Source organism: Streptomyces sp. PSU-S4-23, assembly GCF_055632315.1.
Genome location: NZ_JBVMUU010000002.1, coordinates 4,778,797 through 5,008,414 on the forward strand (window position 1 = coordinate 4,778,797; position 229,618 = coordinate 5,008,414).

The following is a 229,618-nucleotide window of genomic DNA, read 5'->3' on the forward strand; positions in this document are numbered from 1 at the left end:
CGCTGTGAACCCCAAGGGCGGGGCGGCCGCAGCCGGGTGAACGGTCAGCCGCGCGAGTGACGCAGACGTACCGAGACCCAGCGGGCCCGGCGGCGCAGAATGTGTGGAATGCCCACTCGGGGATCCGTGCCCGCCGACCGCGGGGCGCCCCTCTGGTGCGAGCCCGGACCAGTGGCCGAGCGGCGGTCGCGTGCTGCGTCACTGTAGTCGTGCGTCCAGCCCATACCCCGACCTCTGCCCCTGCCCCAAGGTCGATAACCGCCTCCGGACCCCTCAATTGGCCTATGCGGCGGGCATGTGGCCGCACGGGGAACAGGCGTTCCCCTCCCCGTATACCGGGCGCTTTCGGGCGGTCACCGACGGGACTCGGAGTCCTCCGGTCGACCGGCCGGTTCATGTCGGTCCGTAGCGTTTCGTGTCGTCCCGGCCGTTTCATGGCGTTCCAGCCGGTTCGTGCCGCCGTCCGTGTCGGTCCCGGTGGCCGCTCAGCGGTCGGGCTCGGGGTCCCTGAGCCAGTTGATCAGCTCGGAGGAGAACGCGAGGGGGTCCTCCTCGTGCGGAAAGTGCCCCAGCCCGTCGAACAGCCGCCAGCGGTACGGCGCCTCGACGTACTCACCGGACCCGGCCGCGCTCCTCGTCCGCATCACGGGGTCCAGCGAGCCGTGCAGATGCAGCGTCGGGACCCGTACGGGCCGCTTCATCCGGCGGTTGAACTGGATGCCGTCGGGGCGGGCCAGGGAGCGCACCATCCAGCGGTAGGGCTCGATCGAGCAGTGCGCGGTCGACGGGATGCACATGGCGCGCCGGTAGGTCTCCACGGCCTCGTCGTCCGGCGTCCGGGGCCCGGACCAGTCGCGGATGAGCCGACCGACCAGGGCCGCGTCATCGGCGGTGAGCCGGCGTTCGGGGATCCAGGGCCGCTGGAAGCCCCAGATGTAGGAACTCGCGGCCGTCTGCTTGACGTCACCGAGCATCGCCGAGCGCCAGCGCCGCGGATGCGGCATCGAGGCGACGACCAGGCGCCGTACGAGCTTGGGGCGCATGGCGGCCGCCGTCCAGGCGAGATAGCCGCCCAGGTCATGGCCGACGAGCGCGGCGTCGGGTTCGCCCAGGGACCGTACGACCCCGGTGATGTCGAGCGCGAGGTTCGCCGGGTCGTAGCCGCGGGGCGTGCGGTCACTGCCTCCGACTCCCCGCAGATCCATCGCCACGGCCCGGAACCCGGCGTCGGCGAGCGCGACCAACTGGTGCCGCCAGGTCCACCAGAACTGCGGGAAGCCGTGCAACAGCAGGACCAGCGGACCGTCGCCCAGTTCCGCGATGTGGAAACGCGCGCCATTGGCCGCGACATCCCGGTGCGTCACCTCTCTTCCGCCGGGCACGTCGAGCCGGACGACCGAGGTGGGTTGCGCCGAAGGAGTGGCAGGGTCCGTCATGAGGACGAGCGTGCCACAGCCTCGACCCCCGTGTCGGCCCGGCTGGGCTGACGGGGGTGCGGCTTGGCCTTCTGCAGGACCCCCGCGGTCTCCTTCATCGACGCGGCCACCTTCTGCGGGCCCTTGCTCCTCTTGGCCTTCTTCGCGAAGGCCACGCCGATGAGGGCGAGAATCCCGGCGACCAACACGTTCGCGGTGAAGGAGAGGAGGAAACAGACGGCCAGGTTCCAGCCGCTCCAGGTCCGAATTCCATACGCCAGTGCGAAGTTCAGCATGGGAAGGGAGAACAGCAGCATGGCTCCCGCGGCCGAGAACGCGCCACCGCTGGTCGCACCGCGCTTGACGTCCTGCTTGAGCTGGGCCTTCGCCAGCGCGATCTCGTCGTGCACCAGTGCGGACATCTCGGTCGTCGCCGAGGCGAACAGCTGGCCGATGCTGCGTTCGGCGCCGACCGGGCTGCCGTCGGGTGCGCTCATCGCGGTCTCCCTGCTCTCTGCGTACGTGCTCCGCGGATTGCTGCGGAGTTTTGTGGATGTGTCAGATCATGCCGGACGCTCCTTCTCCTCGCCTGCCCCGCCCGCCACTTCGGCAAGCGTGCCGTTCCCTTCCCGGCCCGGCGTGCCGTTTTCTTCCCGGCCCGGCGTGCCGTTTTCTTCCCGGCCGGGCGTGCGGTTCTCGTCCTCCCCGGGTGCGCCGTCCCCGGTGTCGGTGCGCGTCCCGCTCTCGGTGGACTTCAGCGCGGCGATCCTGCGGTGCTCGGCGGCCTTGCGCTCGTGGATCTCGGCCATGCGCAGGTGGTATGCGGGGTTGTCCTGCTCGTAGATGTCGGGTATGCCGTCGAGGTCCTCGTCCCGTTCCTCGTCGGCGCACAGGGCGCGGTACTTGGCGTTGCGTATCTTCAGCAGCGTGGTCGCGCACGCCGCCGCGATCAGCGATCCGATGAGGACCGCGGCCTTGACCTCGTCCATGAGCACCGCGTCGCCGTCGAAGGCCAGTTCGCCGATGAGCAGTGAGACGGTGAAGCCGATGCCGGCCAGGGAGGCGACGGCGAACACGTCGGCCCAGGCGAGGCCGTCGCTGAGCGAGGCCCGGGTGAAGCGGACCGTCAGCCAGCTGCCGCCGAAGATGCCGATGGTCTTGCCGAGGACGAGGCCGAGGACGACACCGAGCGTCTCCGGCTTGGTGAACACGTCCCCGAGCGCCCCACCGGAGACCGTGACCCCCGCGCTGAGCAGGGCGAACAACGGGACGGCGAGACCGGCCGACAGGGGCCGCACGAGATGCTCGATGTGCTCGCCGGGGGAGCGGTCCTCACCTTCGTGGCGGTGGCAGCGCAGCATCAGGCCCATCGCCACACCGGCGACGGTGGCGTGGATGCCGCTGGTGTACATCAGCCCCCAGACGACCAGGGCGAGCGGGACGTAGACGTACCATCCCCGGACGCCCGCCCGCAGCAGCACCCAGAACACGGCGAGGCCCGCGACGGCGCCCCCGAGCGCCACGAAGTTCACACGGTCCGTGAAGAAGACCGCGATGATCAGGATCGCGAAGAGGTCGTCGACGACGGCGAGGGTGAGCAGGAAGGCGCGCAGGGCGGACGGCAGGGAGGTGCCGATGACTGCCAGTACGGCGAGCGCGAAGGCGATGTCGGTGGCCGTCGGGACCGCCCAGCCGGCGAGGGAGCCGCCGCCGGCGGCATTGGTGACGGTGTAGACGACCGCGGGTGCCGCCATGCCGCACAGCGCGGCGACGACGGGGAGGACTGCCGTCCGAGGGTCCCGTAGTTCTCCGGCGACCAGTTCCCGCTTCAGCTCGATACCTGCGACGAAGAAGAAGACCGCGAGAAGCCCGTCGGCCGCCCAGTGCTCGACGGACAGGTCCAGGCCCAGGGCGGCGGGCCCGAGGCGGTAGTGGCCGAGGCTCTCGTAGCTGCCGTGCAGCGCGGGTACGTTCGCCCAGACCAGCGCGGCGATCGCACCGAGGAGGAGCAGCACACCGCCGACGGTCTCGGTGCGCAGCGCGTCCGCGACGAAGTTCCGCTCGGGCAGGGAGAGACGTCCGAGGAAGGTGCGGGCGCGGGGTGCGGCCACGGTGGGGACCTCCAGGTCGGGTGGCGTCATAAGGCCGTCACGAGCCTCGGACGACCTGCCGACCAGACTTCCCGGCACACCTTGGGTCCCCACTTTACCGGAGCCTTACCCGGCGGAATCGCTCGCATCAGGCAAAAGGTGCGAAAAGGGCGCCCGACGTATCGTCGGGCGCCCCATGTCCGGGTCGGGAACCGTCAGTCCTCGTTCGGCGCCGCCGGGAGCTTCGCCTGGATCAGGTCCATCACCGTGGAGTCGGTCAGCGTCGTGACGTCTCCGAGCTGCCTGTTCTCGGCGACGTCGCGCAGCAGCCGGCGCATGATCTTGCCGGAGCGGGTCTTGGGCAGTTCGGCGACGGGCAGGATCCGCTTGGGCTTGGCGATCGGGCCGAGGGTGGCTCCGACGTGGTCGCGCAGCTCGGCGACCAGTTTGTCGTCCTCGGAGGCGGTGCCGCGCAGGATCACGAAGGCGACGATGGCCTGGCCCGTGGTCTCGTCGGCGGCACCGACCACGGCCGCCTCGGCGACCGACGGGTGCGACACCAGGGCCGACTCGACCTCCGTGGTGGAGATGTTGTGGCCGGAGACGAGCATCACGTCGTCGACGCGTCCCAGGAGCCAGATGTCGCCGTCATCGTCCTTCTTGGCGCCGTCGCCGGCGAAGTACTTGCCCTCGAAGCGCGACCAGTAGGTGTCGATGAACCGCTGGTCGTCGCCCCAGATGGTGCGCAGCATGGAGGGCCAGGGCTCGGTGAGCACCAGGTAGCCGCCGCCTCCGTTGGGCACCTCGCCCGCCTCGTCGTCGACGACGGTGGCGGAGATGCCCGGCAGCGGCCGCTGGGCGGAGCCCGGCTTGGTCTCGGTGACGCCCGGCAGCGGCGAGATCATCATCGCGCCGGTCTCCGTCTGCCACCACGTGTCCACGATGGGTGTCCGGTCCGCGCCGATGTGCTTGCGGTACCAGATCCACGCCTCGGGGTTGATGGGCTCGCCGACGGAGCCGAGCACCCTGAGGGAGGACAGGTCGAACTTGGCGGGGATGTCGTCGCCCCACTTCATGAACGTGCGGATGGCCGTGGGGGCCGTGTACAGGATGCTCACCCCGTACTTCTGCACGATCTCCCAGAACCGGCCCTGGTGGGGGGTGTCGGGGGTGCCCTCGTACATGACCTGGGTCGCGCCGTTGGCCAGCGGCCCGTACACGATGTACGAGTGCCCCGTCACCCAGCCGACGTCGGCGGTGCACCAGTAGACGTCGGTCTCGGGCTTGAGGTCGAAGACGGCGTGGTGGGTGTACGACACCTGGGTGAGGTAGCCGCCCGAGGTGTGCAGGATGCCCTTCGGCTTGCCCGTCGTCCCGGACGTGTACAGGATGAACAGCGGCTGCTCCGCCTCGAACGCCTCCGGGGCGTGTTCGGCGGACTGCCGCTCGACGAGCTCGTGCCACCACAGGTCGCGGCCCTCGGTCCAGGCGACCTCCTGGCCGGTGCGGCGCACGACGAGCACGTGCTCGACGTTGTCCACGCGCTCGATCGCGTCGTCGACGGCCGGCTTGAGCGCGGACGGCTTGCCGCGGCGGTAGCCGCCGTCGGCGGTGATGATGACCTTGGCGTCGGCGTCCTGGATGCGGGTGGCGAGCGCGTCCGCCGAGAAGCCGCCGAAGACGACGGAGTGCGCGGCGCCGATGCGGGCGCAGGCCAGCATCGCGACCGCGGTCTCGGGGATCATCGGCATGTAGACGGCGACCCGGTCGCCCTTCCGGACGCCCAGCTCCAGCAGGGCGTTCGCGGCCTTGGAGACCTCGTCCTTGAGCTCGGCGTAGGTGATGGCGCGGCTGTCACCGGGCTCGCCCTCGAAGTGGATCGCGACCCGGTCGCCGTGGCCGGCCTCGACGTGCCGGTCGACGCAGTTGTAGGCGACGTTGAGCGTGCCGTCCTTGAACCACTTGGCGAACGGCGGGTTCGACCAGTCCAGCGTCTCGGTCGGCTCGGTGGCCCAGGTCAGCCGCCGGGCCTGCTCGGCCCAGAAGCCGAGCCTGTCAGCCTTGGCCCGTTCGTACGCCTCCGCCGTGACATTGGCGTTCGCGGCCAGCTCGGCGGGGGGCGCGAACCTGCGCTCTTCCTTCAGCAGGTTGGCCAGGCTTTCGTTGCTCACGACATCTCCCTTTCTCAGGGTGTCCGTTGTGTCCCAGGCCACAGCTCACCAGACCGGGGGGCTCGATGACAAGGGTCGGCCGGAAATTGGTTTAGACCTGTTGCGAGTCTGTCCTGAACAGCTCTCGTTTCGGTCACGTACGCACCACCGTCATGGTTCACCCGGCGACATGGCGACGCATCTCACACCCGGCACATGAACCCGGCCCGCCGGAGCGGTGGTGCGCGGCCGGCCGAGCGGGCCGCGCACCACCGTGTGTCATGCCGGGCTGCGCAGGTCCCCGGCCGCCCCGACCCTGCCGAAGACGTCCTCCTCCTCTCGGGCGGAGAGCAGATACGCCTGTGCCTCGCCCACGTGGAAGTACATTCCGTGCAGTTCCAGGGTGCCCTTGCCGAGCGCCCGGCTCACGGCCTCGTGCGCCCGCAGATGCTCCAGCTGCTGCACGACGTTGGTCAGGCACAGCTGCTCGACCGCGTCGGCCGGCTCCCGCCCGGCGATCCGGGCCCAGGCCCGCTCGTCGTCGGCCATCCGCCGGAGGCTGGGCAGCCCGTGCCGCAGCCACCGCTGGAGCGGGGTCCGCACGTCATCCGGCTCCGAGGCGAGGAGAGCCTGCATCGCCCCGCATCCGGAGTGCCCGCACACCGTGATCGAGCGCACCCCCAGGACGTCCACGGCGTACTCGATCGCCGCGGCCACGGAGTCGTCGCCGCTCTCCGCGCCGGGCAGCGGCACCAGATTGCCGACGTTGCGGACGACGAAGAGGTCGCCCGGACCGCTGGAGGTGATCATCGAGGTGACGAGTCGTGAGTCGGCGCAGGTGAGGAAGAGCTGCGACGGCCGCTGTCCTTCACGGGCGAGGCGGGCCAGCTCACTGCGTACCAGCGGCGCGGTGTTCCGCTGGAACGCGCTGATCCCGCGTGCGAGTCGCTGTCCGCCCGGTCCGGATGCGTCGGCCGGCCCGTCCGGATGACCGCCGGGCGGCGCGGTCGGCGGCCGCTCGCACTGGTGGTTGCGCCATGGCGTCCAGGGCCGGCAGCGGCACGCCGACGCCGCCGCGCGCCCCGGGCCTGCCTCGGAGGCGGGAGATCCCAGCGCGGACAGCGCGATACGCGTCCCGGTGCGGCCGGTGAGATCGACCGTGCCGCCGTGCGCGAGGTGCGTTCTCTGCCAGTCCTGCAGGGACTCGTACGCCGCGTGGTCCATGAACGATCCGTCCAGCTCCACGACGGCGTCCGCGCCCGCGGGCACCTGGTGCAGCGCCCGGCTGAGCCGGGGCACCGCGAGGAACGTCAACTGCCCCCTTACGCGTACATGGTGGGCTCCTTCGCTCTCCTCGTGGGTGATGCGGGTGTGGGCGAGGCGGTGCAGGGCGACGGCGACGGCGACGGCCACCCCCAGTGCCACGCCCTCCAGGACTCCCAGGAAGACGACGCCGAGTGTGGTGACGGCGTACACCAGCACCTCTCGGTGGCGGGTGACCGTGCGGATGTGGTGCAGGGACACCATCTGGATGCCGACGGCCATCACCAGCGCGGCGAGCGAGGCGAGGGGGATCAGCTCCAGCACTGGGACCATCAGCAGCGCGGCCACTACCACCCACACGCCGTGCAGCATCGTGGAGTTCCTGCTGACGGCACCGGAGTGCACGTTCGCCGTGCTGCGCACGGCTACGCCGGTGACAGGCAGCCCGCCGAGGGCGCCGGAGATCATGTTGGCGGCGCCCTGGCCGCGCAGCTCCCGGTCGAGGTCCGGGCGGGGGAGGCGCACCGTGCCGCGGAGGGTGGCCAGCTTGTCGACGGCGACGGCGGAGAGCAGGGACTCGATACTGCCGACCAGCGTGATGGTGAGCACGGCGGTCGCGATGCCGAGCACGGGGCCGTCGGGCAGCTGCGGCAGTGCGTGGCTGGACCAGGAGGGCAGATCCACGCGGGCCAGGTGCAGCCCCGCGAGTGAGGCCGCCGACGTGGCACCCACGACGGACACCAGGGCGGCCGGGATACCGCGCAGGAGGCGCCCGGCCCGTCCGGGAAGCCGGGGCCAGAGCAGCAGAAGGGCCAGGGTGAGCGCGCTCACCGAGACGGCGGCGGGGTGGAGGTGCGCCAACTGGGCGGGCAGCGCCCGGACGTTGTCGAGGACGGCGCTCTGCGGGGTGCCGCCGAGCACGATGTGCAGTTGGGCGACGGCGATGGTGACGCCGATGCCCGCGAGCATGCCGTGCACGATGGCCGGGCTGACGGCCAGAGCCGTTCGCGCCACGCGCAGGCAGCCGAGGCACAGCTGGGCGAGCCCGGCGAGGACGGTGACCGCGCAGGTCGTGCGCCATCCATAGCGGTGGATGAGGTCGGCGGTGACCACAGTGAGTCCGGCGGCGGGGCCGCTGACCTGGAGCGGGGAGCCGCCGAGCCGGCCGGCGACGAGTCCGCCGACGGCTGCTGCGACGAGACCGGCCTGGAGCGGGGCGTCGGTGGCGAGGGCGATTCCGAGGGACAGGGGGAGGGCGATCAGGAAGACCGCGATGGAGGCCGACAGGTCGGCGCCCGCGACGCGGAAGCGGCGGGGCCGGGGCGGCGGTGGGCTGTGGGGCTGGTGCGCGCGGTTGGTCCGAGTCGAGTCGGCGGCGCGGGCGGGGACGCAGGCAGACATGGTTCCCGTCTCCTTCTGTGCGGCGCGGTCGCGGAGGTGGTGGTCCCGGCTGCGGGGCCGGGGTGGGTCGCGGCCGTGGGTCACGGCGAATAGCGGCGGGATATCCCAACACTCAGTAAATGAATCGTAATGCTGAGTAAAGCGAACGTATCGCAAAACGCAGCAAACAGGTCAATGAATCACTCAAAGAGGTGAAGTGGTGATTTCATCGGCTTTCCGTATGAATTCGGGCGAGGTTCTGTGCGACGTTGGTCCGACCGTGCGTGCCACCGTGCCGGTACCCGGGTTACAGGACGTACGGCGCCGTAGAACCCCTGGTCAGCGTGGTCCCGACCGGCGGAAGGAGAGGGACGGAAGATGCCCGCCACCCCGAGGATCGCCGCGGGCGTCGCACTGGCCGCGGCCTGCGTCACGACGCTCGCCGGCTGCTCGGCCGGCGCCACGGGGCCCAAGGGAGCCGCCAGGAAGGACCCGGGCGCTCCCGCGCCGGGGACCGCGCTCCGTCTGATCGGCGACGGCTCCACCGCGTACACCGGCGCCCAGCCGCATCTGCCCCGGCCCGAGCGGCTGAAGCCCGGTCAGAGGCCGCCGCAGTTCGTCGTCTTCTCCTGGGACGGGGCGGGAGAGGACGGCCAGAGGCTGTTCTCCCGCTTCCGAACGGTGGCCAAGGCCAACGACGCGACGATGACGTACTTCCTCAGCGGTGTGTACCTGCTGCCGGAGGAGAAACGCGACCTGTACCACCCGCCGCAGCACGCGCCCGGCCGGTCGGACATCGGCTTCAACGACGAGAACGGCATCAGGGACACCGTTGACCAGCTGCGCCTGGCGTGGCTGGACGGCAACGAGATCGGTACGCACTTCAACGGCCACTTCTGCGGGAACGACGGCGGGGTCGGCCGGTGGTCGGTCGACGAGTGGAAGGACGAGATCGCCCAGGCGCGGGCCTTCGTGAAGTCCTGGAAGACCAACACCGGCCTGAAGCGGGAACCACCGCTGCCCTTCGACTACGACCAGGAGCTCGTCGGCGCCCGGACCCCCTGCCTCGAAGGGCGGGAGAACTTCGTCAAGGCGGCCCGCGGCCTGGGGTTCCGCTACGACACCTCCGGCGTCGCCCAGCAGGTCTGGCCGAAGAAGACACAGGGGCTGTGGGACCTGTCGATGCAGCTCGTCCCCTTCCCCGGCCACCCCGAGGAGCAGTTGGCCATGGACTACAACTTCATGGTCAACCAGTCGGGCACATCGGGCACCCAGACACAGGGCGACTCCGGCAAGTTCGGCGAGTGGGGAGACCAGATGCGCGATGCACTGCTCCAGGGCTTCCGGCGGGCGTACGAAGGGAACCGTGCGCCCCTGGTCATCGGCAACCACTTCGAGTCCTGGAACGGCGGCACCTACATGCGTGCCGTGCAGGAGGTCGTCGAGAGCGTCTGCACCCGGCGGGAGGTGCGCTGTGTCTCCTTCCGTCGGCTCGTCGACTGGCTGGACGCACAGGACCCCCAGGCCCTCGGGAAGCTCCGCACGCTCGGGGTCGGCCAGGCCCCGGAGGAGGGCTGGGAGTCCTTCCTGGCGGCCCGGCCCGCCCCGGCGCCGAGGGGCGTTCCGGGGGCGCCGCCGGCGAGCCCGTAGGGAGCGGGGCGGGCGCCGAGCGGCTGCGATCGCCCACCGCCGGGAGCGAGCGGCCGTTGCCGTCGTTGCTGTTGCTGTTGCTGTTGCTGTTGCCGGGGCCCGGCCGCCATGTCGTTGCGGCCGGACGGGCGTCGGTCACACGGCGGCCGCCACGTCCTCGTCGAGGACGAATCCGGGGTCGATCTGGGCCGCCAGATCGACCCCCGTGCGCTCGTTGCCCCAACTGGTCGCGTTCTTCAGGTGGAAGTGCACCATCTGGCGCGTGTAGTGCGCCCAGTCGCGCAGTTCGTACGTGGCGTCGGCCGCGACCTGAAGGGCGTGCAGCGCGCTGCGGTCGGCGTCCTCCAGGAGGTCGAACCGGAGCGGGCGGCCCTTCTCCATGGAGCGCACCCAGTCGGAGTGCCCGACCGTCACGAGCAGGTCGTCACCGACCTCGGCGCGCAGGAAGTCGATGTCGTCCTGGCACTGCACCTTGTTGCCGACGACTCTCAGGACGACTCCGAAGTCGCGGGCGTACTGCCGGTACTGGCGGTAGACCGAGACACCTTTGCGGGTCGGCTCGGCGACGAGGAACGTGATGTCGAAGCGGGTGAACAAGCCCGAGGCGAAGGAGTCGGAACCCGCCGTCATGTCGACCACCACGTACTCGTCGCGGCCGTCCACCAGGTGGTTCAGATACAGCTCCACCGCTCCCGTCTTGGAGTGGTAGCAGGCGACCCCCAGGTCGGCGTCCGTGAAGGGGCCGGTGACCATCAGGCGGACGGTGCCGCCGTCGAGCCGCACCGGGTGCGCGCAGGCGTCGTAGACCGGATTGTCCTCCTGCACCCGCAGCAGCCGCGAGCCTTCTCCCGGAGGGGTGGTTTTGATCATTGTCTCGGCGGAGGTGATCCGCGGGTTGCTGCCGCGCAGGCATTCCTTGATCAGCGGCAGCCGCTCGCCCATGGCGGGCAGTGCCGCGGCCTCGTCCTCGTCGAGCCCGAGCGCGGCTCCGAGGTGCTGGTTGATGTCGGCGTCGACGGCGACGACGGGCACCCCGGTGGCGGCGAGGTGGCGGATGAACAGGGACGACAGCGTCGTCTTGCCGCTGCCGCCCTTCCCGACGAAAGCAATTTTCATATTCACCAAGGGTAGCCGTAGTGTAGCTTTGAGTAACAAGAGGGCGTGAAGAAGACCACTCCTTCGAAGGAGGGGCGCCGAGGTGCGTAGGGTCGTACTCATGAGTACGACAGGGGCGACCCCCGATCCGCTCGCGGCCCTGGGCTCGCTGCCCGGTGTGCCGGAGTCCGTGGAGTCCGTGCGCAAGGCGGTGGACCGGGTCTACGGGCACCGGATCATGCGGCGCCGCAGCAATGAGATCACCTCCGAGGCGGCGTTGCGCGGCGCCCGCGGTTCGGCGGCCCTGGCGGGCGCCGACTGGGCCCTGGAAGAGGTGCGCCGGCGCACCGACTTCAGCGGGGACGACGAGGCCCGCACGGTCGGTGCGGCCCTCCGGCTGACCGCCGAGGCGGGACAACTGCTGTCCGTCTGGCGGCAGTCGCCCCTGCGGGTGCTGGCGCGGCTGCACCTGGTGGCGGCCGCGGGCTCCGACCCCGGCGTGGGGCGTCCGCGTCAGGACGGCGAGCCCGTGGACGAGCCGCTCGTGGAACTGCCGCTTCCGGACCCGGACGAGGTCTCAGGCCGCCTTGAGGGGCTGTCACAGCTGATCGTCGCGGGTGGTTCGGCCCCCGCGCTCGTGACCGCGGCCGTCGTGCACGGCGAACTGCTCGCCCTCCGCCCCTTCGGCTCCCACAACGGCCTCGTCGCGCGCGCGGCCGAACGTATCGTCCTCGTGGGCAGCGGCTTGGACCCGAAGGCGATCTGCCCCGCGGAGGCCGGTCACGCGGAGCTGGGCGGTGCGGCCTATGCCACGGCCCTCGAAGGCTATGCCTCGGGAACCGCGGAGGGCGTGGCGGCGTGGATCGCCCACTGCGCGAAGGCGGTCGAACTGGGGGTCCGCGAATCCACCGCGGTCTGCGAGGCGCTGCAGCGAGGGGCGGCGTAACTCCCGGGCGGAGGGAGCCTCCGACGCTCCGCATGATTGCGGCGGTACGAGGTCTCGTACCGCCGCTGGCATGTTCACCGGGTTACCAGGCGTCCTCGATGTGTCGCCCATCAGGCCGGGAACTTCTGCCCGTCGCCTGGTGCGGCTGGCCCGTAATCGACGGGTCGACGTCGCGTGGGTGCCCAGTGTTCATGCACGGTCCGCGGGGCCAAAGCGTCGTCAAGGCGATCCTTTCGGATGTCCTTTGGTCTCTCGGGCCTCAATGCCTTTCTACTCCTGGGCCGGGACGAGTGGAAGCCCCGGTCGCGGTTCTTTCCCCATGGTCCCGCATGGGTGCGAAGCGGGCGCGAGCGGCCGTGCTCGTTCGGGCCGTACGCCGGTTCACACGGCCGGCGTGCGGCGTCGGCTCGCGTACCAGACGAGTCCCGCGGTGGCCGCCGCCGCACCGATCGCGGCCACGGCGACGAGCGCGGGCCGCGGTGGCGCGGACAGCCGCTGCTTCAGACGGACCGGACGGTGGAAGTCCAGGACCGGCCATCCGCGCGCGAGGGCCTCGCGGCGCAGCGCCCGGTCCGGGTTCACGGCGTGCGGATGACCGACGGACTCCAGCATCGGCAGGTCGGTCACGGAGTCGCTGTAGGCGTAGCAGCGCGCGAGGTCGTACCCCTCGGACGCGGCCAGTTCCTTGATCGCCTCGGCCTTCGTCGGCCCGTACGCGTAGTACTCCACCTCCCCCGTGAAGCAGCCGTCGTCGCCCACGACCATGCGGGTGGCGACCACCCGGTCCGCGCCGAGCATCTCGCCGATCGGCTCGACCACCTCGGCGCCCGACGTCGACACGATGACGACATCGCGCCCGGCGGTGTGGTGCTCCTCGATGAGGGAGGCGGCCTCGTCGTAGATGATCGGGTCGATCAGGTCGTGGAGCGTCTCGGCGACCATCTCCTTGACCTGCTGGACGTTCCACCCGCGGCACAGGGTGGACAGGTACTCGCGCATCCGCTCCATCTGGTCGTGGTCGGCGCCACCCGCCAGGAACAGGAACTGCGCATATGCGGTGCGCAGGACGGCCCTGCGGTTGATCAGTCCGCCTTGGTAGAAGGACTTACTGAAAGTGAGCGTGCTCGACTTCGCAATGACCGTCTTGTCCAGGTCAAAGAAGGCCGCTGTGCGGGGCAAGGAGTGGTTTTCCACGGCCCCGAGCATATGCGCCCACCATTCGGCGTAAGGTGGGGCGCGTGGGTTTGCCTGAGAAGGCTCTCGGGTACACCATGGAAGTCACGGATCGTTCGCGACCGTGCTAACCCGGCCCGACTCCTCCCCCCCCGAGTCGGCCGTGGGGACGACCCCCGCTCTCCCCCCCGGCGGGGGTCGTCGCATGTCCGGGTGGGTTTTCCTGTAGTCCGCGGGGCTTCGAGGCCCTCAGCCCGGCCTTCGTGGCCGCGGCTGCCGCACGCCCGTGATCGGATACGGAGCGTAGTCGCCGTGCTGCTCTGCGGTAGGTATCGAGGCGTCACCGTGATGAGTGACACCGATATTCACAACCGCTGAGTTGTCCACAGTTATCGACCAAGATCCACACGATTTCCGGGATCGCGGCACCGTGATTCCAGCGCCTCCACCGGCGGTGAGTTCATGACCGCTCCGGTTTGTCGGGTGCGTATGGCCGGTTTGTATCGGCCGTTCATATGGAGACCGGTTGCCGGTTCTTCACACGTCCGGGAAGCGCGGGGCCGCTGTGGCCCCGCGGACCGGGCCGAAGAAGCAGCGAAGGGGGCTGGAGATCGTGGCGGGAGCCATCACACACGAAGGAGCGGCCGTCGCCGAGGGGCGGCGGAGCGGACCGCTGATCGTCACCGAGGACCCCGAACTCCTCGACGACCTGCTGCGTCTGTGCGCGGCCGCGGGCGCCAGACCGGAGGTCCACCCCGGGGTGCCCCGACACCGGGGCGGCTGGGAGGCGGCGCCGCTCGTCATCGTCGGCGACGACGCCACGCGCCGCGTGCGCGGGGCCGTGCGCAGGCGCGGAGTGGTGCTGGTGGGGCGGGATCAGGACGATCCCGGCGTCTGGCGGCGGGCCGTGGAGATCGGCGCCGACCATGTCCTGCTGCTGCCGGAAGGCGAGCAGTGGCTGGTCGACCGCATCGCGGACGTGGCCGAGGGCGTCGGCAGGCCCGCACTCACCGTCGGGGTGATCGGCGGTCGCGGCGGGGCCGGGGCGTCCACGCTCGCCTGCGCCCTGGCCGTCACGTCGGCACGCCAGGGCAGGCGCACCCTGCTCGTCGACGCGGACCCGCTGGGCGGTGGACTCGACGTGCTCCTCGGCGGAGAAGCCGCCGAGGGGCTGCGCTGGCCGGCCTTCGCCGCATCCCGCGGCCGGGTCGGCGGCGGAGCCCTGGAGGAGTCCCTGCCCCGGCTGCACGAGCTGCGCGTACTGAGCTGGGACCGCGGTGACACCGTGGCCGTGCCGCCCCAGGCGGTCCGCGCGGTCCTCGCCGCGGCCCGGCGCCGCGGCGGCGCTGTCGTCGTCGACCTCCCGCGGCGCGTCGACGAGGGCGTCGCCGAGGCCCTCGCGCAGGTGGACGTCGGAGTGCTGGTGATCCCCGCCGACCTGCGTGCCATCGCCGCCGCACGACGGGTGGCGGCGGCCGTGGGCATGGTCCTGGGCGACCTGCGCATCGCGGTACGGGGGCCGTACGCCCCCGGGCTCGACGACCGCGAGGTGGCACGGCTGCTGGACCTGCCGCTGGTCGGGGAAGTGCCCCACGAGACACCCCCGCCGGACGGCTCCGTGCCGCCCGGGGGAGCGGCGCGGGGGCCGCTCGCCCGGTTCTGCTCGGCCTTCTGGGAGCGGGCGTCGGCCGAGGCGGGTGACTGAGCCATGGCCATGGACTGGAACGCGACGGCGAGGGCGGACCGCGGCGCGGGCCCCGCTGGTTCGCGGACGGGCGGGGAACCCGGCAGCACGGCCGGTCCGGGCGCACCCACGCGGCTGCTGGACGGTGTGCGGAAGTGGCTGGCCGAGAGCGGGGCCGAGCCCACTCCCGCGCGCGTGGCGCAGGCTCTGCGGGAGCAGGGCCGGGTGCTCGGGGATGCGGAAGTACTGGGTGCGGCCCGGCAGTTGCGCTCGGAACTGGTCGGCAGCGGCCCTCTGGAGCCGTTGCTCGCCGACCCGTCCGTGACCGACGTCCTGGTGTCGGCACCGGACCGCGTTTGGGTGGACCGGGGCGGAGGACTGGAGCTGACAGGGGTGTCCTTTCCGGACGCCGCGGCCGTACGGCGCCTCGCCCAGCGGCTGGCCGCCGTGGCCGGGCGGCGGCTCGACGACGCCAGACCGTGGGCCGACGCCCGACTGCCGGACGGCACGCGGCTGCACGCGGTGCTGCCGCCTGTCGCGGTCGGCTGCACGTGCCTGTCCCTGCGGGTCGTACGGCCCCGGGCCTTCACCCTCGGCGAACTGGTGGCGGCGGGCACGGTGCCGCCGGGCGGGGACAGGGTGCTGCGGGCGCTGATCGCCTCCCGGCTCTCCTACGTGATCAGCGGCGGAACCGGTTCGGGCAAGACCACGCTCCTGAGCGCGCTGCTGGGGGTGGTCGGGCCGTCGGAACGCATCGTGCTGGCCGAGGACTCGGCGGAGCTGCGGCCCGAGCATCCCCACGTGGTGCGGCTGGAGGGGCGGCCCGCGAACCAGGAGGGCGTGGGCCTGGTCGAGCTCCACGACCTGGTGCGGCAGGCGCTGCGGATGAGACCGGACCGGCTCGTCGTCGGCGAGGTGCGCGGCCCCGAGGTGGTGTCCCTCCTGGCCGCGCTGAACACGGGCCACGAGGGCGGCTCGGGCACGCTCCACGCCAACGCGGCGGGTCAGGTGCCCGCACGGCTGGAGGCCCTGGGCACGGCGGCGGGCCTGGACCGGGCCGCGCTGCACAGCCAGCTGGCGGCCGCGTTGTCGGTGGTCCTCCACCTGGTGCGCGACCGGACGGGGCGGCGCCGTGTCGCGGAGGTGCATGTGCTGGAGCGGGACCCGTCGGGACTGGTGGTGACGGTGCCCGCGCTGCGCTGGGGCCCGGGAGCGTTCACACGCGAGCGGGGCTGGGAGCGGCTGCGCGAACTGCTCCGGGACGGGAGCGACGGACGCGAGGGGAGTGACCTTCTGTGACGGAGATCGGCCGGATGTCGGTGGGCGCGGGACTGGTCTGTGCCGCCGTGGCCGCGTGGATGACGGGCCGCCCGAACGCGGCGGCGCGCCGCGCCCGGTTGCTGTGCGCGGGCGGTGGAGCGGCGGCAGGGGTCGGGCCGCCTCCCTGGGAGCGGGCCGTCGCCCGGCTGCGGCGGTTGCCGGCCGAATGGTGGTCCCTCGCCCTCGGTGTGCTGACCGCGGTGCTCGGCGCGTCCGTCCTGCCCCTGCTGGCCGGAGCCGTCGGCGTCCCCGCGCTGCGCAGGGTGCGACGGGCACGGGAGGCACGGCTGGTCCGGGACGGGCGCGGCGAGGCGGTGATCGCGCTGTGCGGGGCGCTCGCGGGTGAGGTCCGTGCGGGGCGCCAGCCGGGCGAGGCGCTGCTGCGTGCCGCACATGACTCGGGCGGACTCGGTGAGGCGCACGCGGCGGTGGTGGCGGCGGCGCGCTTCGGCGGGGACGTACCGGGGATGCTCGCCGACGCGGCACGGCAGCCGGGGGCCGAGGGGTTGTCGGGGCTCGCCGCCTGCTGGCGGGTGGCCGTGGACCGGGGCGCGGGCCTGGCGGCCGGGCTCGACCGGCTGGAGGCGGCCCTGCGCGCCGAACGCGATCAACGGGCGGACCTGCGGGCCCAGTTGGCGGGCGCCCGGTCGACGGCCGTTCTGCTCGCGGGCCTGCCGGTCCTCGGTCTGCTCCTGGGCGGCGCACTCGGCGCCCGCCCGCTGCACGTCCTGCTGCACACCGGTGCGGGGTCGGCCTGTCTCGCCGTCGGCGGAGTGCTGGAGGGCGCGGGGCTGTGGTGGGCGCTGCGGATCGTACGGGAAGCGGAGGCGGCATGAACGCGGATCTCGTCCACAGGCTGGGGATGCTGTGTGGAGCGGCGGCGCTGGGGTGGTCCGCGTGGATGCTCGCCGTCGTCCGGCGTGAGCGGAGGACGCGGCGTCGGCTGGGTGCGGTGCTGATGCCGTACGTGGCGTCCTGGGACCGGACGTCTCGCCTGCGGCCCGCGCCGCCGCCCCGGTGGTGGGGTGTGAGGGCAGGAGAGGCGGTGCCCGGGCAGCGGGACTCCGCAGCGCGGGACGCCGTATCCGCGGGGCGGCGGATCGGGATGCGGGAGACCGGCGTGCGGGAGACCGGCGTGCGGCGGACCGGCGTGCGGCGGATCTGGGTGCGGCAGGCCGGAGGGCGGCGGCCCGGAAGACGGGACGCCGGGCGACGGTGGCTGCCGGTCGCCGGGGCACTGTGTGCCGGTTGGGTGGTGACCGGGGGGATCGGCGGGCTGGCGCTCGGGCTGGTCGCCGGGGTCTGCCTGTCGCGGTGGAGCGTGCGGCGGGAGCCGGGCCGGTCCGCCCAGCGGTACGACGCCGCCGAGGCGGCCCGTCAACTCCCTCTGGCGGCCGACCTGCTGGCGGCGTGCGTCGCGGCGGGCGCGGGCCCCGTGCCGGCCGCCCGGGCGGTGGGCGAGGCGTTGGGGGGACCGGTCGGGGAGCGACTGGCCCGGGGTGCGGCCGAGGTGCGGCTCGGCAGCGAGCCGGCCGACGCCTGGCGGCGGCTCGCCGACCTCCCCGGCGCCGCGGCCCTGGCACGGCTCCTGGAACGGGCGGGTGACTCCGGCGTACCGGCCGCCGCGGCCGCCGGGCGCCTCGCGGCGGAGGCCCGCGCCGAGTGGGGACGCGCGGCGACGGCCCGGGCGCGCCGGGCGGGGGTCATGGTGACCGCCCCCGTGGGCCTGTGCTTCCTGCCCGCGTTCATCGCGGTCGGGGTGCTGCCCGTGGTGATCGGGCTCGCGGGAGGGCTACTGGGGGGAGGTGACGGATGACGGCACCCGGGATGCGGTGAAGAACGTGAACCGGACGGCCCGGCCGAACGGACCGGGCCTCAGCATGACGAGAACCTCACGGGGGCTGAAATGGGCAAGACAGTACGAGTACGAGTGGATGTACGAGCACGCGCACGAGCAGGAGTACGAGCACGGGCCCGGGCGTGTGCGCGGGTACGCCGGGTGCGGGGGCCGGCGCGCCGGGATGCGGGCATGGTCACGTCCGAGTACGCCATGGGGATCATCGCGGCCGTGGCGTTCGCGGCGCTCCTCTACAAGGTGCTGACGAGCGGGCAGGTCAGCGCGGAACTGCAGGCCATCGTGAAGCGGGCGCTCGATGTCCGCATGTGACATGGCCAGACGGCGCCCTGGACGGGGACCCGGCCGGGACCGCGGGTTCGTGACGGCGGAGACCGCGGTCGTCCTGCCCGCCCTGGTGCTCTTCGTGACCGCACTGGTCTGGGCCCTGCTGGCCGCGTCGGCGCAGATTCAGTGCGTGGACGCGGCCCGCGCGGGGGCCAGGGCCGCCGCTCGGCAGGAGCCACCAGGCGTGGTCCAGCGGGTGGCCCGGCAGGCCGCGCCGGACGGCGCGAGGGTCAGGGTGAGCCGGGAGGGCGACCTGGTCCACGTGGTGGTCGTCGCCCGGCCGCCGGGCCCGGACGCGCTGCCTTTCCGACTGCGCCATGAGGCGGTGGCGTCGGCGGAGGACACGGTGGGGGTGAACGGATGAGCAGACGCGGGCGTGCCCTGCGTTCCCACCTCGCGTTCCCGGACGCCTGCGGGGATGCGGCCCGGTCGGACCGCGGCTCGGCGACCGTCTGGGTCGTGTGCGCGATCGGTGCCGTGTGCACCGTGTTCGGGGCGCTGCTGGCCCAGGGGGAAGCCGTGCTGGTCCGCCATCGTGCGGCCGGCGCGGCCGACCTGGCGGCGCTCGCGGCCGCGGACCACTGGACGGAGGGAGGCGAGGCGGCGTGTGTCCTCGCGGGCCGCGTCGCGGCAGCGCAGGGCGGCCGGATCGTCCGGTGCGCCGTAGCGGGCGAGGTCGCGGACGTGACGGCGGCGGTGGTCTCCGGTCCGTTCACCGCCGAGGTCAGGGCGAGGGCGGGGCCGGCGCGGGCCGGGGTGCGCGAGGAGCCGGGGTCTCCGCCCGCTCCCTCGCCGAGGCCGAGGAGAGGAGCAGGTGACCCGGCGCCGGATCCGCGGACTCAGCCGGCCGCCTCGCTCTCCTCGCTCTCCTCGTCCTCCTCGTCCTCCTCGTCCTCCTCGTCCTCCTCCTCGCTCTCCTCTTCCGGTGCCCCCCGCAGCAGCACCGTGAGCAACCGCACCGCCCCTCTCTTGTGCAGCGGGTCGTTGCCGTTGCCGCACTTGGGGGACTGGATGCAGGACGGGCAGCCCGCCTCGCACTCGCAGGATGCGATGGCCTGGCGGGTGGCGGTCAGCCAGGAGCGGGCCGTGTGGAAGGCGCGCTCCGCGAAGCCCGCGCCGCCCGGGTGGCCGTCGTACACGAAGACCGTGGGCAGCAGGGTGTCCGGGTGGAGCGGGACGGAGACGCCCCCGATGTCCCAGCGGTCGCAGGTGGCGAAGAGCGGGAGCATGCCGATCGACGCGTGCTCGGCGGCGTGCAGGGCGCCGCCGAGGATCTCCGGGTCGATCCGGGCCTGGTCCAGCTGATCCTCGGTGACCGTCCACCACACGGCCCGGGTGCGCAGCGTGCGCGGAGGGAGGTCGAGTTTCGTCTCGCCCATCACCTCACCGGTGATGAGACGCCGACGCAGAAAGGAGACGACCTGATTGGTGACCTCGACGGAGCCGTAGCACAGCCGGCCCGCACCCCACGGGACTTCGACGTCCGTCTCCAGGACGGAGACGGAGGTGGTGTCGCGGGCGACCGTCGAATACGGCGGACTGGCCTCCTCGACCAGGGCGACGCAGTCCTCCAGGTCGAGGGTCCGCACCAGATACGTGCGGCCCTGGTGCAGATGCACCGCTCCTTCGTGCACCGTCGTGTGCGCGGCGCCCGCGTCGACCGTGCCGAGCAGCCGCCCGGTCCCGGCCTCGACGACCTGGACGGGGCGCCCGCCCTCCCCGCGGATGTCCGTGAGGTCGGCGGCCCGTTCCCGGCGCGTCCAGTGCCAGGCCTTGGCCCGGCGCCGCAGCAGCTTCGCGGCCTCGAGCTGCGGCAGCAGTTCCGTGCAGGCGGGGCCGAACAGCTCGGCGTCCTCGTCCGTCAGCGGGAGCTCGGCAGCCGCCGCGCACAGGTGCGGGGCCAGGACGTACGGGTTGTCCGGGTCGAGGACCGTCGATTCCACCGGCTGGTCGAAGAGGGCCTCGGGATGGTGGACGAGGAAGGTGTCCAGCGGGTCGTCGCGGGCGACCAGGACCGCCAGGGCGCCCTGCCCGGCGCGGCCGGCGCGGCCCGCCTGCTGCCACAGCGATGCCCGGGTCCCGGGATAGCCGGCGATCAGAACGGCGTCGAGGCCCGAGACGTCGATGCCGAGTTCCAGGGCGGTGGTGGCGGCGAGGCCGAGGAGTTCGCCGGAGTGCAGGGCGCGTTCGAGGGCGCGGCGCTCCTCGGGGAGGTAGCCGCCGCGGTACGCGGCCACACGCCGGGCCAGGGAGCGGTCGACCTCGGCCAGACGCTCCTGTGCGATCACCGAGATCAGCTCGGCGCCGCGGCGGGAGCGGACGAAGGCCACCGAGCGCACGCCCTGCAGGGCCAGGTCGGTCAGCAGATCTGCGGTCTCGGCGGTGGCGGTGCGCCGGACCGGTGCGCCCTTCTCGCCGTGCAGCTCGGTGAGGGGAGGCTCCCAGAGGGCGAAGACCATCTCGCCGCGCGGGGACGCGTCGTCCGCGACCTCGGCGACCGGGAGACCGGTGAGACGGCGGGCGGCCACCGAGGGCTCGGCGGCGGTCGCGGAGGCGAGCAGGAACACGGGCGAGGCACCGTAGCGGGCGCACAGCCGGCGCAGACGGCGCAGCACCTGGGCGACGTGGGAGCCGAAGACGCCCCGGTAGGTGTGGCACTCGTCGATGACCACGTACTTCAGGGCGCGCAGGAAGGAGGACCAGCGGGGGTGCGAGGGCAGTATGCCGCGGTGCAGCATGTCGGGGTTGGTGAGGACGTAGTTGGCGTACTGGCGCACCCATTCGCGTTCTTCCGGCGGCGTGTCGCCGTCGTACACGGCGGGGCGGATCGCCGTGCCCAGGGGCTGTGAAATTTCCTTCACGGATCGGCACTGATCCGCCGCGAGGGCCTTCGTCGGGGCGAGGTAGAGGGCGGTGGCGCCGCGCCCGTTCGGCGCCTCGGAGCCCTCCAGCAGCCGTGACAGCACCGGTACGAGGTAGGCGAGCGACTTGCCCGAGGCCGTGCCGGTGGCGACGACCACCGAGTCGCCGTCGAGGGCATGCTCGGCGGCCAGTGCCTGGTGGGCCCAGGGATGCTCGATGCCCGCGGTGTGCAGGGCGGCGATGACCTCCGGGCGGATCCGGTCCGGCCAGACGGCATGGCGGCCCTCGCGCGGGGGCAAGTGCTCCGTATGAGTGATGCGCGAAGCCCGGCTCGGCCCCGAGGCGAGCCGGTCCAGGACCGTGCCCGGCGCGGGGCGGGACGTGGGATCCGCCGAGGATCGATCGGATCGGTGATTCTTGGCCATCGGCACCGAGTGTGTCACCGGCGTGGCGGACAATGGGACCAAGGCGTCGTGCACGCCTGCCGGTAAGTGATTGAATGCCATCGCGGCTGGCGAACTGCCCCCGGGCGCTGCCGAGGTGTTCCGAGGGGCGACCCGCTCGATAGCAAGGTGCTGGAGGATCCGTGGACCTGTCCCTGTCGACCCGTACCGTCGGCGATCGTACGGTCGTCGAGGTCGGTGGCGAAATCGACGTATATACCGCGCCCAAGCTGCGCGAGCAGCTGGTCGAGCTGGTGAACGACGGGAATTTCCACCTCGTCGTCGACATGGAGGGCGTGGACTTCCTCGACTCCACCGGGCTCGGCGTGCTGGTGGGCGGACTGAAGCGTGTGCGTGCCCATGAGGGCTCCCTGCGTCTGGTGTGCAACCAGGAGCGCATTCTCAAGATCTTCCGCATCACCGGTCTCACCAAGGTGTTCCCCATCCACACCTCGGTCGAGGAAGCGGTGGCGGCCACCGACTGATCCCGCCGGGCCGCAGGGCCCGGACGGCAGAAGTAAGACGGGGACCGGGCCTGGCGGCCCGGCCCCCTGACCGCACGCCCGAAGTTCCGAGGGGGATGCATGGCCACCGTTGAACTCCGCTTCAGCGCGCTGCCCGAGCACGTCCGGACCGCCCGGCTGGTGGCGGCCGCGGTGGCGCGCAGGGCCGGAGTGGAGGAGGCCGTTCTCGACGAGGTCAGGCTCGCCGTCGGTGAGGCCTGCACCCGAGCCGTCGGACTGCACCAGAGCAACGGCATCTCGGCGCCGGTGCGGGTGCTGCTGACCGAGGAGGAGAAGCAGTTCTCCATCGAGGTCGGTGACGAGGCGCCGCACACGGCGTCCGGGGCCCAGGCGCCCGGAGCCACCGGTGCCCGCGACGCGGACGCGGAGGCCGAGGAGGACGAGATGGGCCTCGCGGTCATCAGCGGCCTCGTCGACGACGTCGAGGTCACCGCCGGACGGGACGGCGGACGGATCAGGATGAGCTGGCCGACCACGCCGCCCGCCACGCTCCCGGCCTGAGCCGCCCGACCGGCCTGAGCTGCCGACCGCAGTCCTCGTACGCTTTCCCCTGCTCGTCCCCCCCGTGCGTTTCGTACGGCTTCGAAGGGTTCTGCCTGTGCAGGACCCTTCTTTTTGTACAGCCCACACCCGAATTCGTGAATTGCTTCACGATCAATCGCACGATAATTTGATCAAGCGCTCATCGAGTCAATGGTTTTGGGGCATTACCACTTTCGGGTTCTGTGACTCGCGTGCGATCATTTGCTGAAGAGCACGTGAAGACCAATTCCGATTACCGCGGCCTGTTTTGATCAGGTTCCGCTCCCTACAATCCGTCCACATCTTGAGCTCAGCCCAAGCGTCAAGGAGGACGAATGGCGGGGCTTTCTACCCCTCATCAGTTTGATCACCCCACATCCCTCGCAGCCGCGGTACTGACCGACAGCAACCGCATGATCGTCGTGGTCATCGGTGCCGTCGCCCTCGCGGCCCTCGTGGTCGCGGGGATTCTTGTACGGCAGGTGCTCGCGGCCGGCGAGGGCACCGACAGCATGAAGAAGATCGCGGCGGCGGTCCAGGAGGGCGCGAACGCGTATCTGGCCCGGCAACTGCGCACGCTCGGCGTATTCGCGGTGATCGTGTTCTTCCTGCTCATGCTGCTGCCCGCGGACGACTGGAATCAGCGCGCCGGACGGTCGGTGTTCTTCCTGATCGGCGCGGCGTTCTCGGCGGCCACCGGATACATCGGTATGTGGCTCGCCGTACGAAGCAATGTGCGGGTCGCCGCGGCGGCACGCGAGGCGACCCCGGCGGAAGGCGAGCCGGAAAGGGATCTCACCGCTGTCTCGCACAAGGCCATGAAGATCGCGTTCCGCACGGGCGGTGTCGTCGGCATGTTCACAGTGGGGCTCGGTCTGCTGGGCGCCTCCTGTGTGGTGCTGGTGTACGCGGCGAACGCCCCGAAGGTCCTGGAGGGCTTCGGTCTCGGCGCGGCGCTGATCGCCATGTTCATGCGTGTCGGCGGCGGCATCTTCACCAAGGCAGCCGACGTCGGCGCCGACCTGGTCGGCAAGGTCGAGCAGGGCATTCCGGAGGACGACCCGCGCAATGCCGCGACCATCGCCGACAACGTGGGCGACAACGTCGGCGACTGCGCGGGCATGGCGGCCGACCTCTTCGAGTCGTACGCGGTGACGCTCGTCGCCGCGCTGATCCTCGGCAAGGCGGCGTTCGGCGATTCCGGACTGGCGTTCCCGCTGATCGTGCCCGCCATCGGGGTCGTGACCGCGATGATCGGCATCTTCGCCGTGGCCCCGCGCCGCGCCGACCGCAGCGGCATGTCCGCGATCAACCGCGGGTTCTTCATCTCCGCGCTGATCTCGCTGGCACTGGTCGCCCTGGCGGTCTTCATCTATCTGCCGTCGTCGTACGCCGACCTCAAGGGCGTCTCCGACGCGGCGATCCGGGCCAAGGACGGCGATCCACGGATCCTCGCGGTCGTCGCCGTGGCCATCGGCATCGTGCTCGCCGCCCTGATCCAGCAGCTGACCGGCTACTTCACCGAGACCACCCGCCGTCCGGTGCGGGACATCGGCAAGACCTCGCTGACCGGCCCGGCCACCGTGATCCTCGCCGGTATCTCCGTCGGTCTCGAATCGGCCGTCTACACCGCGCTGCTGATCGGGCTCGGCGTGTACGGGGCGTTCCTGCTCGGCGGCACGTCGATCATGCTCGCGCTGTTCGCGGTGGCGCTGGCCGGTACGGGCCTGCTCACCACGGTCGGCGTCATCGTCGCCATGGACACCTTCGGTCCGGTCTCCGACAACGCGCAGGGCATCGCCGAGATGTCCGGCGACGTCGTGGGCTCGGGCGCGCAGGTGCTCACCAATCTGGACGCCGTGGGCAACACCACGAAGGCGATCACCAAGGGCATCGCCATCGCCACGGCCGTCCTCGCGGCCTCGGCGCTCTTCGGCTCGTACCGTGACGCGATCACCACGGCCGCACAGGACGTGGGGGAGAAGGTCGGTGGCGGCGGACCGCTGACGCTCGTCATGGACATCTCGCAGCCGAACAACCTGGTCGGCCTCATCGCGGGCGCCGCGGTCGTCTTCCTCTTCTCGGGGCTGGCGATCAACGCGGTGTCGAGGGCGGCGGGCGCGGTGGTCTACGAGGTGCGGCGGCAGTTCCGCGAGCGGCCCGGGATCATGGACTACACGGAGAAGCCGGAGTACGGGAGGGTCGTCGACATCTGCACCAAGGACGCCCTGAGAGAGCTGGCCACGCCCGGTCTGCTCGCCGTCATGGCGCCCATCTTCATCGGCTTCACACTCGGCGTGGGAGCGCTCGGCGCCTACCTCGCGGGCGCCATCGGCGCCGGCACGCTGATGGCGGTCTTCCTCGCCAACTCCGGAGGTGCCTGGGACAACGCCAAGAAGCTGGTCGAGGACGGTCACCACGGCGGCAAGGGCAGCGAGGCGCACGCCGCCACGGTGATCGGCGACACGGTCGGTGATCCCTTCAAGGACACCGCCGGACCGGCGATCAACCCGCTGCTGAAGGTGATGAACCTGGTGTCGCTGCTCATCGCGCCCGCGGTGATCAAGTTCTCGTACGGCAGCGACAAGAGCCTCGGTGTGCGGATCATGATCTCGCTGCTCGCGCTCGTCGTGATCGTGGGCGCCGTCTACGTCTCCAAGCGGCGCGGAATCGCAGTGGGTGACGAAGACAACGCCGAGAGGGTGGCCAAGCCGGCCGATCCGGCGGTGGTTTCGTAGCCGGTTCCACGGCACCCGCTCTTCGGGCCTGGTCAGGCGCCGGCAAACGGGCGGGCGTACGGCGATCGTCAAGACGCCGTGCGCCCGCCCTGTTGCGTTCACGCCCCCTTCGTGAGGCTTCTCTCGCACCGAGCAAACAGTCACATAGTGGTCATAAATGACATTCGATATGGGGTCGCCGTCCGGTTGGCGTGTATGTTCCGGGGCCGAGAGAGCCATGGAAGGGACCAAACCGGTGAACAAGAAGCTCGCGGCCGCAGTGTCCGGCGGTGCGGTACTGGTACTGGCGCTGTCGGCGTGCACCAGCAACAGCAGCGCGACCGATGACAAGCTGGGATCCTGGGCCAAGCAGGTCTGCGACGCGGTGCAGCCGCAGGCCAGGAAGATCGCGGGCGCCAGCACCGCGATCCAGAAGCAGACCTCGGACAACAGCACCCCGGAGCAGGTCCAGAAGACCGACTCCCAGGCCTTCCAGGACATGTCCGACGCCTACAAGGCGATCGGCGCCGCCGTCGACACGGCGGGTGCCCCGGACGTCGACGGCGGCGCGACGAAGCAGAAGAACGCGGTCAAGGAGCTCAACGGCATCTCCGCGGCGTACGCGGACCTGAAGAAGCAGGTGGACGGGCTCGACACCAAGGACCAGGGAAAGTTCGCCGACGGGCTCAAGGGGATCGCCACACAGCTGGACAAGCTCAGCCAGAGCGGAAGCGATGCGCTGAAGCAGCTGGAGGAGGGCGACGTCGGCAAGGCCATGGCGCAGCAGGAGAGCTGCAAGTCCGCGTCCGCGTCGGCTTCGGCCCCGGCGGCCTCCGGCTGAGCGGCGGACCCGGGCGCACCGGCTCGCGGGGCGAGCTGCCCGCGGCGGTAAAACGTCCGGAGACGGGCCGCCCGGGGCCAGAATGGGCGACGTGAGTAACTCCGGCCTCGCCACCCTGCCCTCCACCGACCGCCCCGACGTCACCGCACGGCTGAGGGACGCCCTCCTCGCGGCCTCCTTCACCGCCGACGGGCTGCTCGAACTGCTCGGCGCGCCCGCGTACGCGGCACTCGCCCGGAGCGAGACCGTGCCCGCGCTCCGGGCGACACGCGGGGACACACCGCTGGAGGTGCTGGTACGGCTGTTCCTGCTGCAGCAACCCGTGCCGCACGCGCGCGTGGCGGGCGTCCTGCCCGCCGACGCATGCCTGGAGACCGGCTGGCTGGTCCCGGCCGGGGGCGACGAGGTGGCCTCGACCGTGGACGTCCGGCCGTACGGAGGACCCGACGGCGAGGACTGGTTCATCGTCTCCGACCTCGGCTGCGCGGTCGGCGGATCAGGAGGTGTGCGCGCCGGCGCTCACCGGAAGGATGGTGACGGGCCACGGCCGGGCGGCATCGGCAGCCGCGAGGAGATGGTCGTCCTGGGCGTCGGCGGCGCCTCCACCACCCTCGCCGGCATCACCGTGCGGACCCCGGTCGGCGCCGCCCTCGACATCGGCACCGGATCCGGGATCCAGGCGCTGCACGCCGCACGGCACGCCACGCGCGTGACCGCGACCGACGTCAACCCCCGCGCCCTGCACATCGCCGCGCTCACGCTCGCGCTGTCCGGCGCCCCGGCCGCGGACCTCCGCCAGGGCTCCCTCTTCCAGCCGATCCGGGACGACGAGACGTACGACCTGATCGTGTCGAACCCGCCCTTCGTGATCTCCCCCGGCGCCCGGCTCACCTACCGCGACGGCGGCATGGGCGGGGACGACCTGTGCCGCACGCTCGTCGAGCAGGCGGGGGCACGGCTGAACCCGGGCGGGTTCGCGCAGTTCCTCGCCAACTGGCAGCACGTGGAAGGGGAGGACTGGCAGGACCGGCTGCGCGCGTGGGTGCCGGACGGCTGCGACGCCTGGATCGTGCAGCGCGATGTCCAGGACGTCATGCAGTACGCCGAGTTGTGGCTGAGGGACGCGGGCGACCACCGAGGGGACACGGCCGAGTACCAGGCCCGGTACGACGCATGGCTCGACGAGTTCGAGGCGCGCAAGGTGCGGGCGGTCGGCTTCGGCTGGATCACGCTGCGCAGGACGGACGCCGCCGAGCCCTCGATCACCGTCGAGGAGTGGCCGCACCCGGTCGAGCAGCCCCTCGGCGACACCGTGCTCGCCCACTTCGAGCGCGTCGCCTACCTGCGGGAGCACGACGACGCCGCCCTGCTCGCCGGGCACTTCAGGCTCGCCGCCGAAGTCGTCCAGGAGCAGGTCGGGCTGCCCGGCGCCGAGGATCCCGAGCATGTGGTGCTGCGTCAGAACCGCGGGATGCGCCGCGCCACGAGGGTGGACACCGTGGGCGCGGGTTTCGCCGGCGTCTGCGACGGCACGCTGAGCGCGGGTCGGATCCTCGACGCCATCGCGCAACTGGTCGGCGAGGACCCGGTGTTGCTGCGCGACCGGACGCCCGCGCAGATCCGGCTGCTGGTCGGGCAGGGCTTCCTCGAACCCGCGCCGTGACGGGGCGTCCGGCGGCTCTGCGCGCGGGGGGCTCGTAGGCCGTCGACGTGGTCCCGCAGGCGCCGTCGCATGATCCCGGGGGTGCGGTCGCGCGGTCCCGCAGGCGATGCGCGCAGTCCCGCCGAGGGGACGCCTGGCGATTCACCTGCGAAGCACACCTGCGAAGCACACCTGCGAAGCACACGTGCGAAGCACACGTGCGAAGCACACGTGCGAAGGACACGTGTGAAGGGCACCGACGGCACACCGAGGGACGGGCGATGAGTTCGAGACGATGTGCGGGCCTCGGCCCGGCCCGGGCGCACACGACACCGGGGAGGCTCGTCCGCCGGGCGTTCACCCCGGGTTCGCACTCCGGCCTCCCGTGTGTGCCAGCCTCCCGTCTCCGGGCCGTCCGAGCGGTCCGGCGGTCCAGGCCAGGGAGGAGCAGGAACATGGAGAGCGGACCGGCGATCTTCGCGGGTACGGTGTTCGCCCTGTTCGGCGGTGCCGTGCTGACGTGGACCGCGACGCGACTGCACCGCCGCGAGCCGGTGGCCGAGGGTGTGAGCCGCGCCGCATCCGCCGCCGTCGCGAGCCTCGCCGCGGTGGCCGCGCTGGCACTCGCCGCATGGTGCTTCACACGCCTGTGACGTCATGGTTCACGGCCGCCCGGAGGCCGAGGCTCCGGTAACTGGGAGATCACCCTCCGGATAGGGCCCGAAGGTCAGGTGGCCACTCCGGGCGGCAGGAATACCGGTAGTCGGGTTACCGTTCGAGTGGCCGTTGTGGGCTTTTCCCGTTTGACACGGGGGCGGGCTGTACCGTCACACTCCGCAGCGTCACCATGACCCGACCCCGGGACGAAGACCTGGGGAGGTCCCAGAGCGTCGACCGGAGAGAAGAGCGAAGTTGTCCCCGACCAGCGAGACCGCACAGGGCGGCCGCCGACTCGTCATCGTCGAGTCGCCTGCCAAGGCGAAGACGATCAAGGGCTACCTCGGCCCCGGCTACACCGTCGAGGCGAGCGTCGGGCACATCCGTGACCTTCCGAGCGGCGCCGCGGAGGTTCCCGAGAAGTACACCGGCGAGGTCCGTCGCCTCGGCGTGGACGTCGAGCACGACTTCCAGCCGATCTACGTCGTCAACGCCGACAAGAAGGCGCAGGTCAAGAAGCTCAAGGACCTGCTGCGGGACTCCGACGAGCTCTTCCTCGCCACCGATGAGGACCGCGAGGGCGAGGCCATCGCGTGGCACCTCCAGGAGGTGCTCAAGCCCAAGGTCCCGGTCAAGCGGATGGTCTTCCACGAGATCACCAAGGACGCGATCCAGCAGGCCGTGCGCAATCCGCGCGAGCTGAACCAGAGGCTGGTCGACGCCCAGGAGACCCGGCGCATCCTCGACCGCCTCTACGGCTACGAGGTCTCGCCGGTCCTGTGGAAGAAGGTCATGCCGCGGCTGTCGGCGGGCCGCGTCCAGTCCGTGGCCACCCGCCTGGTCGTGGAGCGGGAGCGGGAGCGCATGGCGTTCCGCTCCGCCGAGTACTGGGACCTCACCGGCACCTTCGGCACCGGCCGCGCCGGCGACCCGTCCGACCCGTCGTCCCTGGTGGCACGGCTTGCGACGGTCGACGGCAAGCGCGTCGCCCAGGGCCGTGACTTCGACTCGCTGGGCCGGCTGAAGAGCGCGAACACGCTCCACCTCGACGAGGCGGACGCCCGGGCACTGGCCGCCGCCCTGGAGAACACGCGGTTCGCGGTCCGCTCGGTCGAGTCCAAGCCGTACCGCCGCTCGCCGTACGCCCCGTTCCGTACGACGACGCTGCAGCAGGAGGCCAGCCGCAAGCTCGGCTTCGGCGCGAAGGCCACCATGCAGATCGCGCAGAAGCTGTACGAGAACGGCTTCATCACGTACATGCGTACGGACTCCACGACGCTCTCGGACACGGCGATCACCGCCGCCCGCGCCCAGGTCACGCAGCTGTACGGCGCCGACTACCTGCCGCAGCAGCCGCGCACGTACGCCGCCAAGGTCAAGAACGCGCAGGAGGCGCACGAGGCGATCCGGCCCTCGGGCGACCGTTTCCGCACCCCCGCGGAGACGGGGCTGACCGGCGACCAGTTCAGGCTCTACGAACTGATCTGGAAGCGGACCGTCGCCTCCCAGATGAAGGACGCGACCGGGAACTCGGTCACGGTCCGGATCGGTGGCACCGCCGCCGACGGCCGGGACACCGAGTTCAGCGCGTCCGGCAAGACGATCACCTTCCACGGCTTCCTGAAGGCGTACGTCGAGGGCGCCGACGACCCGAACGCCGAACTGGACGACCGCGAGCGCCGGCTCCCGCAGGTCACCGAGGGCGACGCGCTGACCGCCGAGGAGATCACCGTCGACGGCCACGCGACCAAGCCCCCGGCCCGCTACACCGAGGCGTCGCTGGTCAAGGAGCTGGAGGAGCGCGAGATCGGCCGCCCGTCGACGTACGCGTCGATCATCGGCACGATCCTCGACCGCGGATACGTCTTCAAGAAGGGCACGGCCCTGGTGCCGTCCTTCCTGTCCTTCGCCGTGGTCAACCTCCTGGAGAAGCACTTCGGGCGGCTGGTCGACTACGACTTCACCGCCAAGATGGAGGACGACCTCGACCGCATCGCCCGAGGCGAGGCGCAGGCCGTGCCGTGGCTGAAGAGGTTCTACTTCGGCGAGGGCACGGGCAACGGCGGGGCGGCCGAGGCCGGCAACGGCGACGGGGACCACCTCGGCGGCCTCAAGGACCTCGTGACCGACCTGGGCGCGATCGACGCGCGCGAAGTGTCCTCGTTCCCCGTCGGAAACGGCATCGTGCTGCGGGTCGGCCGCTACGGCCCGTACATCGAGCGCGGCGAGAAGGACTCCGAGCAGCACCAGCGCGCCGACATCCCGGCCGACCTGGCCCCGGACGAGCTGTCCGTCGAGCTGGCCGAGGAACTGCTCGCCAAGCCGAGCGGCGAGCGCCCGCTGGGCACCGACCCGGGGACCGGCCGCCCGATCGTCGCCAAGGACGGCCGCTACGGCCCGTACGTCACGGAGATCCTGCCCGAGGGCACCCCGAAGACGGGCAAGAACGCCGTCAAGCCGCGCACGGCCTCGCTGCTGAAGTCGATGTCCCTGGACACGGTGACCCTCGACGACGCCCTCAGGCTGATGTCCCTGCCCCGGGTCGTCGGCACGGACGCGGACGGCGTGGAGATCACCGCGCAGAACGGGCGCTACGGGCCGTACCTGAAGAAGGGCACGGACTCGCGGTCGCTGCAGTCGGAGGACCAGATCTTCACGATCACGCTGGAGGAGGCGCAGGCGATCTACGCGCAGCCCAAGCAGCGTGGCCGAGCCGCCGCCAAGCCGCCGCTGAAGGAACTGGGCGAGGACCCGGTCAGCGGGAAGCCGGTCGTGGTCAAGGACGGCCGCTTCGGCCCGTACGTCACCGACGGCGAGACCAACGCGACGCTGCGCTCCGGCGACAGCGCCGAGACGATCACTCCGGAGCGCGGCTTCGAGCTGCTCGCGGAGAAGCGCGCCAAGGGACCCGCCAAGAAGACGGCCAAGAAGGCTGCGGCGAAGAAGGCGCCGGCCAAGAAGACGGCGTCGACGGCGAAGAAGACGGCCGCCAAGAAGACCACCGCGAAGAAGGCGCCGGCCAAGAAGACCGCCGCCGCGAAGAGCGCTGCCGCGAAGACGGCGGCGTCGAAGGCGTCGGTCGAGTCCTGAGCGGTCGGGACCTTCCGAGCGGTCGGGACTCCCTGAGCGGTCGGGACTCCTGAGGGCGCGGGCCGGGCGACGGGCGCGGGCCGGGCGACGGGCGCGGGCCGGGCGACCGGCGGCCGCGGTGGACGGCGGCTGGGAGCTGGGCAGGGCGGCACCCGGGTCCCCGGACGCACGCCTCGACGGGTCTTCTCTTCCCGATGCGTGCGCGAAACGTACGCTCCGGCATCAGTTTGGTGTCAGGGCGTGCGCACGTTCGGTCGGTCGCCTCGGGCTGTCGGCGGCTCCCGATAGGCTGAACGCATGACGCGAGCCGAGCAGCCGACGGCGAACATCCCGGCCCCCGACGACGCCCTGGTCGCAGACTCCCGCGAGCGCGCGGTCCGCGCCCTGCTGCGCCGACCGCAACTGAAACGGCTGTGGAGCGCCCAGCTCATCGGCGGCGTCGGCGACGCCCTCGCCCTGCTCGTCCTGGTCGTGCTCGCCCTCCAGGCCGCCATCGCCGAGGGCTCCTTCGGCGGGGGCTACCGCGGTGTGGGCTTCGCGATCGCGACCGTCTTCGGCGCACGTGTCCTGGCGACCCTGCTCTTCGGGGCCGTCCTCCTCGGCCCGCTCAACGCGCTGACCTCCCAGGACGGGCCGCTCGACCGCCGCTGGACCATGGTCGGCGCCGACGCGCTGAGGGCCGCCCTGCTGATCGTCGCCCCCCTGTGGATCGACTGGACTCCGGCGGACGCGCTCGCGGCCCTGCTGGTGACCGCCTTCGTGACCGGCGTCGCCGAGCGCTTCTGGACGGTGTGCCGCGAGGGCGCGGCGCCCGCCCTGCTGCCCGCGCCGCCTCTGGAGGGCGCCACGGTCCGCCCGCTCCCGGACCACCTGGACGCACTGCGGCGGCTGTCGCTGCGTACGGGTTTCGCGGCGGTCCCGCTTGCCGCCGCCGGGCTGGTCGCCGCCTCCCTCCTGAACAACCTGCTGGGCACGGGCATCGCCTGGTTCGCCCAGCACCAGGCGGCCCTCGCCTCGTACGTCGCGGCCGGGCTGTTCGCCGCCTCCCTCTCGGTGGTCACCTTCCTCGAACTGCCCGGCGCCCGCACTCCCCGCGCGCGGTCGCCGCTGGAGGGCCTGCGCCGGCCCAAGACGGGCGGGGCCGTCGACAAGGGCCGCACGGGAGCGATCCCTCTCCTGGTGGTCGCCTGCGCGGCCGTCGCCGGGGCGATCTCCGCCGCCGTGGCCGTCACGGCCCTGCACGCCAGGGACCTCGGCGGCGGCCCGGTGACGTACGGCCTGCTCGTCCTCGCGCTGACCGGCGGCACGGCCGTCGGCATCCGCACGGCGCCCGGTGTGCTGCCCTCGTTGTCGCGGCGCCGGCTGCTCGCGCTCGCGATCGCCTTCACCGGGGTCGCGCTGCTCGCCTGCGGTCTCGACCCGGACGTCACCAGCGTGCTGCTGATCGGGGCGCTCGCCGGCGTCGGAGCGGGCATCGCCGCGAACACCGGGCACACGCTGCTCGACCAGGAGGCCGAGGACCACCGGCGGGCGCGGACGACCGACCACCTGCACGCGGTCGTCCGGGTCTTCGTCGTCCTCGGGGCGCTGGTGGCACCGGTCGTGGCCGGGGGGATCGGGCCGCACCGGCTGGAGAACGGCAAGTTCGTGTTCGCGCACGGGGGCGCCGCCTTCACGCTGATGCTGGTCGGCGCGCTGCTGCTGCCCGTGGCCGCGCTGGTCCTCGCCAAGGTGGACGACCGCTCCGGGGTGCCGCTGCGGCACGACCTGCGGGACGCGCTGCGCGGCGGTGACGACCCGGTGCAGGTGCCCGCGGCGGACGGCTTCTTCATCGCCCTGGAGGGCGGCGACGGCGCCGGGAAGTCCACCCAGGCCGAGGCGCTCGCCGAGTGGATCCGGGCCAAGGGCCACGAGGTCGTGCTGACCCGCGAGCCGGGCGCGACACCGGTCGGCAAGCGGCTGCGGTCGATCCTGCTCGACGTCTCCAGCGCCGGGCTGTCGCACCGCGCGGAGGCGCTGTTGTACGCGGCGGACCGCGCGGAGCACGTGGACACCGTGGTGCGGCCGGCGCTGGAGCGGGGCGCGGTGGTGATCTCGGACCGGTACATCGACTCGTCCGTGGCCTACCAGGGCGCGGGCCGCGACCTGTCCCCGACCGAGATCGCCCGGATCAACCGGTGGGCGACCAACGGTCTCGTGCCGCACCTGACCGTCCTGCTGGACGTCGCGCCGGAGACCGCGCGCGAGCGGTTCACGGAGGCACCGGACCGGCTGGAGTCGGAGCCGGCCGAGTTCCACGCGCGCGTGCGCTCCGGTTTCCTCACACTGGCCGCCGCCGACGCCGGACGCTATCTGGTCGTCGACGCCGCCCAGGAGCCCGAAGCGGTCACGACCGTGATCCGCCACCGGCTCGACCAGATGCTGCCGCTCTCCGAGGCCGAGGTGAAGGCCCAGGAGGAGGCGCGCCGGAAGGCCGAGGAGGAGGCACGGCGCAAGGCGGAGGAAGAGGCCGCGCGCAAGGCCGAGGAGGAGCGGCTGGAGCGCGAGCGCCAGGAGCAGCTCGCCAGGCTGCGCGCCGAGGAGGAGGAGCGCAAGCAGCGCGAGCTGGAGGAGGCACAGCGCCGCGAGGCCGAGCGGCAGGCGGAGGAGGCCCGGCAGCGGGCCGAGGAGGCCCGCCGTCGCGCCGAGGAGGAGCGGGTGCGGCTCCTCGCGGAGGAACAGGCACGCGCGGCCGAGGAGGCACGCCGCAAGGCCGAGGAGGAGCGGCGGCGCAGGCAGGCCGAGGAGGAGGCCCGGCTGCGGGCCGAGGCCGAGGCGCGTCGCCTGGAGAAGCAGCGCAAGGCCGAGGAGGCGCTGCTGCGGGCCGAGGAAGCACGCCGGGCCGCGGCCCAGGCGGCGGCGTCGGCCACGGTGGCGGCCTCGGGTACGGCCGGCGCAGCCGGTACGGACGGCTCGGCGGGCACGGGCGCGACCGGTTCCGAGGAGGGCGGGTCCGGGAGCTCCGCCTCCTCCGCCTCGTCCGGCTCCTCGCCGGACAACGAGACCACGGTCCCCACACCGCTGGTGACGCCGTCGAACGCGACGGGCGGTCCGGTGGACGAGACGGCCGTGCTGCCGCCGGTGCGGGTGGGGGAGTCCGAGTCGGAGACCACGGCGAAGCTCCCCAGGCCGTCCGAGCAGCAGCCGGCGGCCGACGAGACGGCCGTGCTGCCGCCCGTACGGGACGGCGGCGGCGATGATCCGGCGGACCGGGTGCCGCCGGGCTTCTTCCGCGACGAGCGCCCGGCGCCGCGGCCCGACGGTGCCGAGGACCGCACGCGCGAGCTGCCCCAGATGGACCCGCAGGGCCGCCCGCGCAGCCGTCCCCGGCCGGACTGGGCCGAGGAGACGCCGTTGGACGACCTGCCGACCCTGGCCGACGAACTGCTCGGCCCGCGCGACGACGAGGACGACGGGTACTGGGACGAGGGCCGCGGGTCCGGTCGGCGGCGCTGAGACGGACGGCGCCGCCCGGTCGGCGGCGCGCCCGCTTCCCGGTGCCGGCGCCCTGGTGCGGCCGTGACGTCGGTGCGGCGCGGGCGCCCGGCCCCGTCGCCGGCGGTGATCCGTCGCCGGTGGTGACCCGTTGTCGGTGGTGACCCGCACAATGGACCGCGGAGGGGCGAAGTGCGACGAAAGGCGGTGTCCCGTGAGCGTGTGGGACGACCTGGTCGGTCAGGAGAGGGTGGGCGAGCAGCTCGACGCGGCCGCGCGTGACGCCGATGCCCTGGTCACCGCGGCCGCCGCCGACGCACCGCCGCCCGAGACGTCGAAGATGACCCACGCCTGGCTGTTCACGGGTCCGCCCGGCGCGGGGCGTACCCAGGCGGCACGGGCGTTCGCCGCCGCGCTCCAGTGCGTGAGCCCCGACCGCGCGCTCGGCGGCTCCCCGGGCTGCGGCTTCTGCGACGGCTGCCACACCGCGCTGGTCGGCACGCACGCGGACGTCACCACGGTGGCCGCCGTGGGCACACAGATCCTCGCCGAGGACATGCGCGACACCGTCCGCAGGTCGTTCACGTCGCCGGTGAACGGCCGCTGGCAGGTGATCCTCGTCGAGGATGCCGAGCGGCTGAACGAGAAGTCGGCCAACGCGGTCCTCAAGGCCGTGGAGGAGCCCGCTCCCCGCACGGTCTGGCTGCTGTGCGCCCCCTCGCTGGAGGACGTCCTGCCGACGATCCGCTCCCGCTGCCGCCATCTGAACCTGAGCACGCCGTCCGTGGAGGCCGTCGCGGACATGCTCGTACGCCGCGACGGTGTCGAGCCCGGGACCGCGGCCGCCGCCGCCCGCGCCACCCAGGGCCACGTCGACCGCGCCCGCCGTCTCGCCACGGACGAGCGCGCCCGTGAGCGCCGGGCCGCCGTGCTGAGGCTTCCGCTCCGGATCGAGGACATCGGCGGCTGTCTCAGGGCCGCCCAGGAGCTGGTCGACGCGGCCACCGAGGACTCCAGGCAGCTCGCGGAGGAGGTCGACGCCAAGGAGACCGAGGAGCTGAAGGCGGCACTCGGGGCGGCGCAGGGCGGGCGCATGCCGCGCGGCACCGCAGGCGTGATGAAGGAACTGGAGGACAGGCAGAAGCGCCGCAGAACGCGTACCCAGCGCGACAGCCTCGACCAGGCCCTCACCGACCTGACCGGCTTCTACCGCGATGTGCTGGCGCTTCAGCTCGGCTCCCGTATCGCCCTGGCCAACACGGACGTGGAGGACGCCCTGGAGCGTCTGGCCCGCGGCAGCGCGCCGGAATCCACGCTTCGCCGCATCGAGGCGATCGCCGCGTGCCGCGAGGCCCTGGACCGCAATGTGGCACCGCTGCTGGCGGTGGAAGCCATGACGATGGCGCTGCGGACGGGCTGACCGGACGACGGCTGACCAGGGGACGGCTGACCGGTCGACGCCGACGGGACGACCGGGTGACACGCCCGGCGGTGGACCGGCTCCGTCACTCGTACGAGGCACCTTCGCCACTGAAGGTGAGTAACGCGTCGCACAGCGTTACGCTCACACAATGCACACCAGGCCCATCCCCGGACCGTCCCGCCGCCCCCGTCCGAGCCGCTTCCCCTCCTCCCCGTTCTCCCTTTCCCCGCTGCGCCCGCTGCGCCCGCTGCGCGTGCTGCGGGCGAGCGGGGCCCTGCTCGCCGCCGCCGGTCTGCTGGTCTCGGCCTGTTCCCACGGGGGCTCCACGACGGCGACGGCGCAGGCGGGACTGGCCGCGCTGCCCCGGTCCACACCGGCGGCGCTGACCCCGTACTACACGCAGAAACCGGTCTGGCGGGAATGCGGAGTCCCGGGCTTCGAGTGCGCCACGATGAAGGTGCCGCGCGACTACGGCCGCCCGGCCTCGGGCACCGTCGGACTGGCCCTCGCCCGCAAGAAGGCCACCGATCAGGGCCGGCGCCTCGGCTCCCTGCTGGTGAACCCGGGCGGGCCCGGGGGATCGGCGGTGGGCTATCTGCAGCAGTACGCGGGCACCGGCTACCCGGCGGAGATCCGCGCCCGCTACGACCTGGTCGCGGTCGACCCGCGCGGCGTGGCCCGCAGCGAGCCCGTCAAGTGCCTCAGCGGGCCCCAGATGGACGCGTACACACAGACCGACATCACCCCCGACGACCAGCAGGAGAGGAACGCGCTGGTCGACGCGTACAAGCGGTTCGCGGAGGGCTGCGGGCGCCAGTCGCCGGCCCTGCTGCGCCATGTCTCCACGGTCGAGGCGGCCCGCGACATGGACATCCTGCGGGCAGCGCTGGGCGACCGGAAGCTGACCTATGTGGGGGCGTCGTACGGGACGTTCCTCGGGGCGACCTACGCGGGGCTGTTCCCGGACCGGGTCGGCCGGATGGTGCTGGACGGCGCGATGGATCCGGCCCTGTCGGCCCGCAAGCTCAACGAGGGCCAGACGGCGGGCTTCGAGGAGGCGTTCCAGTCCTTCGTCAAGGACTGCCTCCGGCAGACGAGCTGCCCGCTGGGCGTCCCCGGCACCTCGCCGGAGAAGGCAGGCGGGAAGCTGAAGGCGTTCTTCCGGAAGCTCGACGCGTCCCCCCTCCCGACGGGTGACTCGGGAGGCCGCAAGCTGGGCGAGGCCCTGGCCACGACGGGGGTGATCGCGGCGATGTACGACCAGGCGGCCTGGCCCCAGCTGCGCGAGGCGCTGACCTCGGCGATGCAGACAGGCGACGGCGCCGGGTTGCTCCTCCTGTCGGACACCTACTACGAGCGCGGCGCGAACGGGCAGTACTCCAATCTGATGTTCGCGAACGCGGCCGTGAACTGCCTGGACCTGCCGCCCGCCTTCTCCTCCCCGCAGGAGGTACGGGACGCGCTTCCGGCGTTCGAGAAGGAGTCCCCGGTGTTCGGGGAAGGGCTGGCCTGGGCATCGCTGAACTGCGCCTACTGGCCGGTGGAGGCGACGGGCCGACCGCACCGCATCGAGGCCAAGGGCTCGGCGCCGATCGTGGTCGTGGGCACGACCCGCGACCCGGCGACCCCCTATGCCTGGGCACGGTCCCTCGCCTCACAGCTCTCCGCGGGCAGGCTCCTCACCTACGAGGGCGACGGTCACACGGCGTACGGCCGCGGCAGCACCTGCATCGACTCGGCGATCGACGCGTATCTGCTCCGGGGCACCCTGCCGGCGAAGGGAAAGCGTTGCTCGTAGCACCACCGGCCCGCCCCGGCACCGCAGGCCCGGACGCTCCCGCCCCGGGCGGGACCGGCCGTCCCGGGACGTGGTCGGAGCACCCCCGGAAACTGTGTAGACTTACCGACGTTGCTGATCGCACCATAGTGCGGCAGCGCGCCGCCTTAGCTCAGATGGCCAGAGCAACGCACTCGTAATGCGTAGGTCTCGGGTTCGAATCCCGAAGGCGGCTCCATTAGAAGCCAGGTCGGACTCTGTCTGGCCTGGCCTTTCTCTTGCCGGTGATCCCGTTGTGGCCTGCGCCGGTGCTGTGCTCCGTGCCACGGAAACCAAGGGGTGCGCGAGGGGAGGGCATCAGCGCAGCGCGGGTGCAAAGGGGGTGCGCGCGGGGGGACCAGTCGCTCACCTCCAACGCGGCCTTGTTCCGGGCCAGTTCCCTCTCCAGCCGTTCCATCTGACGGCGCAGCTTCTCGTTCTTGGGCGCGGCGTCATATTCGGCCACGATCCGCACCTCGTACTCGGGACTGAAGGAACGGCGCTTCGGCCTGGGGGGCGGATCGGACTCGGCGGGGTGGTGCTGGTCATGAGGGGGTGGTTCTTCGCTCGGGCGCGGTGGAACTCTCCGCCACTGTCACTTCAGACGCCGAGCAGGCAGAGGACGTCACAGCCACCTCTCACGGGCATCACGCGGCCTCGACCCGAACCATGACCATGCGGCCAGGCTGTCTGTGATCAGCGTTGGTCCGTCTCGGCCGCCGGATCCGAGCGACGGCGGTGCGCTGTCGCATCAGGTCAAATCCTGATCACGCGGACTGTAGATCCGCACAGCATCAGCAGATCCTCGGAGCCGGAGGTCAGAACGGTGACGGGGGAGGCAGACGCAAGCGCGGTGGCGGCCACGATGGCGTCCAGCGCGTACTTGTGCCCGTGCAAACCCGCTACGGCGAGGAGTTTGCTCGCGTGGCGGGTGATCGTTTCGATGGGCGGGACGATGTTGACCCGTGAGACGGCATAGTCGAAACGAGCCTGGTTGACTTTGGGATCGCGGGCTTCGACCAGCGTGACCGAGCTGGTGACGACGCGGATGTCCTCTGCCTCAGCCGCAGCCAGCCACTCGATCAGCTCTGGGGTGCGGCGTACGAGTTTGGACAGCCCCTCGCAGTCCAGGACGAGCGTCCCGCTCACTCGGCGTCCGCCAGGTCGGCCTTCTCACCGCGCAGGATCGCTCGCTTCGCCTCGACCGCTGCCTGGTCGACCGGACCGTGCTCGGCCTCTGCATCCTCGATGAGCTCGCGCAGCCGCTCCCGCTCCAGTTGCCGTTGGATAAGCCCTTCGACGTACGCGGACATGCCGCGTTTGCCGGTGCGCGCCTTGAGCGCCGCGATCGTGCCTTCGTGGAGGGAGACGGATACTGGTCGGATGGGGCCTCCTGTGAGGCGGAAGGTATCCGCACTCGTCCGTTTGCCGCATCACCTTCCACCCCGACCTGTACCACCGCCTGTTGCAGCCGATGGCGAGCGGGTTCTTCGGCCGGCGGCCGGAGCGTTCGGCGATCGGGCCGATGGCCCCGCTCCTGCTCGCCGTCGGCGGCGCCGGGGCGCGTTGGACGGCCTACCGCAACGGGATGGACGCCCTGGCGAGGGCGCTGGCCGACCGGATGGACGTGGTCACCGGCACCACGGCCGTCGCCGTCAAGCCGGGCCCCGCACGGTGCGTCTCGACCTGGCGGACGGCTCGACGGTGACGGCGCGGTGCGCGGTGCCGGCGTTGCCGGCGCCCGTGGCGCTCACGTTGCACGCCGATCTGCCGGACAACGAGCACCCGTATCTGTCGGCCGGGATCGCCGTCCGGCGTGTCCTCACCGCCGACGAGCGGTGAGGCGGCTGCGGCGGGGCTGTGCGCAGCACGCCGGCGCACGCCGGTGCCGGAGGCGGCCGGACGCGCCGGCGGGGCACCCGGCGTGGGTCACACGACGCCGCTCTCCCACCACCACGATCCGGAGCCGTAGGAGGGGTACTGGACGCGGCTGTCGACGTGCTGCCACGAGTGCGTGTACGCCTCCAGGCCGGAGAAGCCGCAGGTCTCGGCGATCTTGTAGGTCTGCAGGGTGCTGTAGCCGGACACCACGATGTCGGCGGCGACGCCGTAGCAGTGCATGCTGTTGGAGGCGCCCCCGACCGAGGCGTTGTACGCGGTGCTGCGGAAACCGGAGTTGATGGTGATCGCGCTGCCGCCGGCCTTCTTCCGCACCGCCTCCAGCTTGTACATCAGGCGGCGCACGTTCTCCTTGACCGTGGCGGAACCGACCTTGCCGCCGCTGAATCCGGAGCCGTCGTGGGAGTAGAACTCGCTCCAGTCGAAGTGGGCGGTCGAACCGTCGCTGCTCTCCAGGCCGTTGAGCACGCTCTGGGTCTGCGGGCCGACGACGCCGTCCGCGGTCAGGCCGTAGGCGGACTGGAAGCGTCTGACCGCGGTGTCCGTGGCCGGGCCGAAGTCGCCGTCCCAGGCGATGTACGTCTTCTGCGCACTGGACGCCGCCCAGCCGCCGACGCGAATCTGCAACTCGACCACGTCCGAGCCGGAAACGCCTTGCTGCAGGGTGCGGCTCCAGCCGTAGGCGGAGGCCCTGCCCGCCGACCCTACGGTGGCCGCGGTGGCCAGGCCGAGCGCGGCCGTCACCCCTGCCGCGCCCCGGAGCAGGGCGCGGCGGTCGATGCCTCGGGCGGGGGGTCGTGACGAGTTCATGGAATTCTCCTCTTCTGGCTGTGGAGTGCCGGAAGGGTCGGCTGCTGCACGTGCTCGTCGAACGTGTGCTGAGCGCCCGGGACGGGACCGGGGTCCGGTCCGGGCGGTCGGGGCCCCGTCTTCACGCGGGGGAGGAGGGGCGCGTGAAACATCAACTCCTGTGGGACCGGGACGGGTTGACGCGCGTAAACCGTAAGGGAGGAGTTGGCATGTCCGCAACGCTTCGGTGCGCCGATGGCGGCCGGCCACCGCGCCGGCGGCGCGGCGGGGAGGAGGGACGGACTACCGGCCGGACGGGAGCTGCCGTGCTGACGCCATGCGCTGCCGGACGGCCTCGTACGTGAACAGGGCGGCCGACACCGCGACGTTGAGCGAGTCCACCTGGCCGAACATCGGGATCTTCGCCTTGGTGTGGCCGCCCCTGAGCCACCGGTCCGACAGGCCGTACTTCTCGCTGCCGACGACGATCGCCGTGGGCCCGGTCATGTCGACGTCCGCCATCAGGGCATCCGTGTCGGGGGTGGTGGCGACGACGTTCACCGAGTGCTCGGCCAGCCAGTCCATGACCTGGTCGGAGTCGGCCGAGGCGATGGGCACGGCGAAGACCGTGCCCTTGCTGGCCCGGATCACATTGGGGTTGCCCCAGTCGGTCACAGGGTTGGCCGAGATGACGGCGGTCACTCCGGCGGCGTCCGCGGTGCGCAGCACCGAGCCCAGGTTGCCGGGCTTCTCGACGCTCTCGCAGACGACGAAGAGCGCGTGGTTGTCGACCTCGATGCGGGAGAGACCGGTCTCGATGTCCGGTACGACGGCCAGCCAGCCGTCCGGGCCCTCGCGGTAGGCCGCCTTGTCGAACGCCTGCCGGCCGAGACTGAAGAGGGCCGCTCCGCGCTCCGCCGCGCGGGCCACGACGTCGCGCGGGTCCGATCCGCCGGTCAGGGCGGGGCAGAAATACAGCTCGCGGGGGCGGACGCCGGCCCGCAGGGCGAGATCGAGTTCCTCGTACCCCTCCACGAGGGTCACTCCGGAATTCTGCCTGTTCCGTCGGCGGCGGAGGGCGGCGAGTTCCTTCACATGAGGATTGCTCGGGCTTGAGATTTCCTTGGGCGGACCAACCCGCGGGATGGACGGCATCGGCGGTGGGAATCACGGTGCCTTTCGGGCTCCGATCCTCCGCCCCCTTTCTCTTGTTTCTCCTGTGCACTGCGCGCGGTCGTTCGCCAGGGTACCCGACCTGTTGGGTCGCCGCTTCGTCATGGTCAACGGGCGGTCGGCGCGGGGAGGTTGCGTATGGCCCGGCCGCCGTGCGGGCGGTGGGGGAAACGGGTGCGGGCGGCGCAGGGAGGGCGTGCGGCCACCGCATCGGAGTGATCCGCGCACCGGTTCCCGGGGAATTCGGCGAAATCTTTTCCGACGCGCGCCCGGCCGTGCGTGAATTCCTTGCGGCGCCCATCGCGTATGGCCACGGAGGGGTGGGTCCCTCGGTATTCGAGGATGGGGAATGCGGGACGTTCCGTTCTTTTCCCGAGCGCGGCGCGCGGGGCCCGGAGGGCAGCGGGGGCCCGCGCGGGGGGCGGCGCAGCGGTGGCGCAGCGGTGGCGCGGGCCCGCTCGGTTCCGAAAAATCATCGGGTGCGCGGAGAACCGGAGGCCGCCAGGCGTCCTCTTGGTGAACGGCTAGCATCGCGTGCACTGTCGTCGGCCGGGAAAGGGTGGTGTCGTGTCGCAGGCGCAGCAGGGGGCGGGGCCCCGGATCGCCGTCGCCGTCGTGACGATGGGCAACCGGCCCGCGGAGGTCGACGCCCTCCTCACGTCCGTGGCCAAACAGGACCTCGCGCCCGACCGCATCGTCATCGTCGGCAACGGCTGCCCCCTGCCGGAGTTCGCCCGGCGCCTCGGCCTTCCCGGTGAGGTCACCCGTATCGAGGTGGACGAGAACCTCGGCTGCCCCGGCGGCCGCAACGTGGCCCTCGCCAGGCTGCGCGAATTCGGGGACGTCGACGTCGTGGTCGAACTCGACGACGACGGGCTGCTCGTCGACGCCGACGTGCTGCGACGCGTCCGGGATCTGTACGCCGCGGATCCGCGGCTCGGCATCGTCGGGTTCCGCATCGCCGACGAGCACGGTGAGACCCAGCGGCGGCACGTGCCGCGGGTCGGGGCGGCCGATCCGATGCGCGGCGGACCGGTCACCGGCTTCCTCGGCGGCGGGCACGCGCTGTCGACGGCGATGCTCGCCGAGACCGGGGACTGGCCCGCCGAGTTCTTCTTCGCGCACGAGGAGACGGATCTCGCGTGGCGGGCCGTGGACGCCGGCTGGACCATCCTCTACGCGCCCGAACTGCTGCTCCAGCACCCGAAGACCTCGCCCGCCCGGCACGCCATCTACCACCGGGTCACGGCGCGCAACCGCGTATGGCTCGTGCGGCGGCGGCTGCCCCTTCCGCTCATCCCGGTGCACCTGGGGGTGTGGATCGCCGTGACCCTCCTGCGGACGCGGTCGGCGGGCGGGCTGAAGGCGTGGTTCGGCGGGTTCGTGGAGGGGCTGCGGACGCCGGGCGGCGAGCGCCGGCCCATGCGCTGGCGCACGGTGTGGCGGCTGACCAGGCTCGGCAGGCCACCGGTCCTCTAGCGCCCCAACAGGCAACGTTCGCCTGCCGGGGCACTGGCCCCGAGGGCCCCCGCGGTCCACGAGCAGTCGCCGGCCGCCGAGCAGTCGCCCCGTCCGCGAGAAGCCCGGGAACGACGAAGGACCCGGTCGTTCACATCAGGTCAGGCGGTCGACGCGCTCATGGACGCGCCGTGGGGCGGGACGCCGCCGACCGGTTCCCGGACCCCGGACCCCGGCCCCGGCCCCGGCCCCGCACAGGGACCCACTCGGCGTCCGCATGCGCTACTTCGCGTCCGCGTAGCACTCCACCACGGCCGTCGAGAACGGGATCCGCACCGGCGTCTCACCGAACGTCAGCCGCATCGCCAGGTCGGACGCCTCCCGGATCGCCGCGACCACCGTGTCCGCCTCCTCGGCCGGACAGTGCACGATCACCTCGTCGTGCTGGAAGAAGACGAGTTCGGCGGCGAGGTCCGCGCAGGCGCGGCGCAGGGCGGCGAGCAGCAGCAGGGCCCAGTCGGCGGCGCTGCCCTGCACGACGAAGTTGCGTGCGAAGCGGCCGCGGGCGCGCCCGGCCGGGCCCGCCGGGTCGTCCTCCTGCGGGATGCCGGCCTCCTCCGTCGCGTCCCGCGCGGCTTCGGCGGCCGGCGGTGACGTGCGCCCGAGCCAGGTCCGCACCAGCCGGCCCTCCTCGCCCGCGCGGGCCGCGTCGTCGACGTACGCGACGGCCCGGGGGAAGCGGCGGCGCAGCGCGGCGAGGTTCTTGAGGCCGTCGCCGGACGTCTGGCCGTAGATCGCGCCGAGCACGGCGAGCTTGGCCTGGGCGCGGTCGCCGGAGAACGCCCGGTCCGACACCGACTGGTAGAGGTCGTCCTCGCGGCCCGCGACCTCCATGAAGGCGGGGTCGCGCGAGATCGCGGCCAGCACGCGCGGCTCCATCTGGGCGGCGTCGGCCACCACCAGCCGCCAGCCGGGGTCGGCGACGGCGGCGCGCCGGACGACCTTGGGGATCTGCAGGGCGCCGCCGCCGTTGGTGACCCAGCGGCCGGTGACCGTGCCGCCCGGCAGGTACTCGGGCCGGAAGCGGCCGTCGCGCACCCAGTCCTGGAGCCAGGACCAGCCGTGGGCGACCCAGATGCGGTACAGCCTCTTGTACTCCAGCAGGGGCTTCACCGCGGGGTGGTCGACGGACTCGATCTCCCGGCGGCGGGTGGAGCGCACCCGGATCCCTGCCTGCGCGAAGGCCTTGACGACATCGGCCGGCAGGTCGGGCCGGACCCGGCGGCCGAAGGCGGCCGACACCTCGTCGGCCAGGTCGGCCAGCCGCCGGGGCTCGCCGCCGCCCGCGTACCGCTCGCCGAGCAGGTCGTGCAGCAGTGCGCGGTGGACGTCCGCGCTCCACGGCAGCCCCGACCGGTTCATCTCGGAGGCCACCAGCATCCCGGCCGACTCGGCGGCGGTGAGCAGCCGCATGCGCCCGGGGTGCGCGGTGGCGTCGTGCCGGCGCTGCTGTTCGGCGTACACCTCGACCAGGTCCTCCAGGGGGACCCGGAGGGGGCTCGGCTCGAAGAGGGAGGACTGGGCGCCGGGTTCGGCGGAGCGCGGCGGGGGATCCGGGGGGACGGGGCCGCCGCGCAGCCGGGCCAGCGCGGCGGCCGCCGACCGGGGTTCGCCGAGGCGGCCCTCGTGGCCGAGGAGGAGGGTCTCGGCGGCCTCGACGTCGTAGCACCGGTCGACTCGCACCCCCGCGGTGAGCAGACGCGGCTGGACGTCGGCGGTGGACCGCCACACCCATCGGGTGACCCCGGGCCGGGCCCGCACGGCCTCGACGAGATCCCCCTCCCTGACCACGGGCCCGGCGAGCATCCCGTCCGGGCCGAGGGCGGCGACCTCCGCGCCGCCGTCCCCGGCCGGAGCGAGAGCCCAGCGCCCGGTCATGCGGCGAGTGTGCCAGGGGGCACTGACAACGGGCCCTGACGTGGCACTTCGGACCGGACCGGCCGTCTCAGTCCTGCTGTTTGCGGTCCTTGAGGGCCTTGGTGATCCCGGCCAGTTCCCTCAGGACGTGCTCCTCGGTCGTCGTCTTGTCGAGGCCGAGGCCGGTGAGCAGGCCCTCGCCGTTCTCCAGTTCGAGCAGGGCGAGGAGGATGTGCTCGGTGCCGATGTAGTTGTGGCCCAGGCGGAGGGCCTCGCGGAAGGTGAGTTCGAGGGCCTTCTTCGCTGCGGCGGTGTAGGGGACGAGTGCCGGGATCTCCTCGGCCGGGCCGGGCAGCGCGGCGGTCGCCGCCTCGCGCACCGCGGCGAGGGAGACGCCCTGCGCGACGATCGCCTGGGCCGCGAGGGCCTCGGGCTCGGCGAGCAGCCCCAGGACGAGGTGCTCGGGGACGGTCTGCGCGTTGCCGGCGGCCTTCGCTGCGTCGTGCGCGGCCATGATCGCGTTCCGAGCGCGGGGGGTGTAGCGGCTGAACCCCTGGGTGGGGTCGAGGTCGGCGGACTCCTTGGGCACGAAGCGCTTCTGGGCCGCCTGCCGGGTCACGCCCATGCTCCGGCCGATCTCGGTCCAGGACGCGCCCGAGCGCCGGGCCTGGTCCACGAAGTGGCCGATCAGATGGTCCGCCACGTCGTCGAGGTGCTCCGCGGCGATCACCGCGTCCTGGAGCTGGTCGAGCGCATCGGTGTGCACCTTCTTGATGGCTTCGATGAGGTCGTCGAGACGCACGTTCGCTGTGGGGTTGGACTTCTCCGTCATGTGTCAACGATAGGTTGACACCCTCGCTTGCGTCAACCCGAGGTTGACAAGAGGGGTCCTGTGCGGACCGGGGCGCCGAACGGATTCCGGCGGCTGAGACGACGGCGGGCCACGGCGCGCCCCGTGTCACGATCGAGCGTGTGAGTACGACGACCACGGTGGACCGCGCCTTGCGGACCTCCCTCTACGACGACACCGACGCGGCCCTGGACACCGGTGCCTCGCTGCTCGCCGCCGACCCCGCGGCCGACGGCGAACTGGCCCGGCGCGGGGAGCAGTTCGTCGCCGCGGCCTGGCGGCGCGGCTGGCAGCCCGCCGACCTGGTACGCATCGTGCGCCGCGAACTCGACGACCTCCACGTCCGGCTCGTGTCGGCGCTGATCCTCAGGGAGACGGGGGAGCGGCCGTCCCCCGGCCCGCGCTGGGCGGCCCAGCTCCGGGAGCTGGACCCGCAACCCCCGCGCGCCGCCGACCGTTTCTCGCACGCCACCGCCGTCCTGGAGCTGTACCGGCTGCTGCTGCGCCTGCCCGCGCTCGAACCCCTCGACGCGCCCCGGCGGTCAGCCGGCCCGCGGCAGCCGGAGTCCCGCACACTCACCCGCATCCGCGCCCTGCTCGCCAAGGCGGAGGCCACCGGATATCCGGAGGAGGCGGAGGCCCTCAGCGCCAAGGCGCAGGAGCTGATGGCGCGGCACAGCGTCGACGAGGCGCTGCTCGCGGCCCGCACGCAGGCCCAGGACGCGCCCGGCGCCTGCCGTCTCGGCGTGGAGCCGCCGTACGAGACGGCCAAGGCGGTGCTCCTGGACGCGGTGGCGGCCGCCAACCGCTGCCGGGCCGTGTGGCACGAGGCGCTCGGGTTCTCCACGGTCATCGGCTTCGAGGCCGACCTGGAGGCCGTCGAACTCCTCTACGCCTCGCTGCTCGTGCAGGCCACCGCCGCGATGACGACGGCGGAGGCGGCGCAGCGCAAGGGCGGCCGCAGGCGTACGAAGACGTTCCGGCAGTCCTTCCTGGCCGCGTACGCGCACCGGATCGGCGACCGGCTGCGGGCCGCCGCCGAGGGGCAGACGGCCGGGAGCGAGGGCGGGCTGCTGCCGGTGCTGGCGGCCCGGGAGGTGGCCGTCGCGGACCGCATGGAGCGGATGTTCCCGGACACGGTCACCACCCGCCTGCGCGGCGCCGGCGACGTGGCCGGATGGGAGCAGGGGGCAGCGGCCGCCGACCGGGCGCAGGTCGCGGGGCGGCCCCGGCTCCCCTGAGCGCCCGGCGCCGGCCGCGGCCGGGCGCCTGGTGTGACGGCCGGGGGCACGGTGTGACGGCCGGGGGCACGGTGGGTGCGCCGAGGTCAGTCGCCCGCGACCTGGATCGGGCTCACCGAGGCGTCGGGCGTGTCCGGGCCCTTCAGCGCCACCTCGCCGTACGACCACGGATGGCTGCCCGGCCCGTCGGCGCCGGGGACCGTGATCTTCAGGGTCTTCACCGCGGCGCTGAGCCGGCCGCCGGTGCTGCCGCGGACGTAGGTGATGGTGAAGGCCGCCGTCTCGTCCTTGTGCAGCGTCACCTTCACCGGTCTCGCGCCCTTCTCCTCGGGGACCTTCCAGCCGGCGTCGCCGCTGCGCAGTTCGATCCCGGGAAAGCCCTCGAAGGTGCACGCCCCGGTGCCGCGGTTGGTGAGGGTGACGGGGACGTTGCCGGTGTCGCCGGCCGTGGTGGCGGCGTTGCCGGGGCCGACCTCGACGGCGATCGGGCAGCCGGCGGCCTTCTTGCCGTCGTCGCCGCTCTCGCCGCCGCAGGCGGTCAGGGCGAGGGCCGCGACGAGGACGGTGACGGCGAGGGGGACGGGCAGAGCGCGCATGGGGGTCCTTCGATTCGATGACGGTGCTCATGGATCATCACGCAGACGGACGGCGGGGCGTTGCGCGGCCTCCCGCACCGCACACCCCCCGGCGGTGAAGCGCGCCGTTCGCCCCGTATGCCTCCCGTACGCTGACGGAATGGGCTGGCAGCGGGCGCTGAAGGAGGCCGCGCGCTCGGGGCTGAGGATCGAGCGGAAGCGACTGGAGCCGCTGGTCGCGTTGCGCGGCGCGGCGGGACTCGCGCTGGTGATCGCGGTGAGCCTGTGGCTGTTCGGGCCCGCCGTCGCGGCCGGCTCGGCGTTCGGCGCGTTCCAGGCGGCGATCGCCACCTTCCAGCGCAGCTGGCGCCCGCGCCCGGAGCTGGCCCTGGTCTCCGGTACGAGCCTCGCCGTCTCCACGTTCCTCGGCTACCTCACCGTCTCCCGTCCGCCGCTGTTCCTGGCCGTCCTGGTCGTCTGGACCTTCGTGGCCGGGCTGAGCTGGGCCGCGGGCCCCACGACCGGCATCATCGCGTCCTCGAACGTGGCGATGATGCTGGTGACGGTCACCCTGCCGACGTCCCTCGCCCAGGCGGCGGCCCACGGCACGATGATGATCGCGGGGGGTGCGGTGCAGGCCGCGCTGGTCGCGGTCTTTCCGGTACGGCGCTGGGGCGCCCATCGTGACGCGCTCGCCGACGCGCTGGCCGCCGAGGCCGGCTACGCGCGCCGGCTGCGGCACGACCCGGTCGTGCCGTTCGACCCGCTGCCCCTGATGGAGGCGCGCGACGCGGCCGCCGTCACCGCGCGCCAGGCCCGCCGCCGCCCCGCCCAGCTCCACGGCGCCCGCGGCCTCGCGGAACGCATCCGCCCGGTCCTCGCCTCGCTCGCCGACCCGGCCATGGGCGTCCCGCGCGAGGGGCGGGAACGCGAGCGGGTCCGTGAACTCCTCGGCGCGGCGGCCGACATCCTCGACGCCGCCGCCCGCGCCATCCGCCACGGCATCCCGGCCGCCCTGCCGCCGGCCGCCGTCGCCGCCCTCAGGACGCCGGACACGGGGGCGATCCTGACGGGGCCGGCGTACCGGGCGGCGGACCGGCTGCGGACCCTGCTCCAGGACGTGCTGGAGACGGCCGGGGGTGTGGGGGACGAGCGGGTGGTCGTGGCCGGGGGTGTGGGGGACGAGCGGGTGGTCGTGGCCGGGGGTGTGGGGGACGAGCGGGCGGTCGTGGCCGGGGGTGTGGGGGACGAGCGGGTGGCCGTGGCCGGGGGTGCGGGGGACGGCCGGGCGGTCGTGGCCGGAGGTGTTCGGCGTCGGTACCTGCACCGCCCCTCCCTGCTCCGCCTGCTCCCCACCGCGCTGCGCGCCATGCGCGACGAACTGCGGCCGGGCTCCCCGATCGCACGGCACGCGGTCCGCGTCTGCGCGGTCGCCGCCGTGGGGTACCTGCTCGGGGCCGCGCTGCCCCTGGGCCACGGCTACTGGGTGCCGCTGACCGCGGTGATGATCATGCGGCCCGACTTCTCCCAGACCTACAGCCGCGCCGTCGCCCGACTGTGCGGCACCCTCGTCGGCGTGGCCTTCGCCACCGGCGTCGTCCGGCTGGCCGGTCCCGGCCCGGTCCTCTCCGGCGCCCTCGCCGTGCTGTCCGCGGCCCTCATGTACCTGGTCATGCGCACCGGGCAGATGGCCGCCCAGGCGTGCCTCGCCGCATACGTCGTCTTCCTGCTCGGCATGGCCGGCGAGCAGTGGACCCAGACCGTCCCCGACCGGGTCCTGCTCACCCTGGCCGGCGGCCTGCTCGCCATGCTCGCGTACGCCGTCTACCCGGCCTGGGAGACCCCGCGGCTGCGCAACCGCCTCGCCGACTGGCTGGCCGCGCAGGGCGGATACGCCGCCGCCGTCCTGCACCGCTACGCCGAACCCTCCGGCGGGAACGCCCCCGATGTGCGCGAGGCCCTGCTGACCGCCCGCGCCGCCCGGGCCGCCTGGCACACGGCGGTGGCCCGGGCCGGCGACGAGCCGGTGCGCCACCGCGGTCTGTCACGGACCGCCGCCGACGAGGCGGAGGACGCGCTCGCCGGGACGGGGCGGGCCGCCATGCTTCTGGAGGCGCATCTGCCGGAGCAGGGCGCCGTACCCGTGCCGCCCGCCGCCCGGTTCGCCGCCGCCCTGCGCACCGCGACCGCGCGGGGCGCGAAGGCCGTACGGGAAGGCCGTCCGCCGTCGTGGGACCTTGTGCGTGACTCGCTTCAGGCGTGGGACGAGGAGGAGGCCGAGGACGGTGACGGCGTCCCGGGCGGGGTCGTCCGCCGCGGCGCCGGCCTGATCCTGGACACCCTGGAGGACCTCACCGAGGCCCTCGGCACGGCCGTCCCGCCCATGGCCGCCGGCACGAGGGCCCGGAAGCCGGGGAGCTGAACGCGGGGCGGGGCGTCAGGAGCCCAGGCTCGCCGTCGGCAGGCCGCTCGGCAGCGTGCCGCCCTCGGACTTCGTGTACGTCTCCGTGCCGATGCTGCCGCCCTGCCACGTCACCTTCATGGTCGTGGAGTTCACGGAGTCGACCATGCCGGTGCCGCGGTCCTTGCTGCCGTCCGTGCACTTGAGGTGGATCATCTGCATGCCCGCCTCCTCGCCCGCGGTCCCGCTGCACACGGTGCCGCCCGTCGCGAAGAGCCCGGCCTGCCTGCCGTTGATCACCAGGGCCACGGCCTTGCCGCCGGTCGTGGCCAGCCAGCTGCCCTCCAGCTTGCCGGGCTTGCCGCTGGGGGTTGCGGAGCCGCCGCCGGTGTCCGGCGCGGACGCGCTCGGCGTCGAGGAGTCGCCGTGTGCGGAGCCGTCGCTTCCGGAGTCGCTGCTGCAGCCGGTGAGCACGAGCGCGGCCGCGAGACCCGAGGCCGCGAGCGCGACGCGTGGCTGCAGACGCGTGACATGGGTCGCCGAAGTCACTGGTGTCTCCCAACGGTGCCGTGGATATGGGGTCGCGCGAACGATCGCAGGAACGATCGCAGCAAGCTACCAGGAGGGTGGGGGGACTCCGGGGAGGCGGCCCGCGTGCGGTTGCTCACGTGGGCGCCGATGGCGGCCCTTCCGTGAAAACCGGCCGGCACGTGGAGTTTGGAACACAAACGGCGTGGAACGCGTCTCTCTCTAGTACGTGAAGGATTCGGACCCGGACGACCGGCACAGGTGATGGCGCGGAAGTTCGTGGACGGGGGCTGGAGAACGCGTGTGATGCGGACTCTGGGGCAGACGCTTGACCGTGTGTAGTCAGGCAGAGGCCAGACTGTAGTCAAGGGACCGTAAAAGCTGTAACCGCAGGAACACCCCCCGTGCACGTGCATCTGCCCATGCATCTGCATGTGAACAGAGCTATGATCCGGGGAAGTTGACCTCTGCATCAATGGCCGTACCAGCCAAATGCACCACCCGGGGAGCGACCTGTGGACCACGACGTGTGCGACGTGGATGACGTGTACAACGGCATGGCTGCGACGAGACTGCACGGAGTGGCCTGGCAGAAGAGCAGACACAGCAACTCGCAGGGGTCATGCGTGGAGTTCGCCCGGCTGCCCGGGGGAGAGGTGGCAGTGCGGAACTCGCGCTTCCCTGACGGGCCCGCGCTGGTCTACACCCGCGCGGAGATCGAGGCGATGCTGCTGGGCGTCAAGGACGGCGAGTTCGATCACCTGATCGTGTAACACGCGTAGATCCGGGGCGTGCAGCGGCTCCGCCGCCCGCGACGGCGGCCGGCCTGCGGCGCGTCGACGTGCCGCGGCCCGTAACACGCGTAGAACCGCGGCCACGGAAAAGACCGCGTGGTGTCACTTCGTGCACTCCGGTGCGGGCGGCAGCTGGAACAGCGCCCAGACCACCTTGCCGCTCAGCGTGCCCGCCAGCGGATGCCAGCCCCAGCCGTCGGCGAACGAGTCCACCAGGAACAGTCCGCGCCCCGACTCCGCGGAGAAGTCCTCCGAGTCACCCGCGACCGGACTGTCGTAACTGGGGTCGCGCACGGCGCACACCAGGCGCGTGGTCCAGCGCATCAGATGCAGCCGTACCGGCGGGTCCTGCTCGCACCCGTGGGTGGCCGGCGAGGGCAGCGCATGCCGCAGCGCGTTGGTCACGAGTTCGGAGACCACGAGGCAGATGTCGTCGGAGCGCTCGCCCACATCCCACTGGCACAGGGTTCTTCGGGTGAACTGCCGTGCCTCGCGCACCGCTTCGAGACGGGAGGGCAGGGCGCAGGAGGCGGCGCTGGACACGGCGGCGGGGTCGAGCGGCGGAAGTCCCTGCCGTAAGGGCTCGAGCATGGTCGATCCATCCGTCCCCATGCGAGGCACTCCCGGGTGTTCGCGGTCGTGGCGATGCAGCGGTGGCGCGGGACCATGGTTTCGGATGAGTCAGGCAGATGCAAGGGCAGATGCACGTGCACGCGCCGGAGTTGACCGTTCCTGTACCGGTTTCTATTTGTTTCTTCGGTCACTTTCTTCCCTGTTGCTTGCTCCTCCCGCGCTCTCGCCCTGTCTCATTCATTGACTCCTTTCCATTTCTGTAACCACACGAGTACTGCTCGAAGTGTTTTAGTGGCAGACTGCGCGATCTGAAGGATGGTTGGGGAGGCTGACGAAGTGAGCGCTGGGGACTCGAGCGGGTCGGTGGTACGGCGCATTCTGCTGGGATCCCATCTCAGGCGCCTGCGAGAGGCGCGCGGCATCACCAGGGAAGCGGCCGGCTACTCGATCCGGGCCTCGGAGTCGAAGATCAGCCGTATGGAGTTGGGACGGGTGAGCTTCAAGACGCGGGACGTCGAGGACCTGCTGACGTTGTACGGGATCACCGACGAGGTCGAGCGCACCTCCCTGCTCTCCCTGGCCAGGGAGGCCAATGTCGCCGGGTGGTGGCACAGTTACTCCGACGTCCTGCCCAGCTGGTTCCCCACGTATGTCGGCCTGGAGGGCGCTGCGCACCACATCCGGTCGTACGAAGTCCAGTTCGTGCACGGCCTGCTGCAGACCGAGGCGTACGCGCACGCGGTCGTCGCCCGCGGCATGAAGGGGGCGAGCGCCGCGGACATCGACCGGCGCGTGGCGCTGCGGCTCGAACGGCAGAAGTACCTGGTTTCGGAGAGGGCCCCGCAGTTCGACGTCGTGCTCGACGAGGCCGCCCTGCGCCGCCCCTACGGCGACCGGCAGGTGATGCGCGGTCAGCTCCAGCACCTGATCGACGTCTCGGAGCGGCCCAACGTGCGGCTGCAGGTCATGCCGTTCAGTCTCGGCGGGCACTCGGGCGAGAGCGGATCCTTCACCATCCTGAGCTTCCCCGAGTCCGATCTGTCCGACGTCGTCTACATGGAGCAGCTCACCAGCGCCCTGTACCTCGACAAGCGCGAGGACGTCACCCAGTACGAGACCGCGATGAAGCAGCTGCAGCAGGACAGTCCCGGACCGGACGAAAGCCGCGATCTGCTGCGGGGGCTGCTGCAACTGTCCTGAGAGTCTTCACAGAGTGTCCCGAGGTGTCCTCCAACTCCCTTCAATCACAAGTACGATGACGCACGTTCAGACTTGACGTGATCACGTACGTGAACGGGTGTCTGCTTCGGCTGCGAGGGATTGAGGGATCACATGTCGTCCTACTTCACCGATCTGGCTCAGCAGTACATCGGCGGTGAGTGGCGCCAGGGAACGGGCTCCTGGGACATCATCGACTTCAACCCGTACGACGGCGAGAAGCTCGCATCCATCACCATCGCCACGGTCGACGAGGTCGACGAGGCGTACCGGGCCGCCGCGGCCGCCCAGAAGGAGTGGGCCGCCACCAACCCGTACACGCGCCGCGCGGTGTTCGAGAAGGCCCTGCGGGTCATCGAGGACCGCGAGCCGGAGATCACCGAGGCGATCATCGCCGAGCTGGGCGGTACGCGTCTGAAGGCCGCCTTCGAACTGCACCTCGCCAAGGAGTTCCTGCGCGAGTCGATCCAGCTGGCGCTGCGCCCCGAGGGCAGGATCCTCCCGTCGCCGATCGACGGGAAGGAGAACCGCCTCTACCGCGTGCCCGTCGGTGTCGTCGGCGTGATCAGCCCGTTCAACTTCCCCTTCCTGCTGTCGATCAAGTCCGTCGCGCCGGCGCTCGCGCTCGGCAACGGCGTCGTCCTCAAGCCGCACCAGAACACGCCGGTCGTCGGCGGCTCCCTGGTCGCCAGGATCTTCGAGGAGGCCGGGCTCCCGGGCGGCCTGCTGAACGTCGTGATCACCGACATAGCGGAGATAGGCGACGCGTTCCTGGAGCATCCGGTCCCGAAGGTGATCTCCTTCACCGGCTCCGACAAGGTGGGCCGCCACGTCGCGACCGTCTGCGCCTCGCTCTTCAAGCGCTCCGTCCTCGAACTCGGCGGCAACAGCGCGCTGGTGGTCCTGGACGACGCGGACGTCGACTACGCCGTCGACGCGGCCGTCTTCAGCCGGTACGTGCACCAGGGCCAGGTCTGCATGGCCGCCAACCGCGTCCTGGTGGACCGCTCGCTGCTGGAGGAGTTCACCGAGAAGTTCGTCGCCAAGGTGAAGTCGCTGAAGGCGGGCGACCCGCGCGACCCGGAGACCGTCGTCGGCCCGGTCATCAACTCCTCGCAGGCGGACGCCATCTCGGGCGCGGTCGAGCAGGCCATCGCGGAGGGCGCCACGGCGCTCGTGCACGGCTCGACCACCGACAACCTGGTCGAGCCGACCGTCCTGACGGACGTTCCCGCCGACTCCCCGATCCTCCAGCAGGAGATCTTCGGCCCGGTCGCCCTCCTCGTCCCCTTCGACGGCGAGGAGGAGGCCGTCCGCATCGTCAACGACACCCCGTACGGCCTCAGCGGCGCCGTCCACACCGCGGACGTCGAGCGCGGGGTGGCCTTCGCCAAGCAGATCGACACGGGCATGTTCCACGTGAACGACGGCACGGTCCACGACGAGCCGCTCGTCCCCTTCGGCGGCGAGAAGCACTCGGGCATCGGCCGGCTGAACGGCGAGACGACGATCGAGGCGTTCACCACGCAGAAGTGGATCTCGGTGCAGCACGGCCGCAGCCGGTTCCCGTTCTGATTCCCGGCCGGATCGCCGGTGACGGGCCCTTGCGGACAGCAGCTGACCGCAAGGGCCCGTAGCGTCGTCGGTGTCAGGCAGAGGACGAACGCCTCGCTGGAACCGACGAAAGGCGGCCGGTCATGGTCACTCATGTGCCCGCGGAGACCCAGGGCGACGAGCGCGGAGCGCTGCTCTCCTTCCTGGAGGAGCAGCGCGGCGGCATCCGCCGGGCCCTGCTCGGTCTGACGGAGGAGCAGGCGGCCTCCCGCCCCACCGCCGGTGAACTGTCGCTGTCCGGCCTGCTCAAGCACGCCGCCGAGGTCGAGCAGGGCTGGATCGCCCGCGCCAGGGGCGAGCAGCCGGCGGTCCGCCGCGACCAGTCGAACTGGCACGAGTGCTTCAGGCTCATGGGGGACGAGACGGTCGAGTCCCAGCTCGCGTACTGGGCGAAGGTCGCGGACGAGACCGAGGCGTTCATCCGCTCGGTGCCGAGCCTCGACGACACCTTCGCGCTGCCGAACGACCCCTGGTTCCCGCCGGAGGGCAGGGTCTCGATGCGGTGGCTGATGCTCCACCTGATCCGCGAGACGGCCCGGCACGCCGGGCACGCGGACATCATCCGCGAGTCGCTGGACGGGAAGACGGCGTTCGAGCTGGTGGCCCTGGAGCAGGGGACGTCCTGGGGCTGACACCGCGGAGATCCGCCGTCCGCCGTGGGCCCGCGGGGAAGGCCGCCGGCCCCGTCCGGGGCGCCGTGCGCGGCCTGCCCGGCGGCTCGGCGCCCCCGGCCCGCGCGCTGGTCGCCGCCGTCCCGGGTCAGGCGCCGCTTCGGGGCCGCGCCTGACCCGGGACGGGCGGGCCCGCGGGCGGCCCCGGTGTCCTGGCCCGGGTCGTCCGGTGCGGTGCCCGTGTCAGTGGTGGAAGCACGTGGCCGCCCGCTTGTCACGGGTCATCGGACGGGGCTGCCGGCGCAGCTCCGGCAGCAGGCGGGCCAGGTCCTCGACGAACAGATCGGCGAGGTCCGTCGAGAAGCCGTTGCGGCACACGATCCGCAGTACCGACAGGTCCTGGCGGTTGGCCGGGAAGGTGTACGCGGGCACCAGCCAGCCGTACTCGCGGATGCCCCGCGAGACGTCGAAGACGTCGTACGCACTCACCCCGGGCGCGGTGGTGAACGCGAACACCGGCAGCTCGTCGCCGCGGGTGAGGAGGCGGAAGTCGCCCAGCGCCTCCACCCGCTCGGCGAGCCCCCGCGCCACGTTCCGCGTCGTCTGCTGTACCGCCCGGTAGCCCTCCCGCCCCAGCCGCAGGAACGTGTAGTACTGCCCGACGACCTGGGCGCCGGGCCGGGAGAAGTTGAGTGCGAAGGTCGGCATGTCGCCGCCCAGATAGCTGACCCGGAAGACGAGTTCCTCGGGCAGGGCGTCCCGGTCGCGCCACAGCGCCCAGCCCACGCCCGGGTACACCAGCCCGTACTTGTGGCCGGAGGTGTTGACCGACGCGACCCGCGGCAGCCTGAAGTCCCACACCAGGTCCTCGTCGAGGAAGGGCGCGACCATCGCCCCCGACGCGCCGTCCACGTGTACGGGGATGTCCAGCCCGGTGCGCTCCTGCAGGCCGTTCAGGGCGGCGCACAGCTCGGCGATCGGCTCGTAGGAGCCGTCGAAGGTGGAGCCGAGGATGCCGACGGCCCCGATCGTGTTCTCGTCGCACAGTTCGGCGGCGGCCTGCGGGTCCAGATGGAACCGGTCGCCCTCCATGGGCACCTGACGCGCCTCGACCTCCCAGAAGGTGCAGAACTTCTCCCAGCAGACCTGGACGTTGACACCCATGACCAGGTTCGGACGGGCGTCCCCGGACGGATAGCGGTCCGCGTTGCGCCGTGCCCAGCGTCGCTTCAGCGCCATCCCGGCCAGCATGCACGCCTCGCTCGAACCGGTCGTCGAACAGCCCACGACCGACTGCGGGTCCGGCGCGTTCCACAGGTGGGCGAGCATCGCCACGCACCGGCGCTCCAGCTCGGCGGTGCGCGGGTACTCGTCCTTGTCGATCATGTTCTTGTCGTTGCACTCGGCCATCAGCGACCGTGCCTCGGCCTCCATCCAGGTGGTGACGAAGGTGGCGAGGTTCAGCCGTGCGTTGCCGTCCAGCATCAGCTCGTCGTGGACCAGCTGGTACGCGGTCGTGGGCGGCATCGGGTCCGCGGGCAGCCGGTGCCTGGGCGGCGCCTCGGTCATCTCGACGACCGGGTTCGCCTCGCCGAAGAAGGGGTTCATCGACCGGGGGCGCTCGTCGCGTTGTTCCGGGCCACGGTGGAGGGGCATGGTCTCTCGTCTCCCATCGGGTCGGCGGGGCGCGTCCACGGGTGCGGCGGCGGCTCGGGGAGCCCCCTGCGTTCATCGGACCGGAGCGCCGGGCCGGGCCGCAGGATTGGCGGGGCCCGCCGGGGCGTCGGCTCCCGGTGTTTCACCCGTTCATCTGAGCGCGGTGCCCGGCACAGCAGACTGGTCCCCTCCCGTCCCGCGGCGCGGCGGTCGCGGGCCCCGGGCAATGCCGCTTGCACCTCACGCCACGTGAGGCCGCAGCCTGAGGCGCGTACCCAGAAGGGAGCGGACGTGAGCTACTCGGTGGGCCAGGTCGCCGGTTTCGCCGGCGTGACCGTGCGCACGCTGCACCACTACGACGAGATCGGCCTGCTCGTCCCCGGCGAGCGCACCCATGCCGGTCACCGCCGCTACGGCGACGCCGACCTCGACCGGCTGCAGCAGATCCTGTTCTACCGGGAGCTCGGCTTTCCGCTCGACGAGGTCGCCGCCCTGCTCGATGACCCGGACGCGGACCCGCGCGCGCATCTGCGCCGCCAGCACGAGCTGCTGACCGCCCGGATCGAGAAGCTGCAGAAGATGGCGGCGGCCGTGGAGCACGCCATGGAGGCACGCAAGATGGGCATCAACCTCACGCCCGAGGAGAAGTTCGAGGTCTTCGGGGACAAGGACCCGGAGCAGTACGCGGAAGAGGCGGAACAGCGCTGGGGCGGCACGGAGGAGTACGCCGAGTCGCAGCGCCGCACCGCCCGCTACACCAAGGAGGACTGGAAGCGCATCCAGGCCGAGACGGCCTCATGGAGCGAGCGCTACGGCGCGCTGATGGCCGCCGGTGAGCCCCCGGCCGGGGAGCGGGCCATGGACATGGCCGAGGAGCACCGCCGGCACATCTGCACGTGGTTCTACGAGTGCTCGTACGAGCTCCACCGGTGCCTCGGGGAGATGTACGTCTCCGACGAGCGCTTCAAGGCGTACTACGACTCCATGCGGCCGGGCCTCGCGGTACACCTCAGGGACGCGATCGCGGCGAACACGGCCCGCCGCGTCGGCTGATCCGGCCCCCGGCCCGGGCGCCCGGCGGGGCCCGCGCCGGGCCGGGTACCACCGCCTGGGGCCCGCGCCGGGAGCCAGGCGGTGGAACCCGGTGGGGGCACCATGCGTTGATAGCTTTGTCCGGCCATCTCACGCGTGTCGGCCGCCCTCGGTGCGCCGTACCCCATCTCACCCCCTCAGGAGCCCGGAACCGTGACGACGCTTGCACTCGGACCGAGCTGGCTGGATCCGAACCACCTGCTGGACACCTTCGGGATCTGGGGCCTGCTCCTCATCGTCTTCGCCGAGTCGGGCCTGCTCATCGGCTTCTTCCTGCCGGGTGACTCGCTGCTGTTCACCTGCGGCCTGCTGATCACGTCGAACCAGATGGACTTCCCCCTGTGGGGGGCCATCGCGCTCATCTGCGCCGCCGCGGTCCTGGGCGACCAGGCGGGCTACATGTTCGGCAAGAAGGTCGGGCCCTCCCTCTTCAACCGGCCGGACTCCCGTCTCTTCAAGCAGGAGAACGTCACCAAAGCCCACGAGTTCTTCGAGAAGTACGGCCCCAAGTCCCTGGTGCTGGCCCGTTTCGTGCCCATCGTGCGTACGTTCACGCCGATCATCGCCGGGGTCAGCGGCATGAAGTACCGCTCCTTCGTGGTCTTCAACGTCATCGGCGGTGTGATGTGGGGCGCCGGCGTCACCCTGCTCGGCTCCTGGCTGGGCAACATCGGCCTCGTCAAGAACAACATCGAGGCGATCCTCATCCTGATCGTCCTCGTCTCGGTGGTCCCGATCGTCATCGAGTTCCTCCGGGCCCGTTCCAAGGCGAGCGGCACCCCGCAGCAGGACCAGGACCGGCGGCAGGAGTCCTTCCAGCACCCGCCGGTCATGGACGACGCCACGACCCAGCTGCGCCGCGTGACCCCCGCCCACCGGGGCCAGGGCCACCAGGGCCAGGGCCACCCCCGGGACCAGCGGCCCTACGATCAGCAGCCTTACCAGCAGCAGCCCTATGACCAGCGGCCCTATGACCAGCAGTCGTACGACCCCCAGCCGTACGACCAGCACCAGGGCTACGGCTACCAGCAGTATCCCCAGGGCTACGCGCAGCCGCAGCAGCCGCAGCAGCAGCCGCCGCAGCAGCAGCAGCCGTACGCCCCCGACCAGGGCTACGCGCAGCCCCAGCAGTACCCCTACGGCTACGACCAGGACCACCGCACCCCGTAGGGGCGCGCGGCGCCGCGCGGCTACGGGCGGTCAGAACCCCCGGGTCCGCTTCGCCGCCTTCCGCCCCCCGGCGAAGCCGACCCGCAGGAACAGCCGGGAGATCTCCGACCCCAGGTTCACGCCGATCGCGATGGCCATGGCGAGCGAGGCGGCGTTGGCCAGGGACACCAGACCCTTGTCGACGTGGTTCTGGGCGATCGACAGCAGCCCGAAGTAGGTCGCCGAGCCGGGCAGCAGCGGCCCGATCGCGGCCGTCGTGTACGGCAGCGCGGACGCGAACCGGTAGCGCGAGAGCACCTGCCCGAAAAGGCCCACCAGACCCGCCGCGACCGCCGTGGAGGCGACCGGCGAGATGCCGCCCGGGTAGTGCAGCGCGCCGTACACGCTCCAGGCGACACCCCCGTTGAGGGTCACCCACAGCACGGTGGACCGCTCCTGCTGGAGCAGCACCGCGAAGGTCAGGGACAGGAGCATCGACGCGACGAGCTGCACCACCGGCCGCTCGGCCGGGTTCAGGGCCGCGTCCGGGTCCAGCTGGGCGCCCACCTTCACCCCGAAGTACAGGACCACGAGCACGCCGACCACGATGCCCACGAAGAAGTACATGACCTCCAGCAGGCGCGCGGACGCGGTGATGTAGAAACCGGTCAGTCCGTCCTGCACGCCCGCCACCAGCGCCCGCCCGGGCAGCAGCGCGAACAGCCCGCCGGTGATCACCGCGGACGCCTTCACGTCGACCTCGGCGAGCGTGAGCGCGACGCCGATCGCGGCCGGGGGCATGGCGGCCACGGTGAACTGGTAGAACTCCGGCAGCCCGCGTCCCGCGAACAGCCACGCCAGCCGGTCGCCGAGCATCGCGCCCAGCGCGGCCGCGACGAACACGACGAGATCACCGCCGACGAGCGCGGACGCCGCGCCCGCCAGCAGCCCGCTCGCCCCGGTCAGCGCCCAGCCGGGGTAGGGGTGGCGGTTGCGGCGGATCTCGGCGAGCCGCCGGTACGCCTCCTCCAGGGAGATCGCCGCCTCCGGGTCGCTGAGGTCGTCCACGAGCCGGTACACCGCCGCCAGGCGCGTGTAGTCGGTGCCGCGCCGGCGCACCGTCCGCGAGGCGGACACGGGGTCGTCCACCAGGGACGGCTGGTACGAGATCGACAGCAGCGTGAAGGTGACGGTCGGCTCGCAGCGGTCCAGCCCGTACGACCGGCAGACCGCGAACATCGCCGCCTCCACGTCCTCGGCGCCCTCGCCGCCGGCCAGCAGCAGCTCGCCGATGCGGAGGGTCAGGTCGAGCACGCGCGGCACCGCGGGGGCCGACCCGTCGGTCTTCTGCACGGGTTCCGGGGCGGGCCGCTCGGTCACCGACATGCGCAGCATCGTGCGCATGCGGTCCTGCCAGGGCGCGTCCTTGGTCAGCCGGACGGCGGGGATCCCCGAGGGCGGGGTGAAGACGGGCGGGGCGTGCCCGGCGCTGTAGGTGCTCGGCGGGCTGAACGCCGATCCCACCGGCCCGGTGGCCTGCGGCGGGACCTCCAGCCCCCGCGGAACGGCGAACTCGGACGTCGTCTCGGACCCGGTGTCGGCCGCAGGCATGTCGAGGCCCTGGGGCACGGCGAACTCGGAGGTCGTGGCGGACTCGCCCTCGCCCCGCCCCGGGGGCGCGAACGCGCTCCTCGCCTCGTCCGACCGCGGCTTGCGGTCCTCCGCGCCCGGCTGAGCCACCGGCCTCTCTCCTGCCCTTGGTGCCGTGCCTACGGATACGTACCTCCCGCGCGCCTCAGTATGCGCGCCGATACGCGAACGGGCCGCGTCACCCCGTAAGGGGTCACGCGGCCCGCGATGCGACCGGAACGGGGTCAGTGACCGCCGTGCTCCTTGAAGCGCTTGTACGAGCGCTCGATCTCGGCCTCCGCGTCGGAGCGGCCCACCCAGTTCGCGCCCTCGACGGACTTGCCGGGCTCCAGGTCCTTGTAGACCTCGAAGAAGTGCTGGATCTCCAGGCGGTCGAACTCGGAGACGTGGTGGATGTCCCGCAGGTGCTCGACGCGTGGGTCCGACGCCGGCACGCACAGCAGCTTGTCGTCGCCGCCGGCCTCGTCGGTCATCCGGAACATGCCGATCGCACGGCAGGTGATCAGGCAGCCGGGGAAGGTCGGCTCCTCCAGGATGACGAGCGCGTCCAGCGGGTCGCCGTCCTCGCCGAGGGTGTTCTCGACGAAGCCGTAGTCGGCCGGGTAGCTGGTCGAGGTGAAGAGCCGACGGTCCAAGCGGATACGACCGGTCTCGTGGTCCACCTCGTACTTGTTCCGCGAACCCTTCGGGATCTCGATCGTGACGTCGAACTCCACCGGACGCTCCTCCATGATCAGCACATAGTTCTGGTGGTTAAGTGTCCCTCACGCAGATGTGTGATCGCGAAAGGGGCTGGTGGTCGTGCCAGAGCTGAGGGCTTGGCGGGCCGCGAGACCGCATCTCGTGCGGGTCGCGCACGCCGTGAGACCCCGTGTGGCACGGCTCAGTGGTGTGGTGAAGCCGCACGTCACGCGGGTTGCGCATGCCGTACGCCCGCGCTCCGGAGGGCTCACTACCCAGCAGCTGACGGCCGTCGCCGCCACCGTGGGCCTGGTGCTCGCGGCGGGGGCCGCGACCGCAGCCGGTCCCTGGGACTCCACGGGTCAGCGTACGGCCGAGCGCGAGCGGGCCACAGTGCGGGACCGCGAGGGTGGTGCAGATCACGGGTCCCGTGCCGGTGCGGCGGCCGGGGAACCCGCGCCCGCGCCGAGCGCCGCGGCCGTGCTGACCGGCCTCGGCGGCGGTGCGAACGCCCCCGGGTCCGCCCCGCGCGGCAAGGCCCTGGCCGACGTGCTCGACCCGCTGCTGCGCGACGCCTCCCTCGGCGCCCGGCGCTCCGCCGCGGTCGTCGACGTGACCACCGGCACACGCCTGTACGGCAAGGACGCGGACGACCCGCTGACCCCCGCCTCCACCACCAAGGTCGCCACGGCCGTCGCGGTGCTCTCCGCGGCCGGCCCCGACCACCGCCTGACCACGCGCGCGGTCCTGGAGCCCGGCACCGGGGAACTGGTGCTCGTCGGCGGCGGCGACCCGACCCTGACCGCCCGCAGGCAGGCCGGAGGCTGGGCCGGCCTGCGCACCCTCGCCGACAGGACCGCCGTCGCGCTGAAGCGGCGTCATCTGACCTCGGTGACGCTCTCGTACGACACCTCCTTGTTCAAGGGCGGGGCGCTGCACCCCATCGGGGCCAACCCCAACCTCGCCCCCGTCACCGCCCTGATGGCCGACGAGGGACGCACGGACGGCTCCACCAGCGGGCCGGCCGCGCGCACCGCGGACCCGGCGGCCGACGCCACCCGCACGTTCGGCGACCTGCTGCGCGACCGCGGCATCACGACCTCGGCACCGGGAGCTTCGAAGGCCACACGGCGCGCGCAGACCCTGGCCTTCGTCCAGTCGCCGCCCCTGTCCGCCGTGGTCGAGCGGATGCTCACCACCAGCGACAACGACATCGCCGAGGCCCTCGCCCGCCAGACCGCCCTCGCCACCGGCGGGCAGCCGACCTTCGAAGGGGGCGCGGCCGCGATCACCGCCCGGCTGAAGGGGCTCGGCCTCCCCCTCGCCGGCGCGCGGTTCCACGACGGCAGCGGCCTCGACCGCAACGACAGGCTCACCGCGCACCTGCTGACGGCCCTGCTGGCCCTCGCGGGCTCCCCGTCCCACCCCGAGCTGCGCCCGGTGCTCACCGGCCTGCCGGTCGCCGGTTTCACCGGCACGCTCAGCGACCGCTACGAGGACGCCGCCACACGCCCGGGCATCGGCCTCGTACGCGCCAAGACGGGCTCCCTGACCGGCGTCAACACGCTCGCCGGGACGGTGGTGGACACCGACGGCCGCCTGCTGGCCTTCGCGTTCCTGACGGGCGGCTCGATGGACCCGACGACGGCCAGAGCGGCCCTGGACCGTACGGCGGCGGCCCTGGCGGACTGCGGCTGCCGGTGACGGCACCGCCCCACCCGCACCACGGGCCCCGGTACGGGTCCCGGTACGGGCCCCGGCACGGGCGCCGACCCGGCGCCGCACCCCTCACCGCACCCGCGCACGAGCACGTACCGTTGACGCATGACGAGCATCGGTGGTGCTGCATCCCCTGGGATGGTCGACTGGAACCTCGCGGTGGCGACCGCGACCCGTCTCGTGCGGCCGGGCCCCGACGTGAGCCGCGACGAGGCCCGGGCCGTCGTCGCGGAGCTGCGCCGGCACGCGAGGGCCTCGGAGGAACACGTCCGGGGCTTTACTCGTATGGGCGAACAGGGCGTGCACGACACCCCCGTCCTCGTCGTCGACCGGCCCGGCTGGGTCCGGGCGAACGTCGCCGGGTTCCGGGAGATCCTCAAGCCCCTCCTCGACCGGATGCAGGAGCGGCGCGCGGGCAGCCCCGGCGGAGCCGTGCTGAGCGCCGTCGGCGGCAAGGTCACCGGCGTGGAGCTGGGCATGCTCCTGTCGTTCCTGTCCTCCCGGGTCCTGGGCCAGTACGAGACCTTCGCCCCGGCCACCCGCGACCTCCCGGCGGGCGAGGACGGCGGCGGCCGCCTGCTGCTGGTCGCGCCGAACATCGTGCACGTGGAGCGCGAACTGGACGTGCAGCCCCACGACTTCCGCCTCTGGGTCTGCCTGCACGAGGAGACGCACCGCACGCAGTTCACCGCGGTGCCCTGGCTGCGCGACCATCTGGAGGGCGAGATCCAGTCTTTCCTGGGGGAGACGGACATCGACCCCATGACCGTCCTGGAGCGCGTCAGGGAAGCCGTCCAGGCGCTCGCGGGCGGCCGTCCCGAGGGCGAGGAGGGCGACGACGGCCGCTCCTTCGTGGAGTTGGTGCAGACGCCCGCGCAGCGCGAGATCCTGGGCCGCCTCACCGCGGTGATGTCCCTCCTGGAAGGGCACGCCGACTTCGTGATGGACGGCGTCGGCCCGGACGTCGTCCCGTCGGTGGCGGAGATCCGCGAGAAGTTCCAGCAGCGCCGGGCCAGGGGCGCCTCCCGCCTCGACCTCGCCCTGCGCAAACTGCTGGGCCTGGACGCCAAACTCCGCCAGTACCGCGACGGCGAGCGGTTCGTGCGTGCGGTCGTCGACCAGGTCGGCATGGACGGCTTCAACCGCGTGTGGACCTCCCCGAACACCCTCCCGACCAAGGCGGAGATCGCCAAACCGGCGGACTGGGTCGCGCGGGTGCACCGGAAGGCGGAGTCGTGAGCCCCGCGCGAGCGCGGTGACACGAATCCGGCCGTCGGCAGGTGAACGCCTCGCCAATCACCCGTCCGAGGGAGCGTGAGGTACGGGCAGGCGTGCAATGCTCGGGTAACGCCCCGTTTCTGTCACCATCTACACACTCTGAGTGACCGGTCTCGGGCTCACCCCCGAAAACTTCACGAAGGGAACCGGACATGGGTCCCCATCCTGCGGTCGCGGCGATACGCCTGGCGGTACGCCGCGTCCTCCACGACATCCTCACCGAGCAGACCGCGCACCGGACCGCCGGGCACGCGCCTCACGAGCGCCCTTCCCCGCCGCTCGTGCTGGTGGCGTGCTCGGGCGGCGCCGACTCCATGGCGCTCGCCTCCGCCCTCGCCTTCGAAGCCCCCAAGCTCGGCATCCGCGCCGGCGGCATCACCGTCGACCACGGCCTCCAGCCCGGCTCCGAGCTGCGGGCCGAGGAGGTCGTCCTGCGCCTGCGCGGGCTCGGTCTGGACCCGGTCGAGTCCGTCGCCGTGACCGTCGGGCGCGACGGCGGCCCGGAGGCCGCCGCCCGTGACGCGCGCTACACCGCCCTGGACGCCATCGCCGAACGCCACGGCGCCACCGCGGTCCTCCTCGGACACACCCGCGACGACCAGGCCGAAACCGTCCTGCTCGGCCTCGCGCGCGGCTCCGGTATCCGCTCCCTGTCCGGCATGGCCGCGGTCTCGGGGGCCGACGGCCGCTACCGCCGCCCCTTCCTCCACCTCGACCGGCAGACCGCCCGCAAGGCGTGCATGGCACAGTCCCTGCCCGTCTGGGACGACCCCCACAACACCGACCCCTCCTACACCCGCTCCCGCCTCCGCCACGAGGGCCTGCCCGCCCTGGAGAAGGCGCTCGGCAAGGGCGTCGTCGAGGCACTCGCCCGCACGGCCCAGCTCTCCCGCGACGACGCCGACGCCCTCGACGCCTGGGCCGGCCGGGCCGAGGCCGCCGTGCGCGACGCGTCGGGCCTCCTGGAGTGCGCCAAGCTCTACGCCCTGCCCCCCGCCGTCCGCCGCCGGATCCTGCGCCGCGCCGCCATCGAGGCCGGTGCCCCGGCAGGATCCCTCTTCGCCCGCCACATCGAGGAGGTCGACCGCCTGATCACCGGCTGGCGCGGCCAGGGAGCCATCAACCTGCCGGGCAAAGTCGTCGCCCAGCGGCAGGGTGGCAGACTGGTGATTCGGCAAGGCTGAAAGACGCCCCCCGGGGGGTGCCGGTCGTCCCTTCGGGGAGCACCGGTCAGCCGCGCGAGCGAGCCGAGGGGCGCCGCTGTCGAACAGGGAGAGCGTGCTCGATCGGGCCGCGCGGTCCGGGGCCGGCGTGCGGCCGCCGCCGCGCGGCGGACGTCCGGGTACGGCCGACCGTCGACGGCGGCACCGGAACCCGGAGGCGGACGAGCGACAAGTGCGGGACGACCGAAAGTGATGCGGGTGGACGCGAAAGACATGGGTGCCGACCTCAAGCAGGTGCTCATCACCAAAGAAGAGATCGACGCCAAGCTGGCCGAACTGGCCGCGAAGATCGACGCGGAGTACGCGGGCAAGGACCTGCTGCTCGTCGGCGTCCTGAAGGGCGCGGTGATGGTCATGGCCGACCTCGCCCGGGCGCTGTCCACCCCCGTCACCATGGACTGGATGGCGGTGTCCTCCTACGGCGCGGGCACCCAGTCCTCCGGCGTGGTGCGGATCCTCAAGGACCTCGACACCGACATCAAGGGCAAGCACGTCCTGGTCGTCGAGGACATCATCGACTCGGGCCTGACCCTGTCCTGGCTGATCTCCAACCTCGGTTCGCGCGAGCCCGCCTCCCTCAAGGTGTGCACGCTGCTGCGCAAGCCCGAGGCCGCCAAGGTCGCCATCGAGGTGGAGTGGGTCGGCTTCGACATCCCGAACGAGTTCGTCGTGGGCTACGGCCTCGACTACGCGGAGAAGTACCGCAACCTCCCGTTCGTCGGTACGCTCGCGCCTCACGTCTACGGCGGCTGAACCCCGGGGGCCGGCCGCCGTCCGCGGCGGCGGGCCCTTGGTCCCGTTCTTTCCAAGACGCTCGGGAACCCCACGGGGTTTCGCGCCGTTGGAGGATGCGTGAGCGGTATCCCACTCGTTCCCTGCGGCTGCGGGTGACAATCCTGGGGTACCGTCGGAAGAACTGTCTTTATCAAACTCACTATGGCAGGAGGGACGGGGCGGCACCGCTCCGTGTGGATGGACGTGAAGCGATACTTCCGTGGGCCGGTCATGTGGATCGTGCTGGCCGTCCTTGCCGTGGTCGTGTTGATGCAGGTCGTCGGCTCTTCGGGCGGCTACAAGACGGTGGACACCGGCAAGGTCGTTGCGGCGATCAATGACAACAGGGTCGAATCGGCCAAGCTGACCACCGGCGACGAGCAGGTCATCAAGGTCTCGCTCAAGGACGGCCAGAAGGTCGACGGCAGCTCCAAGATCCAGGCGAGCTACATCGGCGACCAGGGCGTGAACCTGGCCAACACCCTGCAGGACAAGTACCAGAACAAGCAGATCCCGAAGGGCTACACGGTCTCGCCGTCGAAGCAGAACCCCTTCGTCGGAATCCTGCTCTCCCTGCTCCCCTTCGTCCTCATCGTGGTCGTCTTCCTGTTCCTGATGAACCAGATGCAGGGCGGCGGCTCCCGGGTCATGAACTTCGGGAAGTCCAAGGCGAAGCTCATCACCAAGGACACCCCCAAGACGACGTTCTCGGACGTCGCGGGCGCGGACGAGGCGGTCGAGGAACTCCACGAGATCAAGGAGTTCCTCCAGGAGCCGGCCAAGTTCCAGGCCGTCGGCGCCAAGATCCCCAAGGGTGTGCTCCTCTACGGCCCGCCCGGTACGGGCAAGACGCTGCTCGCCCGCGCGGTCGCCGGCGAGGCGGGCGTCCCGTTCTACTCGATCTCGGGTTCCGACTTCGTCGAGATGTTCGTCGGTGTGGGTGCCTCCCGGGTCCGTGACCTGTTCGAGCAGGCCAAGGCGAACGCCCCGGCCATCGTCTTCGTCGACGAGATCGACGCGGTCGGCCGTCACCGCGGCGCCGGCCTCGGCGGCGGTCACGACGAGCGCGAGCAGACCCTGAACCAGCTGCTCGTCGAGATGGACGGCTTCGATGTGAAGGGCGGTGTGATTCTCATCGCCGCCACGAACCGTCCCGACATCCTCGACCCGGCCCTCCTGCGGCCCGGCCGTTTCGACCGCCAGATCGCGGTCGACCGCCCGGACATGCAGGGCCGTCTGGAGATCCTCAAGGTCCACCAGAAGGGCAAGCCGGTCGCCCCGGACGTCGACCTGGCGGCCGTCGCCCGCCGCACCCCGGGCTTCACCGGCGCGGACCTGTCGAACGTGCTCAACGAGGCGGCGCTGCTGACGGCCCGCAGCGACCGCAAGCTGATCGACAACCAGATGCTGGACGAGGCGATCGACCGTGTGGTCGCGGGCCCGCAGAAGCGGACCCGGATCATGTCGGACAAGGAGAAGAAGATCACCGCGTACCACGAGGGCGGACACGCCCTGGTCGCGGCGGCCTCGCCGAACTCCGACCCGGTCCACAAGATCACGATCCTGTCCCGCGGCCGCGCACTCGGCTACACGATGGTGCTCCCGGACGAGGACAAGTACTCCACGACCCGCAACGAGATGCTGGACCAGCTGGCCTACATGCTGGGCGGCCGAGCGGCCGAGGAGCTCGTCTTCCACGACCCGACCACGGGCGCGGCGAACGACATCGAGAAGGCGACCGCGACGGCGCGCGCGATGGTCACGCAGTACGGCATGACCGAGCGCCTCGGAGCGATCAAGTTCGGCGGCGACAACACCGAGCCGTTCCTCGGACGTGAGATGGCGCACCAGCGCGACTACTCGGAAGAGGTCGCGGCGCTCGTCGACGAAGAGGTCAAGAAGCTCATCGAGAATGCGCACAACGAAGCGTGGGAGATCCTGGTCGAGAACCGCGACGTCCTCGACAACCTGGTGCTCGCGCTGCTGGAGAAGGAGACGCTGGGCAAGGAGGAGATCGCCGAGATCTTCGCCCCCATCGTCAAGCGTCCGCCGCGGCCGGCCTGGACCGGGTCCTCGCGCCGCACCCCCTCCACCCGCCCGCCGGTGCTCTCCCCCAAGGAGCTGGCGCTGACGAACGGGGCGAACGGCGCCACCCCGTCGATCGCCAAGGCGACGGAGTCCCTCCCCGCCACGGAGGCGGTCCCGGAGGACCGCCGCGAGAGCTGACCCACAGCTCTCCCCCGGGCCCACCAGGACCGGAATTTCAGCCGCGCCCCCCAGGGTTCTAGCCTGGGGGGCGCGGCACGTCCGTGGGGCCGCACATCAGACACGCAATCCGTGCGCGTCGCAGGCGCAGGAACGAGGCACCAGATGACCGACCCGGTGACGCTGTACGGCGAGGGCGCGATCGGTGAGTTCGACGAGAAGCGAGCCGAGAACGCCGTACGGGAACTGCTCATCGCGGTCGGGGAGGACCCGGACCGCGAGGGGCTGCGCGAGACGCCGGCCAGAGTGGCCCGGGCCTACCGGGAGATATTCGCGGGCCTGTGGCAGAAGCCGGAGGACGTCCTGACGACGACGTTCGACCTCGGTCACGACGAGATGGTGCTCGTGAAGGACATCGAGGTGTTCTCGACGTGTGAGCACCATCTCGTGCCGTTCAGGGGAGTCGCCCACGTGGGCTACATCCCGGCCGCCACCGGCAAGATCACCGGCTTGTCCAAGCTGGCCCGGCTCGTGGACGTCTATGCGCGCCGGCCGCAGGTGCAGGAGCGCCTGACGACGCAGATCGCCGACTCGCTGATGGACATCCTCGAACCGCGGGGTGTGATCGTCGTGGTCGAGTGCGAGCACATGTGCATGTCGATGCGCGGCATCCGCAAGCCCGGCGCGAAGACGATCACGTCGGCGGTGCGCGGTCAACTGCGGGACGCGGCCACCCGCAACGAGGCGATGAGCCTCATCATGGCGCACTGAGGCCCGCAGGGCCTGCGAGGCGCCCTCCGCGCCTCAGGAGACCGGTGCGGTCCCGCCGTTGTGGTGCTCGTCGTCGTCCTCCGGGAGCCGGCAGACCCGCTCCAGGAAGAAGGCCGCCGCTATGACGCCGATGCCCGCCACGACCGAGAAGCCGGCGTAGATAGCCTGGTCGCGGCGGGCGGGGATGTCCAGGGACTCCAGGAGGAAGGCGCCCGTGCCGCCGTACATGCCGGCGACCAGGGCTGCGACCAGGGCGCTCGCCTGGCCGAAGACGACCGCGCGCGCCGCCATCAGCGGGTCGACGCCCTTGGCGCCGGGACGGCGCTCCCGTTGCGCCCTGAGGCGGGAGCGCAGGGAGAGCGCCGTGGCCAGCAGGACCACGGCGATCAAGGCGAGGACGACGGGCGCGGCCAGGGGGACGCGGGGCAGCGTGCCCACCGAGTTCCACAGGCGCGCGCCCGCCCAGGACAGCACCCCGGCCACCACGAACACCGCCGCCAGCGTCCTGATGCGCAGCTCTCTCACGATGTCCCTTCGTCGGCCCGGTGGTCGCCCGCACACGGTCGTCGGGCGGGAGGATCCCCGGTCCGGTAGACCTTAACGACTACTCGGGCAGCCGGAGTTCCAGGTCGGTCCGTGGCGTGACCCCGTGCCGGGGGACGGCGGCGAGCAGGTCCGCCACCGGGCCGCGGCCGGGGATGCGGGCCTCCGGGTCCAGATCGTGCCACGGGGCGAGGACGAAGGCCCGCTCGTGGGCGCGCGGGTGGGGGAGCGTCAGCATCGGATCGTCGGACACGGCGTCCGCGTACGTGACGATGTCCACATCGAGGGTGCGTGCCCCCCAGCGTTCCTCCCGCACACGGTGGAACGCCTCCTCTATCGCGTGGGCCCGCTCCAGGAGGGACGAGGGCGGAAGGGTGGTCTTCAGCACGACCACCGCGTTGAAGTACGCCGGCTGGCTGCCCGGCTCCACGCCCCACGGCTCCGTCTCGTACACCGGCGAGACCCCTTTGACGCGCACGCCGGGGGTGTCCTCGAGCGCGTCGACCGCGCCCTGGAGCGTCTCCAGCCGGTTGCCCAGGTTCGACCCCAGCGAGATCACCGCGCGCTTGGGGTTCTGCAGGGTGGTGTCGGCCGCGTCCACGCGTTCCACGACGGAGGCGGGCACCGGCTGTACGGTCGGGTCGCTCTGACCCCCAGTGAAGAAGGCGGTCATACTCGGCTCCGGGTGATGGTGACGGTCACGTCGTCGAACGGCACCGTGATCGGGGCGTCCGGTTTGTGGACGCAGACCTCGACCTCCAGGACCGGGGCGTGCTTGAGGCAGGACAGGGCGATGCGCTCGGCGAGCGTCTCGATGAGGTCGACGGGCTCTCCCCCGACCAGGGCCACGACCTCCTCCGCCACGACGCCGTAGTGCACCGTCTTCGACAGGTCGTCGTCGGCCGCGGCCGGCCGGGTGTCCAGGCCCAGGACAAGGTCCACGATGAAGGTCTGGCCCTCTTCGCGCTCCTTGGGGAACACACCGTGGTGCCCGCGGGCCTTCAGGCCGCGCAGCGCGACACGATCCACGCGAATCACTCCTGCAATCGTCGGTAGCGGCGGGTACTCACCGAGCGCGGTCGGCACACCAGCCTCGAACGAATCTACCTGCGGGCACCGACAGTGCTCGCGCACGGGGTCGCGCGCCCGTGTGACGGTCGGGAGCGTTCATCGGACGTTTTCCCCAGGGAACACGGCGGCTCACGGGTCGGTCAGCGCCCTCTACCCAGGAGCGGGCGGATCCAAACGAGCGTCCTCACGAGGGGGACTCGTCCTCCTCCTCGTCACCGGACTCGGTCAGGACGGGGGAGGCGTGGTGCGACCACAGCTTCCAGCCGTCGGGGGTGCGGCGGAACACGTTCGTGGCGACCACCAGCTGGCCGACGAGGGGACCCAGCTCGTCGCTGTCCTCGGGGGCCGGACCACCGCTGAGGATGTTCTCGGTGCAGGTGACCAGGGCGGTGTCACCGGTCACGGAGACATGGACGTCCGTGAGGAAGAACTGGATGTACTCGGTGTTCGCCATGATCAGCGCGTACGAGCGCAGGACCTCGCCGCGGCCGGTCAGCACGGGCCAGCCGGGGTGCACGCAGGAGATCACGCCGGTGTCCGCAGGGTCGTGGTACTCCTCGTCGACGCCCAGGTCGGAGGGCGCCAGCCACAGCGACGACAGCTCCTCGAAGTCACCCCGCTCCATCGCCTCGTAGAAGGCGGTGTTGGCCTGCTCGACCTGCTCGACATCCGTGTGGGCGGTGCTCACCGGGCTCCTTCGATGGCGCGTGCGACGCGTACGGCGTCCGCTGTCGCGCGCACCTCGTGCACGCGCACCGCCCAGGCGCCCGCCTGCGCGGCGAGGGCGGAGACGGCGGCGGTGGCCGCGTCGCGTTCGCGGGCGGGCGGCGGTGCGCCCAGCGGACCGGCGAGGACGCGTCCCAGGAAGCGCTTGCGGGAGGCGGCCACCAGCAGGGGGTGGCCGAGGCCGTGCAGGCGGTCCAGACGAGCGAGCAGCGCCAGGTCGTGTTCGGCCTCCTTGGAGAAGCCGAGGCCGGGGTCGACGACGATCCGGTCGGGGGCGATGCCGCCCTCCAGGACGGCCTGCACGCGCGCGTGCAGCTCGTCGACGACCTCGGTGACGACGTCCCGGTACACGCCCCCGACGGTGTCGCCCTGCAGGAAGCCGCGCCAGTGCATGACCACGAAGGGGGCACCCGCGGCCGCGACGACCGGGATCATCGCCGGGTCGGCGAGGCCGCCGCTGACGTCGTTGACGAGGGCGGCGCCGGCGGCCAGGGACTGTTCGGCGACGGAGGCGCGCATGGTGTCCACGGAGACGGTGACGCCCTCGGAGGCGAGGCCGCGGACGACGGGGATGACGCGCCTGAGCTCCTCGGCCTCGTCGACGCGGGTGGCGCCCGGGCGGGTGGACTCGCCGCCGACGTCGACGAGGTCGGCTCCCTCGGCGACCAGGTCGAGGCCGTGCTTGACCGCGGTGGTGGTGTCGAACCAGCGGCCGCCGTCGGAGAAGGAGTCGGGGGTGACGTTGACCACACCCATGACCGCGCAGCGGTCCCATGTCGGAAGGCCCGCCACGTGGCCCCGCCCGGTCTTCGTGCTCATACGTTCAGCGTAGGCCCCGCCGCCTCCCGGGTCCCCTCACGGGGCGGGCCGGCGGTGTCGCGAGCCGCGCGCGCCGGGGTCCGGGCCGGCCCGGACATGCAGCGGCCCGAGCGAGGACCCCAGGGCTTGGGCGGGTCAGGGGCCCTCGCTCGGGCCTGTCCGTGGTGCGCGGCACCGCCTCGTGGTGTGCGGTACCGCCTCATGGTGCTGTGCCGGCCGTTCCCGGCTCTCCGTGGTGCCGAGCCGCCGAGCCGCCGCGCTCGGGCCCGGTTACGCGGCCCGGACCCCGTGCTCGGCCACCCTGTGGGCGCACGGGCGCGGGGCCGGCGCGGTGCGGCGCAGGAAGCGCGGCAGCGCCACGTTCACGAAGCCCTCCGCCCGCATGGCCGCCAGGCCGATGCGCGGGAGGTCGCGCGAGGAGGCGTACACCACGAAGCGCGGCTCCCAGCGCGGCTGGAACTTCGCGTTGAACTTGTACAGGGACTCGATCTGGAACCACCGCGACAGGAAGACCAGCAGGCCCCGCCACGCCCGCAGCACCGGGCCCGCGCCGATCTTCTCGCCGCGCGCGAGCGCCGAGCGGAACATCGCGAAGTTCAGCGAGACGTGTTCGATGCCCAGCCTCGGCGCGGCCTGGAGCGCGGCCACGATCAGCAGCTCGTTCATGCCCGGGTCCGCCGAGCGGTCGCGGCGCATCAGGTCGAGCGAGACCCCGTCCGTGCCCCACGGGACGAAGTGCAGGACGGCCTTCAGATCGCCGTACGGACCCGTCTCCGCGTCCTCCGCCTTGTGCGCCGTGGCGATCAGGCAGTCACCGTCGGCCGGGTCGCCGATGCGGCCGAGCGCCATGGAGAAGCCGCGCTCGGTGTCCGTGCCGCGCCAGTCCTCGGCAGCGCGTCGTATGCGCTCCAGTTCGTTCTCGCCGAGGTCACGGATGCGCCGTACCCGGGTTTCGTAGCCGGCGCGCTCGATACGCTTCACCATCTGGCGCACGTTGCGCATCGCGCGCCCGGAGAGCGAGAAATCCGCGACGTCCACCACCGCCTCGTCACCCAGTTCGAGGGCGTCCAGGCCGGTCTCGCGGGTCCACACCTCGCCGCCGGTCTCCGAGCAGCCCATGACCGCCGGGGTCCAGGAGTGGGCCTTCGCCTCGTCCATGAAGCGTTCGATGGCGCCGGGCCATGCCTCCACGTCACCGATCGGGTCGCCGCTGGCCAGCATCACGCCCGACACGACGCGGTAGGTGACCGCCGCCTTGCCGCTCGGCGAGAAGACGACCGCCTTGTCGCGGCGGAGCGCGAAGTGGCCGAGGGAGTCGCGGCCGCCGTGCTTCTCCAGCAGGGCGCGCAGCCGGGTCTCGTCCTCCTCGGTGAGCCGGGCGGCCGGGTGTTCGGGGCGGAAGGCCAGGTAGATCGTGGTGACCGCGGTCAGCAGACCGAGCGCGCCGAGCGAGAAGCCCACCGTCCAGGAGGTGTTGCCGGTGTAGTCGACCGGGCCCTCGAAGCCGAACAGGCCGTACAGGACGTGCTCGATGCGGTCGGACAGGCTCGGATTGCCGACCATGCGGTTCGGGTGAACGCTGACGATGATCAGGCCGAGGCCCAGGGATCCGGCACCCATGAGCACGAAGTTGGCGAGCGCCCGCCAGCGGCTGCGCGGGTCGGGCAGCGCCTCGAACTCACTGCGGTGGCGTACCAGCGGCAGCAGCAGCGCCAGCGAGATGAGGACGCCGATGACGGAGTGGCGGTAGACGAACTGCGCCACGGCACCCGCCGGGAGGAGCGCCACAGCCGCGCGCCACGCCCTGCGTTTGCGCCGCCGCAGCCCGTGCGCCAGGAGCAGCAGGAGGACTCCGGCGCTCAGGGACAGGGCCGCCGCGAACGGGCCGAGCGATCCCGGCAGGACCTCGACGAGGCGGTGCATGCGGCTGTTCCGGAAGCGCGGGAACACGCCCGCGGCGACGTCCAGGAGCCCCACGAGCGTGCAGGCCCTGGCGACCAGAGCGGGGACGACTTCGGGGCGCGGCCCGCGGACCATGCGCTGCAGCACACGTGATCGCCCCGGAACCTGGCCCGACTTTTCCCCATCTATCCTGACAGACATCGCATCCCGAGTTCTGCGAGAGACCTTGAGTCCGGTGACCGATTCGGGCATCCGGCGACATTGCGCCCTCTAGGACGGTGTCTCGGGGAGAGAGGTTCACTCCCCATCACAAAGCCGGATCAAAGTCGAGGGAAAGTCCGGGGCAAGTCCGCGCGACGGCACGGGCGCACCCCACCGACGGAAAGTGCAGGCAGGGGAACAGGTCATGGGTCTCACGAGCAACAAGGTGCTGGTGCTGGCGGTCATGTTCGCCGTGCTGCTGTTCGTCGGCACGGTGTGGCACTGGCCGCGCCTGGCACGGCGGAACTGGCGGGCCGTCAGCGGGCGGGTCGGTCTGCTGTTCTGCACCCAGCTGGCGATCTTCGCGTCGGTCGGACTTGGGGCCAACCAGGCGTTCGGCTTCTACGCCAGCTGGGCGGATCTGTTCGGTCAGGAGAAGGGGCAGGGCGTGGTCGTCGACCACGGTGCCGCCGGGTCGAGCGGCGGGCCCCTGCAGGTGGTCGACACGCTGCCGGTGAGTGTGGCGGGCGGTACGCGGCCGCAGATCGGCGGCCAGATCCAGAAGGTCGACATACTGGGGCGCATCAGCCGTATCGCCACACCCGCGTACGTGTACCTGCCGCCGGAGTACTTCCAGTCGCGGTACCGGACGCGGACGTTCCCCGCGGCCGTCGTGCTCACCGGCTACCCGGGCACGGCCGCGGCGCTGTTCAAGAAGCTGCACTACCCGCAGACGGCGCACGAGCTGGCCAAGGACGGCAGGATGCAGCCGATGATCCTGGTGATGCTGCGGCCGACCGTGGCGCCGCCGCGCGACACGGAGTGCGTGGACATCCCGGGCGGGCCGCAGACCGAGACGTTCTTCGCGAAGGACCTCCCCGAGGCGGTCACGGCCCACTACAGGGTGGGAAGGAGACCCGGCAGCTGGGGCATCGTCGGCGACTCCACGGGCGGCTACTGCGCGCTGAAACTGGCGATGCACCACCCGGAGGCGTACGCGGCGGGAGCGGGCCTGTCGCCGTACTACAAGGCCCCCGTCGACCCGACCACGGGAGACCTCTTCCGCGGCAGGGCCGAGCTGCGCAACCGTGCGGACCTGTGGTGGTGCCTCAAGCACCTGCCGGCGCCCGACACCTCACTGCTCGTCACCAGCAGCAAGGTCGGCGAGGCCAACTACAAGTCCACGCTCAAGTTCATCGCGCAGGTGCAGGCCAAGAAGCCGACCCGGATCTCGTCGATCATCCTGGACAGCGGCGGCCACAACTTCAACACCTGGCGGCGTGAGATTCCCGGGACGCTGCAGTGGATGAGCGGGCGGCTCAGCGACCGCTGAGCGCGGGAACGGGCGGCGCCGCCCGGAATTCCGCACAATCCGGAGGAGGCCGGTTCCACCGTGGAACCGGCCTCCCGGCGTTGTGCCGGGCGGATGCCGAATTATTCGCCTCACGACGCGCGATCGGGTGCCCGGGAGGGAGCGGGGGAGCGGGGCGGGAGATCGAGATCCGGGCCGGGCAAACAGCTGATCTTGCAAGGCCGGCCGGGGGACTCGGAAGGCCGTGGGGGCGCGGAAGCCCGCGGTGGAAGCCCGATCGGGAAGGCCGGCCGAAGAGAAAGCGCCGGATTCGGGAGGTGTGTGTTCCCTTTCGGTGTTCCCGGAGCTGTGTGAGGGTCTTGCGGTGGCCGTGTTTTTACCACGCGGGGCACCATCATTCGCCTACGCGCGGTAAGTTTCTGGCCATGCCACGTGGACGTCATCGCCATTCACCACCTTTGCACAGGCTGCTGCCTCCTTCGGCGATCGCCGGCGTCTCCGTCGTGTGCGCCGTGGGGCCCTGGTTGTTCACGGAGCCGCTGCTGCTCCGTGCGCTGGCCGCGGGTGCCGCGGTGACGACGGTCGTCGGCGCGGTCGTCATGCGCCGCTGGGACGCGGCCGCTGGTAAACAGGTCGCCGACCTCGTACGGGCGCGTGCGGGCGACGAGTGGCGCCACGAGGAGCGGGTCGCCGAACTGGAGACCGACCTCGAGGAGTCGCGCGAGCTGCGCACCAAGCTCGAACAGAAGCTGCGTGCCAAGCGCGCCGAACTGGCCAAGCTGCGCAACGAGCACGCCGCCCTGCTGCGCCGGTACGCCACGGCGGAGACGGAGCGAGCGAGCGCACTGGAGGGCCGCCGCCTGCTGGAGATCGAGGCGACGACTCCTGCGCGGGCGCTGCCCGCGGCGGGGACCCCGGCCTCCGCCGGGCAGGACGCGCCGGACCCCGCCGGGGACGTGACCGCCGGAGCGGACGCACGGGACGGCGCACCGGATCCCGAGGACGTGGCCGCCCCGGCCGCGGCCGGGCGGGAGAACGACGCCGAGCCCGAGAACGGTGCTGAAGCGGGGGACGACGCCGAGCCCGGGACGTCGGGTCCGCAGGTGTTCTCCCCGGCGGGCTCCGCGCTCTTCCTGCGGGCCGACTCGGCGCTGACGCGGCTCATCGGCGAGGAGGCCGACGCCACCGAGGAGGCCGACGCCGGGCAGGAGACCGACGCCGCCGCTGAGGCGGAGGATGACGCCCCGAAGGCGACGGCTTCCGCGGAGGAGGACGAGGCGGCGGGGGCGGGCGCCGCCGCGGACGGCGACGAGAGCGCCGGGACGTCCCCGGACGCGAAGGGCCGGGGCGCCCCCGACGCGGCGGACGCCCCTCAAGCGGCGGACGGCGCCGCGCCCGCCGGGCGCGCACGCGGCGGCGCCCGCAGGACGTCCGCGGCCCGTGCGAAGACCTCGGCCCGGAAGGGCGGCCCCCGCAACGGCGGCCGCACGCAGCGGGACCCCGCCGGGAGCGGCGGTGCCGAGGCCGGTGCCACGGAGAGCCGCTCCGGTGAGGAGGGCGGGCCGGAGGGGCAGCCCCCGGCGGCCGGCGGGCAGGAGCACGCGGCGGCCGGCGGGCAGGAGCACGCGGCCGCCCCGGCCGCGCAGCAGCCCCAGCCGGCCGTCGGCAAGCCGGCCCACACCACCGGGCACTTCACCGTGCCGACCGCCGTCGCCGTCGTACCGCCGGCCCCGCGCCGGCGCCCGGCCGTCGAGGGCGGGTTCGACTTCTTCGGCACGCAGAAGCCGCGGGAGACCGGTCAGTCCGTGCCGTCCGTGCAGAACGAGGACCTCGCCGACGTCGTCGGCCAGGAGGCGCTCGCGGTGCACAAGGCGGAGTCCGAGTCCGGCTTCAAGCCCGTGGATCCGCAGGCGCGCGCCGTCGGCCAGGTCATCGACCTGACGGCCCATGACGAGACGGAGCAGATCGACGTCGAGGGGCTGCGCACCGCGGCCTCCTGAGCACCCCCGGCGCGGGTGAGGGGCGGCGGCACACGAGGTGCCGCCGCCCCTCACGCCGTTCCGCCCGCTTGCAGGAGCCTTACGCCATCCACCGGTCCGGCCGGGCGTCCCGCCGCCCCGTACGCGACCGGTCCGCCTGCGCGTACAGCAGGTCCGCCGCCTCCCGGGCGTCCCGCAGGCGCGCCGTCACCGTCTTGTTCGCGCCGGTGTCCACGTGCACGTCGGCGACCCGCTTGAAGCGCTCCCACGGCCCCTGCGTCAGCCGTACGCTCTGCACCTTCGCGTGCGGCACGAGCACCAGGCTGCGGCGCAGCAGGCCGTGACGGGCCGCGAAGACCGTGTCGGTGACGGCGAGTCCGTGGCCGCGCCACCACAGCGGCACGCACCAGCCCGCGCGGCGCGGCGGGCGGGTCAGGGCGGCGGGCACGCTCACGCCGGGCAGTATCCGCGCGATCAGCGACTCGGCCTCCGCGCGCGGGGCGACCGGCACCAGCACCGAGTTCGACGAGCCCGCCACGTCCAGTTCCACCCGGACCCAACTGCGCCGCCGCCACAGCAGCGGCTCCACGATCCGTACGGTCTGCACCCGCCCCGGCGGCACCGTCTCGTGGGCCCGGTCCAGCAGCCCGTGGTCGATGCGGAGCCCGTCCGGCGACTCGCCCACGGTCCAGTCGTAGGCGCGGACGAACTGCCCGACGGTCCTCGTGGCCGCTCCGCCGGCCAGCGGCAGCCCGATGACGAGCACCGACCACAGGCTGTGCGTGACGAACCACAACAGGGGCGGCACGACCAGGACGGCGAGCAGGGAACCCCAGGTGGCGCCGGTGAGGAGGAGCGAGACGGCCAGCGCTCCCGGCGCCACGTGCAGCAGCGGGCGCACCGGCGCCTCGCCCACCTCATGTGCCGTCTCGGGCGCGAAACCGGCGGCGCGGGCGAGGAGTTCGGCGCGCAGCGCCCGTGCCTCGCCCTCGCTCAGATAGGCGAGTTCGTCCTTCTCGTCCGTGCCGATGGCGTCGAGCCTGAGCTTGGCGACGCCTGCCACGCGGGCCAGCAGCGGCTGGGTGACGTCGACGGCCTGCAGCCGGTCGAGGCGGATGTGCGCGGTGCGGCGGAACAGCAGGCCGGTACGGATGCGCAGTTCGGTGTCGGTCACCGCGTAGTGCGTGAACCACCAGCTCAGGAAGCCGTACAGGGAGGCTGCCGGGACGAGTACCGCGAGCCCGGTCAGGAGGGTGACCGTGGTGAGCCTCGTCAGCTGCTCGTGCGCCTGGTCCGGGTCGTGCGCGGCCCACCCCATGAGCACGGCGACCGGCGCCCAGGCGCGCCGCAGCGGGGTCACCGGGTGCAGCCGTCGCTCGGCCACCTCCCGCCGCTCCCGTCCGCCGGCCCGTCCGCCGGGCTCTTCCGCGGGATCCGCGCCGGGCCGTTCGCCGGGAAGCGCTCCGGGCGTGTTCACAGCCCCGCCGATCGGGCCTCGCCCAGCTCGGTCAGCCGGTCCCGCAGCCGTTCCGCCTCGGCCGGGTCCAGGCCGGGGATGGTGGCGTCCGTGGCCGCGGCCGCGGTGTGCAGCTGGACGGTCGCCAGCCCGAAGCGCCGCTCGACGGGACCGGAGGTGACCTCGACGAGCTGCATGCGTCCGTAGGGCACCACGGTCTCCTCACGCCACAGCACGCCCCGGCGGATCAGCAGGTCGTCGGCCCGCTCGGCGTACCGCCAGGACCGCCAGTTGCGGCCCACCAGCACCCAGCCCCACAGCAGCAGGGCCATCGGCGGCAGCGCGAGGAGCGCCCAGCCGGGCCCGGCGAGCAGGCCGAGCAGCAGCCCCAGGACGATGGCCGGCAGCCCCAGCCACACCACCAGCAGCAGCCGCCGCATCCGCAGCAGCCCCGGCGGCAGTCCCCTCCAGGCGGGTTCGCCGCCCTCCGGCACAGTCCCCGTTCCCATGCCGCAAGCGTACGTACGACAGACTGTGTGCATGACTCCTACGACGGAGACCACGGTCGGGATCGGCGGCGCCGCGGAGAGCACCGACATGGTGCTCAACATCGGGCCCCAGCACCCGTCCACGCACGGCGTGCTGCGGCTGCGGCTCGTGCTGGACGGCGAGCGGATCACCCACGCCGAGCCGGTCATCGGCTATATGCACCGGGGTGCGGAGAAGCTCTTCGAGGCGCGCGACTACCGCCAGATCATCATGCTGGCCAACCGCCACGACTGGCTCTCGGCCTTCGCGAACGAACTGGGCGTGGTCCTCGCCGTCGAGCGGATGCTCGGCATGGAGGTCCCCGAGCGCGCGGTCTGGATGCGCACCCTCCTCGCGGAGCTGAACCGGGTGCTGAACCACCTGATGTTCCTCGGCTCGTACCCGCTGGAGCTCGGCGGCATCACCCCGGTGTTCTACGCCTTCCGTGAGCGCGAGGAACTCCAGAACGTCATGGAGGAGATCTCCGGCGGGCGCATGCACTACATGTTCAACCGCGTGGGCGGCCTCAAGGAGGACCTGCCCGCCGGCTGGACCGCACGCGCGCGTACCGCCGTCGCGGAGGTGCGCTCCCGGATGGACCGGTTCGACGACCTGGTGCTCGGCAACGAGATCTTCCGGGGACGCACCCGGGGTGTCGGCGTCCTCGCGCCGGAGACCGTGCACGCCTACGGCGTGAGCGGGCCCATCGCGCGCGCCTCCGGGGTGGACTTCGACCTGCGCCGTGACGAGCCGTACCTGGCGTACGGGGACCTGCGGGACACCCTGAAGGTCGTCACCCGGCAGGAGGGCGACTGCCTGGCCCGCTTCGAGTGCCTGCTGGAACAGACGCACAACGCCCTCGACCTGGCCGACGCATGCCTGGACCGGCTGGCCGAGCTGCCGCCGGGACCCGTCAACCAGCGCCTCCCCAAGGTGCTCAAGGCGCCCGAGGGGCACACCTACGCCTGGACCGAGAACCCGCTCGGCATCAACGGCTACTACCTGGTCAGCAAGGGCGAGAAGACCCCGTACCGGCTGAAGCTGCGCTCCGCCTCGTACAACAACATCCAGGCGCTGACCGAGCTGCTGCCCGGGACGCTGGTCGCGGACATGGTGGCGATCCTCGGCTCACTGTTCTTCGTGGTCGGGGACATCGACAAGTAGATCCCCGAGAGAGCCGCCCGGAATGCCGACGGGCTGGAGGAGCCAGCCGAAGTCGCCGAGACCGCCGGGCGCGGTGAGCTCGGCGGCGGCTGCGGCGCCCGTGAGGGCGCGCACGTAGGCCGCGGGGTCGGTGGAGGCGAGGGCCAGCGGGGGGCGCGCGCCGCTGACGCCCAGGGCGTGCAGGGCCGCGCGCTGGGTCAGCAGGCGTGCTCCCGGCAGGGCGCAGGCGTCCAGCGCCACGTGTGCCGTGATGTCGCAGGAGCCGTCCGGGACGGGGGCGGTCTGCCGGCCGGCGCGGAACCCGGTGAGCGTCCCGAAGGGGGGCCGGGAGCCCGCGCGGTGCGCGTAGTCGACGGCGACGGCCAGACCGCGGTCCAGGGCGGCCACGGCGGCGGCCCAGGCGGTGTCCCTGGGGAGGCCGATCTCGGCGCGGTGCCCTTCGGCGGTCAGCGGCCACCAGCGCTCCAGCCACCGCGCCCGCGCGCCCGCGACCGGCTCCCCGAGGCGCTCGGTGCCGTCCCGCCGTACGAGCACCAGGCGGGGCACGCGGTCCGGGCCGGCCTCCACGACGTCGACCGGCACGTTGTCCAGCCATTCGTTCGCGAACAGCAGCCCGGTGACGCCCTCCGGGAGCTCACCGCGCCACTCGATCCGCTCGTCGAGGCCCGCGGGCCGGTCAGCGACCTCGACGGCGCACACCCGCGCCCGGGCGGCGACATCCGGTGGCAGCGCGGCCAGGACTCCGGCGGCCAGCTCCCCCCGGCCGGCGCCCATGTCCACGAACGCCGTCTCGGCGGGCCGTCCCAGCGCCTCGTCGATCCGGCACAGCAGCCGGGCCACGGCGCCGGCGAAGAGGGGTGAGGCGTGCACGGAGGTGCGGAAGTGCCCCGCGGGCCCCTCCGGCCGGCGGTAGAACCCGTCCTGCCCGTACAGCGCCTCCTGGGCCGCCGCACGCCATCCGCGCCACTCGCCGTCCGCCTCGTCCGCCACGCGCTCAGGCTAGGCCCTGTCGCCACACTCCCGGCGCCGGGCACAGGACCGGCCGCGCGGGGCGGGGCGAGGCGGCGATCCATCACGCAGCCGCGCACCCGCGGTCCGCGCGGCCCATGCGGCCTGTGCGGCTTGTGCGGCCCATGCGGGCCTGTGCTGTCCGTGTGGCCCGCGTGGCCCGTGTGGCCTGTGCTGCCTGTGGCCCGTGTGGCCTGTGCTGTCCATGTGGTCCGTGCGGTCCGTGCGGTCCGCGCTGTCCGCGCGGCCCGTGCGACCCGTGCGACCCGCGCCCGCGCCGTGCGCTCCGGCCGAGGCCGTGCGCGAGCGCCGTGCACCACCACCGGGCTCCGGCGGCTCCCGCGTGGCCTCGCCGGCGCGGCCCCGGCCGTGCGGGATCACGAGGCATCCACCTTGCGGAGTACGCCCGCCCGTCGCGGATCGACCCTCCGGTTGACCCCTGCACACTGCACGCTTCCCTACATTGGGTTACGTGCAGCGCCTCTATGACTTCCTCCGCAGACATCCCGCGTGGGTCGACGGCTTCTGGGCCGTCGTCCTCTTCGGGCTCTCCTGCGTGAGTCTGACGAACCTCGACGGGGCGCCGGACCACCACGGAACGCTCTCCGTGGGGCTCGCGATCTCCGCGGTCCTGTCCCTGGTCGTCGCGCTGCGCCGCCGTATGCCCGAGAAGATGCTCCTGGTGGCCGTCGCGACGGGACTGGCGCAGCTGGTCCTCGACGAGGAGGCCATGGTCGCCGACTTCGCCATGCTGGTGATCATCTACACGGTCGCCGCGGACGGAGCCCGCTGGGCCTCCCGCATCGGCCTGGTCGGCGGTCTGTGCGCCGGCACCCTGGCGCAGATCCGCTGGTCGGCCCCCGAGTCGAGCCCGCTGGGCAACGCCGCGGTCGCGATGTTCCAGACCGTGCCGTTCGCCCTGGCCTGGGTCCTCGGCGACTCGCTGCGCACCCGCCGCGCCTATCTCGCCCAGCTGGAGGAGCGCGCCGCCCGACTGGAGAAGGAGCGCGAGGCGCAGGCCAAGGTCGCGGTCGCCGCCGAGCGCGCCCGTATCGCCCGCGAGCTGCACGACGTCGTCGCGCACAACGTCTCGGTGATGGTGGTGCAGGCGGACGGCGCCGCATACGTCCTCGACACCGCCCCCGACCAGGCGAAGAAGGCACTGGAGACGATCTCCGGGACCGGCCGCCAGGCCCTCGCCGAGATGCGCCGCCTGCTCGGCGTGCTGCGCACCGGCGAGCACACGGAGGCCGGCGAGTACGTCCCCCAGCCCGACGTCGAGCAGATCGACGAGCTCGTCGAGCAGTGCCGCAGCTCGGGCCTGCCCGTCGACTTCAAGGTGGAGGGCACCCCGCGCCCGCTGCCCAGCGGTGTCGAGCTGACGGCGTACCGGATCGTCCAGGAGGCACTGACCAACACCCGCAAGCACGGGGGACCCAACGCGGGGGCCAGCGTGCGCCTGGTGTACTTCGACGACGGACTCGGGCTGCTCGTCGAGGACGACGGCAAGGGCGCCCCGCACGAGCTGTACGAGGAGGGCGGCGCCGACGGCCGGGGCCACGGGCTGATCGGCATGCGTGAGCGCGTCGGCATGGTGGGCGGCACCCTGGACGCGGGCCCCCGCCCCGGCGGAGGCTTCCGCGTCAGCGCACTGCTGCCGCTGAAGCCGGCGCACTGACCACCGACCACGGTGGTCGCCGCGGCCCTGGCGGCCCCGCTGGAGTCCGCCGCGCAGGCCGTCCAGCCGCCCGCGGACATCCTCCGGGTGCGGGAGACCACCGGCCGGCTTGACGGACGGGCCGGGGGGACCGGCCCTGACCACCGTGTTCTCTGCTCGTACGTCCGGACTCAGTCGTGCTGGGCGGCGCCGCCACCAGGCTCTCGGTGGTGCCACTGCTGAGCGGAGGGATCCCCGGTGTAGGGCTCCGCGGTTCCGTAGGGCGGATTCGCCGGGTAGGACCGGTCGTCGCCCGGGCGGGGCCGCCCCTGAGCGGCCGGGTCGAGCGAGGCGGAGCCACGGGGCTGCCGGTCGTGTGCGGCTGTCTCCGCCGCGGCACGGAACTCCTCGCGCATCCGGGAGCGGCCGATCGGGTCGAGCGTCTGCTCGCCGCCGGGTGCCTCGTATCCGAAGGCCCCGGATCCGGTCCCGTCGGCGGAGTACCCGCCTGCGCCGGGATCCGCAGGACCATGGTGCTCCGGCACGAACCGGGAGACGGAGAAGTCGGGCTGCTCCTCCTCTCCGCCGCCGTGGCTGATGGCTTGCGGCAGCATGACCAGCGAGGTCGTTCCGGCCTGGGCACCCGACGGGCGGAGCTGGACCCGGATGCCGTGCCGGTCGGCGAGGCGGCCGACCACGAACAGGCCCATGCGCCGGGAGACCTCGGCATCCACGGTCGGAGGATTGGCCAGCTTGTCGTTGATGTCGGCGAACTCCTCGGCGGTCAGGCCGATGCCGTGGTCGTGGATCTCGACCAGGATCCGGCCGTCGGCCAGCCGGGTGGCCGAGACCCGGACCGGGAAGTGCGGGGAGGAGAACTGGATGGCGTTCTCCAGCAGTTCGGCGAGGAGGTGCACCAGGTCGGTGACCGCCTTGCCGTGGATGTCGGTCTCGGGGACGTTGCTGATCTCGATGCGTGCGTAGTTCTCCACCTCGGAGGAGGCAGCGCGCAGTACGTCGATCAGCGGCACCGGCTGGTACCACTTCCGGCCCGGCTCCTGGCCTGCGAGGACCAGCAGGTTCTCACCGTTGCGCTGCATACGGGTTGCCAGGTGGTCCAGTTGGAACAGGATGTCCAGCTGTTCCGGTTCGGACTCGCGGTGCTCCAGGTCCGTGATGAGTTCCAGCTGGCGCTGGATGAGGCCCTGGTTGCGCTTGGAGAGGTTGCTGAAGATGGCGTTGAGGTTGCCCCGCAGCAGCGCCTGTTCGGCGGCGAGGCGAACCGCCTTGCCGTGGATCTGGTCGAACGCCCGGGCCACCTCGCCGATCTCGTCGGTGCTGGTGATCGGAATGGGTTCCACCTCGGTGTTGACGCGCCCCGGGTCGGTGCGCGACAGCAGCTCGACCATCGCGGGCAGCCGCTGCCCGGCGACCTCCAGGGCGGCGTTGCGGAGCCGCACCATGCAGCGGCTCATGGACCGGGCCATCAGCGCGGCCACCACGAAAGCGGCGAGCACACCCGCGAGTACGGCCGTCGAGTCGGTGATCGCGTCGGACCTGGCGTTGTCGGCGACGGCGTTGGCGTCGTGTGCGGCCTGGTCCGCCATCTTCTGCTCGATGCCGCGGTACGCGTCGAACGTGTGGGTCATCGAGGAGAAGTAGCCGTCCGGCGTGATGCCCTTCTCCTTCAGGGCCCTGGAGGACGTTCCGGAGGCGACCGCGTGGATCATCGCGGTCCGGTCCGGCGGCGCCACATAGTCCCGGCCGGCCTCCCGTGCCCGGGCCCGGTCACTCTCCTGCCGCGCCTTGTCACGGGCCTCCGCCGTGGCCAGGGCCCGTTGCAGCTGTGCCTCGTCCTGCGCGGTGCCACCGGCCGTGTACTCGCCGATCGCGACCTGCTCCAGGAACGCGTAGGACGTGAGGGTGCTCGACTGCGTCTTGCGATCAGCGGCCGGGACCTCGCCCTGTACCAGGACGTGCATGCCGATCGAGCGGGAGAGCGACTCGGCGGACTCGGCGAGCGAGAGCGCGTACAGGGTGCGGCCGAAGCTGGTGTTGCTGCTGGTGCCGAAGCCCAGGTCGTTGGCGAACTCGGTGAGCGGGTGCTGGATCTCGCCGTACGCCAGCTCGGTCCGCACACCGGGAAGCTGGTCCGTGTAAGCGTTCTGGCGCACCCGGACGAGGTCCGGCTCGACTTTGAGGAAGTTGTCCAGCCGGCGCTTGAGCCCTTCGTTCTCCGGTATGTGCTCGACGGCGGCGTGGAAATCCGCCGCGGCCCGGTCCGTGGCTTCACGGGCCTTGGCCACGTCGGCGTTCCCGGTGTCGCCTTCCAGGAGCGGTACCACGCTGATGTCGCGCTCGTTCATCAGCGCGTGACCGTAGCCGGCCGCGGCGCGTTCCAGGTTCGCCATCCGGTACGCGTCGTCCGCCTGCTGCCAGCGGTCGATGGACTCTTTGACGTTGAAGGCGCCCACCACCAGCGCGACGACGACGGGGATCAGCACGATGGCGACGAGCTTGGTTCGCACATGCCAGTTCCGTACGTCATGACGCGGTGGCGGTGCGGGCTTCGAGGGTGAATCGGTGTCCGCGGACCGCTTGCCGGTGCCTCGCGGAGGCGTGAGACTTCCGGGGGCGGGCCGGGCGGCGTTTGGTGATATGCGGGGTGTGTTCCTCACTCGACCGACCTCTCGCGTCGACACACCGATGTGCCTGTGTACTTGTGTGAAGCGGATTCCAGCACGGCATGCAGGTGCCCTCCAAATGCCGGTGGAAGGCCCACCGACCTGTGGAATGACCGGCAAGACAGGTATAGGTGCGTTTCTCCGGTCTGGAATGCGAGGTAAGCGGGTGTTGCGGAGCGGACCGGGCGCAGAGGCTGTGACGTGATCGTCTTCGCGCTGTCGGCGGCCGGCGAACGAATGCCCTTGCGAACGAACGTCGGTGTGACGGGCCCGGGCGGGGCTTTGTGCTCGCGTACGCTGGTCGTATGACTGATGCGTCGGAAGAATCCTCGGCCGGACGCATACGCGTCATGCTCGTCGACGACCAGGTGCTGCTGCGCACCGGGTTCCGGATGGTGCTCGCCGCCCAGCCGGACATGGAGGTCGTCGCGGAGGCGGGCGACGGCGTCGAGGCACTCCAGGTGCTGCGCGCCACCGAGGTCGACGTGGTCCTCATGGACGTCCGCATGCCGAAGCTCGACGGTGTGGAGACCACCCGGCGCATCTGCGCGGAACCGGACCCCCCGAAGGTGCTGATCCTGACCACGTTCGACCTCGACGAGTACGCCTTCTCCGGGCTGAAGGCGGGCGCCTCCGGCTTCATGCTCAAGGACGTGCCGCCGGGCGAACTGCTGGCCGCCATCCGCTCCGTGCACAGCGGCGACGCGGTGGTCGCGCCCTCCACCACCCGCCGTCTCCTCGACCGGTTCGCGCCGATGCTGCCGGGCGGTGCCACCAAGCCCCGGCACAAGGAGCTGGAACGGCTCACCGACCGCGAGCGCGAGGTCATGGTGCTGGTCGCACAGGGCCTGTCCAACGGCGAGATCGCGGCCCGGCTGGTGCTGTCCGAGGCGACCGTGAAGACCCATGTGGGGCGCATCCTGACGAAGCTGGGGCTCAGGGACCGGGTGCAGGTGGTCGTCCTGGCGTACGAGACCGGTCTGGTACGGGCGGGCGGGCACGGTTGAGTTCTCGCGTGACCGTCGTGTGACCGGCGCCCACTAAGGTCTGCGCATGCTCCTGTGGATCAACGGCCCCTTCGGGGGCGGCAAGACACAGACCGCACACGAGATCCGGCGACGGCTGCCCGGCAGCGTCATCTGCGATCCCGAGCACGCCGGTTTCGGGCTGCGGCGCATGCTGCCGCCCGAACTGCGCGGAGACTTCCAGGATCTGGTGTCCTGGCGGAAGGGCGTGGTCGAGGTCCTCGATCTGGCGCTGACCGAGCACGACGGTGTGGTCATCGCCCCCATGACGGTCACCGACCCGGACTACTTCGCCGAGACGGTCGGCCGGCTGCGCGAACTGGGCCACGACGTCCGCCACTTCGCGCTGCTCGCAGAGCGCGAGACCGTCCTGGGACGGCTGCGCGAGCGCAGCCTCGGACACGTCCTCCAGCACGTCGCCGGGAAGGGCGCCCCGCCGCGCGAGGAGAGCTGGGCCGTGCAGCAGCTCGACCACTGTCTGGAGCGGCTGCGCGAGCCGGAGTTCGCCGAGCACCTGTGGACCGACAACACGACGGTGCCCAAGACGGCGGACCGGATCGCCGTGCTCGCCGGGCTGACGCTCAGGCCCAACACCGAGGGCGTCCTGCGCACCCGGCTGCGGCAGGCACGGGTCGGGCTGAAGCACATCCGCCTCGACTGACAGCAGCTGAGAGCCGGCGCCGGCTACCGGAGGATGCCTTCCAGGAAGTCGCTGCCCAGGCGGGCCACCGCGGTCACGTCCAGCTGGTGCAGGACGTACCGGCCGCGGCGGCGGGTGGTGAGCAGGCCCGCCTTCTTCAGCGTGCTCAGGTGCCGGGATATCTCCGGCGCCGTCATGCCGTGCACCCGGGCCAGCTCGCTGGTGGTGAACGCGCTGCGGGCCAGACTGCGGCACATGCGCATCCGCACCGGGTGGGACAGCGCGGCCAGGCGCAGGGTCAGCTGCTCCACCGAGGGCGGCGCCGCCGGATCCCCGGAGCCAGCCGGGTAGTGCAGCACCGGCTGCCAGCCGAACCGGTGCAGCACCATCAGGTGCGGCCGGCCCAGGCCGGTCGGGACCAGCAGCAGGCCGCCGTCTCCCGTGGCCGTACGCCCCTGGGCGAGCTTGTCGACGGTGATCCGGCCCGCCGCCTCGTCCAGCCTCACCGCCGACGACACCGACGCCAGCGCCTCGCCCAGGCCCCTGCGCCGCAGGAGATCCGTCTTGTGCCGGGCGTCGGCCGCGAGCTGGTGGCGCAGCCGTGCCCAGGTGTCCGCGAAGAACGCCTCCTCGCAGTCCTCCAGGAACCGCCGCAGCCAGGCCCGCGTCCGCGGCGGGTCGGCCATCAGCCGCTCGCTGAAGCGCAGTTGCCGCGGGCCGCGCGCGGCGGCCAGCTCCAGGGTGCGGTGGCGCACCGCGGGGTCCGAGAGCGCGCTCGGCCCGGGCCCGCCGTAGCAGAGGCTGCAGGCGAACTCCATGGCCGCGTCCACGAACTGCTCGTCGCTGAGCTTGTCCAGCAGGTCGAGGTCCTCGCCGAGTGTCGCTCCGGGCAGTGCGGTGCCGCCCGGGATGCCCGCACACGGCAGGAAGAGGTCGGAGAACGTCGACCGCCACAGGAAGTCCGCCTCGCACATCCGGTCGGCCAGATGCGGGTCGAGCCGCGCGGTCACACCCGTCACCCAGCCCTGCAGGCCCGGATGGTGGCCCGGCTCGGCCAGCGCGTGCAGCGCCATGCTGAGCTCGGCCAGGGGCGAGGGCGCGACGGAGACCCTCTCCGGCCGCAGCCCGCTGACGTCGATGTCCACGCTCATGACCTCATGGTGCACTGTGCCACCGACAACGGGGGCGGTCCGTGCGCGTATCAGGCGCCGGCACCCGGGAGCCGCTCCACGAACCGGGCCACCGCCGCCTTCACGTCGTCCGCCGTCCACACCAGCCCGTCGGCCCGTACACCGACCTCGGTGAGGGCCAGACCGGGGCCGCGGTGGTCCCACGGGTTGGCGAACAGGAGGGTCCCGGTCTCCTCGGCCTGCCGGATCGCCGCCTCCGCGAGGACGTCGGCGTCGTACGGCAGCCAGACCTGGAACTCATGGGTGTGCGGCTGCCCGGGGTGGACGCGCGCCCACGGCACCCCGGCCGCGGCGAAGCCCTCGCGCAGCGCCGCGGCGACCACGCGCGCGTGGCGCACGTACTCCGGCAGCCGGGGCAGCTCCCGCTGAAGGCCGGCGAGGGCCGACAGCACCGTCGGGAACTGCTGCAGGACCATGCCGCCGTAGCGGTGCCGCCAGGTCTTGGCCTGCTCGACCAGTGTCCTGGGACCCGCGAGGGCCGCACCGCCGTAGCCGTCGAGGGACTTGTAGAACGACACATAGACGCTGTCCGCGAGGTCCGCGATCTCCTCCAGGGGGCGGCCGAAATGGACCGTCGTCTCCCACAGACGCGCACCGTCGAAGTGCACCACCGCGTCGCGTTCCCGGGCGGCCTCGACGACCTCGGTCAGCTCCTCGAAGGAGGGCAGGACGAAACCGGCGTCCCTGAGGGGCAGTTCGAGCATCAGCGCGCCGAAGGGCTCCTCGAAGCCGCGTACCTCGCCGGCGGTCGGCAGCCGGGGTTCGCCGGTCAGCAGCACCGGGCGCAGCCCGCCGACCTCGCGCAACGCGTTGCGTTCGTGCACCTCGGGGTGGGCCAGCGCGTGCAGGGCCACGGTCGGGTCGCCCGTGCGGGCGGCCCAGCAGCGCAGGGCGACCTGCTGGGCCATCGTGCCGGTGGGGAAGAAGGCGGCGGCCTCCTTGCCGAGCAGCCCGGCCACCCGCTGCTCCAGGGCCTCGACGATCCCCGTCCCGTACATGTCCGCGGTCTCGTCCAGGTCGTACAGATCCTGCGCGCCCTCGCCCTGGAGCAGGGCCAGCCGCTCCCGGAGCGTGCCCAGGAAGCCCGGGCGCGCCAGGACGTGTTCCGCGCGGCGGTAGGCGGCGATGCGGCGAGCCCGTCGCCGGCGCTGCTCCTCGTCCGCGGACCCGGCCGGCTGCTCCTCGTCCGCGGACCCGGTCGGCGCCGTCGCCTGCCGCTCCGCCGCCCGGCGCTCCGCCTGCCGCTCCTCGTCCCGCTCCGCCGTCCCCACCGTGTCCCCCTTCGCCGTCCCCACCCGTCCCCCTCCGCACCTCGCGCTCGTGCCCGGATCATCCCGCGGGCCCGTACCGCCGGGCACCCGTTTTTCGCCCTCTGCGCGACGTGCGGAAACCCACAGCCTGTGGACGACGGGTCGGCCCGCGAACCGATCGCGTTAACATGACGAGAAATCGTCCGGTACCCAGAGCGGACTGGAACGGGAAGGCCACGGTCGAGTGAGTACAGTCCAACAGCCAGACGCCAAGGACCGCCCCGCGCGGCTCACGGTGGGCGTCGTAGGAGCCGGCCGGGTCGGGCCCGCCCTCGCCGCGTCCCTGCAACTGGCCGGGCACCGCCCCGTCGCCGCCTCCGGAGTCTCCGACGCCTCCCGGCGGCGTGCCGCGCGGATGCTTCCCGACGTGCCGGTCGTCGCGCCCTCCGAGGTCCTGGAGCGAGCCGAGCTGGTCCTGCTGACCGTTCCGGACGACGCGCTGCCGGGCCTTGTCAAGGGGCTCGCCGAGACCGGCGCCGTGCGCCCGGGACAGCTCCTCGTGCACACCTCCGGGCGGTACGGGACGAGGGTGCTGGACCCCGCCCTGCGCGCGGGAGCCCTGCCGCTGGCCCTGCACCCCGCGATGACCTTCACCGGCACCCCGGTGGACGTGCAGCGACTGGCCGGGTGCTCCTTCGGCGTCACCGCGCCCGAGGAACTGCGGCTGGCCGCCGAGGCCCTCGTGATCGAGATGGGCGGCGAACCCGAGTGGATCGCCGAGGAGATGCGCCCGCTGTACCACGCGGCCCTCGCCCTCGGCGCCAACCACCTGGTCACCCTGGTCGCCGAGTCCATGGAGCTGCTGCGCGGGGCGGGGGTCGAGGCCCCCGACCGCATGCTCGGCCCGCTGCTCGGCGCCGCCCTCGACAACGCACTGCGCTCCGGGGACGCCGCCCTGACCGGCCCCGTCGCACGCGGGGACGCGGGCACGGTCGCCGCGCACGTCACCGAGCTGCGCAGGCACGCCCCGCAGACCGTGGCCGGCTATCTGGCGATGGCCCGCGCGACCGCCGACCGGGCCCTGGCCCACGGGCTGCTCAAGCCGGAGCTGGCCGAGGACCTCCTCGGGGTACTCGCAGGCGGCACGGACCTGCCGGAGCACGGGGAGGAGCAATGAGCCGCCGTACGGTCGAACTGGTCCCCACCGTGGAGGACCTGCGGTTCGCGCAGGACCGCCACGCGGTGCCGGGACGCACCGCCGTCGTCATGACCATGGGGGCCCTGCACGAGGGCCACGCCACCCTGATCAGGGCGGCCCGCAGACACGTCGGCGCCCAGGGTTTCGTGATCGTCACCGTCTTCGTGAACCCGCTGCAGTTCGGCCGGGGCGAGGACCTCGACCGCTACCCGCGCACCCTGGACGCCGATCTGAAGGTCGCCGAGCAGGCCGGCGCGGACACCGTGTTCGCCCCGTCCGCCGACGAGGTCTACCCCGGCGGCGAGCCCCAGGTGCGGATCTCCGCGGGCCCCATGGGCGAGCGCCTCGAAGGGGCCTTCCGCCCCGGTCACTTCGACGGCATGCTCACCGTGGTCGGCAAGCTGCTGCACCTCACCCGCCCCGACGTGGCGCTGTTCGGGCAGAAGGACGCCCAGCAACTGGCCCTGATCCGCCGGATGGTCCGCGACCTGAACTTCGGGGTGGAGATCGTCGGCGTGCCCACCGTGCGCGAGGACGACGGTCTGGCCCTCTCCAGCCGCAACCGCTATCTGTCGCCCGACGAACGGCACACCGCGCTCGCCCTCTCCCGGGCCCTGTTCGCGGGCCGCGACCGGCACGCCGCCCAGGAGGCCCTGCGCGCGCGTGCCCGCGAGGTGCCCGCCACGCACGCGCGCGCCGAGGCCCTCAGCGCCATAGGGGAGTCGCGCGCCGCCGCCGATGCGCACGCGGTCGCGAAGGCCGCCCCCGGGGGCCCCGCCGCCGTCCGCGCCGCCGCCCGTCTCGTCCTCGACGAGGCCGCCCACCTGGACCCTCCGCTGGCCCTGGACTACCTGGCCCTGGTGGACCCGGCGGACTTCACCGAGATCCACGACGACTTCACCGGCGAGGCGGTCCTCGCCGTCGCCGCCCGGGTGGGCACCACCCGGCTGATCGACAACATCCCCCTCTCCTTCGGAGCCCCCGAACCCGTCGACCCCTACGGAGCCGCCTCGTGACCAGCACAGGCATACGACTGCACGCGCCCGCCCCAGGGTGGTCCATCCCCGCGGACGTCGTGGTCGTCGGCTCCGGGGTGGCCGGTCTCACCGCGGCCCTGCGCTGCGGGGCCGCCGGCCTGCGGACGGTCGTGGTCACCAAGGCCCGTCTGGACGACGGCTCGACCCGCTGGGCGCAGGGCGGCATCGCGGCGGCCCTGGGCGAGGGCGACAGCCCCGAACAGCACCTGGACGACACCCTGGTGGCGGGGGCCGGCCTGTGCGACGAGGAGGCCGTGCGGATCCTGGTGACCGAGGGCCCCGACGCGGTGCGCCGGCTCATCTCCACCGGCGCGCAGTTCGACACCGACGACGAGGGGGGCATCCAGCTCACCCGTGAGGGCGGCCACCACCGCCGCCGCATCGCGCACGCCGGCGGCGACGCGACCGGCGCCGAGATCTCCCGGGCGCTCGTGGCGGCCGTACGCGCGCGCGGAATGCGCACGATCGAGAACGCGCTGGTCCTGGACCTGCTCACGGACGCCGACGGCCGCACCGCGGGCGTGACCCTGCACGTCATGGGCGAGGGCCAGCACGACGGCGTGGGCGCCGTGCACGCCCCCGCCGTGGTCCTCGCCACCGGCGGCATGGGCCAGGTCTTCTCCGCGACCACCAACCCGTCGGTGTCCACCGGCGACGGCGTGGCCCTGGCCCTGCGCGCCGGCGCCGAGGTCAGCGACCTGGAGTTCGTGCAGTTCCACCCCACGGTGCTGTTCCTCGGCCCGGACGCCGAGGGCCAGCAGCCGCTGGTGTCCGAGGCGGTGCGAGGCGAGGGCGCCCACCTGGTGGACGGGGACGGCGTGCGGTTCATGACCGGGCAGCACGAACTGGCCGAGCTGGCGCCCCGCGACATCGTCGCCAAGGGCATCATGCGCCGTATGCAGGAGCAGGGCGCCGAGCACATGTTCCTCGACGCCCGCCACTTCGGCGCCGACATGTGGGAGCACCGCTTCCCGACGATCCTCGCCGCCTGCCGCGCCAACGGGATCGACCCGGTCACCGAGCCGATCCCGGTCGCTCCGGCCGCCCACTACGCCTCCGGGGGCGTGCGCACCGACTCCCACGGCCAGACCACCGTGCCGGGCCTGTACGCGTGCGGCGAGGTCGCCTGCACGGGCGTCCACGGCGCCAACCGGCTCGCCTCCAACTCCCTCCTCGAGGGCCTGGTCTACGCCGAGCGCATCGCCGCCGACATCGTGCAGGGCCGGGCGGACCGCGGCCTGGCCGCGCGCCCGCCCCAGCCCGTCCCGGACCCCGAGAGGCCCGCGCACCCGCTGCTCGCCCCCGAGGACCGGTTCACCATCCAGCGGATCATGACGGAGGGCGCCGGAGTCCTCCGGTCGGCGGCCTCGCTGCAGAAAGCCGCGGACCACCTCCAGCGGCTGCACAGCGACGCCCGTGACGCGCTCGACGAGAAGGGCAAGACCTCCGAGCCCGGCGTCGACACCTGGGAGACCACCAACCTCCTGTGTGTGGCCCGGGTGCTGGTGGCCGCCGCGCTGCTGCGCGAGGAGACCCGCGGCTGCCACTGGCGCGAGGACCACGGGGGGCGCGACGACACCGCCTGGCGCCGCCACATCGTCGTACGGCTGCATCCGGACCGGACGCTGGCCGTACGCACCACCGACACCGCAGACTTCCCCCCGACCCTCCCCCGCGACCCCGGTTCCGCCACGGCGGCCCGGCCTCCCGTGCCCCAGCGTCCTCAGGAGCAGTGACAGACGTGACCACCCCCGACCTTCCCCTCGTCTCCGGCGGCTGCGGCGGCGGCTGCGCCTGCGGGGCCGAGGGCGCCTCCGACGAGTACGGCGAGTACATGGAGTGCGGGCTCGACCCCGCGCTCGCCGAGCTCCTGGCCGATGCCGGGCTCGACCCCGTGGAGGTCGAGGACATCGCCAACGTCGCCGTCCAGGAGGACCTGGCCCACGGCGTCGATGTGACCACGGTCGCCACGATCCCCGAGGACGCCGTCGCGACCGGCGACTTCGTCGCGCGCGAGGCGGGCGTGGTGGCGGGCCTCAGGGTCGCCGAGGCGGTCGTCTCGGTGGTCTGCACGGACGAGTTCGAGGTCGAGCGCCATGTGGACGACGGCGACCGGGTCGAGGCGGGGCAGAAGCTCCTGACCGTGACGACCCGCACCCGCGACCTGCTCACCGCGGAGCGCAGCGCGCTGAACCTGCTGTGCCGCCTGTCCGGCATCGCGACCGCCACGCGCGCGTGGGCGGACGTCCTGGAGGGCACCAAGGCGCGGGTACGGGACACCCGGAAGACGACACCGGGCCTGCGGTCCCTGGAGAAGTTCGCGGTCCGCTGCGGCGGCGGCGTCAACCACCGCATGTCCCTGTCGGACGCGGCGCTGGTGAAGGACAACCACGTGGTGTCGGCCGGCGGCGTGACGCAGGCGTTCACGGCGGTCCGCGAGATGTTCCCGGACGTGCCGATCGAGGTCGAGGTCGACACCCTGCACCAGCTGCGCGAGGTCGTGGACGCGGGCGCGGACCTGATCCTGCTGGACAACTTCACGCCGGGCGAGTGCGAGGAGGCGGTGGCCGTCGTCGGCGGCCGCGCCCTCCTGGAGGCATCGGGCCGGCTGACCCTTCAGAACGCGAAGGCGTACGCGGACACGGGAGTCGACTTCCTGGCGGTCGGGGCGCTGACGCACTCCTCGCCGATCCTGGACATCGGCCTGGACCTGCGAGCGGCGGAGTAGGTAGGGCCATGCTGCTGACCATCGACGTAGGCAACACGCACACCGTCCTCGGCCTGTTCGACGGCGACGAGATCGTCGAGCACTGGCGCATCTCCACGGACGCGCGCCGCACGGCGGACGAGATGGCGGTGCTCCTCCAGGGCCTGATGGGCATGCATCCGCTGCTCGGCGACGAACTGGGCGAGGGCATCGACGGCATCGCGATCTGCTCGACGGTCCCCTCCGTCCTGCACGAGCTGCGCGAGGTCACCCGCCGCTATTACGGCGACGTCCCCGCGGTCCTGGTGGAACCCGGCATCAAGACCGGCGTCCCGATCCTGATGGACAACCCGAAGGAGGTCGGCGCCGACCGCATCATCAACGCGGTGGCGGCGGTCGAGCTCTACGGGGGCCCCGCGATCGTCGTGGACTTCGGCACGGCGACGACCTTCGACGCCGTCTCGGCGCGCGGCGAGTACGCGGGCGGTGTGATCGCCCCCGGCATCGAGATCTCGGTCGAGGCCCTCGGGGTGCGCGGCGCCCAGCTCCGCAAGATCGAGCTGGCCCGCCCGCGGGCCGTGATCGGCAAGAACACGGTCGAGGCCATGCAGGCGGGCATCGTGTACGGCTTCGCGGGCCAGGTCGACGGGGTGGTCGGGCGCATGGCCCGCGAGCTGGCGGACGACCCGGACGACGTGACGGTCATCGCGACGGGCGGCCTGGCCCCGATGGTCCTGGGCGAGTCCTCCGTGATCGACGAACACGAGCCGTGGCTGACCCTGATCGGTCTGCGCCTGGTCTACGAGCGGAACGCGTCGCGCATGTGACGGGCATCCGCCCGCTGCCGCTGCCGCTGCCGCTGCCGCCCGGCCGACGCTCCCGGGCCGACACTCCAATGGCGAAAAGGCGCACGTCGCCTCCAGGTGAGGGAACCGGGAAGCGACACGACACCCGGGTATGCCGGTTTTGTCCGATTAGCGGTAGCGTCACCGCATGCCCACGCCACACGGATCCCGCGGCGGCCTGGCGTTCGGTGCGGAGGAGCTGCACGTGCTCCGCCGCGCCCTCGCCCTCGCCCTCCAGCCCCGTACCGCCTCCGCCGAGGACGTCCAGGACTGCCTCCGCCTAGCCGAGTCCGTCGACGAGGCGATGCGCGAGGGCGCCCGCCTGAGGGCCTTCCTGCTGTCCGACCTCGCCCGCTACCGGGCCGCCCTTCCCGGCGCCGCCACCGGCTACCTGGCCCTCCTGGAGGACGCTCTGCGCGCCGGCCACCGCCCGGCCCCGGACGACCTCAGCGCCCTGCGCGCCCTGCGCGGCACCCCGGCCGCCGCCGCCCTGCTCGACCGGTGCCGCGACCTCGCCGCGCGCGACGCACGCCCTCACCCCACCCCCCGGCCGGCCGTGATCCCCGCCTCGCGGGCCCGGCTCACGGCGCTGCCGGGCGGCCGCGCGAGCGCGGAGAACCCCACCGAGAAGCCGGCCCGCAAACCGGCCGGCAAGCCGGAGGAGAAACCCCAGAAGCCCGCCCCCCGCCGCGAGCCGCAGACCCCGCGGCCCTCGCGCCCCATCCCGACCCCGGGCGAGGTCTTCCCGCCCAAGCGCAAACCCGGCTCTCCGGCCTCGCACTCCCGGCAGCGGCTGGCCGCGGGCTGACGGCACCGCCGCCCGGCCGCCGCGCCGGACCCGTCCGCGGCACCCGCCGCACCCGCCGCACCGTCCCCCATCCGGTAAGGCCCACCCGACCGGGATCCATCGGGCGGGCCCTGGCTACTCTGGACGCATGGACTACGTCTCCGCACTCCTGCCCCCGGTCGTCATGGCCGTGTTCTTCATCGGGCTGATCAGGGTGATCGTGAAGACCCAGGGCGGCGCCAACAAGGCCAAGGAGGACGCGATCGTCGACGCGGCCCTCACCCGCCCGGGTGCCCCCCAGGCCGCCAAGGACGCCGAGGGCTGATCCCGGGCCGCCCTCGGCGGGGCCCGCGATGCCCCCGCCCTCCGCGGGTCCGGGTGTCCCACCTCGGCGTACGACCCGTGTGCCTTTTCGGTCGTACGCCCTTTTTGTGGGTATTCACGGCTTAAGTGCATGCCTGGTGAGCTATTAGGGACATCTCCCACTATTCTGCTCAGTGTGCCTCGCCCATTGGGAGAACTCGAAGACGCGGTCATGACGAGGGTGTGGAAGTGGAACCGCCCGGTGACTGTTCGAGAAGTCCTCGAAGATCTCCAGCAGGAGCGGTCCATCGCGTACACGACGGTGATGACCGTCCTGGACAATCTCCACCAGAAGGGCTGGGTCCGCCGGGAGGCGGAAGGCCGGGCCTATCGATATGAGGCGGTCTCCACCCGCGCCGCCTATGCGGCCGCGCTGATGAACGAAGCCTGGTCGCAGAGCGACAACCCGGCCGCCGCGCTCGTCGCCTTCTTCGGCATGATGAGCGACGAACAGCGGCAGGCGCTGCGGGACGCCATGCGTGTCGTGCAAGGCCCCGAGAGCCTCCAGGAGCACGGGCGGACCGAAACCGGGACCGCGCCCGGCGCCGAATCCCCCGAATCCTCCGCACGCCCCGATCGTCCGGGCCGGAAGGGCGGCGGGAACCCCGCGGAGAGCGGGAACCCCGGAGAGAACCGCGGCGGGAACAGCGCCGAGAAGCCCGGGCCGAACCCAGGGGAAGAAGCCCGCGGAGATGTGTGACGAGAAGAGCCCCGCCTCGGCCGGGGGCGGCCCCGGGCGATAGCGTCCGCTCATGCCAGCAGAGAGCCCCGAAGCCACCGCAAAAGCCGTCACTGTCCGACGGGCCAGGACGAGCGATGTCCCGGCGGTGCGCCGCCTCCTCGACGCCTACGTCCGGCGCGGCATCCTGCTAGACAAAGCGACCGTCACGCTTTACGAGGACATCCAGGAGTTCTGGGTGGCGGAACGCGACGACAACGGCGAGGTCATGGGCTGCGGCGCCCTGCACGTCATGTGGGAAGACCTGGCGGAAGTCCGCACTCTCGCGGTGGTGCCCGAGGCCAAGGGGCTCGGCGTCGGGCACCAGTTGCTGGAGAAGTTGCTGCAGACCGCCCGCTGGCTCGGCGTTCGCCGCGTTTTCTGCCTGACCTTCGAAGTGGACTTCTTCGGGAAGCACGGCTTCGTCGAGATCGGCGAGACACCGGTGGACACCGATGTCTACGCCGAGCTGATGCGGTCCTATGACGAGGGCGTGGCGGAGTTCCTCGGTCTCGAACGAGTGAAACCGAACACCTTGGGCAACAGCCGGATGCTTCTGCATCTGTGATCGCCGAGGGATCGTGCGGGACTATTCGGCCGTGCTTCACACCGGAGACCGCTGCCCACGTTCCCTATGTCCGAAACGCGCATGTTTCTGGTCTCCCGGCCGCCGGTCTGTCTCTCCGGGGGGTTTGTGTTTTTCCAGCAAAAGCGGTTTGCTTTCCGACGTACTGCAGTACTGCATATAACAGGGGACGCGAAACAAGCGGCACAGGCCGCGGACCCTCGGCCCTGAAGTTATGGATGAAAGGAAATCCGGTGGCACAGAAGGTTCAGGTCCTTCTTGTCGACGACCTCGACGGCGGCGAGGCGGACGAGACCGTGACGTTCGCGCTGGACGGCAAGACGTATGAGATCGATCTCACGACCGCGAACGCGGACAAGCTCCGCGGCCTTCTCGACCCCTATGTGAAGGGCGGTCGTCGTACCGGAGGCCGTGCGGCCGGCGGGCGTGGCAAGGCCCGCGCCGCCGCTTCCGCGGGCAGCCAGGACACCGCGCAGATCCGCGCCTGGGCGAAGGAGAACGGTCTCGAGGTCAACGACCGTGGCCGTGTTCCGGCGTCCATCCGCGAGGCCTACGAGAAGGCGAACGCCTGAGCGCACGCGCGTCGCAGCCGGACCCGGTGGCACTGCGTTGCCATCGTGTCGACCAGCCGTACCAGATCGGGGGCGCCCCCACCGCCCCCCAAGGCCGACAGTGTCGGCAGCAGGAGTCCGACCTCGCACCCCGGCTCGGGGGGCCGCAGCCAGACGGCGGCCCCCTGTGAGACGCTCCGGCCCAGGGGAAGTGGCCGGGACCCCGGGGTGCCGACCCGGCCGGGAGGCGCCCCGCCGCCCGCGGCCCATCCCGGAGGCAGCGGTGCCTCGACGCACCGGCCCGCCCCGATCGCCGTGAGATCCAGGGGCACGCCGCCCCACTCGAGCCAGTCGAGCAGCCCCGGCAGCTCCTCCGCGCTGCCCGCGGCCACCAGCAGCCGCATGCGCCCGCCGCACAGGGCCACCGGGGAGCCGGGCCCCAGATGCCGCAGGGCGGCCGAGCCGGCCTCCGCGGGGGCCTCCAGCACGTCGAAGCGCAGGCCCGTCGCCAGCCGCACCGGCTCCCCGGGCACCGTCGCCCAGCCCAGCTCGTTCTCGTACCACCGGCGCACCGCGTCGCCTCGGGCGCCCGCGTCGCCCGGGTCGCCCGGGTCGAAAGGCCGTCGGGGAGGGGGCACTGTGGAGACCATGCCAGGAGCAACAGCCGGAACGGGGCAGAGGTTACGCTATGTGGTGGAATGGCCGCGCTGAGTGCCGGAAAAGGGGGCGTGCGGGGGTGTTCGGCGGCGCAAGGATGTTCGCCCGTAGCGGAGGGAACCGGTGTGCGCGGCATGGAGTGTCCGCGCGTACGGGTAAGACATCCCTAGTGGGAGGGGGCGTCGCGCGGGAAGGGCTGTCTCACGTTCGCCATAGGCGTACTGGCGAGTGGGGTATCTGCCTGGCCTGCGGGAACATCGTCTCGCACCATCGGGTTGGAGCAGATGTCGGCGTTCGGGGTCAGGAGGCCAAGGACGGTGTCGGCAGTTGGAATGAGCGGTCCCCGCTTGCGGGACTAAGCTGCGGAAGGACAGGGAGGGGAGCGTCCCCTTACTGCCTGACCGCTCTGAGGAGCGATTAACGATGTTCGAGAGGTTCACCGACCGCGCGCGGCGGGTTGTCGTCCTGGCTCAGGAAGAAGCCCGGATGCTCAACCACAACTACATCGGCACCGAGCACATCCTCCTGGGCCTGATCCACGAGGGTGAGGGTGTCGCCGCTAAGGCCCTGGAGAGCCTCGGGATTTCGCTCGAGGCGGTCCGCCAGCAGGTGGAGGAGATCATCGGCCAGGGCCAGCAGGCGCCCTCGGGCCACATCCCCTTCACCCCCCGTGCCAAGAAGGTCCTGGAGCTGTCGCTCCGCGAGGCTCTTCAGCTGGGCCACAACTACATCGGCACGGAGCACATCCTGCTCGGCCTGATCCGCGAGGGCGAGGGCGTCGCCGCCCAGGTCCTCGTCAAGCTGGGCGCAGACCTCAACCGTGTCCGCCAGCAGGTCATCCAGCTGCTGTCGGGCTACCAGGGCAAGGAGACCGCCACCGCGGGCGGCCCGGCCGAGGGCACGCCCTCGACCTCCCTCGTCCTGGACCAGTTCGGCCGGAACCTGACCCAGGCCGCCCGTGAGTCCAAGCTCGACCCGGTGATCGGGCGCGAGAAGGAGATCGAGCGGGTCATGCAGGTGCTGTCCCGCCGCACCAAGAACAACCCGGTCCTCATCGGCGAGCCCGGCGTCGGCAAGACGGCGGTCGTCGAGGGCCTGGCACAGGCGATCGTCAAGGGCGAGGTGCCCGAGACCCTCAAGGACAAGCACCTCTACACCCTCGACCTGGGCGCGCTGGTCGCCGGCTCCCGCTACCGCGGTGACTTCGAGGAGCGCCTGAAGAAGGTGCTCAAGGAGATCCGCACCCGCGGCGACATCATCCTGTTCATCGACGAGCTGCACACGCTGGTCGGTGCGGGTGCCGCCGAGGGCGCCATCGACGCGGCCTCCATCCTGAAGCCGATGCTGGCCCGCGGTGAGCTGCAGACCATCGGCGCCACCACGCTCGACGAGTACCGCAAGCACCTGGAGAAGGACGCGGCCCTGGAGCGCCGCTTCCAGCCGATCCAGGTCGCGGAGCCGTCCCTGCCGCACACCATCGAGATCCTCAAGGGCCTGCGCGACCGCTACGAGGCGCACCACCGCGTCTCCATCACGGACGAGGCCCTGGTCCAGGCCGCCACCCTGGCCGACCGCTACATCTCCGACCGCTTCCTGCCGGACAAGGCGATCGACCTGATCGACGAGGCCGGTTCCCGGATGCGCATCCGCCGGATGACCGCGCCGCCGGACCTCCGCGAGTTCGACGAGAAGATCGCGGGTGTCCGCCGGGACAAGGAGTCCGCGATCGACTCCCAGGACTTCGAGAAGGCGGCTTCCCTCCGCGACAAGGAGAAGCAGCTGCTGGCCGCGAAGGCCAAGCGGGAGAAGGAGTGGAAGGCCGGCGACATGGACGTCGTCGCCGAGGTCGACGGCGACCTGATCGCCGAGGTCCTGGCCACGGCCACCGGCATCCCGGTCTTCAAGCTGACCGAGGAGGAGTCCAGCCGCCTGCTCCGCATGGAGGACGAGCTCCACAAGCGGGTCATCGGCCAGGTGGACGCCGTCAAGGCGCTGTCGAAGGCGATCCGCCGTACGCGCGCGGGCCTGAAGGACCCGAAGCGTCCGGGTGGCTCGTTCATCTTCGCGGGCCCGTCCGGTGTCGGTAAGACCGAGCTGTCCAAGGCGCTGGCGGAGTTCCTGTTCGGCGACGAGGACGCGCTGATCTCCCTCGACATGTCGGAGTTCAGCGAGAAGCACACGGTCTCGCGTCTGTTCGGTTCCCCGCCCGGATACGTGGGCTACGAGGAGGGCGGCCAGCTGACGGAGAAGGTGCGCCGCAAGCCGTTCTCGGTCGTCCTGTTCGACGAGGTCGAGAAGGCCCACCCGGACATCTTCAACTCGCTGCTGCAGATCCTGGAGGACGGTCGCCTGACCGACTCCCAGGGCCGGGTCGTGGACTTCAAGAACACGGTCATCATCATGACGACCAACCTCGGCACCCGGGACATCTCCAAGGGCTTCAACCTGGGCTTCGCCGCCGCGGGCGACACGAAGACCAACTACGAGCGCATGAAGAACAAGGTCTCGGACGAGCTGAAGCAGCACTTCCGGCCCGAGTTCCTCAACCGCGTCGACGACGTGGTCGTCTTCCCGCAGCTGACGCAGGAGGACATCCTGCGGATCGTCGACCTGATGATCAGCAAGGTGGACGAGCGCCTGAAGGACCGGGACATGGGCATCGAGCTCGCCCAGTCCGCGAAGGAGCTGCTGGCCAAGAAGGGCTACGACCCGGTGCTGGGCGCCCGGCCGCTGCGCCGCACGATCCAGCGCGAGATCGAGGACACGCTGTCCGAGAAGATCCTCTTCGGGGAGCTGCGTCCCGGCCACATCGTGGTCGTCGACACGGAGGGCGAGGGCGACGCCAAGACCTTCACCTTCCGCGGCGAGGAGAAGTCGGCACTGCCCGACGTCCCGCCGATCGAGCAGGCGGCCGGCGGCCCCGGTCCGAACCTGAGCAAGGAGGCGTAAGCGCTCGGCGCTGGGCCTGAACGGAAGGGGCTGCCCCGGGACCTCGGTCCCGGGGCAGCCCCTTCCGCCGTGGTCACAGGACGCTGCTCGTCGTCCTGACGGCGGGCGGGACCGGAAGGAGGGCGAGAACGTTCTCCGGTATGCCGGGTGCGTCCGGGGCCAGGTGGAGGGTGATCGAACGCAGTCCGGGAAAGAGCGTGGACAGTCCCACCAGGTCCTCGTTTCCGGTGAACCTGTTCAGACGGAGCCGGGTGACACGAGGCAGGACGGGGCCGTCTTCCCATCCGGTGGTGTTCCAGTCGAGCCGCAGGTCCTCCAGCGCGGGCATGGCGGTGATCTCCTCGAAGTCCCGCCCGGTGAGCTTGCGGGGAAGCGAGGCGAGGCTCAGCGTCCGTACGGTGTGCAGGTGCCGCAGGCCGCGCAGTCCGGTGACCTGGAGGGCGTTCTTGGTGAACCGCAGGTATGTCAGGGGCAGCCCGCCGGGGAGCGCCTCGTCCAGGGACTCGCCGTGCAGGCGGAACCCGATGTCGAGCGAGGCCAAGGTGGCCGACGCGCCGAGCGGGGCCAGGGCGCCGGGCCGTTCCAGGCCGGGCATGCCGTCGAGCGACAGCCAGGTGAGCGGCAGTGCGGCGAGCGGCGCCAGGTCGGTCAGAGGCGATCTGAAGCCGCTGATGTCCAGATAGGTCAGCCGGCCCTGGTCCGACAGGACGCGCAGGTCCTCCAGGGCGCGGTTGTCGCGTACGACGAGTTTGCTCAGCTGGTCGGGCAGGAGCCCCGCGCGGATGTCGGCGGCGGCGATGTCGCCGACCAGCTGAAGCCACGGCCGTCCGCCCAGCGCCCGCAGGGCCCGGAGCTCCGCCGCCGAGTGCGCCGTGAAGTAGAGCTCCTCGGGACGCAGATGCGCGATCACCTCCTCCGCGTACCGCTCGGTGTCGAACCGGTGCCAGGTCCACGTCAGCTGTGCCCGTACCGGCAGGGCGTGATGGGAGCGGAAGCGGGCCAGTACGGGCACGGCGGCGTCCGTGCCGATCAGGGAGGCGGTGGCGACGACCGCCCGGGCTTCGGCGTCCGTGAGTCCCTCCGGGCCGGGCAGCAGCTCCAGGACGAGGGGGCCGACCTCGGCGAGGGCCCGGGCCTCGTCCGTGGTCCGCGGCGGAATCAGCCCGGCCGCCGCCCGCTCGACGCCCGCCCGGACCCCGGGGTCGAGTTCGGTCGCGTGCTCCAGACCGGCGAAGGCGAGCAGCCGGATGCGGGCGCTCCCGGCGGGTGAGGACCTGGCTGCCCGGGACTCCAGGGCCCCGAGGATCTCGGCCCGTTCGCGGGGGCGGGCGTGCGCGATGGCCATGCGGACGACGTCCGACCACTGCTCGTCGGCGGCGTTCGACGTCAGCAGTCCGAAGTCGCCGCTCTCGACCGCGGCCTTGGCGCCCAGATAGTCCTGGAAGGTGCGGTGCACGAACTCGACGGTGCCCGCGGCGGGCTCGCGCAGCACCCCGCTGCGGACGAGGAGATGGCGCAGGATCGCGGGCGCGTCGCCCTGCGCGGCGGCCGCCGGAACGGACGGCAGGGCATCGGAGATGATCCGTTCGGCGCGCTCGCGGTCCATCTCCGACAGGTAGTTGCGGATCAGCCAGTAGGCGAGCCGCTGCAGCAGCTGGATCTGCGGGGGTTCCGTCAGGTGGATCCCGTCCTGCGGCCCGTACATGTCGCGCTCCCGGTCCCGGCGCGAGAGGAGCATGGACAGGGCCGCCTCGTACAACCCCTGCCTCTCCTGCGGCAGATACCCCCGCCGGTCCCGGTGCAGGGCGCAGATCAGCCCGCACATCAGGGGGTTGGTGGCGAGGCGGCCGAGGTCCGGCTTGGTGGCCACGGCGTCCAGGAGCGAGCGTTCGTAGCCGTCGAGGCGCTCGGTGTCCGGCGCGTCGGCGCGGGCGGCGGTGTGCCAGCGGCGGATGAACGCCGTGACGTCGTCGCGGTTCATGGGAGCGAGAGCGAGTTCGGCGAACCCGTCCGGGGCGAGCCAGTCCGCGCGGACGGCGGAGGGGCGGGAGGTCACCAGCCACTGGTTGCCGGGGTAGACGTCGAGCAGGTCGCGCAGCCAGCGCCGGGTGCGTTCCCGCTCGCGCTCGGGTATCTCGTCGATGCCGTCGACGAGGAGGAGCCCACGGCCGGCGGTGAGGACGCGGTCGGCCCAGCCGGACGGCTGGGTGGCGTGGAACGGGACGCGTACGGCGTCGAGGAACCCGTCGGGTGCCGGGAGGCCGCCGGGGCGGCGGACCAGCGTGCGCAGGGGCAGGACGAACGGGATCCGGTCGCCGCGCCGCCCGCGGGCCGCCGCCACCGCGAGCCACTGCACCAGCGTGGTCTTGCCGGAGCCGGCGACCCCGCGCAGCAGGACCCGGTCGTGGTCGGCGAGGGCCCGGTCGGCGGGGAGCGCGGTGGGGGCGGTGGCGATCCCCGCGGTGCTCTCCTCGTCGGGGCGCAGCGCCTGCAGGCTGAGGTAGGCGGCGTCGAGGGGCCAGCGGTCCGGGGAGTCGACGAGGTCGATGCCGTAGATGGTCAGGTGCCGGTACCTGGTGGTGACGTAGGCGAGATAGCGCTGCTCGAAGGCGGGGTCGGTGCCTCCGGCCGGCGGGGTCCGGGCGATCAACTCGTCGACCTTGGCGATGAGTTCGGCCTGCCTGCGGGTCTGTTCGACGAGGGTGCGGGGGACAAAGGCGGAGCGCTGGGTGAAGAAGTGCAGGATGTGCAGGCAGGCGATGCCGAGGATGCGCTCGTGGAACAGGGCGGCGTCCCGGGAGAGATGGCGGCCGGGGTCGCCGCTCGCGGCCCGCAGCCGCCGGGCGAGGGCCTCGTGGCCCAGCTGCACGGCCTGCACATCGGTCATGTCGAGGTCACCCAGCGCGCGCAGGGTGGTGGCGAGGGCGAGGACGACCGCGGGCGTCTCGTCCTCGGGCAGCGGGCGTTCGCCGTCCCCGGCGACGGCCCGTCCGACCAGTTGGGCGGCGAGCTTCGTGAGTTCCTTCTCGGTGAGGGCGCGCTTCTCGCCCCGGAAGGAGACGAACTCCGAGATGCGCACCGGCTTCTCGACGAGCCCGGCACCGGGCCCGTCCGTGACGAAGAGACGCCTCACGAGCGGAGTGGCCACGCTGGAGGCCACCTTGACGCCTATGACCGCTGGATCCATGTCGCTCCCCCGAGGGCATGGTGGGTGTTTCTGCCTCGCTCAGCCTATGGTCACGCGTTCGCCGCCGGTGACGGGCCCGCGTGCGCCTGGGTGACGAGGTCGATCGCGACCTCCAGGACCGCCTTGCGCTTGTCCTCGGGGTCGCCCTCGACGTCCTGGAGGACGAACATCCCCGCGTGCAGGGTGAACAGCGCGCTGATGCAGCGGACCTGGTCGGTGAGGGACGCGTCCGGGTCCCTGATGATGTCGCGCAGGTGCAGCATGCGGTCCTTGAACTTGTTGCCGATGCTCAGTTCGCGGATCGTGGCCTGGTTCTCCTGCATGAAGCGGAACAGCGGGGCCGCGCCGGCCAGCGCGTCGCCGTAGCGGCGCAGCACCTCGCGCTTGGTCTCGAGGGTGTGCGGCTGGGCCTTGCCCCACTCGATCAGCTCGTCGATGGGACGGGACAGGTCCTCGAAGATGCTGACCAGGATCTCTTCCTTGGTCTTGAAGTGGTAGTAGAGGGCGGCCTTGGTGACGTCCAGGCGCTCGGCGATCTCGCGCAGCGAGGTCTTCTCGTAGCCCTGCTCGGCGAAGAGGGCGAGCGCCACGTCCTGGATGCGCTGGCGGGTGTCCCCGCGCCGCTGCCGCTTGGTGCCGTCCATGGCGGTGCCGCCCATCCTCGTACTCCTCGCACTCCCGGGAAACCTGTGTGCCGGCCGGCCGGCGAGCCCGCGGAACTTACTTGACGACCGGCTAGTTACGGGGCTACTTTCCCCAGTGTAGTCAACTAGCCGGGCGGCAAGTAAGTAGCCGGGGCGGCTCGCGGTACTCAGGGGAGTGGGAGCATGGCGGACAGTACGGCACCAGCGGGGAGCGAGAAACAGCCACGGAGCGTGCGGGTCGTCCTGCTCGCACTCATGATCGCGATGCTGCTCGCGATGCTCGACAACATGATCGTGGGCACCGCGATGCCCACGATCGTCGGCGAGCTCGGCGGCCTCCAGCACCTGTCGTGGGTGGTGACCGCCTACACCTTGGCGACCGCGGCCTCCACCCCGCTGTGGGGCAAGCTCGGCGACATGTACGGCCGCAAGGGCGCCTTCATGACCTCGATCGTGATCTTCCTGATCGGATCGGCGCTCAGCGGCATGGCCCAGAACATGGGGGAGCTCATCGGCTTCCGCGCCATCCAGGGTCTCGGCGCCGGCGGCCTGATGGTCGGCGTCATGGCCATCATCGGCGATCTGATCCCGCCGCGGGAGCGCGGCAAGTACCAGGGCATGATGGCCGCCGTCATGGCGCTCGCGATGATCGGCGGCCCGCTGGTCGGCGGCTCCATCACCGACCACTGGGGCTGGCGCTGGGCGTTCTACATCAACCTGCCGCTCGGCATAGTCGCCCTGCTCGCCATCAGCGCCGTGCTGCACCTGCCGAAGAAGCGCTCCCAGACCCGGATCGACTATCTCGGCGCCGGCCTGCTGACCGTCGGCATCACCTCGATCGTGCTGGTCACCACCTGGGGCGGGACCGAGTACCCCTGGACCTCGGCACGGATCATGGAGCTGATCGGGATCGGGGTCGCCGCGCTCGTCGGGTTCGTGTTCTGGCAGACCAGGGCCGCCGAGCCGGTCGTGCCGCTGCACATCTTCCGCAGCCGCAACTTCTCGCTGATGTCGGCGATCGGCTTCATCACCGGGTTCGTGATGTTCGGCGCGGTGCTGTTCCTGCCGCTGTACCAGCAGTCGGTGCAGGGCGCCTCGGCGACCAACTCCGGGCTGCTGCTCCTGCCGATGCTCGGCGCGATGCTCGTCGTGTCGATGATCGCGGGCCGGGTCACCACCAACAGCGGCCGGTACAAGGTCTTCCCGCTGGTCGGAACCGTGCTGATGATCGTGGGCCTGTTCCTGCTCGCGCAGATGGACACGGAGACGAGCCGGCTCACCTCGGGTGTGTACATGGCCGTCCTGGGCGCCGGCATGGGCTGCCTGATGCAGATCACCATGCTGGTGGCGCAGAACAGCGTCGAGATGAAGGACATGGGCGTCGCCTCGTCGACCACGACCCTCGCCCGGACCCTGGGCTCGTCCTTCGGCGTCGCGGTCATGGGTGCCCTGTTCAACGACCGGGTGCAGCACGTGATGGCCCAGCGGGCGGGCGCCCTCGGCTCGAAGATGACCGAACAGTCCGCACAGCTGGACGCGAAGAGCCTGCAGAAGCTGCCGGCGGCGGCCCGGGAGGCGTACCAGTACGCGGTCTCGGCGGGCACGCACTCCGCCTTCCTGCTGGGCGCGGTGGTGGGCGTGGCGGCGCTGCTGGCCGCGGTGTTCGTGAAGGAGGTCCCGCTGCGGGGGGCGGGGCCGCAGAAGCAGGCCGGGGACGCGGCTGGGGACGCCGCGGACGCGCAGCCGACGGTTGCAGAGGCCGTCTGACGCGCACGGCCCCGGCCCGGAAGAAGGCCCCCGGAGTGTCCGCCCCGGGGGCCTTCGCATGCCCGCGCGTGTCCACGACGCGGCGCGGTCGTCCGCCGCGGTGCGATGTCAGTGGCCTGTGGCAGCATCCGAGCGTGGACAGGATGCGGCAGCTCCGGCTGGCGAAGGACGCGATGGACCGGGACTGGGCGGACCCGGGACTCGATCTCGACGCCGTGGCCGCGCACGCCGGATACTCCCGCTTCCACTTCATACGGGCCTTCAAGGCGGCGTACGGCGAGACTCCCGGCCGGTATCTGACGCACCGGCGGATCGAGCGGGCCGAGGACCTCCTGCGGACCGCGAACCTCTCCGTGACCGAGATCTGCCACCTCGTGGGCTTCAGCAGCCTCGGTACCTTCTCGGCGCGCTTCAAGTCCCGGACCGGGCTCACCCCGACCGCGTACCGGGCCCGGCACGTGGGCCGTGGCGCCGCCCTCATCCCCGGGTGCTACGCGATGCTCTGGGCGGGCGGGTTCCGGCCCGGCGCGGACCGGGGGCGGCAGAGCAATTCCCGAGAAGCGCGCTGACGCCCCCGCTGCCTACCGTGGCAGCGCACCCATCACCCCGCACACCCGGGAGTACGCCATGATCAAGGGGCTCGCCATCACGACCGTCTGGGTCCTCGACCAGGACCGGGCCAAGGAGTTCTACACGCAGAAGCTGGGCCTGGAGGTCCGCACCGACATGACCATGGGGGAGGGCGGCATGCGCTGGCTCACGGTCGGCGTCCCGGACCAGCCCGACGTCGAGCTGACCCTCATGGTGCCCGGCCCGCCCGCGATGGACCCCGAGTCCGCCGAGATGATGAAGACGCTCGTGGCCAAGGGGATCCTCGGCGCCGGCGTACTGGTCACCGACGACGTCCACGGGGACTACAAGAGGCTCAGGGACCGCGGCGTGGAGTTCCTCCAGGAGCCGCAGGAGCGCCCCTACGGCACCGAGGCGCTCTTCCGCGACGACTCCGGCAACTGGTTCTCCTTCACCCAGCGGCGGGAGGGCGGCCTGGACCCGGACAAGGACTGGGCCTGAGCGCCCCGCCGGACGTCCGGTACGCCACCCGAGGGTGCGATCTCGGGGCGCTGCTCCACGCCCTGCCGCGGGTCAGCCGCCCGGCAGCGGCAGCATCGGGAAGCTCCCCGTGTTCGTCGGCGCGTGCTCCGGAAGCCACAGCACGGCGACCGCGCCCTCGGCCGGCACATGCTCCGGCGCCCCGGCCGACCGCACATTGCGGAACGTCAGCCGCGCGCCCAGCACCCGGGCCTGGCCGGCCGCGATGGTCAGGCCCAGGCCGTGGCCGTGACCCGAGCGGTCCGAGCTGCCGGTGCGGAAGCGGCTCGGGCCGTCGGCCAGCAACTCCCCGGGGAAACCGGGGCCGTGGTCCCGTACCCGGATCACCCGGCCCTCGACGGACACCTCGATCGGCGGCTTGCCGTGCCGTGCCGCGTTCGCCAGCAGGTTGAACAGCACCCGCTCCAGGCGGCGCGGGTCCGTGGTGACCTCCGACTCGTGGATCACCCGGACCTCGACGTCCGCGTCCTTCGCGGCCACCCGCCGGGTGACGAACTCACCGAGCAGGATGTCCTGCAGCTCCGCCCGTTCGGAGGCGCTGTCCAGGCGGGCCACCTCCAGGACGTCCTCCACCAGCGTGCGCATGGCCTTCGCGCGGTCCAGCACCAGTTCGGTGGGGCGGCCCGGGGGCAGCAGTTCCGCCGCCGTGAGCAGGCCCGTGACCGGGGTGCGCAACTCGTGCGCGATGTCCGCCGTCACCCGGCGCTCCGCCTCCAGGCGCTGCTGCAGCGCGTCCGCCATCGCGTCCACCGCACGCGCCAGGTCGTCGGTCTCGTCGCGCACCACGCCGCCGATCGCGTCCCGTACGCGGACGTCGGCCTCGCCCTTCGCGACCCGGTTCGCCGCGGCCGCGGCCTTGCGCAGCCGCCGTGACAGCTGCCCGCCGATCAGCACGCCGAGCGCCGAGCCGCCGAGCACGACCGCGATCGAACCGATGACCAACGCCTGGTCGAGGTCCTTCATCACATCCGCGCTGCGGTCCGTGAAACGGGTGTGCAGTGACAGCACCCTGCCGTCCTTGAGCGGTACGGCCGCCCAGATGTCCGGCACCCCGTGCGCGCCCTCGGCCACGAAGGTGGCGCGCCGGCCGTCCATGACCTTCTGCAGCAGGTCATGCGGGATGACCGGGTCGTCGACCTTCACCCCGAGGGTCCGGGTGCGCCCGGACTCGTACATCCGCTGGGCCACCTGGAGGCGCTCGATGGCGAGGTCGCGCGAATTGTCGAGCATCGACACACGGGCCGCGTTGTGCACGACCAGGCTCAGCGCTATCGCGACCAGCGCGCCGACCAGGGCGATCGCCGCGCTGAGCTTCCATCGCAGGCCCGTCCGTATGGCGTCGTCCGGGACCAGGCGTCCGAGGATCCCCCGCATGCTCCTGCTCAGGCCTTCAACTTGTAGCCGAAGCCGCGGACCGTCTCGATCCGGTCCTGGCCGATCTTCGTGCGCAGCCGCTGCACATGGACGTCGACGACGCGGGTGTCACCGCCCCAGCCGTAGTCCCACACGCGTTCCAGCAGCTTGTCACGGGACAGTACCGTGCCCGGGGCCGACGAGAACTCCAGCAGCAGCCGCATCTCGGTCGGTGTGAGCGCCACCGGCTGCCCCGACCGCCGTACCTCCATGCCCTCGGTGTCCACCTCCAGTTCGCCGAAGGTGAGCACGCCGCCGTCCACCGAGGACGCGTTCCGGGCGGCCCGGTCGCCGTTGCCCGCGTGCCCGAAGCGGCGCAGCACCGCGCGGATGCGCGCGACCAGCACGGCACCGTCGAACGGCTTGGTCACATAGTCGTCGGCGCCCGCCTCCAGGCCGAGCACCACGTCGATCGAGTCGGCGCGCGCGGACAGCATGATCACCGGAACGGTCGACTCGTCCCGGATACGGCGGCACAGGCTCACCCCGTCCAGGCCGGGCACCATCACGTCCAGCAGGGCGATGTCGGGGCGGTCGGCACGGAAAGCCTCCAGGCCCGACAGCCCGTCGGGCCGGGCGGTGACCGCGAAGCCGTTCCGCTCCAGCGCGAGCTGCGTGGCCTCGCGGATGACGTCGTCGTCCTCCACGAACAGGACGTGGGTCTGCTCTGCCATCCGCCGTTCTCAGTCCCTGCTCGGGGCGGTCGTGCCGCCGTTGCCCACCGTGTTGCTGTACTCGTTGCGCGTTCGGGGGGAGACCTCCGTGAAGTGGTCCGTCCGCCAGCCGTAGGTGATCACTTCCTCGACGGAGGGATACGACAGCGGGTCGCCCTTCTCGTACAACTGCTGGGTCACCACCAGATCACCGCGGTCCATCTCCGCGTAGACCGGCGGCAACTCGGCCTTGAACACATTCTGGTACCTGTGGTCCTTCATCCGGTACACGTACGCCCCCACACCGACCGCGTCGCTGCAGGTCATCACGTTCACCAGGATGTCGTTCACGGAGCCGCCGGTCAGGTCGCCGTACGACACGTCGACCGGGTACTCGTCGGCCACGCACGGCTTCAGGTCCGCCTTGACCGCGCGCGAGACGGCGGGATCGGCCTTGACGAGCTTGATCACGTCCAGCCGGGTGGGCTCCTTGGTGGCGGGCGAGGGGGAGGGCGAGGCGGCGACCACCGGATCGCTGCCCGCGGGACCCTCGTCCCGCGCACCCGTGCCGCCGGTGGCGCAGGCGGACAGCAGAAGGCCGAGAGCGGCGATCGCGGCCACCGCCGCCACCGCCGCCTTGAGGGCTCCCCCGGGCCGTATGGCCCCCGTGCCTAGGCCGCGCAACGCTCCCGCTCCTCACGCTCCAGCGCGCGTGCGTCCAGGTCGCGCGCCTCCAGCTCCTCCCGGAGCCGGGCGAGCGCCCGGTGCAGCGTGCTCTTGACCGTTCCGGCCGACATACCGAGGGCGGCGGCCGTCTCCTCCGTGGACATCTGCTCCCAGTGTCGCAGCACGACGACACTGCGCTGTTTCGGAGCGAGGACCTTCAGGACGTCCATCAGCAGCGCGCGGTCGGCGTGCTGCTCGGTCGAGTCCTCGACGGAGGCGTCGGGCAGCTGCTCGGTGGGGACCTCCTCCAGTTTGCGGGCCCGCCACCACTCGGTGCGCGTGTTGATCATCACGCGGCGCAGGTAGGCGTCCGCCAGGCGCTTGTCCGCGATGCCGTCCCAGCGGCCGTACGTGCGCACCAGCGCCGTCTGCAGCAGGTCCTGTGCGTCGGTCGGGTCGGGGACCAGCCGGCGCGCGCTGCGCAGCAGCGCGTCCTGCCGGGTGCGGACGTACTCCTCGAATTCGAGCACCTCGCCGTGCGCCATTCCAACCGCCTCCGTTCCCCGTTTTCCGACCCGTGTGCCGACTGCGGTCAACAGCCGGGCGCCGGTTCGCCGAACCGTGTGTCAGCTCGTGTGCCGCGCCGTCCGCGGCATGCATATGAAGCTACGGGCGGGTTGTCACGGCGTTGTCCGAGCCAGCCTGCGGACAGCGCTCGGCTGTCCGTCGGTTGTGTAACGGATGTAGGAACGGGGTAAGGGCAAGCGGGACTTTGTGGTGCTTCAGGGTGATTTGTCGGCCCGGCGGGCGTGTAACGCCGTGATGTGACACGGCGGATCCTGTGGTTCGCCCTGCCGCGGGCTGTGCACCACCTGTGCGCCGGGTGTGCGCGGGCGGCCCGGGCGCTGCGGACGGCGCCGCGCCCGGGCCGTCCGGCGTCAGGTGAGCGGAAGGCGGTAGAGGCCACCCGGGAGGGGCTCCACCAGGCCGTCGGAGACGAGCCCGTCGAGGGCGCGGGCCCGCTGTACCGGCTCGTCCCACACCCTGTCGAGGAGCGTCTGGGGAACCGGGCCCACGGCCTCCCGCAGCACCGCCAGGAGCCGGCCGCGCACCTGACGGTCCGTTCCCGCGTATGTCTGGCCCCGGCGGGGCGGGCCGTCGTGCCGCGGCTTCCCGGCCAGCTGCCAGGCGCACTGCGCGGCGATCGGGCAGCGGTGGCAGCACTCGTTCTTCGCGGTGCAGATCAGCGCGCCCAGCTCCATGGAGGCGGCGGCCCAGCGGGAGGCCGTGCGCTCGTCCTCGGGCAGCAGCGCGCGGGCCAGCTTGCGCTCGGCGGCGGTGGTGGCGTTCGGCGGGTACTGCAGTCCGCTGACCGCACGGGCGAGGACGCGGCGCACATTGGTGTCGAGGACCGCGTGCCGCTGCCCGTACGCGAAGGACGCGACGGCCGCGGCCGTGTACTCGCCGATGCCCGGCAGGGCGAGCAACTGGGCGTGATCGGTGGGTACGTCCCCGCCGTGCCGCTCCGTTATGGCGACCGCGGCGCCGTGCAGGCGCAGCGCGCGGCGCGGATAGCCCAGGCGGCCCCAGGCGCGGACCGCCTCGCCGGGGGGTTCCTTGGCGAGGTCGGCGGGGCGCGGCCAGCGGGCCAGCCACTGCTCGTAGACGGGCAGGACGCGGTTGACCGGCGTCTGCTGCAGCATGAACTCACTGACCATCACGCCCCAGGGGCCGGCCTCGGGACGCCGCCAGGGCAGATCGCGGGCATGCTCGTCGAACCAGGAGATGACCGGGGCGTGCAGGGCCCTGCCCGGGTCCTGGCCGGCGGGGGCGTCGGCCTGGGCGGGGGTGCGGGCGGTCGTGGGAGTGGGTGCGGGTGCGGTGGGGGTGGTGGGTGCAGTCATGACGATCCCGATCCTGCCACGTGAGGGGTGGGAGGGTGGGGGATCGGCTCGGGGTGCGGTGCTTGTGTCGGTGGGCCCGTCGCCTCCGGTGGGGTGTGCCGGAGGCCCCGTGGTCCACCGTGGGCGGCGGCGGGCGCGGCCCGCGCGGGATGATGATCCGGAAAAGTTGGGGGTGAGGGTGGCGGGTGGGGCGAGGCGGCCGTCCGATCTCTCGTACAGTTTGCGCCGTGGGATCTCTGCGCAATCCGGTCGGGCCGCTTCCCTCCTCCATCTACTGGCGACGGAGGGCCGTACTGCTGTCCGTCGTCGTCGTGTTGGCGCTCTTCGCCGTGTGGATGGTCACCTCTTCGGGTGGCGGCGGGAAGAGCAAAGCGAGCGGTTCGGACGGGAAGCACCCCACCTCGTCGATCACTCCGGGGCCCTCCGGTACCGGGCCCGCGATAAGCCAACACCCGGGCGGGCGCGATGAGTCGGGCGGCGGAGACGGTTCGGGGTCGTCCGGCTCGTCGGGGTCCGACGGCTCCGGCGGGGCGGACGGCGGCTCGGACGGCGGCTCGGGCGGTTCGGACGGCGGCTCGGGCGGCGACGGCGGCAGCGGGGGCACCGGCGGCGGCCGGCAACTGCCCGCCGGGTCCGGATCCTCGCTGCCCAACTGCACTTCAGGCGCTGTGCAGTTGGTGCTGCAGAGTGTCCGCAACACCTACGCGCCCGGACAGACCCCCACCATCCAGCTGGTCGCGAAGAACGCGTCCGGCACCGACTGCAAGGTCGATCTCGGCCCGAAGAAGGCCGTGGTGACGATCACTCAGACCGGCAGCGACAGCCCCTTCTGGTCCTCAGCCGACTGTCCGGGCGGTCCGGGGAGCGTGCTGTTCCGCGTGCCCGCGAACGACCGTGCCACATACACGGTGACGTGGGACCGCAAGCCGAGCGCCCCGAACTGCGCGACGCCTCCGGCGGGTTCGGCGTCGGCGGGCACGTACCTGGTGGAGGCGAAGGCTCCCGGCTTCCCGACGGCCCAGACCTCGTTCGTGCTGTCGAAGGACTAGGTCCGGACGTCGAAGGACCAGGTCCGGACGTCGAAGGACCAGGTCCGGACAGGGCGGTCGGGCCGACGGGGGCGGGGAAGCCCCCCGGGCGGGGCGGGGGAAGCCCCGGGAACGGTGCGGCGTCGCTTCAGACGTACCGCTCCAGGATCGACGACTCCGCCAGTCGCGACAGCCCCTCGCGCACGCTGCGCGCGCGGGCCTCGCCGACGCCGTCCACCGTCTGCAGGTCGTCGACGCTCGCCGCGAGCAGCTTCTGGAGGCCGCCGAAGTGTTCCACCAGGCGGTCGATGATGGCGCCGGGCAGCCGCGGGACCTTCGCCAGCAGGCGGAAGCCGCGCGGGGACACCGCCGAGTCGAGGGCTTCGGGCGAGCCGGTGTAGCCCAGCGCGCGGGCCACCGTGGGCAGTTCCAGGAGCTCGGCGTGGGTCAGCGCGTCCAGCTCGGACAGCGCCTCCTCGACCGTGCGGGAGCGCTTCGCGGTCGGCTCGGACACGTAGTCGCGCACCACCAGCTCGCGCTCGGGCTCCACTCCCGCGATCAACTCGTCCAGCTGGAGGGCCAGCAGACGACCGTCCGTGCCCAGTTCGACCACGTATTCGGCGATTTCGGTGGCGATGCGGCGGACCATCTCCAGGCGCTGTGCCACCGCCGAGACGTCCCGGACCGTCACCAGATCCTCGATCTCCAGCGCGGACAGCGTGCCCGCCACCTCGTCCAGGCGCAGCTTGTACCGCTCCAGGGTGGCCAGGGCCTGGTTGGCGCGGGACAGGATCGCCGCCGAGTCCTCCAGGACGCGCCGCTGTCCGTCGACGTACAGCGCGATCAGGCGCATCGACTGGGAGACCGAGACGACGGGGAAACCGACCTGCTTGCTCACCCGGTCCGCCGTGCGATGGCGTGTGCCCGTCTCCTCCGTCGGGATCGTGGGGTCCGGGACCAGCTGCACGCCCGCCCTGAGGATTTTTGACAGGTCCGAGGAGAGCACGAGCGCGCCGTCCAGCTTGCACAGCTCCCTCAGCCGGGTGGCCGTGAACTCGACATCCAGCACGAAACCACCCGTGCACATCGTCTCGACGGTCTTGTCCGAGCCGAGCACGATGAGACCGCCCGTGTTGCCGCGGAGCACGCGCTCAAGTCCGTCGCGCAGCGCCGTGCCGGGTGCCACAGCGCTCAGAGAGGCGCGCATCAGGCCATCGGCACCGGAACTCCCACCGGACTTTCCGGGAGCCGCCGCCCGGTCGTTGGCTGCCACTGCACTCCTCCGGTCGCAGGTTCTGGGGCGCTCCCGTGTCGCACACTCGGTTCGTACGGACGGGCGAGACCAGGGCAAAGTCTACCGGCGGTCCTCCTCCTCCCGCGGGGCCTCTCGCCGACGGGAGCGCGGAAGGACCCGCAGGGCGTCGCCCATGTCCGCCACTTCCAGCACCTTCATCCCGGCGGGGACCTTGCCGGGATCGACCGGAACGAGCGCGTGCGTGAAGCCCAGCCGGTGCGCCTCGGCCAGGCGGCGCTGGACGCCCGTGACCCGTCTGACCTCGCCCGCCAGGCCCACTTCGCCGATCGCCACCAGGTTCTTGGGCAGGGGGGTGTCGCTCGCCGCGCTCGCCAGCGCCAGCGCTATCGCCAGGTCCGCGGCCGGTTCGGACAGCTTCACCCCGCCGACGGTCGCGGAGTAGATGTCCCGTTTGCCCAGGGCCGTGATGCGGCCGCGCTGTTCCAGCACGGCGAGCATCATCGAGACTCGGGAGGTCTCCAGACCGGACGTGGTACGCCGCGGGGAGGGGATCTGCGAGTCGACGGTCAGCGCCTGGACCTCCGCCACCAGCGGACGGCGGCCCTCCAGGGTGACGGTCAGACAGGTGCCGGGCACCGGCTCGTCGCGCCGGGTCAGGAACAGGCCGCTGGGATCCGCCAGGCCCGTGATCCCCTCGTCGTGCAGCTCGAAGCAGCCGACCTCGTCGGTGGCCCCGTACCGGTTCTTGACGCCCCGTACCAGACGCAGGCGCGCGTGCCGGTCGCCCTCGAAGTGCAGCACGACGTCCACGAGGTGTTCGAGCAGGCGCGGGCCCGCGATCGCGCCGTCCTTGGTGACATGGCCCACGAGGAGGGTGGCCATGCCGCGCTCCTTGGAGGCGCGGATCAGGGCCCCGGCGACCTCCCGCACCTGCGCCATGCCGCCGGGGGCGCCGTCGATCTCGGGGGAGGCGACGGTCTGTACGGAGTCGAGGACGAGCAGTGAGGGCTTCACCGCGTCCAAGTGGCCCAGAACGGCCGCGAGATCGGTCTCCGCCGCCAGATAGAGATGGTCGTGGATGGCCCCGATGCGGTCGGCGCGCAGCCGCACCTGGCTCGCCGACTCCTCGCCCGTGACGTACAGCGTGCGGTGCTCGTCGCTCGCCGCCTTGGCCGCGACGTCCAGCAGGAGCGTGGACTTGCCGACGCCGGGCTCGCCGGCGAGCAGTACCACCGCGCCCGGCACGAGCCCGCCGCCGAGGACGCGGTCCAGCTCGGGTACGCCGGTGGAGCGGGCGGTGGCCTGCCGCCCGTCGACCTGGCCGATGGGCACGGCGGAGCTGGTCACCCGGCCCGGGGCGGTCGTGCGCACCGCGGGCGCGCCGTACTCCTCGACCGTGCCCCACGCCTGGCACTCGGGGCAGCGGCCGAGCCACTTGGCCGTCTGCCAGCCGCACTCGGTGCAGCGGTAGGACGGACGGTCCTTGGTGGTCTTGGTACGGGCAGCCATGGACGAAACCGTAGCCGAGCCCACTGACACTCCGGGACGCACGTGCGCGGGGGCCGACCGGGCGGGGGCTGCCCGGGACCGTTCCGTGCGCCGTGACCCGCCACTCCGTCCGACGGTGATCCGGCCGAACCCGGGAACGCGCCGTTCACCTGCGCATAGACTCCAGGCGCACGGCATCCCCCATGAGCCGCGGAATCGCATGTTCCTGTCCCCGTATGAGGGATCGTTTCACCCGTACGGAGTAAAAGTGCGCAAGGGGGGAGAAGGCACCACCCCTGGGCGCCTACGGTCGCACGGGTGATGAGCAGCAGGCCGGAGACCTCAGAGCACGCCACCGGCGCACACCCGGCGCGCGAGGATGCGCGCAAGCGGGGGAGCGCTCCTCGTGGCGCGAGCATCCGCACCACGGCACGGCGGCCGCCCGCGCGCTACGAGCCCTACCTGGACGGCCTCTTCACCTACTGCCTCTCCGTGCTGTGCGACCACGACACGGCGACCGGTGCGCTGGGGGACGCCCTCGCGCTCGCCGAGCGCCGCGGCGCACGCGGCCCGCAGAGCCCCGACGACCGCCGGGCCTGGCTCTACGCCCTGGCCCGCTGGTCCTGTCTGCGGCGGCTCGCCGAGGCCCGGCGCCGTCACCAGGCCGGCCACGCCGCCGGGCGCGATCGCGGCCCCCGCGCGCGCAAGGAGGCCGCCGACCGGCGCGCCGCCGCGGCGATCGGTGCCGTGCCCGTCCCCGAGGAGGTCCAGGAGCTGCGCCGGCGGGAACTCGTGCAGCTCGCCTGGCCGGAGGCCGCCGGCACCACCCCCGAGCAGCGCGAGGCGCTCGAACTCGCGGTACGCCACCAGCTCGCCGCCCACGAGGTCGCCGCGGTGCTGGGCATGGACCTCGCCGGCACGCGTGAACTGCTCGCGTCGGGCGCCTGCGAGGTCGAGCGCACCCGTGCCGCCCTCGCCGTCGTCGAGACCGGCACCTGCCCGGGTGTCGCCCGCCTCACCGGCGACCAGCAGCTCGTCCTCAACGCCACCCTGCGCCGCGAGCTGGTCCGGCACGTCGACGACTGCCCGCGCTGCCGCCGCACCGCCGAACGCGCGGTACCGGGCACGTGGCCCGGCACCAGCGTCACCCCCGACGCGCTCCCCGTCATCGAGGCCCCGCGCACGGCCCTGAGCGTGGCGATGGCACACGCCTCACGCGGGCGCGGCGGCGCCCCCCGCTTCGACCGGCGCGGCTTCCCCATGGACCCCAAGGACCACGCGGCGCGCCGTGACCGTCTGCGTGCGCGCGCCGTCACGACGACCGTCGTCGCCACCGTGGTCGCGGCCCCCGTCCTCGCCCTGTGGGCCGCCTACCGCGGCGCACCCCTCGTCGGCGAGGGCACCGACGGCCGCACCGCCACCGCGACGGAGGCGCACGGGCCCGACACGCTCGGCGGCGAGGGTCCGGGCGGCTACGAGAACGCGGGCAACGCCAGCGCGAGATCGGACACCCGCTTCGGCAAGGACGGCCGCTCGCCCGATGTCTCCGTCGAGGTCATCGGCGTGAAGGCGGGCACGGGCGCGGGACACCTCGCGGTGACGGCCGGCAACGACGGCACCACGACCCTCATCAAGCTGACGGCGTCCGGCGGCGGCTCACCGGTCCACTGGTCGGTGTCGACGGGTGCCTCCTGGCTCTACATGAACCGTTCCTCCGGGACGCTCGGCCCCGGCGAGTCGTTCACGGTACGTGTCTACGTCGACCACCTCCACGAGCCGTCCGGCCCCTGGCACGCGCGCGTGGCCGTGACCCCCGAGGACGCCGTGGTCACGATCGACGGGTACGGGGTGGCGGGCCCGTCCGACCCGCACCCCACCCCCACGCACACCACCCCGTCAGGCCCCGGGCCGGGCGATCCGACCCCGACCGGTCCGGACCCCACCCCCAGCGACCCGACCCCTACGGAACCGCCGCCCACGAGCCCGCCCGCCACCGACCCGCCGGCGTCGACGCCCCCGCCCACCGACAGCGGCAGCCCGAGCCCGGCCTCGTAGGCGTGAGGACGCGTCCTCGCGGTCCGGATGCGCCCTCGCGGAGCCCGTCCGGGAGGGGGCACCGCGAGCACCGGCACACCGCCGCGCGCCCGGCACGCCCTCGCGGCCCCGTCAGACCTCCGGATCCGCGGGATGCGGAGCCACCAGGGGCAACTGCGAGGCCAGTCGCTGCTCGCACAACCCGGCCAGGCGGTCGTACCCCGCCTCACCCATCAGCTCGGTCAGCTCGGCCCGGTAGGAGACGTACACCGGCTCGCCCGCGCCGTGCGCCGAGGTCGCCGACGTGCACCACCAGTGCAGGTCGTGGCCGCCCGGTCCCCAGCCCCGGCGGTCGTACTCGCCGATCGACACCTGCAGCACCCGGGTGTCGTCGGGCCGGTCGATCCACTCGTAGGTCCGCCGCACCGGCAGCTGCCAGCAGACGTCCGGCTTGGTCTCCAGCGGCTCGCGGCCCTCCCGCAGCGCCAGGATGTGCAGCGAGCAGCCGGCCCCGCCCGGGAACCCGGGCCGGTTCTGGAAGATGCACGAACCCTGGTAGGGGCGGGTCTGCCGTGAGCCCTCGTCGTCCTCCACGACCCAGCCGGTCTCCATGCCCACGTCATGGTGCTGCCAGATCTCCGGCGTCAGCCGTGCCACGTGCGTGGCCACCCGCTTCTCGTCGTCCTCCTCCGAGAAGTGCGCTCCGAGGGTGCAGCATCCGTCGTCCGCGCGGCCCGCCCGGATGCCTTGGCAGCCGCTCCCGAACACGCAGTTCCAGCGCGAGGTCAGCCATGTCAGATCGCACCGGAACACCTGCTCGTCGTCGGCGGGATCCGGAAACTCCACCCACGCGCGCGCGAAGTCGAGCCCCTTCTCGTCGCTCGTCTTCGTGGCCTTCTCGGACCTGGACGCCCTCGCCTGCGAAGAAACCTTCGATCCCCTGGAGGATTTGTCGGTCTTCGCCTTTTTCGTCTTTGGCACGCCTCCAGGGTAAGTGGCCCCGCATCGCTCTCAGGACCGAGGACCGGCGTACTGGCAGTAGCGTGCCGTACATGAGACTCGGTGTCCTCGACGTGGGTTCGAACACGGTGCATCTGCTGGTGGTGGACGCACACCCCGGCGCACGCCCCCTGCCCGCGCACTCGCACAAGGCGGAGCTGCGGCTCGCGCAACTGCTCGACGGCAGCGGTGCCATCGGTGCCGAAGGGGTCGACAAGCTCGTCGCCGTCGTCCTGGAGGCCCTGCAGGCGGCCGAGGACAAGGGTGTCGAGGACCTGCTGCCGTTCGCCACCTCCGCGGTACGGGAGGCGAGCAATGCGGACGACGTCCTGGCCCGGGTCAAGGACGCCACCGGTGTCGAGCTGCAGGTGCTGAGCGGCGCGGAGGAGGCACGGCTGACGTTCCTCGCGGCGCGCCGCTGGTTCGGCTGGTCGGCCGGCAAACTGCTCGTCCTCGACATCGGGGGCGGCTCACTGGAGGTCGCGTACGGCATCGACGAGGAACCCGACGCGGCGGTGTCGCTGCCCCTGGGGGCCGGCCGGCTCACCGCGGCATGGCTGCCCGGGGACCCGCCGGATCCGGCCGATGTGAAGGCGCTGCGCCGGCACGTACGGGCGGAGATCGCCCGCACGGTCGGCGAGTTCAGCCGCTTCGGGGCGCCCGACCATGTGGTCGCCACCTCCAAGACGTTCCGGCAGCTCGCCCGCATTGCCGGGGCGGCACGCTCGGCCGAGGGCCTGTACGTGCAGCGCGAGCTGAAACGGGAGTCCCTGGAGGCGTGGGTGCCGCGGCTGGCCGGGATGACCTACGACGAACGTGAGGACCTCCCCGGCGTCTCCGAGGGCCGCGGGAACCAGCTCCTCGCCGGGGCGCTGGTCGCGGAGGGGCTGATGGACCTCTTCGGTGTGGAGACGCTGGAGATCTGCCCGTGGGCGCTGCGGGAGGGTGTGATCCTTCGGCGGCTGGACCACATGGTGACGCCGTAGACGCCGACGGCACCTGAGACGGCACCTGAGAGGGCGTGGAGGGTGTACAGGGCGTACAGGACGTAGGGGCGCAGGAGGAGCGGGGGCGGGCGCAGGCAGGGCGCCGCCGGGGCGCGGGTACGGGACGGCGGGAGCACGGGTGAGCGGGCGGGTCCGCGCGGTGGCGGCAATGGTTCGCTGTGCCCCTTCCCACATCCCTCCTGTCGCATCCGGCCCTCCATGTCAACGCGACGCCCCGTACCCTGTCCCTCGTGGCAGAACCTGTAGTGCGCATCCCGGATGCGAAGGTCGCCCTGTCGACGGCTTCCGTCTATCCGGAGTCGACGGCGACGGCCTTCGAGATCGCGGCGCGCCTCGGGTACGACGGGGTCGAGGTCATGGTGTGGACCGACCCGGTCAGCCAGGACATAGAGGCGCTGCGCCGGCTCAGCGACCACCACGGGATCCCCATCCTGGCCGTCCACGCCCCGTGCCTGCTGGTCACCCAGCGTGTCTGGTCCACCGATCCGTGGGTCAAGCTCCAGCGCGCCCGCGTGGCCGCCGAGAAGCTCGGCGCCGGCACCGTGGTCGTCCACCCGCCCTTCCGGTGGCAGCGCCAGTACGCCCGTGACTTCGTGGAGGGTGTCTGGCGCATGGCGGACGAGACGGATGTGCGGTTCGCCGTCGAGAACATGTATCCATGGCGCTACCGCGACCGCGAGATGCTCGCGTACGCCCCCGGCTGGGACGTGACCGGGCACGACTACCGCCACTTCACGATCGATCTCAGCCACACCGCGACGGCACGCACCGACGCCCTCCAGATGCTCGACCGCATGGGCGACCGCCTCGGCCACGTCCACCTCGCCGACGGCAACGGCTCCAGCAAGGACGAGCACCTCGTGCCCGGCCGCGGCATCCAGCCCTGCGCCGAGGTCCTGGAGCGGCTGGCGCTCACCGGCTTCGACGGGCACGTCGTCATCGAGGTCAACACCCGCCGCGCCATGTCCAGTGCCGAGCGGGAGGCCGACCTCGCGGAGGCCCTCGCCTTCGCCCGCCTCCACCTCGCGTCGGCCGCGAAGGTGCCCCGCGGGTGAGCAGGGCACGGGCGAGGCGGATGCGGCTGAGGGGGATGCCGCTGAGAGCGATGCCGGGCGGGACGCCGGTGAGCGGGGTGTTCCGTCCGTGACCGGGGCGAGCCATGTGCGCCGCGGCAGGGGACGGCCCAGCCGCACGGAGACGGCGGCGGCCCCCGCCACCCGGGACCGCATCCTGGAGGCGGCCCGCGAGGAGTTCTCCGAGCGCGGCTACGAGAAGGCGTCCGTGCGAGGCATCGCCAAGGCCGCAGGGGTCGACTCCGCGCTCGTGCACCACTACTTCGGCACCAAGGAACAGGTCTTCGAAGCGGCCATCGAGATCGTCTTCGCGCCCGCCCTGAGCGCGCCGGACGCGGTCGCCGACGGCCCCCGGGACGCCGTCGGCGAGCGCCTGACCCGGTTCGTGTTCGGTGTCTGGGAGAACCCGGTGACCCGTAGGCCGCTGCTGGCCGTGGTCCGCTCCGCCGTGAACAACGAGACCGCGGCCGCCGTCTTCCGCCGCCTGGTCGCCGCGCAGCTCCTGCGCCGTATCGCGGGACAGCTGGACGTCCCGGACCCGGAACTGCGCGCCGAGCTGGCGGCCGCGCAGCTGGTCGGGGTGGCGATGCTGCGGTACGTGATCAAGGTGGAGCCGCTGGCGTCGGCGGACCTGGAACAGCTGGTGGCGCGACTGGCACCCGTCGTGCAGGGGCACCTGACGAACCCCTGAGCACCCCGCGGGCTCGGGTTCTCCGGCTGCGGCGCAACCGCCGGATGACCATAAATGCTCGTGCAAGCGTCCGCGCAAACGTTTACGCAAGCGTTTAATGCAAGCGTTTACGCAAACGCTCGCACGCCCCTCCCGGCCTCGGCCGCAGCACGAGACGCGCATCCCGTATCCCGGACATCGTGTCCGCACCTTGGAGCACCGGCGTAGGCTCGACGTGAGTCAGAACTCTCCGAAGGAGCGAGCGACGATGCCCGAGCTGAGGTCCCGCACAGTCACCCACGGCCGCAACATGGCGGGCGCCCGCGCCCTGATGCGCGCCTCCGGTGTACCCGGTGCGGACATCGGACGGAAGCCGATCATCGCGGTCGCCAACTCCTTCACGGAGTTCGTTCCGGGCCACACCCACCTCCAGCCGGTCGGCCGGATCGTCAGCGAGGCCATCACGGAGGCGGGCGGCATCCCGCGCGAGTTCAACACGATCGCGGTGGACGACGGCATCGCGATGGGCCACGGCGGAATGCTCTACAGCCTGCCCTCCCGCGACCTGATCGCGGACAGCGTGGAGTACATGGTGGAGGCCCACCGCGCCGACGCCCTGGTCTGCATCTCCAACTGCGACAAGATCACCCCGGGCATGCTGATGGCGGCGCTGCGCCTGAACATCCCGGCGGTCTTCGTCTCCGGCGGCCCGATGGAGGCCGGCCGGGCCACCCTGGTCGACGGCACGGTCCGCTCCCTCGACCTGATCGACGCGATCGCCGACGCCGCCAACGACAAGATCTCCGACGAGGACATCCTCCGCATCGAGGAGAACGCCTGTCCGACGTGCGGCTCCTGTTCCGGCATGTTCACGGCCAACTCGATGAACTGTCTCACCGAGGCGATCGGCCTCTCCCTCCCCGGCAACGGCTCGGTCCTCGCCACGCACACGGCCCGCAGGGCGCTGTACGAGGACGCCGCCCGCACGGTCATGGACCTGACCCGCCGCTACTACGAGCAGGACGACGAGACGGTCCTGCCGCGCTCCATCGCGACCTTCTCCGCCTTCGAGAACGCGATGGCCCTGGACATCGCGATGGGCGGCTCGACCAACACGATCCTGCACCTGCTGGCCGCGGCCCAGGAGGCGGGCGTCCCCTTCGGCCTGGAGGAGATCGACCAGGTCTCGCGCCGGGTCCCCTGCCTGGCGAAGGTGGCCCCGAACGTCGCCAAGAACCGCACGTACTACATGGAGGACGTGCACCGCGCAGGCGGCATCCCCGCCCTCCTCGGCGAACTGCACCGCGCGGGCCTGCTCAACGAGGACGTGCACGCGGTCCACAGCCCGTCCCTCGCGGACTGGCTGAAGACCTGGGACGTCCGCGGCGGCTCCCCCTCGCCCGAGGCGGTGGAGCTGTGGCACGCGGCACCGGGCTGTGTCCGCTCCGCCGAGGCGTTCTCCCAGTCCGAGCGCTGGGAGGCCCTGGACGAGGATGACCAGAACGGCTGCATCCGCTCCGTCGAGCACGCGTACTCCAAGGACGGCGGCCTGGCCGTCCTCAGGGGCAACCTCGCGGTCGACGGCTGCGTGGTGAAGACGGCGGGCGTCGACGAGTCGATCTGGACGTTCGAGGGCCCGGCGGTCGTCTGCGAGTCCCAGGACGAGGCCGTCGAGAAGATCCTGACCAAGCAGGTCAAGGAGGGCGACGTCGTCGTCATCCGCTACGAGGGTCCCAAGGGCGGCCCCGGCATGCAGGAGATGCTGTACCCGACCTCGTACCTGAAGGGCCGGGGCCTGGGCAAGGCGTGCGCGCTGATCACGGACGGCCGTTTCTCCGGCGGCACGTCGGGCCTGTCGATCGGCCACGCGTCCCCCGAGGCGGCCTCGGGCGGCACGATCGCCCTGGTGCGCGACGGCGACCGCATCCGCATCGACATCCCGAACCGCGCGATCGACCTCCTGGTCGGCGACGAGGAACTGGCCGACCGCCGCGCCGCCCTGAACGGCGCCTACGTCCCCGTCGACCGCGACCGCAAGGTCTCGGCCGCCCTGCGCGCCTACGCCGCGATGGCGACGAGCGCGGACAAGGGCGCGGTGCGGGATGTGACGAAGCTCGGCTGAGGGCTCGTGTTCGTGTGAGGGCCGCTCCTTCGGGGGCGGCCCTCCCGTTCGTCACCAGCGCGACGGATCGCGCCCGTCCACGCCGAAGACGGTGCCGTCGGGGGCGGCGGCGTAGACGTGGCCGTCGACGAGGACGGGATCGGGCAGCGCGGCTGCGACCCGATCCGCTTTCGGGCCCAGGCGTGGCGGAGTCTGGCCGATGAACTCTCCCGTGCCGGCGTCGAAGGCCAGCAGCCGCCCGTCTGCAGCGGTGAAGTAGACATGCCCGCCGTCCATGACCGGCGCCGAGCCGCGGCTCACGGACGTTTCCACGTGCCAGAGCTGCTTCCGCGCGTTCATGTCCACGGCTTCCAGCGAGCCGCCCGCGGCGAGGAGGTACACGACGCCGCCGTGCACGGTGGCGTGGGGGCGTTCGCGCCGGACGGGCAGGGCCACCCTGCGCGCCGCCTTGGATTCCGGGGTGTAGCGGACCACGGCGTTCGTCTCACCATGGACGGTCTCGTCTGCGGACAGGAAGAACACGCTGCCGTTCGTGGCACCGAAAGGTCTCAGCGTTCCTTGCAGATGTGCGTCCCACCGCACGTCGCCGGTTTCAGGATCCACGGCGGTGACGTGCGTGCTCGATCCGTCGTCGGAGGTGCTCGTCGCATACGCCAGCGGGTCCCCTGGGAACGCGGTGAAGTACGGCATTCTCTGGCCGGGGATCCGGCGGCGCCACTCGCTGTCTCCCGATGCGCTGTTCACTCCGGTGACCGTCCCGTCCGCGGCGGTGAGCAGGAGCATGCCGCCGGCCAGCCCCATTCCGTTGTACTCGGGCATGGCCCGTCGCCAACGCGTTGTTCCCGATGCGGGATCCAGCGCCTCCATGTGCCGGAGCTGGGCCGTCAGCGGCTGGACGAGTCCCCCCGACAGGACGGGCGGTCCGTTCCTGGGCGTTCTGCCGACGGAGTGCCGCCACAGCTGGGAGCCGTCGGACGGGCGGAGGGCGAACACCAGTCCGGGCTGTGCGCACAACAGTTTCCCCGCCCCATGGGAACATTGGGGCGCACTTCCGTCCTCTGGGGCGAGCTTCACCTCCCAGGCACGGAATGCGTCCGCCGTGGTCCGGGACGTGGCAGCCTTCGACGGGGTGGGTTGGCCTCCGAGTGACAAGGTCCAGGCGAGCGCACCGCCCACGGCCAGCAGGAGTGCTCCGCCCGCGAAGAACACGTTCCTGCGGGTGCGCCTCCTGAACCGCCGCTCCGGCTCCTCGACGCGGGGCTCCGGCACGGGCCCCTCACCTGTCCGCTGTGCCGGTATGAACGGCTGGGTGTCGTACGACGCCGAGACCGTCCGGAGTTCCCGCATCAGCTCGTCCGGTGTGGGCCGGTCCTCGGGCTCCTTGGCGAGACAGCGCAGTACCAGCGGTGCGAGGCTCTCCGGAACACCGGTCAGGTCCGGCTCGTCGTGCACGACCTGGTAGGCCACGATGTAGGGGCTGTCGGAGTCGAACGGCCCCCGCCCGGTGGCCGCGTGCACCAGCACGGACCCGAGCGCGAAGACATCGGCCGCGGGACCGACCTCCCTCGGCCGCCTGAACTGCTCGGGTGCCATGAAGGGCGGCGTGCCGATCAGCTTGCCCGTCTCTGTGCGCAGTTCACTGTCCTTCGGCCGGGAGATGCCGAAGTCGATGACCTTCGGCCCGTCCTCGGCGAGCAGCACGTTGCTGGGCTTCAGGTCCCGGTGCACGACCCCGACGCGATGAATGTCGCGCAGCGCCTCCGCGAGCCCGGCCATCAGCCGACGCAACTGCGCGGAAGGCATGGGACCGTTCCGCTTGACATGATCGGCCAAGGTCGGACCGGGAATGAACAGCGTGGCCATCCACGGTCGTTCGGCCTCCGGATCGGCGTCGACCACGGGCGCGGTGAAGGCTCCGCTCACCTTCCTGGCCGCGGCCACCTCCTGCCGGAAACGACCCCTGAACTCGGGATCCCTGGCGAACTGGGCGTGTACGACCTTGACCGCGAGCTTCATGCCCGAAGCGCTCCGGGCCAGATGCACGACGCCCATGCCACCGGATCCCAGGCAGGACTCCAGGTGGTATTGACCGGCGTACTCGGGAAGTTCCGCTTCCGCGCCCGCTCCGGTGTTGCGCTGTGGAGTCATGGACCACCCCCGTGCTCTTCGTACGCGCGCGCGACGCACGGAGCCTAGTCGATGACTCGTACGAGACCGAGGCGGCTTGCTAGCCTCCGTACGCGTGTTGCGTTCCGCCTGTTTCACGGCGTGATGCGAGGGAATGAACGAGGTCCCATGGCAGTCATGGGACTTGAACGGGGGAGGTTTTGCATGTCTGCTGAGCATGCCGAAGAAGCCGGGGCCGGCGACAAGGCGGAGGCCGTCGCGACGACCGCGACCTTGCGCTACTACTCGGTGGCGCCCGGCGTCCGGCTCAACGTCCGCAGCGGACCGGGCACCAGCTACACCATCGTCCGGGTCCTGCCCGAGGGCGCCTCGGTCCCGATCTTCTGCCAGACACCGGGTACGACGGTCACGGGCCCCTACGGCACGACCAACATCTGGGACAACATCGACGACGGCGAGTACGTCTCGGATGCCTACGTGTATACGGGCACTGACGGGTACGTCGCCTCGCGCTGCGGTTGACCCAGGGGCGGCGGGACCCCGGTCGGGGCCGGAGTGATAATCGACGCGTGAGCGACGAGAACGGAACTCCGGACACCCCCCGGGGCCCCCGCCCCGAACCGATCCGCTACTTCGGCACGACCTGGGTCGAGCACGACGGCGGCTACCGGGCCCGTCGCCTCGCCGTCTCCGCCGGCGCCCTCGCGGCCTCCGCCGTCTCCTGCCTCGTCCTGCGCTTCGCCTACCAGGGCCTGCAGATCGCGGACGTCGGCAAGCCGGTGACCCTGATGGTCGTGGTGATGTTCGCGGTGTGCAGCGCGCTCGCGTTCGGCCACACCTGGGGAGCCTTCACCGAGCGCCCCGACCCGGACCGCCAGGCCACCCTGCGCGGCCTCCTGGCGATCGGCTTCGTCGGCTCGCTGCTCGCCTACTTCGTCCGTTCGCTGAGCGAGGCCCCCGGCGAGAAGCTCCACCGCGAGGAGCACGAGACGGCCCGCGCCGCCCACGACAAGCGCGCTTCCCGCCGCACGGGCGACCCGTCCCGCAGACGCCGCGCCTGACCCACCATGGGCGTATGACCGCCCCCTCCCACTCCGCCCGGGCCCGTTCCTTCAACGCCGCCGCGGCCCGGTACGCCGCGAACCGCCCCTCCTACCCGCCCGCCCTCCTCGACGCCGTGGAAGACCTCGCGGGCCGCCCCCTGGCCGGCGCCCGCGTCGCGGACATCGGCGCCGGCACCGGCATCGCCACCGCCCTGCTCAAGGATCGCGGCGCCCGCGTCCTCGCGGTGGAGCCCGGCGACGGCATGGCGGCCCAGTTCCGCCGCACCCTCCCCGGAGTGCCCCTCCTGCGTGGCGACGGCAACGCCCTCCCCCTCGCCACCGCCTGCGCCGACGTCCTCACCTACGCCCAGTCCTGGCACTGGACCGACCCCGCCCGCTCGGTCCCGGAGGCCCTGCGCGTCCTGCGGCCCGGCGGGGCGCTCGCGCTGTGGTGGAACACGGACGCCGGGGACGTCCCGTGGATCGCCGAGCAGGCGGAGCGCATCGAGCGGTTCTTCGGCAGCGGGCAGGCGTCCAAGAGCGGCGCCGGCGGCATCCGGACCGAACTCGCCTTCGCGGGCGCCCCCGAGGTCCCGGACCACACCCATCGTGTCGTCCGCTGGAGCCGCACGGTCCCCGTCGACACCCATCTCGCGAACATCGGCAGCCACTCGGTCTTCCTCGTCCTCGGCGAGGAGGGAGCGAACTCCTTCCTCGCCGAGGAGCGGGAACACCTCCTGAAGGTCTTCCCCGGCGGCCTGGTCGAGGAGGTCTACGACGCCGTACTGATCGTGGCGACGCGCCCGTAGGCCCCTCAGGAAGCCCCGGCGCCCCATCCGGCGACCGACGGAGGAGACCCACCGAGCCCCCAAGGAGACCCAGGCACCCAGGGAGACCCGCCGGAACCCCCAGGGAGACCCGCCGGAGCCCCCAAGGAGACCCATCACACAACCCCGCGGGCCCAACAGGCCCTTGACGGCGAATCGGCGGCGCGCGCAGTATTCATCGCATGATGAATATTCGCCGGAGGCATCCACCCGGCCCCCCGAACCCGCGGCAGGCCCCCACCGCCCCCGCCGTCCGCGCCGAGCACCTCACCGTCGTACGCGGCCCCCGCACGGTCCTGCGCGGCCTCGGCTTCTCCGTCCCCCGGGGCCAGATCACCGGCCTGCTCGGCCCCTCAGGCTGCGGCAAGACGACCCTCATGCGCGCGGTCATCGGCAGCCAGGCCAAGGTCACCGGCACCCTGGAGGTGCTCGGCCGCCCCGCGGGCGACCCCTCCCTGCGCTCACACATCGGCTACGTCACCCAGGCGGCCTCCGTCTACGACGACCTGACCGTCCGCCAGAACCTCGACTACTTCGCCTCGGTCCTCGACCCCAGGGCCACCGCCGGCGACCGCCGCCGCGACATCGATCGTGTCCTCGACGACATCGACCTCGCCTCGCACGCCGACGCCCTCGCCGGCACCCTCTCCGGCGGGCAGCGCAGCCGGGTCTCCCTCGCGGTCGCGCTCCTGGGCACCCCCGAACTCCTCGTCCTGGACGAACCGACCGTCGGCCTCGACCCCGTACTGCGCCGTGACCTCTGGAATCTCTTCCACACCATCGCGGCCGACCGGGGCGCCACGCTCCTCGTCTCCTCCCACGTCATGGACGAGGCCGAGCGCTGCCACCGTCTCCTGCTGATGCGCGAGGGCGAGATCCTCGCCGACGACACCCCGGACGCGCTGCGCACCCGCACGGGCGCGGAGACGGTCGAGGGGGCGTTCCTGCACCTGGTCGACGAGGCGGCGGCGAAGAGCAGTGCCGGAAAGGAGACGGTCCGATGACCACGACCAGCCCGCAGCCGGCGGGCAGCGCCCTCAACGCCTCCCGTACGACGGCGACCGCCGCCCGGGTGCTGCGCCAGCTCCGCCACGACCCGCGCACCATCGCCCTGATGATGCTCGTGCCGTGCCTCATGCTCTTCCTGCTGCGCTATGTCTTCGACGGCAGCCCGCGCACCTTCGACTCCATCGGGGCCTCGCTGCTCGGGATCTTCCCGCTGATCACGATGTTCCTGGTGACGTCGATCGCGACCCTGCGCGAACGCACCTCCGGCACCCTGGAACGCCTCCTCGCGATGCCCCTGGGCAAGGGCGACCTCATCGCGGGCTACGCCCTCGCCTTCGGCACCCTGGCGATCATCCAGTCGGCCCTGGCGACGGGCCTGGCGGTCTGGTTCCTGGGTCTCGACGTCACGGGTTCCGCCTGGCTCCTGCTCCTGGTCGCACTCCTGGACGCCCTGCTCGGCACGGCCCTGGGCCTGTTCGTCTCCGCCTTCGCCGCCTCGGAGTTCCAGGCGGTCCAGTTCATGCCGGCGGTGATCTTCCCGCAGCTCCTCCTGTGCGGACTGTTCACCCCCCGCTCCAACATGCATCCGGCCCTGGAAGCGATCTCCGACGTGCTCCCGATGTCCTACGCGGTGGACGGCATGAACGAGGTCCTCCGGCACACCGAGATGACGGCCACATTCGTCCGGGACGTGCTGGTCGTCGCGGGGTGCGGGCTGCTGGTGCTGGGACTGGGCGCGGCGACGCTGCGGCGCAGGACGGCCTGATCCCCGTCCCGCCCTCCGGACACGCCGACCGCGCCACCGCCACCGGTGCGAGGATGAATCGGACGACGCAATTCTCGGAGGGCACCCGCACCATGACCCAGAAAGTCGCAGTCCTCGGCACCGGAAAGATCGGCGAGGCCCTGCTCAGCGGAATGATCCGGGCCGGCTGGGCCCCCGCCGACCTCCTGGTCACCGCCCGCCGCCCGGAACGAGCCGAGGAGCTCCGCACCCGCTACGGCGTCGAAGCCGTCAGCAACGCCGACGCCGCCAAGCGCGCCGACACCCTCATCCTGGCCGCCAAGCCCCAGGACATGGGCAGGCTGCTCGACGAACTGGCCCCGCACATCACCGCCGACCGCCTGGTCATCAGCGCCGCCGCCGGCATCACGACCGCCTCCATCGAGGAACGCCTCGGCGACGGCGTCCCCGTCGTCCGTGTCATGCCCAATACCCCCGTCCTCGTGGACGAGGGCATGTCCGTGATCTCGGCCGGCGCGCACGCCTCCGCCGCGGACCTCGCCCACACCGAGGAGATCTTCGGGGCCGTCGGCAAGACCCTCCGCGTCCCCGAGTCCCAGCAGGACGCCTGCACCGCCCTCTCCGGATCGGGGCCGGCGTACTTCTTCTACCTGGTCGAGGCCATGACCGACGCCGGCATCCTGCTCGGGCTGCCCCGCGACAAGGCCCACGACCTGATCGTCCAGTCCGCGATCGGCGCGGCCGTCATGCTCCGCGACAGCGGGGAGCACCCCGTGAAGCTCCGCGAGAACGTCACATCGCCCGCCGGTACGACGATCAGCGCGATCCGCGAGCTGGAGAAGCACGGCGTACGAGCGGCCCTGATCGCGGCACTGGAGGCGGCCCGCGACCGCAGCCGCGCACTGGCCTCCGGCAGCAACGGCTGACCCCGTGCCCACCGCCGGGCCCCGGCGGTGGGCACACGGCACTCAGCCGGCCGGCAGCAGCCCGATCGCCCGGTACGCCGCGTCCACCCGCGGCCTGGCCATGTCCCTCGCCCGCTGGGCACCGGCCCGCAGCACCCCGTCCACATGCCCCGGGTCCGCGCACAAGTCCTTGTGCCGCTCCTGCACGGGCCGCAACAACTCGACCACGGCCTCCGCGGTGTCCTTCTTCAACGCGCCGTAGGACTGGTAGGCGCCGCTCAGGCCCTCCGGGTCCCGGCCCTCACACGCGGCGAGGATCTCCAGCAGGTTCGCCACCCCCGGCCGCGCCTCCCGGTCGTAGACGACGTCCGTCCCGCTGTCGGTCACGGCCCGCATGATCTTCTTCCGCACCGCGTCCGGCTCGTCGAGCAGATAGACGACTCCTTGCCCCGAGTCGTCCGACTTCCCCATCTTCGACGTCGGGACCTGCAGATTCATGACCCGGGACGCCACCTTCGGAGGGGTCGCCCGAGGCACCACGAAGGTGTGCCCGTACCGCTGGTTGAACCGCACCGCCAGATCACGCGCCAGTTCCACGTGCTGTGTCTGGTCGTCCCCCACGGGCACCTCGTCCGTCCCGTACGCCAGGATGTCGGCCGCCATCAGCGCGGGGTACGTCAGCAGCGACAGCCGCACGCTCCCGCCCCGCTCCCGCTCCCGTACGGCCTTCTCCTTGTACTGGATCATCCGCCGCATCTCGCCGTCCGTGGCCACGCACTCCATCAGGTACGAGAGCCGCGCGTGCTCGTCCACATGGCTCTGCACGAACACGGTGCACAACTCGGGGTCGAGCCCCGCCGCCAGCAGCAGGGTCGCCGCCTGCCGGCTGAGCCTGCGCACCCGCGCCGGATCGTGGTCCACGGTCAGGGCGTGCAGATCGACGACGCAGAAAAGGGAGTCGGCCTGGTGCTGGTCCACCTCGGCCCACCGGCGCATGGCTCCCAGGTAGTTCCCCAGCGTCAGATGCCCGGTCGGCTGGATCCCGCTGAAGACCCGTGTCATTGCTCTACCTCCTGGTCGGAGCCGCCGTGACCGGTCGGCCGCCCTTCAGGAGGGAGATACGGAAACGGCCGCCGGGGCGGCGGCCGTCGAGTGCATACGTGAGTGCGGCCGCCGTCAGGCGGGCCACCACTGCTGGCTACACGTACGCGATGTCATGACGAGGAGAGTACCCCGTCGTGGTTCGGCGCGGAGCCGAGTTGACACGTCCCCGCCCGCTCCGTAGTGTTCTCCGGGTTGTCCGACGTGAGCACCGACTCCGGTCGGTCCCCGGACGACCATTCCGCAGGTACTCAACGCCATCGGCGATTCGTCGTCGTGTCCATTGGTGTGCGTATTCACGGAATGAGGAATCCATGTCCGAGCTTGTGTGAGGACACGGCCCCGATTAGCTCGGGAGCCGGGAATCCGCTAAAGTCTCACTCGTCGGAACGGCTCAACGGCCGCAAAGACAGCCCGCTCTGACCGGGAATCAGCTCCGAAAGGATCTGATAGAGTCGGAAACACCGAAGGGAAGCGCCCGGAGGAAAGCCGTGAGAGTGGTTCTCGTGGTGAGTACGAAGGAAGCGTCCGTTCCTTGAGAACTCAACAGCGTGCCAAAAGTCAACGCCAGATATGTTGATACCCCGTCTGTCGGAGCGTTGTGTTCCGATGGTCGAGGTTCCTTTGAAACAACACAGCGAGGATGCTGTGAACCACTGGGTTATTCCTCTGGTGGTTCCGCTCTCGTGGTGTCGACCGGTGGTATTCATTTACCGGCCGGGTAAGCATTCACGGAGAGTTTGATCCTGGCTCAGGACGAACGCTGGCGGCGTGCTTAACACATGCAAGTCGAACGATGAAGCCCTTCGGGGTGGATTAGTGGCGAACGGGTGAGTAACACGTGGGCAATCTGCCCTGCACTCTGGGACAAGCCCTGGAAACGGGGTCTAATACCGGATACGACCCGGGGAGGCATCTCCTTGGGTGGAAAGCTCCGGCGGTGCAGGATGAGCCCGCGGCCTATCAGCTTGTTGGTGAGGTAACGGCTCACCAAGGCGACGACGGGTAGCCGGCCTGAGAGGGCGACCGGCCACACTGGGACTGAGACACGGCCCAGACTCCTACGGGAGGCAGCAGTGGGGAATATTGCACAATGGGCGCAAGCCTGATGCAGCGACGCCGCGTGAGGGATGACGGCCTTCGGGTTGTAAACCTCTTTCAGCAGGGAAGAAGCGCAAGTGACGGTACCTGCAGAAGAAGCGCCGGCTAACTACGTGCCAGCAGCCGCGGTAATACGTAGGGCGCAAGCGTTGTCCGGAATTATTGGGCGTAAAGAGCTCGTAGGCGGCTTGTCGCGTCGGTTGTGAAAGCCCGGGGCTTAACCCCGGGTCTGCAGTCGATACGGGCAGGCTAGAGTTCGGTAGGGGAGATCGGAATTCCTGGTGTAGCGGTGAAATGCGCAGATATCAGGAGGAACACCGGTGGCGAAGGCGGATCTCTGGGCCGATACTGACGCTGAGGAGCGAAAGCGTGGGGAGCGAACAGGATTAGATACCCTGGTAGTCCACGCCGTAAACGGTGGGCACTAGGTGTGGGCCACATTCCACGTGGTCCGTGCCGCAGCTAACGCATTAAGTGCCCCGCCTGGGGAGTACGGCCGCAAGGCTAAAACTCAAAGGAATTGACGGGGGCCCGCACAAGCGGCGGAGCATGTGGCTTAATTCGACGCAACGCGAAGAACCTTACCAAGGCTTGACATACACCGGAAACATCCAGAGATGGGTGCCCCCTTGTGGTCGGTGTACAGGTGGTGCATGGCTGTCGTCAGCTCGTGTCGTGAGATGTTGGGTTAAGTCCCGCAACGAGCGCAACCCTTGTCCCGTGTTGCCAGCAGGCCCTTGTGGTGCTGGGGACTCACGGGAGACCGCCGGGGTCAACTCGGAGGAAGGTGGGGACGACGTCAAGTCATCATGCCCCTTATGTCTTGGGCTGCACACGTGCTACAATGGCCGGTACAATGAGCTGCGATACCGCAAGGTGGAGCGAATCTCAAAAAGCCGGTCTCAGTTCGGATTGGGGTCTGCAACTCGACCCCATGAAGTCGGAGTCGCTAGTAATCGCAGATCAGCAGTGCTGCGGTGAATACGTTCCCGGGCCTTGTACACACCGCCCGTCACGTCACGAAAGTCGGTAACACCCGAAGCCGGTGGCCCAACCCCTTGTGGGAGGGAGCTGTCGAAGGTGGGACTGGCGATTGGGACGAAGTCGTAACAAGGTAGCCGTACCGGAAGGTGCGGCTGGATCACCTCCTTTCTAAGGAGCACTTCTAGGCTGCTTCGGCGGTCCAGAGGCCAGTACATCGGCGAGTGTCCGATGCTGGTTGCTCATGGGTGGAACGTTGACTACTCGGTCAGGACCTCGGGTCGGGGGCTGCTAGTACTGCTCGTCAGAGCGTGGAACGCATGATCTTCGGACAGGGTCTGGCCGGGCACGCTGTTGGGTGTCTGAGGGAATGGATTTCTCCTCAGTCGCCGGCCCCAGTGAACTCGGACCGTGGTGGTTCGGGGTGGTGGGTGGTTGGTCGTTGTTTGAGAACTGCACAGTGGACGCGAGCATCTGTGGCCAAGTTTTTAAGGGCGCACGGTGGATGCCTTGGCACCAGGAACCGATGAAGGACGTGGGAGGCCGCGATAGTCCCCGGGGAGTCGTCAACCAGGCTTTGATCCGGGGGTTTCCGAATGGGGAAACCCGGCAGTCGTCATGGGCTGTCACCCACTGCTGAACACATAGGCAGTGTGGAGGGAACGAGGGGAAGTGAAACATCTCAGTACCCTCAGGAAGAGAAAACAACCGTGATTCCGGGAGTAGTGGCGAGCGAAACCGGATGAGGCCAAACCGTATGTGTGTGAGACCCGGCAGGGGTTGCGCATGCGGGGTTGTGGGTTCTTTCTTCTGCGGTCTGCCGGCCGTGGGACGAGTCAGAAACCGTTGATGTAGGCGAAGGACATGCGAAAGGTCCGGCGTAGAGGGTAAGACCCCCGTAGTCGAAACGTCAGCGGCTCGTTTGGAAGATACCCAAGTAGCACGGGGCCCGAGAAATCCCGTGTGAATCTGGCGGGACCACCCGCTAAGCCTAAATATTCCCTGGTGACCGATAGCGGATAGTACCGTGAGGGAATGGTGAAAAGTACCCCGGGAGGGGAGTGAAATAGTACCTGAAACCGTGTGCCTACAAGCCGTGGGAGCGTCGGGGTTTTCGGACCCTCGTGACTGCGTGCCTTTTGAAGAATGAGCCTGCGAGTTTGCGGTGTGTTGCGAGGTTAACCCGGGTGGGGTAGCCGTAGCGAAAGCGAGTCCGAAGAGGGCGTTTTTAGTAGCACGCTCAAGACCCGAAGCGGAGTGATCTAGCCATGGGCAGGTTGAAGCGGAGGTAAGACTTCGTGGAGGACCGAACCCACCAGGGTTGAAAACCTGGGGGATGACCTGTGGTTAGGGGTGAAAGGCCAATCAAACTCCGTGATAGCTGGTTCTCCCCGAAATGCATTTAGGTGCAGCGTCGTGTGTTTCTTGCCGGAGGTAGAGCACTGGATAGGCGATGGGCCCTACCGGGTTACTGACCTTAGCCAAACTCCGAATGCCGGTAAGTGAGAGCGCGGCAGTGAGACTGTGGGGGATAAGCTCCATGGTCGAGAGGGAAACAGCCCAGAGCATCGACTAAGGCCCCTAAGCGTACGCTAAGTGGGAAAGGATGTGGAGTCGCACAGACAACCAGGAGGTTGGCTTAGAAGCAGCCACCCTTGAAAGAGTGCGTAATAGCTCACTGGTCTAGTGATTCCGCGCCGACAATGTAGCGGGGCTCAAGCGTACCGCCGAAGTCGTGTCATTGCAGCATGAGGGTTAACGCCTGTTGTGATGGGTAGGGGAGCGTCGTCTGCCGGGTGAAGCGGCACTGGAAGGTAGTCGTGGACGGTTGACGAGTGAGAATGCAGGCATGAGTAGCGATTCACACGTGGGAAACGTGTGCGCCGATTGACTAAGGGTTCCTGGGTCAAGCTGATCTGCCCAGGGTAAGTCGGGACCTAAGGCGAGGCCGACAGGCGTAGTCGATGGATAACCGGTTGATATTCCGGTACCCGCTGTGGAGCGTCAAACATCGAGCATCGTGATGCTAAGGCCGTGAAGCCGCCGGGTGCGTCTTCGGACAATCTCGGAGTGGTGGAGCCGCCGGACCAAGCGGTTAGTAGGTGAGTGATGGGGTGACGCAGGAAGGTAGTCCATCCCGGGCGGTGGTTGTCCCGGGGTAAGGGTGTAGGCCGCAAGGTAGGTAAATCCGCCTTGTGTGTGGCTGAGACCTGATGCCGAGCCGATTGTGGTGAAGTGGATGATCCTATGCTGTCGAGAAAAGCCTCTAGCGAGTTTCATGGCGGCCCGTACCCTAAACCGACTCAGGTGGTCAGGTAGAGAATACCGAGGCGTTCGGGTGAACTATGGTTAAGGAATTCGGCAAAATGCCCCCGTAACTTCGGGAGAAGGGGGGCCATGCCTGGTGATCGGATTTACTCCGTGAGCTGGGGGTGGCCGCAGAGACCAGCGAGAAGCGACTGTTTACTAAAAACACAGGTCCGTGCGAAGCCGTAAGGCGATGTATACGGACTGACGCCTGCCCGGTGCTGGAACGTTAAGGGGACCGGTTAGCTCACTTTCGGGTGGGCGAAGCTGAGAACTTAAGCGCCAGTAAACGGCGGTGGTAACTATAACCATCCTAAGGTAGCGAAATTCCTTGTCGGGTAAGTTCCGACCTGCACGAATGGCGTAACGACTTCTCGACTGTCTCAACCATAGGCCCGGTGAAATTGCACTACGAGTAAAGATGCTCGTTTCGCGCAGCAGGACGGAAAGACCCCGGGACCTTTACTACAGTTTGATATTGGTGTTCGGTTCGGCTTGTGTAGGATAGCTGGGAGACTGTGAAAGCCATACGCCAGTATGGTGGGAGTCGTCGTTGAAATACCAGTCTGGTCGTGCTGGATGTCTAACCCGGGTCCGTGATCCGGATCGGGGACAGTGTCTGATGGGTAGTTTAACTGGGGCGGTTGCCTCCTAAAGGGTAACGGAGGCGCCCAAAGGTTCCCTCAGCCTGGTTGGCAATCAGGTGTTGAGTGTAAGTGCACAAGGGAGCTTGACTGTGAGACCGACGGGTCGAGCAGGGACGAAAGTCGGGACTAGTGATCCGGCGGTGGCTTGTGGAAGCGCCGTCGCTCAACGGATAAAAGGTACCCCGGGGATAACAGGCTGATCTTCCCCAAGAGTCCATATCGACGGGATGGTTTGGCACCTCGATGTCGGCTCGTCGCATCCTGGGGCTGGAGTCGGTCCCAAGGGTTGGGCTGTTCGCCCATTAAAGCGGTACGCGAGCTGGGTTTAGAACGTCGTGAGACAGTTCGGTCCCTATCCGCTGTGCGCGTAGGAGTCTTGAGAAGGGCTGTCCCTAGTACGAGAGGACCGGGACGGACGAACCTCTGGTGTGCCAGTTGTTCTGCCAAGGGCATGGCTGGTTGGCTACGTTCGGGAGGGATAACCGCTGAAAGCATCTAAGCGGGAAGCCTGCTTCGAGATGAGGACTCCCACCCACTTGATGGGGTAAGGCTCCCAGTAGACGACTGGGTTGATAGGCCGGATCTGGAAGCCTGGTAACAGGTGGAGGTGACCGGTACTAATAGGCCGAGGGCTTGTCCTCAGTTGCTCGCGTCCACTGTGTTGGTTCTGAAACCACGAACAATCCCGCTGTCACGCGGTCGGTTGTGTGTTTCGTAGTGTTTCGGTGGTCATAGCGTGAGGGAAACGCCCGGTTACATTCCGAACCCGGAAGCTAAGCCTTACAGCGCCGATGGTACTGCAGGGGGGACCCTGTGGGAGAGTAGGACGCCGCCGAACTAATTGTGGGAAAACCCCGCACCTCACGGTGCGGGGTTTTCTGCGTTTAGGCTCGTACCCATGCGCTATGACCTGGTGATCTTCGACAACGACGGGGTCCTCGTGGACAGCGAGCCCATCTCCAACCGGCTCCTCGCCACCTACCTCACCGAGTTGGGGCACCCGACCACGTATGAGGACTCCCTGCGCGACTACATGGGTGCCGCCATGCACCGCGTGCACGACATGATCGAGGAGCGCACGGGGCGGAGGCTGCCAGGCGACTTCGACGACGTCTTCCACACGCGTGTCTTCGCCGCGTTCGAGAGGGAGCTGAAGCCCGTCGCCGGGGCCATGGAGGTGCTGGAGAAGCTGGCGGCGGACGGGGTGGCGTACTGCGTGGCGTCGTCCGGGAGCCATGAGCGGATCCGGGTCGGTCACCGGACGACGGGGCTCGACCGGTGGTTCGACCAGGACCGGGTCTTCAGCGCGCAGGACGTGGGGCGGGGGAAGCCCGCCCCCGACCTGTTCCTGTACGCCGCCGAGCGGATGGGAGTCGCGCCGCAGAGGTGCGTCGTCGTCGAGGACAGTCCGCTCGGGGTGCAGGCCGCCGTGGCCGCGGGGATGGACGTGTACGGGTTCACCGCCATGACGCCCGCCGGCAGGCTCGCCGGAGCCACGCACCTCTTCTCCGGCTTGGGGGAGTTGCCCGACCTGCTCATATGACCCCGGCCGTGACACGGGTCGCGGGAGCGGAAGGTCAACGCGCTCGCCGCGCTCATTCTCTTCGTGAACGTCGTCGGGCTGCTGCTCACCTTCGTCTCCGGCGACCCGCGGCTGATGCTCGCCAAGGACAGCGGGATCAGCAGCGCGATCGGGATCGGGATCCTGGTCTCCGTGGCGCTGGGCAGGCCGATGATGAGCGCCGCCATGAAGCCGTGGCTGGTGAAGGGCGACGGCGACAGGGAGGCCGCGTGGGCGCGGCTGCGGGAGGGATCTGCGGAGTTCCGGCGGGCCGAACTGCTCTTCTCGCTCGTATGGGGAGTGGTGCTCCTCGGCGAGTGTGTCGTGCGGGTCGTGGGGGCGTACACCCTGCCCGTGGACACCATGGTCTGGCTCGGCTCCGTCATCCAGATCGCCGCGATGGTCCTGGGCTTCCTCGCCGGCGGGGCCCTCGCCGCCGGCCCCATGGCGGCCATGCTCAGCGCCGAGCTGAAGGGCCACGAGACCGAGGCGAACCGGGTTGCCGCCCTCGCGGTCGCCCGGTAAAGCTGAACAAAAATCATCTTCGGCTGGATCTACCCACCGGTAAGCCGGGGCCCTACGCTCGCCGCCATGACTGATGTGCTGCGGCGCGGCAGGGCCTCGCTGGCGTTCGGCTTCTTCGCCCAGGGCACCACCTTCGCCCTGCTGGTGACCCGGATTCCGGCCATTCAGGACCGGTACGGGGTGTCCGACGCCCTGCTCCCCGTCTTCCTCGCCGCGGTGCCGGTCCTGGCAGGCGTCGGCAGCGTGGCGACCGAGCAGCTCGTCAAGCGGGTGCGGCCCAGCCGGCTGCTCTGCTGGTCGCAGCCCGTGGTGCTGCTCTCGCTGCTCGGCGTCGGAGCCGGGCGGCAGATGACGGAACTCGCGATCGCGATGGCCGCGTTCGGGCTGGCCGTGGGCGCGCTGGACGCCTCCATGAACATGCTCGGGGTGAGCCTCCAGCGGACGTACGGGCGCAGCATCATGCTCGGTTTTCACGCGGCGTACAGCCTCGGCGGGATCGTCGGCGCGTCGCTCGCCTGGATGGGCGCGCACTGGCATCTGGCGCTGTGGGTGTCGTATCTGCCCGTCGTCGCGGTGCTGCTGCCGGCCACGCTGGCCGGCAGCCGGTGGTACGTCGACGCGAGCGCGCCCGTGGTGGACGCCCCGGAGCGGAGCGGAAACCCCGGCCCCGTCGTCTTCAGGCTGCTGCTGCCGCTCTGCCTGGTGATGACGTTCGCGTACATCGGGGACTCCACCGTCTCCAACTGGAGCGCCAAGTACCTGCAGGACACGCTCGGGAGCTCGGAGCAGCTGGCGACCGTCCCGTACAACGTCTACATGGTCACCACACTGCTCGGCCGGTCCATCGGGGACTCCGGGGTGCGGCGGTTCGGGGCCGCGGCCGTCGTGCGGCTCGGGGCGCTGCTGTCGGCGCTCGGGTTCGCCGTGGTGGCGGGGGCGCCCGGGGCCTGGGTGGGGATGCTCGGGTTCACCCTGCTGGGTCTCGGGCTGTGCGTACTGGTGCCGCAGACCTTCGCTGCCGCGGGGCGGTTGTTCCCCGGGGCTTCGGACACGGCCATCGCACGGCTGAACATCTTCAACTATGTGGGCTTTCTGATCGGCTCGCCGTTGGTGGGCGCGCTCGGGGACGCCTGGAACTACCGGGGCGCCATGCTTGTGCCGATGGCGTTGGTCCTGGTGACGCTGGTGTATGCCCGCTCGTTCGCGCCCGCGGCGGACCGATACGGTGACGGACATGAGCGGGCGTGCACAGCTGATGTGGGACGAGGCGGTAACGGGGTATGACTTCGGTCAGGACCATCCGATGGATCCGGTCCGGCTCGCGCTGACCAGGAGACTCGTCGACACCTTCGGGCTCGACCGGGAGGCCGGGGTGGTCTCGGCCAAACCGGCGGGCGACTCGACGCTGCGGCTGGTGCACCAGGAGGGGTACGTGCGGGCCGTGAAGGCCGCGTCCGCGGATCCGGCGTCGGCCGACGGGGCGTACGGGCTGGGCACCATGGACGATCCCGCCTTCGCCGGGATGCACGAGGTGTCCGCGCTGATCGCCGGGCAGTCGGTGGGGGCGGCCGAGGCCGTGTGGCGGGGGGAGGCCCTGCACGCGGTGAACTTCGCGGGCGGACTGCACCACGCGATGCCGGGCGCCGCCTCCGGGTTCTGCATCTACAACGACGCCGCGCTCGCCATCGCCCGGCTGCTGGAGCTGGGCGCCGAGCGGATCGCCTACCTGGATGTGGACGTGCACCACGGAGACGGTGTGCAGGCCGTCTTCTGGGACGATCCGCGGGTGCTGACCGTCTCGCTGCACGAGCATCCGCGGACCCTCTTCCCGCAGACCGGGTGGCCGGAGGAGACGGGCGGTGAGCACGCGCCGGGCAGCGCGGTGAACCTGGCGCTGCCGGCCGGGACCGGGGACGCCGGGTGGCTGCGGGCGTTCCATGCGGTGGTGCCGGAGCTGATCGCCGATTTCCGGCCGCAGGTGCTGGTCACCCAGCACGGCGCCGACACCCATTTCGAGGACCCGCTCGCGCACTTCGCCGTGTCGCTGGACGCGCAGCGAGCCGTGCAGGCCGCGTGCCACGACCTCGCCCATGAGCACGCCGACGGGCGCTGGGTCGCGCTGGGCGGGGGCGGGTACGCGGTCGTCGAGGTCGTCCCGCGCTCGTGGACGCATCTGGTGGCGATCGCGGTGGGCCGGCCGATCGCGCCGGAGACCGTGATCCCCGAGAGCTGGCGGCGGGAGGTGTTCGCCCGGACGCGGCAGTTGGCGCCGATGCGGATGACCGACGGCCGGTGGCCGGTCGAGTACGCGGACTGGGAGGCGGGGTACGACCCGGCGGACCGGCTGGACCAGGCGGTGCTCGCCACACGCAAGGCGGTGTTCCCGCTGCGTGGGCTGCTGCCGTAGCGGGCCTCGCCGCGACGCCGGTCGCAGGCCGACGGGCCCGGCGCCGAGCACGCCACGAAGGCCGCCCGCGACGGTGATCGCCCACCGGCGGCCGTCCGGGCGCGGACGCGGTCCGTCGTACGTCCGCGGCTCGCCGTTCGCGGCTGTGGTCCGCGCCTGCAGTTCCCGCCCAGGGCCCCGGTGCCCCGTGCGCCGCCCGTGGCTCCGGTCCCCGTCCGGGGCCGCTGTTCGCGGACGTGGCCCCTGACCGCGGTCATCGGCCCGCGTGGCGGATGACCGGCGCCGGGCGTCGGCGCCGGCCGTGGCGTCGTAGGTGCGCGTGGAGTCGGGGCGGTGCTCTGGGCCGTCGTGGGCTAGGGACGTGCGGTTACGCCGACTGTGGGGTGTTTTCCGCTTTTCGGGGCTTCGGTGAGGGCGAATGGGCCAGCATCGCTGACGTGTTGAGCACCGGAGCGCTGCGTGCGCACTTGCTGGCCGCCCGGCTCGCCGGGCCCGTGGCCACCTCGCGCGAGGAGAGCCTGCGCAGCTATCGGCTCTTCGCCGCCCGTGATCCCCGCGCTCTGATCGGTCTGGATCCCGAAGGGACGTGGGGGCAACGGGAGGTGATGGCGTTGATGGCCGACAGGTGTGGGGTTTCGGCCGATCCCCGGCACACCTCCGGTCACGATGTGATCGACCCGGAGCGCACGCTGGAGGCACTCGACGCCTTCGCGCGGCGGATCGGCAAGGCCGCGCGGGACGGGGTGCCGGTCCTCCTCGGCACCGGACACCCGCACCGGCTGCTCGGTTTCTACGCCGCGCTCGCGGACGCTCTGTCGGCGGCAGGATGTACCGTTCTCACCCCGGCGCAGGGTCGCTGTGTCGACATAACGACCCGGTTCGGCCTACGCACGTACAACCTTGATTACGTACGAGGTGTCGCGTTCGTGCGGAAACCGAGGCCCGGGACCGCCGGTTGTGAGACCGGCGCACACACCCACTCGCCGCTCCCGGTCCGTACCGCGCTGGCGGTCGCGGCCGAGGCCGGCGGGCCGCTGCCCGAGCTCGTCATCGGAGACCACGGGTGGGTCTGCGGGGCAGGTCAGCTGGGTTTCGACGCCATGGGCCTGGCCGATACGGACGATCCGGCGCTCTTCGTCGGTGAGGCGGAGGGGCGCGTGTCCGTCGCCGTTCCGCTCGATGACGCTGTGCGGTCTGCTTACTACCAGCCGCTTACTCGCTATGTACTCAATCGAGCGTGTCTGTCACAGTAGGCCGCCGATGCCATCCCCTCTTCCCCACTTGCATCACCCGCCCCTAGTCTGGGGAGTGAGCACGCAACGACGAAGAGTCACCGGAAGGGGAAGCCGGTGGCCGTCGAGTGCGGAAGGTTCAGGTGTGTCATGGCTGCAGCTGGCGAGAGGCCTCTGAACGAGGTTCAGTTCCTGACCGTGGCGGAAGTCGCCTCGGTGATGCGAGTGTCGAAGATGACCGTGTACCGGTTGGTGCACAGCGGTCATCTGCCGGCGATCCGGGTGGGAAGGTCCTTCCGGGTGCCGGAGCAGGCGGTTCACGAATATCTCCGCGAGAGTTACGTGGGGGTGGAGACGGCCTGACGACAGCCCGGCGGGGCCTGTTGGGACCTGCCGGGTCACCTCGATTACGACCTCAGCGCTCGGGCGGGTAGGCTAGCCCCTCGTAGGTCGTGTGGGCCCATGGCGCCCAGCACCGAGTGATGAGAAGTGAGCGAGGGTAGTCGTGGGCTCTGTTATCAAGAAGCGGCGCAAGCGGATGGCCAAGAAGAAGCACCGCAAGCTGCTCAAGCGCACGCGCGTTCAGCGTCGTAACAAGAAGTAGGACGCGGCCCGCAAGGGCGCCCTTGCTTCTGTGCGCGAGCGCGCACACGGTGACCCCCCACCCCCGGTGGGGGGTCATTGGCGTTCCGGCCGGGGTGCGGCCGCGCGTACGACGGTGGGTCCGAATGGCTTGGTCTGATCGTTCGGACGGGGCTGTGGTCACTTACTGCATCGGGCGGTCATCACAGCGCAACATCGACCCGATAAGTTGGCCGCACACGGGGAACGCGGCAGGCTAGCGGGCAGAGCTGCGTCCACGACCGGACGCGACGGAAGAGAGGCGCTGATCTTGGGGAAGGTCGTGCTCGTGACCGGAGTGGCCCGCCGGCTCGGCGGCCGGTTCGTACGACGGATCCAGCGTGACCCGGACGTCGACCGCGTCGTCGCGGTCGACGCGGTCCCGCCCGAGCACCATCTGGGCGGCGCCGACTTCGTCCGGGCCGACATCCGCCAGCCCACCATCGCCCGCGTGCTCGCCGAGCACTCCGTCGACACGGTCGTCCACATGGACGTGACCGGCACGCCGCTGGGCAGCGGCAGCCGGGCCACGGTCAAGGAGACCAACGTCATCGGCACCATGCAACTACTCGGCGCCTGCCAGAAATCCCCGACCGTCAAGCGGCTCGTCGTGAAGTCCAGTACGAACGTGTACGGGTCCGCGCCCCGGGACCCGGCGGTCTTCACCGAGACGACCCCGCCCAAGTCCCTGCCCAGCGGAGGCTTCGCCAAGGACACCGTCGAGGTCGAGGGGTATGTGCGGGGCTTCGCGCGGCGCCGGCCCGATGTGGCCGTGTGCGTGCTGCGCTTCGCCAACATCCTCGGCCCGGGCGCCGATTCACCCCTCGCCTCGTACTTCTCGCTGCCGGTGCTGCCCACCGTCTTCGGCTACGACCCGCGGCTGCAGTTCGTCCACGAGGACGATGTGATCGAGGTGCTGCGGATCGGCTCCCACGAGCCGCAGCGCGGCACGCTCAACAGCGGCACGTTCAACGTCGCCGGTGACGGGGTGCTGCTGCTGTCGCAGTGCGCGCGCCGCCTCGGCCGGCCCACCGTGCCGCTGCTCCTGCCCGCGGTCACCTGGTTCGGCTCGGCGATGCGCACCCTGGGCATGACGGACTTCTCACCCGAGCAGATCCGGCTGCTCACCCACGGCCGGGTGGTGTCGACGGACGAGATGCGTGAGACGCTCGGATACGAGCCCAAGTACACGACCGCGGAGACCTTCGCGGACTTCGCGCACAGCCGCGGCCCCGGACTGCTGCCCCCGGAGGCCCTTGCGGGGGCCGTCGACCGGATTGCCGCATTGCCCGTCCTGGGCGGCGGTCACCCCCCGACGCAGAGCGCCAACTGAGGAGCGCATCAACGATGGCGGACGCCAAGGTCATTCCGTTCGACGACGACCGGTCCCGCGGAGCTGCCGCGCAGCGGCCGCCGCGGCGCCGGGGCGCGGGGAGCCGGCGCAAGGGCGAGCCCGCGGCGGTCCGCGAAGTCCAGCCCCTGCCCGGCCGGGCGAACCCGCAGGATGATGGTCCTGTGACACGTGAGGAGCCGCCGGAGGCCGGGCGCCGGGAACCCCGGGAGGGGGGCCTGGAGCGGCGTATCGCCGGGGGCCTGGCCTTTCTGCGGCGACGTCTGACGGGCGACTACGAGGTCGACGACTTCGGTTACGACGAGGAGCTGACCGACCAGGTCCTGATGTCGCTGCTGCGGCCCCTGTACGAGAAATACTTCCGGGTCGATGTGAAGGGGATCGAGAACATCCCGTCGAAGGGCGGGGCGCTGATCGTCGCCAACCACTCCGGCACGCTGCCGCTGGACGGCCTGATGATGCAGGTCGCCGTGCACGACAACCACCCGGCGGGCCGTCATCTGAGGCTGCTCGCCGCGGATCTGGTGTTCGTGCTGCCGGTGGTCAACGAGCTGGCCCGCAAGGCCGGCCACACACTGGCGTGCGCGGAGGACGCCCAGCGGCTGCTGGAGCGCGGCGAGGTGGTCGGGGTGATGCCGGAGGGCTTCAAGGGCATCGGCAAACCGTTCAGCGAGCGCTACAAGCTGCAGCGCTTCGGCCGCGGCGGTTTCGTCTCCACGGCACTGCACGCCGGAGTGCCGATCATCCCGTGCTCGATCGTCGGGGCCGAGGAGATCTACCCGATGATCGGCAATGCGAAGACGCTGGCCCGTGTGCTGGGCTTCCCGTATTTCCCGATCACTCCGACGTTCCCGTGGCTCGGCCCCCTGGGCGCGATCCCGCTGCCGACGAAGTGGACCATCCAGTTCGGTGAGCCGATCCCCACGGACGGCTACCCGCCGGAGGCGGCCGAGGATCCGATGCTGATGTTCAACCTGACGGACCAGGTCAGGGAGCAGATCCAGCACACGCTGTACAAGCTGCTGGTGCAGCGCCGGTCGGTCTTCTTCTGAACCGCGTGAACCGCGTGAACCGCGGTACGCCGCGTACGAGGACGGGGGCGCCCCCTTTCGCAGGGGCGCCCCCGTCCTCGTAGGAGCGATGAGCGCGGAGCTACCGGCTGTCCTCGCTGTCGATGCCCAGCCCCGGCAGGAGGCCCGGGAGCAGGGGCGGAAGCGTCACGTCCGGGGCGGTCGTCGGGCTGGTGCTCGACGGGGGCGAACCGCTGGCGCTGTCCTTCGGCGGGTCCAGCAGACCGCCGGTGCTGCCGCCGAGCAGGCCGTCACCGCCGCTCCTGGAGGTGGACGGCTCGGGCCGGCCGTCGTGCGTGCTGCCGGTGGTGGAGCCGCCGGTGGTGCTGGGTGCCGGGCCGCCCGTGCCGGTGGAGCCGGTGGTGTCCGTCCCCGGATTCCGGTGCCGGCCGGAGCCGTCCTGGGACGGCGACTGCGGCAGCAGCGACTGCAGGGGGGCCACTTCCTGGTCTATGGCGTCGAACACGGACGACACCTGCTGACTGACGTCGCCCAGCTGGACGGGCAGCCGGTCGCGCAGGGCGCCCCAGGCGTCGCGGTGGGACGCGGAGAAGGTGGAGAGCGCCTGGATGGGGCCGAGCGAGCCGTTGCGCTCGTATGCCTCGTGCAGCAGGCGGTGGCCTTCGGACGCGTCGTGCTGCACGCCGGACAGGGTGTGGCGGATCTCGCCGAGGGACTCGTGGTCGAGGTGGCCGCCGCGGCCGCGCTCCATCAGCCGGCGGGCCTCGTTCAGCCGGGTCGACGCCTGGTCCAGATAGATCCGGCCGCGGTCGACGTCCCCGTCGGCCAGGCCGAGCTTGACGTCCTCGATGCCGCGTTTGAGGCCGTAGAGCGAGTCACCGGGCAGGGCGTCGGAGCTCGCCGCGGCCACCCCGCCGAAGGAGGCGGCGGCGACGCCCACGCTGAGCCCACCCGCGGCGAGGCCCTTGGTGAGCCGGGTACGCGGCCGCAACTTCCCCAGCGGACTTGCCCGGTGGGCGCCCCGGGCGCGTGAAGAACCCTGCCGGGGCACGGCCCGGTCCGCCGCCTCGCCCCCCGCGGCCGTACCCTCCTGCAGCATGGCCTCCATCGCGGCCACCAGCCGCGCGCGCTGGACGACCTTGACCTCGGGATCCAGCTCCGGTCGGGGCAGCTCGCCGAGATGGGCCGTGAGGGTCAACAGCCGGGCCTGCTCGGTGCGTTCCGCGGCGGCCGGGGCCGGTCCTCCGGGCCGCTGGGCCGCCGTGCCCTGGTCGTCGGACTGCTCCTCCAGGGCCTGGGCGAAGGCGCTCGCCCGCCGGTGCGCCGATACGTTCGCGATCACTGGCGGCACCTCCTCTCGTCATGACGGTCGACTCCCCAGGGGTCCTGAGGGTTGCACGCCCCGACCACGTCCACACGATCGAGTGATCGGGGGCCGTCGGGGAGTGACCGCAGGGAGCCTGTATCCCGCACAACGAGCGGCTCGGCACTTGGGTTACGGACGACGGATGATCGGACCACGAAGTCAACCGACTTGTACGCTGGGTGAGTTGGATGTCGCGGAGCGTATGCGGAACGTATGCGGCGCATATGCGATCCGGTGGGGCCGTGGCGGCCGTGGTCGGCCGGGGTCGGCCGGGGTGGGCCGCGTCAGCGGGCGTCTTCGGGCAGGAGCCGGGCGAGGGTGCGGACCGCCCGGTACTGGAGGGTCTTGATCGCGCCCTCGTTCTTGCCCATCACGCGGGCGGTCTCGGCGACCGAGAGGCCCTGCAGGAAACGCAGCGTCACGCATTCCTGCTGCTGTGGGTTGAGCCGCCGCACGGCGTCGAGCAGCGCGGCGTTGGAGAGGGACTCGAGGACGGAGTCCTCCGGGGAGCGCTCGACCTCGTTGGCGTCGAGCATCTCCCCGGTGGTCACCTCCAGCCGGAAACGGCTGGACTTGAAGTGGTCGGCGACCAGGTTGCGGGCGATGGTGACGAGCCAGGCGCCGAAGTCACGCCCCTGCCAGGTGAAGGTCCCGATCCGCCGCAGGGCGCGCAGAAAGGTCTCGCTGGTGAGGTCCTCGGCGGTCGCCCTGCCTCCCACCCGGTAGTAGATGTAGCGGTACACGGTGTCGCTGTACTGGTCGTACAGGCGCCCGAAGGCTTCGGCCTCGCCGGCCTGGGCGCGCTCCACGAGGTCCATCATGCGGGCGCTGTCACTGTCCGCGGCCGGGCGGCGTGCGGCGGTGGCGGCCGAGGCGGGGCGGCCCCGCCTGCCGCCGACCGTGGCGCTGCCGTCCGCCAGTGCGTAGCACGGGCCGACGGGGGCAGCGGTGGCGAAGGCGGGGACGGCGTACGCGGTGGGGACGAAGCCTCGCAACAGGTCGTGGACCGTTGCGCGCAGCGTAGCCAGGCCCGAGGCGTCAACCCCGACGTGTGGGTACACGAGACTCCCAGAGGCAGAGCTTCCATCACGTGCAGTGCGGAACCATTCACCCGTCGTGGCGACGGAGGGGTACCGGTATGCGTCTGAGGAGAATAACGCTTAGTACAGGCAGCACTACACCCAGTTGCTCAAATCACCGATTACGTCGCTTCTGTAACCGATTGACGCTCGCTCAAATGCCGCACAATGACCACTTGTTGACCGAATCGGTCCGCCTTCCGGCTGGGAACGGGGCGTGTTGTGGCCGGGTGGACACGAGGGGAGTGGTGGGGAGAAGGGGGGTCGGGGCGCGTGGAACGTGCCGCCCTCCAGGCCGGGCGCACCGTGGTCACGCTGGGTGACGGAACGGCGGGTTGACCGGCGCGGTCGTCGGCGCATGGTTTGGTCACGAAGCGGCAACGGTTGGTCCGGCCCCGGCCCGGCCGGCCCGGATGCCCGACTGTGATCCGCGGCGCGTGCGGGCTCAGTGGCGCGTGCGGGATTCGCGGCGCGTGCGGGCTCAGTGGCGCGTGCGGGCTCGGCGGCTCGTGCGGGATCGGCGGCTCGTGCGGGATCCGCGGCGCGTGCGGGCTCAGCGGCGTCGGCGGTACAGGGTGATGGCCGCCGCCGTGCCGCCGGCCACCGCGCCGACGCCGGCCGCGGCCGGCAGCCCGACCTTCGCCGCCTTGCGGGCCGTGCGGTAGTCGCGCAGGCGCCAGTCGCAGGCGCGGGCGTGCTTGCGGAGCTTGGCGTCCGGGTTGATCGCGTACGGGTGCCCCACCAGCGACAGCATCGGGATGTCGTTGTGGGAGTCGCTGTAGGCCGCGCACCGGGACAGGTCCAGGCCCTCCGCCGTGGCCAGGGCGCGTACCGCCTCCGCCTTGGCGGGGCCGTGCAGCGGTTCGCCCACGAGCCTGCCGGTGTAGACGCCGTCCACCGACTCCGCCACCGTGCCCAGGGCCCCGGTCAGGCCGAGGCGGCGGGCGATCACCGTGGCGATCTCCACCGGCGCGGCGGTGACCAGCCACACCTTCTGGCCCGCGTCCAGGTGCGCCTGGGCCAGTGCCCGGGTGCCCGGCCAGATGCGTTCGGCCATGTACTCGTCGTAGATCTCCTCGCCGATCGACATCAGCTCGGCGACACGGTGGCCCTTCACGATCGACAGCGCCGAGTCCCGCGCGTCCTGCATGTGCTCGGGGTCCTCGACCCCGGCCAGCCGGAACCACGCCTGCTGCCAGGCGAACTTCGCCAGGTCCCGGGTCTCGAAGAACTTGCGCTTGTACAGCCCCCGGCCGAAGTGGAACAGCGCTGCGCCCTGCATGACGGTGTTGTCCAGGTCGAAGAACGCGGCGGCTCTGTCGTCGCCGAGCACCGGGAACTGGGGTTCCTGGTCGGAGACCTCCTGGGAGGCGGTGTCCTGGGAGGACTTGCGCGCCGCCTCGGCCGAGGCCTCGCCTGCCAACACGCTCCGCGCCGTGGCGGAGCGCCTACGGGGAGTGAGCCATCCTAGAGCGGCCATGACGTGAGCATAGCCATTCAGTTCGGGGCTTCCGGTCCTGAGAGGTTTGCGGACCGTGAACTCTCCGGGGCCGTGTCGTTAAAGAAGTCACTCCGCGGGCGTGTCGCCGGGGCGTCGTCGGCGGTCGCCGGGTTATGGCGCCCGGGCGCCCCTCGGGTCCGCTGGAGCGAGAATGGCCGACATGACTCCCATCTTTCGGCGGAAGAACCCCCAGGACCGGCTTGTCACCCTGATCGGCAAGCCCGGGTGCCATCTGTGCGACGACGCGCAGGTCGTCGTCGAGAGGGTCTGCGGCGACCTCGGTGTTTCCTGGGAGAAGAAGGACATCACCGAGGACCAGGAGCTCCACCGGCGGTACTGGGAGCAGATCCCGGTGGTGCTGATCGACGGCGAGCAGCACACGTTCTGGCGTGTGAACGAGGAACGCCTGCGCAAAGCCCTCGCGTAGGACCGTCGGGCCTGCCGCGCCGGGTCCTCCGGATTCCACGTGGCGAACACAACACGCCGGAGGGAGGTGCCGGTCGCGACCCCGAATCGATACCTGACCGACCAGTCCAAGTGGTCCGGAAAGTCGCCTAGGATCGGCGGCAACTGGTCTCGGGGGCATGGATGTTGAGGGGAGGGGGCGGCCTTGCCCCCAAGAGAAGAGGAACGATGGCGGCCGTGCGCCGGTTCCCTGCGGATGCGCCGGGGGCGCGTGACCCCGGTCACGTTGGCCGGGCAAATCGGACACCATCTTTGTGCACGCGTTCACAAAGACATAGCCTGCATTCGACGGGGCGGTCTGGGGACGTGTGACCGCCTGCAGCCCCGCTCTACCCGCAGGAGCACCGTGGCAACTGGCCGAACTCACCGACCGGCGACCCGTAGCCGAGGGATCCCCGAGGCCACCGTCGCCAGGCTTCCGCTGTACCTCCGAGCCCTGACCGCGCTGTCGGAGCGCTCGGTCCCCACGGTCTCCTCCGAGGAGCTGGCCGCGGCCGCCGGGGTCAATTCCGCCAAGCTGCGGAAGGACTTCTCCTACCTCGGCTCGTACGGGACCCGGGGCGTGGGCTACGACGTCGAGTACCTCGTCTACCAGATCTCCCGCGAACTGGGCCTGACCCAGGACTGGCCGGTCGTGATCGTCGGTATCGGTAACCTCGGCGCGGCGCTCGCCAACTACGGCGGGTTCGCCTCCCGCGGCTTCCGGGTCGCGGCGCTGATCGACGCCGATCCCGCGCTCACGGGCAAGGCGGTCGCCGGCATCCCGGTCCAGCACACCGACGACCTGGAAAAGATCATCAAGGACAGCGGCGTGTCCATCGGTGTCATCGCCACTCCCGCCGGCGCCGCCCAGCAGGTCTGCGACCGGCTCGTGGCGGCGGGCGTGTCCTCCATCCTGAACTTCGCGCCGACCGTGCTGAACGTCCCGGACGGCGTCGACGTGCGCAAGGTCGACCTCTCCATCGAGCTGCAGATCCTCGCCTTCCACGAGCAGCGCAAGGCCGGCGAGGAGGCCATGGCCGAGGCCCTGCCGGCCGTCGCGGTGGTGAAGGACTCCTCCGACCAGGGGCCCGACGGGGATGTTCCCGCCGTGATGCCGGCATGAGCCTCCTCGTCGTCGGGCTGAGCCACCGCAGCGCTCCGGTCAGCCTCCTGGAGCGGGCCGCGCTGGCCGAGGACGCCCAGGCCAAACTCCTCCACGACACGGTCGCCGTCGAGCCGGCCACCGAGGCCGCGGTGCTCGCCACCTGCAACCGGATCGAGCTGTACGCCGACGTGGACAAGTTCCACGCGGGCGTCGCCGAGCTGTCCACGCTGCTCGCCCGGCACAGCGGCGTGGGCCTCGACGAGCTCACCGCCTATCTGTACGTGCACTACGAGGACCGGGCCGTCCACCACCTGTTCTCGGTGGCCTGCGGACTGGACTCGATGGTCGTCGGCGAGGGCCAGGTCCTCGGCCAGATCAAGGAGTCCCTGGCCACCGCGCAGGAGCTGCACACCGCCGGACGGCTGCTGAACGACCTGTTCCAGCAGGCCCTGCGGGTCGGCAAGCGCGCCCACTCCGAGACGGGTATCGACCGGGCCGGGCAGTCCCTGGTCACCTTCGGCCTGGAGCAGCTGTCCTCCGGCGCGCCGGTCGGGGACTGGGCCAAGGGCAAGCGCGCCCTCGTGATCGGTGCCGGCTCCATGTCCTCGCTGGCCGCCGCGACCCTCGCGCGCGCCGGGGTCGCCGAGGTCGTGATCGCCAACCGCACGCTGGAGCGTGCCGAGCGCCTCGCGCAGATCCTGACGGAGACGGACGACACGGACGTGCCGGCACGTGCGGTACCGATGGAGACGGTGCCGCACGAGCTGACACGTGCCGACGTCGCGGTGTCCTGCACGGGCGCCACCGGCCTGGTCCTCACGGCCGAGGCGGTCGCGGAGGCGGTCGAGGGCCGTACGGGCGGTCCGGTCACCCCCGCGGTCCGGCCCGTTCCCGCCCCGGCCACCAGGTCCGCCCGTACGGCAGGCCCGTCCCCCGTACGGGACGAGCCCGCGCCGGCCGGCCTCGGCGGAGAGGACGGCTGCCCCCTCGACGTGGCGGCCGTTCAGGGCACGGCCGGCTTCTCGGTGGCGGGCGAGGCGGCCGTCGCCGGTATGGCGACCACCGAACTGGAGCAGCACGCGGTGTGGGTGGACAAGGGCGCCGTGGAGGAGCGCGGCGGCCGCGCCGCCGCCGGCGCTGCCGTCCTCGACCCGGAGGCCGAGGCCGAGGTCATCAGCGCGCTCGTGGCGACCGTCGCCACGAGCGGCCGGATCCCGGAGCGGCGCCGCCCCGAGCAGGTCGTGGAGATCCCCCGCCCCGCGCCCGTCCTGTCGCTCCTCGACCTCGCGATGCCGCGGGACATCGACGCCGCCGTGCACCGGCTGCTCGGGGTCCGCCTCGTCGACATCGAGTCGCTCGCCGAGGCGTCCGCGGACGCTCCGATGGCCACCGACGTCGACCAGGTGCGGCGGATCGTCGCCGACGAGGTCGCCGCCTTCGGCGCCGCCCAGCGCGCCGCGCACATCACGCCGACCGTGGTCGCGCTGCGCACCATGGCCGCCGACGTGGTGGCGAACGAGATCGCCCGCCTGGAGGGGCGGCTGCCGGGGCTGGACCGCAAGCACCGCGCCGAGATCACGCAGACCGTGCGGCGCGTCGTCGACAAGCTGCTGCACGCGCCGACCGTACGGGTCAAGCAGCTGGCGGCCGAACCCGGCGGCGCCGGGTACGCGGACGCCCTGCGCACCCTGTTCGACCTCGACCCCGAGACGGTCGCCTCCGTCTCCCGGGCCGACGACACCAAGCGCACCGAGAACACCGAGAACGCCGAGAACCGAGGGCGAGCATGAGTGAGCAGGCACTGAGGCTGGGGACCAGGCGCAGCAAGCTGGCCATGGCCCAGTCCGGGCAGGTCGCGGACGCCGTGAGCCGGCTGACCGGGCGGCCCGTGGAGCTCGTGGAGATCACCACCTACGGCGACACGTCCCGCGAGCACCTCGCGCGGATCGGCGGCACCGGTGTGTTCGTGACGGCCCTGCGCGACGCGCTGCTGCGCGGCGAGGTGGACTTCGCGGTGCACTCCCTCAAGGACCTGCCCACCGCGCAGCCCGAGGAGCTGGCGCTGGCCGCGGTGCCGGTGCGCGAGGACCCGCGGGACGTGATCGTCGCGCGGGACGCACTGAAGTTCACCGACCTGCCCCGCGGCGCCCGCATCGGCACCGGGTCGCCGCGCCGCATGGCGCAGCTGAACGCGTACGCGCGCGCCCACGGCCTCGGCATCGAGACGGTCCCGATCCGTGGCAACGTCGACACCCGCATCGGATACGTCCACGGCGGCGAACTGGACGCGGTGGTCCTCGCCGCGGCCGGGCTCAACCGCATCGGGCGGATCGAGGAGGTGACCGACTTCCTGTCGGTCGACACGGTTTTGCCGGCCCCCGGCCAGGGGGCCCTGGCGATCGAGTGCGCCGCGGAGAACGCGGAACTCATCGCCGCGCTCGCCGGGCTCGACGACCCGTTCACACGGGTCGCCGTGACCGCCGAGCGGTCCCTGCTCGCCGCCCTGGAGGCCGGTTGCAGCGCCCCCGTGGGCGCGCTGGCCGACCTTCCCCCACTCTCGGCTCCGCTCGAGCGGGGGGACCCCCAGGCCGACGGCCAGATTGTCAAGGAAATGCGCCTGCGCGGCGTCGTCGGCACGCCCGACGGCCGGACGCTGGTGCAGCTGTCCACCACCGGTCCCGTGCCCGAGACGCACGACCAGGCAATGGCGCTCGGTCGCGAACTCGCCGCCGAGATGCTCGCCAAGGGCGCGGCCGGTCTGATGGGGGAGCGAGCACATTGAGCCCCACCACCCTTCCCGCCGGCCTTGAACACGGGCACGTCACCTTCCTCGGTGCCGGACCCGGGGATCCGGGACTGCTGACACTGCGCGCCGTCGAGGCGCTGGCGCACGCGGATGTCCTCGTCGGTGAGCACGAGGTGCTCGACGTGGTACGCACGCACGCCAGAGCGGGCGCCGCCTTCGTCCGCACGGACCCGGACCCTTCCACGGGTACGTTTCTGTGCATGGGCACGCCTCAGTTGGCGGTTGTCGACGGCGCGTCAACAACCGCTGGTGCCCCCGCAATGAGGGATGCAGCACATCTTGTCATGGAGGCCGTACGGGGCGGCAAGCGGGTCGTCCGTGCGGTGTGCGGGGATCCCGGCCTGGACGCGTACGCGGCGGAGGAGATGCTGGCGTGCGCCGCCGAGGGCATTCCGTTCGAGGTGGTGCCGGGCGTCGCGGCCGCCGTGGGCGTGCCCGCGTACGCGGGTGTGCCGCTGCGGGACGCGCAGGGCGCGGACGTACGGTTCGTCGACGCGCGGACCGCCTCGGACCGCTGCTGGACCGAGGTCGGCGCCTCCGACGGCACGGTCGTGGTCTCCACGACCCTCGACTCGGTGGCGGCGGCCGCCGGGGAGCTGGTGGCCGCGGGCCGCAAGCCGGACACCCCGATGACGGTGACCGTCGCCGGGACGACGACGCGGCAGCGCACCTGGACCGCGACCCTCGGCTCCATCGCGCAGACGCTGAAGCAGGCGAAGGTGCTGCCCTCACCCGAGGGCGGCCGGCCGGTGATAGCGGTGGTCGGCGAGCGTTCCGCCTCCGCCCGGCGGGACCAGCTGTCGTGGTTCGAGAACAAGCCGCTGTTCGGCTGGAAGGTCCTCGTCCCGCGGACCAAGGAGCAGGCCGCGTCGCTCTCCGACCAGCTGCGCTCGTACGGGGCCGTGCCGTACGAGGTACCGACGATCGCCGTCGAACCGCCGCGCACGCCCCAGCAGATGGAACGTGCCGTCAAGGGCCTGGTGACGGGCCGCTACGAGTGGATCGCGTTCACATCGGTCAACGCGGTGCGGGCGGTCCGGGAGAAGTTCGAGGAGTACGGGCTCGACGCGCGCGCCTTCGCGGGCATCAAGGTGGCCGCGGTGGGCGAGCAGACGGCGAAGGCGCTGGTGGCCTTCGGCGTGAAGCCGGACCTGATGCCGTCGGGGGAGCAGTCCGCCGCCGGCCTGCTGGACGACTGGCCGCCGTACGACCCGGTGTTCGACCCGATCGACCGCGTCTTCCTGCCGCGCGCCGACATCGCCACGGAGACCCTGGTGGCCGGCCTCATCGAGCTGGGCTGGGAGGTCGACGACGTCACGGCGTACCGCACCGTCCGCGCCTCGCCGCCGCCGGCCGAGACCCGTGAGGCGATCAAGGGCGGCGGCTTCGACGCGGTCCTGTTCACGTCGTCGTCCACGGTCCGCAACCTGGTGGGCATCGCGGGCAAGCCGCACAACGTGACGGTGATCGCGTGCATCGGCCCGGCCACGGCGAAGACGGCGGAGGAGCACGGTCTGCGGGTGGACGTCATGGCCCCGGAGCCGTCGGTCCACAAGCTGGCCGAGGCGCTGGCGGACTTCGGCCTGCGCCGCCGCGCCGCGGCCCTGGAGGCCGGCGACGCGGTGACCCGCCCGAGCGAGCGGCGGCCGGGGGCGCGGCGGCGGCGTTCGACCACGTGAGGTGGGGCGGGGCGCTCCTCGCGGGTGCGCCCCGCCACGCTGATGCCGAAGGGGCGGACCCAAGCGCCGTGGCCGTCCCTGACGGGCGGACGCGTCCCCTGCGCGCCGGGGACGGTCTGTGACGGTCCGTCCGCCCGACACGGATCCGCCCGTCGTCGCACAATGACCGGATGGGGTGGCGAGACAACGTCCGGAAAGAGCGGCACGACGACGAGCGGCGCGCCGAGGCGCGGGCGATGGAGGCCAGCACGCTCAGCCACGCGTCCCGGCCCTTCACCCAGGGGAAAGTGATCTGGGGCCCGGCGAGGGCCACGATGGAAGCCGCCTACGAGGAACTGCTGGTCCAGGCGCACGAGCTCGGTTACGACGCGGTGCTGGGTGTCGGCTTCACCTCGCCCGCGCATCCCCCGGGCAGCCGGGGTGCGGGGTACAGCACGGTGAACATCGTCGCCTATGGCACCGGCGTCCACTGGTCGGGCGGCGAGGACTGAACGGGAACGGCCCGCCGGAGGGCCGACGCACCGTCGGCAAAAGGACTCCCGGGGCGGGCGTAGCGTAGAGGGCATGACGAAGTACGGATCCTTCCCCGGTGCGCGTCCCCGCCGGCTGCGCACGACCCCCGTCATGCGCCGCATGGTGGCCGAGACGCGGCTGCACCCGGCCGACTTCATCCTCCCCGCCTTCGTACGGGAGGGCGTCAGCGAGCCCGTGCCGATCACGGCCATGCCCGGCGTGGTGCAGCACACCCGCGACAGCCTGAAGAAGGCCGCGCTGGAGGCCGTGGAGGCCGGGGTCTCCGGGATCATGCTCTTCGGTGTGCCGGAGGAGTCGAAGAAGGACGCCGCCGGGACGCCGGGCACCGACCCGGAGGGGATCCTCCAGGTCGCCATCCGCGATGTGCGCGCCGAGGTCGGTGACGAACTGCTCGTCATGTCCGACCTCTGCCTGGACGAGACCACGGACCACGGGCACTGCGGGGTGCTCGACGCGAAGGGGCGGGTCGACAACGACGCCACGCTGGAGCGGTACGCGGAGATGGCGCAGGTGCAGGCCGACGCGGGCGCCCATGTCGTCGGGCCCAGCGGCATGATGGACGGCCAGATCGGCGTCATCCGGGACGCGCTGGACCAGATCGGGCGGGAGGACGTCGCGATCCTCGCCTACACCGCCAAGTACTCCTCGGCCTTCTACGGGCCGTTCCGGGAGGCCGTCGCCTCGTCGCTGAAGGGCGACCGCAAGACGTACCAGCAGGACCCGGCCAACTGGCGGGAGTCCCTGCGGGAGCTCGCCCTCGACCTGGAGGAGGGCGCCGACATGGTGATGGTCAAGCCGGCCGGACCCTACCTCGACATCCTCGCCCGGGTCGCCGACGCCGTGGACGTTCCGGTGGCGGCGTACCAGATCTCCGGCGAGTACTCGATGATCGAGGCCGCGGCCGAGAAGGGCTGGGTCGACCGCGACCGCGCGATCATGGAGACCCTGACCGGCATCAAGCGGGCCGGCGCCCGCAGCATCCTCACCTACTGGGCCGTCGAGGCCGCGCAGAAGCTGCGCTGACACGCGCTCCGGGGCCGCGGGCGGCACGGGGAGGCGCTCCGGGCAGCCCGGAGCCTCCGTGCTCTCTCAGCCGGTGTGGAGGATCCGGAAACGACCGGGATCCGCCGGATCCCGGTCGACGACCTGGACCGGCGGCCAGGCCCATTGCCACACGCTGATGCCCGGCGCGCGGGAGAAGCGGATCTGCCCGCGGGTGCCCTCGACGGCGACGCGCGGCCAGGATCGGGCGATGCGCGCCCGGTCCGCGCCGTGAGAGCGCAGCACGCCGGCGAGGACGGCGACCGTGTCGTAGCCCTCGAAGGCGACGAAGGAGGGCGCTTCGCCCAGCCGCTCGCGAAGGGCCGTCCCGACTCGTGCGCCGAGTGGGCCGAGACGCTCGGGCAGGTAGCGCAGGAACGGGATCGCCGAGCCGTCGTCGCCCAGCAGTGCCGCCCATTCGGCGAACTCCGGCTGTCCGGCCGGAGCACCGATCATGATCTCGGCGAGGCGCTGGTCGCGGCGGACGGACTTGACGATCGACACCGCCGGCTCCGGGTGGCCGGTCAGGAGGAGGAGGGCCGTCGCGCGATGGCGGACGATCTCGTCGCACACGGCCGTGGGGGCGAGCGCGCCCATGTCGAGTTCGATGACGGTGCCGCCGCGCGGAGCAAGGCAGTCCCGCAGAATGCGGGCCCCGGATGCCCAGTAGACACTCGGCTGGGCGGCTACGGCGATTCGGCTGTGGCCCGCGCCGAGGAGGAAGTCCGCATAGATCCGCCAGCCGTGGGACTGTGCCGGGCAGAGGCGCGCGACCCATTCCGTCGGCTGTTCGGTGAGCGCGTCGAGGACCGCCGACGAGCAGAGGAACGGCAGGCCGAGGGCGTCGGCCCTGGCGGCCGCGGCGCGAGCGACGACGCTGTGGTACTCGCCCGCCAGGGCGGCCACGCCCAGGCCGGCCAGTTCGTCCACGGCCGCCGCAGCCCTCTGCGGATCAGCGGCCGTGTCTCTGACCACAAGTTCGAGTGGTCTTCCGGCGATTCCGCCGGCGTCATTGACGTCGCGAACGGCCAGCGCGAGTCCGGCGAGCAGGTGCCGGCCCGCCTCCACCCAGCCGGGACGGGTCAGCGGAGCGAGAGCGCCGATCCGCACTGACGGCCCGTCAGTCCGCCCCGCGGCGGACGACGATGGTGAGGTGTTCATGGTTGGCGTCTCCCGCGTGACGATTCGGTCGCAGGTTGCCCGGGTCGCCGAGCGGCACGGCGTGAGGGTGTGCGTCCGTCTCGCCGTGGCGGGCGCGCCTGCGTGATCATGCCGGACATGGCGTCCACCACCTTCGCCAACCGGCGACCGATGTGGCAAGCGAGGCGAGGGCGGCAGGAGTGGCAAGGGCGAGAAGCGCGGGGGCGCCGGGGTGCACGGGCGGGGTCACGGCCTCCCGCCGTCTTCCGCCGGGCGAGTCTATGCGCGTAGCCTCATCGGTGTCATGACCTCGCCAAGAACCTCGACCGTGAGGACCTTCCATGCCGCATGACTTCCGGACCGGCCACGCCCCGCGGCGACGGCCCGGCCGCGTCCGCCGATTCCTCGCCGCGGCGACCGGGCTGCCGGCCGCCGCGCTCTCCCTGGTCCTGGCCCTTCCGTCCCCCTCCTCCGCCGCACCGGCCGCGCGCCCGGCACCGGTGGTGGCGACCCACCCCGACGCCGACCACGCGGGCTCCGGGGTGCGGAAGCACGAAGGCGGTACCGGTGGCGCCGCTCCCACCCTCGCCGCCGCATCCACCCTGGCCGCCGCGCCCCAGGGGCTCGACGTGAGCGGCTACCAGAGCACCGTGGACTGGACCGCGGTGAAGAACAACGGCGCCGCCTTCGCCTATGTGAAGGCCACCGAGGGCACCACCTACACCAACCCGTACTTCAGCGGGCAGTACAGCGGCTCCTACAACGCCGGGCTGATCCGCGGCGCCTACCACTTCGCCCTCCCGGGGAACTCCGGCGGCAGCGCCCAGGCCGACTGGTTCGTGGACCACGGCGGCGGCTGGAGCGCGGACGGCATGACCCTGCCACCCGCCCTCGACATCGAGTACAACCCCTACGGCGCCACCTGCTACGGGCTCAGCCAGAGCGCCATGGTGTCCTGGATCCGGGCGTTCAGCGATCGGGTGCACACCCGGACCGGCCGGTACCCGACGATCTACACCACCACCAACTGGTGGAGCACCTGCACCGGCAACGACGGCAGCTTCGGCGCCACCAACCCGCTGTGGCTGGCCCGCTACTCCACCAGCCCCGGCACCATGCCCGCCGGCTGGTCCGCCCAGACCATCTGGCAGTACTCCGACTCCGGGACCTTCCCCGGGGACCAGGACGTCTTCAACGGCACCTACTCCGACCTCCAGGCGTTCGCCCGCGGCACCGGCGGCACGCCGCCCCCGGCCACCGGCTGGCCGACCGTGCAGCAGGGGCAGACCGGCGAGCGGGTGCGGACGGTGCAGTACCTGCTCAACGCGCACGGCGCATCGCTGACCGTGGACGGTGACTTCGGCACCGCCACCTACAACGCCGTCCGCTCCTTCCAGTCGGCCAACGGCCTCACCGTGGACGGCATCGTCGGAGCCAACACCTGGCAGGCGCTGGTCGTCACCGTGCGTCAGGGCGACTCCGGCTCCGCCGTCACGGCGCTGCAGCGGCAACTCAACGCCCACGGCGCATCCCTGACCGTGGACGGCTCCTTCGGTCCGGCCACCGACAGCGCGGTCCGCTCCTTCCAGTCCGCCCACAACCTCACCGTGGACGGCATCGTCGGTCCCATGACCTGGCAGGCACTGGTCGCCTGAGAGGGACGCGCCCGCGTGGTGGACGGCCCGCGCGTTCCGGCCCGCGGTGATCAGCCGCCCACCGCGTGGCGCGTCCGCCCCCCGGCGCCCGGGCGGGATCCGTTCGCCGGGGGAGAGGTGACCGGGGCGCGTGGTCACGTCTCCCGGACCGGCGCGGCGTCGGCCGTGACTGCCGGGAGCGGGTGGGCGACGGGGCCGGAAGCCTGGGCCGCCGCCGCCCGCCGATGCCCGTCCGAGCCGTGGGCCGCCGTGCCGTCACGGGTGGAGGCGCCGGGATGGGGCCTGGAGGAGGAAGGGCCCTCGTCCCGTACGCCTTCTCCGTTCCGGCAGGCCGGGAGCGCGAGCGCGGCGAGCACGGCCCCGGCGGCGGCGAGCAGGCGGACACGGGCGGTACGAGTGGACATGGGGCTGGCCCTTCGACGTGGACGAGCTGGGGGGTGGCAGGCCGCTCGACCGGTCGCCGGGAGCGGGAGCCTCGATGACCCAGCTTGGGCGATACCCGCGCCCGGCCGCCACATCCGCCCGGGTTTTCGGGACGCCGGGACCGGGGGCCCCGGTCCGACCTGCGTAAACGCCGTCCCCTGGGAAGGGGCGGTGGGACGCGGACGGTGTTCCCGCAGCCGCTGCGGGCGGCCGGGGCACTCCGAACTCGGCTCAGGAGTTAGGTTGTTGGCGGTCATTTTCGGTCGCCCCGCGACCGGTCTGGCCGACCGACGCCTCACGCCGACCCTGGAGATGCCCATGCCCGGTGATGCCCTCAGCCACGACCCGGCCGAGCTGAGAAAGCGGATCGACACCACCAAGGCCCACCCGGCACGCGTCTATGACGTCTTCCTCGGGGGCAAGGACCACTACCCCGTCGACCGCGAGGCGGCCGCCGCCGCGCTCGCCGCCAACCCCAGCCTGTACCTCGACATCTGGCACAACCGCGCCTTCGTGCGCCGGGCCGTGGCCCGGCTGGCGCGGAACGACGGCATCCGGCAGTTCCTGGACATCGGCACCGGCCTGCCGACCGCGGAGAACGTCCACGAGATCGTCCAGCGGATCGGCCCCGACGCCCGGATCGTGTACGTCGACAACGACCCCATCGTCCTGGCACACGCCCGTGCCCTGCTCACCAGCGGTCCCGAAGGCCGTACGGACTACATCGACGCCGACCTCAGGGAGCCCGCGCAGATCCTCGAACAGGCCATGAAGACGCTCGACTTCGACCAGCCGGTCGCGCTCGTGCTGGCGGCGGTCCTGCACTTCGTCGAGGACGAGGAGGCGTACGAGATCGTGCGTGAGCTGTCCGCCGCGCTGCCGTCCGGCAGCCGGGTCGTGCTCAGCCACCTCACCGACGACCTCAACCCGGAGAACATCCGCGCCGTCCAGCGCACGCTCGCCCAGCACGGCGCGCCCTTCGTGCTGCGCTCCAAGGCGCAGGTCGCCCGGTTCTTCACCGACACCCCGGGGCTCACGCTGGACGAGCCGGGCGTCGTCCCGGTCCACCACTGGCACCCGGACGGCGCGGCGCCCGTGCCCCAGGCGGTGGACCCGGAGTACCTCGCCACCCTCGACGACATCGACAAGATCCGCTACCGCGCCGCGTCCGACGTCACCGACGCCGACATCAACGTGTACGCGGCCGTGGGCCGCAAGGAGTAGGCGGCCCGCTACCGTTGCCGGCAGGCCGGGGCGTGAGCCCCGGCCTGCGGCCGGCGGCACCGGGCCCCCTCACCCCTCCGTGCCGAACCACAGCTCCGCGAGGATGTCGAGGCGCGGCTCGGACGGGGCGGGGAGCTCGCTCAGGTACCAGGGCAGATCGCTGTAGACGTGCAGCAGGGCGTACGCGAGCAGCTGGTACGGGTCGTACGGGGCGCGCCCGTACGCCGCGTAGAAGCGGCGGAACTGACGCGGGTCGGCGCGCGTCACGAACAGGCCGACGCTCGCGAAGTCGTACGCCGGGTCGCCGATCATCGCCGGCTCGAAGTCGAACAGCCCGGTCAGCCGGCGGCCGTCGCGCATGTCGATCGTCAGGTGCTCGCGCATGAACTCGGTGTGCAGCAGCGCGAGTTCGGTGGACACGGGCAGGGGAACGGAGTCGAGGAAGCCGGGGATCTGGCTCAGCCAGGGCTCGGTCACCCCGTTGACGCCGTGCTGCCGGAGCGCGCCCGCACGCCGGCGGCGCAGAAAGGAGCTCCAGTCCGAGGGGCCCACGATGTCCGTCAGCGGCTTGAAGTCCATGGTGTGCAGCGCGGCCAGCGTCTCGGCCGACTCCGCGATGATCCGGTCCTGCTCCGCCGCCGTCAGCCGGGGCCACGCCTCGGACAGGGCCAGCCCCGGCAGCCGGGACATCAACACGAACCGCCAGCCGTTCACATACTCGTCGGTGGCATGCAGGCGCGGTGTGGGCAGCGGCAGTTGGCCCCATAAATGGGCCAGCACCCGTGCCTCCCTGACCGCTTCGGCCGTCTCGAACCGCGGATAGAGCTTCAGCACCAGATCGCCCCCCACCGCGTACACCGGCAGGGAACCGTCGTCGAAACGCCACAACGACATCCCGGTGAGCCCCAGTTGGGACAACAGGTCCTGCGCGGCGGGACGCATCAGCGCCTCGTCCCGGACCATTGCTTCCAACTCGTCGTTCGTGTCCACGCTGGGCAGCATGGGCGGCATGCTACGGCCCCCTGACGGTCGTCCGCATGGCGAAATGAGGTTGTTGTAAAGAGCAGCGATGTCCCTAAGGTGCATGAACGAGGTGTTTTCGAGTGGCGTGCTCATGGCGTACTGCGCCGTGCGGGCGCGCCCCCGCGTCCAAGGAGCCGCCGTGACCGTCAGCGACCGTGTGATCAGCAGCCCGCCACCGCCCGCGTTCGCCGGCCGGGTCGCCGCGGTCGGCGGTTCCCCCGTACGGGACATCCTCGCGGTCACCGCCCGGCCCGAGGTCGTCAACTTCGCGGGCGGGCTGCCGGCTCCCGGGCTCTTCGACACCGAGGGGATCGCCGCCGCGTTCCACGACGTGCTGGCCGAGGCTCCGCAGCGGGCGCTGCAGTACTCGACGACCGAGGGCGAACCCGCGCTGAGGGCCGCGCTCGCGGACCGCACCACCCCGCGCGGTCTCGCGACCGCTCCCGACGACCTGCTCGTGACCACCGGTTCGCAGCAGGCGCTGTCCCTGCTCGCCACCGCCCTGCTGGAACCCGGCGACACCGTCCTGGTCGAGAACCCCTGCTATCTCGCGGCGCTGCAGGCCTTCGGTTTCGCGGGCGCCCGGATCGTCGCCGTGCCCGGGGACGAGGACGGGGTGGATCCGGACGCGCTGGAGGAACTGGTGGTGCGGGAGCGCCCCAAGCTGCTCTACACGGTCCCCACCTTCCAGAACCCGACCGGCCGCACCCTGCCGGCCGAACGCCGCGCCGCGATCGCGCGCGTCGCCGCCCGGCGCGGGCTGTGGGTCGTCGAGGACGACCCGTACGGGGAACTCCGCTTCGAGGGCGAGCGGGTGCCGTGGATCGCCTCGTACCAGGACGCGCGGGACCGCACCGTGCTGCTCGGCTCGTTCTCCAAGGTGATGGCCCCGGGGCTGCGGCTGGGCTGGCTACGGGCGCCCGCGGTGCTGCGGCGGGCCTGCGCCGTCGCCAAGCAGGCCGCCGACCTGCACACGCCGACCCTGAACCAGCTCGCCGCGGCACGCTATCTCGCCGACCGCGACCTCGACGCGCACGTGGCGCGGGTCGCCGCCGCCTACGGGGAGCGCCGGGACGCCATGCTGGCGGGCCTCGCGGACGCGCTGCCCGAGGGCTCGTCCTGGAACCGCCCCGAGGGCGGCATGTTCCTGTGGGCCCGCCTGCCGGAGGGGTACGACACCACGGCCCTGCTCCCGCGGGTGGTGGAGCAGGACGTGGCGTACGTGCCCGGCAGGCCCTTCCACGCGGGCGTGCCGGACCCGTCGACGATGCGCCTGTGCTTCGTCACGCACACGCCGGAGGAGATCGCGGAGGGGCTGCGCAGGCTGGGCAAGGGCCTCGGCTGAGGCGCGACCGCGGACCCCGCCGGGCTCAGTCCCACCAGAAGGACCACACCCGCTGGTCGAGGATCGCGTGTTCGGCGTACGCGCGCAGCGTCTCGTGGTGGCCCTGGACGATGTTGTCCGGGCAGCACGCGAAGTGCTCGGCGGCCAACACCTCGGCCTCGGCCCGGGTGGTGGGCGGCGCCGCCACCGACAGGACGAGCTGGTCGAAGGTCAGCGCGACGACCCGTATGCCGAAGCGGTCCTCCCAGGAGCGCAGGACCGAGCACAGGACGCCCGTGTCGTTCTCGTAGTTCAGCGGGCCGGGCCAGCCGATGACCGCCGGTATGTCCGCGGAGCGGCGGGCCGGGACCAGGGCCAGGCGGGGATCCTCGAACCAGGACCCGTCGCCCAGGAGGCGGTCGGCGACCTCGGCGGCCCGGACGTCGGGGTCGGCGGCCAGGGCCCGCCCGGGGGCGAGGCCGGGCCAGTCCGGGCCGAAGGGGGCGAGCGTCTCCTGGAGCGACGCCGGCCCACCGAAGACCTCGACGGCCTTCTCCGGGCCCGGACGGCCGTCGTCGACGCCGCCCGCCTCCGCCACGTAGTCGTCCCAGAACCCGTTCAGCACCTCCCCGGCGTCGTGATCACCGGGGTAGGACATCTCCCCGGGCGCCAGCTCCCACTTGTCCGGGCCGCCCACCTTCCCACCGACCTCGACGAGCACCGGCAGGAGCCCGGCCCGGGCGGCGCGCGTACCCAGCCGCGCCCAGTTGCCGGAGGACGCCGCGCGCCCGGCGTGCCACAGCAGCGGCTCGTGCCACGGGCCCTCGCTCGTGGCGTTGATCAGTCTCCCGGGCGGGAGTTCAAGCCCGAGCGCACGCCCGCTCGGGTCTGCCGCCAGCCTGGGCAGCGGATTGGGAAGGGAAGCCATGCCAGTGACTGTAAGGGCAGCCGCCGACAACTGCCCTAGCGGGCCGCATGGATGGGCGACGCGACCCCCGCGGCGAGACGGCAAAGCGGCCACGGAGGGCGATGGGAGGATGTGTGCCGGCAAGCGGCCCGACGACGGGAGTCCTGCGCTTGCGGGATGGCACACATCCTCCGATCCCTGGAGATGCCGGGGGACGCGGTTTGCTTCAGAGACGTTCGGGCGTCCTGATGCCCAGCAGGGCCATGCCCTCGTGCAGGGTGCGGGCCGTGATGTCGCACAGGAAAAGGCGGTTCTCGACCTGCTCCGGCGTCCCGGCCTTCAGGACCGGGCACTTGTCGTAGAAGGTCGTGTACAGGGACGCCAGCTGGTAGAGGTAGGCCGCCAGCTTGTGCGGGGCGTACTCCCTCGCGGCCTCCGCCACCGTCTCCGCGAACTGGTCCGCGTGCAGGCCCAGGGCCCGCTCCGCGCCGGCCAGCTCCAGCTCCGGGTGCGCGGCCGGGCGCGCCTCGCCGGCCTTGCGGAGGATCGACCGGATACGGGCGTACGCGTACTGGAGGTACACGGACGTGTCGCCGTTCAGCGACACCATCTGGTCCAGGTCGAACTTGTAGTCGCGGCTCGCCGACGTGGACAGGTCCGCGTACTTCACCGCGCCGATGCCCACCTGGGCGCCGCGCTCGGCGATCTCCTCCTCGGACAGCTCCTGCGCCTTCTCCCGCACGACGGCGCAGGCGCGCTCGACCGCCTCGTCCAGGAGGTCGACCAGCCGTACCGTCTCGCCCTCACGGGTCTTGAACGGCTTGCCGTCCTTGCCGAGGACCGTGCCGAACGCGAGCTGGACCGCCTTGACGTCGTCGCTCAGCCAGCCGGCCCGGCGGGCGGTCTCGAAGACCATCCTGAAGTGCAGCGACTGGCGGGCGTCCACGACGTACAGGAGCGAGTCGGCCTTCAGGTTGAAGACGCGGTCGCGGATCGCGGAGAGGTCCGTGGCCGCGTAGCCGTAGCCGCCGTCGGACTTCTGCACGATCAGCGGGACCGGGTTGCCGTCGGGTCCCTTGATGTCGTCGAAGAACACGCACAGCGCGCCCTCGGAGCGGACCGCGACGCCGGACTCCTCCAGCAGGCGGCACGTCTCCTGAAGCATCTCGTTGTAACCCGACTCGCCGACGATGTCCTGGTCGTGGATCTCCATGTCCAGCTTCTCGAAGACCGAGAAGAAGTAGATCTTCGACTCGTCCACGAACTTCTGCCACACGGCGAGCGTGTGCGGGTCGCCGGCCTGGAGGTCCACCACCCGGCGCCGCGAGCGCGTCTTGAACTCCTCGTCGGAGTCGAAGAGCCTGCGGGCCGCCTTGTAGAGCCGGTCGAGGTTCGACATCGCCTCCTCGCCGGTGACCTCGGCGGCCTTGTGGTCCAGCTCGTGCGGGTGCTCGTCCAGGTACTGGATGAGCATGCCGAACTGGGTGCCCCAGTCGCCGATGTGGTGGCGGCGGATCACGGTCTCGCCGGTGAACTCCAGGAGCTTGACGACGGAGTCGCCGATCACCGCGGAGCGCAGGTGGCCGACGTGCATCTCCTTCGCGACGTTCGGCTGGGCGTAGTCGATGACCGTCGTGCCCGGGTTCTCGGCGTAGGGCACGCCGAGGCGGCCGTCGGGGTCGGCGGCGCGGGCGGCGAGGTTCCCGGTGATCGCCTTGTCGGTGACCGTGATGTTGAGGAAGCCGGGGCCGGAGACCTCGACGTCCTTGATCACGTCACCGGTGACGACCCTGCCCACGACCTCGCCCGCCAGCTCGCGCGGGTTCGCCTTCGCCTTCTTGGCGAGCGCCAGGATCCCGTTGGCCTGGTAGTCCGCCCGGTCGCTTCGTCGCAGCAGCGGGTCCGCGTCGGCGGCCTCCGGCAGGGCAGCCGAGAGGGCGGTCGCGAGGCGCTGGTGGACGGAGGCGGTGAGGGACGTGACCGAGGCCATAGGAGTGGGTGCCGTTCTCCTCGTGCGAATGGATAGACCCGGCCAGTATCCCATGGGGGGTAAAGCGAATTTTCCGGTCGCCGGGTGAACCCCGGCCCCCGTCCGCTCGTCCCCAGGTGAGGGAGCGGTACGGCGCTGGAAAGCCGTTTTCGTGGATATGGGTGCGGCTGGGACAATGGAGCGGTCAGCCGTGCGACCGTACCGGCTGCTCATGGAGAACCTTCAGAAAAAGAGGACGTGCCGATCGTGGCTCAGAGCACCGAGACCACCGACTGGGTCTCCCGTTTCGCGGATGAGGTCATCGAGGAGTCGGAGCGCCGGGCCCCTGGCAAACCGGTCGTCGTCGCGTCCGGGCTCTCCCCCTCGGGGCCCATCCACCTGGGCAACCTGCGGGAGGTCATGACGCCCCACCTCGTCGCCGACGAGATCCGGCGGCGCGGGTACGAGGTGCGCCACCTGATCTCCTGGGACGACTACGACCGGTACCGGAAGGTGCCGGCCGGTGTCACCGGCACCGACGAGTCCTGGGCCGAGCACATCGGCAAGCCGCTGACCTCCGTCCCGGCCCCGAAGGGCTCCCCGCACCCCAACTGGGCGGAGCACTTCAAGGCCGCCATGATCGACTCGCTCGCCGAGCTGGGCGTGGAATTCGACGGCATCAGCCAGACCGCGCAGTACACCTCGGGCGTGTACCGGGAGCAGATCCTGCACGCGATGAAGCACCGCGGGGAGATCGACGCGGTGCTCGCCCAGTACCGGACCAAGCCGAAGCCCGCGAAGAAGCAGCAGAAGCCCGTCGACGAGGCCGAGCTGGAGGCCGAGGAGGGGTCGGGCGCGGCGTCCGAGGACGACGGCAGCTCCGGCTCCGCCGGGTACTTCCCGTACAAGCCGTACTGCGGTGCCTGCGAGAAGGACTTCACCACCGTCACCGCCTACGACGACGACACCACCGAGATCACCTACGTCTGCACCGCGTGCGGCTTCTCGGAGACGGTCCGGCTCAGCGAGTTCAACCGCGGCAAGCTGGTGTGGAAGGTCGACTGGCCGATGCGCTGGGCGTACGAGGGCGTGGTCTTCGAGCCGAGCGGTGTCGACCACTCCTCGCCCGGGTCCAGCTTCCAGGTGGGCGGGCAGATCGTCGGGATCTTCGGCGGCAGGCAGCCCATCGGGCCCATGTACGCGTTCGTGGGCATCAGCGGGATGGCCAAGATGTCCAGCAGCAGGGGCGGGGTCCCCACTCCGGCCGACGCCCTGCGGATCATGGAGCCCCAGCTGCTGCGCTGGCTCTACGCCCGCCGCCGGCCCAACCAGTCCTTCAAGATCGCCTTCGACCAGGAGATCCAGCGGCTCTACGACGAGTGGGACAAGCTGGCGGCCAAGGTCGCCGACGGCTCCGCGCTGCCGGGTGACGTGGCCGCGTACACCCGGGCGGTCGGCACCGCCTCCGGGGCGCTGCCCGCCACCCCGCGCCCGCTCCCGTACCGCACGCTCGCGTCCGTCGCCGACATCACCGCGGGCCACCGTGACCAGGCGCTGCGCATCCTGTCCGACCTCGACCCGGCCGACCCGCTCACCTCGCTCGACGAGGCCCGTCCGCGGTACGACAGGGCGGAGGCATGGATCAACACCCACGTCCCGGCCGACCAGCGCACCATCGTCCGCGACGAGCCCGACGTGGAGCTGCTGAAGTCCCTCGACGAGCAGGCGCAGCAGTCGGTGCGGCTGCTGCTCGACGGGCTGGAGGAGCACTGGTCCCTGGACGGGCTCACCCACCTCGTGTACGGGGTGCCCAAGGTCCAGGCCGGGTTCTCGGCCGACGCCACCCCCAAGGAGCTGCCGCCGGAGATCAAGACCTCCCAGCGGTCGTTCTTCGCGCTCCTCTACCACCTGCTGGTGGGGCGGGACACGGGGCCGCGGCTGCCCACGCTGCTGCTGGCCGTGGGCCAGGACCGGGTCCGGAGGCTGCTCGGGGAGTGAGCCCCGCGCGCGAGGCCCCCGTACGTTCCCGTACGGGGGCCTCGCGCACGGCAGGCGCTCACGCGATGTGGTCCTCTTCGAGTTCCATGGAGTGGCGGTTCTGGAAGCGCATGACCATCCGCTTGGCGTCCGCGTCCAGTACGGGGACCCCGTACGTCGCCTCGACGTTGTCGCTGAACTCGCGCGGGGTCGGGTAGCCGCTGCCGCTGATCGACTGCTTGAAGACCTGGTAGTAGGCGTCCTCGTCCGGCTCCGTGCCACCGCCCTCGCCGAGCTCGCGGGTGCGGTTGCCGGAGACGGGGATGGGGAAGCTGCCGGTCTCCTCCGGGGAGGGTTCCCGGGCGGGCGGCTGCTGCGGCTGTCCGTCGTGCTGCCGCTCCTGGTACCGCGCCTGCGGGTACTGCTCCCGGGCGTACTGCTGCTCGGCGTACTGCTCCTGGGGGTACTGCTCCTCTTGGTACTGCGCCTGCTGGTACTGGTCCTCCTGGAGCTGCTGCTCCTCGTACCACTGCCAGTGCTCTTCTTCCGGCTCGTACGACGGGTCCGGCTCGAAGTTCGGGTCGTAGCCGCCGTGGTAGTCGACCTGCTGGGGTCGGAACCAGGGGCTCTGGTCGGGCTCCGGGACCTGTTCGGGCCGGCCGGGGTTCCCGCCGCCGTCCAGCTGCGGGCGCCGGGCACCGACGGGCAGCCCCTGCTGCGGGACGGCTGCCGCCCCGGTGTCGTGGTCGCCGGCGGCCGGGTCGAGCCGGGGCGCCGGGGGTATCAGCGCCGGCTCGATGCCGGCTGCCGCCAGACCGGCGGGCGCGGTGTTGGCGAGCGGGACCCCGTACCGGGCCAGCCGCAGCGGCATCAGGGATTCCACCGGGGCCTTGCGCCGCCAGGCCCGGCCGAAGCGGGAGCGCAGGCGGGCCTGGTAGACGAGACGCTCCTGCTCCAGCTTGATGACCTGGTCGTAGGAGCGCAGCTCCCACAGCTTCATCCGGCGCCAGAGCAGGAAGGTGGGTACCGGGGACAGCAGCCAGCGGGTCAGGCGGACGCCCTCCATGTGCTTGTCCGCCGTGATGTCCGCGATCCGGCCGATCGCGTGGCGGGCCGCCTCGACCGCGACCACGAACAGGACGGGGATGACCGCGTGCATGCCCACGCCCAGCGGGTCCGGCCAGGCCGCGGCGCCGTTGAACGCGATCGTCGCCGCCGTCAGCAGCCATGCCGTCTGCCGCAGAAGGGGGAAGGGGATGCGGATCCAGGTCAGCAGCAGGTCCAGGGCCAGCAGGACGCAGATGCCCGCGTCGATGCCGACCGGGAAGACATAACTGAAGTTCCCGAAGCCCTTCTTGATCGCCAGCTCGCGGACGGCGGCGTACGAACCCGCGAAGCCGATCCCGGCGATGATGACGGCACCGGTGACGACCACGCCGATGAGAACCCGGTGCATCCGTGTCAGCTGGATTGGCGCGGCCACCTGTACTCCCCTCCCCTTGCGTGTTGTTGCGCGCAACAGGGTGGCACACGCGTGCGGCGAACGGGTGGCCGGTGTGGACGAAGCCCGGCCCGCCCGGGCGCCGGGCCGCGTCAACAACCCTGTCTGAGCTGCGAGTACGGCGGAAGAAGGTCAGCTCTTCCCGGTGCCCGAGGAGGCCGTCGGGGAGGCGCTCTTCGCGGCGCTCTTCGACGCGCTGGGCGACGGCGACTTCGCCGGCGACTTCGACGCGGAGGCGCTCTTCGACGGTGAGGCGCCCGGTGCGGTGCCCGCGCCGCCGCCCTTCCCGTTCGCCGCCGACACCGCGGCCACCGCGTCCCTGACGGCCTTCTCCGCCGCCTTCGTCAGGTCGTCGGCGTTCGGCGTCTTGTCCCCGGCCAGGCCCGCGCCGTTGTAGTCGAGCGTGATGACCACGTTCTCCACGCGCGCCACGACGGTCTGCTGCTTGAAGGCGCCTTCCTTCTTCTTCAGGTCGTAGCGCACCGCGGTCGCCTCGTCGCCCGTCCCGGTGACCGGTTCCGAGCGGGTGTTCTGCGCGCCCGGCACGGACCGGGCCTCCTGCACCTGCTTGGCGTAGTAGGACCGCGCCAGCTTGTCGCCCTGGCCGCGCGTGGCGTCGGACTCGAAGCGCAGCAGCGAGACGTTCAGCCAGCGGAACTGCGAGCCCTTGACGCCGTTGTTCTGCAGGCTGCTCCACGAGCAGCTCCCACGCGTCGCCGTGTCCTCCGATCTGCCCCCCTTGCCTGACTTCGCCCCCTTCGGCACCAGCTCCTCCAGGGTCTTCCCGGGCAGGACGGCGCAGGCCGCGGGGAGCTTCGCGTACGCCGCCGGCCGCACGGCGTTCGCCGAGGCGCTCTTGCCGGGAGACGCGCTCGACTCCTGCTGCTTCGCGTCGCCGCCGGAACCGGAGTCCGAGGAGCAGCCGGCGGTGACGAGCACCACCGGGACGGCGGCCGCGCAGACAAGGAGGCGGTTCAGGCGTGGCCCCCGCCGGGCCGGCCGCTGCTCACGCTGATCTCGATGATCTCGATGATCTCGCTGGTCTCGCTGTGCAGGTCGGTGCATGGTTCCTTCACTCATGACGCTCGTGGGTCGTGCGGTCGGATCGGGGTCCGAGGGGCCACGGTACGCGGTGGGGACGCATGCGGTGTGCGGTTCGGTTCCGTCGCCGGGGCGGCCGGCGGGCGCGCGTCAGCCCAGTGAACCGTCCAGCTCCCCGGCCAGTTTCCTGGCCTTGTCCTGCATGTCCTCGCTGCTCGGGGCCTGTCCGACGGTGGTCGACTGTTCGTCGTACTCGATCGTCACGACCACGTTGGACGTGCGGAACACCACAGTCACGGTGCGCTGCTGGCCGCTGCCCTGCTGGTCGTTCAGGAACGCCTCGTCACCGAGGTCGTCGAGCGTGCGGGGCCGGAGGTCGGCCGGGGTTCCGGTGGCCGACGGGCTGCCCGAGGCCGCGGCGGAGGCGGAGCCGGAGGCCGACGCGGAGGGGGAGGGCGGGGCGCTCGTGCTCGCGGAGCCGCCGTCCGGGGAGGCCGAGCGGGAAACGGGCCCGGGAAGGCCGGCGGCCTTCTCCGCGGCGGCGAACACCTGCTGGGCGCGGCTGTCGTCGCTGACCGCGCCGTCGTACGACACCACCCGCTCGAAGTCGACGAACAGATGGTCCGTCGCGCCGGGGGCCTCGGCCTTCCACCGGCAGCCGGAACGGCGGTCGTTGCTGTAGGTGAGCGCGGCCTCGCCCGCGTACGCCTTGTCGCGCTGCTCCTGGTCGGTCATCTGCTTCAGACCGGGCAGGAGCGATTCGAGTGTGTCCCGTTTCACCGCGCCGCAGGCGTCGGTGAGGGTGCGGTACTTGCCGGGCTGGGCGGCCGTCGCGTCCGCGGCCGAGCCGGACGCCTTCGAGTCGCCGGCCGCGCCGCCGCCGCCCGAGCCGCTGCTGCAGGCGGTCAGCAGGGCCGCGAGGAGCGCGGCGGCGCCCGGAACGTACGCCTTCCGCTGCACGGTGAGGCTCCTCTCGACGGTTCAGCGCGGTGCGGGCGCCGGTTAATCGGTTGCCGCGTGGGGTGGACCCCCGCAGACAATGTGTATCGCACGCACTGCCGTGGACGCCGGTCCGTTGTCCCTTACGTCGACCCTGGCGCCGGTTTTTGCGCTTCGTCATGAGTATGGGCCTTCCGGGGGAATGAGGATGAGATGTCGTACGTAGAGGTGCCCGGCGCCAAGGTCCCGATCCGCATGTGGACGGACCCGGCCACGGTCGAGGACGCCGCGATGCAGCAGCTGCGGAACGTGGCAACGCTGCCGTGGATCAAGGGCCTTGCCGTGATGCCGGACGTCCACTACGGCAAGGGGGCGACGGTCGGCTCGGTCATCGCCATGCGGGACGCGGTGTGTCCGGCGGCGGTCGGGGTGGACATCGGCTGCGGTATGTCGGCGGTGAAGACGTCGCTGACCGCGAACGACCTGCCCGGGGACCTCTCGCGCCTGCGGTCGCGGATCGAGCAGGCCATTCCGGTCGGGCGGGGCATGCACGACGAGCCCGTGGACCCGGTGCGGTTCCACGGGGTGGCGACCTCGGTGTGGGACGACTTCTGGGGGCGGTTCGGGTCGGTCGCGGAGGCCGTGAGGTTCCGTCAGGAACGCGCCACCAAGCAGATGGGAACGCTCGGCTCGGGCAACCACTTCGTGGAGGTGTGCACGGACACGACCGGCGCGGTCTGGCTGATGCTGCACTCCGGTTCCCGGAACATCGGCAAGGAACTGGCCGAGCACCACATCGGCGTCGCCCAGAAGCTCCCGCACAACCAGGGCCTGGTCGACCGCGACCTCGCGGTCTTCGTGGCGGACACCCCGCAGATGGCCGCCTACCGCAACGACCTGTACTGGGCGCAGGAGTACGCCAAGTACAACCGCACGCTGATGATGGCGCTCCTGAAGGACGTGATCCGCAAGGAGTTCAAGAAGGCGAACCCGGTCTTCGAGCCGGAGATCTCCTGCCACCACAACTACGTGGCCGAGGAGCGGTACGAGGGCGTGGACCTGCTCGTGACGCGCAAGGGCGCGATCCGGGCCGGCTCGGGCGAGTACGGCATCATCCCGGGGTCGATGGGCACGGGTTCGTACATCGTGAAGGGCCTCGGCAACGAGAAGGCGTTCAACTCGGCGTCGCACGGCGCGGGCCGGCGCATGAGCCGCAACGCGGCGAAGCGCCGCTTCACGGCGAAGGACCTTCAGGAGCAGACGCGGGGTGTGGAGTGCCGCAAGGACTCCGGCGTGGTGGACGAGATCCCGGCCGCGTACAAGCCGATCGAGCAGGTCATCGAGCAGCAGGGCGACCTGGTCGAGGTCGCGGCGAAGCTGAAGCAGGTCGTCTGTGTGAAGGGCTGACCCGAGACCCGGCGCCCCGCCGTCGGGCGTCCCGCTGGCGGGCGTCCCGTCGGCGGGGCGCCGGGGTGTCCGGGTGCCCGGGTGTCGGGGTGTCAGGTCAGGAGGTGGGCGCGCAGCCGCCCGGACAGGGCCGGGGCGTCCAGACCCAGGACCTCCGTCACATAGCCCTGGACCGAGCCGTGGCGGGACGTCAGTTCCGTCAGGAACAGCCGCATGACCTCCGCGGGGGCGCGGCCGTAGGCCGGCCAGGCCGGTGTGCGGCCGTCGTTGCGCAGCCGCCAGTCGGCCAGCAGGCGCGGGGCCGCCCGTTCCGTGAGGGCGAAGTCCTCGATGACCGTGGGGGCCGGGACGTCCAGGAGGGACAGCACCAGGGCCGCCAGCAGGCCCGTGCGGTCCTTGCCCGAGGCGCAGTGGAAGACGAGGGGTTCCTCCGCCCGCGCCGATGCCTCGACCAGTCCCAGGGCCTGGCGCAGTTCCTCGGCGCCGTCCTCCGCGACCTCCAGGTAACGGGCCGCCAGATACGGGCCCGGGGCCACCTCCGGGCCCAGGGCCGCCTGGTCGTAGGGGCGGTGCTCGATGCTCAGGTTGTGGTAGGCGAAGGACGCGTGCTCGGGGACGCGGCCCTGGCGCTCGATCTCCCACGGGTAGCGGAGGTCCACGACCGTGCGGACGCCGAGGGACAGGAAGCGGTCCCAGTCGTCCGTGCCCTCGGCCAGTTTGCCGAGCGAGTCGGCGCGGAACAGCAGGCCCGGGCGGACCCGCCGGCCGTCCGTCGCCGCGCGGCCGCCCAGGTCGCGGACATTGTGCAGGCGCTCGAAATGTATGTGTCCGTCCACGGGTGATGACCTTAGGCGGCCGCACGCCCGCCGTTCCGCTTCGCTCTCCGCTTCGGGGTCTTCTACTTGGCGTGGCGCACGGCGAAGATCATCACGAAGGCCACCACATGGATGCCGAAGAGGAAGTAGCCGAGGTATATCCAGACGTAGCGCTCACGCTTCTTCTCCAGGGACAGGCGCTGCTGCTCCGCTGTCTGCTCGGGCTCGCCCGCCGGTGTCGGTTCAGGCATCACGACTCCCGGTGGACCTTCGTGTTCGACGCCTGGGCGCGCGGGCGGAGCACGAGGAGGTCGACGTTGACATGGCTGGGACGGGTGACGGTCCAGGCGATCGTGTCGGCCACATCGTCCGCCGTCAGAGGCTCGGCGACGCCCTCGTACACCTTCGCCGCCTTCTCCGCGTCACCGCCGAAGCGGGTCAGCGCGAACTCGTCCGTCCTCACCATTCCGGGGGCGATCTCGATCACCCGGACCGGGGTGCCGACGATCTCCAGGCGGAGCGTCTCGGCGAGGACGTGCTCGCCGTGCTTGGCGGCGACGTAGCCGGCGCCGCCCTCGTAGGTGGCATGGCCCGCGGTCGACGACACCACGACGATCGTGCCGTCGCCGCTCGCGGTGAGCGCGGGGAGCAGGGCTTGGGTGACGTTCAGGGTGCCGATGACGTTCGTCTCGTACATCAGGCGCCAGTCCGCGGGGTCGCCGGTGGCGACCGGGTCGGCGCCGAGCGCGCCGCCCGCGTTGTTGACCAGGACGGCGAGCGTCCTGAAGGCCGTCGCGAACTCGTCGACCGCGGCACGGTCCGTGACGTCCAGCGGGTACGCCGTCGCCGAGTGGCCGGCCGCGGTGAGTTCCTCCGCGAGCGCCTCGATGCGGTCCTTGCGGCGGGCGGTGAGGACGACGCGGTAGCCGGCGGCGGCGAGCCGCCGGGCCGTCGCGGCGCCGATGCCGCTGCTCGCGCCCGTGACGACGGCGATGCGGGACGCGGCGGGTGGTGCGGCGGTCATGGGGCGGCTCCTCGGACGGCGGGCTCGTCGGTACGGCGTACGAACGACTTCCGCCAGGATAGGCGGCGGGGAAAGCGGCCCGGCGGGATGCCGGCAGGGTGGGCGGCGCGGTGTTCGGGGTCCGGCGTCCGGGCCCTGGTGGCTGCCCCGGCCTCCGGTGTCCGGGCCGGGTGTGCTGCGGGTGACTCACCTGCCCGGCGGCGCCTGTCGCGCCGTGTGCGTGGGATACATGCGGTGATCAACGGGGCCGACACGGAGGATGTGGGCGTAATGCGAATGCGGATCGCCGGCGCGCTGGGCGCGGCCGGGATGGTGGGCATGAGCGTGTGGGCGGGTGCGGCCGCGCCCGCGGTGGCCGCGCCCTCGGAGGCCGACCTTGCCTATCACGGCGTCGTGGCCATGACCGCCGGGCAGGTAGACGTGCTGCTCACCCCGCAGAACCACGGTCCGGCCGATGTCCTCGACGCGACCGTACGGCTGCGCTGGTCCCGGCCGCTGGCGCAGCATCAGCGGCTGCCCGAGGGCTGCGCGCGCTACAACGCGGCCACGGTGCTGTGCGACACGGGCCCGCTCGCCGCGGGCAGCGCGGGCCGGCAGATCCACCTGCGGGTGGGCCTCGCGGACGCGTCGGCCGACGAGGTGCGACTGCAGATCGACACCCTGTGGGACGGCGGCGCCGCCGACCGGGAGCCGCGCAACGACCGCCGGCGGGTGCTGGCCCTCGACACCGGGGACGAGTACTCCTTCTGAACCCGGTCAGGCTCATGCCCGCCCAGACCTTCACGACGGACCGTGTGCCGCCGTGGCACCGCCGGCGTGGGCGAGGGGCGGGCCGCCACCGTCGTACCGTTCCCGGCCCACCCCTTCCGCCGCGGCCGGCCCCGGGCCGGGGAGGGACCGGGACCGGCCGGACGGCCCCGACACCCGGCGTGCCCTGGGATGGCGCGCCGGGTGGGCTCGCAGGCCGCGGCCCCGCGCGGGACGCGGCAATCTGACATAGCCGACAGAATGCCTCTTCCGGGTAAGTCGCCGCGCGCGCAGCGGTGAGAGGCGGGTAAGAAGCCCACCCCCGGCCCGGCCCACCAGGTGGTTCGCGGCGGTGATCTTGGCAGACTGGGGGGCGTGCCCCAGACAGTGCTGCTCGCCGAGGACGACCGCGCCATCCGCCATGCCCTGGAACGCGCGCTGACGCTGGAGGGCTACGAGGTGACCGCCGTGGCCGACGGGGTGGAGGCCCTCGCCCAGGCCCACCGCGCCCAGCCCGACGTGCTCGTCCTCGATGTGATGATGCCCGGCATCGACGGCCTCCAGGTGTGCCGCGTGCTGCGCGCCGAGGGCGACCGCACCCCCATCCTGATGCTCACCGCGCTCGTGGAGACCGCCGACCGGATCGCGGGCCTGGACGCGGGCGCCGACGACTACGTGGTCAAGCCGTTCGACGTCGAGGAGGTCTTCGCCCGGCTCCGGGCGCTGCTGCGCCGAAGCAACGGCGCCGTCTACGACGCCCCCAAGGACGACCAGAAGATCCCCACCGGGCAGGTGTCCGTGGCCGGGCTGCGCATGGATGTGCAGGCACGCCGCGCCTGGCGTGGCACACGTGAGCTGGAACTCACCCGCACCGAGTTCGACCTGCTGGAACTGCTCGCCCGCAACTCCGGCATCGTCCTCGACCACGCCACCATCTACGACCGCATCTGGGGCTACGACTTCGGCCCCGGCTCCAAGAACCTCGCCGTCTACGTGGGCTATCTGCGGCGCAAGCTCGACGAGCCGGGGGCCCCGGCGCTCATCCACACGGTGCGTGGCGTGGGGTACGTACTGAGGGAGGACTAGTGCCCCCGCCGCTGCGGCCGGGCACCGATGCCGGCGCCGGGGTGTGGCTGCGCCTGTGGCGGCGGCTGCCGTCCGGGCTGCGCCGCCGGCTGCGGCTGCGGTCCCGGCTGCGGCGGATCTCGTCGCTGCGGACCACCTTCACGGTGTCGTTCGCGGCCGTGGCCGCCGGTGTCACCGTCCTCGTCGGCTTTCTGAGTTACGACGCCGCCGCCCGCCTTGTGCGCGTCGACCAGCAGAGCGTGTTCGCGCAGGTCGTGGAGGACCTGCGGGAACAGGTGCGCCAGCAGCAGCTGATGCCGGACGACTACGCCGTCTCGAAGACGGACCAGGACACCCCGCGCGACGACATCGTCCGGCCCAGCCGCACGGTCGTGCAGGTGCTCGGCCCCGGCGGCGCGGTCGTCGACCACTCCGAGCCGTCGCTGCCGGTGGGCGCCGACGACCGGCGGATCGCCGACACCTCGGAGGCGGGCAGGCTGGTGGAGCACAGGAACGTGGGCGTCGGCGGCGACGCGTACCGGGTCGCCACCGTCGCGCTCGGCCGAGGCCAGGGCGCGGTACAGGTGGCCCAGGAGCTCAGCAGCACCGAGGACCTGCTGCGCAGCCTCCAGCAGCGCACGGGCCTGCTGGTGGGGGCGGTCGTGACCGCGGCCGGGCTGTTCGGCTGGTGGCTCGCGCGGCGGATCACCCGGCGGCTGGTGCGGCTAGCCGGCGCCGCCGAGGATGTGGCGCGCACGGGGCGGCTCGGCATCCAGGTGCCCGTCACCGGGAACGACGAGGTGGCCCGTCTCGGCCGCTCCTTCGACCGTATGCTCGGGCGCCTGGCGCAGTCGGAGGAGGACCAGCGGCGCCTGGTGCAGGACGCGGGTCATGAACTGCGTACGCCCCTGACGTCGCTGCGGACGAACATCTCGCTGCTGCGCCGGATCGACGAGCTGCCGCCCGCAGCCCGTGAGGAACTGGTCGCCGACCTCGCCCAGGAGTCCCGCGAGCTGACCGACCTGGTCAACGAGCTGGTCGACCTGGCGGCCGGCCAGTCGGACACGGAACCGCCGCAGCGGCTGACGCTCGCCGAGGTCGCCGAGGACGCGGCGAAGATCGCCCGCCGCCGCACCGGCCGGGAGGTCGTCGTGCGCGGCAGCGGCGACACCACGGTCGACGGGCGTGTGACGGCGCTGCAGCGGGCGGTGTCCAACCTGGTGGAGAACGCCGCGAAGTTCGACCGTGGCGGCGACGCGCCGATCGAGGTCGTCGTCACGGGTCCCGAGCGCCCGTCCCGGCCGCGGGAGCCCGAGGGGCAGCGGACGGGGCGGCCGCCGGGCAGCGTGCGCGTCGAGGTCCTCGACCGCGGGCCCGGAATCGAGGAGAGCGACCTCGTCCGCGTCTTCGACCGCTTCTACCGCGCCGCGGACGCCAGGAGCCTGCCCGGCTCGGGCCTCGGACTGTCGATCGTGCGGGCGGTGGCGACGTCGCACGGGGGAGCGGCGTTCGCGTTCCCGCGCGAGGGCGGCGGGTCCGTCATCGGGTTCACGGTCGGCGGCGGGGCGAAGGCCGGGGACGGGTGACGGGGCCCGGTTCACGGCGGCGGCCGTCGCGGAGTGAGGCCCTGGGGGCGACTGCCTCGGACCCCTGGGCCCTTTCAGCCGACGTGGACGCGCGGCCGTCGCGTGCGGTCCGGCTCGGCCTCGCGCAGCACCTCCCGCGTCACCGGGGCCACCTCGCCCTGCCCGAAGAGGAAGAAGCGCAGGAAGTTGGCGAGCGGGTTGCCCTCGGTCCACTTGAAGTAGATGTGCGGGATGCGGCCGGTGGTGTCGCGGACGTGCAGCAGCAGGGCCGCGAGCGCGTTGGGGATGGAGGACGACTCCAGGGCGAGGACGCGGTAGCGGCCGTGCAGCACCTCTCCCCGTACGTTCAGGCCCGCCTCGAACTCCGAGGGGTCACCGACCGTGACCTCGACGAAGACGAAGTCCTCCTGTGGAGGGATGTCGTTGTCGGCCCGGATCCGCTCGATCTTCTCGCGGTACTCGCCCAGGTCCCGCCGCTCGGGCTTGTTGGCGATGAACCGGATCTTCCGGCTGGCGATGTCCCTGACGAAGCGTTCCGCCATGTCGTCCAGGACCACGCTGGTCACCCGCAGCTCGAACGCGCGGGCCAGGCGGGACAGCAGCGAGACGAGGATGATCCCGGCGATGAAGCAGGCGCCGATCTTCACACCGTCCGGCCGTTCGATGACGTTGGCGACCGTCGTGTAGAGGAACACGGCGGAGATCACGGCGAAGGCGACGGACCAGCGGCGCTGGCCGGCCTTGCGGGCGGCGATGGTCACCGCGACCGCCGCCGAGCTGATCAGCACGAGGACCCCGGTGGCGTAGGCGCCGCCCTGCGCGTCGACGTTGGCGTCGAAGATCCAGGTCACCAGGAAGGCGACCAGGATGAAGACGATGACCATGGGGCGCACGGCGCGGGCCCAGTGCGGCGCCATGCCGTAGCGGGGCAGATAGCGGGGCATCAGGTTGAGCAGTCCGGCCATGGCGGAGGCGCCCGCGAACCACAGGATGGCGATGGTGGAGACGTCGTACACCGTGCCGAAGGCGTTGCCCAGGTACTCGTGCGCGAGATACGCCAGCGCCCGCCCGTTGGCCCGGCCGCCGGGCCTGAACTCCTGCGCCGGGATCAGCAGCGTCGTGATGGAGCTGGTGGCGACCAGGAAGACGCTCATGACGACCGCGGCGGTGGTCAGCAGCTTCCTGGTGTCCCGGATACGGCCCGTGGGCCGGTCCTCGGTGTCGCCGGGGTCGCCCCGCACATGGGGCATGACGGCGACGCCGGTCTCGAAGCCGGACAGGCCGAGGGCCAGTTTGGGGAAGACGACGAGGGCGAGACCGACCATGACGAAGACGTTTCCGTGCTCCGCGGTCAGCGCGGAGGTCCAGTCGGTGACCACATGTCCGGCCCTCGCCACGTGCCACAGCCCTGCGGCCACGACCACGGCGTTGAGCGCCAGGTAGACGCCGACCAGGGCGACGGCGACACCGATGGCCTCCAGGAACCCCTTGAGGAACACGGCGCCGAGCAGCGCCACGAGGAGCAAGGTGATCAGCATCTGCCGGCCGTGCAGAAGGCCGGTCAGATGGGGGTTCTGCACGAGGTGGGTGGAGGCGTCGGCGGCGGAGAGGGTGATGGTGATCAGGAAGTCGGTGGCGGCGAAGCCGAGCAGCGTGAGGACGAAGAGCTTGCCCTGCCAGAAGGACAGCAGCCGCTCCAGCATGGCGATGGAGCCCTCGCCGTGCGGGCTCTCCTCCGCCACGCGCCGGTAGACGGGCAGGGCGCCTGCCAGGGTGACGATCACCAGGACGACGGTGGCGACGGGGGAGAGCAGGCCGGCGGCCAGGGCGGCGATGCCCGGCTGGTAGCCGAGGGTGGAGAAGTAGTCGACGCCGGTCAGACACATCACCCGCCACCAGCGCTGGCCCTTGTGCGGGGGCTCGGGCAGGGCGTGCGGGGCCTGCGGGGCGCCCTTGCCCATGTCGGACAGCCCCTCCAGCATCCACGCCCGCAACCGGCTGGGGCGGGCGCGATTCGTGGCGGCCATCGGCGAGCTTCTTCCGACGTGTGTCTGTGCGAACGGTTCCCGCCGGCGAGGGACCGCCTCACCAGCGTATGCGGAGAGTGATCCCCGGGCCCTGCGAGCGCCGCCCGGTGGGCGCCGTACCGGGCATCCGGGTGACGGACGGCACGCGGGGGCGGGGCCGGCCGGTTCGCGGGGGCGGGGCCGGCCGGTTCGCGGCGGGCGGGCCGGACGGGCCGGTTCACTGGTACGACCGTCCGTGCCGCCGCGCCTCCGCACCCCCGAGGGGCCGTGCCGCGCGCCTCCGCACCCCCGAGGGGCCGTGCCGCGCGGGTCCGGTACCGCGATGCCGGCCCGGTGCCCCGGCGGTGCCGCTTACGATCCTGAGGGGTCCCGCTTCCTGAGGGGTCCCGCTTCTCGCGACAGGAGCGGCAACGCATGAGCGCATCCGAGTTCACCGCCCAGGAGGCCGCCGCGCTGGCGGCCGTCGACGAGGCGGCCATCGCCCGGACCCTGCGCGAGCTGATCGCGATCCCGAGTGTGACCGGGAGCCCGGCCGAGTCCGAGATCCAGCACGACCTGGCCGCGCGGCTCGACCGGCTCGGGCTGGACGTCGACCTGTGGTCCATGGATCTGCCGGCGCTGCGGGCCGACCCCGGCTTCCCCGGCGCCGAGGCGCCCCGGGACGAGGCATGGGGCCTGGTCGCCGCCACGCCGGACGGCGCCGACGGACCGACCCTGATCCTCCAGGGCCACGTGGACGTCGTGCCGCCGGGGGATCCCGCGAGCTGGGCGGGCGACCCGTTCACGGCCGGGACCGACGGGGACACCGTGCACGGCCGCGGCGCCTGTGACATGAAGGCCGGCCTCGTGGCCCACCTGGCCGCGCTGGAGGCGGTACGGGCGAGCGGGGCACGGCTGCGCGGCCGCGTCGCCGCGCACTTCGTGGTCGGCGAGGAGGACGGCGGGCTCGGTGCCTTCGGCACGCTGCGGCGCGGGTACAGGGGCGACGCGTGCGTCATCACCGAGCCGACCGGCGGCACCCTGGTCACGGCCAACGCGGGCGCGCTCACCTTCCGCGTGGAGGTACCGGGCCGTGCCGCGCACGCCAGCTCCCGCGACGAGGGGGTGAGCGCCGTGGACGCGTACATACCCGTCCACCAGGCCCTGGCCGCCCTGGAGAAGGAACGCAACACCGACCCCGATCCGCTGATGGCGGAGTATCCCCTGCCGTACGCACTGTCGGTCGGCACCGTGCGCTGCGGCGACTGGGCCAGCAGCGTGCCCGACCTGCTGGTCGCCGAGGGCCGGCTGGGTGTCCGGCTCGGCGAGGACCCGGCCGCCGCCCGCGCGGAACTGGAGCGGTGCGTGGCGCTGGCGTGCGCGGCGGACCCGTGGCTGCGGACGCACCCTGCGGTCGTGACATGGCCCGGCGGGCAGTTCGCCAGCGGGCGGCTGCCGGCGGGCCACCCCCTGCGGGACACGGTTGCCGCGGCCCACGCCGACGCGACGGGCGGCCCCCGGCCGCGGGAGCGCGGGGCTCCGTACGGCAGCGATCTGCGGCTGTACGCGGCGGAGGGCATCCCCACCCTGCAGTACGGGCCCGGCGACGTACGGCTCGCCCACAGCGCGCGGGAACGGGTCTCGGTCCGGGAGACCGCGACCGTGGCCCGCGCGCTCGCGCTGACGGTGCTGCGGACGGCCGGAACGATGTGAGGCTCACCGTGGCGCCGTCGCTCATCCCTTCACCGCGGAGGAGGCGACGCCCTGCACGAACCAGCGCTGGAAGAACGCGAAGACCACCAGGACGGGCAGCACCAGCAGGACGCCGAAGGCGAGGATCTGACCCCAGTCCGGCGGCTGTTGGCCCTGGAAGACGCTCATCTCCAGGGGCAGGGGGCGGACCGACGGGTCGGAGACCATCAGCACGGGCCACAGGAAGGAGCCCCACTGGGTGAGGAAGGTGAGGATCGCGACCGAGGCGAAGGCCGGCTTCGACATCGGGACGACGATCGCGAAGAAGGTGCGCCAGGGCCCGGCACCGTCCAGGCGCGCGGCCTCCTCGATGCCGGGCGGGATCTTCCGGAAGAACGTGTGGAACTGGTAGACGGAGAAGGCGTTGGCGACGAAGGGGATCGCCTGGATGAAGAGGGTGTCGCGCTGGTTGTTGAACATGTAGAAGAGCGGTACGGCCACCGACTCGAACGGCACGAGCATCAGCAGCAGCACGAGCGTGAAGACCGCCTCGCGGCCGCGCCACTTCAGCCGGGACATGCCGTACGCGGCCATCGAGTTGACGAAGAGACCGCCGGTGACCACCACGAACGCGACGAGCAGTGAGACGCCCATGAAGCGCCAGAAGTGGCCGGTGCTGTCGGAGTCGAGACTGGCGAGGACCTTCGCGTAGTTGTCGAAGGACAGATGGGTGGGCAGGAAGCCGGACAGGCCGCCCAGCACCTCGTCGGAGGGCTTGAGGCTGCCCAGGAACAGGTACAGGACGGGCAGCACGAAGATGAACGCCGGCACGCTCAGGACGGCGTAGTCGGCGATGCGGCGCGCACGCCCGCGGGTCATGGCCATGGGGGGTCAGTCCTCGTTGTCGGGCCGGACGACGCGGCGCTGGACGACGGTCAGGACGACCACGATCAGGAAGAAGACGACGGTGATCGCGGATGCCTGGCCGATGTTGTTCTGGGCGAAGGCGGTGGTGACGGCCTGGTACATCACGGTGCGGGCGGCGTCCTCGTCGAGACCGCCGCCGTGGATGAGGACGTAGACCTGGTCGAAGACGCGGAAGGACAGCACCGAGGTGAGCATGGCGACGAAGACGAGGGTGCCGCGGATGCCGGGCAGGGTGACGTGCCGGAACCGCTGCCAGCGGCCGGCGCGGTCGAGCTGGGCGGCTTCGTAGAGCTCGTCGGGGATCTGCTGGAGACCGGCCAGCAGGATGACCATCTGGAAGCCGACGCCCTGCCACACCGACAGCACGATGACCGAGGCCATCGCGGTGGCGGTGTCGCCGAGCCAGTCGAAGGCGCCCCAGTGGCCGAAACTCACCGCGTGCAGTGCCGAGTTGAGCATGCCCTGGTCGCTGCGGGCCAGGATGAGCCGCCAGATGACGGCGACCAGCGTCATCGGGAAGACGACCGGCATGAAGAACAGGGACCGGAACACGCCGATGGCCTTGAGCTTGCGGTTGAGCAGGATCGCCAGCATCAGGGCGAGGCCGGTCTGCAGGGGGACGACGACCGCGGCGAAGGTCAGGTTGTTGAGCAGGGCCCGCAGGAACGGGCCGGACAGGTCGGGGTCGGTGAACAGGCGTCGGTACTGCTCGAGCCCGAAGAAGGACGGCGCCAGCGGGGAGCCGAGGCGCACGTTGTAGAAGGAGAGCACGACGGCATAGCCGAACGGGACGCCGACGAAGGCGACGAGGCCGGCGACGGCGGGTGCGGACATCAGCAGTCCGTGCAGCCCGTCCCGGTTCCTGCGCGTGCGCCGGGCGGGTCTGCCGGTGCGTGCGGGCGGGGCCTGGTCCCGGCCCAGGGGCGCGGCCTGCGCGGATTCCACGGTTTTCACGGGGGGTCCTGTTCCCGGCGGGGCGGGCGCCGTTCGCGCGTGCCCGCCCCGGCCGATGCGTCCTACGGGATCTGGTAGCCGGCGTTGTCGGCGAAGTCCCGGTCGATGGCGCGGGCGGCCTTGCCCAGCGCGCTCTTGGGGTCCGCGCCGCCGTAGACGGAGTTCAGGGCCTCGCTGAACTTTGCGGTGACGGTGGGGTATCCGGCGGTGACCGGGCGGGTGACGGCGATGCAGGACCTGTCGACGGCGCGGTCGCCGCAGGGCTTGGCGAGCTGGTCGGCGAAGAGCTGCAGCGGGCCGCCCGGCTTGTAGAGGGTGCTCTTGGCGAGGGCGGAGCGGGTGGCGGGCGGCGCGCCGTTGGCCGTCGTCATCGCGGTGACGTTGGTGTCGTCGAGGAGGGCGTCGAGGAAGGCGCCGGCGGCCTTGGCGTTCTTGGAGCCGGCGCCGATGCCCCAGGCCCAGGAACCCTGCCCGCTTTTGGGGCCGTTGCCGAAGTCGGGCAGCGGCAGCACGACGAGGTCGTCGCCGAGGGCCTTGCCGTACGCGGGGTACATCCAGTGGCCGACCCAGCTGAGCGCGACGCGGCCCTTGGCGAAGGCGTTGCCGTCGGTGTTGGGGTCGACGTAGGGCTTCCAGGACTGCCAGGTCTTCAGGGCCGAGACCACGGCCGGGGCGTCGAGGGCGCCTTCCGCCTTGCCGTTCTTGAGGAGGGAGCCGCCGGCCGACCAGACGACGGGGGAGAAGCCGTAGGTGCCCCACTCGGTGGCCAGGCCGTTGCCCTCCTGGATGTCGAGGACCTTGCCGTCGGGGTCCTCGGCCTTCAGCGCCTTGAGCGCCGCGGTGAACCCGGCCGCCGTCCAGTCGTCGGACAGGCCCTTGGGATACGCCACCCCGGCGGCGTCCAGCAGCTTCTTGTTGCCGTAGATGCCGAGTCCGGAGTCGTACATGCCCAGCCCGTAGTGCTTGCCGCTGATCTCGCCCTGCGCCTTGCTCGCGTCGGTGGCGTTGGCCATGGTCCGGACGGAGACGTAGTCGTCGAGCGGGGCGAGCCGCTTGGTGTAGACGAAGTTCGCCATGGTCGGGCCGTCGAACTCCATGACGTCCGGCAGTTCGGCGGCGGGGGTGGCGGTGATGGTCTTGGTGTAGTCGTTGCCGGGTATCAGCTTGAGCTCGACCTTGATCCTGCTCTGCGAGGAGTTGAAGGACTTCACCGCGTTCTGCAGCGCGGTCGCCTCGCTCGTCTCGCCCTGGTGGGCCCAGACGCTGATCGTGCCCTTGCCACTGCCGGCTTCGGCGGAGGCGTTGCCGCCGCTGCCTCCGCCGCACGCGGCCAGAGCGGCCAGCGGCAGGGCGAGGGTCAGGCCCGTACAGGCCGTACGACGGTACCTTCTGTTTCCGGCGGTCATGCTGGGTGCCTCCGTGCGTCGGTGCTGGGGTGAGGGTTCGGTACGGCGGTGCTTCCGGCGTGGGGGTGGGGGCCCGGGGATGCCCCGGGGCGTCACTGAGATGCGTGGGGAGTGGCCAGGGGGCGTCAGCGGGGTGCGCCGGGTCGCCCCGGGCGTCTACCGGGGGCCGCGGGGGCTGGGCGGGGCGGTGGTCTCGCGCAGGATCAGGCGGATGGGCATCTGCACATGGCCGGGCGGCTCGGCGTCGGGTGCGTCGAGTCGTTCCAGCAGCAGCCGGGCGGCCTCGGCGCCCTGGCCGGTGACCGGCTGGGCGACGGTGGTCAGCCCGATCACCTCGGCGAGTTCGTGGTCGTCGAAGCCGACGACGGACACGTCGTCCGGCACCCTCAGCCGGTGGCGGCGCAGGGCGCGCAGGGCGCCCATCGCCATCTCGTCGGACTGGGCGAACACCGCGGTCGGCGGTCGGGAGGCGGCCAGCAGTTCGGTCATGGCCTGTTCGCCGCCCTCGACCGTGTAGCCGCCGTCGGCCTCCAGCTCCGGGTCGTGCTCGATGCCGGCGTCGGCCAGGACGTCCAGGTACGCCCGGCGGCGGGCGACGGGGGTGGTCCAGTGCAGCGGCTCGCTGGCTCCGGAGATCATGCCGATCCGGCGGTGGCCGAGGTTCACCAGATGGCGTACGGCGCTCGTCGCTCCGGCGTGGTCGTCTATGCCGACCACGCTGAAACCGTCCCGGGCGCCGCCGACGGTGGAGGCCAGCGGCACATCGAGGGAGCGCAGCGCGGCGGCCTCCTCCTCGTCGGGGATCAGCAGCGAGAGCACCGCGTCGACCCGCTTGCGCACCGGCAGCCTGGTGAAGAAGCGCTTGCGCGTCTCGGGCGTGCCCAGGTTGTACAGCAGCACGTCGTAGCCGGCGGCGCTGAACACCTTCTCCGCCGCGTCGAGGACGGTGCCGAAGAACCAGCGGCCGATGTACGGGGCGATGACCCCGATGGTGAAGGTGCGCCCGCTGGCCAGGCTGGACGCCGACCGCGACGCCGTGTAGCCGAGCTGCGCGGCGACCGCCGCGATCTGCGCCCGCACCTCGTCCGACACGCCCGGCCGGCCGCGCAGCGCGCGGGACACGGTGGATGTGGAGACTCCGGCGGCGCGGGCGACGTCGGTGATGCTGACCGTCACGGCGCTCTTCCTCCTCGCTGGTGACATCGGCTCGGGTTTCACGTGGGTGTGACCTGTGAGTGACGTGACCGTAAACCGGGTCGCCTTGTTGCGCAAGCGTTTGCGTTCAGTTTTACTTGGCCCGATTCTGAAGTGAGACCTTCGCGGTCACTGGTCAGCGCATGCGTTTGAGCGCTGCGAGCCGACAGGAATGTGCATGCGATACGCCCCGCCCGGCCTCTGTGTGAACGACTTCGCGCTGCTGCGCGACGACGACGGCACCTACGCGGTACTGCATCTCCAGGGCCCGTGGACGGCCGAGTTCGACCATCTGCGGATGGAGACCTCCTACGGCCGGGCCACCTCCGCCGACCTGGTCCGCTGGACACCCGAGGGGACCGCCTTCGGCAACGGCCTGCCCGGCCGCTTCGACCAGCAGGCGGTGTGGACCATGCACCCCGTCCGGCACGGCGAGGGAATGGCGATGTTCTACACCGGCGTCTCCGGCCTCACCCCGGGCGGCGGGCCCCTCCAGTCGGTGGGGCTCGCCTACTCCGACCGCACCGACGGGACCGGCTGGCGCCGGCACGGCACGGGCCCGGTGGCCGAGGCCGACGCCCGGTGGTACCGCACCGGCGAACACATGGGCTGGCGCGACCCGTTCGTCGTACCCGACGACGAGTCGGACGGCTGGGTCATGGTCGTCTGCGCCGCCGACGCCTCCCGGCCCGTCGAGGCCGGCGGCTGCGTCGGCTGGGCGACCTCCGGCGACCTGGAGCACTGGACCGTGCACCCGCCGCTCATCTCACCGGGCGACGTCGACGAACTGGAGTGCCCGGTCCTGGAACGCCTCGACGACGGCGGCTGGCTGCTGCTCGGCTCCATCGGCGCCACCCGGGGTTTCGAGGCATGGACGGCGCCCCGGCTGCGCGGGCCCTGGACCCGCCGCGGCCCCCTCGGCCCGACCGGCTCCTACGCCCCCCGCGTCATCACCGCGCCCGACGGCTCCCGCGTCGTCCTGCACACCACCCCTCGGCGCGTCGGCCTCACCGACTCCGGCGACCGCTGCCGTGGCATGCTCGCCCAGCCGAAACTCCTGGTCACACCGATGGACGGGGCACCGCGCCTGGAGTGGTGGCCCGGCCTGGACGACTGGCTCGGCGAGGAGACCGAGCGGCCCGTGCTGCACGCGGTCGGTGACCTCGACGTCTCCGGCCGGGTCGAGATCACCCTGCGCACCGACACCGCCGTAGGCGGCCGGCCCGCCCTCACCGTCGGCTGCGACGGCAGGAAAATATGGGCCACCGGGCCCGACGGCACGCGGCTCGGCGAGACCGTCCTCGCCGAGCCCGCCGCGACCCTGCGCATCCTGACCATCGGCGAGTACGTCGAGGTCTACGCCGACGGCGTCTTCGCCCTGACGACCCTGTGCTACTCGGGCCGCCCCGCCCCATGGACGGTGTCCTCGGAAGGCCGCACCCGCACGATCCCCGTCCGCCCGGTCCGCCTGCCGGACCCCGCCCGCGACGACGCCTCGGCGGTGTGGCCGGGCCCCGGCGACTAGGGTTCGAGCGCCAGCCGCAGGCCCAGCGCGACCAGCACGGTCCCGGAGATCTGCTCCATACGGCGCCGCACAGACCGCCGCCGGAACACATCCCGGGCCCGCCCGGCCAGCCAGACCAGCGGCAGGTACCAGACGAGGTCGACCGCGGCCCAGATCACCGAGAAGGCGACCAGCGTCGGCAGTACGGGCGCCCCCTGCGGAACGAACTGCGGCAGGAAGGACACCGCGAACACGCCCGCCTTCGGGTTGGCGAAACTGGTGACCAGGCCCTGCCGGTACGCCCGGCCGTGGGACACCGCCGCCACACCGGCCGGTTCCTCCTCCGGGCCGCCGGCCCGCCGCGCCTGCCACACCGCACGCGCCCCCATCCACACCAGCACCGCCGCCCCCGAGATCCGCATCGCGTCGTAGGCGAGCTGCGAGGCCAGCAGCAGGGCCGAGAGGCCGAACGCCGCGGCGAGGCCCCAGAGCACGACCCCGCACTCGTTGCCCAGCACGGTGGCCATGCCGTTGCGGCGGCCGTTCACCACCGCGCGGCGCAGGATCACGGCCGTACTGGGTCCGGGGACCATCGCGATCAGGAAGGCCGCGCCGATGAACGCCATCACTGAGGTCAGCATCGCGCCATCATCACGGGGCGCCCGGACGCCTCACAAGTCGTCTGCCCGGCCGGGTCGTGGCACCGGCCGAGCGGGCGGGGGCGCGCGTTCACAAAGCGGTGCGGCGCCCGCTCACTCCGCGTCGGCGACGACGGAACCGACCCGGTCGGCCAGGCTCGGGTCGCGGCGGACCAGGAGCGTCGCGTAGCCGATGGAGCCGAGCAGGGCGGCCAGCGCCGCGACGGGGAACCAGCTGTAGGGCGCGGGCTGCCCCGGCTTGGCGAGGTAGTAGAGCGGAACCAGGATGGCCAGGGTGCCGATCGCGGGCAGCACCAGATGCCGGACCGTGCGGAACTCCTGCGGACGGTATCGGCGGTAGTACACCGGCAGGGCGATGTTGGACGCCAGGTACACCAGCAGGATCAGGATGGAGCCGAGGCTGGAGGACTCGGTGAAGAAGACCACGGGGTTCATCGGGCCGCCGTCGGCCCCGAGCAGATGGCCCAGACCCCAGCCTCCGATGATCAGCAGCGAGGTGGCCGCGAAGGTGACGATCGCGTTGGTCGGGGTGCGGCGGGTGGGGTGCACATAGCCGAAGAAGGACGGGAGCAGCCCCTCGCGTCCGGCGTTGAACACCAGGCGGGCCTGGGAGTTGATGCCGGCGATCAGCACGCCGAGGGTGGAGGTCAGGCCCCCGATGTAGGCGACGAAGGCCAGCGCGCCGAGCGTCTCCTCGGCGACGTCGATGAAGGGGATGCGCGAGTGGCCGAGCCTGGCCACGTCGTAGTCGAAGCCGGTCACCGTGGCGTAGGAGAAGAGGATGTAGCTCACGGTCATGATCGCGATGGAGAAGAACACCGCGCGGCCGACGTTGCGGCGCGGGTTCTCCGTCTCCTCGGCCAGCGCCGCCGAGTTCTCCCAGCCGATGAACAGGTACACCGCCAGCGGGAAGCCCGCGGCCAGGCCGGTGAGACCGTGGCTGATGTGACCGGGCAGGAACGGGTCGGCGGAGAGGTGGCCGCGATGCCCGGCGATCGCCGCGACCGAGACGACGACCAGCATCACCATCTCCACGCCGAAGAAGTAGCCGGCCCACTTGGTGGAGACGACCACCCCGCGCAGCATCAGCACCACCGACAGCCCCGTCAGCAGCAGCGTCCAGATGATCCACGGCACGTCGACACCGGTGTAGTGGTGCAGGGTGATCTGTACGAACCCGCCCGAGATCGCGATGACGGCGGCCATCCCGATGATGTAGCCAAGACCGGCCAGCAGCGCCGTGGTCACCGCGCTGACCGGCCCGAAGGACTTGCCGACGAAGGTGATGAAGCTGCCCGCGGAGGGATGGGCCCGGGAGAACTCGGCGAGCGTGTTGCCCAGCAGCGCGACCGCGATGCCCGCGGCGACGATGGTCAGCGGGGAGGCGACACCCGCGGTGGTGGCGAGGAAGGCGAAGCCGAAGAAGAAGCTCATGGCCGGGCCGACGTTGGCCATCGTGGCGGCGGCGATGTCCGCCATGCCGAGGACGCCGCCGCGCAGGCGCTGGGGCGTGCCGCCGACGGGGCCCGGCGGCGACGACGGGCCGGCGGCTCCGGGGTCAGTCATGGCGGCAGCTCCTTCTGCAGTGTGGCGGCGCGAGGGGTGCGCGGGGCCGTCGGCACCCGGGCCGGCGCCGCCGGAGGTCAGCTCGGGCGGGCATGCTGGTGTGCCTTCACCGCCCGCACGGCCGGGTCCATGGCGCCGCGGCCGAGTTCGCTGAGCAGCTCGGCGTGGCAGCGGTTGCGGGCCCGCACCACCGCGGGCGCCGGAGCGGGCAGCAGCACGCACAGCCGGCCGAGCACGTCGGCGGCGAACTCGCGGATTCCGGCGCCGCCGAGCGCCTCCGCGAGGTCGAGATGAAAGCGCGTCTCCAGTTCGAGGAGCCGTGCCGGGTCCTCGGCCCGGTCCATCTCGTCGACCAGCGACTGCAGCCCGTCGAGGTGACCGGCCGGGACGTCGCCCGTGCCGCGCGCCACGAGACCGCATTCCAGCAGCAGGTGGAAGGCGTCCAGCGACGCGGCCTCCTCGGCGTCGTGCATCAGGGCGACGACCGCGTCCCAGCCGGGCGCGACGAAGGTGCCGCCCGCCCGCCCCCGCCGGCGGTCGAGCAGGCCGTCCTGGCACATCCCCTCCAGCGCGCGGCGCACGGTGATCTCGCTGATCCCCAGTTCCTCGGCGAGGACGCCGGCGTCCGGCAGCCGGTCTCCCGGTGACACGGACCTCAGGCGCACCCGCAGTGCGATCCGCGAGCGGACGAGTTCCGATCCCGTCTGGCCCCTGCCGGGCAGGACACGGGTGTCCCGTACCCCGGCGACCGTCGCCGGCCGCGCCGGGCCTGGCTGGTTGTAGGGGCCGAACTTGCCCGCTGGATTCACCACGACGCCACCCTAACGGCCTGCTGGGCGGGGTCACGGCCCGCGGGCGACGCCGTCCGGCCGGGCCCCGGAGGGTCAGGGCCCGCTCTCGGTCCGCCGGGCGGCCCGGGCCGGCTTCCCGGCGTCGACACCGTCGCGCAGGGGTGGCCGATGCCAGGTCAGGGGTGGTTCTCGCGACCACGCCGCGGTGTTGTGCATAGGGGGCTCCCACGGGGCCGGAACACGCGAGACGGGACGACGCGGCGCCCACGACGGACGACGGGGTTCCGCGACGCTCGAAAAATTAGGGCATGGTGAACACTTAAAACAAGCCCCCTGGGTAGGTGGGTGCTGTGCGCTCCGTCGCACCGCGCGCCGGGGGTGTGCGGGTGTCACGAAGAAGACGCCCGGCGGACGCCTCTTGTTTTTTTCGATCGTCGTGAACTATTTTCCTGTCGGCCACCCGTGCCCGCTCCCGCGGACACGGGCCGGAAGGCCGCGACCCACTATGCCCGCACGGCAGCCGTGGTCGCGACCCGCGACGCGTCCGACTTCCACACCCCGTCCCCCTTCGGTGAAACCCGTGCGGTCATCCCCGCCCGGGCCCGCCGAGGCATGTCCTCGTCCGCACTCCCTCCCTGGATGGATGTCGAGATGACCACACGTCCCCCTCTCTCCGCCACCGACCCGGCGACCACCGCCGAGAACACCTCCGCGGGCTCCGGCCTGCGCGCGGGCCTGAAGAACCGCCACCTGTCGATGATCGCGATCGGCGGTGTCATCGGTGCCGGCCTGTTCGTCGGCTCCGGCTCCGGCATCGCCGCCGCGGGCCCCGGCATCCTCGTCTCCTACGCCCTCGTCGGCGTCCTCGTCGTCCTCGTCATGCGCATGCTTGGCGAAATGGCCGCGGCCAACCCCACCTCCGGTTCCTTCTCCGCCTACGCGGACCGCGCGCTGGGCCGCTGGGCCGGATTCACCATCGGCTGGCTGTACTGGTTCTTCTGGGTCGTGGTGCTCGCGGTCGAGGCCACCGCCGGGGCCAAGATCCTCTCCGGCTGGATCCCGGCGGTCCCGCAATGGGGCTGGGCCCTGATCGTCATGATCGTCCTCACCGTCAGCAACCTGGCCTCGGTCAGCTCCTACGGCGAGTTCGAGTTCTGGTTCGCCGGTATCAAGGTCGTCGCCATCGCCGCGTTCATCGTGCTGGGCTCCCTCGCGATCTTCGGCCTGCTGCCCGGCTCGGACCACCCGGCGAGCGGCTTCTCCAACCTCACCGCGCACGGCGGGTTCCTGCCGCACGGGCCGGGGGCGATCCTCACCGGCGTCCTGATGGTGGTCTTCTCCTTCATGGGCAGCGAGATCGTCACGCTGGCGGCCGGCGAGTCCGAGGACCCGCAGGGCGCGGTCACCAAGGCCACCAACAGCGTGATCTGGCGGATCGCGGTGTTCTACCTGGGCTCGATCCTGATCGTCGTCTCGCTGCTGCGCTGGGACGACCCGGCGATCCTCAAGGACGGCTCGTACGTCGCCGCACTGAGCTCCATCGGCATCCCGCACGCGGGCCAGATCATGAACGCCATCGTGCTGACCTCCGTGCTGTCCTGCCTCAACTCCGGCCTGTACACGGCGTCCCGGATGGCGTTCTCCCTCGGCGGGCGCAACGACGCCCCGGCCGCCTTCGGCCGCACCACGGAACGCGGCGTGCCGCGCACGGCCATCCTGGCCTCGGTGGTCTTCGGCTTCGTCGCGGTCGCCTTCAACTACCTGTGGCCGGACACGGTCTTCCAGTTCCTGCTCAACTCCTCCGGCGCGATCGCCCTGTTCGTCTGGCTGGTGATCTGCTTCTCCCAGCTGCGGATGCGCAGGATCCTGCAGCGGGAGGCGCCGGAGAAGCTGATCGTCAAGATGTGGCTCTTCCCCTACCTGACCTGGGCCACCATCGCCCTGATCACGTTCGTGCTGGGCTACATGCTGACCGACACCGCCGACGGGGGCGGCCGCGACCAGGTGGTCCTGTCCACCGCGGTGGCGGCGGGCGTGGTGGCCGTCGCGCTGGTCCGCCAACGCCTGGGCCGCAGGCGCGAGACCGTCACCCTGTCGTAGGGACCGCGGCCGGCGGGCCCGTCCGCCCGGCGGCGGCGGCGCGGCGCTTCGGCCGCACCGCCGCCGCCGGGGTGCCGCCCGATGACGCGAGCATCGCCGCCCGTTCTGCCGTCTCCAACTTCCATGGCGCCGGGCCCATTTCGGCGATCTCCCGCCACCGCGCCGCCGTGGCCGAGCCGAACGCCGCGAGCGCCTCGTCTCTTGCGCCCCGCCAGGACGGGAACCGACTCGCGAAGGCGAGGGCCTCGGTCAGTCCCAGTCGATGGGGCGAAGTCGGTGTGCAGGAGAGTGTTGCGCCCTCGAAGTGGTGCAGCGTCGCGGCAGGTCGGGCGAGCCTGGCTGCTGACCGCGCTGGGCTGTTCAGGGGACGCGTTGGACAGCACTGAGTTCGCGACCCGTCAGAGACGATCCGAGCGCCTCGCCGATCTCGCGGCGGCTACAGGGGGCTGACGCGACGCCGAGGCGATCGAAGCGGAGCCCGGCCACCCGAGCCGCTCCGCGTGGCGAATGCCGGGCGAGGCCCGAAGACCCCGCCCGCTACCAGCGAAACCCCAGTCACGGCCACACAAGGCAATACGGCTGATGCCCCGCCTCATGCAGCCGGTGGCTGAAGTCCTGCCACTCGTGCAGCAGCTGGTACACGTTGAACGCGTCCCGTGGCCCGCCGCGGTCCGGGACCGTCGACCAGATGAAGGCCGCGGCGCCCACCGCCTCCTCGCCGATGTCGCGCAGGGGGTCCACGACGGTCATGGGCAGCTTGACGACCGCGTAGTCGGGGTGCAGGACCACCAGTTCCAGCGGCGGGACCTTGTGCAGCGGGACGCCCTCGATGCCCGTGAGGACCATCGCCGCCATGGTCTCCGGCTTGATCTTGGTGAACATGCCGCCCATGCCGAGCTCGTCACCGCCGAGCTCCTCGGGCCGCATCGAGATCGGGACGCGGGCTGCCGTGGCGCCGTCCGGCGCGCCGAAGTATTTGTACGTCACCCCCACCCGACCACCATTCCCGCTCCCTGACCTGAGCCGGTCGACCGCACGCTCTCTACGGTCCATACGGGCCGCCCGGCCGATTCGCTCAGGATCTCCCTGCGAACGCTGTGAGCCCGGCGAAAGCGGCGAGCTCTGTGAACTCTGTGAACCCTGTGAAGTATGGGAGCTCTGTGTGCCTCGCGAACCATAAGGGTCGCGGGCCTCCTGCGGCTCCTGTGGCCGACGTGTCTCGGTCGTCTCCTCCGCTTCGCGCCGGTGCCTTCCCCGCCGGGCACGCCGAGGACCCAGGTCATCGGTCCCCTCGCCCAGTCCGCCACCGCGATGCATATCTCCACCCGACTGCTTTTCTAGGACCCGTGGCCCCCGCCGCGCAACCCGATCATCGTGTCAGTGACCTCCCCCACGCCCGCTCGCCGAAACGTGCGTGCAAACACCTGTCCGCGGGATCTTCGAGGGCTCTGACACCATGGCTAGTGTGAGCTATCCGTACGAAGCCCCAGTTTCGCAGACTCTTTTCGAGCGCGCGTCCGCCGTCACGCCCGGCGGCGTGAACTCTCCGGTGCGCGCCTTCCGCGCCGTGGGCGGTACGCCCCGGTTCATGGTGTCCGGCAGCGGCCCTTATCTCACCGATGCCGACGGACGTGAATACGTCGATCTCGTGTGTTCGTGGGGGCCCATGATCCTCGGCCATTCCCACCCGGAGGTGATCGCCGCCGTCCAGGAGGCCGTCTCCCGCGGGACCTCCTTCGGTACGCCCGGTGAGGGCGAGGTCGCGCTCGCCGAGGAGATCGTCGCCCGGGTCGGGCCGGTCGAGCAGGTGCGGCTCGTCTCCAGCGGGACCGAGGCCACCATGTCGGCGATCCGGCTCGCCCGCGGGTTCACCCGGCGGTCCAAGGTGGTCAAGTTCGCCGGGTGCTACCACGGGCACGTCGACTCGCTGCTGGCGGCCGCCGGGTCCGGGGTCGCCACCTTCGCGCTGCCCGACACCCCCGGCGTGACCGGCGCCCAGGCCGGCGACACCATCGTCCTGCCCTACAACGACCTCGACGCCGTCCGTGCCGCCTTCGCCGCGCACCCCGGTGAGATCGCCTGTGTGATCACCGAGGCGTCGCCCGGGAACATGGGCGTCGTGCCGCCGCTGCCCGGGTTCAACCAGGGACTCAGGGACCTCTGCCGGGAGAACGGCGCCCTCTACATCTCCGACGAGGTCATGACCGGGTTCAGGACCAGCAGGGCCGGCTGGTACGGGATCGACGGGGTCGAGCCGGATCTCATGACCTTCGGCAAGGTCATGGGCGGCGGCTTCCCCGCCGCCGCCTTCGGGGGGCGGGAGGACGTGATGGCGCACCTGGCCCCGGCCGGGCCCGTCTACCAGGCCGGCACCCTCTCCGGGAACCCGGTCGCCACCGCAGCCGGCCTCGCCCAGCTGCGGCTGCTCGATGACGCCGCGTACGACACGGTGAACGCGGTCTCCGAGCAGATCCGCACCCTGGTCACCGAGGCGCTCGGCAAGGAGGGCGTCGCCCACCGGGTGCAGACCGCCTCCAACATGTTCTCCGTGTTCTTCACCGACCGCCCGGTGCGCGACTACGAGGACGCCAAGGCGCAGGAGTCCTTCCGGTTCACCGCCTTCTTCCACTCCCTCCTCTCCCAGGGCGTCTATCTGCCGCCCTCGTCCTTCGAGTCGTGGTTCGTCTCCACCGCCCACGACGAGCGGGCCGTCCAGCGGATCGCCGACGCCCTTCCGGCGGCGGCCCGGGCAGCTGCGGAGGCCACGGCAGCATGAGTGACATCACCGTTGTCCACCTGATGCGGCACGGCGAGGTCGCCAACCCGGACGGGATCCTCTACGGGCGCCTGCCCGGCTACCACCTGTCCGATCTGGGCCGGCGGATGGCCGACCGGGTCGCGGAGCACCTCGCGTCCCGGGACGTCACCCACGTCGTCGCCTCCCCGCTGGAGCGGGCGCAGGAGACGGCCACCCCGATCGCCAAGGCGCACGGGCTGGACCTCGCCGTCGACGAGCGGCTCATCGAGGCCAAGAACGTCTTCCAGGGGAAGACCTTCGGCGTCGGCGACGGGGCGCTGAGACGGCCCGAGAACTGGAAGCACCTGGTCAACCCCTTCAAGCCGTCCTGGGGGGAGCCGTACGTGGAGCAGGTCGTACGGATGATGGGGGCGCTGGACGCCGCCAAGGACGCGGCGCGTGGTCACGAGGCCGTGTGCGTCAGCCATCAGCTGCCGATCTGGATCGTGCGCAGCTTCGTGGAGAAGCGGCGGCTGTGGCACGACCCGCGCAGGCGGCAGTGCACGCTCGCCTCCCTGACCACGTTCACCTACCAGGGCGACAAGATCGTGGCCGTCGGGTACACCGAGCCGGCCCGGGACCTGGTTCCGGCCCATCTGCTGGCGGGGGCCAAGCCGGTGAAGGGGAAGGACAAGGCGTTCGGGGCCTGACGGGCTCAGGTTCGCGAGCCGATCGACGCCTGCACCCGCCTCGCCCACGGTCCCGGCCCCGGCTCCGGCCCCCTGCCCCTCCCCGGGCGTACGTCTTGTGCCCACGCGTACGCTTCGTCACAAGACGTATCGAGTCCTGTCATGTGAGCGTATCTTCGTAAAATCCCCTACATAGGCTCGCGTTCGGCGGAACCGCCGTCTTCGTCGTGCCCTCTGAATGAGTGACCACCGAGAGGGCGCGATGAAATGGGGACGGGATGCGGGACATCAGCCGGCGGGGACTGATAGGGCTCGGGGCGGGTGCGGCGGCCACACTGGGGCTGGCCGCCTGCGGTTCCAAGGACGGGGACGGCGGACGGGCCGGCGGCGGTTCCGGCCGGCGGGGTTCCGGGCCCTCCCGCAGCCCCGCGGCCACCGCGCGCCCCCTCGGTGACGGTTCCACCGCCGACAGCGGCAAGCAGCCGAACCAGCCCGGAAAGCCCACACCGCTGGAGCCCGGTCAGACCCCGCCGCAGTTCGTGGTCTTTTCCTGGGACGGTGCCGGGGAGGTCGGCAACGGTCTCTTCCCCCGCTTTCTCGACCTCGCCAAGGAACACGGCGCGCACATGACCTTCTTCCTCTCCGGGCTCTACCTCCTGCCGGAGTCGAAAAAGCGCAAGTACCTTCCGCCGAACAACGCGCCGGGCGCCTCCGACATCGGTTATCTGACGGACGGCCACATTCGCGCCACGCTCCAGAACGTCCGCCGCGCCTGGCTTGAGGGCCATGAGATCGGCACCCACTTCAACGGCCACTTCTGCTCCGGATTCGGCACGGTCGCGCACTGGACGCCCAAGCAGTGGCGCAGCGAGATCGAGCAGGCCAAGTCCTTCGTCAAGGAATGGCGCACCAACACCGGCTTCACCGATCTCCCGCCGCTGCCCTTCGACTACGACAAGGAGCTGATCGGCGGCCGCACGCCCTGTCTCCTCGGGCAGGACAGGCTGCTGCCCACGGCGCGCGCGCTCGGCTGGCGCTACGACGCCTCCTCGCCCGGTGGCCGGCAGCGCTGGCCGGAGAAGCGGCAGGGCCTGTGGGACTTCCCGCTCCAGCTGATCCCGTTCCCCGGGCACCGGTTCGAGGTCCTGTCGATGGACTACAACATGCTCGCCAACCAGTCGGTGAGGACCACGCAGGCGCCCTCGTACAACTACCCCGGCTGGCGCACCCAGGCGGCGAATTCATACATAGCCGGATTCAATAGGGCATATGAGACCAATCGTGCGCCCTTCTTCATAGGCAACCACTTCGAGCACTGGAACGGCGGCATCTACATGGACGCCGTCGAGACGGCCTTCAAGCACATCGCGCGCGAGAAGGAGAAGGGCGCCGACGTACGGCTCGTGTCGTTCCGGCAGTTCACGGACTGGCTCGACGCGCAGCGGCCCGAGGTCGTCGCCAGGCTGCGGTCCCTGGACGTGGGGCAGCGGCCGGCGGGCGGCTGGAAGGAGTTCCTCTCGGGTACCGGCAAGGGGGCTTCGGGCGACCCGTCGAAGGCCGCCTGAGATGCGGGTTCACTCCCGCACGACGTCCGCGAGGGGGGTGCGCAAGATCCTCGGAACGGACATGCGAAACTTTTCACATGAGTGCCGCCTGCCGCGCCCCCCGACGCCTGAACCGCACCAGTAGCCGCATCCGCACGCGCCGACGCACCGCCCTCACCGCCGTCGGGGCCGCCGTCGCGGCGCTCGTCCTGTCGGCCTGCACCTCCGGCGGCACCTCCGGGGGCTCCGGCAAGACCAACTACATCACCGGTGACGACGGCATCGCGACCGTCAGGAAGAGCGAGCGGGACGCCGCCCCCGACCTGTCCGGGACGACGATCGACGGCAAGAAGCTGGACGTCGCCGACTACAAGGGCAAGGTCGTCGTCGTCAACGTCTGGGGCTCCTGGTGCGCGGGATGCCGTGCCGAGGCGCCGAACTTCGTCAAGGCCGCCGCGCAGACCGCGGGCAAGGGCGTGCAGTTCGTCGGCATCAACACCCGTGACACCAGCACGAAACCGGCCCGCGACTTCGAGAAGGAGTACGGGGTCACGTACCCGAGCCTGTACGACCCGACCGGCAGGCTGATGCTCCGCTTCAAGAAGGGCACCCTCAACCCGCAGGCGATCCCCACCACGCTCGTCATCGACCGGGACGGGAAGATCGCCGCGCGCACGCTCCAGGCCCTCAGCGAGGAGAAGCTGCACCAGCTGATCGACCCCGTCATCGCGGAGAAGTGACGTGACCGCAGTGTCCACCCTCGCCGCGGCCACCGACCCGAACCAGACCGTCCTCAACGGGGCCCTGCTGGTCGCCCTGCCGGTCGCCCTCCTCGGCGGCCTCGTCTCCTTCTTCTCGCCCTGCGTCCTGCCGCTGGTCCCCGGCTATCTGTCGTATGTGACCGGCGTCACCGGAACCGACCTCGCCGAGGCCCGCCGCGGCCGGATGGTCGCCGGCGCCTCGCTGTTCGTCCTCGGCTTCACCGCGGTGTTCGTCTCCGGCGGTGCGCTGTTCGGGTTCTTCGGGCAGACGCTGCAGGAACACAAGGACACCCTGTCCAAGGCGCTCGGCGTGCTCATGATCCTCATGGGTGTGTTCTTCATGGGCCTGATGCCCTGGCTCACCCAGCGCGAGTTCCGCTTCCACAACCGGCCCGCCGCCGGTCTCGTGGGCGCCCCCTTCCTCGGCGCGCTCTTCGGGATCGGCTGGACGCCGTGCATCGGCCCCACCCTCGCCTCCGTGCAGGCCCTGGCGTTCAACCAGGCGAGCGCCGGACGCGGGGCCATACTGACCGTCGCCTACTGTCTCGGCCTCGGCCTGCCCTTCGTGCTCGCCGCCGTCGCCTTCCGCAAGGCGCTGGGTGCGTTCGGCTGGGTCAAGCGGCACTACACCTGGGTGATGCGCATCGGGGGCGGCATGATGATCCTGACCGGACTGCTGCTGGTGACCGGCGCCTGGGACGGCATCGTGCAGGAGATGCAGAGCTGGTCCAGCGGCTTCACGGTGGGGGTCTGACCATGAGCGACACACGGAGCGCCGACGTGCACAGCGATGAGACCCCCGAGACCCCCAAGGCCCGTGCGGGAGCCGAACCCGACCTCGGGGAGGCCGGATCGCAGCTGTCCACCGCACCCGCCGAGACCGCCATGCCCGGCTCCTTCGGCGGCACCCGCGCCCCCGGCGCCAAGGGCTGGATCGCCTGGACCGCGCGCGAGACCCTCGGCTGGGCCCGCTGGTTCTGGCGGCAGCTGACCTCCATGCGGGTCGCGCTGATCCTGCTGTTCCTGCTGTCGCTCGGCGCCATCCCCGGCTCGCTCATCCCGCAGTCCGGCACCGACGCGATGAAGGTGGCGGACTTCAAGGACCGGCACACGGTGCTCGGCCCGCTCTACGACCGGCTCGGGCTGTTCCACGTGTACAGCTCGGTGTGGTTCTCGGCGATCTACATCCTGCTGTTCGTCTCCCTCATCGGCTGCATCGTGCCGCGCACCTGGCAGTTCACGGGCCAGCTCAGGGGCCGCCCGCCGGCCGCGCCCAAGCGGCTGACCCGGCTGCCCGCGTACGCGGCCTGGCGCACCGACGCCGACCCCGCGCAGGTCCGCGAGACCGCCCTGAAGGTCCTCGGGCAGCGCCGCTTCCGGGCGCATGCCGCCGGGGACGCCGTCGCCGCCGAGAAGGGCTATCTGCGCGAGTTCGGCAACCTGGTCTTCCATGTCGCGCTGATCGTGCTGCTGGTCGCCTTCGCCTGGGGCCAGCTCTACAAGTCCGAGGGCAACAAGCTGGTCGTCGAAGGAGACGGGTTCTCCAACACCCTCACCCAGTACGACGACTTCAAGTCCGGCAACCTCTTCACCAGCGACGACCTGGTGCCGTTCAGCTTCAACCTGAAGAACTTCACCGGAACGTACGCGCGCAGCGGCCCCAACAAGGGCACTCCGCGCAAGTACGAGGCGGACATCACCTACAGCGTGGGCGCCTACGGCAAGGAGAAGAAGAGCACCATCAAGGTCAACGAGCCGCTGCACATCGGCGACGCGAAGGTCTACCTCGTCAGCCACGGGTACGCGCCCGTCGTCACCGTGCGCGACGGCAAGGGCGACGTCGTCTTCCACGAAGCGGTCCCGGTGCTGCCGATGGACGGCAACGTCACCTCACAGGGCGCGATCAAGGTGCTGGACGGCTACCGGAACGCCCAGGGGCAGCAGGAGCAACTGGGCTTCCGCGCGATCTTCGTGCCGACCTTCGCCGGTGCCGGCAAGGGCACGATGTTCTCGCAGTTCCCGGCGCTCGACAATCCGGCGCTCGCGCTGAACGCGTACCACGGGGACCTGGGCGTCAACGCCGGCATCCCGCAGAACGTGTACCAGCTGGACACCAGGAAGCTGAAGCAGTTCAAGGACGCCAAGGGCGACATCCTCAAGGCCCGCCTGCTGCCCGGCCAGACCATGCGGCTGCCGGGCGGCAACGGCTCGATCACCTTCGAGAAGGACATCAAGGAGTGGGCCGGCTTCCAGGTCGTGCAGGAGCCCGGCAGCGGCTGGGCGCTCGGCGGCGCGCTCGCCGCGATCTTCGGCCTGGCCGCCTCCCTGTTCATCCAGCGCCGTCGCGTCTGGGTGCGCGCGACGACCGGCGCCGACGGCGTCACCCTCGTGGAGATGGCGGGACTCGGCCGCAGCGAGTCCCCGAAGGTCCCCGAGGAACTCGGCGACCTGGCGGCGCTGGTCCACGACCGGGCACCCACGAAGACCGACGACCCAGACGCCGACCCCGATCAGGAGCCGGACGCCGCAACCCCCGTACCTGCCGCTGAAGGGGCTCAGAACAAGTGACCCTCGACCATGTGACCCTGGCCATCGCCACCAACGAACACCTCGCGAACATCAGCAACACGCTGATCTACTCCGCGATGGCCGTCTACACGCTGGCGTTCTTCGCACACATCGCCGAATGGCTCTTCGGCAGCCGCAGCAAGGTCGCCCGCACGGCCAGCGCGCTGACCGCCGAGGCCCCGAAGGAGGCGGCGGCGCCCGCCGTCACCGTCAGGAAGGGCGGGGGCACCGCGGTGCTGGAGCGGCCCAAGGTCGTCACCCGCTCCACGGCCGGCTCCCGTGACGTGCCGGACGGCCCCGGCGCCCACGGCGGCGACGCACAGGGCGACCTGTACGGCCGGATCGCCGTGTCGCTCACCGTGGTCGCCTTCCTCGTCGAGTTCGGCGGTGTGCTCGCCCGCGCCCTGTCGGTGCAGCGGGCGCCGTGGGGCAACATGTACGAGTTCAACATCACCTTCTCCACGGCCGCCGTCGGCGTGTACCTGGCGCTGCTCGCGCTGAAGAAGAACGTCCGCTGGCTCGGCCTCCCGCTGGTCACCACGGTGCTCCTCGACCTCGGTCTCGCGGTCACCGTGCTGTACGTGGCGAGCGACCAGCTGGTGCCCGCCCTGCACTCGTACTGGCTGTACATCCACGTCTCGACGGCGATCCTCTGCGGCGCGGTCTTCTACGTGGGCGCGGTCGGCACGATCCTCTACCTGTTCAAGGACTCGTACGAGAACAAGCTGCAGAGCGGCGGCACGCCCGGCACCTTCGCCACCTCCGTCCTGGAGCGGCTGCCCTCCGCGGCCTCCCTCGACAAGTTCGCCTACCGCGTGAACGCGGCCGTCTTCCCGCTGTGGACCTTCACGATCATCGCGGGCGCCATCTGGGCCGGTGACGCCTGGGGCCGCTACTGGGGCTGGGACCCCAAGGAGACCTGGTCGTTCATCACCTGGGTCGCCTACGCCGGCTATCTGCACGCCCGGGCCACGGCCGGCTGGAAGGGCCGCAAGGCCGCGTACATCGCGCTCGTCGCCTTCGGGTGCTGGCTGTTCAACTACTACGGCGTCAACATCTTCGTGTCCGGTATGCACTCCTACAAGGGCTTCTGACAGGCTTCTGGCACCCGGCACCCCGCATACGCGAAGGCCGGTTCCCGTGATCCATGCCATGGGAACCGGCCTTCGTCCGCAACGGGTGCGCGACCCCCGCTCGCGGGCCACGCTGGTGTCATGACCAATCCCATCGAAGAGGGCACGGCGGAGCACCGGGAGGACACGCACATACGGCACTACCTGCTGCGCCTGGCCCGGCCCGTGGAGGAGGTCTGGACCGCCCTGGCCACCCCCGCGGGCCTGCGGGAGTGGCTGGCGGTCGCCGAGCCCTTCGAGCCCCGGCTCGGCGGCGCGGTGGGACTCCGGCTGCCCGGCGGAACGGCCCGGGGACGGATCACCGCCTGGGACGTCGAGCGGGTCGTCGAGTACACGGTGGCCGGCCGCGGCCGCATCCGGTTCCACCTGGAGCCGGGCCGCCCGGCGGGCACGACCGTGCGGTTCACGCACGAGAGCGCCGAGGACCGTGATCCGGGCTGGCGGGAACGCTTCGAGCGGCTGCTCGCCTCCGTGGAGGGCGGCATCCTCTGACGGCGCTCATGCCTGAGGCAGGCAGTCCCCGGCGGGCGCCTTCCCCTCCGGCCAGGCGATCCTCACGAACCGGGACCCGCCCGACGGCGTCAGCTCCACGATCGGCACGGCCTTGTCGTACGGATTGCCGTGCACGTCGAGGCAGATCCACCCGCTCGCCCCGTTCACCCGCTGCGACCCCTTCATCAGCGACCACTCGTTGACGACGTCCTCCAGCCCCGGTGCCACCCGGCCGCTCGGCGTGGCCTCCCGCACCCCCTGCACCACCAGCCGCATGGCGTCGTGCGCGATGATCAGCTGCCCGTCGTCCAGGACGACCGGCCCGATCGGCCCGACCGGCTCCCGGCCGCTGCGGCCGATCAGCGCGTCCAGGGCCGCGGCGTCCGCCGGACTGCCCCCCGTCGTCGCCTTCTCCCCCTTCCACGCGTCCGGGTGCGCCAGCGCCGTGTACCGCAGGGAGAGATTGCGGGTCAGCGCCGTCCGGTCGAGCCGCCGGTCGCCGGTGAGGTACGAGCCCTCGTCGCCCGTGAGCAGCGTCAGCCGGTGGTCCATGCAGCCGCGTGCCCCCAACGCGTTGACGAACTGCCGCAGTTGGGTGTGCCGGCCGGCGAACAGGACCGTGTCCGTGGTCTTCGGGGTGTCGCACACCAGCTGGGTGATCTGCCGGAACTGGTTCGCCGTCGTGCCCTCCTGGGTGCGGTCCGCGGGCGGGCTGAACGGCTGCGGCGGGTAGGGCGATCCGGCCGTCAGCCTCTCGAAGGCGCTCTGCAGCGTACGGGTGTACGGGTCGCCGGGCCTGTCGTACACCAGCAGCGCCCTGCCCGAGGAGACCCGGGCGAAGGATGCGAGGGCGCGGGCCGAGTCGCTGTTGGTGGGGGCCACGCGGGCCAGCCCCGGGAAGGGGTCCTTTCCGCCGCCGTTGGCGAGGCTGTCGGCGGTGATGGAGGAGCCGACGACAGGGATGCCGCGGCCGGTCAGTGCCTTGACGGCCGCCTTGTTGTTGTCGGTGCTCAGGCCTATGCCGGTCACCGCCCGCAGGCGGTCGGGGCCCTTGGTCATCTCGGTCAGCCGGTCGACCACGTCCGGCCAGTACGTTCCGTCGCGGCCGGTGTTGGCCAGGACGAGCCGGATGTCGGGGGTCTCGTCCGTGGCTTCGTGGTTGGCGCGGTACTGGGCGAGATAGGCACCCTGGAGTTCGTGCAGCGTGTCGTTGACGCTGTCCGGGTCGCTCGTGGTGAACGGCTCGAGGAGTGCGACAGTCACGTAACGGCCCGCCGTCAGACGGCGGTTCTCCCGGTCCACCGCCCGGATGACCTGCGCGAACCGGGGCTGGCCGAAGTCGTACGCCGTCATCGACACGCCCACGCAGTCGTCGCTGTTCCCGGGATGGGTCACGCCCTTGGCGCAGGACCGGTCCTGCTCGCCCAGCCGCAGCCCGCCCCACACGGCGGCGGCCGTGAGCACCGCGGCGAGCAGCAGTGCCACATACCGGCGGAACGGGATCTCCCACACGTCCTCGCGCAGCCATCTCCACAGCCGTCCGGCCATCACCGGCCCCCGTCCTCGTCGTCGTCCGGAACGCGCAGCGGCCGGCCGGCCAGCGCGTCCGACGGCCAGTCCCGCGACGCCCGCCACAGCAGGGCGGTGCCCCCGGGCCGCAGGTTCGACAGTTGCTCCAGTTCGAAGCGCAGCCGCTCGGCCACCTGCGGGTCGGGCAGCACCAGCGGATCGGTCAGCTGCCACACCGCGTGCAGCAGCCGCCGTACCCGCAGGTGCAGCACCGCGTCCGCGCCCTCCGGCGGCCGCTGGGCCGCGTCTGTGCGCCCGAGCGCGACCGCGGCCCGGTGGTCGGGGCCGCCGACGTCGCGGCCCTCGGTGTCGTGCGCGTGGTAGTAGGACGCGGCGGCGACGAAGACGAGCGACGCCAGCCAGCCGCCGACATCGGCAGCCGGGAAGGTGTCGCGCAGCCAGGCGACCGCACCGTCCGTCCGGCCGAGGGCGAGTTCGTGGTGCAGGCGGCAGCGGTCGGCGTCCGCGCTGTTCTGCTCGCCGTAGTGGTCGATGAGGGTGCGGTGGACCGCCGTCCACCGCTCGTGGCCGGCGCCGAGGTGGTGCAGCCGCAGCAGGAGCAGCGTGCGCAGGAACGGGTCGCCGACGAACTGCCCCTCCGCCGCGGGCCATCCCTCCTCGGCGAGCCGCTCCTCCAGACCGAGCACCCCGGCCGCGCCGAAGTCCTCCGGGAGGTGTTCCCGTGCGAGCGCCAGCGCGGAGTCCCGGTCGTGGGCGGCGGCGAGCACGGTCAGTTCGTCGAGCCGGCCGCCGGGCACGAGCCGGCCGAGCAGCTCCTGGTAGGCGGGGCGGCCGGCGTGGTCGGCGTGGAGGGCGACGTCACCGGTGAGCAGCGCGCCGAGGGACGTGGCGTCGTGGGGCAGGTTCTGCCGGGCGGACTCGGCGAGCAGGGTGACGCCGAGCGGGCTGCCGCCGGTCAGCCGGTGGGTGGCGTGCGGGAGCTGGGGCGGTACCGCCAGGCCCCGGCACACCGCCCCCACCAGGTGCAGGGTGTGGTCGGGCGACAGCGGCGGCAGCGACACGACCAGCGCCCGGGAGGACGGGGAGGCGCCCGGTTCCCAGCCGGTGGCGCGGGCGACCTCGGTCAGGGTGCGGCGGCCCGCGTTGCGCAGCGCCGGGAGCGCGTATCCGCGCAGCGCCGAGAAGAAGACCACCCGGTCGCCGATGCCGTCCGCGCGGTCGCTCAGCACGGCCTCCATGAGGCCGCGCCCGGCGGGCTCCTGCACGTTGTCGATGAGCACGACCGGGCGGCCCGGCCGGTGGGAGCGCCGCATGATGCCCGCGTACGCGTCGTCGAGGTCGGCGAGCAGGGCGCGCACGAGATGGCGCTCCGCGTGGGTGCGGGAGCCGCCGCCGGCCCGGAAGTGCCCGGAGAGCAGGATGAGCCCCAGTTTGGGGTTGCCGCCCGCGTTCGGGTAGTCGCGGTACCAGGCGGCGGCCCTCCGCAGCCGGCGGTGGGTGGGCGAGACCCCTTCGCCGAAGGCTTCCAGCGTCGCCTCGATGATCGGCTCGACGGCGGGCCCGGTGCTCGACATGGAGGCGATGAGCTGGGTGATCACCTTGCTCACCCAGCGCCCCGCGAACCCGTCGAGGAAGGATCGGGAGTCGTTGAGCAGCAGGATGCGTTCCGCCTCGTGCCGGATGCGCGGCACGTCCCGGCTGCTCCAGCCGCCCGCCGCCACGGCCAGCAGCCCGGACGCGAGCCGGGGGAAACCGATCCGCCGCGCGCCGGTCACGGGTTCGGCGAGCTGCTCGGCGATCGTGGTGAGCCCCTGGGCGACCGGCGACCACGCCTCGCCGGGCTGCTCCGGCGGCAGCGCGGCGAACTGGGGCTCCTCGCCGTCGATCAGCGCGACGGGCGTGTGCCCCTGGTACGCGGCACGCACCTCTGCGAGCAGGGCGCTCTTGCCGAGGCCGCGTCCGCCCGCGAAGACCACGAACGGCAGGTCGTCCCCGTGTTCGTACGGAGTGGACCGCAGTTGGTACGGTCGCAGGCCCACGAGCCGCGCAGCGAGACCGGGTGGATCGGTGTCGAACAGCGGTTCCCGGCCGTGCAGCCCTCTGTGCACCGCATCTCCCCCTGGCGCGGTCCGGTCCGATGTGCTGCTGTGAGATGTACCAACCCCACTGTAAAAAGGTGGCGTTGATTCGTACTAGGGCGCGTGGTGTCCATTGGGTTACGAAAGCATTCCGGAGCGTGGCCGGGTGTGATCGACCCGGTGGGGTGGGTGGCGTGTCGGCTGAGTCGGCCGCGCATCCGCGCCGCGCATCCGGGCCGCGGGTCCCGGCCGGTCGGCGTACGGTGAACCCGTGGACGAGGAAGAGGACCGACGGCTGGGAGCCATCGCCCCGGACGTCTCCCAGATCTCCATCGCCCTGCTGCGCGGGGTCGTGGGGCTGTATCCCGAGGACCGTGTTCCGCAGGAGGCACTGGCCGTCGCGGACCGGGTGCTGGAGGAGTACGGCACCGACGGGCTGCGCCTGCTCGTGATCAGTCTCGCCTGCTGGGCGGCGGTCGAGATCGAACGCGACGCCCATGTCTCCGGCCGGACGTACGAGTCAATCCTCGATGAGATGGAGCTGACCCGTATCGAGGTCCATCCGGACGACTGACGGCCGCGCGGCGGGCGCGTCGCCGTGCTCCCACGCCGTCTGCCCCGGTCTCGGGCTCGCGCTCCTGCCCACATCGGCCCTCCTGCCCACATCGGCCCTCCCGCCCTCCTCGGGCGCGAGCGCCGGGCGGCGCGACCTGCGAGTCCGGGAAGGCGTCGCAGCGCTGGACGAAGCAGTGGCGCCGGGTCTCAGCGGGCGGCCCCCGCGGCCGGGCTCCATCAGCCGTTCTCAGTCGCCCTTCGGCTCCTCGCCCCGCTCCCGGCGCCGCAGTTCCTCCTCGCGCCGCCGCAGGTCGGCCTCCCAGTCCTTCAGGAGTGCCTCGTCCTTCTTGTTCTCCTCCTTCAACGACCGCAGGAACTCCGGGTTGTCGTCGGGCGCGACCCAGGCCGTGCGGTGGTTGCGGTGCCACTCGGAGGGCGTGGAGCCGGTCGCCGGGGCCCGGCGCACCTTGCCGACGACGAGCCAGGCGATGGGGCCGACCAGGACCTCGCCGAAGAGCAGGATGATGATGACCCAGACCACCTTGGGCAGCCCCCGCACCTCTTCCTCGGGGGTGTTCAGGCAGTCGATGAAGGCGTAGATCCACAGCGCCAGGACCAGCAGATAGGGCAGATACCGGAACATGGTGGTGAGGTCCCCCAGCAGACGGTGACGGGGCGTGGGACGGCCCCGGTGACGGGGCAAGGTTAGCCCTTGCCCGATACTGGGACGCATGGCCTACGACGATCTTCGGTCCCTGCTCCGGGCGCTGGAGCGCGAAGGGGACCTCAAGCGCATCAAAGCCGAGGTCGACCCGTATCTGGAGGTCGGGGAGATCGTCGACCGGGTGCAGAAGTCCGGCGGCCCCGCGCTGCTCTTCGAGAACGTGCGCGGCTCCGCGATGCCCCTCGCCATGAACGTCTTCGGCACCGACCGCCGCCTCCTCAAGGCGCTCGGCCTGAAGTCGTACGGCGAGATCTCCGACAGGATCGGCGGGCTTCTCAAGCCCGAACTTCCGCACGGGTTCGTCGGCGTGCGGGAGGCGTTCGGGAAGCTCGGCGCGATGACCCACGTGCCGCCCAGGAAGGTCAAGTCCGACAACGCGCCCGTGCAGGAGGTCGTGCTGCGCGGCGACGAGGTCGATCTCGACCGGCTCCCCGCCCTGTTCACCTGGCCCGAGGACGGCGGCTCCTTCTTCAACCTCGGGCTCACCCACACCAAGGACCCCGAGAGCGGGATCCGCAACCTCGGGCTGTACCGCCTGCAGCGCCACGACAAGCGCACCATCGGCATGCACTGGCAGATCCACAAGGACAGCCGCAACCACTACCAGGTGGCGGCACGGCGCGGGGAGAAGCTGCCCGTCGCCATCGCCTTCGGGTGCCCGCCGGCCGTGACGTACGCCTCCACCGCGCCGCTCCCCGGCGACATCGACGAGTACCTCTTCGCCGGGTTCATCGCGGGCAAGCGGATCGAGATGGTCGACTGCAAGACGGTCCCGCTCCAGGTGCCGGCGCAGGCCGAGGTCGTCCTGGAGGGCTGGCTGGAGCCCGGCGAGATGCTCCCGGAGGGCCCCTTCGGCGACCACACCGGCTTCTACACCCCGCAGGAGCCCTTCCCGGCGCTGACGATCGACTGCGTCACCATGCGCCGGCGCCCCCTGCTCCAGTCGATCGTCGTGGGCCGCCCCCCGACGGAGGACGGGCCCCTCGGCCGCGCGACCGAGCGCTTCTTCCTGCCGCTCCTCAAGATCATCGTCCCCGACATCGTGGACTACCACCTGCCCGAGGCGGGCGGCTTCCACAACTGCGCGATCGTGTCGATCGACAAGAAGTACCCCAAGCACGCCCAGAAGGTGATGCACGCCGTCTGGGGGGCGCACATGATGTCCCTGACGAAGCTGATCGTGGTCGTCGACTCCGACTGCGACGTGCACGATCTGCACGAGGTCGCCTGGCGGGCCTTGGGCAACACGGACTACGCCCGTGACCTCACGGTCGTGGAAGGTCCCGTCGACCACCTCGACCACGCCTCCTACCAGCAGTTCTGGGGCGGCAAGGCGGGCATCGACGCGACGAGGAAGTGGCCCGAGGAGGGCTACACGAGGGACGGCGGCTGGCCCGACATGGTCCTGTCCGACCCGGAGACGGCGGCGAAGGTGAGCCGTCGCTGGAAGGAGTACGGCCTGTGAGCAGCGCCTCCGCCGCGATCCCGCAGCCAGGACGCACCAAGGCGTTTCTGCGCCTGGTGATGATCGAGCACTCCGTCTTCGCCCTGCCCTTCGCCTACATCGCCTCGCTGACCGCGATGTACCAGGAGGACCGGAACATCCACTGGGCCCGGCTGCTGCTCGTCACCGTCGCCATGGTGGGCCTGCGCACCTTCGCCATGGCGGCGAACCGGATCATCGACCGCGAGATCGACGCCCGCAACCCGCGCACGGCCCACCGCGAGCTGGTCACCGGCGCGATGACGGTGCGCCACGCGTGGACCGGCGCGCTGATCGCGCTCGTCTTCTTCCTCGGGGCGGCGGCCCTGCTCAACCCGCTGTGTCTGGCGCTCGCCCCCATCGCGGTGATCCCGATGGTGGTGTACCCGTACGGCAAGCGGTTCACGAACTTCCCGCAGGCCATCCTGGGCCTCGCCCAGGCGATGGGGCCCGTCGGCGGCTGGCTGGCGATCAGCGGCGCGTGGTCCTGGGACGCGGTGATCCTCGGCCTCGCCGTCGGCATCTGGATCGGCGGCTTCGACCTGATCTACGCCTGCCAGGACGTCGACACGGACCGGGAGACCGGGGTCATGTCGGTACCGGCCCGCTTCGGCATCCCGGCCGCCGTCCGGGGCGCCCGCGTCTGCCATGCCGTCACGACGGCGCTGTTCGTCTGGTACGGCGTGGTCACCGGCGCCGGCGGCTTCTTCTGGCTGGGCCTGCTGATCGTGGCGGGCGCCTTCGTCTACGAGCACACGATCGTCCGGCCCCATGACCTCAGCCGCCTCAACCGGGCGTTCTTCAGCGTCAACGGGTTCATCGGCATCGCCCTGTTCGTGTGCGCGCTTCTCGATCTCCTGGTCCGGGGCCTGACCGTGTGAGTCCGCCCGCTCGTCCGCTCCGGGTCCCGCCCGGGGCCCCTTGGCCGGTTCCCGCCCCGGCGCGCCGGATAGGCTCGGTGCCGTGAACCCAGTCAAGCCAGGAGAGACGCCGCGTACGCCTTGGATCGTAGGGGTCTCCGGCGCCTCCGGCACCCCGTATGCCGCGGCCGTGCTGCGCGGGCTGCTCGCCGCGGGTGAGAGCGTCGACCTCGTCGTCTCCCGTGCCGCGCGGCTCACGCTGCTGGACGAGACCGGGATCTCCTTCCGGGACGGGCACTGGGAGGACGACCTGCGGGCCTGGCTGTCCCGGGGTGCCGACGGCAAGCCGGGGACGTTCGACGCGGACGTCGCGCGGGTGCGGTACTGGAACGCCGGCGACCTGGCCGCCGGGCCGTCCTCGGGGTCGTACCCCACGAAGGGGATGCTGATCGTGCCCGCCTCCACCGCCTGTGTGGCGGGGGTCGCGCTCGGGCTGTCGAAGGACCTGCTGCAGCGCGCCGCGAGCGTCACCCTCAAGGAGGGGCGGCGGCTGGTGGTCGCCGTACGGGAGACCCCGCTCAGCGGTCAGACCCTCCGGCAGCTGGTGGCGCTGGACGAGGCGGGGGCCGTGGTGCTGCCGGCCTCGCCGGCCTTCTACGCGGGGGCGACGCACATCCAGGACCTGGTGGACTTCGTCGCGGGCCGCGTGCTGGACGCGGCAGGGGTGCGGCACCGGCTGTACCGCCGTTGGGAAGGGGAGCTCGGTGGCCGAACCCGCGGGGCCGGGCCGTCGTGACAGTAACCGGGTGGTCCCCGGGCGCCCCGCAGCACCACTCATCACTTCAGACTCTTCGGATCTTTCAGCGGAAGGCTTCAAACGCATGGACGCGGTGGACAGGCAGCTCATCCAGGCCCTGAGGGAGAACGGCCGGGCCTCCTACGCGGAGCTGGGGCGCCTCGTCGGCCTGTCGGGACCCAGTGTCACGGACCGCATCAACCGTCTGGAGGCGGCCGGCGTCATCACCGGCTACCGCGCCACGGTCGACGCGGCCTCCCTCGGCCTCGGTGTCACCGCCCTCATCGGCATCTCGCTCTCCGACGCCGCCGACCACGAGGACGTGGCGCGCCGCCTCAAGGACCTTCAGGAGATCGAGGACTGCTGGTTCATCGCCGGCGACGACTCGTTCATGCTCAAGGTGCGCGCGAACGACGTGGACGGGCTGGAGAAGACCATCCGCCGGCTGTCGGGCACCAAGGGCGTCTCCCGCACGCGGACCACGATCGTGCTCTCCACGAAGTGGGAGAACCGCGTGGGCGAACTCCCGGAACCCCGCTAGGCCCTGTCGTCACATTCCCGTCGTTCGCCCGAAGGGCAGACGGGAATGTGACGACAGGGCCTGGGCGCGGCGTCGTACGGGGGGCGCCTGACGCCCGGAGGGCGGAGGGTACGGTGGGCAGGGTTCGTCCGGAGGGAGAGGCACAAGCATGGACGTCGGGCTCAAGCGCGAGCTGGAGGACAAGGTCCGGGCCGGTGAGCGGCTGACCCGTGAGGACGGCATCGCGCTGTACGCGTCGGACGACCTGGCCTGGCTCGGCGGCCTCGCGCACGAGGTGCGGACCCGCAAGAACGGTGACGTGGTCCACTTCAACGTCAACCGCCACCTCAACATGACGAACGTGTGCACCGCGTCCTGCGCCTACTGCTCCTTCCAGCGCAAGCCGGGGGAGAAGGACGCGTACACGATGCGGATCGAGGAGGCCGTCCGGCTCGCCAAGGCGATGGAGGCGGACCACCTCACCGAGCTGCACATCGTCAACGGGCTGCACCCGAACCTGCCGTGGCGCTACTACCCGCGGTCGCTGCGCGAGCTCAAGGCCGCGCTGCCGGGCGTCTCCCTGAAGGCGTTCACGGCGACGGAGATCCACCACTTCGAGACGATCTCCGGCCTTTCGGCGTCGGAGATCCTCGACGAACTGATCGACGCGGGCCTGGAGTCGCTGACCGGCGGCGGCGCGGAGATCTTCGACTGGGAGGTCCGGCAGCACATCGTGGACCACAGGACCCACTGGGAGGACTGGTCGCGCATCCACCGGCTGGCCCACGAGAAGGGCCTGAGGACCCCGTGCACCATGCTGTACGGCCATATCGAGGAGCCGCGGCACCGGGTGGACCACGTGCTGCGGCTGCGTGAGCTCCAGGACGAGACCGGAGGATTCCAGGTCTTCATCCCGCTGCGTTACCAGCACGACTTCGTGGACATGAAGGACGGCAAGGTCCGCAACCGCCTCCAGGAGCGGACGGCCATGGCGACCGGCGCGGAGGCCCTGAAGACCTTCGCGGTCTCCCGCCTCCTGTTCGACAACGTCCCGCACGTCAAGGTCTTCTGGGTCATGCACGGTGTGCAGACCGCGCAGCTGGCCCTGCAGCACGGTGCGGACGACATGGACGGCTCGGTCGTCGAGTACAAGATCACGCACGACGCGGACGACTTCGGCACGCCGAACAAGCTGACCCGCGAGGACCTGCTGGACCTGATCCGCGACGCGGGCTTCCGGCCGGTGGAGCGCAACACGCGGTACGAGATCATCCGCGAGTACGAGGGGCCGGATCCGGCGCGCCGGGACGAGCCGCAGCCCATGCGGGTGTGACCGCATGCCCCTCGACTTCGAGCTCGACCCGGCCGTCACCCCCGTCCTGCGCGACGGCCTCCTCGGCCTGCGGGCGGACGTGTCCAACGCGGGCGGGGCCGTCGGTTTTGTGCCCCCGGTGACGCCGGAGGCCGTTCGCCCGGAGCTGGTGAAGCACCTGGTGGCGATGAGCGAGGGCCGCACCCGGCTGCTGGTCGGGTACGACGGGGAGCGGCGGGTGGCCGCGGCCGCGTTCCTCACCCGCAACACGCACCGGCTGATGACGCACTGGGTGTGGCTCTACACGGTGATGGTGCATCCGCGGCACCAGGGAAGGGGTTACGGCCGGGACCTGCTGGCCGCCGCCGCGGACGCGGCCCGCGCCCTTGAGGGCGTGGAGGCGATACGGCTCACCTGCCGGGGCGGTGCCGGCCTGGAGCGGTTCTATGCCTCCTGCGGCTACAAGGAGGTCGGCCGGGTGCCCGGCGCGATCCGGGTGGCTCCGGGGGACGACCGCGACGACATCACGATGCTGCTGCCGCTCGGGTGAGGGCCGGGCACCCCCCTGCAAGATCGGCTGCCGCGCGTGCTTCACTGGACGTGCCGTGCCCTTTGGCAATGTTCGGAACGGAAGAGTGGTTTGGGATGCTCCGCTACACGCTGATGCGCCTCGGTATCTTCGCGGGCAGCCTCGTGGTCGTCTGGGGCCTCGTCTACTCGGGCCTCGCCCCGCGCGGCCTCGGCGACTCCAACGGCCTGTGGGTCGTACTGCTCGCCCTGATGGTCTCGGCCCCGATCAGCTTCGTGGTGCTCCGCAAGGAGCGGGACCGGGCGTCCGAGCGGATCGTGCAGCGGGTCGACCGGATGAAGGCCAACCTCCAGGCGAACCGCGAGCAGGAGGACACGGCGGACGACGCGGCGCGGGCACAGGGACAGACTTCGTAAGCTCGGCCCCGTACCGGAGCGGGCCGACCGTAGGCTTGCCCGCATGGGTTCCGTGAAGACCAGGCGGATGCCGCGGGCGGTCCGTGAGCAGCAGATGCTGGACGCCGCCGTGAAGACCTTCGGCCAGCGCGGCTACATGGCCGCGTCCATGGACGAGATCGCCGAACTGGCCGGTGTGTCCAAGCCGTTGGTGTATCTGTACCTGAATTCCAAGGAAGATCTCTTCACCGCCTGCATCCGCCGTGAGGCCGCCGCGCTCACCGAGGCCGTGCGTGCCGGTGTCCGGCCCGGGCTCGGCGCCGACCGGCAACTGTGGGACGGGCTGTGCGCGTTCTTCACGCACACCGCCCGCAACCCGGACGCCTGGGCGGTGCTGCACCTCCAGGCCCGTACGCACCCGGAGCCCTTCGCGGCCGAGGTCGCCGCGATGCGCGAGGAGATCGTCGCGTTCGTGACGCAGCTCATCGTGGTGGCGGCCCGGCAGGCGCACCGGGATCCGGACCTGCCCGAGCGTGAGGTCGCCGGGCTCGCCGAGGCCCTGGTCGGCGCCGCGGAGTCACTCGCGGACTGGGCCAACACCACCCCCGGCGTCTCCGCCCGGCAGGCCGCCGCCACCCTGATGAACTTCGCCTGGGCGGGCCTCGGCAGCCTCATGGAGGGCCGCCCCTGGTCGCCGCCCGACCACGACCGAGAACCGTCTGGCGGGTCCTAGGCCCGGCCGGGCCCCGCCGGCACCTCCTCCCGGGAACGCCACCGCCCGCTGCGGCGCGCCCCGGCTCCAGCCGGTGCGTGGCGCGGCGCACACCCTGATCTCCGCGCCCGTCCCGGCGGGCACGGGCGGCAGGGGGTGTCACCGAGGGAAGAACGTCGGGACGGATGGGGACGAGCCGTGCATCAGTTCGCCGGGGGACGGATCTCGCCGGTGAGGTGCGGCCTGTCCCCGCCGCGCAGTTCGAAGCGCCCGCCGTCGGCGGCGTAGGTCACGGTGCCGGGGAGCAGGACGGGCGCCTTGAACTCGGCCCGCAGGTGGACGGCGGCGCGGGCCGGCTGCTCGGCCAGGCACCGGGCCACGGTCCACATGCCGTGCGCGATGGCCCGCGGGAAGCCGAAGAGGCGGGCCGTGAGGGGGTGCAGGTGGATGGGGTTGCGGTCCCCGGAGACGGCCGCGTACCGGCGCCCGACGTCCCCGCCGAGCCGCCACTCGGCACGGGCGGGGAGCGCGGTGCGGATGTCGGCGGCGGGCGGTGCCGCGGCGGCGCCGGCGGGGGTGCGGTGCCGTGCGAGGTAGGTGCTGCTCGACTCCCACACGAGCCGGTCCCCGGTCCGGGCCTCGGTGACGACGACCGCCTCGGTGCCGCGCCGGTGGGGTGCCAGTTCCCGTACGCCCACGGTGAGTTCGTACTCCGCGGTGGGGGTGAGCGCCTCCCGCTGGCTGATCTCGACGGACGTGTGCACGAGCCCGATCAGGGGCAGCGGGAACTCCCGGCCCGCCATGATCCGCATGGCCAGCGGGAAGCCGAGGACGTGCGGGTAGGTGAGCGGAAGCGCCTCGACGCCGGTGGGGAAGCCGCAGACGCGCTCATAGGCGGCGAGGCGCGCGAGGTCGATGCGGACGCCGGGCAGGACGAGGCGGGTGCGGGGCGGGGCGGCGCCGGGCCGGGGGCGCTTGAACGGCGAGCGCAGCGCACCACGGGCGAGGAGCGGGGCGAGGGAGGGGGAGCCGGGCAGCACGACCTTGTCGCTGGCGGTGGTCATGGTCTACGCCCCCAGGAGGCTCTGGCCGCACACGCGCACGACCTGCCCGTTCACGGCGCCCGAGGCGGGGCTGGCCAGCCAGGCCGTCGTCTCGGCCACGTCCACCGGACGTCCCCCCTGCCCCAGTGAGTTCATCCGCCGTCCGGCCTCCCGGATGAACAGCGGGACCGCGGCCGTCATCTTCGTCTCGATGAACCCGGGCGCGACCGCGTTCACCGTCACCCCGTGCTCGGCGAGCGCACGCGGTGCGAGCGACCGTACGAGCCCGATCACGCCCGCCTTGCTCGTCGCGTAGTTCGTCTGCCCCGCGTTCCCGGCGATCCCGGAGATCGAGGCGGTGGCCACGATCCGCCCGCCGGCTCCCAGCACCCCGCGCGCCAGCAGCGCGTCCGTCGTGCGCAGCACGCTCCCGAGGTTCACGTCGAGCACCGCGCTCCACCGGTCCGCCGCCATGTTGGCCAGCCGCCGGTCCCGGGTGATCCCGGCGTTGTGGACGAGGACGTCCAGTCCGCCGGGCAGCGCCCCGGCGATCCGGGCGCCCGCGTCGGCCGCCGTGATGTCCAGCGCCAGGGCGCTTCCGCCGAGGCGTTCGGCCACCCTCCGCAGCTCCGCCTCCGCGGCCGGCACGTCGAGGCACACCACGTGCGCCCCGTCCCGCGCCAGCGTCTCGGCGACCGCCTCGCCGATGCCGCGCGCGGCCCCCGTCACGAGCGCGGTCCGCCCGGCGAGCGGCCGGGCCCAGTCCTGCGGCGGTTGCGCCGGGCCGCCGGCGACCTCGATGACCTGCCCGCTCACGTATGCGGACCTCGGCGAGAGCAGGAACCGCAGCGTCGACTCCGCCGCCCGCGCGTCGGTGAGCCGTACGAGCGTCACGGTCCGCCCGCGCCCGATCTCCTTGCCGAGCGAGCGTGTGAACCCCTCCAGGCCCTGCTGGGCGGCCGCCTGGTGGTGGTCGGCGGGGTCGGGTGGGGCGCCCAGCACCACCACCCGCCCGCTGTCGGCGACCGAGCGCACGACGGGGTGCAGCGCGGCGTGCACCTCGGCGAGCGCGTCGACGTCCCGCACGCCGGTGGCGTCGAGGACGACCGCGGCCGGCCGGCCGTCGCCGGCCGCGACACCCGTGCGGGCCAGGACGGGGGCGAGGGCGAGCTCCGACTTGCCCGCGGTCAGGTGCAGCAACGGGCCGTCCAGGGTGGGCCGCCCGGCCGACCAGCGGCGCAGCGCCACGGGCTGCGGCAGCCCGAGCCGCCGGGCGAGGAAACGACCGGGAGCGGTCCCCGTGAAGCGCAGGTAACGGTCGGCCATGGTGTGACTCCCAGCTGGCTCGTATTCTTTACTCTGGAGTAAGGTTACCGGGGGTAAGCCTATGTCACGGGTGAGGAGCAGGTCGAGATGAGCAGTCCCCTCCACATCGGGGAAGTGCGACGTGTCGCCGTCGTCGGCGGCAGCCGCATCCCCTTCGCCCGCTCCGACGGCCCCTACGCCACGGCCTCCAACCAGGAGATGCTGACCGCGGCCGTGGACGGCCTCGTCGAGCGCCACGGGCTCCAGGCCCCCGGCGCGGTCGGCGAGCTCGTCGCCGGTGCCGTGCTCAAGCACAGCCGCGACTTCAACCTCGCCCGCGAGACGGTGCTGGGGTCGCGGCTGGATCCCCGCACCCCCGCCTACGACATCCAGCAGGCGTGCGGCACCGGTCTGCAGGCCGTGATCGCCGCCGCCGACAAGATCGCCCTGGGCCGGACGGAGTCCGCGATCGCGGGCGGCGCGGACACGACGAGCGACGCGCCCCTGGGTGTGAACGACGCACTGCGCCGCATCCTCCTGCAGGCCCGGCGCGCGAAGACCGCCGGCGCCCGGCTGCGGGCCCTGGCGGCCGTCCGTCCACGCCATCTGGTCCCCGACATCCCGCGCAACGCCGAGCCGCGCACCGGCCTGTCCATGGGCGAGCACGCCGCCGTGACGGCCCGCGCCTGGGGGATCACCCGCGAGGCCCAGGACGAACTGGCGGCGGCCAGCCACCGTCGGCTGGCGGCGGCGTACGAACGGGGCTTTCTGTCGGACCTGGTGGTGCCCTTCCGCGGGCTGGAGCGCGACCAGAACCTCCGCGCGGACTCGACGCCGGAGAAACTGGCCCGTCTCAAGCCCGTGTTCGGCACCGGTGGCCCCGACCCGACCATGACGGCGGGCAATTCGACGCCGCTCACGGACGGCGCCGCGGTCGTGCTGCTGGCGGGCGAGGAATGGGCCCGGCGGCGGGGCCTCGAACCGCTGGCGTATCTGACGGCCTTCGAGACGGCGGCCGTCGACTTCGTCGGCGGGGACGTGGCGGGCGGCGAGGACGGCCTGCTGATGGCCCCGGCGTACGCGGTCCCGCGCATGCTGGAGAAGGCGGGGCTCGACATGACGGACTTCGACTTCGTCGAGGTCCACGAGGCGTTCGCCTCCCAGGTGCTGGCGACGCTCGCGGCCTGGGAGAAGCGCGGCCTGGCCCCGGTGGACCGCGCCCGGCTGAACGTGACGGGGTCGTCCCTGGCCACCGGCCACCCCTTCGCGGCGACGGGCGCCCGGATCGTGGCCACGCTCGCCAAGCTGCTCGCCGAGCGGGACGCCCCCGGCCGCGGCCTGATCTCGATCTGCGCGGCCGGAGGCCAGGGCGTGACCGCGATCCTGGAACGCGCCTGACGGACGTGGGGAGGAGATTGCACAGCCCCGGCCCCGGATCCTCCCCAAACCCACACGAACTCCCCACGAGAGACTCGTACGATCACGGGGATAACCGGCGGTAACACCGAGCCGCGTGCCGCCGGTGGCCGTCTCGGTGCGCACGGCGCCTACCCCGTGCAGCGAAGCGGTGCACAGCTGCAGGCCCCAGGAGCCGCCCCATGCCCATCTCGTACTCGTCCACGCCCGTCCCCGCCACCCCGGCCGATCTCGACCACGACGGCGGGCCGGTGCTCGTGGAACCGGTGACACGGCGGCTGGGCGGCGAGGTTCGCGAGGCGTCTGTACCCCCGCTGGTGCCGCCCGTGACCCACGGCTCGCTCGCCGACCTGCCGTTCGAGAACGCGAGCGTGGCGCCCGGCCACCGGGTCCTCAGCCGCCGCGGCCCGGACGGCGGGTGGACGGACGTGACGGCGGCACAGTTCGCCGGCCAGGTACTGGCGTTGGCCAAGGGCCTGATCGCCGAGGGCCTGGTGCCGGGCGACCGGATCGCGATCATGGCGCGTACGACGTACGAGTGGACGCTCCTCGACTTCGCCGCCTGGGCGGCGGGCCTGGTGACGGTCCCCGTCTACCCGACCTCCTCCGTCTTCCAGACCCGCTGGATCCTGCAGGACTCGGGCGCGGTCGCCCTGGTGACGGAGACGGCCGGGCAGGCGGCGGCCCTCGGCCCGGAACGCAGCCGGCTGCCCGACCTGCGCCACCTGTGGGTGATCGAGAAGGGGCACGTCGAGCGGCTCGCGGAGCTGGGCGGACAGGTCCCCGACCAGGAGGTGACCGTGCGCCGCGGCGTGCTGGGCCCGGACACGCTGGCCACCGTCGTCTACACCTCGGGCACGACGGGCCGCCCCAAGGGCTGCGTGCTGACGCACGGCAACTTCCTGGCGGAGGTCGACAACGCGATCGAGCTCCTCTACCCGGTGTTCAAGGCGAAGTTGGGCGCCGAGCCCTCCACGCTCCTGTTCCTGCCGCTGTCGCACGTCTTCGGCCGCATGGTGGCCATCGCCTGCGTGCGCGCCCGGGTACGCCTGGGCCACGCGCCGAGCATGGCGGCGCCGGACCTGCTGGCCGATCTGGCGGCCTTCAGGCCCACCTTCCTGCTGGCCATCCCGTACATGCTGGAGAAGGTGTACAACAACGCGCGGGCGACGGCCGAGCGCGGCGGACGGGCGGCATCGTTCGACCGCGCGGCAGGCGTGGCCCGGCGCTACGGCGAGGCGCTGGAGGCACATCAGCACGGCACGGGTCCCGGTCCGGGCCGTGCCCTGAGGGCCGCCCGCGCCCTCTACGACCCGCTCCTGTACCGCCGCATCCGGGGCGCCCTGGGCGGCAGGGTCCGCCACGTCATCTGCGGCGGCTCTCCGCTGGGCCGTCGCCTGGCCGCCTTCTACGCGGGCGCGGGCATAGAGATCTACGAGGGCTACGGTCTGACGGAGTCGACCGGCGCGGCCACGGTCACCCCGCCGCTCAAGCCCCGCCTGGGAACGGTGGGCTGGCCCCTGCCCGGCACGAGGGTCCGTATCGCGGCGGACGGCGAGGTGCTGCTGTCCGGGGGCCAGGTGTTCCGCGGTTACTGGGACCCGCACGCGGGAGGAGTCGTCCCGGCGTCCCCCGACGACTGGTTCCCGACGGGCGACATCGGCCGCCTGGACGACGAGGGCTATCTGACGATCACGGGCCGCAAGAAGGAGATCCTGATCACGGCCGGGGGGAAGAACGTGGCCCCCGCCCCCCTGGAGAACTGGCTGCGCTCCCACCCCCTGATCTCCCAGTGCATCGTCATCGGCGACGGCCGCCCCTATGTCTCCGCCCTCATCACCCTGGACCCGGAGGGCATCACCCACTGGCGCCGGATGAACGGCAGGCATCCGGTGCCGATGGATCTCCTGGTGGACGACGAGGAGGTGCGCGCGGTTCTGCAGCGCGCGGTGGACGAGGCCAACAAGATGGTCTCCCGCCCCGAGTCCATCCGCCGCTTCGCCGTCCTGCCCGTGGACTTCACCGAGGAGGCCGGGCATCTGACGCCGTCGATGAAACCGCGACGGGAGGCGATCATGCGGGACTTCGCCCGGCAGGTGGCGGGGCTGTACCCGCGATAGGGCGGGCCCCGGGCCCTCTCACCCGATCGCGAACGACTGCTTAGCCCAGCCGGCCCCGGCGGCGGTGGCGATGCCCCGGGGTCCGCGGCCCGCCGTGCTTCCATCTCGCCAGGAGGCGCAGATGATGGCTGAGGACGGATCACGGGACACCCCGTCACGAGCGGGTACGTCACGCCGCCACATGCTGGCGGCGATGGCCCTGGCCCCCGTGCCGGCCGCGGTGGCGACCCCGGCCGGCGCGGTGTCCGGCGGGGCGACGGCGAGGGGGACGAGCCGGGGACCGGTCGCACCGGTGCCCACCACGCTGTCGGACTGGACCGCCGTGGCCGACGCGCTGGGCCGCCCGGGCGAGATGAAGCGGGTGATGTACCACACGGGCCTCCCGCGCCGGGACCTCGTGGTGATCTCCCGCGGTGTCCTGATCAAACCGGCCCTGGCCCTGGGGTCGCACGTCTCCTTCGTCCGGTACTCCGACGGCGCCACGCTGCTGATGGGCGACGTGGTGGTCACCGAACGGGAACTGCAGTCGTTCGGCGACGCGCTGTACGAGCACGGGATCGAGCAGACCGCGCTCCACAAGCACCTGCTCTCCCAGTTTCCCGACGTCTGGTGGGTCCACGTCCACGCGCACGGCCACGACCCGGCGGCCATCGCCCGCGGCCTGCGCGCGGCCTTCGACCGCACCGGCACCCCGCCCCCGTCACCTCCCGCGCAGGCGCGGCCCCTCGACCTGGACACCGCCGGCATCGATGCCGCGATGGGCGTCCGGGGCGTCGTCGACGACGGGGTCTACAAGAGCATCTTCGCCCGCCGCGAGACCGTCACCGACGGCGGACGGATCCTGCCCCCGGGCCTCGGATCGACCACCGCGGTCAACTTCCAGCCGCTGGGCGGCGGACGGGCCGCGGTCAGCGGCGACTGCGTCATGGTCGCCGACGAGGTCCAGGACGTCCTCGGGGCCCTGCGCCGTGCGGGGGCCGAACTCGTCGAGGTGCACCACCACGGTCTGAGGGACGAACCCCGCCTGTTCTTCGCCCACTTCTGGGCCGCCGGCGACGCCGTCGGGCTCGCCCGGGGGCTGCGCGCCGCGGTGGACGCCACCGACGTGGCGCCGGTGACGGCGCCCGACGCGGGCTGACAGGCGGCTGGAAACGGAGAACCGCGCGATGACATCGAGCAGCGAAGCAGTCAAGTGCCCCTTCGACTTCAGCGAGGGTCTGGAGTTCGATCCCTCGCTCGCGGCGCTCATGGCCCGCGACCGCCCGGCCCGGATCCGGCTGCCGTACGGCGACGCCGACGCCTGGCTGTTCACCGGGTTCGACGAGGTGCGCCAGGTGACCACCGACCAGCGGTTCAGCCGGGCCGCGATCATCGGGTCCGACTATCCGCGGCTGACGCCGGAGCCCATCGTCTCCCCCGAGTCGATCAACGTGATCGATCCGCCGCACAGCAGCCGCCTGCGGCACCTGGCGTCACAGGCCTTCACCAAACGGCACGTCGAGCGGATGCGACGGACGATCACCCGGCTCGCGGACACCCTGCTCGACGAGATGGCCGCGCAGGGGCCACCCGCGGACCTGGTGCACCACCTCTCCGACCCGCTCCCCCAGCACACCGTCTTCGATCTCCTCGGGATCGAGCGGGACGACTGGCCCCGGATGCAGCGGTACATGCACCAGCTGCTGTCCACCGGACCGGACGGCCGTGCCGCCGCCGCGAACGCCAAGGCCGAACTGCGGGCGTACTTCGGCGCACTGGTCGAACAGCGGCGGCGCTCACCCGGCACCGACCTGATCAGCGCGCTGGCCGCCGCCAGGGAGGGCGAGGACGTACTCGACGACCAGGAACTGGCCGTGATGGCGCTGACGCTGACGCTCAGCGGGCAGGACACCGCCACCTGCCAGATCAGCGACATCTGCTACCTCCTGCTGACCCGCCCCGGACTGATGGAGCACCTCAGGAACCGGCCCGGGACGTTGACGGCCGTCCTGAACGAACTGCTTCGCTACATCCCCTTCCGCAAGGGGGTGGGCATCCCCCGGGTGGCGCTGGAGGACGTGGAACTCGGCGGGGTGCGGATCCGGGCGGGCGACTTCGTCCATGTCTCGTACCTGACGGCCAACCGGGACCCCGGGCGCTACCCGGACCCGGACGTCATCGACCCGGACCGGCCTCCCGGGCCGAACATGACCTTCGGCTGGGGCGGACACCGGTGCATCGCCGTGCCGCTGGCCATGGCCGAGCTGGAGGTGGCCATCGGGCGGCTGCTGGAGCGGTTCCCGGGGTTGCGGCTGGCGGTGGCGCCGGACGAGGTGCGCTGGGACACGGAGACGATCCGGCGCTTCCCGCTGGAGCTGCCCGTGACCTGGTAGGGCCGCGGACGGCCCGGCGCCGGTCCGCGGCCGTCCCACGGGTGGTCCCACGGGTCGTCCACGGGTCGTCCCACGGTCACCTCACCGGTCACCCCAGCCCGGCCGCCCGCAGCGCCGCCGTCGCCGCCGCCGCGCCCAGGACCACCACCACGAACGGCGCCCGGCGCCACGCCAGCACCCCGCCCACCAGCACTCCCGCCGGTCGTGCCCAGCCCGCGAAGCCGCCCGGCCCGGTGAGCGCGCCCGTCGCCAGCAGGGCGACCAGCAGCACCACCGCGGCGGCCGACAGCAGCCGCCGGATGCGGTCCGGCACATCGAACCGGCCGTGCAGCACCGGGCCCACCAGCCGGAAGGCGTACGTTCCCGCGGCGAGCGCGAGGATCGTGGCGGCCGTCGCCGTCATGCCCGCCTCCCGGGCACGAGCAGCCCGGCCAGGGCGAGCAGCACCGGCACCCCGGCCTGCACGAAGGGCGTCGTCGCCAGTGCCACCGCGGCGCCGGCCACCGCGGCCCGCCGCACGCCCGCGTCCTCCCTCAGGGCCGGCAGGACCAGGGCGACGAGCACGGCGGGGAAGGCGGCGTCCAGGCCGATGGCATCCGTGTCGCCGAGCGCGCCGCCGGCCAGGGCACCGCCCAGCACGCACAGGTTCCACGCCGCGTACAGCCCGAGCCCGGAGATCCAGAACGCCGCCCGGCGGCGTGCCGGGTCCCGCTGGGCCAGGGCGAAGGCCGCCGTCTCGTCGGTCACCAGATGGGCGCCCGCCAACCGGGCGAGCCGCCCCCCGCCGGCCAGCACGTCCGCGACCCCCAGGCTGAACGCCGCCGTGCGCGTGTTCAGCAGCAGGCCCGTCCCCGCCGCGGCCACCGGGCCGCCCCCGGCCAGCAGGATGCCGACGGCGCTGAACTGCGCCGAGCCCGCGTACACCACCAGCGACATCACCACCGGCACCCAGACCGGCAGCCCGCCCGCGACCGCGATCGCGCCGAACGACATGCCCACCACACCGCTGGCGAGGCAGACGAGGGACACGTCCCGCAGCAGCGCCCGGTCGACGGCGGCGGCCCACGCGGGTGTTCGGAATGGTGAACGCATGTTCTCTACAATGGACAGCACCCCTGCTGTTCGTCAAGGTGAACGAACATACCGATGGAGCGAACGCCATGACCGACGCCGACACCACCCCTCCGGCCCGGCTGCCCCTCGACTGGATCGCGGCCGCCCTGCGCCGGGAACGCACCCGCGCCGGGCTCTCCCTGTCCGAGCTCGCCAAGCGCGCCGGCATCGCGAAGTCCACGCTGTCCCAGTTGGAGGCGGCGAACGGCAATCCCAGCATGGAGACGCTGTGGGCGCTCGGCGTGGCGCTCGGCGTGCCGTTCAGCGCACTCGTCGAGCCGCCCGCACCGGCGGTGCAGGTGATCCGCGCGGGGGAGGGGCCGGCCGTGCACTCCGAGCACGCCCGTTACGCGGCGACCCTGCTCTCCGCGAGCCCGCCGGGCGCGCGCCGGGACATCTACCGCGTGCGGCTGGAACCGGGGTCCGTGCGCGCCTCGGAACCCCACATCCCGGGGACGGTGGAGCACCTGGTGGTGAGCGCGGGGCGGGCCCTCGCCGGTCCGCGCGGCGAGGAGGTGGAACTCGGCGCCGGCGACTACATGGCGTACCGCGGCGACGTGCCGCACTCGTACGAGGCGCTGGCGCCGGGGACCACGGTCGTCCTGGTCATGCAGCACGTGTGAAGAGCGCGCGGGCAAGAGGCGTGCGGGCGAGAGGCACGCGGGCAACAAGCGCGCGGGCAAAAAGCAGGAGCCCCTTGCGCCGGGTGGCGCGGGGGGCTCCTTGGGTACTGCTGTCCGTTCCGGATCAGAGCATCGGACTCAGTGAGCCGACGGCCTGGAACCGAAGAGCGAAGACTCCGAGACGGGGACTCAGATGGCGGTGACGTTCTCCGCCTGCGGGCCCTTCGGGCCCTGGGTCACGTCGAAGCTCACCTGCTGGTTCTCCTCAAGCGAGCGGAAGCCGTTCGCGTTGATCGCGGAGTAGTGGACGAAGACGTCGGGGCCGCCGCCTTCCTGGGCGATGAAGCCAAAGCCCTTTTCGGCGTTGAACCACTTCACGGTTCCGGTAGCCATAAGCCCTCCTTGGGCCCAAAGGGTTGCCCTGCTCCAGAACCTGCAAGTGTGAAAACTTGAACGCCGCACAACTGCATGCCTCTGAAAACGACGAGAGCCCGCGGTCACATGCTCCGCAGGCTCTGTACTGCAAGGAAACCAAACTGCAACTTGCGGCGAGCCTAGCACGTGGGCAGCCGAAAGCAACAGAGGTCAAGATCACGCCACCCGGATGTTTGAGGGGATGCCGAGCTGGGTTGACGTTGCTGTGGCGCATTCTAGTCACAGGGGTTGACACCGATCGTCCGGGGGGTGTCGGAAGCCGCCTGCGGACCCTGGGCCCGGCGCCGTGCCGCACGGGGTCTAGTCTCGCGATGTGGACAATCCTCGCACCCGGCCGCGCGTAGGCCACATCCAGTTCCTGAACTGCCTGCCCCTGTACTGGGGGCTCGCGAGAACCGGGACCCTCCTGGACTTCGAGCTGACCAAGGACACCCCCGAGAAGCTCAGCGAGAAGCTGGTGCAGGGCGACCTCGACATCGGGCCGATCACCCTGGTCGAGTTCCTCAAGCACGCCGACGACCTGGTCGCCTTCCCCGACATCGCGGTCGGCTGCGACGGCCCGGTGATGTCCTGCGTGATCGTCTCGCAGGTCCCGCTGGACCGGCTGGACGGCGCCCGTGTCGCCCTCGGCTCGACCTCCCGGACCTCCGTGCGCCTCGCCCAGCTGCTGCTCGCCGACCGGTACGGGGTGAGCCCCGACTACTACACCTGCCCGCCCGATCTGAGCCTGATGATGCAGGAGGCCGAGGCGGCGGTGCTGATCGGCGACGCCGCCCTGCGTGCCAACCTCCTCGACGGCCCGCGCTACGGCCTCGCCGTGCACGATCTCGGCGCGTTGTGGAAGGAGTGGACGGGCCTGCCGTTCGTCTTCGCGGTCTGGGCGGCGCGTCGCGACTACCTGGAGCGCGAGCCCGTCATCACCCGCACGGTGCACGAGGCGTTCCTGGCCTCCCGCAACCTCTCCCTGGAGGAGGTGGGCAAGGTCGCGGAGCAGGCGGCGCGCTGGGAGGCGTTCGACGAGAAGGTCCTGGAGCAGTACTTCACGACGCTCGACTTCCGTTTCGGGGGCCCGCAGCTGGCGGCGGTCGCCGAGTTCGCCCGGCGGGTGGGCCCGACGACGGGTTTCCCCGCGGACGTGAAGGTGAAGCTCCTGGAGCAGTAGAGGGGGTGTGCCACGGAGCGCGGGCACGGGGCGCACCGGGCACTACGCTGCTGGGGAGTCGTACGGGGGAGGGGTGGACGCCATGCAGCCGCTCGAAGCCGGTGAACCCACCGTCGTGGGGCCCTACCGGCTGCTCGGCCGGCTGGGCTCCGGGGGAATGGGCCGCGTCTACCTCGGGCGCAGCGCCGGCGGACGC

The 229,618-nt window shown here is 71.7% G+C and carries 192 protein-coding genes, 1 tRNA gene, 3 rRNA genes and 5 pseudogenes (2 of these 201 running past the window's edge); 124 read left to right on the plus strand and 77 right to left on the minus strand.

The genetic code is table 11. The annotated features are described in order from the left end of the window. Positions 1–8, plus strand: partial view of a MarP family serine protease gene (locus ACZ79I_RS21965; RefSeq protein ID WP_471499191.1) — the end only. Its footprint begins 1,192 nt before the window's first position; 8 of the gene's 1,200 nt are visible here — the last part of the coding sequence; the start codon falls outside the window, past its left edge; its stop codon occupies positions 6–8. Positions 9–44: 36 nt separating this feature from the next. On the opposite strand, the gene ACZ79I_RS21970 is transcribed toward ACZ79I_RS21965, so the two are convergent. The 6 genes from ACZ79I_RS21970 to ACZ79I_RS21995 form a co-directional block, all read right to left on the minus strand. Beyond that, entirely contained in the window at positions 45–224 is a 180-nt protein-coding gene (locus ACZ79I_RS21970; protein WP_471499192.1) for a hypothetical protein, read from the minus strand. Between the two features lie 261 nt (positions 225–485). Beyond that, positions 486–1,436, minus strand: a complete 951-nt coding sequence (locus ACZ79I_RS21975) for an alpha/beta fold hydrolase (protein WP_471499193.1) — start codon at positions 1,434–1,436, stop codon at positions 486–488. After that, complete coding sequence (locus tag ACZ79I_RS21980; protein WP_471499194.1) at positions 1,433–1,912, minus strand: phage holin family protein; 480 nt, start codon at positions 1,910–1,912, stop codon at positions 1,433–1,435. The genes ACZ79I_RS21975 and ACZ79I_RS21980 overlap by 4 nt, the downstream gene beginning before the upstream one ends. A gap of 66 nt (positions 1,913–1,978) precedes the next feature. Beyond that, entirely contained in the window at positions 1,979–3,526 is a 1,548-nt protein-coding gene (gene nhaA / locus ACZ79I_RS21985; protein WP_471505131.1) for a Na+/H+ antiporter NhaA, read from the minus strand. A gap of 194 nt (positions 3,527–3,720) precedes the next feature. Beyond that, the gene (gene acs, locus ACZ79I_RS21990) at positions 3,721–5,718 is read right to left on the minus strand and encodes an acetate--CoA ligase (RefSeq protein ID WP_471499195.1); all 1,998 of its coding nucleotides are present in this window, start codon (positions 5,716–5,718) and stop codon (positions 3,721–3,723) included. 216 nt (positions 5,719–5,934) lie between these two features. Then, positions 5,935–8,319, minus strand: coding sequence for a SulP family inorganic anion transporter (locus ACZ79I_RS21995; protein WP_471499196.1), 2,385 nt, complete (start codon positions 8,317–8,319; stop codon positions 5,935–5,937). Between the two features lie 357 nt (positions 8,320–8,676). On the opposite strand from ACZ79I_RS21995, the gene ACZ79I_RS22000 reads away from it, so the two are divergent. Then, entirely contained in the window at positions 8,677–9,948 is a 1,272-nt protein-coding gene (locus ACZ79I_RS22000; protein WP_471499197.1) for a polysaccharide deacetylase family protein, read from the plus strand. A 135-nt stretch (positions 9,949–10,083) separates the two neighbouring features. Here the strand turns inward: ACZ79I_RS22000 and ACZ79I_RS22005 are convergent, their stop codons facing one another. Next, on the minus strand, positions 10,084–11,064 hold the full coding sequence (locus ACZ79I_RS22005) for an ATP-binding protein (protein ID WP_471499198.1): 981 nt from the start codon (positions 11,062–11,064) through the stop codon (positions 10,084–10,086). 100 nt (positions 11,065–11,164) lie between these two features. On the opposite strand from ACZ79I_RS22005, the gene ACZ79I_RS22010 reads away from it, so the two are divergent. Next, the gene (locus tag ACZ79I_RS22010) at positions 11,165–11,989 is read left to right on the plus strand and encodes a Fic family protein (protein ID WP_471499199.1); all 825 of its coding nucleotides are present in this window, start codon (positions 11,165–11,167) and stop codon (positions 11,987–11,989) included. Positions 11,990–12,370: 381 nt separating this feature from the next. Here ACZ79I_RS22010 and ACZ79I_RS22015 read toward each other — a convergent pair whose 3' ends face one another. Next, positions 12,371–13,195, minus strand: coding sequence for an HAD family hydrolase (locus ACZ79I_RS22015; protein WP_471499200.1), 825 nt, complete (start codon positions 13,193–13,195; stop codon positions 12,371–12,373). 580 nt (positions 13,196–13,775) lie between these two features. On the opposite strand from ACZ79I_RS22015, the gene ssd reads away from it, so the two are divergent. The 7 genes and pseudogenes from ssd to ACZ79I_RS22050 all read left to right on the plus strand — a co-directional run. Then, positions 13,776–14,867: a septum site-determining protein Ssd gene (gene ssd / locus ACZ79I_RS22020; protein WP_471499201.1), complete on the plus strand. Its 1,092-nt coding sequence runs from the start codon at positions 13,776–13,778 to the stop codon at positions 14,865–14,867. A gap of 3 nt (positions 14,868–14,870) precedes the next feature. Continuing rightward, a complete protein-coding gene (locus ACZ79I_RS22025; RefSeq protein WP_471499202.1) occupies positions 14,871–16,145 on the plus strand; it encodes a TadA family conjugal transfer-associated ATPase in 1,275 nt (424 codons plus the stop codon). A gap of 14 nt (positions 16,146–16,159) precedes the next feature. Beyond that, a complete protein-coding gene (locus tag ACZ79I_RS22030) occupies positions 16,160–17,002 on the plus strand; it encodes a type II secretion system F family protein (protein ID WP_471505134.1) in 843 nt (280 codons plus the stop codon). Then, positions 16,999–17,982 carry a type II secretion system F family protein gene (locus tag ACZ79I_RS22035; RefSeq protein WP_471499203.1) on the plus strand — a complete coding sequence of 328 codons (984 nt, stop codon included), beginning with the start codon at positions 16,999–17,001 and terminating at the stop codon, positions 17,980–17,982. The genes ACZ79I_RS22030 and ACZ79I_RS22035 overlap by 4 nt, the downstream gene beginning before the upstream one ends. A 90-nt stretch (positions 17,983–18,072) precedes the next feature. Continuing rightward, on the plus strand, positions 18,073–18,333 hold the full coding sequence (locus tag ACZ79I_RS22040; RefSeq protein WP_471499204.1) for a DUF4244 domain-containing protein: 261 nt from the start codon (positions 18,073–18,075) through the stop codon (positions 18,331–18,333). Between the two features lies 1 nt (position 18,334). Then, on the plus strand, positions 18,335–18,712 hold the full coding sequence (locus tag ACZ79I_RS22045) for a TadE family type IV pilus minor pilin (RefSeq protein ID WP_471499205.1): 378 nt from the start codon (positions 18,335–18,337) through the stop codon (positions 18,710–18,712). Beyond that, a pseudogene (locus ACZ79I_RS22050) lies at positions 18,709–19,092 on the plus strand (Rv3654c family TadE-like protein); the annotation flags it as partial. The gene ACZ79I_RS22045 and the pseudogene ACZ79I_RS22050, both read left to right, overlap by 4 nt. Positions 19,093–19,187: 95 nt before the next feature. Here the strand turns inward: ACZ79I_RS22050 and ACZ79I_RS22055 are convergent. Then, positions 19,188–21,716, minus strand: coding sequence for a DEAD/DEAH box helicase (locus ACZ79I_RS22055; RefSeq protein ID WP_471499206.1), 2,529 nt, complete (start codon positions 21,714–21,716; stop codon positions 19,188–19,190). 80 nt (positions 21,717–21,796) lie between these two features. Here ACZ79I_RS22055 and bldG point away from each other — a divergent pair, with 80 nt between their 5' ends. The 11 genes from bldG to ACZ79I_RS22110 all read left to right on the plus strand — a co-directional run bounded on the left by bldG (position 21,797) and on the right by ACZ79I_RS22110 (position 38,558). Beyond that, a complete protein-coding gene (gene bldG, locus ACZ79I_RS22060; RefSeq protein WP_010986038.1) occupies positions 21,797–22,138 on the plus strand; it encodes an anti-sigma factor antagonist BldG in 342 nt (113 codons plus the stop codon). A gap of 99 nt (positions 22,139–22,237) precedes the next feature. Beyond that, positions 22,238–22,678 carry an ATP-binding protein gene (locus ACZ79I_RS22065; protein ID WP_471499207.1) on the plus strand — a complete coding sequence of 147 codons (441 nt, stop codon included), beginning with the start codon at positions 22,238–22,240 and terminating at the stop codon, positions 22,676–22,678. Positions 22,679–23,034: 356 nt separating this feature from the next. After that, a complete protein-coding gene (locus ACZ79I_RS22070) occupies positions 23,035–25,437 on the plus strand; it encodes a sodium-translocating pyrophosphatase (protein ID WP_471499208.1) in 2,403 nt (800 codons plus the stop codon). Positions 25,438–25,654: 217 nt separating this feature from the next. Continuing rightward, complete coding sequence (locus ACZ79I_RS22075; RefSeq protein WP_471499209.1) at positions 25,655–26,257, plus strand: small secreted protein; 603 nt, start codon at positions 25,655–25,657, stop codon at positions 26,255–26,257. A gap of 91 nt (positions 26,258–26,348) precedes the next feature. Then, entirely contained in the window at positions 26,349–27,920 is a 1,572-nt protein-coding gene (locus tag ACZ79I_RS22080; RefSeq protein WP_471499210.1) for a DUF7059 domain-containing protein, read from the plus strand. A gap of 434 nt (positions 27,921–28,354) precedes the next feature. Next, positions 28,355–28,552, plus strand: a complete 198-nt coding sequence (locus ACZ79I_RS22085; protein WP_471499211.1) for a hypothetical protein — start codon at positions 28,355–28,357, stop codon at positions 28,550–28,552. Positions 28,553–28,811: 259 nt separating this feature from the next. Continuing rightward, positions 28,812–31,646 carry a type I DNA topoisomerase gene (topA, locus tag ACZ79I_RS22090; RefSeq protein WP_471499212.1) on the plus strand — a complete coding sequence of 945 codons (2,835 nt, stop codon included), beginning with the start codon at positions 28,812–28,814 and terminating at the stop codon, positions 31,644–31,646. A 297-nt stretch (positions 31,647–31,943) separates the two neighbouring features. Then, positions 31,944–35,141, plus strand: a complete 3,198-nt coding sequence (tmk, locus tag ACZ79I_RS22095; protein WP_471499213.1) for a dTMP kinase — start codon at positions 31,944–31,946, stop codon at positions 35,139–35,141. A gap of 193 nt (positions 35,142–35,334) precedes the next feature. Next, positions 35,335–36,540 carry a DNA polymerase III subunit delta' gene (locus ACZ79I_RS22100; protein WP_471499214.1) on the plus strand — a complete coding sequence of 402 codons (1,206 nt, stop codon included), beginning with the start codon at positions 35,335–35,337 and terminating at the stop codon, positions 36,538–36,540. A gap of 151 nt (positions 36,541–36,691) precedes the next feature. Further along, complete coding sequence (locus ACZ79I_RS22105; protein ID WP_471499215.1) at positions 36,692–38,341, plus strand: alpha/beta hydrolase; 1,650 nt, start codon at positions 36,692–36,694, stop codon at positions 38,339–38,341. A gap of 140 nt (positions 38,342–38,481) precedes the next feature. Then, positions 38,482–38,558, plus strand: a tRNA-Thr gene (locus tag ACZ79I_RS22110). Between the two features lie 557 nt (positions 38,559–39,115). Here the strand turns inward: ACZ79I_RS22110 and ACZ79I_RS22115 are convergent. Beyond that, positions 39,116–39,508, minus strand: coding sequence for a type II toxin-antitoxin system VapC family toxin (locus tag ACZ79I_RS22115; RefSeq protein WP_471499216.1), 393 nt, complete (start codon positions 39,506–39,508; stop codon positions 39,116–39,118). Then, positions 39,505–39,672, minus strand: coding sequence for a hypothetical protein (locus ACZ79I_RS22120; protein ID WP_471499217.1), 168 nt, complete (start codon positions 39,670–39,672; stop codon positions 39,505–39,507). Before ACZ79I_RS22120 ends, ACZ79I_RS22115 begins: the two co-directional genes overlap by 4 nt. A 152-nt stretch (positions 39,673–39,824) precedes the next feature. Between ACZ79I_RS22120 and ACZ79I_RS22125 the strand changes: the two genes are divergently transcribed. After that, entirely contained in the window at positions 39,825–40,067 is a 243-nt protein-coding gene (locus tag ACZ79I_RS22125) for a hypothetical protein (RefSeq protein WP_471499218.1), read from the plus strand. 221 nt (positions 40,068–40,288) lie between these two features. On the opposite strand, the gene ACZ79I_RS22130 is transcribed toward ACZ79I_RS22125, so the two are convergent. Together ACZ79I_RS22130 and ACZ79I_RS22135 are read right to left on the minus strand one after the other, a co-directional pair. Beyond that, positions 40,289–41,068 (minus strand): D-Ala-D-Ala carboxypeptidase family metallohydrolase, encoded by a 780-nt coding sequence (locus tag ACZ79I_RS22130; protein WP_471499219.1) that lies wholly within the window; start codon positions 41,066–41,068, stop codon positions 40,289–40,291. A gap of 282 nt (positions 41,069–41,350) precedes the next feature. After that, a complete protein-coding gene (locus ACZ79I_RS22135; protein WP_471499220.1) occupies positions 41,351–42,202 on the minus strand; it encodes a TrmH family RNA methyltransferase in 852 nt (283 codons plus the stop codon). Positions 42,203–42,787: 585 nt separating this feature from the next. On the opposite strand from ACZ79I_RS22135, the gene ACZ79I_RS22140 reads away from it, so the two are divergent. Then, positions 42,788–43,699 carry a glycosyltransferase family 2 protein gene (locus tag ACZ79I_RS22140; RefSeq protein WP_471499221.1) on the plus strand — a complete coding sequence of 304 codons (912 nt, stop codon included), beginning with the start codon at positions 42,788–42,790 and terminating at the stop codon, positions 43,697–43,699. Positions 43,700–43,960: 261 nt separating this feature from the next. Here ACZ79I_RS22140 and ACZ79I_RS22145 read toward each other — a convergent pair whose 3' ends face one another. Both ACZ79I_RS22145 and ACZ79I_RS22150 read right to left on the minus strand, forming a co-directional pair. Then, on the minus strand, positions 43,961–45,616 hold the full coding sequence (locus ACZ79I_RS22145) for a bifunctional 3'-5' exonuclease/DNA polymerase (protein WP_471499222.1): 1,656 nt from the start codon (positions 45,614–45,616) through the stop codon (positions 43,961–43,963). A gap of 67 nt (positions 45,617–45,683) precedes the next feature. After that, complete coding sequence (locus ACZ79I_RS22150; protein WP_471499223.1) at positions 45,684–46,427, minus strand: Clp protease N-terminal domain-containing protein; 744 nt, start codon at positions 46,425–46,427, stop codon at positions 45,684–45,686. Between the two features lie 140 nt (positions 46,428–46,567). Between ACZ79I_RS22150 and ACZ79I_RS22155 the strand changes: the two genes are divergently transcribed. Next, a complete protein-coding gene (locus ACZ79I_RS22155) occupies positions 46,568–47,686 on the plus strand; it encodes a DUF2786 domain-containing protein (RefSeq protein ID WP_471499224.1) in 1,119 nt (372 codons plus the stop codon). A gap of 86 nt (positions 47,687–47,772) precedes the next feature. On the opposite strand, the gene ACZ79I_RS22160 is transcribed toward ACZ79I_RS22155, so the two are convergent. Then, the gene (locus ACZ79I_RS22160; RefSeq protein ID WP_471499225.1) at positions 47,773–48,282 is read right to left on the minus strand and encodes a DUF4232 domain-containing protein; all 510 of its coding nucleotides are present in this window, start codon (positions 48,280–48,282) and stop codon (positions 47,773–47,775) included. Positions 48,283–48,421: 139 nt separating this feature from the next. Here ACZ79I_RS22160 and ACZ79I_RS22165 point away from each other — a divergent pair, with 139 nt between their 5' ends. After that, complete coding sequence (locus tag ACZ79I_RS22165) at positions 48,422–50,683, plus strand: FUSC family protein (RefSeq protein WP_471499226.1); 2,262 nt, start codon at positions 48,422–48,424, stop codon at positions 50,681–50,683. A 15-nt stretch (positions 50,684–50,698) separates the two neighbouring features. Here ACZ79I_RS22165 and ACZ79I_RS22170 read toward each other — a convergent pair whose 3' ends face one another. Further along, entirely contained in the window at positions 50,699–51,211 is a 513-nt protein-coding gene (locus ACZ79I_RS22170; protein ID WP_471499227.1) for a hypothetical protein, read from the minus strand. 494 nt (positions 51,212–51,705) lie between these two features. On the opposite strand from ACZ79I_RS22170, the gene ACZ79I_RS22175 reads away from it, so the two are divergent. After that, positions 51,706–51,963, plus strand: coding sequence for a DUF397 domain-containing protein (locus ACZ79I_RS22175; protein ID WP_381087303.1), 258 nt, complete (start codon positions 51,706–51,708; stop codon positions 51,961–51,963). Positions 51,964–52,086: 123 nt separating this feature from the next. Here the strand turns inward: ACZ79I_RS22175 and ACZ79I_RS22180 are convergent, their stop codons facing one another. Then, positions 52,087–52,575: an ATP-binding protein gene (locus tag ACZ79I_RS22180; RefSeq protein WP_471499228.1), complete on the minus strand. Its 489-nt coding sequence runs from the start codon at positions 52,573–52,575 to the stop codon at positions 52,087–52,089. A gap of 297 nt (positions 52,576–52,872) precedes the next feature. Between ACZ79I_RS22180 and ACZ79I_RS22185 the strand changes: the two genes are divergently transcribed. From ACZ79I_RS22185 to ACZ79I_RS22195, 3 genes are all read left to right on the plus strand, one after another. Next, complete coding sequence (locus tag ACZ79I_RS22185) at positions 52,873–53,757, plus strand: helix-turn-helix domain-containing protein (RefSeq protein WP_471499229.1); 885 nt, start codon at positions 52,873–52,875, stop codon at positions 53,755–53,757. 132 nt (positions 53,758–53,889) lie between these two features. Next, positions 53,890–55,350 carry an aldehyde dehydrogenase family protein gene (locus tag ACZ79I_RS22190; RefSeq protein WP_471499230.1) on the plus strand — a complete coding sequence of 487 codons (1,461 nt, stop codon included), beginning with the start codon at positions 53,890–53,892 and terminating at the stop codon, positions 55,348–55,350. Between the two features lie 122 nt (positions 55,351–55,472). Beyond that, positions 55,473–56,021, plus strand: coding sequence for a DinB family protein (locus ACZ79I_RS22195; RefSeq protein ID WP_471499231.1), 549 nt, complete (start codon positions 55,473–55,475; stop codon positions 56,019–56,021). 222 nt (positions 56,022–56,243) lie between these two features. On the opposite strand, the gene ACZ79I_RS22200 is transcribed toward ACZ79I_RS22195, so the two are convergent. After that, positions 56,244–57,656, minus strand: a complete 1,413-nt coding sequence (locus ACZ79I_RS22200; protein ID WP_471499232.1) for a glutamate decarboxylase — start codon at positions 57,654–57,656, stop codon at positions 56,244–56,246. Positions 57,657–57,947: 291 nt separating this feature from the next. Between ACZ79I_RS22200 and ACZ79I_RS22205 the strand changes: the two genes are divergently transcribed. Together ACZ79I_RS22205 and ACZ79I_RS22210 are read left to right on the plus strand one after the other, a co-directional pair. Next, entirely contained in the window at positions 57,948–58,709 is a 762-nt protein-coding gene (locus ACZ79I_RS22205) for a MerR family transcriptional regulator (RefSeq protein ID WP_471499233.1), read from the plus strand. A gap of 192 nt (positions 58,710–58,901) precedes the next feature. Further along, positions 58,902–59,918 (plus strand): DedA family protein, encoded by a 1,017-nt coding sequence (locus ACZ79I_RS22210; protein ID WP_471499234.1) that lies wholly within the window; start codon positions 58,902–58,904, stop codon positions 59,916–59,918. Positions 59,919–59,948: 30 nt separating this feature from the next. Here ACZ79I_RS22210 and ACZ79I_RS22215 read toward each other — a convergent pair whose 3' ends face one another. Both ACZ79I_RS22215 and ACZ79I_RS22220 read right to left on the minus strand, forming a co-directional pair. Beyond that, on the minus strand, positions 59,949–61,637 hold the full coding sequence (locus ACZ79I_RS22215; RefSeq protein ID WP_471499235.1) for a threonine/serine exporter family protein: 1,689 nt from the start codon (positions 61,635–61,637) through the stop codon (positions 59,949–59,951). Between the two features lie 134 nt (positions 61,638–61,771). Continuing rightward, complete coding sequence (locus tag ACZ79I_RS22220; RefSeq protein ID WP_471505136.1) at positions 61,772–62,263, minus strand: inorganic diphosphatase; 492 nt, start codon at positions 62,261–62,263, stop codon at positions 61,772–61,774. 79 nt (positions 62,264–62,342) lie between these two features. On the opposite strand from ACZ79I_RS22220, the gene dacB reads away from it, so the two are divergent. The 6 genes from dacB (at position 62,343) to folE (ending at position 70,198) form a co-directional block, all read left to right on the plus strand. Next, positions 62,343–63,932, plus strand: coding sequence for a D-alanyl-D-alanine carboxypeptidase/D-alanyl-D-alanine endopeptidase (dacB, locus tag ACZ79I_RS22225; protein WP_471499236.1), 1,590 nt, complete (start codon positions 62,343–62,345; stop codon positions 63,930–63,932). A 120-nt stretch (positions 63,933–64,052) separates the two neighbouring features. Beyond that, positions 64,053–65,186, plus strand: coding sequence for a zinc-dependent metalloprotease (locus tag ACZ79I_RS22230; RefSeq protein WP_471499237.1), 1,134 nt, complete (start codon positions 64,053–64,055; stop codon positions 65,184–65,186). Positions 65,187–65,377: 191 nt separating this feature from the next. Continuing rightward, complete coding sequence (gene tilS / locus ACZ79I_RS22235) at positions 65,378–66,409, plus strand: tRNA lysidine(34) synthetase TilS (protein WP_471499238.1); 1,032 nt, start codon at positions 65,378–65,380, stop codon at positions 66,407–66,409. Between the two features lie 231 nt (positions 66,410–66,640). Further along, a complete protein-coding gene (gene hpt / locus ACZ79I_RS22240; RefSeq protein ID WP_471499239.1) occupies positions 66,641–67,201 on the plus strand; it encodes a hypoxanthine phosphoribosyltransferase in 561 nt (186 codons plus the stop codon). A 219-nt stretch (positions 67,202–67,420) separates the two neighbouring features. Continuing rightward, entirely contained in the window at positions 67,421–69,448 is a 2,028-nt protein-coding gene (gene ftsH / locus ACZ79I_RS22245) for an ATP-dependent zinc metalloprotease FtsH (RefSeq protein ID WP_471505138.1), read from the plus strand. Between the two features lie 144 nt (positions 69,449–69,592). Further along, a complete protein-coding gene (gene folE, locus ACZ79I_RS22250; RefSeq protein ID WP_471499240.1) occupies positions 69,593–70,198 on the plus strand; it encodes a GTP cyclohydrolase I FolE in 606 nt (201 codons plus the stop codon). A 33-nt stretch (positions 70,199–70,231) separates the two neighbouring features. Here folE and ACZ79I_RS22255 read toward each other — a convergent pair whose 3' ends face one another. From ACZ79I_RS22255 to ACZ79I_RS22280, 6 genes are all read right to left on the minus strand, one after another. Continuing rightward, entirely contained in the window at positions 70,232–70,723 is a 492-nt protein-coding gene (locus tag ACZ79I_RS22255) for a DUF3180 domain-containing protein (protein ID WP_471499241.1), read from the minus strand. 79 nt (positions 70,724–70,802) lie between these two features. Then, positions 70,803–71,414 carry a 2-amino-4-hydroxy-6-hydroxymethyldihydropteridine diphosphokinase gene (gene folK / locus ACZ79I_RS22260; RefSeq protein ID WP_471499242.1) on the minus strand — a complete coding sequence of 204 codons (612 nt, stop codon included), beginning with the start codon at positions 71,412–71,414 and terminating at the stop codon, positions 70,803–70,805. Further along, positions 71,411–71,770 carry a dihydroneopterin aldolase gene (folB, locus tag ACZ79I_RS22265; protein ID WP_471499243.1) on the minus strand — a complete coding sequence of 120 codons (360 nt, stop codon included), beginning with the start codon at positions 71,768–71,770 and terminating at the stop codon, positions 71,411–71,413. Before folB ends, folK begins: the two co-directional genes overlap by 4 nt. A 226-nt stretch (positions 71,771–71,996) precedes the next feature. Beyond that, positions 71,997–72,500, minus strand: coding sequence for a nuclear transport factor 2 family protein (locus tag ACZ79I_RS22270; protein ID WP_381087346.1), 504 nt, complete (start codon positions 72,498–72,500; stop codon positions 71,997–71,999). Further along, positions 72,497–73,357 (minus strand): dihydropteroate synthase, encoded by an 861-nt coding sequence (folP, locus tag ACZ79I_RS22275; RefSeq protein ID WP_471499244.1) that lies wholly within the window; start codon positions 73,355–73,357, stop codon positions 72,497–72,499. Before folP ends, ACZ79I_RS22270 begins: the two co-directional genes overlap by 4 nt. A gap of 270 nt (positions 73,358–73,627) precedes the next feature. Next, entirely contained in the window at positions 73,628–75,394 is a 1,767-nt protein-coding gene (locus tag ACZ79I_RS22280) for a phosphatidylglycerol lysyltransferase domain-containing protein (RefSeq protein ID WP_471499245.1), read from the minus strand. Positions 75,395–75,665: 271 nt separating this feature from the next. Between ACZ79I_RS22280 and ACZ79I_RS22285 the strand changes: the two genes are divergently transcribed. After that, entirely contained in the window at positions 75,666–76,793 is a 1,128-nt protein-coding gene (locus ACZ79I_RS22285; RefSeq protein WP_471499246.1) for an alpha/beta hydrolase, read from the plus strand. 404 nt (positions 76,794–77,197) lie between these two features. Continuing rightward, the gene (locus tag ACZ79I_RS22290; RefSeq protein ID WP_471499247.1) at positions 77,198–78,772 is read left to right on the plus strand and encodes a hypothetical protein; all 1,575 of its coding nucleotides are present in this window, start codon (positions 77,198–77,200) and stop codon (positions 78,770–78,772) included. Positions 78,773–78,851: 79 nt separating this feature from the next. Here the strand turns inward: ACZ79I_RS22290 and ACZ79I_RS22295 are convergent, their stop codons facing one another. Next, positions 78,852–80,228 (minus strand): PH domain-containing protein, encoded by a 1,377-nt coding sequence (locus ACZ79I_RS22295; protein WP_471499248.1) that lies wholly within the window; start codon positions 80,226–80,228, stop codon positions 78,852–78,854. Next, positions 80,225–80,716: a PH domain-containing protein gene (locus ACZ79I_RS22300; RefSeq protein WP_471499249.1), complete on the minus strand. Its 492-nt coding sequence runs from the start codon at positions 80,714–80,716 to the stop codon at positions 80,225–80,227. The genes ACZ79I_RS22295 and ACZ79I_RS22300 overlap by 4 nt, the downstream gene beginning before the upstream one ends. Positions 80,717–80,747: 31 nt before the next feature. Between ACZ79I_RS22300 and ACZ79I_RS22305 the strand changes: the two genes are divergently transcribed. Beyond that, on the plus strand, positions 80,748–81,899 hold the full coding sequence (locus ACZ79I_RS22305) for an NADH-quinone oxidoreductase subunit D (RefSeq protein WP_471499250.1): 1,152 nt from the start codon (positions 80,748–80,750) through the stop codon (positions 81,897–81,899). Here ACZ79I_RS22305 and ACZ79I_RS22310 read toward each other — a convergent pair. Next, a complete protein-coding gene (locus ACZ79I_RS22310; RefSeq protein WP_471499251.1) occupies positions 81,864–82,889 on the minus strand; it encodes an SAM-dependent methyltransferase in 1,026 nt (341 codons plus the stop codon). The genes ACZ79I_RS22305 and ACZ79I_RS22310 overlap by 36 nt on opposite strands. 490 nt (positions 82,890–83,379) lie before the next feature. Between ACZ79I_RS22310 and ACZ79I_RS22315 the strand changes: the two genes are divergently transcribed. Then, a complete protein-coding gene (locus ACZ79I_RS22315) occupies positions 83,380–84,585 on the plus strand; it encodes a sensor histidine kinase (protein ID WP_471499252.1) in 1,206 nt (401 codons plus the stop codon). 170 nt (positions 84,586–84,755) lie between these two features. Here the strand turns inward: ACZ79I_RS22315 and ACZ79I_RS22320 are convergent, their stop codons facing one another. Further along, on the minus strand, positions 84,756–87,092 hold the full coding sequence (locus ACZ79I_RS22320; protein WP_471499253.1) for a sensor histidine kinase: 2,337 nt from the start codon (positions 87,090–87,092) through the stop codon (positions 84,756–84,758). Positions 87,093–87,553: 461 nt separating this feature from the next. On the opposite strand from ACZ79I_RS22320, the gene ACZ79I_RS22325 reads away from it, so the two are divergent. Both ACZ79I_RS22325 and ACZ79I_RS22330 read left to right on the plus strand, forming a co-directional pair. After that, positions 87,554–88,255: a response regulator gene (locus ACZ79I_RS22325; RefSeq protein ID WP_471499254.1), complete on the plus strand. Its 702-nt coding sequence runs from the start codon at positions 87,554–87,556 to the stop codon at positions 88,253–88,255. Positions 88,256–88,301: 46 nt separating this feature from the next. Continuing rightward, a complete protein-coding gene (locus ACZ79I_RS22330) occupies positions 88,302–88,934 on the plus strand; it encodes an AAA family ATPase (RefSeq protein ID WP_471499255.1) in 633 nt (210 codons plus the stop codon). 23 nt (positions 88,935–88,957) lie between these two features. Here the strand turns inward: ACZ79I_RS22330 and ACZ79I_RS22335 are convergent, their stop codons facing one another. Both ACZ79I_RS22335 and ACZ79I_RS22340 read right to left on the minus strand, forming a co-directional pair. After that, positions 88,958–90,064: a DUF5937 family protein gene (locus ACZ79I_RS22335; RefSeq protein WP_471499256.1), complete on the minus strand. Its 1,107-nt coding sequence runs from the start codon at positions 90,062–90,064 to the stop codon at positions 88,958–88,960. Positions 90,065–90,114: 50 nt separating this feature from the next. Continuing rightward, positions 90,115–91,398: a threonine aldolase family protein gene (locus ACZ79I_RS22340; protein WP_471499257.1), complete on the minus strand. Its 1,284-nt coding sequence runs from the start codon at positions 91,396–91,398 to the stop codon at positions 90,115–90,117. 199 nt (positions 91,399–91,597) lie between these two features. Between ACZ79I_RS22340 and ACZ79I_RS22345 the strand changes: the two genes are divergently transcribed. The 10 genes from ACZ79I_RS22345 to ACZ79I_RS22390 all read left to right on the plus strand — a co-directional run bounded on the left by ACZ79I_RS22345 (position 91,598) and on the right by ACZ79I_RS22390 (position 100,166). Beyond that, positions 91,598–92,530, plus strand: coding sequence for a Rossmann-like and DUF2520 domain-containing protein (locus ACZ79I_RS22345; protein WP_471499258.1), 933 nt, complete (start codon positions 91,598–91,600; stop codon positions 92,528–92,530). After that, on the plus strand, positions 92,527–93,567 hold the full coding sequence (panC, locus tag ACZ79I_RS22350; RefSeq protein WP_471499259.1) for a pantoate--beta-alanine ligase: 1,041 nt from the start codon (positions 92,527–92,529) through the stop codon (positions 93,565–93,567). Before ACZ79I_RS22345 ends, panC begins: the two co-directional genes overlap by 4 nt. Then, on the plus strand, positions 93,564–95,324 hold the full coding sequence (locus ACZ79I_RS22355) for an L-aspartate oxidase (RefSeq protein ID WP_471499260.1): 1,761 nt from the start codon (positions 93,564–93,566) through the stop codon (positions 95,322–95,324). Before panC ends, ACZ79I_RS22355 begins: the two co-directional genes overlap by 4 nt. A gap of 5 nt (positions 95,325–95,329) precedes the next feature. Further along, complete coding sequence (gene nadC, locus ACZ79I_RS22360; protein ID WP_471499261.1) at positions 95,330–96,316, plus strand: carboxylating nicotinate-nucleotide diphosphorylase; 987 nt, start codon at positions 95,330–95,332, stop codon at positions 96,314–96,316. Between the two features lie 8 nt (positions 96,317–96,324). Beyond that, entirely contained in the window at positions 96,325–97,122 is a 798-nt protein-coding gene (locus ACZ79I_RS22365; protein WP_471499262.1) for a type III pantothenate kinase, read from the plus strand. 166 nt (positions 97,123–97,288) lie between these two features. Further along, positions 97,289–97,948 carry a hypothetical protein gene (locus tag ACZ79I_RS22370; protein WP_471499263.1) on the plus strand — a complete coding sequence of 220 codons (660 nt, stop codon included), beginning with the start codon at positions 97,289–97,291 and terminating at the stop codon, positions 97,946–97,948. 127 nt (positions 97,949–98,075) lie between these two features. Continuing rightward, entirely contained in the window at positions 98,076–98,252 is a 177-nt protein-coding gene (locus tag ACZ79I_RS22375; protein WP_471499264.1) for a hypothetical protein, read from the plus strand. Between the two features lie 210 nt (positions 98,253–98,462). Further along, on the plus strand, positions 98,463–98,990 hold the full coding sequence (locus ACZ79I_RS22380; RefSeq protein ID WP_471499265.1) for a BlaI/MecI/CopY family transcriptional regulator: 528 nt from the start codon (positions 98,463–98,465) through the stop codon (positions 98,988–98,990). A gap of 52 nt (positions 98,991–99,042) precedes the next feature. Then, positions 99,043–99,576, plus strand: a complete 534-nt coding sequence (locus tag ACZ79I_RS22385; RefSeq protein ID WP_471499266.1) for an amino-acid N-acetyltransferase — start codon at positions 99,043–99,045, stop codon at positions 99,574–99,576. Between the two features lie 251 nt (positions 99,577–99,827). After that, positions 99,828–100,166, plus strand: a complete 339-nt coding sequence (locus ACZ79I_RS22390; RefSeq protein WP_471499267.1) for a histone-like nucleoid-structuring protein Lsr2 — start codon at positions 99,828–99,830, stop codon at positions 100,164–100,166. On the opposite strand, the gene ACZ79I_RS22395 is transcribed toward ACZ79I_RS22390, so the two are convergent. Continuing rightward, positions 100,145–100,795, minus strand: coding sequence for an SCO3374 family protein (locus ACZ79I_RS22395; protein ID WP_471499268.1), 651 nt, complete (start codon positions 100,793–100,795; stop codon positions 100,145–100,147). The genes ACZ79I_RS22390 and ACZ79I_RS22395 overlap by 22 nt on opposite strands. 430 nt (positions 100,796–101,225) lie before the next feature. Between ACZ79I_RS22395 and ACZ79I_RS22400 the strand changes: the two genes are divergently transcribed. Beyond that, on the plus strand, positions 101,226–103,751 hold the full coding sequence (locus ACZ79I_RS22400; protein ID WP_471499269.1) for an ATP-dependent Clp protease ATP-binding subunit: 2,526 nt from the start codon (positions 101,226–101,228) through the stop codon (positions 103,749–103,751). A 73-nt stretch (positions 103,752–103,824) separates the two neighbouring features. Here the strand turns inward: ACZ79I_RS22400 and ACZ79I_RS22405 are convergent, their stop codons facing one another. After that, positions 103,825–106,938 carry an NACHT domain-containing protein gene (locus ACZ79I_RS22405; protein WP_471499270.1) on the minus strand — a complete coding sequence of 1,038 codons (3,114 nt, stop codon included), beginning with the start codon at positions 106,936–106,938 and terminating at the stop codon, positions 103,825–103,827. Positions 106,939–106,988: 50 nt separating this feature from the next. Continuing rightward, positions 106,989–107,597, minus strand: a complete 609-nt coding sequence (locus ACZ79I_RS22410) for a TetR/AcrR family transcriptional regulator (protein WP_471499271.1) — start codon at positions 107,595–107,597, stop codon at positions 106,989–106,991. 168 nt (positions 107,598–107,765) lie between these two features. Here ACZ79I_RS22410 and ACZ79I_RS22415 point away from each other — a divergent pair, with 168 nt between their 5' ends. The 3 genes from ACZ79I_RS22415 to ACZ79I_RS22425 all read left to right on the plus strand — a co-directional run bounded on the left by ACZ79I_RS22415 (position 107,766) and on the right by ACZ79I_RS22425 (position 110,420). Further along, positions 107,766–109,349: an MDR family MFS transporter gene (locus ACZ79I_RS22415; protein ID WP_471499272.1), complete on the plus strand. Its 1,584-nt coding sequence runs from the start codon at positions 107,766–107,768 to the stop codon at positions 109,347–109,349. A gap of 143 nt (positions 109,350–109,492) precedes the next feature. Then, entirely contained in the window at positions 109,493–109,918 is a 426-nt protein-coding gene (locus ACZ79I_RS22420; protein WP_471505140.1) for a helix-turn-helix transcriptional regulator, read from the plus strand. A gap of 58 nt (positions 109,919–109,976) precedes the next feature. Next, positions 109,977–110,420, plus strand: a complete 444-nt coding sequence (locus ACZ79I_RS22425) for a VOC family protein (protein ID WP_471499273.1) — start codon at positions 109,977–109,979, stop codon at positions 110,418–110,420. 72 nt (positions 110,421–110,492) lie between these two features. On the opposite strand, the gene cseC is transcribed toward ACZ79I_RS22425, so the two are convergent. The 5 genes from cseC to ACZ79I_RS22450 all read right to left on the minus strand — a co-directional run bounded on the left by cseC (position 110,493) and on the right by ACZ79I_RS22450 (position 115,095). Continuing rightward, on the minus strand, positions 110,493–111,833 hold the full coding sequence (gene cseC / locus ACZ79I_RS22430) for a two-component system sensor histidine kinase CseC (RefSeq protein WP_471499274.1): 1,341 nt from the start codon (positions 111,831–111,833) through the stop codon (positions 110,493–110,495). An 8-nt stretch (positions 111,834–111,841) separates the two neighbouring features. Beyond that, positions 111,842–112,546, minus strand: a complete 705-nt coding sequence (gene cseB, locus ACZ79I_RS22435) for a two-component system response regulator CseB (protein ID WP_471499275.1) — start codon at positions 112,544–112,546, stop codon at positions 111,842–111,844. A 9-nt stretch (positions 112,547–112,555) separates the two neighbouring features. Next, a complete protein-coding gene (locus ACZ79I_RS22440; RefSeq protein WP_471499276.1) occupies positions 112,556–113,209 on the minus strand; it encodes a hypothetical protein in 654 nt (217 codons plus the stop codon). After that, the gene (locus ACZ79I_RS22445) at positions 113,197–113,736 is read right to left on the minus strand and encodes a SigE family RNA polymerase sigma factor (RefSeq protein ID WP_471499277.1); all 540 of its coding nucleotides are present in this window, start codon (positions 113,734–113,736) and stop codon (positions 113,197–113,199) included. The genes ACZ79I_RS22440 and ACZ79I_RS22445 overlap by 13 nt, the downstream gene beginning before the upstream one ends. Positions 113,737–114,129: 393 nt before the next feature. Further along, positions 114,130–115,095 carry an HhH-GPD family protein gene (locus tag ACZ79I_RS22450; RefSeq protein WP_471499278.1) on the minus strand — a complete coding sequence of 322 codons (966 nt, stop codon included), beginning with the start codon at positions 115,093–115,095 and terminating at the stop codon, positions 114,130–114,132. Positions 115,096–115,322: 227 nt separating this feature from the next. On the opposite strand from ACZ79I_RS22450, the gene ACZ79I_RS22455 reads away from it, so the two are divergent. Continuing rightward, on the plus strand, positions 115,323–116,144 hold the full coding sequence (locus ACZ79I_RS22455) for a hypothetical protein (protein WP_471499279.1): 822 nt from the start codon (positions 115,323–115,325) through the stop codon (positions 116,142–116,144). 127 nt (positions 116,145–116,271) lie between these two features. On the opposite strand, the gene disA is transcribed toward ACZ79I_RS22455, so the two are convergent. Together disA and radA are read right to left on the minus strand one after the other, a co-directional pair. Further along, positions 116,272–117,396, minus strand: a complete 1,125-nt coding sequence (gene disA, locus ACZ79I_RS22460; protein WP_471499280.1) for a DNA integrity scanning diadenylate cyclase DisA — start codon at positions 117,394–117,396, stop codon at positions 116,272–116,274. 81 nt (positions 117,397–117,477) lie between these two features. Then, positions 117,478–118,887 carry a DNA repair protein RadA gene (gene radA, locus ACZ79I_RS22465; RefSeq protein WP_471499281.1) on the minus strand — a complete coding sequence of 470 codons (1,410 nt, stop codon included), beginning with the start codon at positions 118,885–118,887 and terminating at the stop codon, positions 117,478–117,480. A 297-nt stretch (positions 118,888–119,184) separates the two neighbouring features. On the opposite strand from radA, the gene ACZ79I_RS22470 reads away from it, so the two are divergent. Beyond that, positions 119,185–120,921 (plus strand): hypothetical protein, encoded by a 1,737-nt coding sequence (locus ACZ79I_RS22470; protein WP_471499282.1) that lies wholly within the window; start codon positions 119,185–119,187, stop codon positions 120,919–120,921. Between the two features lie 111 nt (positions 120,922–121,032). On the opposite strand, the gene ACZ79I_RS22475 is transcribed toward ACZ79I_RS22470, so the two are convergent. Beyond that, positions 121,033–121,881, minus strand: coding sequence for a DUF3109 family protein (locus ACZ79I_RS22475; protein ID WP_471499283.1), 849 nt, complete (start codon positions 121,879–121,881; stop codon positions 121,033–121,035). A 71-nt stretch (positions 121,882–121,952) separates the two neighbouring features. Between ACZ79I_RS22475 and ACZ79I_RS22480 the strand changes: the two genes are divergently transcribed. The 4 genes from ACZ79I_RS22480 (at position 121,953) to ilvD (ending at position 126,771) form a co-directional block, all read left to right on the plus strand. Continuing rightward, on the plus strand, positions 121,953–122,885 hold the full coding sequence (locus ACZ79I_RS22480) for a Ppx/GppA family phosphatase (RefSeq protein WP_471499284.1): 933 nt from the start codon (positions 121,953–121,955) through the stop codon (positions 122,883–122,885). Between the two features lie 251 nt (positions 122,886–123,136). Further along, a complete protein-coding gene (locus ACZ79I_RS22485; protein ID WP_471499285.1) occupies positions 123,137–123,961 on the plus strand; it encodes a sugar phosphate isomerase/epimerase family protein in 825 nt (274 codons plus the stop codon). 88 nt (positions 123,962–124,049) lie between these two features. Continuing rightward, positions 124,050–124,670 (plus strand): TetR/AcrR family transcriptional regulator, encoded by a 621-nt coding sequence (locus tag ACZ79I_RS22490; protein ID WP_471499286.1) that lies wholly within the window; start codon positions 124,050–124,052, stop codon positions 124,668–124,670. Between the two features lie 247 nt (positions 124,671–124,917). Beyond that, on the plus strand, positions 124,918–126,771 hold the full coding sequence (ilvD, locus tag ACZ79I_RS22495) for a dihydroxy-acid dehydratase (protein WP_471499287.1): 1,854 nt from the start codon (positions 124,918–124,920) through the stop codon (positions 126,769–126,771). 51 nt (positions 126,772–126,822) lie between these two features. Here the strand turns inward: ilvD and ACZ79I_RS22500 are convergent, their stop codons facing one another. Beyond that, positions 126,823–128,919 carry a serine/threonine-protein kinase gene (locus tag ACZ79I_RS22500; RefSeq protein ID WP_471499288.1) on the minus strand — a complete coding sequence of 699 codons (2,097 nt, stop codon included), beginning with the start codon at positions 128,917–128,919 and terminating at the stop codon, positions 126,823–126,825. A 183-nt stretch (positions 128,920–129,102) separates the two neighbouring features. Between ACZ79I_RS22500 and ACZ79I_RS22505 the strand changes: the two genes are divergently transcribed. From ACZ79I_RS22505 to proC, 6 genes are all read left to right on the plus strand, one after another. After that, a complete protein-coding gene (locus ACZ79I_RS22505) occupies positions 129,103–129,420 on the plus strand; it encodes an SH3 domain-containing protein (RefSeq protein ID WP_471499289.1) in 318 nt (105 codons plus the stop codon). 47 nt (positions 129,421–129,467) lie between these two features. Next, positions 129,468–129,959 carry an EamA/RhaT family transporter gene (locus ACZ79I_RS22510; RefSeq protein WP_471499290.1) on the plus strand — a complete coding sequence of 164 codons (492 nt, stop codon included), beginning with the start codon at positions 129,468–129,470 and terminating at the stop codon, positions 129,957–129,959. Positions 129,960–129,973: 14 nt separating this feature from the next. Beyond that, positions 129,974–130,750, plus strand: a complete 777-nt coding sequence (locus tag ACZ79I_RS22515; protein ID WP_471499291.1) for a class I SAM-dependent methyltransferase — start codon at positions 129,974–129,976, stop codon at positions 130,748–130,750. 200 nt (positions 130,751–130,950) lie between these two features. Continuing rightward, positions 130,951–131,772, plus strand: a complete 822-nt coding sequence (locus ACZ79I_RS22520) for an ABC transporter ATP-binding protein (RefSeq protein ID WP_471499292.1) — start codon at positions 130,951–130,953, stop codon at positions 131,770–131,772. Then, entirely contained in the window at positions 131,769–132,542 is a 774-nt protein-coding gene (locus tag ACZ79I_RS22525; RefSeq protein WP_471499293.1) for an ABC transporter permease, read from the plus strand. Before ACZ79I_RS22520 ends, ACZ79I_RS22525 begins: the two co-directional genes overlap by 4 nt. Positions 132,543–132,634: 92 nt before the next feature. Next, the gene (proC, locus tag ACZ79I_RS22530; RefSeq protein WP_471499294.1) at positions 132,635–133,447 is read left to right on the plus strand and encodes a pyrroline-5-carboxylate reductase; all 813 of its coding nucleotides are present in this window, start codon (positions 132,635–132,637) and stop codon (positions 133,445–133,447) included. Positions 133,448–133,489: 42 nt separating this feature from the next. Here the strand turns inward: proC and trpS are convergent, their stop codons facing one another. Further along, the gene (gene trpS / locus ACZ79I_RS22535) at positions 133,490–134,488 is read right to left on the minus strand and encodes a tryptophan--tRNA ligase (protein WP_471499295.1); all 999 of its coding nucleotides are present in this window, start codon (positions 134,486–134,488) and stop codon (positions 133,490–133,492) included. Between the two features lie 767 nt (positions 134,489–135,255). On the opposite strand from trpS, the gene ACZ79I_RS22540 reads away from it, so the two are divergent. The 12 genes and pseudogenes from ACZ79I_RS22540 (at position 135,256) to ACZ79I_RS22595 (ending at position 148,312) form a co-directional block, all read left to right on the plus strand. After that, positions 135,256–136,780, plus strand: a 16S ribosomal RNA gene (locus ACZ79I_RS22540). A gap of 307 nt (positions 136,781–137,087) precedes the next feature. Then, positions 137,088–140,204, plus strand: a 23S ribosomal RNA gene (locus ACZ79I_RS22545). An 80-nt stretch (positions 140,205–140,284) separates the two neighbouring features. Next, a 5S ribosomal RNA gene (gene rrf, locus ACZ79I_RS22550) occupies positions 140,285–140,401 on the plus strand. The 16S, 23S and 5S rRNA genes sit together here, the layout of an rRNA operon. 60 nt (positions 140,402–140,461) lie before the next feature. Continuing rightward, positions 140,462–141,106: an HAD family hydrolase gene (locus tag ACZ79I_RS22555; RefSeq protein WP_471499296.1), complete on the plus strand. Its 645-nt coding sequence runs from the start codon at positions 140,462–140,464 to the stop codon at positions 141,104–141,106. Positions 141,107–141,127: 21 nt separating this feature from the next. Beyond that, positions 141,128–141,649: pseudogene (locus ACZ79I_RS22560) on the plus strand (VC0807 family protein); the annotation flags it as partial. A gap of 66 nt (positions 141,650–141,715) precedes the next feature. Next, positions 141,716–142,933 (plus strand): MFS transporter, encoded by a 1,218-nt coding sequence (locus ACZ79I_RS22565; RefSeq protein ID WP_471499297.1) that lies wholly within the window; start codon positions 141,716–141,718, stop codon positions 142,931–142,933. Further along, the gene (locus tag ACZ79I_RS22570) at positions 142,884–144,056 is read left to right on the plus strand and encodes an acetoin utilization protein AcuC (RefSeq protein ID WP_471499298.1); all 1,173 of its coding nucleotides are present in this window, start codon (positions 142,884–142,886) and stop codon (positions 144,054–144,056) included. Before ACZ79I_RS22565 ends, ACZ79I_RS22570 begins: the two co-directional genes overlap by 50 nt. 437 nt (positions 144,057–144,493) lie before the next feature. Then, positions 144,494–145,309, plus strand: coding sequence for a phosphatase (locus ACZ79I_RS22575; RefSeq protein WP_471505142.1), 816 nt, complete (start codon positions 144,494–144,496; stop codon positions 145,307–145,309). A gap of 129 nt (positions 145,310–145,438) precedes the next feature. Next, the gene (locus tag ACZ79I_RS22580) at positions 145,439–145,651 is read left to right on the plus strand and encodes a helix-turn-helix domain-containing protein (protein ID WP_004984898.1); all 213 of its coding nucleotides are present in this window, start codon (positions 145,439–145,441) and stop codon (positions 145,649–145,651) included. A gap of 142 nt (positions 145,652–145,793) precedes the next feature. Then, the gene (locus ACZ79I_RS22585; RefSeq protein ID WP_003948845.1) at positions 145,794–145,892 is read left to right on the plus strand and encodes a 30S ribosomal protein bS22; all 99 of its coding nucleotides are present in this window, start codon (positions 145,794–145,796) and stop codon (positions 145,890–145,892) included. A 288-nt stretch (positions 145,893–146,180) separates the two neighbouring features. Continuing rightward, positions 146,181–147,242 (plus strand): NAD-dependent epimerase/dehydratase family protein, encoded by a 1,062-nt coding sequence (locus tag ACZ79I_RS22590; protein ID WP_471499299.1) that lies wholly within the window; start codon positions 146,181–146,183, stop codon positions 147,240–147,242. A gap of 14 nt (positions 147,243–147,256) precedes the next feature. Continuing rightward, positions 147,257–148,312 (plus strand): lysophospholipid acyltransferase family protein, encoded by a 1,056-nt coding sequence (locus ACZ79I_RS22595; RefSeq protein ID WP_471499300.1) that lies wholly within the window; start codon positions 147,257–147,259, stop codon positions 148,310–148,312. A gap of 100 nt (positions 148,313–148,412) precedes the next feature. Here ACZ79I_RS22595 and ACZ79I_RS22600 read toward each other — a convergent pair whose 3' ends face one another. The 3 genes from ACZ79I_RS22600 to ACZ79I_RS22610 all read right to left on the minus strand — a co-directional run bounded on the left by ACZ79I_RS22600 (position 148,413) and on the right by ACZ79I_RS22610 (position 152,216). Continuing rightward, entirely contained in the window at positions 148,413–149,633 is a 1,221-nt protein-coding gene (locus ACZ79I_RS22600) for a DUF5667 domain-containing protein (RefSeq protein ID WP_471499301.1), read from the minus strand. A 308-nt stretch (positions 149,634–149,941) separates the two neighbouring features. Next, positions 149,942–150,718 (minus strand): ECF subfamily RNA polymerase sigma factor, BldN family, encoded by a 777-nt coding sequence (locus tag ACZ79I_RS22605; RefSeq protein WP_471499302.1) that lies wholly within the window; start codon positions 150,716–150,718, stop codon positions 149,942–149,944. Between the two features lie 571 nt (positions 150,719–151,289). Next, positions 151,290–152,216, minus strand: coding sequence for an HAD family hydrolase (locus ACZ79I_RS22610; RefSeq protein WP_471499303.1), 927 nt, complete (start codon positions 152,214–152,216; stop codon positions 151,290–151,292). 172 nt (positions 152,217–152,388) lie between these two features. On the opposite strand from ACZ79I_RS22610, the gene ACZ79I_RS22615 reads away from it, so the two are divergent. The 7 genes from ACZ79I_RS22615 to hemB all read left to right on the plus strand — a co-directional run bounded on the left by ACZ79I_RS22615 (position 152,389) and on the right by hemB (position 159,831). After that, a complete protein-coding gene (locus tag ACZ79I_RS22615) occupies positions 152,389–152,664 on the plus strand; it encodes a glutaredoxin family protein (RefSeq protein WP_471499304.1) in 276 nt (91 codons plus the stop codon). A gap of 384 nt (positions 152,665–153,048) precedes the next feature. Continuing rightward, positions 153,049–153,807 (plus strand): redox-sensing transcriptional repressor Rex, encoded by a 759-nt coding sequence (locus ACZ79I_RS22620; RefSeq protein ID WP_471499305.1) that lies wholly within the window; start codon positions 153,049–153,051, stop codon positions 153,805–153,807. Next, entirely contained in the window at positions 153,804–155,579 is a 1,776-nt protein-coding gene (locus ACZ79I_RS22625; RefSeq protein ID WP_471499306.1) for a glutamyl-tRNA reductase, read from the plus strand. Before ACZ79I_RS22620 ends, ACZ79I_RS22625 begins: the two co-directional genes overlap by 4 nt. Continuing rightward, positions 155,576–156,571: a hydroxymethylbilane synthase gene (hemC, locus tag ACZ79I_RS22630; protein ID WP_471499307.1), complete on the plus strand. Its 996-nt coding sequence runs from the start codon at positions 155,576–155,578 to the stop codon at positions 156,569–156,571. The genes ACZ79I_RS22625 and hemC overlap by 4 nt, the downstream gene beginning before the upstream one ends. Then, complete coding sequence (locus ACZ79I_RS22635; RefSeq protein ID WP_471499308.1) at positions 156,568–158,274, plus strand: bifunctional uroporphyrinogen-III C-methyltransferase/uroporphyrinogen-III synthase; 1,707 nt, start codon at positions 156,568–156,570, stop codon at positions 158,272–158,274. The genes hemC and ACZ79I_RS22635 overlap by 4 nt, the downstream gene beginning before the upstream one ends. Positions 158,275–158,444: 170 nt before the next feature. Next, positions 158,445–158,765, plus strand: coding sequence for a hypothetical protein (locus ACZ79I_RS22640; RefSeq protein WP_471499309.1), 321 nt, complete (start codon positions 158,445–158,447; stop codon positions 158,763–158,765). 73 nt (positions 158,766–158,838) lie between these two features. Continuing rightward, complete coding sequence (gene hemB / locus ACZ79I_RS22645) at positions 158,839–159,831, plus strand: porphobilinogen synthase (RefSeq protein WP_471499310.1); 993 nt, start codon at positions 158,839–158,841, stop codon at positions 159,829–159,831. A gap of 66 nt (positions 159,832–159,897) precedes the next feature. Here the strand turns inward: hemB and ACZ79I_RS22650 are convergent. After that, a pseudogene (locus tag ACZ79I_RS22650) lies at positions 159,898–161,044 on the minus strand (ABC transporter substrate-binding protein). Between the two features lie 286 nt (positions 161,045–161,330). Between ACZ79I_RS22650 and ACZ79I_RS22655 the strand changes: the two are divergent. Next, a pseudogene (locus ACZ79I_RS22655) lies at positions 161,331–162,221 on the plus strand (lysozyme); the annotation flags it as partial. A gap of 66 nt (positions 162,222–162,287) precedes the next feature. After that, entirely contained in the window at positions 162,288–162,644 is a 357-nt protein-coding gene (locus tag ACZ79I_RS22660; protein ID WP_471505144.1) for a peptidoglycan-binding domain-containing protein, read from the plus strand. A 134-nt stretch (positions 162,645–162,778) separates the two neighbouring features. Here the strand turns inward: ACZ79I_RS22660 and ACZ79I_RS22665 are convergent, their stop codons facing one another. Continuing rightward, positions 162,779–163,048: a hypothetical protein gene (locus tag ACZ79I_RS22665; RefSeq protein ID WP_471499311.1), complete on the minus strand. Its 270-nt coding sequence runs from the start codon at positions 163,046–163,048 to the stop codon at positions 162,779–162,781. Between the two features lie 337 nt (positions 163,049–163,385). Here ACZ79I_RS22665 and ACZ79I_RS22670 point away from each other — a divergent pair, with 337 nt between their 5' ends. Beyond that, the gene (locus ACZ79I_RS22670; RefSeq protein ID WP_471499312.1) at positions 163,386–164,291 is read left to right on the plus strand and encodes an SAM-dependent methyltransferase; all 906 of its coding nucleotides are present in this window, start codon (positions 163,386–163,388) and stop codon (positions 164,289–164,291) included. Between the two features lie 69 nt (positions 164,292–164,360). On the opposite strand, the gene ACZ79I_RS22675 is transcribed toward ACZ79I_RS22670, so the two are convergent. Then, on the minus strand, positions 164,361–165,293 hold the full coding sequence (locus ACZ79I_RS22675) for a phosphotransferase family protein (protein ID WP_471499313.1): 933 nt from the start codon (positions 165,291–165,293) through the stop codon (positions 164,361–164,363). A 160-nt stretch (positions 165,294–165,453) separates the two neighbouring features. Between ACZ79I_RS22675 and ACZ79I_RS22680 the strand changes: the two genes are divergently transcribed. Next, positions 165,454–166,659: an aminotransferase-like domain-containing protein gene (locus ACZ79I_RS22680; RefSeq protein WP_471499314.1), complete on the plus strand. Its 1,206-nt coding sequence runs from the start codon at positions 165,454–165,456 to the stop codon at positions 166,657–166,659. 25 nt (positions 166,660–166,684) lie between these two features. On the opposite strand, the gene ACZ79I_RS22685 is transcribed toward ACZ79I_RS22680, so the two are convergent. Then, positions 166,685–167,566 carry a DUF4253 domain-containing protein gene (locus ACZ79I_RS22685; protein WP_471499315.1) on the minus strand — a complete coding sequence of 294 codons (882 nt, stop codon included), beginning with the start codon at positions 167,564–167,566 and terminating at the stop codon, positions 166,685–166,687. Positions 167,567–167,771: 205 nt separating this feature from the next. Continuing rightward, entirely contained in the window at positions 167,772–169,535 is a 1,764-nt protein-coding gene (argS, locus tag ACZ79I_RS22690; RefSeq protein ID WP_471499316.1) for an arginine--tRNA ligase, read from the minus strand. A 237-nt stretch (positions 169,536–169,772) separates the two neighbouring features. On the opposite strand from argS, the gene lysS reads away from it, so the two are divergent. Beyond that, complete coding sequence (gene lysS, locus ACZ79I_RS22695; protein ID WP_471499317.1) at positions 169,773–171,512, plus strand: lysine--tRNA ligase; 1,740 nt, start codon at positions 169,773–169,775, stop codon at positions 171,510–171,512. A gap of 58 nt (positions 171,513–171,570) precedes the next feature. Here lysS and ACZ79I_RS22700 read toward each other — a convergent pair whose 3' ends face one another. From ACZ79I_RS22700 to ACZ79I_RS22710, 3 genes are all read right to left on the minus strand, one after another. Beyond that, a complete protein-coding gene (locus ACZ79I_RS22700; RefSeq protein ID WP_471499318.1) occupies positions 171,571–172,974 on the minus strand; it encodes a DUF2637 domain-containing protein in 1,404 nt (467 codons plus the stop codon). Positions 172,975–173,124: 150 nt separating this feature from the next. Beyond that, on the minus strand, positions 173,125–173,931 hold the full coding sequence (locus ACZ79I_RS22705) for a DUF3558 domain-containing protein (protein WP_471499319.1): 807 nt from the start codon (positions 173,929–173,931) through the stop codon (positions 173,125–173,127). Between the two features lie 252 nt (positions 173,932–174,183). Next, positions 174,184–174,993, minus strand: coding sequence for a DUF3558 domain-containing protein (locus ACZ79I_RS22710; RefSeq protein WP_471499320.1), 810 nt, complete (start codon positions 174,991–174,993; stop codon positions 174,184–174,186). Between the two features lie 192 nt (positions 174,994–175,185). On the opposite strand from ACZ79I_RS22710, the gene ACZ79I_RS22715 reads away from it, so the two are divergent. Next, complete coding sequence (locus ACZ79I_RS22715) at positions 175,186–176,379, plus strand: RtcB family protein (RefSeq protein WP_471499321.1); 1,194 nt, start codon at positions 175,186–175,188, stop codon at positions 176,377–176,379. A 92-nt stretch (positions 176,380–176,471) separates the two neighbouring features. Here ACZ79I_RS22715 and ACZ79I_RS22720 read toward each other — a convergent pair whose 3' ends face one another. The 3 genes from ACZ79I_RS22720 to ACZ79I_RS22730 all read right to left on the minus strand — a co-directional run bounded on the left by ACZ79I_RS22720 (position 176,472) and on the right by ACZ79I_RS22730 (position 178,218). After that, the gene (locus ACZ79I_RS22720) at positions 176,472–177,215 is read right to left on the minus strand and encodes a tyrosine-protein phosphatase (protein ID WP_471499322.1); all 744 of its coding nucleotides are present in this window, start codon (positions 177,213–177,215) and stop codon (positions 176,472–176,474) included. A gap of 62 nt (positions 177,216–177,277) precedes the next feature. Then, positions 177,278–177,445, minus strand: a complete 168-nt coding sequence (locus tag ACZ79I_RS22725; RefSeq protein WP_471499323.1) for a hypothetical protein — start codon at positions 177,443–177,445, stop codon at positions 177,278–177,280. Then, positions 177,445–178,218: an SDR family NAD(P)-dependent oxidoreductase gene (locus ACZ79I_RS22730; protein ID WP_471499324.1), complete on the minus strand. Its 774-nt coding sequence runs from the start codon at positions 178,216–178,218 to the stop codon at positions 177,445–177,447. The genes ACZ79I_RS22725 and ACZ79I_RS22730 overlap by 1 nt, the downstream gene beginning before the upstream one ends. Before the next feature lie 270 nt (positions 178,219–178,488). Between ACZ79I_RS22730 and ACZ79I_RS22735 the strand changes: the two genes are divergently transcribed. The 3 genes from ACZ79I_RS22735 (at position 178,489) to ACZ79I_RS22745 (ending at position 181,616) form a co-directional block, all read left to right on the plus strand. Further along, complete coding sequence (locus tag ACZ79I_RS22735) at positions 178,489–178,968, plus strand: hypothetical protein (RefSeq protein WP_471505146.1); 480 nt, start codon at positions 178,489–178,491, stop codon at positions 178,966–178,968. A gap of 372 nt (positions 178,969–179,340) precedes the next feature. Then, positions 179,341–180,051, plus strand: a complete 711-nt coding sequence (locus ACZ79I_RS22740) for a response regulator transcription factor (protein WP_471499325.1) — start codon at positions 179,341–179,343, stop codon at positions 180,049–180,051. A gap of 65 nt (positions 180,052–180,116) precedes the next feature. Further along, a complete protein-coding gene (locus ACZ79I_RS22745) occupies positions 180,117–181,616 on the plus strand; it encodes a HAMP domain-containing sensor histidine kinase (RefSeq protein ID WP_471505149.1) in 1,500 nt (499 codons plus the stop codon). Positions 181,617–181,690: 74 nt separating this feature from the next. Here the strand turns inward: ACZ79I_RS22745 and ACZ79I_RS22750 are convergent, their stop codons facing one another. Next, the gene (locus ACZ79I_RS22750; RefSeq protein WP_471499326.1) at positions 181,691–183,643 is read right to left on the minus strand and encodes an APC family permease; all 1,953 of its coding nucleotides are present in this window, start codon (positions 183,641–183,643) and stop codon (positions 181,691–181,693) included. A 414-nt stretch (positions 183,644–184,057) separates the two neighbouring features. On the opposite strand from ACZ79I_RS22750, the gene ACZ79I_RS22755 reads away from it, so the two are divergent. Then, positions 184,058–185,335, plus strand: coding sequence for an ArgE/DapE family deacylase (locus tag ACZ79I_RS22755; RefSeq protein WP_471499327.1), 1,278 nt, complete (start codon positions 184,058–184,060; stop codon positions 185,333–185,335). A 21-nt stretch (positions 185,336–185,356) separates the two neighbouring features. On the opposite strand, the gene ACZ79I_RS22760 is transcribed toward ACZ79I_RS22755, so the two are convergent. From ACZ79I_RS22760 to ACZ79I_RS22775, 4 genes are all read right to left on the minus strand, one after another. Next, complete coding sequence (locus tag ACZ79I_RS22760; RefSeq protein ID WP_471499328.1) at positions 185,357–186,199, minus strand: carbohydrate ABC transporter permease; 843 nt, start codon at positions 186,197–186,199, stop codon at positions 185,357–185,359. A 6-nt stretch (positions 186,200–186,205) separates the two neighbouring features. Further along, positions 186,206–187,195, minus strand: a complete 990-nt coding sequence (locus tag ACZ79I_RS22765; RefSeq protein WP_471499329.1) for a carbohydrate ABC transporter permease — start codon at positions 187,193–187,195, stop codon at positions 186,206–186,208. 62 nt (positions 187,196–187,257) lie between these two features. Then, positions 187,258–188,601 carry an ABC transporter substrate-binding protein gene (locus tag ACZ79I_RS22770; RefSeq protein ID WP_471499330.1) on the minus strand — a complete coding sequence of 448 codons (1,344 nt, stop codon included), beginning with the start codon at positions 188,599–188,601 and terminating at the stop codon, positions 187,258–187,260. A gap of 156 nt (positions 188,602–188,757) precedes the next feature. After that, a complete protein-coding gene (locus tag ACZ79I_RS22775) occupies positions 188,758–189,777 on the minus strand; it encodes a LacI family DNA-binding transcriptional regulator (RefSeq protein WP_471499331.1) in 1,020 nt (339 codons plus the stop codon). A gap of 196 nt (positions 189,778–189,973) precedes the next feature. Here ACZ79I_RS22775 and ACZ79I_RS22780 point away from each other — a divergent pair, with 196 nt between their 5' ends. Further along, complete coding sequence (locus ACZ79I_RS22780; RefSeq protein WP_471499332.1) at positions 189,974–191,320, plus strand: glycoside hydrolase family protein; 1,347 nt, start codon at positions 189,974–189,976, stop codon at positions 191,318–191,320. Here ACZ79I_RS22780 and ACZ79I_RS22785 read toward each other — a convergent pair. The 3 genes from ACZ79I_RS22785 to ACZ79I_RS22795 form a co-directional block, all read right to left on the minus strand. After that, positions 191,317–191,940, minus strand: a complete 624-nt coding sequence (locus ACZ79I_RS22785; protein ID WP_471499333.1) for a LysE family translocator — start codon at positions 191,938–191,940, stop codon at positions 191,317–191,319. The two genes, ACZ79I_RS22780 and ACZ79I_RS22785, sit on opposite strands and share 4 nt — an antisense overlap. Positions 191,941–192,051: 111 nt before the next feature. After that, positions 192,052–193,524: an APC family permease gene (locus ACZ79I_RS22790; protein WP_471499334.1), complete on the minus strand. Its 1,473-nt coding sequence runs from the start codon at positions 193,522–193,524 to the stop codon at positions 192,052–192,054. A gap of 77 nt (positions 193,525–193,601) precedes the next feature. Beyond that, positions 193,602–194,336, minus strand: a complete 735-nt coding sequence (locus ACZ79I_RS22795) for a FadR/GntR family transcriptional regulator (RefSeq protein WP_471499335.1) — start codon at positions 194,334–194,336, stop codon at positions 193,602–193,604. 630 nt (positions 194,337–194,966) lie between these two features. Between ACZ79I_RS22795 and ACZ79I_RS22800 the strand changes: the two genes are divergently transcribed. Next, a complete protein-coding gene (locus ACZ79I_RS22800; RefSeq protein WP_471499336.1) occupies positions 194,967–196,415 on the plus strand; it encodes an amino acid permease in 1,449 nt (482 codons plus the stop codon). 555 nt (positions 196,416–196,970) lie between these two features. Here the strand turns inward: ACZ79I_RS22800 and ACZ79I_RS22805 are convergent. Continuing rightward, on the minus strand, positions 196,971–197,732 hold the full coding sequence (locus ACZ79I_RS22805) for a hypothetical protein (protein WP_471499337.1): 762 nt from the start codon (positions 197,730–197,732) through the stop codon (positions 196,971–196,973). Between the two features lie 139 nt (positions 197,733–197,871). Between ACZ79I_RS22805 and hemL the strand changes: the two genes are divergently transcribed. From hemL to ACZ79I_RS22845, 8 genes are all read left to right on the plus strand, one after another. After that, positions 197,872–199,191, plus strand: a complete 1,320-nt coding sequence (gene hemL, locus ACZ79I_RS22810; protein WP_471499338.1) for a glutamate-1-semialdehyde 2,1-aminomutase — start codon at positions 197,872–197,874, stop codon at positions 199,189–199,191. After that, a complete protein-coding gene (locus ACZ79I_RS22815) occupies positions 199,188–199,862 on the plus strand; it encodes a histidine phosphatase family protein (protein WP_471499339.1) in 675 nt (224 codons plus the stop codon). Before hemL ends, ACZ79I_RS22815 begins: the two co-directional genes overlap by 4 nt. Before the next feature lie 257 nt (positions 199,863–200,119). Beyond that, positions 200,120–201,406, plus strand: a complete 1,287-nt coding sequence (locus tag ACZ79I_RS22820) for a polysaccharide deacetylase family protein (RefSeq protein ID WP_471499340.1) — start codon at positions 200,120–200,122, stop codon at positions 201,404–201,406. A 77-nt stretch (positions 201,407–201,483) separates the two neighbouring features. Beyond that, the gene (locus tag ACZ79I_RS22825; protein WP_471499341.1) at positions 201,484–202,125 is read left to right on the plus strand and encodes a TlpA family protein disulfide reductase; all 642 of its coding nucleotides are present in this window, start codon (positions 201,484–201,486) and stop codon (positions 202,123–202,125) included. Position 202,126: 1 nt separating this feature from the next. Then, on the plus strand, positions 202,127–202,900 hold the full coding sequence (locus tag ACZ79I_RS22830; protein WP_471499342.1) for a cytochrome c biogenesis CcdA family protein: 774 nt from the start codon (positions 202,127–202,129) through the stop codon (positions 202,898–202,900). A 2-nt stretch (positions 202,901–202,902) separates the two neighbouring features. Further along, the gene (gene resB / locus ACZ79I_RS22835) at positions 202,903–204,714 is read left to right on the plus strand and encodes a cytochrome c biogenesis protein ResB (protein ID WP_471499343.1); all 1,812 of its coding nucleotides are present in this window, start codon (positions 202,903–202,905) and stop codon (positions 204,712–204,714) included. 11 nt (positions 204,715–204,725) lie between these two features. Beyond that, positions 204,726–205,808, plus strand: a complete 1,083-nt coding sequence (ccsB, locus tag ACZ79I_RS22840; protein WP_471505151.1) for a c-type cytochrome biogenesis protein CcsB — start codon at positions 204,726–204,728, stop codon at positions 205,806–205,808. Positions 205,809–205,928: 120 nt separating this feature from the next. Continuing rightward, positions 205,929–206,339, plus strand: a complete 411-nt coding sequence (locus ACZ79I_RS22845) for an SRPBCC domain-containing protein (protein ID WP_471499344.1) — start codon at positions 205,929–205,931, stop codon at positions 206,337–206,339. Between the two features lie 6 nt (positions 206,340–206,345). Here the strand turns inward: ACZ79I_RS22845 and ACZ79I_RS22850 are convergent, their stop codons facing one another. Together ACZ79I_RS22850 and ACZ79I_RS22855 are read right to left on the minus strand one after the other, a co-directional pair. After that, a complete protein-coding gene (locus ACZ79I_RS22850) occupies positions 206,346–207,887 on the minus strand; it encodes an ABC transporter substrate-binding protein (protein WP_471499345.1) in 1,542 nt (513 codons plus the stop codon). Beyond that, complete coding sequence (locus tag ACZ79I_RS22855; RefSeq protein ID WP_471499346.1) at positions 207,887–209,977, minus strand: hypothetical protein; 2,091 nt, start codon at positions 209,975–209,977, stop codon at positions 207,887–207,889. Before ACZ79I_RS22855 ends, ACZ79I_RS22850 begins: the two co-directional genes overlap by 1 nt. Positions 209,978–210,218: 241 nt before the next feature. On the opposite strand from ACZ79I_RS22855, the gene ACZ79I_RS22860 reads away from it, so the two are divergent. After that, a complete protein-coding gene (locus tag ACZ79I_RS22860; RefSeq protein WP_471499347.1) occupies positions 210,219–210,521 on the plus strand; it encodes a hypothetical protein in 303 nt (100 codons plus the stop codon). A 228-nt stretch (positions 210,522–210,749) separates the two neighbouring features. Here ACZ79I_RS22860 and ACZ79I_RS22865 read toward each other — a convergent pair whose 3' ends face one another. Continuing rightward, on the minus strand, positions 210,750–211,145 hold the full coding sequence (locus ACZ79I_RS22865) for a PLD nuclease N-terminal domain-containing protein (RefSeq protein WP_471499348.1): 396 nt from the start codon (positions 211,143–211,145) through the stop codon (positions 210,750–210,752). 88 nt (positions 211,146–211,233) lie between these two features. Between ACZ79I_RS22865 and ACZ79I_RS22870 the strand changes: the two genes are divergently transcribed. From ACZ79I_RS22870 to ACZ79I_RS22905, 8 genes are all read left to right on the plus strand, one after another. After that, on the plus strand, positions 211,234–212,691 hold the full coding sequence (locus ACZ79I_RS22870; RefSeq protein ID WP_471499349.1) for a menaquinone biosynthesis decarboxylase: 1,458 nt from the start codon (positions 211,234–211,236) through the stop codon (positions 212,689–212,691). After that, a complete protein-coding gene (gene mqnP / locus ACZ79I_RS22875) occupies positions 212,688–213,590 on the plus strand; it encodes a menaquinone biosynthesis prenyltransferase MqnP (RefSeq protein WP_471499350.1) in 903 nt (300 codons plus the stop codon). The genes ACZ79I_RS22870 and mqnP overlap by 4 nt, the downstream gene beginning before the upstream one ends. An 82-nt stretch (positions 213,591–213,672) precedes the next feature. Continuing rightward, positions 213,673–214,365 (plus strand): UbiX family flavin prenyltransferase, encoded by a 693-nt coding sequence (locus tag ACZ79I_RS22880; RefSeq protein ID WP_471499351.1) that lies wholly within the window; start codon positions 213,673–213,675, stop codon positions 214,363–214,365. 85 nt (positions 214,366–214,450) lie between these two features. After that, the gene (locus ACZ79I_RS22885) at positions 214,451–214,906 is read left to right on the plus strand and encodes an Lrp/AsnC family transcriptional regulator (RefSeq protein WP_471499352.1); all 456 of its coding nucleotides are present in this window, start codon (positions 214,451–214,453) and stop codon (positions 214,904–214,906) included. Positions 214,907–215,054: 148 nt separating this feature from the next. Next, the gene (gene mqnE, locus ACZ79I_RS22890) at positions 215,055–216,218 is read left to right on the plus strand and encodes an aminofutalosine synthase MqnE (protein WP_471499353.1); all 1,164 of its coding nucleotides are present in this window, start codon (positions 215,055–215,057) and stop codon (positions 216,216–216,218) included. A gap of 4 nt (positions 216,219–216,222) precedes the next feature. Beyond that, entirely contained in the window at positions 216,223–216,747 is a 525-nt protein-coding gene (locus tag ACZ79I_RS22895) for a GNAT family N-acetyltransferase (RefSeq protein WP_471499354.1), read from the plus strand. 95 nt (positions 216,748–216,842) lie between these two features. Continuing rightward, positions 216,843–217,142 carry a DUF4229 domain-containing protein gene (locus tag ACZ79I_RS22900; protein ID WP_471499355.1) on the plus strand — a complete coding sequence of 100 codons (300 nt, stop codon included), beginning with the start codon at positions 216,843–216,845 and terminating at the stop codon, positions 217,140–217,142. A 43-nt stretch (positions 217,143–217,185) separates the two neighbouring features. Beyond that, the gene (locus ACZ79I_RS22905) at positions 217,186–217,854 is read left to right on the plus strand and encodes a TetR/AcrR family transcriptional regulator (protein ID WP_471499356.1); all 669 of its coding nucleotides are present in this window, start codon (positions 217,186–217,188) and stop codon (positions 217,852–217,854) included. Between the two features lie 182 nt (positions 217,855–218,036). On the opposite strand, the gene ACZ79I_RS22910 is transcribed toward ACZ79I_RS22905, so the two are convergent. Next, a complete protein-coding gene (locus ACZ79I_RS22910) occupies positions 218,037–218,897 on the minus strand; it encodes a MaoC family dehydratase (RefSeq protein ID WP_471499357.1) in 861 nt (286 codons plus the stop codon). A 3-nt stretch (positions 218,898–218,900) separates the two neighbouring features. After that, entirely contained in the window at positions 218,901–220,202 is a 1,302-nt protein-coding gene (locus tag ACZ79I_RS22915; protein WP_471499358.1) for a 3-oxoacyl-ACP reductase, read from the minus strand. An 87-nt stretch (positions 220,203–220,289) separates the two neighbouring features. On the opposite strand from ACZ79I_RS22915, the gene ACZ79I_RS22920 reads away from it, so the two are divergent. From ACZ79I_RS22920 to ACZ79I_RS22935, 4 genes are all read left to right on the plus strand, one after another. Continuing rightward, entirely contained in the window at positions 220,290–221,579 is a 1,290-nt protein-coding gene (locus tag ACZ79I_RS22920; RefSeq protein ID WP_471499359.1) for an acetyl-CoA C-acetyltransferase, read from the plus strand. Between the two features lie 200 nt (positions 221,580–221,779). Next, complete coding sequence (locus tag ACZ79I_RS22925; RefSeq protein ID WP_471499360.1) at positions 221,780–223,717, plus strand: AMP-dependent synthetase/ligase; 1,938 nt, start codon at positions 221,780–221,782, stop codon at positions 223,715–223,717. Positions 223,718–223,910: 193 nt separating this feature from the next. Next, positions 223,911–224,855 carry a DUF1259 domain-containing protein gene (locus tag ACZ79I_RS22930; protein WP_471499361.1) on the plus strand — a complete coding sequence of 315 codons (945 nt, stop codon included), beginning with the start codon at positions 223,911–223,913 and terminating at the stop codon, positions 224,853–224,855. 28 nt (positions 224,856–224,883) lie between these two features. Next, a complete protein-coding gene (locus ACZ79I_RS22935; RefSeq protein WP_471499362.1) occupies positions 224,884–226,089 on the plus strand; it encodes a cytochrome P450 in 1,206 nt (401 codons plus the stop codon). 88 nt (positions 226,090–226,177) lie between these two features. Here ACZ79I_RS22935 and ACZ79I_RS22940 read toward each other — a convergent pair whose 3' ends face one another. Together ACZ79I_RS22940 and ACZ79I_RS22945 are read right to left on the minus strand one after the other, a co-directional pair. Then, positions 226,178–226,492, minus strand: coding sequence for an AzlD domain-containing protein (locus ACZ79I_RS22940; protein ID WP_471499363.1), 315 nt, complete (start codon positions 226,490–226,492; stop codon positions 226,178–226,180). Further along, positions 226,489–227,181: an AzlC family ABC transporter permease gene (locus ACZ79I_RS22945; protein WP_471499364.1), complete on the minus strand. Its 693-nt coding sequence runs from the start codon at positions 227,179–227,181 to the stop codon at positions 226,489–226,491. Before ACZ79I_RS22945 ends, ACZ79I_RS22940 begins: the two co-directional genes overlap by 4 nt. A 68-nt stretch (positions 227,182–227,249) precedes the next feature. Between ACZ79I_RS22945 and ACZ79I_RS22950 the strand changes: the two genes are divergently transcribed. Further along, positions 227,250–227,825, plus strand: coding sequence for a helix-turn-helix domain-containing protein (locus ACZ79I_RS22950; RefSeq protein ID WP_471499365.1), 576 nt, complete (start codon positions 227,250–227,252; stop codon positions 227,823–227,825). 189 nt (positions 227,826–228,014) lie between these two features. On the opposite strand, the gene ACZ79I_RS22955 is transcribed toward ACZ79I_RS22950, so the two are convergent. Continuing rightward, positions 228,015–228,218, minus strand: a complete 204-nt coding sequence (locus tag ACZ79I_RS22955) for a cold-shock protein (protein ID WP_043442843.1) — start codon at positions 228,216–228,218, stop codon at positions 228,015–228,017. Positions 228,219–228,573: 355 nt separating this feature from the next. Here ACZ79I_RS22955 and ACZ79I_RS22960 point away from each other — a divergent pair, with 355 nt between their 5' ends. Beyond that, a complete protein-coding gene (locus ACZ79I_RS22960; protein ID WP_471499366.1) occupies positions 228,574–229,422 on the plus strand; it encodes a menaquinone biosynthetic enzyme MqnA/MqnD family protein in 849 nt (282 codons plus the stop codon). Between the two features lie 82 nt (positions 229,423–229,504). Continuing rightward, positions 229,505–229,618, plus strand: a pseudogene (locus ACZ79I_RS22965) (serine/threonine-protein kinase) (its annotated part continues 1,361 nt past the right edge of the window); the annotation flags it as partial.

Bases quoted from the DNA above. Each gene is read 5' to 3' on its own strand.
- ACZ79I_RS21970 (WP_471499192.1), bottom strand. From the start codon at position 224: ATGGGCTGGACGCACGACTACAGTGACGCAGCACGCGACCGCCGCTCG.
- ACZ79I_RS21975 (WP_471499193.1), bottom strand. From the start codon at position 1,436: ATGACGGACCCTGCCACTCCTTCGGCGCAACCCACCTCGGTCGTCCGG.
- ACZ79I_RS21980 (WP_471499194.1), bottom strand. From the start codon at position 1,912: ATGAGCGCACCCGACGGCAGCCCGGTCGGCGCCGAACGCAGCATCGGC.
- ACZ79I_RS21995 (WP_471499196.1), bottom strand. From the start codon at position 8,319: ATGTCTGCCTGCGTCCCCGCCCGCGCCGCCGACTCGACTCGGACCAAC.
- ACZ79I_RS22000 (WP_471499197.1), top strand. From the start codon at position 8,677: ATGCCCGCCACCCCGAGGATCGCCGCGGGCGTCGCACTGGCCGCGGCC.
- ACZ79I_RS22005 (WP_471499198.1), bottom strand. From the start codon at position 11,064: ATGAAAATTGCTTTCGTCGGGAAGGGCGGCAGCGGCAAGACGACGCTG.
- ACZ79I_RS22010 (WP_471499199.1), top strand. From the start codon at position 11,165: ATGAGTACGACAGGGGCGACCCCCGATCCGCTCGCGGCCCTGGGCTCG.
- ACZ79I_RS22015 (WP_471499200.1), bottom strand. From the start codon at position 13,195: ATGCTCGGGGCCGTGGAAAACCACTCCTTGCCCCGCACAGCGGCCTTC.
- ACZ79I_RS22025 (WP_471499202.1), top strand. From the start codon at position 14,871: ATGGCCATGGACTGGAACGCGACGGCGAGGGCGGACCGCGGCGCGGGC.
- ACZ79I_RS22030 (WP_471505134.1), top strand. From the start codon at position 16,160: ATGTCGGTGGGCGCGGGACTGGTCTGTGCCGCCGTGGCCGCGTGGATG.
- ACZ79I_RS22035 (WP_471499203.1), top strand. From the start codon at position 16,999: ATGAACGCGGATCTCGTCCACAGGCTGGGGATGCTGTGTGGAGCGGCG.
- ACZ79I_RS22040 (WP_471499204.1), top strand. From the start codon at position 18,073: ATGGGCAAGACAGTACGAGTACGAGTGGATGTACGAGCACGCGCACGA.
- ACZ79I_RS22045 (WP_471499205.1), top strand. From the start codon at position 18,335: ATGGCCAGACGGCGCCCTGGACGGGGACCCGGCCGGGACCGCGGGTTC.
- ACZ79I_RS22055 (WP_471499206.1), bottom strand. From the start codon at position 21,716: ATGGCATTCAATCACTTACCGGCAGGCGTGCACGACGCCTTGGTCCCA.
- ACZ79I_RS22065 (WP_471499207.1), top strand. From the start codon at position 22,238: ATGGCCACCGTTGAACTCCGCTTCAGCGCGCTGCCCGAGCACGTCCGG.
- ACZ79I_RS22070 (WP_471499208.1), top strand. From the start codon at position 23,035: ATGGCGGGGCTTTCTACCCCTCATCAGTTTGATCACCCCACATCCCTC.
- ACZ79I_RS22075 (WP_471499209.1), top strand. From the start codon at position 25,655: ATGGAAGGGACCAAACCGGTGAACAAGAAGCTCGCGGCCGCAGTGTCC.
- ACZ79I_RS22085 (WP_471499211.1), top strand. From the start codon at position 28,355: ATGGAGAGCGGACCGGCGATCTTCGCGGGTACGGTGTTCGCCCTGTTC.
- tmk (WP_471499213.1), top strand. From the start codon at position 31,944: ATGACGCGAGCCGAGCAGCCGACGGCGAACATCCCGGCCCCCGACGAC.
- ACZ79I_RS22105 (WP_471499215.1), top strand. From the start codon at position 36,692: ATGCACACCAGGCCCATCCCCGGACCGTCCCGCCGCCCCCGTCCGAGC.
- ACZ79I_RS22120 (WP_471499217.1), bottom strand. From the start codon at position 39,672: ATGTCCGCGTACGTCGAAGGGCTTATCCAACGGCAACTGGAGCGGGAG.
- ACZ79I_RS22130 (WP_471499219.1), bottom strand. From the start codon at position 41,068: ATGAACTCGTCACGACCCCCCGCCCGAGGCATCGACCGCCGCGCCCTG.
- ACZ79I_RS22135 (WP_471499220.1), bottom strand. From the start codon at position 42,202: ATGCCGTCCATCCCGCGGGTTGGTCCGCCCAAGGAAATCTCAAGCCCG.
- ACZ79I_RS22145 (WP_471499222.1), bottom strand. From the start codon at position 45,616: ATGACCGGGCGCTGGGCTCTCGCTCCGGCCGGGGACGGCGGCGCGGAG.
- ACZ79I_RS22150 (WP_471499223.1), bottom strand. From the start codon at position 46,427: ATGACGGAGAAGTCCAACCCCACAGCGAACGTGCGTCTCGACGACCTC.
- ACZ79I_RS22160 (WP_471499225.1), bottom strand. From the start codon at position 48,282: ATGCGCGCTCTGCCCGTCCCCCTCGCCGTCACCGTCCTCGTCGCGGCC.
- ACZ79I_RS22165 (WP_471499226.1), top strand. From the start codon at position 48,422: ATGGGCTGGCAGCGGGCGCTGAAGGAGGCCGCGCGCTCGGGGCTGAGG.
- ACZ79I_RS22180 (WP_471499228.1), bottom strand. From the start codon at position 52,575: ATGCTCGAGCCCTTACGGCAGGGACTTCCGCCGCTCGACCCCGCCGCC.
- ACZ79I_RS22185 (WP_471499229.1), top strand. From the start codon at position 52,873: ATGGTTGGGGAGGCTGACGAAGTGAGCGCTGGGGACTCGAGCGGGTCG.
- ACZ79I_RS22190 (WP_471499230.1), top strand. From the start codon at position 53,890: ATGTCGTCCTACTTCACCGATCTGGCTCAGCAGTACATCGGCGGTGAG.
- ACZ79I_RS22195 (WP_471499231.1), top strand. From the start codon at position 55,473: ATGGTCACTCATGTGCCCGCGGAGACCCAGGGCGACGAGCGCGGAGCG.
- ACZ79I_RS22200 (WP_471499232.1), bottom strand. From the start codon at position 57,656: ATGCCCCTCCACCGTGGCCCGGAACAACGCGACGAGCGCCCCCGGTCG.
- ACZ79I_RS22230 (WP_471499237.1), top strand. From the start codon at position 64,053: ATGACGAGCATCGGTGGTGCTGCATCCCCTGGGATGGTCGACTGGAAC.
- tilS (WP_471499238.1), top strand. From the start codon at position 65,378: ATGGGTCCCCATCCTGCGGTCGCGGCGATACGCCTGGCGGTACGCCGC.
- hpt (WP_471499239.1), top strand. From the start codon at position 66,641: ATGCGGGTGGACGCGAAAGACATGGGTGCCGACCTCAAGCAGGTGCTC.
- ftsH (WP_471505138.1), top strand. From the start codon at position 67,421: ATGGACGTGAAGCGATACTTCCGTGGGCCGGTCATGTGGATCGTGCTG.
- folE (WP_471499240.1), top strand. From the start codon at position 69,593: ATGACCGACCCGGTGACGCTGTACGGCGAGGGCGCGATCGGTGAGTTC.
- folK (WP_471499242.1), bottom strand. From the start codon at position 71,414: ATGACCGCCTTCTTCACTGGGGGTCAGAGCGACCCGACCGTACAGCCG.
- folP (WP_471499244.1), bottom strand. From the start codon at position 73,357: ATGAGCACGAAGACCGGGCGGGGCCACGTGGCGGGCCTTCCGACATGG.
- ACZ79I_RS22280 (WP_471499245.1), bottom strand. From the start codon at position 75,394: ATGGTCCGCGGGCCGCGCCCCGAAGTCGTCCCCGCTCTGGTCGCCAGG.
- ACZ79I_RS22285 (WP_471499246.1), top strand. From the start codon at position 75,666: ATGGGTCTCACGAGCAACAAGGTGCTGGTGCTGGCGGTCATGTTCGCC.
- ACZ79I_RS22290 (WP_471499247.1), top strand. From the start codon at position 77,198: ATGCCACGTGGACGTCATCGCCATTCACCACCTTTGCACAGGCTGCTG.
- ACZ79I_RS22300 (WP_471499249.1), bottom strand. From the start codon at position 80,716: ATGGGAACGGGGACTGTGCCGGAGGGCGGCGAACCCGCCTGGAGGGGA.
- ACZ79I_RS22305 (WP_471499250.1), top strand. From the start codon at position 80,748: ATGACTCCTACGACGGAGACCACGGTCGGGATCGGCGGCGCCGCGGAG.
- ACZ79I_RS22325 (WP_471499254.1), top strand. From the start codon at position 87,554: ATGACTGATGCGTCGGAAGAATCCTCGGCCGGACGCATACGCGTCATG.
- ACZ79I_RS22330 (WP_471499255.1), top strand. From the start codon at position 88,302: ATGCTCCTGTGGATCAACGGCCCCTTCGGGGGCGGCAAGACACAGACC.
- ACZ79I_RS22335 (WP_471499256.1), bottom strand. From the start codon at position 90,064: ATGAGCGTGGACATCGACGTCAGCGGGCTGCGGCCGGAGAGGGTCTCC.
- panC (WP_471499259.1), top strand. From the start codon at position 92,527: ATGAGCCGCCGTACGGTCGAACTGGTCCCCACCGTGGAGGACCTGCGG.
- ACZ79I_RS22365 (WP_471499262.1), top strand. From the start codon at position 96,325: ATGCTGCTGACCATCGACGTAGGCAACACGCACACCGTCCTCGGCCTG.
- ACZ79I_RS22370 (WP_471499263.1), top strand. From the start codon at position 97,289: ATGCCCACGCCACACGGATCCCGCGGCGGCCTGGCGTTCGGTGCGGAG.
- ACZ79I_RS22375 (WP_471499264.1), top strand. From the start codon at position 98,076: ATGGACTACGTCTCCGCACTCCTGCCCCCGGTCGTCATGGCCGTGTTC.
- ACZ79I_RS22380 (WP_471499265.1), top strand. From the start codon at position 98,463: ATGACGAGGGTGTGGAAGTGGAACCGCCCGGTGACTGTTCGAGAAGTC.
- ACZ79I_RS22385 (WP_471499266.1), top strand. From the start codon at position 99,043: ATGCCAGCAGAGAGCCCCGAAGCCACCGCAAAAGCCGTCACTGTCCGA.
- ACZ79I_RS22395 (WP_471499268.1), bottom strand. From the start codon at position 100,795: ATGGTCTCCACAGTGCCCCCTCCCCGACGGCCTTTCGACCCGGGCGAC.
- ACZ79I_RS22400 (WP_471499269.1), top strand. From the start codon at position 101,226: ATGTTCGAGAGGTTCACCGACCGCGCGCGGCGGGTTGTCGTCCTGGCT.
- ACZ79I_RS22405 (WP_471499270.1), bottom strand. From the start codon at position 106,938: ATGGATCCAGCGGTCATAGGCGTCAAGGTGGCCTCCAGCGTGGCCACT.
- ACZ79I_RS22410 (WP_471499271.1), bottom strand. From the start codon at position 107,597: ATGGGCGGCACCGCCATGGACGGCACCAAGCGGCAGCGGCGCGGGGAC.
- ACZ79I_RS22415 (WP_471499272.1), top strand. From the start codon at position 107,766: ATGGCGGACAGTACGGCACCAGCGGGGAGCGAGAAACAGCCACGGAGC.
- ACZ79I_RS22420 (WP_471505140.1), top strand. From the start codon at position 109,493: ATGCGGCAGCTCCGGCTGGCGAAGGACGCGATGGACCGGGACTGGGCG.
- ACZ79I_RS22425 (WP_471499273.1), top strand. From the start codon at position 109,977: ATGATCAAGGGGCTCGCCATCACGACCGTCTGGGTCCTCGACCAGGAC.
- cseC (WP_471499274.1), bottom strand. From the start codon at position 111,833: ATGCGGGGGATCCTCGGACGCCTGGTCCCGGACGACGCCATACGGACG.
- cseB (WP_471499275.1), bottom strand. From the start codon at position 112,546: ATGGCAGAGCAGACCCACGTCCTGTTCGTGGAGGACGACGACGTCATC.
- ACZ79I_RS22445 (WP_471499277.1), bottom strand. From the start codon at position 113,736: ATGGCGCACGGCGAGGTGCTCGAATTCGAGGAGTACGTCCGCACCCGG.
- ACZ79I_RS22450 (WP_471499278.1), bottom strand. From the start codon at position 115,095: ATGACTGCACCCACCACCCCCACCGCACCCGCACCCACTCCCACGACC.
- radA (WP_471499281.1), bottom strand. From the start codon at position 118,887: ATGGCTGCCCGTACCAAGACCACCAAGGACCGTCCGTCCTACCGCTGC.
- ACZ79I_RS22480 (WP_471499284.1), top strand. From the start codon at position 121,953: ATGAGACTCGGTGTCCTCGACGTGGGTTCGAACACGGTGCATCTGCTG.
- ilvD (WP_471499287.1), top strand. From the start codon at position 124,918: ATGCCCGAGCTGAGGTCCCGCACAGTCACCCACGGCCGCAACATGGCG.
- ACZ79I_RS22500 (WP_471499288.1), bottom strand. From the start codon at position 128,919: ATGACTCCACAGCGCAACACCGGAGCGGGCGCGGAAGCGGAACTTCCC.
- ACZ79I_RS22505 (WP_471499289.1), top strand. From the start codon at position 129,103: ATGTCTGCTGAGCATGCCGAAGAAGCCGGGGCCGGCGACAAGGCGGAG.
- ACZ79I_RS22515 (WP_471499291.1), top strand. From the start codon at position 129,974: ATGACCGCCCCCTCCCACTCCGCCCGGGCCCGTTCCTTCAACGCCGCC.
- ACZ79I_RS22520 (WP_471499292.1), top strand. From the start codon at position 130,951: ATGATGAATATTCGCCGGAGGCATCCACCCGGCCCCCCGAACCCGCGG.
- ACZ79I_RS22525 (WP_471499293.1), top strand. From the start codon at position 131,769: ATGACCACGACCAGCCCGCAGCCGGCGGGCAGCGCCCTCAACGCCTCC.
- proC (WP_471499294.1), top strand. From the start codon at position 132,635: ATGACCCAGAAAGTCGCAGTCCTCGGCACCGGAAAGATCGGCGAGGCC.
- trpS (WP_471499295.1), bottom strand. From the start codon at position 134,488: ATGACACGGGTCTTCAGCGGGATCCAGCCGACCGGGCATCTGACGCTG.
- ACZ79I_RS22555 (WP_471499296.1), top strand. From the start codon at position 140,462: ATGCGCTATGACCTGGTGATCTTCGACAACGACGGGGTCCTCGTGGAC.
- ACZ79I_RS22565 (WP_471499297.1), top strand. From the start codon at position 141,716: ATGACTGATGTGCTGCGGCGCGGCAGGGCCTCGCTGGCGTTCGGCTTC.
- ACZ79I_RS22570 (WP_471499298.1), top strand. From the start codon at position 142,884: ATGAGCGGGCGTGCACAGCTGATGTGGGACGAGGCGGTAACGGGGTAT.
- ACZ79I_RS22580 (WP_004984898.1), top strand. From the start codon at position 145,439: ATGGCTGCAGCTGGCGAGAGGCCTCTGAACGAGGTTCAGTTCCTGACC.
- ACZ79I_RS22595 (WP_471499300.1), top strand. From the start codon at position 147,257: ATGGCGGACGCCAAGGTCATTCCGTTCGACGACGACCGGTCCCGCGGA.
- ACZ79I_RS22610 (WP_471499303.1), bottom strand. From the start codon at position 152,216: ATGGCCGCTCTAGGATGGCTCACTCCCCGTAGGCGCTCCGCCACGGCG.
- ACZ79I_RS22615 (WP_471499304.1), top strand. From the start codon at position 152,389: ATGGCCGACATGACTCCCATCTTTCGGCGGAAGAACCCCCAGGACCGG.
- ACZ79I_RS22625 (WP_471499306.1), top strand. From the start codon at position 153,804: ATGAGCCTCCTCGTCGTCGGGCTGAGCCACCGCAGCGCTCCGGTCAGC.
- hemC (WP_471499307.1), top strand. From the start codon at position 155,576: ATGAGTGAGCAGGCACTGAGGCTGGGGACCAGGCGCAGCAAGCTGGCC.
- ACZ79I_RS22640 (WP_471499309.1), top strand. From the start codon at position 158,445: ATGGGGTGGCGAGACAACGTCCGGAAAGAGCGGCACGACGACGAGCGG.
- hemB (WP_471499310.1), top strand. From the start codon at position 158,839: ATGACGAAGTACGGATCCTTCCCCGGTGCGCGTCCCCGCCGGCTGCGC.
- ACZ79I_RS22665 (WP_471499311.1), bottom strand. From the start codon at position 163,048: ATGTCCACTCGTACCGCCCGTGTCCGCCTGCTCGCCGCCGCCGGGGCC.
- ACZ79I_RS22670 (WP_471499312.1), top strand. From the start codon at position 163,386: ATGCCCGGTGATGCCCTCAGCCACGACCCGGCCGAGCTGAGAAAGCGG.
- ACZ79I_RS22675 (WP_471499313.1), bottom strand. From the start codon at position 165,293: ATGCTGCCCAGCGTGGACACGAACGACGAGTTGGAAGCAATGGTCCGG.
- ACZ79I_RS22685 (WP_471499315.1), bottom strand. From the start codon at position 167,566: ATGGCTTCCCTTCCCAATCCGCTGCCCAGGCTGGCGGCAGACCCGAGC.
- argS (WP_471499316.1), bottom strand. From the start codon at position 169,535: ATGGCCTCGGTCACGTCCCTCACCGCCTCCGTCCACCAGCGCCTCGCG.
- ACZ79I_RS22715 (WP_471499321.1), top strand. From the start codon at position 175,186: ATGTCGTACGTAGAGGTGCCCGGCGCCAAGGTCCCGATCCGCATGTGG.
- ACZ79I_RS22725 (WP_471499323.1), bottom strand. From the start codon at position 177,445: ATGCCTGAACCGACACCGGCGGGCGAGCCCGAGCAGACAGCGGAGCAG.
- ACZ79I_RS22730 (WP_471499324.1), bottom strand. From the start codon at position 178,218: ATGACCGCCGCACCACCCGCCGCGTCCCGCATCGCCGTCGTCACGGGC.
- ACZ79I_RS22735 (WP_471505146.1), top strand. From the start codon at position 178,489: ATGCGAATGCGGATCGCCGGCGCGCTGGGCGCGGCCGGGATGGTGGGC.
- ACZ79I_RS22750 (WP_471499326.1), bottom strand. From the start codon at position 183,643: ATGGCCGCCACGAATCGCGCCCGCCCCAGCCGGTTGCGGGCGTGGATG.
- ACZ79I_RS22755 (WP_471499327.1), top strand. From the start codon at position 184,058: ATGAGCGCATCCGAGTTCACCGCCCAGGAGGCCGCCGCGCTGGCGGCC.
- ACZ79I_RS22760 (WP_471499328.1), bottom strand. From the start codon at position 186,199: ATGGCCATGACCCGCGGGCGTGCGCGCCGCATCGCCGACTACGCCGTC.
- ACZ79I_RS22770 (WP_471499330.1), bottom strand. From the start codon at position 188,601: ATGACCGCCGGAAACAGAAGGTACCGTCGTACGGCCTGTACGGGCCTG.
- ACZ79I_RS22780 (WP_471499332.1), top strand. From the start codon at position 189,974: ATGCGATACGCCCCGCCCGGCCTCTGTGTGAACGACTTCGCGCTGCTG.
- ACZ79I_RS22785 (WP_471499333.1), bottom strand. From the start codon at position 191,940: ATGCTGACCTCAGTGATGGCGTTCATCGGCGCGGCCTTCCTGATCGCG.
- ACZ79I_RS22790 (WP_471499334.1), bottom strand. From the start codon at position 193,524: ATGACTGACCCCGGAGCCGCCGGCCCGTCGTCGCCGCCGGGCCCCGTC.
- ACZ79I_RS22800 (WP_471499336.1), top strand. From the start codon at position 194,967: ATGACCACACGTCCCCCTCTCTCCGCCACCGACCCGGCGACCACCGCC.
- ACZ79I_RS22805 (WP_471499337.1), bottom strand. From the start codon at position 197,732: ATGCATCGCGGTGGCGGACTGGGCGAGGGGACCGATGACCTGGGTCCT.
- hemL (WP_471499338.1), top strand. From the start codon at position 197,872: ATGGCTAGTGTGAGCTATCCGTACGAAGCCCCAGTTTCGCAGACTCTT.
- ACZ79I_RS22815 (WP_471499339.1), top strand. From the start codon at position 199,188: ATGAGTGACATCACCGTTGTCCACCTGATGCGGCACGGCGAGGTCGCC.
- ACZ79I_RS22820 (WP_471499340.1), top strand. From the start codon at position 200,120: ATGCGGGACATCAGCCGGCGGGGACTGATAGGGCTCGGGGCGGGTGCG.
- ACZ79I_RS22825 (WP_471499341.1), top strand. From the start codon at position 201,484: ATGAGTGCCGCCTGCCGCGCCCCCCGACGCCTGAACCGCACCAGTAGC.
- resB (WP_471499343.1), top strand. From the start codon at position 202,903: ATGAGCGACACACGGAGCGCCGACGTGCACAGCGATGAGACCCCCGAG.
- ACZ79I_RS22845 (WP_471499344.1), top strand. From the start codon at position 205,929: ATGACCAATCCCATCGAAGAGGGCACGGCGGAGCACCGGGAGGACACG.
- ACZ79I_RS22850 (WP_471499345.1), bottom strand. From the start codon at position 207,887: ATGGCCGGACGGCTGTGGAGATGGCTGCGCGAGGACGTGTGGGAGATC.
- ACZ79I_RS22865 (WP_471499348.1), bottom strand. From the start codon at position 211,145: ATGTTCCGGTATCTGCCCTATCTGCTGGTCCTGGCGCTGTGGATCTAC.
- ACZ79I_RS22870 (WP_471499349.1), top strand. From the start codon at position 211,234: ATGGCCTACGACGATCTTCGGTCCCTGCTCCGGGCGCTGGAGCGCGAA.
- ACZ79I_RS22885 (WP_471499352.1), top strand. From the start codon at position 214,451: ATGGACGCGGTGGACAGGCAGCTCATCCAGGCCCTGAGGGAGAACGGC.
- mqnE (WP_471499353.1), top strand. From the start codon at position 215,055: ATGGACGTCGGGCTCAAGCGCGAGCTGGAGGACAAGGTCCGGGCCGGT.
- ACZ79I_RS22895 (WP_471499354.1), top strand. From the start codon at position 216,223: ATGCCCCTCGACTTCGAGCTCGACCCGGCCGTCACCCCCGTCCTGCGC.
- ACZ79I_RS22900 (WP_471499355.1), top strand. From the start codon at position 216,843: ATGCTCCGCTACACGCTGATGCGCCTCGGTATCTTCGCGGGCAGCCTC.
- ACZ79I_RS22905 (WP_471499356.1), top strand. From the start codon at position 217,186: ATGGGTTCCGTGAAGACCAGGCGGATGCCGCGGGCGGTCCGTGAGCAG.
- ACZ79I_RS22910 (WP_471499357.1), bottom strand. From the start codon at position 218,897: ATGACCACCGCCAGCGACAAGGTCGTGCTGCCCGGCTCCCCCTCCCTC.
- ACZ79I_RS22915 (WP_471499358.1), bottom strand. From the start codon at position 220,202: ATGGCCGACCGTTACCTGCGCTTCACGGGGACCGCTCCCGGTCGTTTC.
- ACZ79I_RS22920 (WP_471499359.1), top strand. From the start codon at position 220,290: ATGAGCAGTCCCCTCCACATCGGGGAAGTGCGACGTGTCGCCGTCGTC.
- ACZ79I_RS22925 (WP_471499360.1), top strand. From the start codon at position 221,780: ATGCCCATCTCGTACTCGTCCACGCCCGTCCCCGCCACCCCGGCCGAT.
- ACZ79I_RS22930 (WP_471499361.1), top strand. From the start codon at position 223,911: ATGGCCCTGGCCCCCGTGCCGGCCGCGGTGGCGACCCCGGCCGGCGCG.
- ACZ79I_RS22935 (WP_471499362.1), top strand. From the start codon at position 224,884: ATGACATCGAGCAGCGAAGCAGTCAAGTGCCCCTTCGACTTCAGCGAG.
- ACZ79I_RS22940 (WP_471499363.1), bottom strand. From the start codon at position 226,492: ATGACGGCGACGGCCGCCACGATCCTCGCGCTCGCCGCGGGAACGTAC.
- ACZ79I_RS22945 (WP_471499364.1), bottom strand. From the start codon at position 227,181: ATGCGTTCACCATTCCGAACACCCGCGTGGGCCGCCGCCGTCGACCGG.
- ACZ79I_RS22950 (WP_471499365.1), top strand. From the start codon at position 227,250: ATGACCGACGCCGACACCACCCCTCCGGCCCGGCTGCCCCTCGACTGG.
- ACZ79I_RS22955 (WP_043442843.1), bottom strand. From the start codon at position 228,218: ATGGCTACCGGAACCGTGAAGTGGTTCAACGCCGAAAAGGGCTTTGGC.